This window comes from Pseudomonas sp. P108 (genome assembly GCF_032613195.1).
In the GTDB taxonomy this organism is placed as follows: Bacteria; Pseudomonadota; Gammaproteobacteria; order Pseudomonadales; family Pseudomonadaceae; genus Aquipseudomonas.
In genome coordinates, this window is sequence record NZ_CP126691.1 from 3,972,512 (window position 1) to 4,200,283 (window position 227,772).

The 227,772-nt window shown below is 59.7% G+C and carries 217 protein-coding genes (2 of these 217 only partly in view); 115 read left to right on the top strand and 102 right to left on the bottom strand.

All coding sequences use genetic code 11. The annotated features are described in order from the left end of the window. Window positions 1-96: the beginning of an ABC transporter substrate-binding protein gene (locus tag QOM10_RS17315; protein WP_127928543.1), read on the bottom strand. Its footprint begins 921 nt before the window's first position; only the first 96 of its 1,017 coding nucleotides appear in the window; the start codon lies at window positions 94-96; the stop codon falls past the left edge of the window. Window positions 97-503: 407 nt separating this feature from the next. On the opposite strand from QOM10_RS17315, the gene QOM10_RS17320 reads away from it, so the two are divergent. Beyond that, window positions 504-2,714: an LTA synthase family protein gene (locus QOM10_RS17320; RefSeq protein ID WP_316916615.1), complete on the top strand. Its 2,211-nt coding sequence runs from the start codon at window positions 504-506 to the stop codon at window positions 2,712-2,714. Between the two features lie 82 nt (window positions 2,715-2,796). Here the strand turns inward: QOM10_RS17320 and QOM10_RS17325 are convergent, their stop codons facing one another. Then, on the bottom strand, window positions 2,797-4,833 hold the full coding sequence (locus QOM10_RS17325; RefSeq protein ID WP_316916616.1) for a TonB-dependent receptor: 2,037 nt from the start codon (window positions 4,831-4,833) through the stop codon (window positions 2,797-2,799). A 335-nt stretch (window positions 4,834-5,168) separates the two neighbouring features. Between QOM10_RS17325 and katG the strand changes: the two genes are divergently transcribed. After that, window positions 5,169-7,439 carry a catalase/peroxidase HPI gene (katG, locus tag QOM10_RS17330; protein WP_316916617.1) on the top strand — a complete coding sequence of 757 codons (2,271 nt, stop codon included), beginning with the start codon at window positions 5,169-5,171 and terminating at the stop codon, window positions 7,437-7,439. A 401-nt stretch (window positions 7,440-7,840) separates the two neighbouring features. On the opposite strand, the gene pepN is transcribed toward katG, so the two are convergent. The 6 genes from pepN to QOM10_RS17360 are packed head-to-tail and all read right to left on the bottom strand — an operon-like array spanning window position 7,841 to window position 14,356. Then, window positions 7,841-10,498, bottom strand: coding sequence for an aminopeptidase N (gene pepN, locus QOM10_RS17335; RefSeq protein ID WP_316916618.1), 2,658 nt, complete (start codon window positions 10,496-10,498; stop codon window positions 7,841-7,843). A gap of 10 nt (window positions 10,499-10,508) precedes the next feature. Further along, window positions 10,509-11,339 carry a DUF2797 domain-containing protein gene (locus QOM10_RS17340; protein ID WP_316916619.1) on the bottom strand — a complete coding sequence of 277 codons (831 nt, stop codon included), beginning with the start codon at window positions 11,337-11,339 and terminating at the stop codon, window positions 10,509-10,511. Beyond that, window positions 11,336-11,596: a YeaC family protein gene (locus tag QOM10_RS17345; protein WP_007919229.1), complete on the bottom strand. Its 261-nt coding sequence runs from the start codon at window positions 11,594-11,596 to the stop codon at window positions 11,336-11,338. The genes QOM10_RS17340 and QOM10_RS17345 overlap by 4 nt, the downstream gene beginning before the upstream one ends. Before the next feature lie 32 nt (window positions 11,597-11,628). Beyond that, the gene (locus QOM10_RS17350) at window positions 11,629-12,498 is read right to left on the bottom strand and encodes a rhomboid family intramembrane serine protease (protein WP_316916620.1); all 870 of its coding nucleotides are present in this window, start codon (window positions 12,496-12,498) and stop codon (window positions 11,629-11,631) included. Beyond that, entirely contained in the window at window positions 12,495-13,466 is a 972-nt protein-coding gene (locus QOM10_RS17355) for a metallophosphoesterase (RefSeq protein WP_150776082.1), read from the bottom strand. Before QOM10_RS17355 ends, QOM10_RS17350 begins: the two co-directional genes overlap by 4 nt. Beyond that, the gene (locus tag QOM10_RS17360; protein WP_003224174.1) at window positions 13,466-14,356 is read right to left on the bottom strand and encodes an NAD(+) kinase; all 891 of its coding nucleotides are present in this window, start codon (window positions 14,354-14,356) and stop codon (window positions 13,466-13,468) included. Before QOM10_RS17360 ends, QOM10_RS17355 begins: the two co-directional genes overlap by 1 nt. 115 nt (window positions 14,357-14,471) lie before the next feature. Between QOM10_RS17360 and QOM10_RS17365 the strand changes: the two genes are divergently transcribed. Beyond that, complete coding sequence (locus tag QOM10_RS17365) at window positions 14,472-15,422, top strand: DUF1853 family protein (protein ID WP_316916621.1); 951 nt, start codon at window positions 14,472-14,474, stop codon at window positions 15,420-15,422. A gap of 130 nt (window positions 15,423-15,552) precedes the next feature. Here QOM10_RS17365 and QOM10_RS17370 read toward each other — a convergent pair whose 3' ends face one another. Beyond that, window positions 15,553-16,836 (bottom strand): arsenic transporter, encoded by a 1,284-nt coding sequence (locus QOM10_RS17370; RefSeq protein WP_160040733.1) that lies wholly within the window; start codon window positions 16,834-16,836, stop codon window positions 15,553-15,555. Window positions 16,837-17,006: 170 nt separating this feature from the next. Continuing rightward, window positions 17,007-17,564: an NADPH-dependent FMN reductase gene (locus QOM10_RS17375; RefSeq protein ID WP_077572393.1), complete on the bottom strand. Its 558-nt coding sequence runs from the start codon at window positions 17,562-17,564 to the stop codon at window positions 17,007-17,009. Between the two features lie 184 nt (window positions 17,565-17,748). On the opposite strand from QOM10_RS17375, the gene QOM10_RS17380 reads away from it, so the two are divergent. Both QOM10_RS17380 and QOM10_RS17385 read left to right on the top strand, forming a co-directional pair. Continuing rightward, window positions 17,749-17,979, top strand: a complete 231-nt coding sequence (locus tag QOM10_RS17380; RefSeq protein WP_095118425.1) for a hypothetical protein — start codon at window positions 17,749-17,751, stop codon at window positions 17,977-17,979. An 85-nt stretch (window positions 17,980-18,064) separates the two neighbouring features. Then, entirely contained in the window at window positions 18,065-18,958 is an 894-nt protein-coding gene (locus QOM10_RS17385; RefSeq protein ID WP_150750900.1) for a LysR family transcriptional regulator, read from the top strand. On the opposite strand, the gene QOM10_RS17390 is transcribed toward QOM10_RS17385, so the two are convergent. The 5 genes from QOM10_RS17390 to QOM10_RS17410 form a co-directional block, all read right to left on the bottom strand. Continuing rightward, on the bottom strand, window positions 18,924-19,538 hold the full coding sequence (locus QOM10_RS17390) for a GNAT family N-acetyltransferase (protein WP_034152338.1): 615 nt from the start codon (window positions 19,536-19,538) through the stop codon (window positions 18,924-18,926). The genes QOM10_RS17385 and QOM10_RS17390 overlap by 35 nt on opposite strands. 14 nt (window positions 19,539-19,552) lie before the next feature. Further along, window positions 19,553-21,808, bottom strand: coding sequence for an Orn/Lys/Arg decarboxylase N-terminal domain-containing protein (locus QOM10_RS17395; protein ID WP_127928569.1), 2,256 nt, complete (start codon window positions 21,806-21,808; stop codon window positions 19,553-19,555). A 189-nt stretch (window positions 21,809-21,997) separates the two neighbouring features. Next, the gene (gene dnaQ, locus QOM10_RS17400; RefSeq protein WP_038366028.1) at window positions 21,998-22,756 is read right to left on the bottom strand and encodes a DNA polymerase III subunit epsilon; all 759 of its coding nucleotides are present in this window, start codon (window positions 22,754-22,756) and stop codon (window positions 21,998-22,000) included. Window positions 22,757-22,973: 217 nt separating this feature from the next. Further along, on the bottom strand, window positions 22,974-23,444 hold the full coding sequence (gene rnhA, locus QOM10_RS17405) for a ribonuclease HI (protein WP_007910572.1): 471 nt from the start codon (window positions 23,442-23,444) through the stop codon (window positions 22,974-22,976). A 90-nt stretch (window positions 23,445-23,534) separates the two neighbouring features. Then, entirely contained in the window at window positions 23,535-24,293 is a 759-nt protein-coding gene (locus QOM10_RS17410) for a class I SAM-dependent methyltransferase (RefSeq protein WP_007910573.1), read from the bottom strand. A 66-nt stretch (window positions 24,294-24,359) separates the two neighbouring features. On the opposite strand from QOM10_RS17410, the gene gloB reads away from it, so the two are divergent. From gloB to QOM10_RS17455, 9 genes are all read left to right on the top strand, one after another. Continuing rightward, entirely contained in the window at window positions 24,360-25,127 is a 768-nt protein-coding gene (gene gloB / locus QOM10_RS17415; RefSeq protein WP_316916622.1) for a hydroxyacylglutathione hydrolase, read from the top strand. A 99-nt stretch (window positions 25,128-25,226) separates the two neighbouring features. Then, a complete protein-coding gene (locus QOM10_RS17420) occupies window positions 25,227-26,690 on the top strand; it encodes a transglycosylase SLT domain-containing protein (RefSeq protein ID WP_102899186.1) in 1,464 nt (487 codons plus the stop codon). Between the two features lie 438 nt (window positions 26,691-27,128). Beyond that, a complete protein-coding gene (locus tag QOM10_RS17425) occupies window positions 27,129-28,961 on the top strand; it encodes an extracellular solute-binding protein (protein ID WP_316916623.1) in 1,833 nt (610 codons plus the stop codon). After that, window positions 28,958-30,799, top strand: a complete 1,842-nt coding sequence (locus QOM10_RS17430) for an extracellular solute-binding protein (RefSeq protein ID WP_127928575.1) — start codon at window positions 28,958-28,960, stop codon at window positions 30,797-30,799. Before QOM10_RS17425 ends, QOM10_RS17430 begins: the two co-directional genes overlap by 4 nt. Window positions 30,800-30,803: 4 nt before the next feature. Next, entirely contained in the window at window positions 30,804-31,877 is a 1,074-nt protein-coding gene (locus QOM10_RS17435; RefSeq protein WP_160040739.1) for a microcin C ABC transporter permease YejB, read from the top strand. A gap of 1 nt (window position 31,878) precedes the next feature. Continuing rightward, on the top strand, window positions 31,879-32,898 hold the full coding sequence (locus tag QOM10_RS17440) for an ABC transporter permease (RefSeq protein WP_160040741.1): 1,020 nt from the start codon (window positions 31,879-31,881) through the stop codon (window positions 32,896-32,898). A gap of 1 nt (window position 32,899) precedes the next feature. Further along, window positions 32,900-34,510, top strand: a complete 1,611-nt coding sequence (locus QOM10_RS17445; protein ID WP_160040743.1) for an ABC transporter ATP-binding protein — start codon at window positions 32,900-32,902, stop codon at window positions 34,508-34,510. 19 nt (window positions 34,511-34,529) lie between these two features. Then, window positions 34,530-35,324, top strand: coding sequence for an enoyl-ACP reductase FabI (gene fabI / locus QOM10_RS17450; protein ID WP_007910591.1), 795 nt, complete (start codon window positions 34,530-34,532; stop codon window positions 35,322-35,324). A gap of 151 nt (window positions 35,325-35,475) precedes the next feature. After that, window positions 35,476-38,607, top strand: coding sequence for a hypothetical protein (locus tag QOM10_RS17455; RefSeq protein WP_316916624.1), 3,132 nt, complete (start codon window positions 35,476-35,478; stop codon window positions 38,605-38,607). Between the two features lie 81 nt (window positions 38,608-38,688). Here QOM10_RS17455 and QOM10_RS17460 read toward each other — a convergent pair whose 3' ends face one another. The 4 genes from QOM10_RS17460 to QOM10_RS17475 form a co-directional block, all read right to left on the bottom strand. After that, on the bottom strand, window positions 38,689-39,654 hold the full coding sequence (locus tag QOM10_RS17460; protein WP_150750892.1) for a sensor domain-containing diguanylate cyclase: 966 nt from the start codon (window positions 39,652-39,654) through the stop codon (window positions 38,689-38,691). Between the two features lie 63 nt (window positions 39,655-39,717). Then, complete coding sequence (locus QOM10_RS17465; RefSeq protein ID WP_127928585.1) at window positions 39,718-40,296, bottom strand: hypothetical protein; 579 nt, start codon at window positions 40,294-40,296, stop codon at window positions 39,718-39,720. Window position 40,297: 1 nt separating this feature from the next. Further along, a complete protein-coding gene (locus QOM10_RS17470; protein WP_316916625.1) occupies window positions 40,298-42,460 on the bottom strand; it encodes a xanthine dehydrogenase family protein molybdopterin-binding subunit in 2,163 nt (720 codons plus the stop codon). Window positions 42,461-42,482: 22 nt separating this feature from the next. Further along, window positions 42,483-42,938 (bottom strand): (2Fe-2S)-binding protein, encoded by a 456-nt coding sequence (locus QOM10_RS17475; RefSeq protein WP_003224136.1) that lies wholly within the window; start codon window positions 42,936-42,938, stop codon window positions 42,483-42,485. A gap of 266 nt (window positions 42,939-43,204) precedes the next feature. Between QOM10_RS17475 and QOM10_RS17480 the strand changes: the two genes are divergently transcribed. Beyond that, window positions 43,205-44,035: an alpha/beta hydrolase gene (locus tag QOM10_RS17480; protein WP_316916626.1), complete on the top strand. Its 831-nt coding sequence runs from the start codon at window positions 43,205-43,207 to the stop codon at window positions 44,033-44,035. A gap of 111 nt (window positions 44,036-44,146) precedes the next feature. Here QOM10_RS17480 and QOM10_RS17485 read toward each other — a convergent pair whose 3' ends face one another. After that, window positions 44,147-44,539 (bottom strand): GFA family protein, encoded by a 393-nt coding sequence (locus QOM10_RS17485; protein WP_160040749.1) that lies wholly within the window; start codon window positions 44,537-44,539, stop codon window positions 44,147-44,149. A gap of 621 nt (window positions 44,540-45,160) precedes the next feature. Between QOM10_RS17485 and QOM10_RS17490 the strand changes: the two genes are divergently transcribed. The 3 genes from QOM10_RS17490 to QOM10_RS17500 all read left to right on the top strand — a co-directional run bounded on the left by QOM10_RS17490 (window position 45,161) and on the right by QOM10_RS17500 (window position 47,393). Beyond that, complete coding sequence (locus QOM10_RS17490; protein ID WP_316916627.1) at window positions 45,161-45,526, top strand: DUF6124 family protein; 366 nt, start codon at window positions 45,161-45,163, stop codon at window positions 45,524-45,526. A 156-nt stretch (window positions 45,527-45,682) separates the two neighbouring features. Continuing rightward, the gene (locus tag QOM10_RS17495) at window positions 45,683-46,594 is read left to right on the top strand and encodes a carboxymuconolactone decarboxylase family protein (protein ID WP_316916628.1); all 912 of its coding nucleotides are present in this window, start codon (window positions 45,683-45,685) and stop codon (window positions 46,592-46,594) included. 130 nt (window positions 46,595-46,724) lie between these two features. Beyond that, a complete protein-coding gene (locus QOM10_RS17500; protein ID WP_316916629.1) occupies window positions 46,725-47,393 on the top strand; it encodes a class I SAM-dependent methyltransferase in 669 nt (222 codons plus the stop codon). Window positions 47,394-47,911: 518 nt separating this feature from the next. Here QOM10_RS17500 and QOM10_RS17515 read toward each other — a convergent pair. Beyond that, complete coding sequence (locus QOM10_RS17515; protein ID WP_150774706.1) at window positions 47,912-48,163, bottom strand: transmembrane sensor/regulator PpyR; 252 nt, start codon at window positions 48,161-48,163, stop codon at window positions 47,912-47,914. Between the two features lie 288 nt (window positions 48,164-48,451). Between QOM10_RS17515 and QOM10_RS17520 the strand changes: the two genes are divergently transcribed. The 8 genes from QOM10_RS17520 to QOM10_RS17555 all read left to right on the top strand — a co-directional run bounded on the left by QOM10_RS17520 (window position 48,452) and on the right by QOM10_RS17555 (window position 55,783). Continuing rightward, entirely contained in the window at window positions 48,452-48,976 is a 525-nt protein-coding gene (locus tag QOM10_RS17520) for a sigma-70 family RNA polymerase sigma factor (RefSeq protein ID WP_316916630.1), read from the top strand. A 4-nt stretch (window positions 48,977-48,980) separates the two neighbouring features. Next, window positions 48,981-49,946 carry a FecR domain-containing protein gene (locus QOM10_RS17525; RefSeq protein ID WP_316916631.1) on the top strand — a complete coding sequence of 322 codons (966 nt, stop codon included), beginning with the start codon at window positions 48,981-48,983 and terminating at the stop codon, window positions 49,944-49,946. 130 nt (window positions 49,947-50,076) lie between these two features. Then, a complete protein-coding gene (locus QOM10_RS17530; protein ID WP_410479228.1) occupies window positions 50,077-52,452 on the top strand; it encodes a TonB-dependent siderophore receptor in 2,376 nt (791 codons plus the stop codon). 94 nt (window positions 52,453-52,546) lie between these two features. Beyond that, the gene (locus QOM10_RS17535; RefSeq protein WP_150774702.1) at window positions 52,547-53,050 is read left to right on the top strand and encodes a VOC family protein; all 504 of its coding nucleotides are present in this window, start codon (window positions 52,547-52,549) and stop codon (window positions 53,048-53,050) included. 35 nt (window positions 53,051-53,085) lie between these two features. Continuing rightward, entirely contained in the window at window positions 53,086-53,919 is an 834-nt protein-coding gene (locus QOM10_RS17540) for an AraC family transcriptional regulator (RefSeq protein WP_316916633.1), read from the top strand. Between the two features lie 185 nt (window positions 53,920-54,104). Continuing rightward, window positions 54,105-54,407, top strand: a complete 303-nt coding sequence (locus QOM10_RS17545) for an ArsR/SmtB family transcription factor (protein ID WP_077572353.1) — start codon at window positions 54,105-54,107, stop codon at window positions 54,405-54,407. A 61-nt stretch (window positions 54,408-54,468) separates the two neighbouring features. Continuing rightward, complete coding sequence (locus tag QOM10_RS17550) at window positions 54,469-55,452, top strand: zinc-dependent alcohol dehydrogenase family protein (protein ID WP_316916634.1); 984 nt, start codon at window positions 54,469-54,471, stop codon at window positions 55,450-55,452. 22 nt (window positions 55,453-55,474) lie between these two features. Continuing rightward, entirely contained in the window at window positions 55,475-55,783 is a 309-nt protein-coding gene (locus QOM10_RS17555) for an antibiotic biosynthesis monooxygenase (RefSeq protein WP_316916635.1), read from the top strand. 121 nt (window positions 55,784-55,904) lie between these two features. On the opposite strand, the gene QOM10_RS17560 is transcribed toward QOM10_RS17555, so the two are convergent. The 3 genes from QOM10_RS17560 to QOM10_RS17570 form a co-directional block, all read right to left on the bottom strand. After that, complete coding sequence (locus QOM10_RS17560) at window positions 55,905-56,492, bottom strand: LysE family translocator (protein WP_316916636.1); 588 nt, start codon at window positions 56,490-56,492, stop codon at window positions 55,905-55,907. Window positions 56,493-56,738: 246 nt separating this feature from the next. Then, window positions 56,739-58,976, bottom strand: a complete 2,238-nt coding sequence (locus QOM10_RS17565) for an ATP-binding protein (RefSeq protein ID WP_316916637.1) — start codon at window positions 58,974-58,976, stop codon at window positions 56,739-56,741. Next, window positions 58,973-59,587, bottom strand: coding sequence for a biliverdin-producing heme oxygenase (locus tag QOM10_RS17570; RefSeq protein ID WP_150750882.1), 615 nt, complete (start codon window positions 59,585-59,587; stop codon window positions 58,973-58,975). The genes QOM10_RS17565 and QOM10_RS17570 overlap by 4 nt, the downstream gene beginning before the upstream one ends. 275 nt (window positions 59,588-59,862) lie before the next feature. On the opposite strand from QOM10_RS17570, the gene QOM10_RS17575 reads away from it, so the two are divergent. Continuing rightward, on the top strand, window positions 59,863-60,483 hold the full coding sequence (locus QOM10_RS17575) for a LysE family translocator (protein ID WP_316916638.1): 621 nt from the start codon (window positions 59,863-59,865) through the stop codon (window positions 60,481-60,483). On the opposite strand, the gene QOM10_RS17580 is transcribed toward QOM10_RS17575, so the two are convergent. Continuing rightward, window positions 60,480-60,893, bottom strand: coding sequence for a VOC family protein (locus tag QOM10_RS17580; protein ID WP_316916639.1), 414 nt, complete (start codon window positions 60,891-60,893; stop codon window positions 60,480-60,482). The two genes, QOM10_RS17575 and QOM10_RS17580, sit on opposite strands and share 4 nt — an antisense overlap. 211 nt (window positions 60,894-61,104) lie before the next feature. Between QOM10_RS17580 and QOM10_RS17585 the strand changes: the two genes are divergently transcribed. From QOM10_RS17585 to QOM10_RS17595, 3 genes are read left to right on the top strand one after another with little or no spacing between them, the layout of a single operon-like run. Next, window positions 61,105-62,187 (top strand): trifunctional transcriptional activator/DNA repair protein Ada/methylated-DNA--[protein]-cysteine S-methyltransferase, encoded by a 1,083-nt coding sequence (locus QOM10_RS17585; protein ID WP_316916640.1) that lies wholly within the window; start codon window positions 61,105-61,107, stop codon window positions 62,185-62,187. A 32-nt stretch (window positions 62,188-62,219) separates the two neighbouring features. Next, window positions 62,220-63,017 (top strand): isocitrate lyase/phosphoenolpyruvate mutase family protein, encoded by a 798-nt coding sequence (locus QOM10_RS17590; protein WP_316916641.1) that lies wholly within the window; start codon window positions 62,220-62,222, stop codon window positions 63,015-63,017. Between the two features lies 1 nt (window position 63,018). Then, on the top strand, window positions 63,019-63,648 hold the full coding sequence (locus QOM10_RS17595; protein ID WP_150774695.1) for a DNA-3-methyladenine glycosylase family protein: 630 nt from the start codon (window positions 63,019-63,021) through the stop codon (window positions 63,646-63,648). A 319-nt stretch (window positions 63,649-63,967) separates the two neighbouring features. Here the strand turns inward: QOM10_RS17595 and QOM10_RS17600 are convergent, their stop codons facing one another. The 3 genes from QOM10_RS17600 to QOM10_RS17610 all read right to left on the bottom strand — a co-directional run bounded on the left by QOM10_RS17600 (window position 63,968) and on the right by QOM10_RS17610 (window position 67,166). Then, on the bottom strand, window positions 63,968-65,065 hold the full coding sequence (locus tag QOM10_RS17600; RefSeq protein WP_127928624.1) for an extracellular solute-binding protein: 1,098 nt from the start codon (window positions 65,063-65,065) through the stop codon (window positions 63,968-63,970). Window positions 65,066-65,067: 2 nt separating this feature from the next. Further along, a complete protein-coding gene (gene aguA / locus QOM10_RS17605; protein ID WP_316916642.1) occupies window positions 65,068-66,177 on the bottom strand; it encodes an agmatine deiminase in 1,110 nt (369 codons plus the stop codon). A gap of 104 nt (window positions 66,178-66,281) precedes the next feature. Continuing rightward, window positions 66,282-67,166, bottom strand: a complete 885-nt coding sequence (locus tag QOM10_RS17610) for a LysR substrate-binding domain-containing protein (RefSeq protein ID WP_316916643.1) — start codon at window positions 67,164-67,166, stop codon at window positions 66,282-66,284. Between the two features lie 379 nt (window positions 67,167-67,545). On the opposite strand from QOM10_RS17610, the gene QOM10_RS17615 reads away from it, so the two are divergent. Continuing rightward, window positions 67,546-68,061, top strand: coding sequence for a DoxX family protein (locus tag QOM10_RS17615; protein ID WP_316916644.1), 516 nt, complete (start codon window positions 67,546-67,548; stop codon window positions 68,059-68,061). Window positions 68,062-68,064: 3 nt separating this feature from the next. On the opposite strand, the gene QOM10_RS17620 is transcribed toward QOM10_RS17615, so the two are convergent. Next, a complete protein-coding gene (locus QOM10_RS17620) occupies window positions 68,065-69,681 on the bottom strand; it encodes a murein L,D-transpeptidase (protein ID WP_316916645.1) in 1,617 nt (538 codons plus the stop codon). A 151-nt stretch (window positions 69,682-69,832) separates the two neighbouring features. On the opposite strand from QOM10_RS17620, the gene QOM10_RS17625 reads away from it, so the two are divergent. The 4 genes from QOM10_RS17625 to QOM10_RS17640 all read left to right on the top strand — a co-directional run bounded on the left by QOM10_RS17625 (window position 69,833) and on the right by QOM10_RS17640 (window position 73,123). Next, complete coding sequence (locus tag QOM10_RS17625) at window positions 69,833-70,543, top strand: murein L,D-transpeptidase catalytic domain family protein (protein ID WP_095047934.1); 711 nt, start codon at window positions 69,833-69,835, stop codon at window positions 70,541-70,543. Window positions 70,544-70,784: 241 nt separating this feature from the next. After that, a complete protein-coding gene (locus QOM10_RS17630) occupies window positions 70,785-71,042 on the top strand; it encodes a DUF2790 domain-containing protein (protein ID WP_122600320.1) in 258 nt (85 codons plus the stop codon). A gap of 9 nt (window positions 71,043-71,051) precedes the next feature. Continuing rightward, the gene (locus QOM10_RS17635; protein ID WP_127928635.1) at window positions 71,052-71,723 is read left to right on the top strand and encodes a heavy metal response regulator transcription factor; all 672 of its coding nucleotides are present in this window, start codon (window positions 71,052-71,054) and stop codon (window positions 71,721-71,723) included. Then, window positions 71,720-73,123, top strand: a complete 1,404-nt coding sequence (locus QOM10_RS17640) for a heavy metal sensor histidine kinase (protein WP_316916646.1) — start codon at window positions 71,720-71,722, stop codon at window positions 73,121-73,123. The genes QOM10_RS17635 and QOM10_RS17640 overlap by 4 nt, the downstream gene beginning before the upstream one ends. Before the next feature lie 191 nt (window positions 73,124-73,314). On the opposite strand, the gene QOM10_RS17645 is transcribed toward QOM10_RS17640, so the two are convergent. Next, window positions 73,315-74,727 (bottom strand): MFS transporter, encoded by a 1,413-nt coding sequence (locus tag QOM10_RS17645; RefSeq protein WP_316916647.1) that lies wholly within the window; start codon window positions 74,725-74,727, stop codon window positions 73,315-73,317. Between the two features lie 103 nt (window positions 74,728-74,830). Here QOM10_RS17645 and QOM10_RS17650 point away from each other — a divergent pair, with 103 nt between their 5' ends. After that, window positions 74,831-75,718 (top strand): LysR family transcriptional regulator, encoded by an 888-nt coding sequence (locus QOM10_RS17650; protein WP_150750870.1) that lies wholly within the window; start codon window positions 74,831-74,833, stop codon window positions 75,716-75,718. Here the strand turns inward: QOM10_RS17650 and QOM10_RS17655 are convergent. Next, on the bottom strand, window positions 75,715-76,335 hold the full coding sequence (locus tag QOM10_RS17655) for a cell wall hydrolase (RefSeq protein WP_160040791.1): 621 nt from the start codon (window positions 76,333-76,335) through the stop codon (window positions 75,715-75,717). The two genes, QOM10_RS17650 and QOM10_RS17655, sit on opposite strands and share 4 nt — an antisense overlap. A gap of 208 nt (window positions 76,336-76,543) precedes the next feature. On the opposite strand from QOM10_RS17655, the gene QOM10_RS17660 reads away from it, so the two are divergent. Continuing rightward, a complete protein-coding gene (locus tag QOM10_RS17660) occupies window positions 76,544-77,386 on the top strand; it encodes a CAP domain-containing protein (RefSeq protein ID WP_410479229.1) in 843 nt (280 codons plus the stop codon). Window positions 77,387-78,380: 994 nt separating this feature from the next. Here the strand turns inward: QOM10_RS17660 and QOM10_RS17665 are convergent. The 4 genes from QOM10_RS17665 to QOM10_RS17680 all read right to left on the bottom strand — a co-directional run bounded on the left by QOM10_RS17665 (window position 78,381) and on the right by QOM10_RS17680 (window position 83,375). Continuing rightward, the gene (locus tag QOM10_RS17665) at window positions 78,381-78,536 is read right to left on the bottom strand and encodes a DUF2474 domain-containing protein (RefSeq protein WP_081265204.1); all 156 of its coding nucleotides are present in this window, start codon (window positions 78,534-78,536) and stop codon (window positions 78,381-78,383) included. Then, window positions 78,523-79,539, bottom strand: a complete 1,017-nt coding sequence (gene cydB / locus QOM10_RS17670) for a cytochrome d ubiquinol oxidase subunit II (protein ID WP_316916648.1) — start codon at window positions 79,537-79,539, stop codon at window positions 78,523-78,525. The genes QOM10_RS17665 and cydB overlap by 14 nt, the downstream gene beginning before the upstream one ends. A gap of 3 nt (window positions 79,540-79,542) precedes the next feature. Further along, complete coding sequence (locus QOM10_RS17675; protein WP_316916649.1) at window positions 79,543-80,946, bottom strand: cytochrome ubiquinol oxidase subunit I; 1,404 nt, start codon at window positions 80,944-80,946, stop codon at window positions 79,543-79,545. Window positions 80,947-81,050: 104 nt separating this feature from the next. Continuing rightward, window positions 81,051-83,375, bottom strand: a complete 2,325-nt coding sequence (locus QOM10_RS17680) for an FdhF/YdeP family oxidoreductase (protein ID WP_316916650.1) — start codon at window positions 83,373-83,375, stop codon at window positions 81,051-81,053. Between the two features lie 354 nt (window positions 83,376-83,729). On the opposite strand from QOM10_RS17680, the gene moaA reads away from it, so the two are divergent. Both moaA and QOM10_RS17690 read left to right on the top strand, forming a co-directional pair. Then, window positions 83,730-84,728: a GTP 3',8-cyclase MoaA gene (moaA, locus tag QOM10_RS17685; protein WP_316916651.1), complete on the top strand. Its 999-nt coding sequence runs from the start codon at window positions 83,730-83,732 to the stop codon at window positions 84,726-84,728. Between the two features lie 35 nt (window positions 84,729-84,763). Next, complete coding sequence (locus QOM10_RS17690; protein WP_316916652.1) at window positions 84,764-85,660, top strand: bestrophin family protein; 897 nt, start codon at window positions 84,764-84,766, stop codon at window positions 85,658-85,660. A 538-nt stretch (window positions 85,661-86,198) separates the two neighbouring features. Here the strand turns inward: QOM10_RS17690 and glp are convergent. Further along, complete coding sequence (glp, locus tag QOM10_RS17695; protein ID WP_316918390.1) at window positions 86,199-87,404, bottom strand: gephyrin-like molybdotransferase Glp; 1,206 nt, start codon at window positions 87,402-87,404, stop codon at window positions 86,199-86,201. Further along, on the bottom strand, window positions 87,401-87,940 hold the full coding sequence (gene moaB, locus QOM10_RS17700; protein WP_316916653.1) for a molybdenum cofactor biosynthesis protein B: 540 nt from the start codon (window positions 87,938-87,940) through the stop codon (window positions 87,401-87,403). Before moaB ends, glp begins: the two co-directional genes overlap by 4 nt. A 289-nt stretch (window positions 87,941-88,229) precedes the next feature. On the opposite strand from moaB, the gene QOM10_RS17705 reads away from it, so the two are divergent. The 8 genes from QOM10_RS17705 (at window position 88,230) to QOM10_RS17740 (ending at window position 96,265) form a co-directional block, all read left to right on the top strand. Next, entirely contained in the window at window positions 88,230-89,129 is a 900-nt protein-coding gene (locus tag QOM10_RS17705) for a LysR family transcriptional regulator (protein ID WP_095124581.1), read from the top strand. 216 nt (window positions 89,130-89,345) lie between these two features. Further along, window positions 89,346-90,191, top strand: coding sequence for a formate dehydrogenase accessory sulfurtransferase FdhD (fdhD, locus tag QOM10_RS17710; protein WP_127928658.1), 846 nt, complete (start codon window positions 89,346-89,348; stop codon window positions 90,189-90,191). After that, the gene (gene moaC / locus QOM10_RS17715; RefSeq protein ID WP_127928660.1) at window positions 90,188-90,673 is read left to right on the top strand and encodes a cyclic pyranopterin monophosphate synthase MoaC; all 486 of its coding nucleotides are present in this window, start codon (window positions 90,188-90,190) and stop codon (window positions 90,671-90,673) included. The genes fdhD and moaC overlap by 4 nt, the downstream gene beginning before the upstream one ends. Next, a complete protein-coding gene (locus QOM10_RS17720) occupies window positions 90,670-90,921 on the top strand; it encodes a MoaD/ThiS family protein (RefSeq protein ID WP_093440717.1) in 252 nt (83 codons plus the stop codon). The genes moaC and QOM10_RS17720 overlap by 4 nt, the downstream gene beginning before the upstream one ends. A 3-nt stretch (window positions 90,922-90,924) precedes the next feature. Then, the gene (gene moaE / locus QOM10_RS17725) at window positions 90,925-91,386 is read left to right on the top strand and encodes a molybdopterin synthase catalytic subunit MoaE (protein ID WP_316916654.1); all 462 of its coding nucleotides are present in this window, start codon (window positions 90,925-90,927) and stop codon (window positions 91,384-91,386) included. A 330-nt stretch (window positions 91,387-91,716) separates the two neighbouring features. Next, window positions 91,717-93,060, top strand: a complete 1,344-nt coding sequence (chrA, locus tag QOM10_RS17730; RefSeq protein ID WP_316916655.1) for a chromate efflux transporter — start codon at window positions 91,717-91,719, stop codon at window positions 93,058-93,060. A gap of 407 nt (window positions 93,061-93,467) precedes the next feature. Then, entirely contained in the window at window positions 93,468-94,832 is a 1,365-nt protein-coding gene (locus tag QOM10_RS17735) for a glutamine synthetase family protein (RefSeq protein ID WP_160040808.1), read from the top strand. Between the two features lie 149 nt (window positions 94,833-94,981). Continuing rightward, complete coding sequence (locus QOM10_RS17740) at window positions 94,982-96,265, top strand: FAD-binding oxidoreductase (protein WP_316916656.1); 1,284 nt, start codon at window positions 94,982-94,984, stop codon at window positions 96,263-96,265. A 133-nt stretch (window positions 96,266-96,398) separates the two neighbouring features. On the opposite strand, the gene QOM10_RS17745 is transcribed toward QOM10_RS17740, so the two are convergent. Both QOM10_RS17745 and QOM10_RS17750 read right to left on the bottom strand, forming a co-directional pair. Further along, a complete protein-coding gene (locus QOM10_RS17745) occupies window positions 96,399-97,184 on the bottom strand; it encodes a DeoR/GlpR family DNA-binding transcription regulator (protein WP_316916657.1) in 786 nt (261 codons plus the stop codon). A 253-nt stretch (window positions 97,185-97,437) separates the two neighbouring features. Next, window positions 97,438-98,331 (bottom strand): LysR family transcriptional regulator, encoded by an 894-nt coding sequence (locus QOM10_RS17750; protein ID WP_316916658.1) that lies wholly within the window; start codon window positions 98,329-98,331, stop codon window positions 97,438-97,440. Window positions 98,332-98,416: 85 nt separating this feature from the next. On the opposite strand from QOM10_RS17750, the gene QOM10_RS17755 reads away from it, so the two are divergent. Continuing rightward, complete coding sequence (locus QOM10_RS17755; RefSeq protein WP_127928672.1) at window positions 98,417-99,193, top strand: NAD(P)H-dependent oxidoreductase; 777 nt, start codon at window positions 98,417-98,419, stop codon at window positions 99,191-99,193. Window positions 99,194-99,528: 335 nt separating this feature from the next. Here the strand turns inward: QOM10_RS17755 and QOM10_RS17760 are convergent, their stop codons facing one another. The 4 genes from QOM10_RS17760 to QOM10_RS17775 all read right to left on the bottom strand — a co-directional run bounded on the left by QOM10_RS17760 (window position 99,529) and on the right by QOM10_RS17775 (window position 102,146). After that, window positions 99,529-100,548 carry an AbrB family transcriptional regulator gene (locus QOM10_RS17760; RefSeq protein ID WP_127928674.1) on the bottom strand — a complete coding sequence of 340 codons (1,020 nt, stop codon included), beginning with the start codon at window positions 100,546-100,548 and terminating at the stop codon, window positions 99,529-99,531. A gap of 50 nt (window positions 100,549-100,598) precedes the next feature. After that, window positions 100,599-101,246, bottom strand: coding sequence for a hypothetical protein (locus QOM10_RS17765; protein ID WP_150650431.1), 648 nt, complete (start codon window positions 101,244-101,246; stop codon window positions 100,599-100,601). 72 nt (window positions 101,247-101,318) lie between these two features. Then, on the bottom strand, window positions 101,319-101,741 hold the full coding sequence (locus QOM10_RS17770; RefSeq protein ID WP_127928678.1) for an HD domain-containing protein: 423 nt from the start codon (window positions 101,739-101,741) through the stop codon (window positions 101,319-101,321). A gap of 15 nt (window positions 101,742-101,756) precedes the next feature. Further along, on the bottom strand, window positions 101,757-102,146 hold the full coding sequence (locus tag QOM10_RS17775; RefSeq protein WP_127928680.1) for a hypothetical protein: 390 nt from the start codon (window positions 102,144-102,146) through the stop codon (window positions 101,757-101,759). Between the two features lie 165 nt (window positions 102,147-102,311). On the opposite strand from QOM10_RS17775, the gene QOM10_RS17780 reads away from it, so the two are divergent. Next, complete coding sequence (locus tag QOM10_RS17780) at window positions 102,312-102,743, top strand: hypothetical protein (protein WP_316916659.1); 432 nt, start codon at window positions 102,312-102,314, stop codon at window positions 102,741-102,743. A gap of 77 nt (window positions 102,744-102,820) precedes the next feature. Here the strand turns inward: QOM10_RS17780 and QOM10_RS17785 are convergent, their stop codons facing one another. Then, the gene (locus QOM10_RS17785; protein WP_127928684.1) at window positions 102,821-103,105 is read right to left on the bottom strand and encodes a hypothetical protein; all 285 of its coding nucleotides are present in this window, start codon (window positions 103,103-103,105) and stop codon (window positions 102,821-102,823) included. A gap of 567 nt (window positions 103,106-103,672) precedes the next feature. Between QOM10_RS17785 and QOM10_RS17790 the strand changes: the two genes are divergently transcribed. Both QOM10_RS17790 and QOM10_RS17795 read left to right on the top strand, forming a co-directional pair. After that, window positions 103,673-103,963 (top strand): fructose-bisphosphate aldolase, encoded by a 291-nt coding sequence (locus tag QOM10_RS17790; RefSeq protein ID WP_127928686.1) that lies wholly within the window; start codon window positions 103,673-103,675, stop codon window positions 103,961-103,963. 158 nt (window positions 103,964-104,121) lie between these two features. Then, the gene (locus QOM10_RS17795) at window positions 104,122-104,409 is read left to right on the top strand and encodes a hypothetical protein (RefSeq protein WP_127928688.1); all 288 of its coding nucleotides are present in this window, start codon (window positions 104,122-104,124) and stop codon (window positions 104,407-104,409) included. 59 nt (window positions 104,410-104,468) lie between these two features. Here the strand turns inward: QOM10_RS17795 and QOM10_RS17800 are convergent, their stop codons facing one another. The 7 genes from QOM10_RS17800 to QOM10_RS17830 all read right to left on the bottom strand — a co-directional run bounded on the left by QOM10_RS17800 (window position 104,469) and on the right by QOM10_RS17830 (window position 112,825). Next, window positions 104,469-105,143, bottom strand: coding sequence for an MAE_28990/MAE_18760 family HEPN-like nuclease (locus QOM10_RS17800; RefSeq protein WP_127928690.1), 675 nt, complete (start codon window positions 105,141-105,143; stop codon window positions 104,469-104,471). Next, window positions 105,143-106,186: a DUF262 domain-containing protein gene (locus tag QOM10_RS17805; RefSeq protein WP_316916660.1), complete on the bottom strand. Its 1,044-nt coding sequence runs from the start codon at window positions 106,184-106,186 to the stop codon at window positions 105,143-105,145. Before QOM10_RS17805 ends, QOM10_RS17800 begins: the two co-directional genes overlap by 1 nt. A 1-nt stretch (window position 106,187) precedes the next feature. Continuing rightward, window positions 106,188-107,246: a DNA cytosine methyltransferase gene (locus QOM10_RS17810; protein ID WP_127928694.1), complete on the bottom strand. Its 1,059-nt coding sequence runs from the start codon at window positions 107,244-107,246 to the stop codon at window positions 106,188-106,190. Between the two features lie 192 nt (window positions 107,247-107,438). Next, complete coding sequence (locus tag QOM10_RS17815) at window positions 107,439-107,987, bottom strand: cupin domain-containing protein (protein ID WP_007950154.1); 549 nt, start codon at window positions 107,985-107,987, stop codon at window positions 107,439-107,441. Window positions 107,988-108,356: 369 nt separating this feature from the next. Beyond that, complete coding sequence (locus QOM10_RS17820; protein WP_316916661.1) at window positions 108,357-109,640, bottom strand: FAD-binding oxidoreductase; 1,284 nt, start codon at window positions 109,638-109,640, stop codon at window positions 108,357-108,359. A gap of 49 nt (window positions 109,641-109,689) precedes the next feature. Next, complete coding sequence (locus QOM10_RS17825) at window positions 109,690-111,180, bottom strand: aldehyde dehydrogenase (protein ID WP_316916662.1); 1,491 nt, start codon at window positions 111,178-111,180, stop codon at window positions 109,690-109,692. A 268-nt stretch (window positions 111,181-111,448) separates the two neighbouring features. Beyond that, a complete protein-coding gene (locus QOM10_RS17830; protein WP_064120847.1) occupies window positions 111,449-112,825 on the bottom strand; it encodes a glutamine synthetase family protein in 1,377 nt (458 codons plus the stop codon). A 282-nt stretch (window positions 112,826-113,107) separates the two neighbouring features. Between QOM10_RS17830 and QOM10_RS17835 the strand changes: the two genes are divergently transcribed. The 5 genes from QOM10_RS17835 (at window position 113,108) to QOM10_RS17855 (ending at window position 118,419) form a co-directional block, all read left to right on the top strand. Beyond that, a complete protein-coding gene (locus QOM10_RS17835) occupies window positions 113,108-113,869 on the top strand; it encodes a gamma-glutamyl-gamma-aminobutyrate hydrolase family protein (RefSeq protein WP_150750846.1) in 762 nt (253 codons plus the stop codon). Between the two features lie 370 nt (window positions 113,870-114,239). Beyond that, a complete protein-coding gene (locus tag QOM10_RS17840) occupies window positions 114,240-115,382 on the top strand; it encodes an ABC transporter ATP-binding protein (protein ID WP_007919249.1) in 1,143 nt (380 codons plus the stop codon). 29 nt (window positions 115,383-115,411) lie between these two features. Next, window positions 115,412-116,293, top strand: coding sequence for an ABC transporter permease subunit (locus tag QOM10_RS17845; protein ID WP_410479230.1), 882 nt, complete (start codon window positions 115,412-115,414; stop codon window positions 116,291-116,293). Beyond that, window positions 116,290-117,165 carry an ABC transporter permease subunit gene (locus tag QOM10_RS17850; protein WP_127928702.1) on the top strand — a complete coding sequence of 292 codons (876 nt, stop codon included), beginning with the start codon at window positions 116,290-116,292 and terminating at the stop codon, window positions 117,163-117,165. The genes QOM10_RS17845 and QOM10_RS17850 overlap by 4 nt, the downstream gene beginning before the upstream one ends. 156 nt (window positions 117,166-117,321) lie before the next feature. After that, on the top strand, window positions 117,322-118,419 hold the full coding sequence (locus QOM10_RS17855) for a polyamine ABC transporter substrate-binding protein (protein WP_034155530.1): 1,098 nt from the start codon (window positions 117,322-117,324) through the stop codon (window positions 118,417-118,419). 160 nt (window positions 118,420-118,579) lie between these two features. Here the strand turns inward: QOM10_RS17855 and thpR are convergent, their stop codons facing one another. Then, window positions 118,580-119,101: an RNA 2',3'-cyclic phosphodiesterase gene (gene thpR, locus QOM10_RS17860; RefSeq protein ID WP_316916663.1), complete on the bottom strand. Its 522-nt coding sequence runs from the start codon at window positions 119,099-119,101 to the stop codon at window positions 118,580-118,582. Window positions 119,102-119,208: 107 nt separating this feature from the next. Here thpR and QOM10_RS17865 point away from each other — a divergent pair, with 107 nt between their 5' ends. Continuing rightward, the gene (locus QOM10_RS17865; RefSeq protein ID WP_150750843.1) at window positions 119,209-119,403 is read left to right on the top strand and encodes a hypothetical protein; all 195 of its coding nucleotides are present in this window, start codon (window positions 119,209-119,211) and stop codon (window positions 119,401-119,403) included. Window positions 119,404-119,567: 164 nt separating this feature from the next. Here QOM10_RS17865 and QOM10_RS17870 read toward each other — a convergent pair whose 3' ends face one another. Together QOM10_RS17870 and QOM10_RS17875 are read right to left on the bottom strand one after the other, a co-directional pair. After that, the gene (locus tag QOM10_RS17870) at window positions 119,568-119,921 is read right to left on the bottom strand and encodes a DUF1428 domain-containing protein (protein WP_095118352.1); all 354 of its coding nucleotides are present in this window, start codon (window positions 119,919-119,921) and stop codon (window positions 119,568-119,570) included. Between the two features lie 2 nt (window positions 119,922-119,923). Beyond that, window positions 119,924-121,006 carry a hypothetical protein gene (locus QOM10_RS17875; protein ID WP_316916664.1) on the bottom strand — a complete coding sequence of 361 codons (1,083 nt, stop codon included), beginning with the start codon at window positions 121,004-121,006 and terminating at the stop codon, window positions 119,924-119,926. A 286-nt stretch (window positions 121,007-121,292) separates the two neighbouring features. Here QOM10_RS17875 and QOM10_RS17880 point away from each other — a divergent pair, with 286 nt between their 5' ends. Then, window positions 121,293-121,568, top strand: coding sequence for a hypothetical protein (locus tag QOM10_RS17880; protein ID WP_160040831.1), 276 nt, complete (start codon window positions 121,293-121,295; stop codon window positions 121,566-121,568). A 71-nt stretch (window positions 121,569-121,639) separates the two neighbouring features. Here the strand turns inward: QOM10_RS17880 and QOM10_RS17885 are convergent, their stop codons facing one another. Both QOM10_RS17885 and QOM10_RS17890 read right to left on the bottom strand, forming a co-directional pair. Beyond that, window positions 121,640-122,704 carry a hypothetical protein gene (locus QOM10_RS17885; RefSeq protein WP_316916665.1) on the bottom strand — a complete coding sequence of 355 codons (1,065 nt, stop codon included), beginning with the start codon at window positions 122,702-122,704 and terminating at the stop codon, window positions 121,640-121,642. Between the two features lie 116 nt (window positions 122,705-122,820). Next, window positions 122,821-123,024 (bottom strand): hypothetical protein, encoded by a 204-nt coding sequence (locus tag QOM10_RS17890; protein ID WP_007918829.1) that lies wholly within the window; start codon window positions 123,022-123,024, stop codon window positions 122,821-122,823. Between the two features lie 243 nt (window positions 123,025-123,267). On the opposite strand from QOM10_RS17890, the gene QOM10_RS17895 reads away from it, so the two are divergent. The 4 genes from QOM10_RS17895 to paoC all read left to right on the top strand — a co-directional run bounded on the left by QOM10_RS17895 (window position 123,268) and on the right by paoC (window position 129,216). Then, window positions 123,268-125,022: an L-lactate permease gene (locus tag QOM10_RS17895; RefSeq protein ID WP_160040833.1), complete on the top strand. Its 1,755-nt coding sequence runs from the start codon at window positions 123,268-123,270 to the stop codon at window positions 125,020-125,022. Between the two features lie 422 nt (window positions 125,023-125,444). Further along, window positions 125,445-126,068, top strand: a complete 624-nt coding sequence (gene paoA / locus QOM10_RS17900; RefSeq protein WP_160040835.1) for an aldehyde dehydrogenase iron-sulfur subunit PaoA — start codon at window positions 125,445-125,447, stop codon at window positions 126,066-126,068. Further along, complete coding sequence (locus QOM10_RS17905) at window positions 126,065-127,021, top strand: FAD binding domain-containing protein (protein WP_150750837.1); 957 nt, start codon at window positions 126,065-126,067, stop codon at window positions 127,019-127,021. Before paoA ends, QOM10_RS17905 begins: the two co-directional genes overlap by 4 nt. Next, window positions 127,018-129,216 carry an aldehyde oxidoreductase molybdenum-binding subunit PaoC gene (gene paoC / locus QOM10_RS17910; RefSeq protein ID WP_316916666.1) on the top strand — a complete coding sequence of 733 codons (2,199 nt, stop codon included), beginning with the start codon at window positions 127,018-127,020 and terminating at the stop codon, window positions 129,214-129,216. The genes QOM10_RS17905 and paoC overlap by 4 nt, the downstream gene beginning before the upstream one ends. Window positions 129,217-129,415: 199 nt before the next feature. Here paoC and QOM10_RS17915 read toward each other — a convergent pair whose 3' ends face one another. Beyond that, window positions 129,416-129,892, bottom strand: coding sequence for a cupin domain-containing protein (locus tag QOM10_RS17915; protein ID WP_150750835.1), 477 nt, complete (start codon window positions 129,890-129,892; stop codon window positions 129,416-129,418). Between the two features lie 97 nt (window positions 129,893-129,989). Here QOM10_RS17915 and QOM10_RS17920 point away from each other — a divergent pair, with 97 nt between their 5' ends. Further along, the gene (locus QOM10_RS17920) at window positions 129,990-130,883 is read left to right on the top strand and encodes a LysR family transcriptional regulator (protein ID WP_316916667.1); all 894 of its coding nucleotides are present in this window, start codon (window positions 129,990-129,992) and stop codon (window positions 130,881-130,883) included. A gap of 19 nt (window positions 130,884-130,902) precedes the next feature. Here the strand turns inward: QOM10_RS17920 and QOM10_RS17925 are convergent, their stop codons facing one another. After that, window positions 130,903-131,847 (bottom strand): aldo/keto reductase, encoded by a 945-nt coding sequence (locus QOM10_RS17925; protein ID WP_316916668.1) that lies wholly within the window; start codon window positions 131,845-131,847, stop codon window positions 130,903-130,905. 112 nt (window positions 131,848-131,959) lie between these two features. Between QOM10_RS17925 and QOM10_RS17930 the strand changes: the two genes are divergently transcribed. Further along, window positions 131,960-132,730, top strand: coding sequence for an alpha/beta hydrolase (locus QOM10_RS17930; protein ID WP_137216464.1), 771 nt, complete (start codon window positions 131,960-131,962; stop codon window positions 132,728-132,730). 88 nt (window positions 132,731-132,818) lie between these two features. After that, window positions 132,819-133,685 carry a CAP domain-containing protein gene (locus tag QOM10_RS17935; protein ID WP_127928727.1) on the top strand — a complete coding sequence of 289 codons (867 nt, stop codon included), beginning with the start codon at window positions 132,819-132,821 and terminating at the stop codon, window positions 133,683-133,685. A gap of 187 nt (window positions 133,686-133,872) precedes the next feature. On the opposite strand, the gene QOM10_RS17940 is transcribed toward QOM10_RS17935, so the two are convergent. Together QOM10_RS17940 and QOM10_RS17945 are read right to left on the bottom strand one after the other, a co-directional pair. Further along, entirely contained in the window at window positions 133,873-135,156 is a 1,284-nt protein-coding gene (locus QOM10_RS17940; RefSeq protein WP_316916669.1) for a Zn-dependent hydrolase, read from the bottom strand. A gap of 134 nt (window positions 135,157-135,290) precedes the next feature. Continuing rightward, the gene (locus QOM10_RS17945; RefSeq protein WP_316916670.1) at window positions 135,291-136,775 is read right to left on the bottom strand and encodes an NCS1 family nucleobase:cation symporter-1; all 1,485 of its coding nucleotides are present in this window, start codon (window positions 136,773-136,775) and stop codon (window positions 135,291-135,293) included. Window positions 136,776-137,401: 626 nt separating this feature from the next. Between QOM10_RS17945 and hydA the strand changes: the two genes are divergently transcribed. The 3 genes from hydA to preA all read left to right on the top strand — a co-directional run bounded on the left by hydA (window position 137,402) and on the right by preA (window position 141,651). After that, a complete protein-coding gene (gene hydA, locus QOM10_RS17950; protein ID WP_316916671.1) occupies window positions 137,402-138,841 on the top strand; it encodes a dihydropyrimidinase in 1,440 nt (479 codons plus the stop codon). A gap of 167 nt (window positions 138,842-139,008) precedes the next feature. Next, on the top strand, window positions 139,009-140,376 hold the full coding sequence (locus tag QOM10_RS17955) for an NAD(P)-dependent oxidoreductase (protein ID WP_316916672.1): 1,368 nt from the start codon (window positions 139,009-139,011) through the stop codon (window positions 140,374-140,376). Then, window positions 140,377-141,651 carry an NAD-dependent dihydropyrimidine dehydrogenase subunit PreA gene (preA, locus tag QOM10_RS17960; RefSeq protein WP_316916673.1) on the top strand — a complete coding sequence of 425 codons (1,275 nt, stop codon included), beginning with the start codon at window positions 140,377-140,379 and terminating at the stop codon, window positions 141,649-141,651. 289 nt (window positions 141,652-141,940) lie between these two features. Here preA and QOM10_RS17965 read toward each other — a convergent pair whose 3' ends face one another. Next, entirely contained in the window at window positions 141,941-142,561 is a 621-nt protein-coding gene (locus QOM10_RS17965; RefSeq protein ID WP_007919317.1) for a TetR/AcrR family transcriptional regulator, read from the bottom strand. A gap of 139 nt (window positions 142,562-142,700) precedes the next feature. Between QOM10_RS17965 and copC the strand changes: the two genes are divergently transcribed. Together copC and copD are read left to right on the top strand one after the other, a co-directional pair. After that, window positions 142,701-143,063 carry a copper homeostasis periplasmic binding protein CopC gene (gene copC, locus QOM10_RS17970; protein WP_150776132.1) on the top strand — a complete coding sequence of 121 codons (363 nt, stop codon included), beginning with the start codon at window positions 142,701-142,703 and terminating at the stop codon, window positions 143,061-143,063. Between the two features lie 3 nt (window positions 143,064-143,066). Continuing rightward, a complete protein-coding gene (copD, locus tag QOM10_RS17975; RefSeq protein ID WP_316916674.1) occupies window positions 143,067-143,924 on the top strand; it encodes a copper homeostasis membrane protein CopD in 858 nt (285 codons plus the stop codon). A gap of 115 nt (window positions 143,925-144,039) precedes the next feature. On the opposite strand, the gene QOM10_RS17980 is transcribed toward copD, so the two are convergent. Together QOM10_RS17980 and QOM10_RS17985 are read right to left on the bottom strand one after the other, a co-directional pair. Continuing rightward, entirely contained in the window at window positions 144,040-145,182 is a 1,143-nt protein-coding gene (locus tag QOM10_RS17980) for an HlyD family secretion protein (RefSeq protein WP_150750825.1), read from the bottom strand. Next, on the bottom strand, window positions 145,179-146,834 hold the full coding sequence (locus QOM10_RS17985) for an MFS transporter (RefSeq protein WP_316916675.1): 1,656 nt from the start codon (window positions 146,832-146,834) through the stop codon (window positions 145,179-145,181). Before QOM10_RS17985 ends, QOM10_RS17980 begins: the two co-directional genes overlap by 4 nt. A 294-nt stretch (window positions 146,835-147,128) precedes the next feature. Between QOM10_RS17985 and QOM10_RS17990 the strand changes: the two genes are divergently transcribed. The 6 genes from QOM10_RS17990 to QOM10_RS18015 all read left to right on the top strand — a co-directional run bounded on the left by QOM10_RS17990 (window position 147,129) and on the right by QOM10_RS18015 (window position 153,373). Then, window positions 147,129-148,424, top strand: coding sequence for an OprD family porin (locus QOM10_RS17990; protein ID WP_316916676.1), 1,296 nt, complete (start codon window positions 147,129-147,131; stop codon window positions 148,422-148,424). Between the two features lie 280 nt (window positions 148,425-148,704). Continuing rightward, on the top strand, window positions 148,705-149,529 hold the full coding sequence (locus QOM10_RS17995) for an NAD(P)-dependent oxidoreductase (protein ID WP_316916677.1): 825 nt from the start codon (window positions 148,705-148,707) through the stop codon (window positions 149,527-149,529). Window positions 149,530-149,559: 30 nt separating this feature from the next. Then, window positions 149,560-150,453, top strand: a complete 894-nt coding sequence (locus QOM10_RS18000) for an SMP-30/gluconolactonase/LRE family protein (protein WP_316916678.1) — start codon at window positions 149,560-149,562, stop codon at window positions 150,451-150,453. 64 nt (window positions 150,454-150,517) lie between these two features. Next, entirely contained in the window at window positions 150,518-151,489 is a 972-nt protein-coding gene (locus QOM10_RS18005) for a TRAP transporter substrate-binding protein (protein ID WP_095118327.1), read from the top strand. A gap of 76 nt (window positions 151,490-151,565) precedes the next feature. Then, window positions 151,566-152,093 (top strand): TRAP transporter small permease, encoded by a 528-nt coding sequence (locus QOM10_RS18010; RefSeq protein WP_150650396.1) that lies wholly within the window; start codon window positions 151,566-151,568, stop codon window positions 152,091-152,093. After that, entirely contained in the window at window positions 152,093-153,373 is a 1,281-nt protein-coding gene (locus QOM10_RS18015) for a TRAP transporter large permease (RefSeq protein ID WP_127928758.1), read from the top strand. The genes QOM10_RS18010 and QOM10_RS18015 overlap by 1 nt, the downstream gene beginning before the upstream one ends. Before the next feature lie 49 nt (window positions 153,374-153,422). Here QOM10_RS18015 and QOM10_RS18020 read toward each other — a convergent pair whose 3' ends face one another. The 3 genes from QOM10_RS18020 to QOM10_RS18030 all read right to left on the bottom strand — a co-directional run bounded on the left by QOM10_RS18020 (window position 153,423) and on the right by QOM10_RS18030 (window position 155,988). After that, the gene (locus QOM10_RS18020) at window positions 153,423-154,223 is read right to left on the bottom strand and encodes a sulfite exporter TauE/SafE family protein (protein WP_102899274.1); all 801 of its coding nucleotides are present in this window, start codon (window positions 154,221-154,223) and stop codon (window positions 153,423-153,425) included. A 9-nt stretch (window positions 154,224-154,232) separates the two neighbouring features. Then, complete coding sequence (locus QOM10_RS18025) at window positions 154,233-155,477, bottom strand: FAD/NAD(P)-binding oxidoreductase (protein ID WP_316916679.1); 1,245 nt, start codon at window positions 155,475-155,477, stop codon at window positions 154,233-154,235. 169 nt (window positions 155,478-155,646) lie between these two features. Continuing rightward, a complete protein-coding gene (locus tag QOM10_RS18030) occupies window positions 155,647-155,988 on the bottom strand; it encodes an ArsR/SmtB family transcription factor (protein ID WP_007915092.1) in 342 nt (113 codons plus the stop codon). A gap of 91 nt (window positions 155,989-156,079) precedes the next feature. Here QOM10_RS18030 and QOM10_RS18035 point away from each other — a divergent pair, with 91 nt between their 5' ends. After that, on the top strand, window positions 156,080-156,943 hold the full coding sequence (locus QOM10_RS18035; protein ID WP_150650392.1) for an MBL fold metallo-hydrolase: 864 nt from the start codon (window positions 156,080-156,082) through the stop codon (window positions 156,941-156,943). A gap of 125 nt (window positions 156,944-157,068) precedes the next feature. After that, complete coding sequence (locus QOM10_RS18040; RefSeq protein WP_316916680.1) at window positions 157,069-157,926, top strand: tyrosinase family protein; 858 nt, start codon at window positions 157,069-157,071, stop codon at window positions 157,924-157,926. Window positions 157,927-157,929: 3 nt separating this feature from the next. Here QOM10_RS18040 and bkdR read toward each other — a convergent pair whose 3' ends face one another. After that, window positions 157,930-158,418 (bottom strand): Bkd operon transcriptional regulator BkdR, encoded by a 489-nt coding sequence (gene bkdR / locus QOM10_RS18045; protein ID WP_016985245.1) that lies wholly within the window; start codon window positions 158,416-158,418, stop codon window positions 157,930-157,932. Window positions 158,419-158,603: 185 nt separating this feature from the next. On the opposite strand from bkdR, the gene QOM10_RS18050 reads away from it, so the two are divergent. From QOM10_RS18050 to QOM10_RS18070, 5 genes are all read left to right on the top strand, one after another. Next, the gene (locus tag QOM10_RS18050) at window positions 158,604-159,839 is read left to right on the top strand and encodes a 3-methyl-2-oxobutanoate dehydrogenase (2-methylpropanoyl-transferring) subunit alpha (RefSeq protein WP_316916681.1); all 1,236 of its coding nucleotides are present in this window, start codon (window positions 158,604-158,606) and stop codon (window positions 159,837-159,839) included. 1 nt (window position 159,840) lies between these two features. Then, a complete protein-coding gene (locus QOM10_RS18055; protein WP_003224000.1) occupies window positions 159,841-160,899 on the top strand; it encodes an alpha-ketoacid dehydrogenase subunit beta in 1,059 nt (352 codons plus the stop codon). Continuing rightward, window positions 160,900-162,171 carry a dihydrolipoamide acetyltransferase family protein gene (locus QOM10_RS18060; protein WP_316916682.1) on the top strand — a complete coding sequence of 424 codons (1,272 nt, stop codon included), beginning with the start codon at window positions 160,900-160,902 and terminating at the stop codon, window positions 162,169-162,171. A gap of 7 nt (window positions 162,172-162,178) precedes the next feature. Beyond that, the gene (gene lpdA / locus QOM10_RS18065; protein WP_316916683.1) at window positions 162,179-163,552 is read left to right on the top strand and encodes a dihydrolipoyl dehydrogenase; all 1,374 of its coding nucleotides are present in this window, start codon (window positions 162,179-162,181) and stop codon (window positions 163,550-163,552) included. Between the two features lie 245 nt (window positions 163,553-163,797). Next, window positions 163,798-164,817 carry a branched-chain amino acid aminotransferase gene (locus QOM10_RS18070; RefSeq protein ID WP_008086978.1) on the top strand — a complete coding sequence of 340 codons (1,020 nt, stop codon included), beginning with the start codon at window positions 163,798-163,800 and terminating at the stop codon, window positions 164,815-164,817. 251 nt (window positions 164,818-165,068) lie between these two features. Here QOM10_RS18070 and QOM10_RS18075 read toward each other — a convergent pair whose 3' ends face one another. The 3 genes from QOM10_RS18075 to QOM10_RS18085 form a co-directional block, all read right to left on the bottom strand. Beyond that, window positions 165,069-165,902 (bottom strand): TIGR03915 family putative DNA repair protein, encoded by an 834-nt coding sequence (locus QOM10_RS18075; RefSeq protein ID WP_127928774.1) that lies wholly within the window; start codon window positions 165,900-165,902, stop codon window positions 165,069-165,071. Then, window positions 165,899-167,119 (bottom strand): putative DNA modification/repair radical SAM protein, encoded by a 1,221-nt coding sequence (locus tag QOM10_RS18080; protein ID WP_160040869.1) that lies wholly within the window; start codon window positions 167,117-167,119, stop codon window positions 165,899-165,901. Before QOM10_RS18080 ends, QOM10_RS18075 begins: the two co-directional genes overlap by 4 nt. A 156-nt stretch (window positions 167,120-167,275) precedes the next feature. Then, window positions 167,276-168,028, bottom strand: coding sequence for a helix-turn-helix transcriptional regulator (locus tag QOM10_RS18085; RefSeq protein ID WP_316916684.1), 753 nt, complete (start codon window positions 168,026-168,028; stop codon window positions 167,276-167,278). A 79-nt stretch (window positions 168,029-168,107) separates the two neighbouring features. Between QOM10_RS18085 and QOM10_RS18090 the strand changes: the two genes are divergently transcribed. After that, complete coding sequence (locus QOM10_RS18090) at window positions 168,108-169,211, top strand: cytochrome P450 (RefSeq protein ID WP_316916685.1); 1,104 nt, start codon at window positions 168,108-168,110, stop codon at window positions 169,209-169,211. 129 nt (window positions 169,212-169,340) lie between these two features. On the opposite strand, the gene QOM10_RS18095 is transcribed toward QOM10_RS18090, so the two are convergent. After that, window positions 169,341-170,660 carry an Nramp family divalent metal transporter gene (locus QOM10_RS18095; RefSeq protein ID WP_102899284.1) on the bottom strand — a complete coding sequence of 440 codons (1,320 nt, stop codon included), beginning with the start codon at window positions 170,658-170,660 and terminating at the stop codon, window positions 169,341-169,343. Between the two features lie 72 nt (window positions 170,661-170,732). Then, on the bottom strand, window positions 170,733-171,269 hold the full coding sequence (locus tag QOM10_RS18100; protein WP_127928783.1) for a chalcone isomerase family protein: 537 nt from the start codon (window positions 171,267-171,269) through the stop codon (window positions 170,733-170,735). Between the two features lie 147 nt (window positions 171,270-171,416). Here QOM10_RS18100 and QOM10_RS18105 point away from each other — a divergent pair, with 147 nt between their 5' ends. After that, window positions 171,417-172,190, top strand: coding sequence for a hypothetical protein (locus tag QOM10_RS18105; protein WP_316916686.1), 774 nt, complete (start codon window positions 171,417-171,419; stop codon window positions 172,188-172,190). An 84-nt stretch (window positions 172,191-172,274) separates the two neighbouring features. Beyond that, window positions 172,275-172,832 carry a hypothetical protein gene (locus QOM10_RS18110; RefSeq protein WP_007915061.1) on the top strand — a complete coding sequence of 186 codons (558 nt, stop codon included), beginning with the start codon at window positions 172,275-172,277 and terminating at the stop codon, window positions 172,830-172,832. Here QOM10_RS18110 and QOM10_RS18115 read toward each other — a convergent pair. The 4 genes from QOM10_RS18115 to QOM10_RS18130 all read right to left on the bottom strand — a co-directional run bounded on the left by QOM10_RS18115 (window position 172,822) and on the right by QOM10_RS18130 (window position 176,507). Then, the gene (locus QOM10_RS18115) at window positions 172,822-173,538 is read right to left on the bottom strand and encodes an alpha/beta hydrolase (protein ID WP_316916687.1); all 717 of its coding nucleotides are present in this window, start codon (window positions 173,536-173,538) and stop codon (window positions 172,822-172,824) included. The genes QOM10_RS18110 and QOM10_RS18115 overlap by 11 nt on opposite strands. Before the next feature lie 179 nt (window positions 173,539-173,717). After that, on the bottom strand, window positions 173,718-174,830 hold the full coding sequence (locus QOM10_RS18120; RefSeq protein WP_316916688.1) for a M14 family metallopeptidase: 1,113 nt from the start codon (window positions 174,828-174,830) through the stop codon (window positions 173,718-173,720). A gap of 201 nt (window positions 174,831-175,031) precedes the next feature. Continuing rightward, a complete protein-coding gene (locus QOM10_RS18125) occupies window positions 175,032-175,811 on the bottom strand; it encodes an ABC transporter substrate-binding protein (protein WP_095113627.1) in 780 nt (259 codons plus the stop codon). Between the two features lie 267 nt (window positions 175,812-176,078). Next, the gene (locus tag QOM10_RS18130; RefSeq protein WP_316916689.1) at window positions 176,079-176,507 is read right to left on the bottom strand and encodes a rhodanese-like domain-containing protein; all 429 of its coding nucleotides are present in this window, start codon (window positions 176,505-176,507) and stop codon (window positions 176,079-176,081) included. Window positions 176,508-176,608: 101 nt separating this feature from the next. Here QOM10_RS18130 and ftrA point away from each other — a divergent pair, with 101 nt between their 5' ends. From ftrA to QOM10_RS18155, 5 genes are all read left to right on the top strand, one after another. Beyond that, complete coding sequence (gene ftrA, locus QOM10_RS18135) at window positions 176,609-177,583, top strand: transcriptional regulator FtrA (RefSeq protein ID WP_316916690.1); 975 nt, start codon at window positions 176,609-176,611, stop codon at window positions 177,581-177,583. A 436-nt stretch (window positions 177,584-178,019) separates the two neighbouring features. Beyond that, entirely contained in the window at window positions 178,020-178,400 is a 381-nt protein-coding gene (locus QOM10_RS18140) for a DUF6124 family protein (RefSeq protein ID WP_150708858.1), read from the top strand. Window positions 178,401-178,402: 2 nt separating this feature from the next. Then, window positions 178,403-178,672: a hypothetical protein gene (locus QOM10_RS18145; RefSeq protein ID WP_150708859.1), complete on the top strand. Its 270-nt coding sequence runs from the start codon at window positions 178,403-178,405 to the stop codon at window positions 178,670-178,672. A 306-nt stretch (window positions 178,673-178,978) separates the two neighbouring features. After that, window positions 178,979-180,217 (top strand): S-type pyocin domain-containing protein, encoded by a 1,239-nt coding sequence (locus QOM10_RS18150; RefSeq protein WP_150708860.1) that lies wholly within the window; start codon window positions 178,979-178,981, stop codon window positions 180,215-180,217. Beyond that, window positions 180,214-180,549 (top strand): hypothetical protein, encoded by a 336-nt coding sequence (locus tag QOM10_RS18155; protein ID WP_316916691.1) that lies wholly within the window; start codon window positions 180,214-180,216, stop codon window positions 180,547-180,549. The genes QOM10_RS18150 and QOM10_RS18155 overlap by 4 nt, the downstream gene beginning before the upstream one ends. Before the next feature lie 60 nt (window positions 180,550-180,609). Here QOM10_RS18155 and QOM10_RS18160 read toward each other — a convergent pair whose 3' ends face one another. Beyond that, window positions 180,610-180,948, bottom strand: a complete 339-nt coding sequence (locus QOM10_RS18160; protein WP_316916692.1) for an FKBP-type peptidyl-prolyl cis-trans isomerase — start codon at window positions 180,946-180,948, stop codon at window positions 180,610-180,612. 163 nt (window positions 180,949-181,111) lie between these two features. On the opposite strand from QOM10_RS18160, the gene QOM10_RS18165 reads away from it, so the two are divergent. Further along, on the top strand, window positions 181,112-182,188 hold the full coding sequence (locus QOM10_RS18165; protein ID WP_316916693.1) for a sensor domain-containing diguanylate cyclase: 1,077 nt from the start codon (window positions 181,112-181,114) through the stop codon (window positions 182,186-182,188). A gap of 5 nt (window positions 182,189-182,193) precedes the next feature. Here the strand turns inward: QOM10_RS18165 and QOM10_RS18170 are convergent, their stop codons facing one another. Continuing rightward, window positions 182,194-182,658, bottom strand: coding sequence for a hypothetical protein (locus QOM10_RS18170; protein WP_038365266.1), 465 nt, complete (start codon window positions 182,656-182,658; stop codon window positions 182,194-182,196). 195 nt (window positions 182,659-182,853) lie between these two features. On the opposite strand from QOM10_RS18170, the gene QOM10_RS18175 reads away from it, so the two are divergent. Continuing rightward, entirely contained in the window at window positions 182,854-184,611 is a 1,758-nt protein-coding gene (locus QOM10_RS18175) for a hypothetical protein (RefSeq protein ID WP_150730294.1), read from the top strand. A gap of 80 nt (window positions 184,612-184,691) precedes the next feature. Here the strand turns inward: QOM10_RS18175 and QOM10_RS18180 are convergent, their stop codons facing one another. Next, window positions 184,692-185,000, bottom strand: coding sequence for an RcnB family protein (locus QOM10_RS18180; RefSeq protein WP_007915043.1), 309 nt, complete (start codon window positions 184,998-185,000; stop codon window positions 184,692-184,694). 125 nt (window positions 185,001-185,125) lie between these two features. Here QOM10_RS18180 and QOM10_RS18185 point away from each other — a divergent pair, with 125 nt between their 5' ends. The 4 genes from QOM10_RS18185 (at window position 185,126) to QOM10_RS18200 (ending at window position 190,050) form a co-directional block, all read left to right on the top strand. After that, the gene (locus QOM10_RS18185; RefSeq protein ID WP_410479168.1) at window positions 185,126-185,722 is read left to right on the top strand and encodes a LemA family protein; all 597 of its coding nucleotides are present in this window, start codon (window positions 185,126-185,128) and stop codon (window positions 185,720-185,722) included. A gap of 22 nt (window positions 185,723-185,744) precedes the next feature. Beyond that, on the top strand, window positions 185,745-187,700 hold the full coding sequence (locus QOM10_RS18190) for a M48 family metallopeptidase (protein ID WP_316916694.1): 1,956 nt from the start codon (window positions 185,745-185,747) through the stop codon (window positions 187,698-187,700). Between the two features lie 274 nt (window positions 187,701-187,974). Next, window positions 187,975-189,267, top strand: coding sequence for an MFS transporter (locus QOM10_RS18195; protein WP_077573511.1), 1,293 nt, complete (start codon window positions 187,975-187,977; stop codon window positions 189,265-189,267). Between the two features lie 12 nt (window positions 189,268-189,279). Next, window positions 189,280-190,050 carry a substrate-binding domain-containing protein gene (locus tag QOM10_RS18200; protein ID WP_316916695.1) on the top strand — a complete coding sequence of 257 codons (771 nt, stop codon included), beginning with the start codon at window positions 189,280-189,282 and terminating at the stop codon, window positions 190,048-190,050. Here the strand turns inward: QOM10_RS18200 and QOM10_RS18205 are convergent. Next, window positions 190,040-190,954: a LysR family transcriptional regulator gene (locus tag QOM10_RS18205; RefSeq protein WP_127928815.1), complete on the bottom strand. Its 915-nt coding sequence runs from the start codon at window positions 190,952-190,954 to the stop codon at window positions 190,040-190,042. The genes QOM10_RS18200 and QOM10_RS18205 overlap by 11 nt on opposite strands. 251 nt (window positions 190,955-191,205) lie before the next feature. Between QOM10_RS18205 and QOM10_RS18210 the strand changes: the two genes are divergently transcribed. Then, window positions 191,206-193,014, top strand: coding sequence for a monovalent cation:proton antiporter-2 (CPA2) family protein (locus tag QOM10_RS18210; protein WP_316916696.1), 1,809 nt, complete (start codon window positions 191,206-191,208; stop codon window positions 193,012-193,014). 118 nt (window positions 193,015-193,132) lie between these two features. On the opposite strand, the gene hcnC is transcribed toward QOM10_RS18210, so the two are convergent. The 5 genes from hcnC to QOM10_RS18235 form a co-directional block, all read right to left on the bottom strand. Beyond that, window positions 193,133-194,392 (bottom strand): cyanide-forming glycine dehydrogenase subunit HcnC, encoded by a 1,260-nt coding sequence (hcnC, locus tag QOM10_RS18215; RefSeq protein WP_127928819.1) that lies wholly within the window; start codon window positions 194,390-194,392, stop codon window positions 193,133-193,135. Further along, window positions 194,385-195,794: a cyanide-forming glycine dehydrogenase subunit HcnB gene (hcnB, locus tag QOM10_RS18220; protein WP_316916697.1), complete on the bottom strand. Its 1,410-nt coding sequence runs from the start codon at window positions 195,792-195,794 to the stop codon at window positions 194,385-194,387. Before hcnB ends, hcnC begins: the two co-directional genes overlap by 8 nt. Then, the gene (hcnA, locus tag QOM10_RS18225; RefSeq protein WP_127928823.1) at window positions 195,791-196,108 is read right to left on the bottom strand and encodes a cyanide-forming glycine dehydrogenase subunit HcnA; all 318 of its coding nucleotides are present in this window, start codon (window positions 196,106-196,108) and stop codon (window positions 195,791-195,793) included. Before hcnA ends, hcnB begins: the two co-directional genes overlap by 4 nt. A gap of 240 nt (window positions 196,109-196,348) precedes the next feature. Continuing rightward, window positions 196,349-196,888, bottom strand: a complete 540-nt coding sequence (locus QOM10_RS18230; RefSeq protein ID WP_316916698.1) for a hypothetical protein — start codon at window positions 196,886-196,888, stop codon at window positions 196,349-196,351. 226 nt (window positions 196,889-197,114) lie between these two features. Beyond that, window positions 197,115-198,044: a hypothetical protein gene (locus QOM10_RS18235; RefSeq protein ID WP_316916699.1), complete on the bottom strand. Its 930-nt coding sequence runs from the start codon at window positions 198,042-198,044 to the stop codon at window positions 197,115-197,117. Between the two features lie 307 nt (window positions 198,045-198,351). Here QOM10_RS18235 and QOM10_RS18240 point away from each other — a divergent pair, with 307 nt between their 5' ends. Both QOM10_RS18240 and QOM10_RS18245 read left to right on the top strand, forming a co-directional pair. Continuing rightward, window positions 198,352-199,035 (top strand): response regulator transcription factor, encoded by a 684-nt coding sequence (locus QOM10_RS18240; protein WP_016986226.1) that lies wholly within the window; start codon window positions 198,352-198,354, stop codon window positions 199,033-199,035. After that, window positions 199,013-200,407, top strand: coding sequence for a sensor histidine kinase (locus QOM10_RS18245; protein WP_127928831.1), 1,395 nt, complete (start codon window positions 199,013-199,015; stop codon window positions 200,405-200,407). Before QOM10_RS18240 ends, QOM10_RS18245 begins: the two co-directional genes overlap by 23 nt. Before the next feature lie 129 nt (window positions 200,408-200,536). Here QOM10_RS18245 and QOM10_RS18250 read toward each other — a convergent pair whose 3' ends face one another. From QOM10_RS18250 to QOM10_RS18260, 3 genes are read right to left on the bottom strand one after another with little or no spacing between them, the layout of a single operon-like run. Continuing rightward, window positions 200,537-200,947: an SRPBCC family protein gene (locus tag QOM10_RS18250; protein WP_160040904.1), complete on the bottom strand. Its 411-nt coding sequence runs from the start codon at window positions 200,945-200,947 to the stop codon at window positions 200,537-200,539. Between the two features lie 23 nt (window positions 200,948-200,970). Beyond that, on the bottom strand, window positions 200,971-201,768 hold the full coding sequence (locus QOM10_RS18255; protein WP_316916700.1) for an SDR family NAD(P)-dependent oxidoreductase: 798 nt from the start codon (window positions 201,766-201,768) through the stop codon (window positions 200,971-200,973). Further along, complete coding sequence (locus QOM10_RS18260; protein WP_316916701.1) at window positions 201,765-202,787, bottom strand: aldo/keto reductase; 1,023 nt, start codon at window positions 202,785-202,787, stop codon at window positions 201,765-201,767. The genes QOM10_RS18255 and QOM10_RS18260 overlap by 4 nt, the downstream gene beginning before the upstream one ends. Before the next feature lie 112 nt (window positions 202,788-202,899). Between QOM10_RS18260 and QOM10_RS18265 the strand changes: the two genes are divergently transcribed. Next, complete coding sequence (locus QOM10_RS18265; protein WP_316916702.1) at window positions 202,900-203,796, top strand: LysR substrate-binding domain-containing protein; 897 nt, start codon at window positions 202,900-202,902, stop codon at window positions 203,794-203,796. A gap of 351 nt (window positions 203,797-204,147) precedes the next feature. Beyond that, window positions 204,148-204,807, top strand: coding sequence for a methyltransferase family protein (locus tag QOM10_RS18270; protein ID WP_127928840.1), 660 nt, complete (start codon window positions 204,148-204,150; stop codon window positions 204,805-204,807). Window positions 204,808-204,928: 121 nt separating this feature from the next. Here QOM10_RS18270 and QOM10_RS18275 read toward each other — a convergent pair whose 3' ends face one another. Both QOM10_RS18275 and QOM10_RS18280 read right to left on the bottom strand, forming a co-directional pair. Further along, a complete protein-coding gene (locus QOM10_RS18275; protein ID WP_316916703.1) occupies window positions 204,929-205,594 on the bottom strand; it encodes an HAD-IA family hydrolase in 666 nt (221 codons plus the stop codon). 67 nt (window positions 205,595-205,661) lie between these two features. Next, window positions 205,662-206,075, bottom strand: coding sequence for a response regulator (locus QOM10_RS18280; RefSeq protein ID WP_095118272.1), 414 nt, complete (start codon window positions 206,073-206,075; stop codon window positions 205,662-205,664). Window positions 206,076-206,274: 199 nt separating this feature from the next. On the opposite strand from QOM10_RS18280, the gene QOM10_RS18285 reads away from it, so the two are divergent. Next, complete coding sequence (locus QOM10_RS18285) at window positions 206,275-207,216, top strand: class I SAM-dependent methyltransferase (protein WP_127928844.1); 942 nt, start codon at window positions 206,275-206,277, stop codon at window positions 207,214-207,216. 121 nt (window positions 207,217-207,337) lie between these two features. Here the strand turns inward: QOM10_RS18285 and QOM10_RS18290 are convergent, their stop codons facing one another. Continuing rightward, the gene (locus tag QOM10_RS18290) at window positions 207,338-208,114 is read right to left on the bottom strand and encodes a helix-turn-helix transcriptional regulator (RefSeq protein ID WP_316916704.1); all 777 of its coding nucleotides are present in this window, start codon (window positions 208,112-208,114) and stop codon (window positions 207,338-207,340) included. Window positions 208,115-208,224: 110 nt separating this feature from the next. On the opposite strand from QOM10_RS18290, the gene QOM10_RS18295 reads away from it, so the two are divergent. Both QOM10_RS18295 and QOM10_RS18300 read left to right on the top strand, forming a co-directional pair. Next, on the top strand, window positions 208,225-209,340 hold the full coding sequence (locus tag QOM10_RS18295; protein ID WP_316916705.1) for an extracellular solute-binding protein: 1,116 nt from the start codon (window positions 208,225-208,227) through the stop codon (window positions 209,338-209,340). A gap of 158 nt (window positions 209,341-209,498) precedes the next feature. After that, window positions 209,499-210,617 carry a P1 family peptidase gene (locus QOM10_RS18300; protein ID WP_316916706.1) on the top strand — a complete coding sequence of 373 codons (1,119 nt, stop codon included), beginning with the start codon at window positions 209,499-209,501 and terminating at the stop codon, window positions 210,615-210,617. Window positions 210,618-210,967: 350 nt separating this feature from the next. Here QOM10_RS18300 and QOM10_RS18305 read toward each other — a convergent pair whose 3' ends face one another. Further along, window positions 210,968-211,600, bottom strand: coding sequence for a TetR/AcrR family transcriptional regulator (locus tag QOM10_RS18305; RefSeq protein WP_316916707.1), 633 nt, complete (start codon window positions 211,598-211,600; stop codon window positions 210,968-210,970). Window positions 211,601-211,763: 163 nt separating this feature from the next. Here QOM10_RS18305 and QOM10_RS18310 point away from each other — a divergent pair, with 163 nt between their 5' ends. Further along, window positions 211,764-212,204: a hotdog fold domain-containing protein gene (locus QOM10_RS18310; RefSeq protein ID WP_150750785.1), complete on the top strand. Its 441-nt coding sequence runs from the start codon at window positions 211,764-211,766 to the stop codon at window positions 212,202-212,204. 64 nt (window positions 212,205-212,268) lie between these two features. Here QOM10_RS18310 and QOM10_RS18315 read toward each other — a convergent pair whose 3' ends face one another. After that, a complete protein-coding gene (locus QOM10_RS18315; protein ID WP_316916708.1) occupies window positions 212,269-212,955 on the bottom strand; it encodes a GNAT family N-acetyltransferase in 687 nt (228 codons plus the stop codon). Between the two features lie 151 nt (window positions 212,956-213,106). On the opposite strand from QOM10_RS18315, the gene QOM10_RS18320 reads away from it, so the two are divergent. Beyond that, window positions 213,107-213,592: a DUF3592 domain-containing protein gene (locus QOM10_RS18320; RefSeq protein ID WP_150750784.1), complete on the top strand. Its 486-nt coding sequence runs from the start codon at window positions 213,107-213,109 to the stop codon at window positions 213,590-213,592. A gap of 9 nt (window positions 213,593-213,601) precedes the next feature. On the opposite strand, the gene QOM10_RS18325 is transcribed toward QOM10_RS18320, so the two are convergent. Together QOM10_RS18325 and QOM10_RS18330 are read right to left on the bottom strand one after the other, a co-directional pair. After that, on the bottom strand, window positions 213,602-214,159 hold the full coding sequence (locus QOM10_RS18325) for a YceI family protein (RefSeq protein WP_316916709.1): 558 nt from the start codon (window positions 214,157-214,159) through the stop codon (window positions 213,602-213,604). Between the two features lie 74 nt (window positions 214,160-214,233). After that, window positions 214,234-215,589: an MATE family efflux transporter gene (locus tag QOM10_RS18330; RefSeq protein WP_150775050.1), complete on the bottom strand. Its 1,356-nt coding sequence runs from the start codon at window positions 215,587-215,589 to the stop codon at window positions 214,234-214,236. Between the two features lie 199 nt (window positions 215,590-215,788). On the opposite strand from QOM10_RS18330, the gene QOM10_RS18335 reads away from it, so the two are divergent. From QOM10_RS18335 to QOM10_RS18345, 3 genes are all read left to right on the top strand, one after another. After that, complete coding sequence (locus QOM10_RS18335; protein WP_127928864.1) at window positions 215,789-216,349, top strand: chorismate mutase; 561 nt, start codon at window positions 215,789-215,791, stop codon at window positions 216,347-216,349. 123 nt (window positions 216,350-216,472) lie between these two features. After that, window positions 216,473-216,835: a hypothetical protein gene (locus QOM10_RS18340; RefSeq protein ID WP_316916710.1), complete on the top strand. Its 363-nt coding sequence runs from the start codon at window positions 216,473-216,475 to the stop codon at window positions 216,833-216,835. Window positions 216,836-216,983: 148 nt separating this feature from the next. Further along, window positions 216,984-218,627 (top strand): diguanylate cyclase, encoded by a 1,644-nt coding sequence (locus tag QOM10_RS18345; protein WP_316916711.1) that lies wholly within the window; start codon window positions 216,984-216,986, stop codon window positions 218,625-218,627. Here the strand turns inward: QOM10_RS18345 and QOM10_RS18350 are convergent, their stop codons facing one another. The 3 genes from QOM10_RS18350 to QOM10_RS18360 all read right to left on the bottom strand — a co-directional run bounded on the left by QOM10_RS18350 (window position 218,628) and on the right by QOM10_RS18360 (window position 220,773). Further along, on the bottom strand, window positions 218,628-218,921 hold the full coding sequence (locus QOM10_RS18350) for a hypothetical protein (RefSeq protein ID WP_127928871.1): 294 nt from the start codon (window positions 218,919-218,921) through the stop codon (window positions 218,628-218,630). A gap of 81 nt (window positions 218,922-219,002) precedes the next feature. Next, the gene (locus tag QOM10_RS18355; RefSeq protein ID WP_150750778.1) at window positions 219,003-219,389 is read right to left on the bottom strand and encodes a c-type cytochrome; all 387 of its coding nucleotides are present in this window, start codon (window positions 219,387-219,389) and stop codon (window positions 219,003-219,005) included. Between the two features lie 52 nt (window positions 219,390-219,441). Then, window positions 219,442-220,773: a PLP-dependent aminotransferase family protein gene (locus tag QOM10_RS18360; RefSeq protein WP_316918392.1), complete on the bottom strand. Its 1,332-nt coding sequence runs from the start codon at window positions 220,771-220,773 to the stop codon at window positions 219,442-219,444. A gap of 89 nt (window positions 220,774-220,862) precedes the next feature. On the opposite strand from QOM10_RS18360, the gene QOM10_RS18365 reads away from it, so the two are divergent. Then, a complete protein-coding gene (locus QOM10_RS18365) occupies window positions 220,863-221,756 on the top strand; it encodes a DMT family transporter (protein ID WP_150775045.1) in 894 nt (297 codons plus the stop codon). A 3-nt stretch (window positions 221,757-221,759) separates the two neighbouring features. Here the strand turns inward: QOM10_RS18365 and QOM10_RS18370 are convergent, their stop codons facing one another. Next, on the bottom strand, window positions 221,760-222,575 hold the full coding sequence (locus tag QOM10_RS18370) for an AraC family transcriptional regulator (protein WP_316916712.1): 816 nt from the start codon (window positions 222,573-222,575) through the stop codon (window positions 221,760-221,762). Between the two features lie 131 nt (window positions 222,576-222,706). On the opposite strand from QOM10_RS18370, the gene QOM10_RS18375 reads away from it, so the two are divergent. Then, window positions 222,707-223,219, top strand: coding sequence for a carboxymuconolactone decarboxylase family protein (locus tag QOM10_RS18375; RefSeq protein ID WP_150750776.1), 513 nt, complete (start codon window positions 222,707-222,709; stop codon window positions 223,217-223,219). Between the two features lie 496 nt (window positions 223,220-223,715). Here the strand turns inward: QOM10_RS18375 and QOM10_RS18380 are convergent, their stop codons facing one another. Then, complete coding sequence (locus QOM10_RS18380; RefSeq protein WP_150750775.1) at window positions 223,716-225,161, bottom strand: SulP family inorganic anion transporter; 1,446 nt, start codon at window positions 225,159-225,161, stop codon at window positions 223,716-223,718. Window positions 225,162-225,318: 157 nt separating this feature from the next. On the opposite strand from QOM10_RS18380, the gene QOM10_RS18385 reads away from it, so the two are divergent. Beyond that, the gene (locus QOM10_RS18385; protein WP_127928882.1) at window positions 225,319-225,636 is read left to right on the top strand and encodes a hypothetical protein; all 318 of its coding nucleotides are present in this window, start codon (window positions 225,319-225,321) and stop codon (window positions 225,634-225,636) included. Window positions 225,637-225,689: 53 nt separating this feature from the next. Further along, window positions 225,690-226,235, top strand: a complete 546-nt coding sequence (locus tag QOM10_RS18390; RefSeq protein WP_007908120.1) for a hypothetical protein — start codon at window positions 225,690-225,692, stop codon at window positions 226,233-226,235. Window positions 226,236-226,277: 42 nt separating this feature from the next. Here QOM10_RS18390 and QOM10_RS18395 read toward each other — a convergent pair whose 3' ends face one another. Both QOM10_RS18395 and QOM10_RS18400 read right to left on the bottom strand, forming a co-directional pair. After that, window positions 226,278-226,913 (bottom strand): hypothetical protein, encoded by a 636-nt coding sequence (locus tag QOM10_RS18395; RefSeq protein WP_316916713.1) that lies wholly within the window; start codon window positions 226,911-226,913, stop codon window positions 226,278-226,280. A gap of 127 nt (window positions 226,914-227,040) precedes the next feature. Next, the gene (locus tag QOM10_RS18400; protein WP_316916714.1) at window positions 227,041-227,499 is read right to left on the bottom strand and encodes a GNAT family N-acetyltransferase; all 459 of its coding nucleotides are present in this window, start codon (window positions 227,497-227,499) and stop codon (window positions 227,041-227,043) included. Window positions 227,500-227,642: 143 nt separating this feature from the next. Here QOM10_RS18400 and QOM10_RS18405 point away from each other — a divergent pair, with 143 nt between their 5' ends. Then, on the top strand, window positions 227,643-227,772 hold the beginning of the coding sequence (locus QOM10_RS18405) for a TetR/AcrR family transcriptional regulator (RefSeq protein ID WP_127928888.1). The gene runs 515 nt beyond the window's last position; the window shows 130 of its 645 coding nt (coding positions 1-130); its start codon is at window positions 227,643-227,645; the stop codon falls past the right edge of the window.

Below are 227,772 nucleotides of genomic sequence, written 5' to 3' on the forward strand. Positions count from 1 at the left end.
CTTGCCTTCAGCCTGAGCGCCGGTGCTGAACAAGGCACTCGCCGCGAGAGAAGCGGCCAACAGAGTCAGTGCGGAACGTTTGAACGGTGTGGCCATGACAACCTCGCAGCATGGGGTGGTTTGCTGAAAGGCCTGACTTTATAGATATAAAAAACATAAATTAAATATCTTTATCGCATATCGATAGCACGGGTTGTTGAGCGAACCGAGGCGGCGGGCTTTTGATTCTGAGGTTTGAAAAGATCGCAGCGTTGCGCAACTCCTCCATTGGATACCGGTGATGGTTTGGTGGCTTAAACAGCCTGAAACAATAAATCCGTCGGTGGCAATATCGCCGATTGCCGTTTGACCCGAGGGCCGGTCAGGGCTGCAGACGCGACATCACCTTTGAAAGCTCGCGCACCAGCGCCTCAGTTGAGCGTTTAAAAGGGCGATCAGACAGCCCACCCTTGGTATCATCGCGCACACTTTTATGACGATTTAATGGCTGGAAGGTCTTTTTTGTGAGCGCTCTTTTTAACCGGTTGCGGCAGCCGCATGCCCGCCTCTTTTCGTTGATCTTTCTCGTGCTGATTGTGCCGGTGTACCTGCGTGCGGCACTGGGCTGGTCAACGCCGCTGGGCTATGTGTCGGATCTGGCTATCGGCAGTCTGTTGGTGGTTTTGCTGCATCGCCGGGCGTGGTGGCTGGCCTTGCCGGTGCTGGTGTTCTGGGGCTTGCTGGCCGTGGCGACCGCTGAACTGGTCAGCGCCGTCGGGCGTCTGCCGACGCCTTCGGATATTCATTACCTGATCGATCCGCAGTTCGTGGAGAACTCCACGGGTGGCGGGCTGGCGCACCCGGCGCTGGGCATCACCTTGCTGCTGGCTCTGATGTTCTGGCTGCTGACCCAATTTGCCGGCCGTGGCATGCCGCGTCCGCCCCTGCCCCGAGCGGTCTGGGGTGCGCCGCTGGTACTGTTCGCCGCGCACTGGGGCGCGCAAAACCTGTGGCCGAGCGAAGCGGATCCGTGGCGCCAGTACAACCTGCCGCACCAGTTGCTGGCGACTGAAGTGGCCGATCTGCAGATTCAGGCCGAGGAATGGCTGGACGGCGATGTCGAAGAACCCGCGCCGGCCATGGCCGGGCTCACCGACGTCGACCTCAACGGGCAGCAACTGCTGGCCGCGCCGGGGCAGGCGCGCAACGTGCTGATCATCGCGCTGGAAGGCATTCCCGGTGCCTACATTCGCGCCAACCGCGAAGCCATCGGCAGTCATTATCAGGAAGACCTGATGCCCAACCTCAGCCGCTGGGCCGAGCGCGGCATGAACACCCCGGATTACGTGCTGCATACGCACCAGACCATTCGCGGTTTGTACTCCATGCTCTGCGGCGATTACGACAAGCTCAACAACGGCACGCCCAAAGGCGTGGAGATGCTCACCCTCAACGAGCGCAATCAGGCCTGCCTGCCGGCGCAACTGCGTGAGCACGGCTTCAGCACGCACTATCTGCAAGGTGCCGGCCTGCGTTTCATGGCCAAAGACAAGATCATGCCGCACATCGGTTTCGATGCGACTCATGGCCTGGAGTGGTTCAGCAACAGCAACTATCTGGAGTTCCCGTGGGGCAAGGATGACAAGGCGTTCTTCGAGGGCGCGCTCGATTACGTCGGCCAACTGAAAAAGCAGAAAAAGCCTTGGATGCTGACATTGCTGACCGTCGGCACCCATCAGCCCTACTCCGCGCCCGAGGAATATCTGGAGCGCTACGAAACGCCGAAACAGGCCGCTGTCGGTTATCTCGACGATGCGCTGCAACAGTTCCTCAGCGGCCTCGAGCGTCAGGGCGTTCTGAGAGACACGCTGGTGGTGATCACCTCGGACGAATCCCACGGCATCGACGGCGTGCGACTGGCCTCGTCGTGGGGCTTCAATCTGACCCTGGCGCCGGAGCATGAACAGCTGCCGCGACTGAACAAAGGCGTCTACGGTCACGTCGATCTGAGCACCTCGATCCTCGACTACTTCGACCTGCCGGTGCCTTCCGCGCTAAGCGGTCGTTCACTGTTTCGCGACTACGACAGCGGCCGCGAAATCATGTCGTTCACCAACGGCAAGCTGCGTTATCACAACGGTCAGGGGATCTTCTCCGAGTGCGACATGCCGCGCCGCTGCCGTTACTACGAAAGCGCCGGTTTCATTGCCGAAAGCGCGACGTACAAAGGCAACTACAGCGGTCACCCGGCCCGGCAGATCGCCGCTCGTGCCAATGCCCTCGACCTGTCACTGCTGCGCACGCCGCTCAATCATCGTTATCAATTCGGCAGCACCAACGTCATCCCGCTGCAAGCGCAGATCAAGGATGACTGGGCCGACAACCTGATCGGCGCGCAGTACCTGGAAATGCCCAAAGGCTCGCACACCCGCGTGCGTCTGACCGTACGCTCAGTCGATCCGCAACAGGCAGCGTACATTCAGCTCAAGGCCAAGGAGTTTGAACAGGACGTGCAGATCGGTCTGCCGCAGGAGATGGTCGCAACCGCCGAGCAACCACTGGAAATGAACTTCAGCTTCGACAACCCGCAAGAGCGCAAAGCGTTTTCTTTCCATTTGCTGGGGTATGGATTGGGCGCAGTTGAAGTGACGGACTTCAGTGTGATCACTCAATTGCCGGGGCAAGAGGACATTCTTGACGACGTGCCGGAGGATGACACCGCTCAATCCACCTGATCACGCCCGTGTAGGAGCTGCCGCAGGCTGCGATCTATTGCTTTTAAAATAGAGATCAAAAGATCGCAGCCTTCAGTGATTATCAGAACGTCGTGCGCAAGCCGACCTGAATGCTGCGCCCTTCTGCCGGCGCAATGTCGCGCAGGATCGAACTGGCATAACGCACGGTTTGATTGGTCAGGTTCTCGGCATTGACGAAGGCCAGCCATTGGCTCTGACCGACATCGAAGTGATACCCGACATTGGCGCCCAGTGTGGTGTAGCCGTCAGTGCTGCTTTCATTGTCCGGCACGCGATGTTGTGAACTGGCGTGTTCGACATCGATGCGCGCCTGCCACTTGTCCAGTTCCCACAGCAGCCCGGTGTTCAACCGCAGCGGCGCGATGCGTGGCAAGTCTTCGCCAGTGTCGAGGTTCTTCGCGCGGGTGTAATCGCCGGACAACTCCAACGCAAACTTGCCGTAGGCGCTTTCGCCGAGTTTCCAGTGGTCCTGGGCTTCAATGCCGCTGAAGCGCGCCCGCACGCCGGAGTAGGTGTATTCAGGGATGCCGTCGGCATCCTCTTCGCCCTCGTCATTCAGCGTTCGGCCCGTGCCGAGCAAGCCAATGTAATTGGAGAAGTGGCTGTAGAACACACCGACACTGCCCTTGTGCGTACCATTGTCGAAACGTAGCGCCAGGTCACTGGACACGGCTTTTTCCTTCGACAGCCCGGCATCGCCAACTTCATAAGTGCCGGTCGCGACGTGAGCTCCGTTGGCGTACAGCTCATAAAATGTCGGCGCACGTTCGGTGTAGCCCAGCGTCGCGGCCACCGACCAGATCGGCGTCAGCGTGTACACCGCACCGGACGACAGACTGCCAGCGGTGAAACTGCTGGATCGATCGGCGTTGGCGAAGCGCTCGTTACCCTTGGCGTCCGGGTCGACCGTGGTGTGCTCAAGGCGTCCGCCGAGGGTGAACAGCAGTCGGGCGGTGGCTTGCCACTCTTCCAGAATGAACAGCGCAGCGGCATCGGTATCGGTCTGCGGCACGAATGCTTCTTCGCCGAGTGCCGAGAACTCGTTGCGGCTGACCTGCGCACCGATTACACCGTTGAACGGCCCCAACGGCTGGTGCCGAGCCTCGCCCCGCGCCTCGTAACCTTTGTTCTTGAACGTCGTGCCGACCTCGCCACCTTCGATTTCGCGGTGTTCGTAATCGGTGTAGCCCGCATCCAGCTTGATCGAACTGAATGGCCCATCGAGATTGCGGATCTCCGAGGCGAAGGCGTAGTGCTCCTGTTGCATGCGGATGCGCACGTCTTGTTCAGCGGGCGAACCGTAGTTGGAGTCGTAGTTGCTGTAGGACAGGCCAGCGTATCCGTCATCCCAGGTATACGACCCGCCGACCGCGCCGCCGTCCTGGCGACCATCGCTGTTGGCCAGTCGATGCTTTTTCGAGTCACCGTCGTCGTTTGCGCGTTCGCCAGCGGTTTTCGCGTAACCAGGGATTTTCAGATCATTGAACTCGCGGGCGCTGGCGTCCAGGTGCAGGGCGAATTGTCCGTTACCGGCCTCGAGTTTGCCGGCGCTGCTACGCGTGGTGTCGGCACCGCCGTAGCGCAACTCACCGGCGCCATGGATGCCGTCGATAGCCTCGGTCGGAATGCGGTTATCGAAGGTGTTGACCACCCCGCCAATGGCACTGCCGCCGTACAGCAGCGCTGCCGGACCACGGACGATTTCCACGCGCTCGACGTTGACCGGGTCCAGCGGCACGGCATGGTCATAAGACAGCGACGAGGCGTCCAGCGCGCCGACGCCATTGCGCAAGATACGGATGCGATCACCGTCCTGACCGCGAATGATCGGCCGGCTCGCCCCAGGCCCGAAGTACGACGAGGACACGCCGGGTTGCTTGTTCAGGGTTTCACCGAGGCTGCCCTTCTGTTGGAAGGTGAGGTCGTCGCCGCTGAGAACGGTCGAGGGCGAAGCGAGTGCCTGGCTGCCGAGCGGATTGCCGGTGATGACTTGCGGTTGCAGTTCGAGGGTTTCAGCGGCGAACACCGGGGATGCAAAAAGCAGCGCGGCGGCCAACGGATTGAGGCGTCGTTGCAAGGGTTTAGAACGGGCAGGCATTGCAGAATTTCCATGCGCTGAAAAGTGAGAATCGCTGCCAGCGTTTTGCTTTAACGCTGGTAGAAACAGAATGAAACGAATTTTATGTTATACAATAACATTTCTTCCTGTCATCCCGATTTTCACTTTTTGTTTTTTTGCAGAGGCTCAAAAACGCCTGTTTCAAGCAGGCAGCCGCTATCGGCTGATCCGTGAAGTGCTCCGAAAAACGCTGAAAGACTTTGCCTATCAGCCTCCAATAGTCGGCCTATTAGCTGACTCTCCAAGTCGGGTCTAGCCTTACTAGTCCGAAGTCGGCACGAGCCGGCCGTAGCAGACCTGATAAGGACCCGAACATGGCAAACGAATCGAAATGCCCGTTCAACCACGCCGCCGGTGGTGGTACGACGAACCGTGACTGGTGGCCGAATCAACTCAACCTGAAAATCCTGAGTCAGCACTCCCCCAAGTCCGATCCGTTGGGCAAGGACTTCGACTACGCCAAAGCCTTCAAGAGCCTCGACTTTCAAGCCCTGAAACAAGACCTCAACGCGCTGATGACCGACTCCCAGGACTGGTGGCCGGCCGACTTTGGCCACTACGGCCCCCTCTTCATCCGCATGGCCTGGCACAGCGCCGGCACCTATCGCACCGCCGATGGCCGTGGTGGCGCCGGCTCCGGTCAGCAACGTTTTGCGCCGCTGAACAGCTGGCCGGACAACGTCAGTCTCGACAAGGCCCGCCGCCTGCTGTGGCCGATCAAACAGAAATACGGACGCAACATTTCCTGGGCCGACCTGATCGTTCTGACCGGTAACGTCGCGCTGGAATCCATGGGCTTCAAGACCTTCGGTTTCTCCGGTGGCCGCCCCGATGTGTGGGAGCCGGACGAAGACGTCTACTGGGGTTCGGAACACGAATGGCTGGGCGGCGACAGCCGTTACGGCAAAGACAAGTCCGCCATGCAGGAGCCCGGTGACGGCACGCTGGTCGCCGAGCCCGACTTGCACGGCAAAGAAGAAAGCCGCACCGATCAGGGCGAACGCAATCTGGAAAACCCGCTCGCAGCGGTGCAAATGGGCCTGATCTACGTCAACCCTGAAGGCCCGGAAGGTAATCCTGACCCGGTCGCTTCAGCCCACGATATCCGCGAAACCTTTGGCCGCATGGCCATGAACGATGAAGAAACCGTGGCGTTGATCGCCGGCGGTCACGCCTTCGGTAAAACCCACGGCGCCGGCCCTGCCGATAACGTCGGGCCGGAACCGGAAGCGGCCGGCCTCGAAGAACAGGGCCTCGGCTGGCGCAACGCGTTCGGCACCGGCAAGGGTGGCGACACCATCACCAGCGGTCTGGAGGTGACCTGGACGACCACACCGACGAAGTGGAGCAACAACTACCTGGAAAACCTGTTCGGTTTCGAGTGGGAGCTGAGCAAAAGTCCTGCGGGTGCGCATCAGTGGATTCCGAAGAACGGCGCTGGTGCCGGAACCGTTCCCCATGCCCATGATCCGAGCAAAAAGCTTTCGCCGACCATGCTCACCTCCGACCTGGCGCTGCGTTTCGACCCGGCTTACGAGCAGATCTCGCGGCGCTTCCTCGCCAACCCGGATCAACTGGCCGACGCCTTCGCCCGCGCCTGGTACAAACTGATCCACCGCGACATGGGCCCGTTGTCGCGCTACCTCGGCCCGGAACTGCCGAACGAAGAGCTGCTGTGGCAGGACCCGATTCCTGATGTGACACACGCGTTGATCGACGACAGCGACGCGGCTGCGCTGAAAAGCAAAGTGCTTGCCTCGGGTTTGTCGGTGTCGCAACTGGTCTCCACCGCCTGGGCGGCACTCTCGACGTTCCGCGGTTCAGACAAACGCGGCGGCGCCAACGGCGGTCGCCTGCGTCTGGCGCCGCAGAAGTTCTGGCAGGCCAACCAGCCCGAGCAACTGGCCAAAGTGCTGCAAACCCTCGAGGGCATTCAGGGCGAGTTCAATGGCGGCGGCGCTGGCAAAAAAGTCTCGTTGGCAGACCTGATCGTGTTGGCGGGCAATGCCGGGATTGAGCAAGCAGCGAAAAACGCCGGGCACTCCGTCTCCGTGCCGTTCAATCCGGGGCGTACGGACGCCTCGCAAGAGCAAACGGATGTTGACTCGTTTGGCTTCCTTGAACCGATTGCCGATGGTTTCCGCAACTACAGCAAAGGCAAATACACCGTTTCGGCCGAAGCACTGCTGATCGACAAGGCACAACTGCTGACTCTCACGGCGCCGGAAATGACTGTGCTGCTGGGTGGTTTGCGGGTGTTGAACACCAACGTCGGGCAGACCCGGCATGGCGTGTTCACTTCGCAGACCGAGGCGCTGACCAATGACTTCTTCACCAACCTGCTGGACATGGGGGTGGAGTGGAAACCAACTTCGAGGGATGCGGATGAGTTCGAAGGACGCGACCGTAAAACCGGCAGCGTGAAGTGGACAGCGACGCGGGTTGATCTGGTGTTTGGTTCCAATGCGCAGCTGCGGGCGTTGGCTGAGGTGTATGCCAGTTCGGATGCGAAGGAGCAGTTCGTTAAGGACTTTGTTGCGGCGTGGACGAAGGTCACCAACCTCGACCGTTTCGACCTGAAGTAACTTTTAGTCAATAAAAACGCCGCATTGGTTAATGCGGCGTTTTTTTGTGCGTACGGCTTGGGGAGTTGTGTTGATGCATAAATCTAACCCCCTCACCCCAGCCCTCCCGAAACGTCGGACCGCCCCCAAGGGGGCGAGGGGAAAGGGAGCCGATCTTCGTGCTTTTCAAGTCCTGAGTTCGACTCCGGACTTTCAGGTCGGCGTATAGCGCAAAGACACCTCAGTCAGTCCCCTCTCCCACCATGAGAGGGTTAGGGTGAGGGGCTTTTCAGATCCTGAGTTCGACTCGGACTTTCAGGTCTGCGTATAGCGCAAAGACACCTCGGTCAGTCCCCTCTCCCACTGGGAGAGGGTTAGGGTGAGGGCCAGTCCACAGCTGGAACACCGACTCCAATCCACCATCAAGCCAGACTCTTGCTCACCACCTCATACACATCACTCGACAACTGCCCCGACGCCCGAATCCGCTCCAGCTCGCCTTTCATCAACGCCTGACGCGCATCGTCATATTTGCGCCAGCGAGTCAGCGGCGCCAATTGGCGAGAAGCGATCTGCGGGTTGAAGCCGTTCAGCTCGATCACCAGGTCCGCGAGGAAGCGATAGCCGGAGCCATCCGCCGCGTGGAAGTTGATCAGGTTCTGCCCGGCAAACGCGCCGACCAGCGCACGCACCTTGTTCGGGTTCTTGATGTTGAACGCCGGGTGCTGCATCAACGCTTTCACGCGCTCCAGACCGCCTGGCAAAGTGCTGCCGGCCTGCACGCTGAACCACTGATCCATGACCAGAGGATTGTCCTTGAAGTGCTCGGCGAAACTGGCCAGCGCCAACGCTTTCTGCTCTTCAAATGGCGAGTTCACCAACACCGCCAGCGCCGTCAGGCGCTCGGTCATGTTGTCGGCGCTTTCGAATTGCTCCAGCGCCGCCGCCAGTACTTCCGGCTTGCCGCTGAGCATCAGGTACGACAGCGCAATGTTCTGCAGCGCGCGACGGGCGAAATGCTCGGCTTCGGCGACGTACGGCGTTTGCTTCGACAGATCACGGTTGGCCTGATAACGCAGCCACAGTGCCTCGAACAACCCTTCGGCCAATTGCTTGCGCGCGAACTCACGGGCGATATGGATCGCATCCACATCAGCCACTTCGCTGATTTCAGTGAGGTACGCCTCACCCGGCAGCGAGAGCATTTCCGCGACCATCGCCTGATCCAGCGATTCGTCCGACAGCACCGTACGCAGTGCCGAGACCAGACGCGGATCAAGCTTCAGGCTTTCGCCCTTCTGCTGCTGGCCAATCAGTTCTTGCAGCACCTGCACTGACAGTTGCTGACCGGCATCCCAGCGGTTGAAACCGTCGCTGTCGTGCTGCATCAGGAACATCAATTGATCGCGGTTGTACGGGAAGCTCAGTTTCACCGGCGCCGAGAAACCACGCAGCAGCGAAGGCAGCGGCTGTTCAGCGATGTCAACGAAAGTGAAGGTCTGCTCGGCTTCAGTCACCGAGATCACGCGAGTAGTGCCTTGCGCCGACGCTTCACCGCTCAGACGCAGGGCAATTTCGTTGCCCTTGCTGTCGAGCAGGCCGAGCTCGACCGGAATCACGAACGGCAGTTTTTCAACTTTGTCCGGGGTTTCCGGGCAGCTCTGGCGGAAGGTCAGGCTGTAGGTTTTCGCAGCGGCGTCGTACGACTCGCTCACCGCCAGACGCGGTGTGCCGGCCTGGCTGTACCAGCGCTTGAACTGGCTCAGGTCGACGCCGTTGGCATCTTCCATGGCCTTGATGAAGTCGTCGCACGTCACCGCTTGGCCGTCATGGCGCTCGAAGTACAGATCGCTGCCCTTACGGAAGCCGTCGGCACCCAGCAAGGTATGGATCATGCCGACCACTTCCGAACCCTTCTCATAAACGGTCAGGGTGTAGAAGTTGGAAATCTCGATGAAACTGTCCGGGCGCACAGCGTGAGCCATGGGACCGGCATCTTCGGCGAACTGGTGGGTACGCAGGTACGCCACGTCCTGAATGCGCTTGACCGTGGCCGAGTTCATGTCGGCGGAGAAGCCGGAATCACGGAACACCGTGAAGCCTTCTTTCAGCGACAGCTGGAACCAGTCGCGGCAGGTCACGCGGTTGCCCGACCAGTTGTGGAAATATTCGTGGGCGACGATTGCTTCAACGCGCTGGTGTGCAGCGTCGGTGGCGGTTTCGGCGCGAGCGAGCACGGCGCTGGAGTTGAAGATGTTGAGACCCTTGTTCTCCATCGCGCCCATGTTGAAGTCGTTGACGGCGACGATCATGAAGATGTCCAGATCGTACTCGCGACCGTAAACCTCTTCGTCCCAGCGCATCGATTTCTTCAGGCTGGTCATCGCATGCTGGCACTTGTCGATGTTTTCCGGTTCGACGTAGATGCGCAATGCGACGTTGCGGTCGGTCATGGTGGTGAAGCTGTCTTCAACGCACCACAAATCACCGGCCACCAGCGCGAACAGGTACGCCGGTTTCATGAACGGGTCTTCCCAGGTTGCCCAGTGCCGGCCGTCTTCGCCCGGGCCCGAGGCGACCGGGTTGCCGTTGGAGAGCAGCACCGGATAGCTGTGCTGTTCGGCGACCACGGTGGTGGTGAACTTGCTCATCACGTCCGGGCGGTCGAGGTAATAGGTGATCTTGCGGAAACCTTCGGCCTCGCACTGGGTGCAGAACATCGTGCCGGACTTGTACAGGCCTTCCAGTGCGGTGTTGGTTTCCGGGTGGATCTTGACGCTGGTGTCGACCGTGAACGTCTCCGTGGTCGGCTGCAGGGTCAGATGATTCTCGGACAATTGATAGTCAGCAGCGCCAAGTTCTTTATCGGCCAGGGTCACCGAGAGCAACTCCAGCTGCTGACCATCGAGCACCAGCGGCGGCAGGCCCGGGCCACGTGCCGGGTTGCGGCGCATGACCAACTGCGCGTGCACCAGGCTGTGATCCTCGAACAACTCGAAGGTCAGGTGAGTTTCATCGATCAGGTACTCGGGCGCCTGATAGTCCTTCAGGTAAATCATCTTCGGTTGTTCGGTGCGCATGCTGGAGTCCTTATTTATGCACGGCGAGCTGATAAGCCGTGTACTTGCGAATATTGATCACGCCGGTATCGAAGATCAGGTACTGGCCCTTGATCCCCAACAACGTGCCTTCGGCAATCGGGTTCTTGTCCAGGTTGAAGCTGACGATTTTGGCCGGGTATTGCTCGACCGGATAGCGGATTTCCAGCGGTTCGACATCGGCAATGGTCTGAATCGCCTGCAGGCCGAATCGCTCCTGCAAACCTTGCAGGCCTTCGGCGCAGCTTTCGAATAACTGGTCACGTACCTGCGCCAGATCGACCGCCGCCGCATCGCCCTTGAGCAACGCGCGCCAGTTGGTCTTGTCAGCCACCTGACTGCGGAACAGGTCTTCAACGAAGCCCGATTGCTGCCGTGTCGAGACGCGCATGATCGGCAATGCCTGACACGCACCCTGATCGATCCAGCGAGTCGGCAGTTGCGTAGCACGAGTGATGCCAACCTTGATGCCCGACGAATTGGACAGGTAAACCACGTGATCGGTCATGCAGAACTGCTCGCCCCACGCTGGATCGCGACAGGTGCCGGCGTCATAGTGGCAGCGCTCCGGGCTCATGATGCACAGGTCGCACTGCGCCAGTTTGGTCATGCACGGGTAGCAGTAACCCTGACTGAAACTGGTTTTGGTCTTGCGCCCGCAATGGGTGCAGTGGATCGCCCCCAGGTATTCCAGACGCACCGTGGTGCCGATCAACGGGTTGACCGGCACCTCGACGTCATCCAGACGAAACGCGTATTGCACGTTCGGCCCGTCCAGGCGCGCCGACATTTTGCTGATTGCACCGCGGCCAATCTCGATCAATGGATGGCATCCGACTTGAACAGGATGTTCGGCACTTCGATCGACTTCGACGCACATTCCTGCGGGCCCATGTAACCGGTGCGCTGGTCTTCCGGCAGGTTCTGGATTTCCCAGGCAATCATCGCCTGCAGCGACAGTTCGCGCTGTTCGGCGGTGAGCTTGCCACCGTCGGACCATTTGCCGATTTCCACGGCCAGTTTCAGACTCTCGTAGATGTCCGGGGTAATGTTGTTGATCATGTCGTTAAAAGAGGACATCAGGGTCTCCGTGCTCTTTATCTACTGAAATTTTAGGCGGCCAGTTTACGGCGGTTATACAAACCGCCCAACAAACCGGTGAAGCATCCGATGAGTAACCCGCTGACATGCGCGGCGTTGGCGATTTCGCCGAAGCCGATCACCGAGATCAGCCCGGACATGCACACCAACAACCAGATCAGCATCATTGCCAGTACACCACGCGGCAGACGATAGGCCGGGTTCGGCGCCAGCAGCTGGAAGATCCAGCAATGCCCGAGCAAGCCGTAAAGTACGCCGGACAGACCACCGAACAAGGTCGCGCCGCTCCAGACAAACTGCGCGTAGTTGGAAACGAGGCTGAACAGCAGCGTCAGGCCGATCAGGTTGATGCTGCCCTGGCGCGACTCGATGCGCCGCCCCAGCTCCCAGTACCACATGCCGTTCATGGCCAGGTGGAGGATGCCAAAGTGGATCAGCATCGGCGTGACCAGACGCCACCACTGCCCTGCCGCCAGACTGTCGGCCAATGGTGTGAAATGGATGTACTCGCCGACTACCTGAAAATCGAGGAAAGTCAGCCAGCGCAGGGTTTGCAGGTTCTCACCGAGGTACGTCAATCCGCCAACGATCAGGCACAACAACAGGATGAACCCGGTGGCCTTGGCGTATTTCAGTTGCTCGGCGAAGCTCGGCCGCTTGAAGGTCGGCGCGACGGGAATGTCCATTTGCTGATCGGGATCACCCGCCGGGAAGCGTTCGTACAAGGAGCGCACGTCTTCGCTGATTTCCGCCGGTGCCCACAGCACTTGTTCGCCGGCCTCTTCGCTGACCCGATGCGGGACCTGCATGCGTTGCAGCAGCTTGACGAAACCACTCAAGTCCACCGCCAACGGCAGACGCAATACCGCTACCGCACTCATTGCAGCACCTCCGGCCGCTCGACATCGACCCAGACAAATTTATGCGGATCCAGACGTGTTTCCTGATCCAGACGATAGGCGACCAGTTTGCCGTAGAGCACCGCGCTGTAATCCAGACACGCGAGATTCGGGCGGATCGGCGCCGGTTTGCCGCTACGCCAGTAGTGGCCGACGAACAGCAACGGCTCGTCGACGCCGTAGCGCAGCAGGTTGTTTTTTTCGCTGGAGGTCAGCGGCTTCTGCGCCACCGGGTCTGGCAGTGCATCCGGCTGGAAAACGATATCGCCGTAGGTTTTCGGATCGTCTTCCCAGAACTTGGTGCGGAAGAACGAGCGAACCAGACCGTCGCCGCTGGTCATGGTCAGACCATCCGGCAGGCGCATGTCGGTGCCGCGCAACAAGCGGTCGAATACGGTACAGGCGAAACTGTCCGGAACCGCGGAGGCCTGCAGGAAGTGTTCATCGATGCAGCCATTGGGGAACAGCGCGCGCAGCGGTTCGATCAGGCCAGCATCCCAACAGGCGTGGACGACGCGGAAACGCCCGGCGTCGACAAACAACGGCAGCTCATAGAACCAGCGCTGGAAATCGTGCCAGTCGCCGGGATGGTCTTCGAACTGGGTCAGGGTTTCATACAGCAGGCGCGCATGGCGCGGCGTGTGTTCGCGGACGAACTGCTTGCCGCTGCCCGGTAGCGCGGGCGTGCTCCAGCCCAGTGCGTTGAATTCGTGGTTGCCCATGATGCACAAGGCCTGACCGGCCTCGACCATGTCGTGGACGATGTGCAGCGCCTCGCGAATGCGCGGGCCTCGGTCGATGATGTCGCCGACGAACACGGCCATGCGCGATGGATGCCGCCAGACCCCGCCCTGCTTGTGATAACCGAGACGGTCCAGCAAGTGTTCGAGGGTCAGGGCGCATCCGTGCACGTCACCAATCAGGTCATAACTGCGCGCGGGATCGAGCATCAGTCGCCTCCACCGCCCAGCTTGCTGCCCCAGCCGAGCTTGGTGCGGCAGACTTCGTAGTAGTTGTGATCGAGTGGGTGAATCAGGCGCAGCTTCTGCGCTTTTTTGCTGACGGTGATGGTGTCGCCCGGCGCGCAGGTGAAATGGTTCTGCCCGTCGCAGGAGACTTGCGGGTAAATCTGCATGTTTTTCGACACGACGATTTTCAGCTCACTGTTGCCATCGACCACAATTGGTCTACTGGACAACATATGGGGGTACATCGGCACGATCACAATGGCATCGAGCTTGGGGTGCATGATCGGCCCGCCGGCAGACAGCGCGTACGCGGTGGAACCGGTCGGCGTGGCGACGATCAGGCCGTCGGCCTTCTGGCTGCAGACGAACTGGCCGTCGATGTACAGCTCGAACTCGATCATCCGCGTCGACTTGCCCGGGTGCAGCACCACGTCGTTGAGCGCATCGCCCTGGCCGATGGCCTCGGCATGCCGGCGCACTTCGGCTTGCAGCAGGAAGCGGTTTTCCACCAGATAGTGGCCGTCGAGCACCTTGGCGACTTCGACTTCCAGCTCGTCCGGGCGAATATCGGTGAGGAAACCGAGGCTGCCGCGGTTGATACCGAGCACCGGAATATTGTGTTTGGCCAGCGCTCGCGCGGCGCCGAGCAGGCTGCCGTCACCGCCGACGACAATGACCATGTCGCAGACTTCACCGAGCATCTTGCGCGACGAGGTTTGCAGGCCGTGGCCCGGCAGCACTTCAGCGATGGTGTCTTCGAGGATCACATGCAGGTGACGATCGAGCAGAAACCGTTTCAGTCGGCGGACGGTATCCAGCACCTGGGAACTGCCCAGGCGACCGATGATGCCGATATTACGAAATTGCTCCATGGGACCTCTGCGGACAATCGAAAACGCGAAAAACCCGATTATGGGCGAAAGCGCCGGTTAGACAAAATCCTTTCAGCCTCAAGGGTGCGCTCGTGTTTACGGCTATGCTCGCAAGATGATCCTATTTCCTGACTTGCTGCAGTTGCCCCACCAATTACGCCATCCGGAAGTGCGCGATCTGGCGTGGGTGATCCTCGCCCCGCCGATGCTCGCCACCACACCGTGGCCGCAGCGTCATCCGCTGGCGGGCAGCGACTGGGTGCACGATCCAGAGCGACTGGAACACTGGTTGCGCCAGCTCGACCGCGACAGTTATGGCTTGCTGCATTGGTTGTCGCAGGCACGCACGCGGCGCCTGGGCCTGTATTACGAGCGGCTGTGGCAGTTTGCCGTGGAGCATGCACCGGGCATCGAGCTGATCGCCGCCAACCTGCCGATCCGCCGCGAGGGCCACACCCTCGGCGAACTGGACATGCTGCTGCGTGACCGCGATGGCGTGCATCACCTGGAGCTGGCGATCAAGCTTTATCTCGGCCCGCAGAATGGCGACGGTCGTGATGCGGCGCAGTGGCTGGGGCCGGGCTGTCATGATCGGCTCGATCGTAAACTGGCGCATCTGGCCGAACATCAGTTGCCAATCTCGGCGCGTCCGGAAAGTCGCGAAGTGCTGGCGGCGCTGGATATCGAGGTGTTCAGTGCGCAACTGTGGCTGGGCGGTTATTTGTTGTATCCGTGGCCTGGACAGGCTGAATCACCGAACGGTGCGCATCCGCAGCATTTGCGCGGCAGTTGGTTGCATCAGAAGGATTGGCCGGCGTTTGTCGCGCAACGCCCGGCCGGACGCTGGCAACCCCTGCCCCGCCACGCCTGGCTGGCGCCGGCGCATTATCCGGCGGATCAGACCTGGACTTTGGAGCATTTACGTATCTGGCTGAATGATCTTGAACCGCTGGCCCCGGCGCAGTTGATGGTGCGCCTGACCGAGAATGCGCGGGGGGAATGGGAAGAAGCGGAGCGGTTGTTTCTGGTCTCGGATCTTTGGCCAAATGTCCCCGGCCAGGCCTGAAGTTTTTAGTGCCTGACCCGGCCTCTTCGCGAGCAGGCTCGCTCCCACATTTGGACTGCATTTCAAATGTAAAGAGAGGCGATACATCCCCCTGTGGGAGCGAGCCTGCTCGCGAATGGGCCACCTCGGTCTAGAGCGAAAGCCGCACAGCCAAAGCCGCCAACGTCACCAACAACACCGGCACCGTCAACACAATCCCGACCCGGAAGTAATAGCCCCAGCCAATGTGAATGCCCTTGCGCTCCAGCACATGCAGCCACAACAACGTGGCCAGACTGCCAATCGGGGTAATCTTCGGCCCCAGGTCACTGCCAATCACGTTGGCATAGATCATCGCCTCCTTGACCACTCCGCTGGCCTGACTGGCATCGATCGACAACAAGCCAATCAACACCGTCGGCAAGTTATTCATGATCGACGACAGCAACGCCGTCAGCACCCCGGTGCCCATTGCCGCACCCCAGACGCCATGACCGGCGAAGACATCCAGCCAACCGGCCAGATACCCGGTCAGTCCGGCATTGCGCAGGCCGTAGACCACCAGGTACATGCCCAGCGAGAAAATCACGATCTGCCACGGCGCTTCTTTCATCACCTTGCGCGTGGAAATCTTGTGGCCGCGAGCGGCGATGCCCAACAGCAACGCGGCACACACCGCGGATATCGCACTGATCGGGATGCCCAGCGGCTCCAGCGCAAAGCAACCGATCAGCAAGATCACCAACACCGCCCAACCGGCATAAAACGTGGCTTTGTCGTGGATCGCGGTCTCTGGATGCTCGAGTTGCTCAGGGTCATACGTCGATGGAATGTCGCGGCGGAAAAACCACAGCAACATGCCCAGCGTCGCCGCGACGCTGACGAAGTTGACCGGCACCATCACTGCTGCATAGCGGTTGAAACCGATGTGAAAGAAGTCCGCCGAAACGATGTTGACCAGGTTCGACACCACCAGCGGCAGGCTTGCGGTGTCCGCGATAAACCCCGCGCCCATCACGAAGGCCAAGGTTGCCGCCGGGGAAAAGCGCAGCGCCAGCAACATCGAAATCACGATCGGCGTGAGAATCAGTGCCGCGCCGTCGTTGGCAAACAGCGCCGACACCAGCGCGCCGAGCAGCACCATGAAGGCAAACAGCTTGCGCCCGCTGCCCCGCCCCCAGCGCGCCACGTGCAATGCGGCCCAGTTGAAGAACCCCGCCTCGTCGAGCAGCAGGCTGATGATGATCAGTGCGACGAAAGTGCCAGTGGCATTCCAGATGATCTGCCACACCAGCGGGATATCGCCGAGATGGACGACACCGAAAATCAGCGCCAGTACTGCGCCCAGCGTCGCACTCCAGCCGACGCCGAGGCCTTTGGGTTGCCAGATGACAAGGGTGATGGTCAGCAGGAAAATCAGTGACGCAGCGAGCATCCGCAACAGCCTTCAAAGAGTGAGGTAAAAAGGCCACGACGAGTGCCGAGCCAGAAAGATAACCTGTGGGAGCGAGCCTGCTCGCGAAAGCGCACTGTCAGTCGCCATTGATGCAACGACTGACGACGCCTTCGCGAGCAGGCTCGCTCCCACAGGGAATTTCGGTGAGCTTACTTCTTGTGTTGCTCTACGAATTGTCCGTACGCATTGATAAAACTCTGCAGAAAAGGTTTCACCGTTTCACTCAACTTGCCCGCCTCATCAAACGCCGAACCCGCGCCGCCCAGATACGCTTCCGGCTGCTGCATGCACGGCACATTGAGAAACACGAACGACTGGCGCAGATGCTGATTCGCGCCGAAACCACCGATTGCACCGGGCGATACACTGATCACCGCCCCCGGTTTGCCACTCCAGACAGCCTTGCCATAAGGCCGCGAACCAACGTCAATGGCATTTTTCAACGGCGCCGGCACCGAACGGTTGTACTCGGGGGTGACAAACAGCACCGCGTCGGATGACGCCACTTTTTGCCTGAAAGTGCTGTAGGCTGCCGGCGGTGAATCACCGTCGATGTCTTCGTTATAAAGTGGCAGATCGCCAATTTCGACAATCTCGAGCTTGAGGTTGGCCGGGGCCAGCTCTGCCAGTGCCAGGGCGACCTTGCGGTTGATCGATGCTTTACGCAGGCTACCGACCACTACAGCGACGTTGTAGACATTGCTCATGGAAGAACTCTCGATGGTCCGTGGGAGGAGCCCGTAGTTATAGATGATCCGGTGACGATTCCACCAGCACCCGAGGTAAATTCCCGCGTGTTGATTATTTTTTTCCTGTAGGAAAACTTACAGGCCTTGATGGCGGTCTACCAAGCCGCAAATCAAGCGTTTTATCTCCAGAGGTTCTAAGCAGATGGCAGCAGTACTGGTCGGTCAGTTCCATGCAAGAGATGCGGAAGGCCGCGTTTATTCCGTGCATGAGTTCCAGGAATCCAACCCGTCGGCAGACGGTTCCACTGGCTCGGAGCCGATTTACAAGTTGGCCATTGGCGATCGCGTCAACAAGGTCAACGAGAACGAGTTTCTCCTGGTTCAGTCAGGCATCACCCTGATCCGCGAGCCCGAGCCAACCGTCGCTTCATAACTGGCCGTTATGAGCAGAAGTCATATGCGCAGACTTGGGGTAGGATTCAGCCACTGACCCCACCTGCTGAACATGGACTTCACGCATGCGTTTACGTCATATCGAAGTGATTCAGGCGCTCTTGCAGACCGGTCACCTGGGCACCGCGGCCGAATGGCTGCAGTTGCCGGTGACCGAGGTCGAAGAGCGTTTGCGCGAAGCCGAGAGTCAGTTGGGGTTCATGCTGTTTTCCAGCGTGCGCGGACGCCTGCAATCGACGCCCGAAGCACGGGCGTTGCAGGTCGAAATCGCCCACGTTTATGAAGCGCTGGAGCCAGTGCAGCGCCTGGCCAGCAGCCTCAAGCAATACCTCGCCCCGCCCTTGCGCATCATCGGCACCCCGCCGCTGGCGCAACAATTACTCCCACACAGTCTCGCCGCCCTGCGCCGACGTCTGCCCGATGCACCGTGCAGCCTGCTCAGCGCACCGACCCGCGACATCGTCCGCAGCCTGTTATTGCGCGAAATTGATCTGGGCTTGAGCCTGCACGATCCCGAACATCCCGACATTGATTGCCGGCCACTGGCCCAGGGCAAGCTGCAACTGCTCGCGCCCCACGGCTGGCTGCAACCGAAACAGAAATACATTTCCCTGCAGGATCTGGCGGGTCAGGCCATGGTCGGTCTTGAAGGCCAGGACCCGCTGAGCCCGGCGCTGGAAAACAAGCTCCAGGCCCTGCGTCCGGCGCCGAGCATCCAGACCCGCGTACAAACCCATCAGATGATGCGCAGCATGGTCGAGGCCGGCGAAGGCCTGGCCATCGTCGACCCGTTCACCGCACTGGGCGCGCGCGCCGCCGGACTCGACGTGTGCCCGCTGTCGCCGGCCGTGCCGATCAGCCTCTATGCCCTGACCTTCAAGCACTCCGCGCCGTCATCAGCGATTCAGACGTTACTGACGATCATCACGGAACAAGCCGAGGCGATGCTGTCGAGCTGAGCGGGTTTTCCAGCGGATTATCGAACAATCGATACCAGAACAGCGCCACTTCGGCGGTGTTCGGGTCGATGCCGCGATAGCGCAATTGGTCGACTCCGCCAATCACATAACCGCAGCGTTCATACAATCGACAGGCCCCGAGGTTGTTGTTCTGGGTTTCGAGCATGATCCCCGGCAGCTTTTTCTTGCGGCTCCAGAACTGGGCGACATCGAGCAGTGCCTTGGCCACACCATGCCGACGCGCCGGCGCGTGCACCGCCAACTCGTCGATATGCGCAAACCCATTCCAGTTGGTGCTGATCACCAGATGGCCGACCGGTTCATCGTCCAGATACGCCATGAAAATCGCGCTGTCGGGCGCATTGTGAAAGGCGCTGAACTCCTCCGGATCGATGCCGTAGCACTTGCGATAAGGCACGATCGGCGTGACCCGCCACTGCTCAACGGGCTGACCAATCACGGCGGCTCCATAAGCCGCAACTTCGAAACTGAAGTCGCTGCCCCAGATATACGGCGCAAAGCCTTCATCGGCGACACGCACCGACAGCCCTGGGTATTTCGGATTCATGACCGGTTGCATACTGGGAAAAGTCCTCATTCCTTGACGCAATCGACGGTGTACTGCCGTCCATTGCCTTCATCTTCATGTTGAAGTCCATGCACATCAGCGACAAAACCGGGGAAGCTGCTATCGAACGTGCGGGCAAATTTCAGGTAATCGATGATCGAGCGGGTCGATTCGGTAAAGCGTTCGCCGGGCATGATCAGCGGAATCCCCGGCGGATACGGTACGAGCATGACCGCTGCAATCCGGCCTTCCAGCTCATCGATCGGCACCGCTTCGACTTCGCCACGCACCAGATGATCATAGGCGTGAGCCGGCTTCATGGCGATTTCCGGGAGCACGGTGTACATGCGTTTAAGGTGTTTGGCCGTGGCATTGCTGCGATAGCAGGCGTGCAACTGATCACACAAATCGCGCAGGCCCATGCCGCGATAACGCGCGGTGTCTTGCTGGGCCACGCACGGCAGGCAGGTATCGAGGCGTACGTTGGCATCGTAACTGCGTTTGAACTCCAGCAGCTCGGTGAGCAATGTGCTCCATTTGCCTTTGGTAATGCCCATGGAGAACAACACCAGAAATGAATACAGACCGGTTTTTTCAACAACCAGGCCACGTTCCCATAGAAACTTGCTGACCACCGCCGCCGGAATACCCTTCTCGCTCAGCGCACCGCCGGCATTCAGCCCCGGCATCACCAGCGTGACCTTGATCGGATCAAGCAAGACGTAATCGTCACTGACCTCGCCGAAACCATGCCAGTCGGCATCCGGTTGCAATAGCCAATCCTCGGTCTGTACGCGATCAATGCCTTCGACACCCGGCGGCTGCCAGATCGAAAACCACCAGTCATCGGCGGCAATGTGCTGGCGCAGATTGGCCAGCGCGCGACGGAAACTCAGCGCTTCATCAAAGGTTTCCTGCAACAGCGAACGCCCGGCCGGGCCCTCCATCATCGCCGAGGCAACATCGAGTGAGGCGATGATGCTGTACTGCGGCGAGGTCGAGATGTGCATCATGAACGCTTCGTTGAAACGGTCACGATCGAGTTGCCGCGCGCCGCCATCCTGCACATGAATCATTGAGGCCTGACTGAAGGCAGCGAGCAGTTTGTGCGTGGAATGGGTAGTGAACACCAGCGGACTGTCGTCACTGCGCGAGGTGGCCATGCCGTAACGCCCGGCGAAGAACTCGTGAAACGCCGCGTAGGCGTACCAAGCCTCATCGAAATGCAGCACTTCGACGCTATTGCCGAGGCTTTGTTTGATCAGCTCGGCGTTGTAGCAGAGGCCGTCGTAAGTCGAGTTGGTGACCACCGCGAGTTTGACTTTTGGTGCGCGGCCCTTGGTCAGCGGGCTGGCGTCGATCTTCGCTTGAATCGATTCGCGGCTGAATTCGCTCAGCGGGATCGGGCCGATAATTCCCAGTTCATTACGCTCCGGGCACAGGTACAACGGGATCGCGCCGGTCATGATGATCGCGTGCAACACCGACTTGTGGCAGTTGCGATCGACCAGCACCAGATCGTCACGGCCGACCATCGAGTGCCAGACAATCTTGTTAGCCGTTGAGGTGCCATTGATCACGAAAAAGGTGTGATCGGCGCCGAAATTGCGCGCCGCGCGCGCTTCGGCTTCGGCCAGTGGCCCGGTGTGATCGAGCAGCGAGCCAAGCTCCGGCACCGACACCGACAAATCCGAACGCAGGGTGTTTTCACCAAAGAACTGATGAAACGCCTGCCCCACCGGACTCTTGTGATAGGCCACCCCACCGCCATGACCGGGGGTGTGCCAGGAATAATTGGAATCGGCGGTGTGCTGCACCAGCGCCTTGAAAAACGGCGGCAGCAAACCATCCAGATACTTGCGCGCCGCCCGCGCGACTTGCCGGGCCAGGAACGGCACGGTGTCTTCGAACAGATAGAGAATGCCGCGCAGTTGATTGAGCTCGGCCATGGCATCGGCCGGAGCGTTTTCCAGAGTGACTTGCTCGCCGAGGGCGAAGATCGGCAGATCCGGTGCGCGCACCCGCGCCAGACCGATCAGTTCGGCCATGTTCTGCAACAGATGCGAGTTGGTGCTGGCGTCCTCGGCGGCAATCAGCATGCAGGCGAGGCCATGGTGGGTGGATGCCACCAACCGCCCTTCGGTGTAGTCGATAGCCGAAACGATATTGAACCCTTCCTGCTCCAACTCCCGGGCGATGCCACGGATACGGTCACCGGCGACCGTGTCGGCCTTGATGTCGCGATGGACGATCAACACCGGAAACTTCAAATCTTTGTACATGAGGCTCAGTGTCCCGAGGCGGCAGAATTGAATCGGCCAATGCACTCAGGGTAGAGGGTTGCAGCGAAAGTGGCGAGGGTGGCCACTTGGCTTCATGGCGCCAAAAACAAAAGATCGCAGCCTTCGGCAGCTCCTACAGGGGATTGCATTCCAATGTAGGAGCTGCCGCAGGCTGCGATCTTTTGATCTTCAGGCTTGGGCGTCGGCTTCGGCGATCTGCGTCCATAACGCCGGGCCACCGGCAGACTTGGCAATAATTTCCAGCCGCACCAGATGCGCCGCCAACTCATCTTCAGTCGCACGAATGATTCGCGCTGGCTGGCGATCCGCCGGCAAACGACGAATCTCGGTCGCCGAGTTGTCCGCGCCATCGCCCGTGCCATTACCGTCAGACGCATTGCCCGCCAGCGACAGACTGGTCTGGCCGCCGGTCATGGTCAGGTAGACGTCGGCGAGAATCTCCGAGTCAAGCAAGGCGCCGTGCAGTTCACGGCCCGAGTTGTCGACGCCATAACGTTTGCACAACGCATCGAGGCTGTTGCGCTGCCCCGGGTGACGTTCCCGGGCCATCATCAAGGTATCGAGGATCGAGCAGTGCTGGGTGATGTCAGCGCGATCGTGCTGGCCCATCAAAGCGAATTCGTTGTTGATGAAGCCAACGTCGAACGCCGCGTTGTGGATGATCAGCTGCGCGCCCTTGATGAATTCGAAGAACTCATCGGCCACTTCGGCAAACCGTGGTTTGCCAACCAGGAACTCGTTGGTAATACCGTGGACGCCGATGGCGCCTTCATCACTCTCGCGATCCGGTTGCAGGTAAACGTGAAAATGCCGGCCCGTCAGGCGTCGGCCGATCAGTTCGACACAGCCGATTTCAATGATCCGGTGACCATCGGTCACCGGCATGCCGGTGGTTTCGGTATCGAGTACAACGGATCTGGTGGCCATCAGTGTTCAGCTCTCAACGGGTCGATCTTGCAAAAAACGCGGATGTTAACACGCTCGGTGGGGTGTTTCAGGTGGACAGTGGCGCCTCATTCGCGAGCAGGCTCGCTCCCACATTGGAATGCATTCCAATTCAGGGAAGGGGCATCAGATCAGGAATGCATTTCCCTGTGGGAGCGAGCCTGCTCGCGAATGGCCGCACCACGGTTCAGAGGCGAAATCAGCTCTGCTTGTAACCGCGAACCTCATCCACCCCACGGTTCGCCAACTGGTCCGCCCGCTCGTTACCGTGATGGCCAATGTGCCCACGCACCCATTTCCAGGTGACCTTGTGGCGGTTGACCTGCTCGTCCAGCTCTTTCCACAGATCAGCGTTCTTCACCGGCTCTTTGGCCGCGGTTTTCCAGCCACGTTTTTTCCAGTTGGCCATCCACTCGTTGATGCCCTTCATCACGTATTGCGAGTCGGTCACCAGCAGCACTTCGCACGGGCGCTTCAAGGCTTCGAGGCCGCGGATCGCGCCGAGCAGTTCCATGCGGTTGTTGGTGGTGTTGGCTTCGCCGCCCCACAGTTCCTTTTCGACGCCCTTGCACACCAGCAAGGCGCCCCAGCCGCCCGGGCCGGGATTGCCTTTGCAGGCGCCGTCAGTGAACAGTTCTACAGTGTCGACGCTTTCAACGCTTTCGCTCATGCCACTCTATCCAGAAAAATGCCTGTCTTGCCGATCACGGATCGACAATGACCGAGGCCGGGACAAACCCGGCCACAAATAAAAGAAGGTTTACGGTTCGATGCGCCGGCGATTGACCTTGGCCATCGGCAGCGGAATCAGCTTGCCCATCGGCTCGCGGCGCTCCTGACGTAACGGTCGCAGCCCGACCACAATCTTGCGCGCGACCAACAAATAGAAGCCGCCGCCCGACAGTTGCCAGTCACCGGCCTTGCGTTCCCAGCCGGCCAGACGGGCCTGCCACTTGGGCGACGCGAGCGGCGGACGATAGCACCCGAAGCGGCGTTTCTCCAGCGCGAAGCCGAGCAGATTGAGCCAGTCAGCGACCCGTGACGGTGAGATGCAGCGCGCCTGACGCAATGCGTCGTGGGCGAAAACATGGCGCAAGCCCCAGGTGCTCCACGGGTTGATGCCGATGATCAGCAAATGCCCGCCGGGGCGCACGCTGCTCGCTGCTTCACGCAGCAAACCGTGGGGCGACAGGCAGAAATCCAGGCCGTGCTGCATCACCACCACGTCGGCGGCGTGCTCGCTCAGCGGCCAGGCCTGCTCTTCGCAGACAATCTCGACCCCCGGCAACGGCGCACCGAGGCGCACATTGCGCTGAACTTGCGGCGCCGCCGGCGGGGTTTCGGCCGATGGACCGTAATGCACCAGATAACCGCCAAAGAATCGGCCCAACTCGTCTTCGAGCATGCGCCGCTCTTCATCGAGCAGAAATTGCCCGAGCGGGCCGGACAGCCATTCACGGGCTGCACCGATCAGGGCCAGCCAGTCAGGATCAGCCTGTGCGAACGCTTTATCACTCATCGCATTCTCCAAAGCGCCAGGAACTACTAAGATGCGCCAATGTTTTCCGCTTGGCGAATTCCGACGATGATACAGATCAGTGCCCTGCCCGCGTTCACCGACAACTACATCTGGTTGTTACAGGATCACCGTACCCAGCGCTGCGCGGTGGTCGATCCCGGCGATGCCGCACCGGTACAGGCGTGGCTTGCAGCGCACCCAGGCTGGGTCTTGAGCGACATCCTGATCACCCACCATCACCATGATCACGTCGGCGGCGTCGAACGCCTGAAAGCCGCGAGCGGCGCGACCGTTTACGGCCCGGCCAGCGAAAACATCCCCGGGCGCGACGTGGCGCTCAAGGACAACGACAGCGTCAGCGTGCTCGGCTGGGATTTCGACGTCTATGCGGTGCCCGGTCACACTTTGGGACACATCGCCTATTACCACCACGGCTTGCTGTTCTGCGGCGACACCCTGTTCGCTGCCGGTTGCGGCCGCTTGTTCGAAGGCACACCGGAGCAAATGCACCACTCGCTCGGGCGACTCGCCGCGTTACCGGAAGATACGCTGGTCTACTGCACCCATGAATACACCCTGAGCAATCTGAAGTTTGCCGCCGCCGTCGAACCGAGCAACCCGGACATTGCCGCCCGTCTGGAAAAAGTCACCCAGCAACGGCAAAACGGCGTGATGACCCTGCCCTCGACCCTCGCTCTGGAAAAACTCACAAACCCGTTTTTGCGTACCACTGAAACATTAGTTACACAAAAAGTGGACGAACGGGCAGGCGCTCAAAACCGGGCGCCGAGTGAGGTATTTGCGGCTCTGCGGGCTTGGAAAGATAAGTTCTAAGTACCCCGCTGCCTGGTACAAAAATTCTGAATGGTTGACCGCAAGGGGTGCGCTTTCTAGAATCGCCCGACATTTTTGCCCGGAACTTACTTCCAGCCAATGTCGTCATCCATACGTAAGTCCGTCAATTCAGACGCATTGACCCGCCTGGCGCAAGCCATCGCGGTGGCTGTGTCCGCCACGCTGGCGGGCTGTTCCAGCCATGCTCCGCAGACTGAAGCGACCCATACGCCGAACATTGCTGCGCGAGCCAAGCAGAAGCCGATCTGGCTGACCGAAAAGCCCAGCCCACAGGTTCCCCAGGACATCTGGGAACGCATGCGCCAGGGCTTTCAGCTGCAGGAAGGTCTCGGCGTCAACCCGCGCATCGAGCAACAGCGCCTGTGGTTCGCCAGTAATCCCTCTTTCCTCGAGAATGCCGGCGAACGCGGCAGTCTCTATATTCACTACATCGTCGAACGCCTCGAAGAACGCAACATGCCGCTGGAACTGGCCCTGCTGCCAGTGATTGAAAGCGCCTACAACCCGATGGCCTATTCGCGCGCCGATGCGGTGGGTCTGTGGCAGTTCATTCCGTCCACCGGGCGTTACTTCAACCTGCGTCAGACCCGCTTCTATGATGGCCGTCGCGATATCACTGCCTCGACCACCGCAGCGATGGACTACCTGACCCGCCTGCACGACATGTTCAACGGCGACTGGCTGCTGGCCCTGGCGGCGTACAACGCCGGCGAAGGTACGGTCAGCCGCGCGATCGAACGCAACGAAAAGCTTGGCCTGCCAACCGACTACTGGAACCTGCCGCTGCCGGCGGAAACCCAGGCGTACGTGCCGAAGCTGCTGGCGCTGTCGCAAGTGGTACTGGCGCCGGAAGCCTACGGGGTCAACCTCAACCCGATCGCCAACGAACCGTACTTCCAGGTCGTCGAAATCAACCAGCGCATGGATCTGTCCAAGGTCGCCGCGGTTGCCAATATCGACGAAGACGAACTGTTCCAGCTCAACCCGGCCTTCAAGCAACGCACCACCATCGATGGCCCTCAGCATTTGCTGGTGCCAACGTCGAAGGCGCAACTGCTGACCGCCAGCCTGCAGACCATGCGGCCTGACGAGCTGATCAGCCCGCGTTCGCTGAAGCCGGTGTTCGAGGGTGCCGATCCTTCCGAGGTGGCAAAACTCAAGCGTGCTTACCGCGTGAAGCGTGGCGACAACCTCGGCTCCATCGCCAAGGCCAACAAGGTCGAAGTCAAGGATCTGCAACGCTGGAACAAGCTGACCGGCAAGAACCTCAAGGTCGGCCAGACCCTGGTGATGCAAGACACCAGCAAACGTGCGCCGGCTCGCAAGTCTGGGCGCGTCAATACAGTGATTGCGGCCAACAGCAAGAGCAAAGGCAAGGACGACAGCGCGCAGCAGACCCAGTACAAGGTCAAGCGCGGCGACACGCTGTACGTGGTGGCCAAGCGCTTCAACGTTGAGATGCAGCATCTCAAGCGCTGGAATCCGGGTGCGGGTAAAGCGTTGAAGCCGGGGCAGATGCTCACGGTTTACCAGCCGCACTGATGAAGAGCCCCTGAGTTTTCAGGGGCTTTTTTTTGCATCACGTTTTTGTGTTGTGTATTAGATCCATCCCCCTCACCCCAGCCCTCTCCCCCCAAGGGGGCGAGGGGGAAAGGGAGCCGATCGGGGGCTTTTCAGATTCTGAGTCCGGCTCGGTATCGCACGTCGGTGCAATTCGCCCAAACACCACGATCAGTCCCCTCTCCCTCCGGGAGAGGGTTAGGGTGAGGGGCTTTTCAAAACGTGAGTTCGACTCGACAGCTCAGGTCGGCGTAGCTCGAAGAAACAACTCGGTCAGTCCCCTCTCCCTCTGGGAGAGGGTTAGGGTGAGGGGCTCTTCGCGCAAACGATTAACCGCGCATTAACTCCCATCTTTTTCCAGTCCAGACAAGCTGTTACTGTACGGCCCACTAAGCCCAAGCCGCCTGGATCGGATCTGACTTGAAGCGTCCCCTCCTCCTGCTCCTGATCAGCCTGGCCTTGAGCTCAACCGCAAGCGCGACGATTACCGAAAGTCACGGTTATGCGCAGTTCGGCACGCTCAAGTACCCGGCCAGATTTACCCACTTCGACTGGGTCAACCCGCAAGCGCCCAAGGGCGGTACGTTGCGGGTGATGGCGTTCGGCACCTTCGATACGGTCAACCCGTACACCTTCAAGGGCACCAGCCCGGTCACTACAGCGAATTTCCTCCAATACGGCATCAATGAGCTGAACGAGCCGTTGATGGTCGGCACCGGTCAATATTCGCCATCCGGTGACGAGCCCGCCTCGAGTTACGGCTTGATCGCGCAATCGGTGGAGTACAGCGAAGATCGCAGCTGGGTGGTGTTCAATCTGCGCCCGGAAGCGCGTTTTCACGACGGCACGCCGATCACCGCCTACGACGTAGCGTTCTCCTATCGAACGCTGCTCAAGGACGGCCATCCGCTGTACCGCACTGCCCTACAAGAAGTACTGCGGGTCGACATTCTCAACAAACAGCGCATTCGCTTCGTGCTCAAGCGCTCGGGCAATCCGCTGCTGATCCTGCGCCTCGGTGAATTGCCGGTGCTGCCGCAGCACTACTGGAAAGACCGCGACTTCAAGGCCACCACCTTCGAACCGCCACTGGGCAGCGGCCCCTATCGCATCACATCGGTGACGCCGGGTCGGCAGTTGATCTTCGAGCGGGTCAAGGATTACTGGGGCAAGGACTTGCCGGTCAATCGCGGCAAGTACAACTTCGATCGCATGGAAGTCGAGTTCTACCGCGACAGCGATGTGGCCTTCGAAGCGTTCAAGGCCGGCGAGTTCGACATCTACATCGAGCATCAGGCGAAGAACTGGGCCAACGGCTACAACTTCCCCGCCGTACGCCGTGGCGACGTGATCAAGGCGCAGATCCCGCATCAGATCCCGACCCAAAGTCAGGGTCTGTTCATGAACGCCCGCCGCGCCACCTTCGCCGATGTGAAAACCCGCGAAGCGCTGGGCCTGATGTTCGACTTCGAGTGGACCAACCGCGCACTGTTCAGCGATGCCTACAAGCGCACTACCAGTTACTACCCCAACAGTGAATTCACAACCTCCGGCCTGCCGGTCGGGGGGGAATGGCTGATGCTCAAGCCGTACAAGGATCAACTGCCGGCCAAGCTGTTCACCGAGCCGTTCACGTTGCCGCAAACAGACGGTCGCGGCATTCCCCGGGAAACCATGCGCAAGGCATTGGCGTTGCTCGCCGAAGCTGGCTGGAAGCTCAACGGTCAGCGCCTGCAAAATGCTGACGGCCAACCGCTGCGCTTCGAGCTGTTGCTGGTCAATCCGAACCTGGAGCGCCTGTACCAGCCGTACATCGAGAACCTCAACAGCATCGGCATCGACGCGCGCCTGCGCACCGTGGATCGGGCGCAGTACAAACAGCGCCTCGATCAATTTGATTTCGACATGATCTCGATGACGCTCAACCAGACCTTAAGCCCAGGCCTTGAGCAGTGGCAGTACTTCCACTCCAGTCAGGTGAACGTCAAGGGCAGCAAGAATTACGCGGGGATCGCCAATCCGGTGGTCGATCACCTGCTTGAACAATTGCTCGCCGCGCGCACCCGCGACGAACAGGTCGCCGCCGGCAAGGCGCTCGACCGCGTGCTGCTCTGGCAGCACTACAGCATTCCCAACTGGTACCTCAATTATCACCGTCTGGCCTACCGCAACCGGTTGGCCTTCGTCACCACGCCGCCCTACACCTTGGGCCTGAGCGCATGGTGGCTGAAGTCTTCGGAGAAAGATCAATGAAACCGATCCGCGCCCTGCTCGTCCAGGCCAGCGGCTTGCTGTTCGCCGGGCTGGCCTTGGCCGCCCCGCAACACGCCGTGACCTTGTACAACGAGCCACCGAAATACCCGGCCGATTTCAAGCATTTCGACTACGTGAATCCCGACGCGCCCAAGGGCGGCGTGTTCCGTCAGGCCGGCTTCGGCGGCTTCGACAGCCTCAACCCGTTTATCAGCAAGGGTGTGCCGGCCGATGACCTCGGGCAGATCTACGACACCCTGACCAAGCACAGCCTTGACGAGCCGTTCACCGAATACGGCCTGATCGCCGGCAAAATCGAAAAAGCCCCGGACAACAGCTGGGTGCGCTTCTATCTGCGCCCCGAAGCACGTTTCCATGACGGCCACCCGGTGCGCGCGGACGACGTGGTGTTCAGCTTCAACACGCTGACCAAGGAAGGCTCGCCGATGTTTCGCGGTTACTACAACGATGTCGCCGAAGTCGTCGCTGAAGATCCGCTCAAGGTGCTGTTCAAGTTCAAGCACAGCAACAACCGCGAGTTGCCGCTGATCCTCGGCCAGTTGCCGGTGCTGCCGAAACACTGGTGGGCCGATCGCGATTTCAACAAGGGTAACCTGGAGATTCCGCTGGGCAGCGGCCCGTACAAGGTCGCCGAAGTGAAGGCCGGACGTTCGGTGCGTTACGAGCGGGTCAAGGATTACTGGGGCAAGGACCTGCCGGTCAATCGCGGTTTCTACAATTTCGACACGATGACCACCGATTACTACCGCGACAACACCGTCGCCCTTGAAGCCTTGAAGGCCGGCCAGTTCGATTACTGGCTGGAGATGGCCGCAAAAAACTGGGCCAACGCCTACAACATTCCGGCCGTCACTGAAGGCCGCCTGATCAAGGAACAGATCGCCAACAGCAACCCGACCGGCATGCAGGGTTTCGTCTTCAACCTGCGCCGCCCGGTGTTTCAGGATGTGCGCGTGCGTCAGGCGCTGGGCTTGTTGTTCGACTTCGAATGGACCAACAAACAACTGTTCAACGGTGCCTACTTCCGTACCCGCAGCTATTTCGAGAACTCGGAAATGGCCGCCACCGGCCTGCCCGACGCCGATCAACGAGCGATCCTTGAGCCGTTCCGCAGCAAGCTGCCGGCGCAGGTGTTCAGTGAAGCGTTCGACAATCCCAAGACCGACGCCAGCGGCATGATCCGCGCCCAGCAGCGCGAGGCCTACCAACTGTTGCAAGAGGCCGGCTGGAAGATTGTCGACGACAAAATGGTCGACGCCACGGGCAAACCTGTTGTGATCGAATTTCTCTTGGCGCAGACCGAGTTCGAGCGCGTATTGCTGCCGTTCAAGCGCAACCTCAGCGACCTCGGCATCGATCTGGTGATCCGCCGCGTCGACGTTTCGCAGTACATCAACCGCGTGCGCTCGCGGGACTTCGACATGATGGTCGGCAGTTTTCCGCAGTCCAACTCGCCAGGTAACGAGCAGCGCGAATACTGGATGAGCGCCGCTGCCGATAAATCGAGCAGCCGCAATACTTTGGGTTTGAAAGACCCGATCGTCGATCAACTGGTCGAGAACCTGATCAACGCTGACTCGCGCAAAAGCCTGGTGGCCCACGCCCGCGCACTCGATCGTGTGCTGCAATGGGGGTATTACGTAGTGCCCAACTGGCACATCAAGACCTGGCGCGTGGCTTACTGGAATCACATCGGCCACCCGAAGGTCTCACCGAAATACGACATCGGCATCAGTACCTGGTGGGTCAAGCCGAACGCGAAACCTGCGATAGAAGTCGAAACCAAACTGCAAACCGACCCTGCGGGCACGGAGTAATCAGATGCTGGCGTATATTTTTCGGCGACTGCTGCTGATCATCCCGACCCTGTTCGGCATTCTGCTGATCAACTTCGTGATCATCCAGGCCGCGCCCGGTGGCCCGGTGGAACAGATGATTGCCAAGCTCGAAGGCTTCGAAGGCGCTACCAGCCGGATTGCCGGCGGCGGTGCCGAGGTGTCGGTGGCCGGCTCGTCCTATCGCGGCGCGCAGGGGCTGGATCCGGCGCTGATCAAGGAAATCGAACACATGTACGGGTTCGACAAGTCGGCCCCGGAACGTTTGTGGATCATGGTCAAGAACTACGCGCAGCTGGATTTCGGCGACAGTTTCTTCCGCGACGCCAAGGTCATCGACCTGATCAAGGAAAAGATGCCAGTGTCGATCTCGCTGGGGCTGTGGAGCACGCTGATCATGTACCTGGTGTCGATCCCGCTGGGGATCGCCAAGGCCACGCGGCACGGCAGCCACTTCGATGTGTGGACCAGTTCGGCGATCATCGTCGGCTATGCGATCCCGGCGTTCCTCTTTGCGATCCTGCTGATCGTGGTGTTTGCCGGCGGCAGTTATCTCGACTGGTTCCCGCTAAGGGGCCTGACCTCGAACAACTTCGATGAACTGAGCATGGGCGGCAAGATCCTCGACTATTTCTGGCACCTGGCGCTGCCAGTGACGGCGCTGGTGATCGGCAACTTCGCGACCATGACCCTGCTGACCAAAAACAGCTTCCTCGACGAGATCAACAAGCAATACGTGGTCACCGCCAAAGCCAAAGGCCTGACCCGTCATCGCGTGCTCTACGGCCACGTGTTCCGCAACGCCATGCTGCTGGTGATTGCCGGGTTCCCGTCGGCGTTTATCGGCATTTTCTTCACAGGCTCTCTGCTGGTGGAAGTGATTTTCTCCCTCGACGGTTTGGGCCTGATGAGTTTCGAAGCGGCGATCAACCGCGACTACCCGGTGGTGTTCGGCACGCTGTTCATCTTCACCCTGCTGGGGCTGGTGGTGAAACTGATCGGCGACATCACCTACACCCTGGTCGATCCGCGCATCGACTTCGAAAGCCGGGAGCATTGAGATGAACCTGTCCCCTCTCAACCGCCGCCGCTTCGAACTGTTCAAGGCCAACAAGCGCGGCTGGTGGTCGCTGTGGCTGTTTCTGATCCTGTTCGGCCTGAGCCTCGGCGCCGAGCTGATCGCCAACGACAAGCCGTTGGTGGTGCATTACGACAACAGTTGGTACTTCCCGGCGATCAAGCGCTACCCGGAAACTGCGTTCGGCGGCGAATTCCCGCTGGAAGCCAACTACAAGAGCCCGTACATCCGCGAACTGCTCAAGGCCAAGGATGCCTGGGTGCTGTGGGCGCCGATTCCCTATAACTACCAAAGCATCAATTACGACCTGAAAGTCCCGGCGCCGGCGCCACCCTCGGCGGACAACCTGCTCGGCACCGACGATCAGGGTCGCGATGTGCTGGCGCGGGTGATTTACGGCTTCCGGATTTCGGTGCTGTTCGCGCTGACGCTGACCGTGTTGAGTTCGATCATTGGCGTGATTGCCGGCGCGTTGCAGGGTTTCTATGGCGGCTGGGTCGATCTGGCCGGGCAGCGTTTTCTGGAGATCTGGTCGGGGCTGCCAGTGCTGTACCTGCTGATCATTCTCGCCAGTTTCGTCCAGCCGAATTTCTGGTGGCTGCTGGGGATCATGCTGCTGTTCTCGTGGATGAGTCTGGTCGACGTGGTGCGCGCCGAGTTCCTCCGTGGTCGCAACCTCGAATACGTGCGTGCGGCGCGGGCACTGGGTATGCAGAACGGCGCGATCATGTTCCGCCACATCCTGCCCAACGCGATGGTTTCGACCATGACGTTTATGCCGTTCATCCTGACCGGCGCCATCGGCACCCTCACCGCGTTGGACTTCCTCGGTTTCGGTTTGCCGGCCGGCAGTCCGTCGCTGGGTGAACTGGTCGCCCAGGGCAAATCCAACCTGCAAGCGCCGTGGCTGGGCATGAGCGCGTTTGCCGTGCTGGCGCTGATGTTGAGTTTGCTGGTGTTTATCGGCGAGTCCGCTCGCGATGCCTTCGACCCGAGGAAGTGAAATGAATCAGGACAATCTGATCGAAGTGCGCGACCTCGCCGTCGAATTCGGTTTCGGCGAGCGCGTACACCGGGTCGTCGAAGGCGTGAGTTTCGACATCAAGCGCGGCGAAACCCTCGCGCTGGTGGGCGAATCCGGCTCGGGCAAATCGGTGACCGCGCACTCGATCCTGCGCCTGCTGCCCTACCCGATGGCCCGTCATCCGGCCGGCAGCATCAACTATGCCGGGCAAAACCTGCTGGGGCTGAGCGAAAAAACCATCCGGCACATTCGCGGCAACCGCATCGCGATGATCTTTCAGGAGCCGATGACCTCGCTGAATCCTCTGCACTCGATCGAGAAGCAGATCAACGAAGTCCTCGGCATCCACAAGGGCCTGACCGGCAAAGTCGCGACCAAGCGAACGCTGGAGCTGCTGGAGATGGTCGGCATCCCCGAGCCGCACAAGCGCCTCAAGGCCCTGCCCCACGAACTCTCTGGCGGTCAGCGCCAACGGGTGATGATCGCCATGGCCCTGGCCAACGAGCCTGAACTGCTGATTGCCGACGAACCGACCACCGCTCTGGACGTGACCGTTCAGCTGAAAATTCTCGATTTGCTCAAGGAATTGCAGGCCAGATTGGGCATGTCGCTGTTACTGATCAGTCACGATTTGAACCTCGTGCGAAGAATTGCGCATCGTGTATGTGTCATGCAGCGCGGTTGCATCGTCGAACAGGCATCGTGCGCAGAGCTGTTCCGTTCGCCGCAGCATCCGTACACTCGGGAATTGCTCGGCGCGGAGCCCAGCGGAGGCCCGGCGAGCAATAAAATCGGTGCGCCGTTGCTCGAAGTCGAGGACTTGAAAGTCTGGTTCCCGATCAAGAAAGGCCTGCTCAAACGCACGGTGGATCACGTCAAGGCAGTGGACGGCATCAATTTCAGCCTGCCTCAGGGTCAGACTCTGGGGATTGTGGGGGAAAGCGGTTCCGGCAAATCCACGCTGGGTCTGGCGATTTTGCGGCTGATCGGCAGCAAAGGCGCGATCCGCTTTGAAGGCAAGCAGCTAGACTGCCTGACGCAGAACGAGGTTCGCCCGTTGCGTCGGGAGATGCAGGTGGTGTTTCAGGACCCGTTTGGCAGCCTGAGCCCGCGCATGTGCGTCAGCGATATCGTTGGCGAAGGCCTGCGGATTCACAAGATGGGCATCGCCGAGGAGCAAGAGGCGGCGATTATTGCGGCATTGAAGGAGGTAGGTCTGGATCCGGAAACCCGGCACCGCTACCCCCACGAATTTTCCGGTGGGCAACGGCAACGAATCGCCATTGCCCGGGCTTTGGTGCTGAAACCGGCGCTGATCCTGCTGGACGAGCCGACGTCGGCGCTCGACCGGACGGTGCAGCGGCAAGTGGTGGAGCTGTTGCGTTCACTGCAAGCCAAGTACAACCTGACGTATTTGTTTATCAGCCATGACCTGGCTGTCGTCAAAGCGCTGAGCCACCAGTTGATGGTGGTCAAGCATGGCCAAGTGGTCGAACAGGGAGACGCGCAAAGTATTTTTGCCGCCCCCCAACATCCGTATACACAGCAGTTGCTGGAAGCCGCTTTTTTGGCACCAGCCACTGCGCAATAACCTGAAAGAGGAGCAACACATGGGTTTTCTCGCCGGTAAGCGCGTACTGATCGTCGGTGTCGCCAGCAAGCTGTCCATCGCATCCGGCATCGCTGCCGCCATGCATCGCGAGGGCGCTGAGCTTGCCTTCACTTATCAGAACGACAAACTGAAAGGTCGTGTTGAAGAATTCGCCCAAGGCTGGGGTTCGAGCCCTGAGCTGTGCTTCCCGTGCGACGTGGCCAGCGATGAAGAAATCGCCAAGGTCTTCGAAGCACTGAGCAAGAAGTGGGACGGCCTGGACTGCATCGTCCACTCCGTTGGTTTCGCCCCGGGCGACCAACTGGACGGCGACTTCACCGAAGCCACCACCCGTGACGGTTTCCGCATCGCTCACGACATCAGCGCCTACAGCTTCGTGGCCCTGGCCAAAGCCGGCCGCGAAATGATGAAAGGCCGCAACGGCAGCCTGCTGACCCTGTCGTACCTGGGCGCCGAGCGCACCATGCCGAACTACAACGTCATGGGCATGGCCAAGGCTTCGCTGGAAGCTGGCGTGCGTTACCTGGCCGGCTCCCTGGGCCCGGACGGCACCCGCGTCAACTGCGTATCGGCTGGCCCGATCCGCACCCTGGCAGCCTCGGGTATCAAGAACTTCCGCAAGATGCTGGCCGCCAACGAAGCGCAAACCCCGCTGCGTCGCAACGTCACCATCGACGAAGTCGGCAACGCCGGCGCCTTCCTGTGCTCCGACCTGGCGTCGGGCATCAGCGGCGAAATCATGTACGTCGACGGCGGCTTCAACACCACCGCCATGGGCAACATCGAAGAGTGATCTTCGCTTAGCCAATAAAAAACCCGCCGATCTGGCGGGTTTTTTTATGCCTGAGATAAACCGCCCCTGCACTACATATGTACCGCCCGGTCTGCTGTCCCTCGCTCGATAATCGGCGCTTGATGCCTGTCAGCCGCCAAGGAGAGCACAGATGAGCGACACACCACCCACCCTGCCCCCGCAACAGACCCTGATTCAAAACCTTATTGCCGAGCTGACCGCAGCCCCCGTGGTTACGCCCGGCGCCCCTTCGCGTACGCTTGAAATCCCTCGCGCATGCCTGTTGCGCGAATGGATGGAGCTTTACTGGGCAGCCCTTGAGCGTCCCGAGTTTCTGGACTGGGCCAGCCGCTTCCACATCGATCTCGATACCTTGCGTCTCAAGGGCGACACCCTGCAAGCGCAGATTCCGTCAAACGGCACCACGAGCCTGCGCACATTCACGCTGGAAGATGACTCCGGCTGGTGGCAGATGGCGCCGATGTTATTGTCCATCGCCCAGCACATCGACCCCGGCAGACTCGGCTTGCCTTACATTGGTGGTAAATCCGCCAATCCGCTGTATCGGTTTCCCCGTGAAGTGGTACTGGCGTTTTACGGGTATCCGGAGCCGCAAAACACGCTTCAGGCCAAAATGATCGTCGCCGAACTGAAGGCTGTCGGACTTGCTGGAATCGATCAACACGGCAACACCACCTCTGCGGTGGTCAAGGAACGTACCGCGCAGTTGCAGGACATTAAAGTCATCGCCGAAACCATCGATGAAGTGGTGCGCACCAGCGATCCGTTCGAGCAACGCAGCCTCGCCAACACTCCCATGTCACTCAAATCGGCGTCCGTCCTGGCCACGCGCGGCGGCCCGCGTCTCAAGCTCGGTCAGCTTCTGGCGAGCTATGGATGGCCTCAACCGGAAAATGTCGAGGAGGCTCGGGCGCTTGCGCAACGCTTGCGACAGCACAACTGGCCGCCGCTGCCCTACGTCAGCGAATATGTACAGACGGGAATCCGGATCAAGCACTATCAGGATGAATTCGCCGATATCGAAGACTGTCGGCATATCGTCCGGCGTCTGGAAGACCTGAGCTGGAACAAGACCCCCACGGCGAAAATTGATCTGGAAGAACTCAGTGAACCGATTACGGTTTCGGCGCTGGGTGAACGTATCGCAATAGGCCAGCGTGAATTGCTCAAGCTGCGGTCCGAACCGGCGTTCCAGGCTATTTTGCAGCAACACAAATTGCCTGCGGACAGTCAACTGCTGCTGACCAGTACCGGTCACGTCGGTACGTCCAGCGAGCACGGCTGGGTAACGCTGACACCGCAAGTGGAAAAACACGCCGGCCTGAAATCCTATCGTGATCGACTCAGGACCCAGGCACGTGAAGCCGGTGGTGCTTTGCGCGTCAGCGGCCAGGTCAGCCTTGCGCAAATGCTGGGTTTCTACCAGATATCACTGCCCAAAACGGTGCAGCAAGCACTGCTCATCGCCAAATGGGAGAGGACAAACCTGCACATGCGCCCCGGGCACATGAATCACTGGTATTTATTAGGTCAGCCCGGCAAGCAGACCGAGCGTTTCACTGCCGAGCAACGGCGAATCATCGTTGAGACCACCCGTGCGTTCTTGCCCAAGGACTCGGCGCCATTGATCGATTATCTGAGCGAAGGCGTCGATACCGATCTGCCTCTCGCCACCCTCAAGGCCAAAGCCGATTATCTGATCAGCCGGATTCTGATCACAGCGCGAGCCCAGGCATTGGGCAATGAATTACTCGACAAACTTGCCGCGCCTGCTCACACCAAGGCACTTCTGGCCACCAATCGCGAGCGCCTGCTCATCGCGGCGCTGATTCTCAGCCTCGACACGACGGCGGGTGAGCATCTGGACCGCATCATCGGCCAGCCCTTGAATGACAATTTCTTCTGGGGCGAGAGTTACGAGGAGGTGCGACGCTTTATCGATCACCAATTCGGTCTGACGTTGGTAAAAAACAAGACACTGGCCACCCATCTTTTGTTGTCCGGCCTCGCCCCGGAATTTTTGATCCGTGATATTCCCGCAAACATCAATTACATGAGTTGCGTGCGCTGGGTCAGGTTGAAACAGATCGTGCTTTATATCGAAAACCGTTTTCCGGGCGTGGCACGCCTGATGACGTACAAACAATTGTCCGCGCTGACCAAAGGGCCGGTTCCGGCTGACTTCTACACGTTCCTGCGCAGTGATGCCTGCGCCTCGGCTGTGCTGGACTGGGCAGTGGTCAGAGGCTTGATCCAGCGCGAATCCGAAAGCTCGACGACCCTCTATGACGCCGTCTCGCTGAAGCGCGCCGATATTGCCTTTCGCAACCACAATCGACAGATGAGCCAGTTTTACCGCCGGGCTTTTATCGCGACATTCCCGACGCCCGCCACGGTCGCCCTGAATGATCTGCGCAAGGTCTTCGTCGATAATGCGCATCTGGAGGACAAGGCCCTGTTCCTTCCAGCAGCGAAAAATGACTGTTACTCGCTGATCGAAATGCATCTGGCCGCCAGGCTATCCACTGATATGCAGGCCTGGCAATCGAACCATGCGCAAGTCTCGTTGACATCAATGAGCGCGTCATTTGCCAGGCTTCGTCACGTGCCGACGCTCTTTCATGCGGCACTTGCTGCTCGCCTCAAGCAAATGAAAAACGCCCATATCACCCTGATCAAGGAAGCCTTCTGCCGTTTGCCGCTGGCGCAACGGCTCGACATCGAAGACAACACCGTGGAATTGCTCGCCCTGCAGCCACTGCCCTCCTCAGCAAAAAACCTTGCGGGACAAATAAAACCCGCTGGCGACACCGCACCGTTCGCCATCATTGCTCTGTTACGCGGAACGACGCACAGGGTGTTCGAAATTTTCACCCGACGGTCAGAGGTTGTCCTTAGGCGCGATATCGATATCGCCCTGCTGACACCGTCTGCTATGAACGCGAAGGCGAAATCGCTGCCTTTCGATGCCCAGGCCTATAGCAACGGAACCTTGCCCAACGCCAACGCCACGTGCAACGCACTCATCACCCGCCTCGAGGTTCACGGTGCACCCTTGCCGCAGCAGACGCGCAGCGATGTTCCCGATACTTTCTCCTCGAAAAAGGTCGACGCCATCGCCAGCACCGCGGTCCGGCATCTGTTCGATGCCTACGAAAGCCAGGCACTGCAACACGCCCTGATCGCACCGGCGCTCAAGGATACCGATGACAGTCAGGACCAATGGCTGAAGTTTTATGCAACCCTGACTCCGCCCAAATAATGCCGTGTCGTGCATCGGCGTCATCGAACAGGTGATGCCTGGATTCACCGCCAATCCTACAGGGGATCTGCGGTGCATTCGCTAGCAGCGCTTCAGGGCCTGCTTGTGCGCATACATCGCGCCATCGGCATCCGCCAACAGCCGATCCACGGTCTCATGGCGTTTGGCGTCGTATTCAATCTGGCCGACGCTGAAGCGAATCGCATAACCCCGGTGCAACGTGGCGTTGCGCTCTTCGAGAATGTCCTTGAGCCGCGCCATGATCGTCGTGGTTTCGACATGGCTGGAACCTGTGAGCAGCGCGACAAACTCATCCCCGCCCAAGCGCCCGACCACATCACTCTCGCGAAAGGCAATGCGCAGCACATCGGCAAAGGTCTTCAGCGCACTGTCGCCCTCGGCATGGCCATACAGATCGTTGATCTGCTTGAAATCATTCAGATCAAAAAACAGCAAGGTTGCCGGGCGTTCCAGCCGCGCGCAGGCGTCCAATGCATGCTGCGCCAACTGCTTGAAACCACGGCGATTGGACAACAACGTCAATTCATCCATGCTCGCGATCTGCACAGCGGCCAACTCTTGCTCGGCCATTTCCGCCAGATCACGCAACAGCGCGCGTTCTTCCTCGTCGAGGTCGCGGGGCTTGGTGTCGATCAGGCACAGCGTGCCCATTTTATTGCCGTTGGGCACGGTCAACGGGTAGCCGGCATAGAAGCGGATATTCGGCGCACCGGTGACCAGCGGGTTGTCATGGAAACGCACGTCCTCCCTGGCGTCGGGCACCAGCAGCAGGTCGTTCTGAAGTATCGCGTGGCCGCAGAACGAAACATCCCTCGGCGTTTCAGTGGCATCCAGGCCCACACAGGACTTGAACCATTGCCGATCCTTGTCGACCAGTGTCACCAGTGCAATCGGCACGTTGAACAGGCGCTTGGCCAGTCGCGTCAGTCGGTCGAACCGCTCCTCCGGCGCCGAGTCAAGCAGGTCAAGGCCGTGCAGCACTTGAAGACGTGCAGCCTCATTGGCGGGTTTTCCTGGAACCAGCATTCGCACACTCCGTTGGCATCAATGCTCTTCAGCGTAGCGTTAAATCCGCGTGGGTTCCTCTCATCAGATCCCCGCCACCGGACACGGCCCGCCGGCATCGGCCCACAGCTTGAATTGCGCGACAAAAATATCGTGCGGCACCGGCACCGGCGCGCGCCCTGCTCCGGGGTTCCAGCCCCACAGCACCAGTTTGTCTTCGCTGACGTGTTTGATCAGCGCGGCAAAGTCGCGATCACCATTGCTCGAGCGATCCTTGATCATCGCGCAGAGCTTGTCCGGTGGCAGGCCGATCCAGGCCATTTTGTGTGCCGCCGGTGGCAGGCTCCAATGCGGCGCACCCGGTGGTGCATGCGGGCCGTAACTGGCCGGCGGATTGTTTTCCGCGTGACAGGTCGCACACGGCAAACCGGCGGCACCCTTGCCGTCCATGCCGCGCACCACGCTCATGGCGTGGGGAATGCCGGCGTCGAACTGCAACGGCGAATCACCGGGAATGTGGCAATTCTGGCAACGCGGACTTTGAAAGACTTTCTGCACCGTGCCGAACGCCTTCAGCGCTTCCTGATCATCGGCGAACAGGTCCGAGGCATAACCGCCCAGCCCCAGTAAAACCACCGTGCCCAACACTAGATGTCGTTTCATCTCACACCCCCGACAGTTGCAGCGGCAACTCGCGCAGGCGCTGCCCGGTCAGGGCAAACACCGCATTGGCCACGGCTGGTGCGGTCGGCGGCACACCGGCCTCGCCGATGCCGCCGGGTTTGTCGCTGCTGGGCACGATGTGCACTTCCACCACCGGCATCTCGTTGAGCCGCAACACCTGATAATCGTGATAGTTAGACTGCACGACCGCGCCGTCCTTGAGCGTCAGTTTGCTGTGCAGCGCCATGCCCAGACCGAAAGTGATGCACGACTCCATCTGCGCAGCGATGCTCTGCGGATTCACCGCGATCCCGCAATCCACCGCACAGACCACGCGATGCACGCGAATCGCCAGATTGTCCTGCGACACTTCGGCGACCTGCGCCACGTAACTGCCGAACGATTCGTGTACTGCCACGCCCAGCGCATGGCCATCCGGCAATGGGGCTTTCCAGTTGGCCTTTTCCACCGCCAGATTGAGCACACCTAAATGCCGAGGATGATCCTTGAGCAAGGTTCGTCGGTACTCGACCGGATCCTTGCCTGCCGCTGTGGCCATTTCATCTATCAGCGATTCCATGACGAAACCGGTATGGCTATGGCCCACCGAGCGCAGCCACAACACATTGATGCCGGTTTGCGGCGAATGCAGATCGACTTGGTGATTGGCCAAGCCTTTGACGTAAGGACTGTCGGAAACGCCTTCGACCGACGTTGCATCAACGCCGTTCTTGACCATGGTTTTTTCCAGCATCGTGCCGGCCATGATCGACTGCCCGACCAATACATGCTGCCAGCTCGAAGGCAAACCATCGGCACCTAGCCCGATCCGCGCCTGATGCAGGAACATCGAACGGTAGTAACCGCCGCGAATATCGTCCTCGCGCGACCACACGGTTTTCACTGGCATCGCGGCGGCTTTCGCCACCTGCACGGCTTCGGCGACGAAGTCTGACGTTGGGTTGGCGCGACGGCCAAAACCGCCGCCGAGGAATTCGGTGTGGATTTCCACCTGCTCCGGTTTCAGTCCGGTGATTTTGCCGGCGACCATTTGATCGAGCGTCTGAAACTGCGTACCGGTCCAGATCTCGCATTTCTCGGCGCTGATCTTTACCGTGCAATTGAGCGGCTCCATCGGCGCGTGAGCCAGATAGGGCACGCTGTATTCGACGTCGATCTTCTTCGCCGCTTTACCGAAACTGCCCTTGGCATCCCCGGCCTGACTCGCCGAGGTGCCTTGCGTGCCGGCCAGTTTGCGGAAACTCGTCAGCAATTTTTCGCTGCTCAGATCGGCATGCGGGCCCAGATCCCAATCGATCTTCAGCGCATCGCGACCCAGTTTCGCCGCCCAGTAATGATCAGCGATCACCGCAACGCCCGTCGGCACTTGCAGCACTTTGTGCACGCCCGGCACCGCCAGCGCTTCAGCGCCTTCGAAAGATTTCACGCTGGCGCCGAATACCGGAGCGCGCGCGACCATAGCCGTCATCAAGCCCTCAAACTGCACGTCCATGCCGAACTTGGCGCGGCCGGTGATTTTCTCCGGCGTGTCGAGGCGTTTGGTCGGTTTGCCAATGACTTTCCAGTCTTTGGCCTCCTTGAAGGTGATCGACTTCGGATCCGGCACCGGCAGTTGCCCGGCAGCATCCGCCAGCTCGCCGTACGTCGCGCGTTTGTCGCCGGCGATCACCACGCCCGATTCGGTGCGAATCGTCGATGGCGCCACTTCAAAGCGTTTCGCCGCCGCCTCGACCAGCATCTGCCGCGCGGTCGCGCCTGCCAGCCGATAACGGTCGAACTCCATCCACGTCGACGTCGAGCCGCCGGTAATCTGCATGCCGCCAAACCCCGGCATGCCGTAATCCGCCGCTGACGCCGGTGAGTGCTCGACGCGGATCTTCGACCAATCGGCATCCAGCTCCTCGGCAATCAACATGGTCAGGCCGGTCCAGATGCCCTGGCCCATCTCTGAATGCCCGAGCAACACGGTGACGCTGTTGTCTGCGGCAATGCGCAAAAACGCATTGGGCGCGAACACCTTGCCTTCATTTTCGGCTGCATAGGCAAACTTGTGGCCGCCGGGGACGACAAACGCCACCACCAGCCCGCCACCCAACACGGCACTGCCTTTGAGAAAACCCCGACGCGATACAGGACTGTTCATCACCCATCTCCCACAGATTGAATCAGCCGATTTCCGACGCACGCTTAACCGCTGCGCGAATGCGGGGATAGGTGCCGCAACGGCAGATGTTGCCGGAGAGCGCCTGATCGATATCGCTGTCGGTGGGTTTGGGGATTTTCGCCAATAAGGCGGCGGCAGACATGATCTGTCCCGACTGGCAATAACCACACTGCACCACGTCGAGTTCGGCCCAGGCCTGCTGCACCGGGTGTGAGCCGTCGGTGGACAGACCTTCGATGGTGAGGATTTTCTGGCCGTGGGCCACCGCTGTTGCGGGGGTGATGCAGGCGCGCAACGGCGCCCCGTCAACGTGCACAGTGCACGCCCCGCACTGGGCCATGCCACAGCCGAATTTGGTGCCGGTCAGGTGCGCAACATCGCGCAGGACCCAGAGCAACGGCATGTCCGCGGGGACATCGAGCTCCTGATCCTTGCCATTGATATTCAAGGTCAACATCGGGGAAATTCCTCAGACTCACGGTGTTCTGAAGGGGCGTCGCTGTGGCCATCAATGCCTACGCGCGCCTCGGCTTATCCCTTTCAGCAAAGCCTAATTTGCGCGTGAAGCCAGACGTTGCGACCACCGGTCATGCAGATGTCGACTTTAATCCTACAGTTGATAACGGCTCGCACTGAGCCATCGCAGTGGAAAACTCGTCATGAGCGAAACCGGTCCGCGCTGACCGCGCGGGTTACCCATCAGATTGGTCTGGAGTTGCGAACATGGGATTTGTCACCACCAAAGACGGCGTCGAGATTTTCTACAAGGATTGGGGCCCGAAAGACGCGCCGGTGATCCACTTCCACCACGGCTGGCCGCTGAGTTCCGATGATTGGGATGCGCAGATGCTGTTCTTCCTCGGCAAAGGCTTCCGGGTGGTTGCCCATGATCGCCGTGGGCACGGGCGTTCGAGCCAGGTCTGGGATGGCCACGATATGGATCATTACGCCGACGATACGCTGGCGGTGGTCAATCATCTGGGCCTGAAGAATGTTGTCCACGTTGGCCACTCGACCGGTGGCGGTGAGGTGATCCATTACATCGCCCGGCATGGTCAGGCCAACGTCGCCAAGGGCGTGTTGATCAGTGCGGTACCACCGTTGATGGTGCAGACCGAGAGCAATCCTGGCGGGCTGCCGAAATCGGTATTCGATGATTTTCAGGCGCAACTGGCGGCGAATCGCGCGCAGTTTTATCGCGACATTCCGACCGGGCCGTTTTATGGCTACAACCGGCCAGGAGCCACGCCATCGGAAGGGATTATTGCCAACTGGTGGCGTCAGGGCATGATCGGCGGAGCGAAGGCGCACTACGACGGGATCGTCGCGTTCTCGCAGACAGACTTCACCGAGGACTTGAAAAAGGTCACGGTGCCTGTGCTGGTGATGCATGGTGAGGATGATCAGATTGTGCCGTATGCGAACTCGGGACCGCTGTCGGCGAAGCTTCTGCCGAACGGCACGCTGAAATCGTATCCGGGGTTCCCGCACGGGATGCCGACGACGCAGGCGGAGACGATCAACGCGGATCTGCTGGCCTTTATTCGCGGTTGAACAATGTAGGAGCTGCGGAACGCTGCGATCTTTTGATTTTGCGCCTTGAAAATCAACATCAAAAGATCGCAGCGTTCCGCAGCTCCTACACAGGCAGATTATGGGCTGCAATTAATCTTCGGTTCGGCCAGTGTTTTCGCGATCACGCTCGTAGTGGTGAGCCAGTGGGAGCGCCGGTAGCCAAGACTCGCGGCGAATAGTCCAGAGTTCATAGGTGGGCTTGAACTGATTAGGCTCATCGAGCGATCCGACGTTGACCTCTACTTCATCTTCGGAACGCGCGAACACCGGAGAGCCGCAGCGCGGGCAGAAAAAGCGCCCGTTGTAGTCGCGGGTTTCGCCGGTGACCTTCAACGCATTCTCGGGGAATATGGCCGAGGTGCCGAACAGCGCGCCGTGGCGTTTGCGGCAGTCGAGGCAGTGGCAGATACCGACGCGGTAGGGCTGACCTGTCACTTCGAAACGGACATCGCCGCATAGGCAACCGCCAGTCAATCGATTCATGTCGCACCTCCTCTTCAGAATTTGAAATTAGCGACAGCCCTCACCCTAACCCTCTCCCAGAGGTAGAGGGAACTGACCGCGCTGAATGTGCAAGTTGCACCGACTTGAGATACCGAGTCGAACTCAGGTTTTGAAAGGCCTGGAGATCTGCTCCCTTTCCCCCTCGCCCCCTTTGGGGGAGAGGGCTGGGGTGAGGGGGGAATCGCACTGACACACCGCAAAACCCAAAGCCCCCGCCATCCAGTATTTTCATCAATAAACACGAAGGCCGTGATCACGTTTAAAACACACAAACCGTTACGCCATCCTCCCTACAACACCTTGCGTCGTTACCTACGCGTACGCCAGAATCCGCCGGCTTACACGGCTATGGGCCGGGCTATATCGTTGGCCTGTCACTGCAAAACAGTGATCGGGTTTGGTAGCCCGTCTGTAATAGCCGTGTGACAACACCCAGTGCTGTGTCTTTGTGGAGGCTCAGTTCAATGGTAGTCATGCGTGGGGCTCACTCGTGAGCGCCGGGTTCCTATTGCAGCCGGTCTACCAACCCGCGTATGGCCACCACCCACTCGTTTGGTAGCGAGAGTGATGGCTCCTTAAACTGCGATAGGAGTTTCATCCATGTTCAAAATCACGCCAAATCCACCGCCCACCGATCCAATCCCTCACGACCCCGCGCTTAACCCGCAAAAGGTCAAAGAAGCCACCGACCGCGCCCTCGACTACTACCTGCGACCCGAAGCACTGGGTGTTCCACCAAGCTCGCCTCCATTTCGCCCGGTCTATCTGGTCGACCCCACGCTGGATGAAGAAACCCTGTTGGTCGAAGCCTGTGAGTCGCTTTCCTACGCCCACTCCATGGCCGGTAACATCGCCAACTCAATAGGCGGCCCGGAGCGCAAACCGCTGCTGGCGCTGCAACAGGTGATCATGCTCAACGAGCTGTTGGTCAACCGACTGCTGGACAAACTGCGCATCCCGCAGTAGTCAACAGACGGACTGAGTGAGGGTCACACCCTCACTTTCGCTTTGCCGCCTCCCGCAGATTGATGAGCAGAACTCATCAAGCCATCCCGATTTAACCGTCTAGTCCCCACCAGTCACCTCGCTTAGTCTTTCCCCCACGCCCAATGGGAGATCGACATGCACAAGCACACACTCGGCATCCGTTCACTCGAATTATCCGCCCTCGGCTTTGGCTGCATGGGCCTGAGCCATGGTTATGGCCCGACCACGGATACCCGGAGAATCGCAGAACCGCAGTGGACAGAGCCTTCCACGATGACCACTGACACACGCAGCAGCGCTGCCCTCCCCGCACTCATGGCCCTCTGCCTGAGCGTTGGCGCGATGTTCAGCCTTACCACCCAAGCAGCCGAGGCACCGCAATCCATGACCACCCCGCAAACCACCGCACAAGCCCTTTCGAGCAAACAACAGACGGTTCCACTGATTGCTGCGTTCATGGCGACCAGCGACATGCCCAACCTCAACGCGGCCCTCAACCAAGGACTGGACGCTGGCCTGACGGTCAGCGAAACCCGGGAAATTCTCGTGCAGCTCTACGCCTACGTCGGCTTCCCGCGCAGCCTCAATGCCTTGAATGAGCTGATGACAGTGGTGCAGGCGCGCAAACAACGCGGCATCGAAGATGCGCCGGGGCGTGAGCCGGGCCGGGCGATTCCAGTCGGGGACGAGCTGCTGGCCGCCGGCACCGCGAATCAAACGAAAATCTCGGGCGCTCCGGTCAAAGGTCCGGTGTTCGAGTTCGCCCCAGTCATCAACCGGTTCCTGCAAACCCACCTGTTCGGCGACATCTTCGAGCGCGACAACCTCGACTGGCAAAGCCGTGAACTGGCCACTGTTGGAGCGCTGGCAGCGACCCCGGGTGTGGAACCGCAACTGCGCGCGCATATGGCGGCGAGCTTGCGCGTGGGGCTCAGCGCGGCACAGTTGGCCGAGGTCACTGAGCAGTTGAAAAAACACGGGGATGCGCAGACTGCCGAACGTGCGAATGCAGCGCTCAAGGAGGTTTTGGCGGCTTCGAAAAAATGACCGGAAAATGGACCTGATATCGATGTCTTAAAGAAAATCGGCGTTCGGGGTTTTGGTGGATGCGCTGATCTACAAGCCCTAGCTTGCGATCAGCATCCATACTGTCTTTTTCAATCGCCGGGACACCGCCATGCCCTCCCCCGAATCCAGTCTTTTGCAGAGCTGGCACGACAACGCTGAGGCCTGGATCGACGTGATCCGCAGCGGCGCCATCGAAAGCCGTCAACAGGTTACCGATCAGGCGATTGTGCTGGCGATCATGGGCTGTCAGCCGCAGCGTGTGCTGGATCTGGGTTGCGGCGAAGGCTGGTTGTTGCGGGCGCTGGCGGATCGCGGGATTGATGCTGTCGGTGTGGATGGCGATGCGCGGCTGGTTGAAGCGGCGCGTCTGGCGGGGGCGGCGCGGGTGCATGTTGCGAGCTATGAAGCGCTTGTCGATGGCAAGATCGACATCGGGCGCGACTATGACCTGATCTGCGCGAATTTCTCATTGTTGCATCAGGACGTCATCCCGTTGCTGGCCGCGATGAACACCTTGCTTAGTCCTGACGGTGCTTTGGTCATCCAGACATTGCATCCGTGGGCCGTTGCCGCTGGGGATTACCAGGATGGCTGGCGCGAAGAATCCTTCGCCGGGTTCAAGGGCCAGTGGCAGCCGATGCCGTGGTATTTCCGCACGTTGTCGAGTTGGCTGAATGCGCTCGATATGGCCGGGTTCCAATTGGCCAGCCTGCAAGAGCCACAACACCCGCAAAGCCGAGTACCACAGTCATTGCTGATGATGGCTGAGCGCCGCTGAGCTTCCAGAATTTCCACCATCCATTGTAGGAGTGAGCCTGCTCGCGATAGCGGTATTTCAGGCAATACAAATGCAGACTGTTCCGACGCCTTCGCGGGCAGGCTCGCTCCCACAGGGTTTTGCGTTGACCACATATCCAGGGAACGCTGCGGCCCACTGTGGGAGCGAGCCTGCTCGCGATAGCGGTGTGTCAGGCAATACAGATTCAGACTGTGCCAACGCCTTCGCGAGCAGGCTCGCTCCCACAGGGTTTTGCGTTGACCACATATCCAGGGAACGCTGCGGCCCACTGTGGGAGCGAGCCTGCTCGCGATAGCGGTGTGTCAGGCAATACAGATTCAGACTGTGCCAACGTCTTCGCGAGCAGGCTCGCTCCCACAGGGTTTTGCGTTGACCACATATCCAGGGAACGCTGCTGCCCACTGTGGGAGCGAGCCTGCTCGCGAAAGCGGTGTGTCAGGCAACGTAGACTCCGACTGTGCTGACGCCTTCGCAAGCAGGCTCGCTCCCACAGGGATCTATGCGGTTTGCGGGATCATCCGCGGGCCACGGATGCGGTATTGCGCCAGCAGGCGCATGACGTAGCCGATCTTGATCAGGGTCGGGCCGAGGATGGTCAGCGAATGCATCGCCACCAGCAACGCAATCGGTATCTGGCCGTTGTAGAGGTAGGCGCCGTAGATGCCGGCCAGCAGCATGATCAGGCCGGCGACGAGGACTTTGCTCGACAGGTGCAGAACGTTCAGCGGGCTTTCGAAGAAAGTGAGCATGGTGGCGTACTCCTGATCGGTTCGTTGTGTACTTTGAGTACTTCAAGTCCCGTGCCAGATTTTCAAGCCAGAAGAATCAGTCACTTGAAGAGAGTCGAGTCAATTTGACACAAACGAAATGAAGTCAGTTTGACTCTGCACCTTGTCATTAGGACTACACCCAATAAAAAATCAGAAACCCTCCGCCTAAAAGCAAACCAATATCATTTGCGCACCCTCCGTCCTTTTGCTTTAATCGCGACCCATTCTTATTTAGACCGATAACGGTCGCCCTGGACGCTTGCGCTGATGACCGTCGCCAATGCCTCGCTCGTGCACAATCTCTACCTCAGCCACCATCGCTGGCTGCACGAGCTATTGCGTCGACGCCTGAGCAACGCGATGGATGCCGCCGACCTCGCCCACGACACCTTCATCCGCGTGCTCAAGCGTCCGCAAACCTTCAATGGCGAAGTTCATGAGCGCTCCCATCTGGCGACCATCGCCCGGGGGTTGTGCGTCGATCACTGGCGCCGTCGGCAACTCGAGCAGACCTGGCTCGACACCCTCGCCAACCGCCCACCAGCCTTGCAGCCCTCGCCCGAGCAACAGGCAATCATCGTCGAAACCCTGCACGAAGTGGACGCCATGCTCCAGCGCCTGCCGCAACGGGTCAGCGCGGCATTCATCCTCGCCCAACTGCACGGCATGCCTTACAAATTGATCGCCGCACAGATCGGCGTCAGCGAGCGGATGATCAAGAAGTATCTGGCGCAGGCGATGATGCATTGCACGATCCTCGAAGCTGAACTCGACGGGTTGCTGATTGAATAGCCCCGTGAACAAACTCAGCCATGCCAGCCTTGAGCAGGCCGCGAACTGGTACGTGCAATTGCACGACGAGCAGGTCGCCGAGCCTGAGCGTCTGCGTTGGCAGGCGTGGCTGGCGCAAAGCCCCGAGCATCAGGCGGCGTGGCGCTACGTAGAACGAGTTGGGCTACGTTTCGCGCCATTGCAGAACGAAAGCGAAGCCGTCAGCCACGCCCTGCGCAACAGTGCGCGCAGCTCGATCAGCCGCCGCCAATCGCTCAAAGGCTTGCTGATTCTCGCGGCCACCGGGCTCGCGGGTTGGGCGGTCGGACGCAACACGCCGCTGCTGGACTCGGTAGAACGCTTGAGCGCCGACCTCTCCACCGGCACTGGGGAAACCCGCGAAGCCACGCTGAGCGATGGCAGTCGCATCTGGCTCAACGCCTTGAGCGCCTTGAATGTGCGTTTCGATGCCCGCCAGCGTTTGCTGCAACTGCGCGCCGGCGAAGTGCTGATCGACACCGCGAAAGACCTTGGTCGCGCCTTTTGGGTCGAGACCGAACAGGGCCGGATGCGTGCGCTGGGTACGCGTTTCAGCGTGCGCCAGACGGATCGCAACACGCTGCTGAATGTCTACGAGGGTGCCGTTGAGGCCACTAACCACCAAGGCGAAAGCCAAGTCGTGCAGGCCGGTCAGCAACTGGTATTCAGCGCCGGCCGGTTGTACACCGCGTCCGCAGCGGATCCAGCGCGCGAAGCCTGGCGCCGGGGCGTGCTGCTGGCCGATAACCTGCCGCTGGGCGTACTGATCGAAGAACTCAGCCGTTATCGCCCGGGGCATCTGCATTGTGATCCGGCGGTGGCGGACTTGCCGGTAATGGGCTCGTTCCCGCTCAAGGACACCGATCAAGCCTTGCGTCTGCTGGAAGCGGCGCTGCCGATCCGCGTCGATAAAACCTTTGATTGGTGGGTCAGCGTCGGACCCACAGCCTGAGATTTTTTTCCATCACGGTTCCCTTTTTTCGGGTTCATTCGGTTAACCCTCAGCAGCCCTCATTTCGTTGATTGCCCCCGGAAATTCCATGTTGCGCGCCACCTTCGCCCGCTGTCGTTTTACTCTGGCCATGGCATCTGCCGTGCCGGGGTTGTGCGTGTCGATGGCGCTGGCAGATGTGCAGAGGCAGCATTACACAGTGGCTCCCGGCTCATTGGTCACAGTGCTCAACCATTTCGCCGAGCAGAGCGGCGTGTTTATCGCCGGGCACAATGATCTGGCGGCAGACAAACGCAGCGCCGGTCTGAGCGGTGATTACACCCCGCAACAGGCTTTGCACATCCTCCTCAATGGCAGCGGTCTGCAAGCGCAGCGGCAAAGCGGCGGCTACGTCCTGCGCAGCACAGCCTCTGCAGCCCCACTGCAACTGGACGCCACCACCATCAGCGGCAAAACCCTCGGCGCCATCACCGAGGACACTCACGCCTACACCACTGGCGTCAGCGCCTCCGCCACCGGTCTGCCGCTGTCCCTGCGCGAAACCCCGCAATCGGTCACGGTGATCACCCGCCAGCAACTTGACGATCAGGGCGCCAACGGCATCGCCGACGTCCTGCGCCGCGCACCGGGTATCAGCGTGCAGAACTACGACAGTGAGCGCTGGGAATTTTCCAGCCGTGGCACGCCGATCACCAATTTCCAGTATGACGGGGTCAACACCGACTACGACGGCGTCTACGATTACGGCACCACCAGCACCGACATGGCGACCTTCGACCGCGTCGAAATCATCAAGGGTGCCACGGGCCTGATGACCGGCTCGGGCGACCCGTCGGCCACGGTCAACCTGATCCGCAAACGCCCGACGCCCGCGTTCAAAGCCGCACTCAGCGGCAGCGTCGGTTCGTGGGACAGCTATCGCAGCGAATTTGACATTGCAGGCCCGCTGAACGACAACCTGCGCGCACGCTTCGTCGGCGTCCATCAGGAACGCAGCGCTTACGCCGATCACTACCAGAACAGCAAGGACATCGCCTACGCCGTCGTCGAAGCCGATCTAAACCCGGACACTCTGTTGACCGTTGGTTTCGATCAACAGAACACCCGCTCACGCGGTGCCACCTGGACCGGTTTCCCGATGTTCTACAGCGACGGTTCGCGGACGAATTTCTCGCGCTCGTTCAACCCGGCCACAGACTGGAGCCGCCGCGACTTTATCAACCAGACCTTGTTTGCCGCCGTCACCCGGCTATTGCAAAACGACTGGGCGTTGAAAATCAGCTACGACCGCAAACACCGCGAACACGACACCCTGCTCGGCTCCGCCAGTGGCGGCAATCCGGACCCGGTGAGCGGCGACGGCATGTTCCTCTACATGGGCCAATTCAAGGGCGACGAGGTGCAGGACAATCTTGATATCAACCTCGGCGGGCCGTTCAGCCTGTTCGGTCGCGAGCATCAGTTGCTGGTCGGTTTCATGTCGATGAACACGCGCCAGGACAACCCGGTTTACGGCTCGGTGTACCCGCCGCTCAACGGCAGTATTTTCGACTGGCATGGCGAGTTCGCCAAACCGGATATCCCGCAGATCGGCACGGACGCCATCCGCCAACGCCAGACCGGCGCATACCTCTCGACGCGCTTCAGGGGCAGCGACGATCTGGCGCTGATCCTCGGCGCACGCGTCAGTGATTTCAGGGGCAGCGACCATCTCGATTACAGCGACCCGAATACGGCCAATGTTCGCGACGGCTACCGCCAGACCGGGGTGGTCACACCGTATGCCGGTGTGGTCTACGACCTCGATGACACGTACTCGCTCTACACCAGCTACACGCGAATCTATCAACCGCAACTGAGCAAGGACGCCACGCGCCAGATACTCGACCCGGTGCAGGGCGACAGCTACGAAGCGGGGATAAAGGCCGAATATTTCGACGGCCGGCTCAACGCCAGTTTTGCCGTGTTTCGTATCGAGCAGGACAACGTCGCCGAACAGGTCAGCGGCTTCGACAATCAGGCGGTGTACCGCGCCGTGCAAGGTGCGACTACAAAGGGCTTCGAGTTCGAACTGGCCGGTGAAATCGCCGAAGGCTGGAACCTCTCCGCCGGCTACGCCTACAACCACACCCGCGATGCCAGGGGTGATCCGGTCTACGCCTCGATCCTGCAAACCACGGCGCCGGAGCAACTGGTGCGGCTGTTCAGCAGCTATCGCCTGCCCGGCGCCTGGCAAAACCTCACCCTGGGCGGCGGTGTCAGTTGGCAGAGTGAATTCTTCGGCAACGTCTTTCAGCCAGCAGTGGGCCAGAACGTACGCATCACTCAGGACAGCTATTACCTGGTCGACGCGATGGCGCGCTATCGCTTCAACGAGCACCTGAGCACTTCGCTCAACATCAAGAACCTCTTCGACAAGAGCTACTACACGGGCCTTGGCAATTTCGGCACCGGTTTCTACGGCGAACCGCGCAACCTGCAACTGACGGCGCGCTGGGATTACTGACGCGCCGCAACTTGTCGATCTACGGCACCGGCAATCGACCAGGGACTGACTACGCTGTTAATCCAGCGTGTCTAACCTGCCGAGGATGACTGCCATGCAACGCGTTCAAAAACTCACCCCTTGCCTGTGGTTCGACGATCAGGCCGAAGCCGCTGCGAAGTTCTACTGCTCGATCTTCGATCACTCGAAAATCACCGGCCTGACCCACTACAGCAAGGTCGGCCAGGAATTTCACGGCAAGCCGGAAGGTGCGGTGATGACCGTCAGTTTCGAGCTCGACGGTCAGACCTTCACCGGGCTCAACGGCGGGCCGATGTTCAAATTCAGCGAGGCGATCTCGTTTCAGGTCAACTGCCAGAATCAGGAAGAAGTCGACCATTTCTGGGGCAACCTGTCCGAGGGTGGCCCTGTCGAAGCCCAACAATGTGGTTGGCTCAAAGACAAGTTCGGCGTGTCGTGGCAGATCGTCCCGGTGGCCTTCATGCATATGATGCTGGATGCCGACACGAGCAAATCGCAACGTGCGATGCAGGCCATGTTCACAATGAAAAAACTCGACATTGCCGAACTCGAACGGGCCTTTGCCGGCCAGAGCTAATACACTGGCGCCCTGGCCTGCCGGGAATAACAACGATGAAACACGCTGCCGCCAAAAACCCTGAAAAAGCCCCGCGCTTCTGGCGCGACGCGGCGCTGCCATTCATTGAAGCGCGGGCCATCGCCGATGGTCGCGAGGTCTGCTATGCGCGGCATTCCCATGCGCACTTTTCCATTGGCGCAATCACCGCCGGGCGCAGCACGTATGTGCATGAACAGGCGCAGTTCGATGTCGCGGCGGGCACCGTGGTGCTGATGAATCCCGGTGATGTGCATGCGTGCAATCCGATCGATGACCAGCCTTGGTCGTATGTGATGCTGTATGTCGAGACGCCGTGGCTGACGGATCTGCAGCATCAGTTGGGGTTCAGTGCCGAGCTCGAGTTTCGGCGGTTTTCCGACACGCACTTGCAGGAGGCAGAATTGTTTCGCGACTTGATCGCGCTTTACGACGTACTGGTCGACGAGCAACAGGATGTCTTGCGCAAGCAAAGCGCGGCGGTGGAATTCTTCAGCGACCTGCAACTGCGCCTCAACCCTGCCGGACCGTCGTTGCGCGAGCCGAATTTCAAACTGGAACGCGCGGCTGACTTCATCCGCGAGCACTGCACCGAGCTGCTGAACCTCGACGATATCTGCGCCGCGGCACAGCTGTCACCGTCGTACCTGATCCGCGCCTTCAAACAGCATTACGGCATGACGCCCCACGCGTTTCTGGTCAACCAGCGCATCCAGTTCGCCCGCGAGCGTTTGCGCGGCGGCCAGTTGATTGCCGATGTGGCGCTTGAGGCAGGGTTTGCCGACCAGGCGCATTTTCAGCGGGCGTTCAAGCAGCACCTGGCGGCCACGCCCGGCCAATATCGCGGCTGACGGCTTGCCCCGATTGATCGTTCCCACGCTCCGCGTGGGAACGCAGCCCGGGACGCTCCGCGTCCCTTCCAGAGCCGAACGCAGAGCGTCCGATGAGGCATTCCCACGCGGAGCATGGGAACGATCAATCGCTGGCCAACAGATTCAGATATTGACATATCGGTAAATTCCGATATCGTCGCGGCATGGAACTACTCGAAATCTTCAAAGCCCTCTCGAACCGCACACGCCTGGAAATCCTCAAAGGCTTGAAGGATCCCGAGAAACACTTTCCTCCGCAGGATGAGGGTGACGTGCACACGGTGGGCGTTTGCGTCAGCAGTATTCAGGAAGGCGTCGGGCTGTCGCAGTCGACGGTGTCTGATTATCTGGCGACGCTGCAACGCGCCGGCCTGGTGGAAGTCAGGCGCATCGGCCAATGGACCTATTACAAACGCAACGAAGCAGCGATCAGTGCGCTGGCCGAGATCATCGGCAGCGAGCTGTAATTTTTCACCCCAAGATATCGAGATTTCCCGATATCCCTTTTTACCGAAACGAGGCAATGCAATGAAAGCGATGATCCTTACTTCATTTGGCGGCGCGCAATCGTTCGAACTGCGCGACGTGCCCAAGCCAGTGCCACAAGCGGGCGAAGTCCTGGTACGGGTGCACGCCACCTCCATCAACCCGCTGGATTATCAGGTTCGCCGTGGCGACTATGCCGATCTGGTGCCCCTCCCCGCCATTACCGGGCACGACGTTTCTGGCGTTGTCGAAGCCGTTGGGCCGGGGGTGACGGCCTTCGTACCGGGCGACGAGGTCTGGTACACCCCGCAAATATTTGCCGGCCCGGGCAGTTATGCCGAGTACCACGTTGCGGCGCAAAGCATTGTCGCCAAGAAGCCGCCCGCGTTGAGTCACCTCGAAGCGGCCAGCCTGAGCCTGGTGGGCGGAACCGCGTGGGAAGCATTGGTCGTGCGGGCCGCGCTCAGGGTCGGCGAAAGCATTCTGATCCACGGCGGTGCAGGCGGCGTCGGCCATGTTGCGATCCAGCTGGCCAAAGCCATCGGTGCGAAGGTCTTCACCACCGTACGCGAAGCAAATTTCGCGTTCGCCCAGCGCATGGGCGCCGATGTGCTGATCGACTATGAAAAGGAGGATTACGTCGACGCGATCCTGCGCGAAACCGAAGGGCGCGGCGTCGATGTGGTGTTCGACACCATCGGCGGCAACGCCTTGTCACGCAGTCCTGACGCGCTTGCACAGCTTGGCCGCGTGGTGTCGATCGTCGACCTTGCCCAGCCACAAAACCTGATTCAGGCGTGGGGCAAGAACGCCAGTTATCACTTCGTGTTCACCCGGCAAAACCGCGGCAAGCTCGATGAACTGAGCGCCTTGATCGCAAACGGTCAGTTGCGTCCACACGTTGGCGCAGTCTATCCACTGGCCGACATCGGCCTCGCCCATGCCTTGCTGGAAACGCCTAACAACGGCGTCCAAGGCAAAATCGCGATTGCCGTCGCGCCGTCGCCCGAACTCGCCAATCGCTGAACTCAGTTCCGAGGAGAACATCATGATTTATGAGATCGCTTTACTGCCCGTTCACACAGGGAAAACCGAAGCCTTCCGGCAGGCGTTTGCCGAGGTCGAGCCGTTGCTCAAACGCGCCAAGGGTTACGGCGGGCACTTGCTTGCGCAGGGAATTGAAACGCCTGAGGTGTTCAATCTGATTGTGCGCTGGCGATCCCTTGAGGATCACACGCCTGGGTTTGAAGCGAGTGAGGACCACCGGCTGTTCATGCTGGGGCTGGAGGAATATTTTTCAGAGGAGCCGAAGGTCTGGCACATGGAAGGTGGCGCGTTTCAGCAGCCGTTCAACTAATCAATCTCTCGGCTACCCGTGATCCATTGTAGGAGTGAGCCTGCTCGCGATAGCGGTCTATCAGTCGACATTTATATTGACTGATAGATCGCTATCGCGAGCAGGCTCACTCCTACAGGGTTTACGGTAGCAGCAGGTATATCGCGCTGACGGTCAACAACCCCGCCATGCTCCGGTTGAACCAACGCATCCCCGCCGCGTTGCTCAGATACCCACGCAAAAACGTCCCGGCATACACCCAGCAGCCGACCGACAGATAACAGATCACCAGATACACCGCCGCAAACTGCCACACCAGCCGCGCCTCGCCATCGGCGACAAACGCGCCCATACCCGCGACGCAGGCCATCCAGGCTTTCGGGTTAAGCCACTGCATCACCGCGCCGTACAGCATCGACGGCGCCCGCCCCGATTCACGGGCATTCAATTGCCCGTCATCCATGGCCAGTTTCCACGCCATGAACAGCAGAAACGCCACACCGGCCAGTTGCACCACGCGGGTCATGAATGGCCAGAGCTTGAGCACCTCGTGCAGACCCAACCCCATCAGCACCAGCAGCAACACAAACCCCAACGTGGCCCCGGCAACATGCCGTTGACTGGCGCGAAAACCGAACTGCGCCCCGGAACTCAACGCCACAATGTTCACCGGCCCCGGCGTGATCGACGCCGCCAACGCAAACGCCGCCATGGAAACAATCAGACTCATCGCACACCTGCTTCAAATCGAGGAACAAGGTGCTCACCCTAACCAGCGCCCGGTTCTCCGTATTGAAGAAAATGCCCCTGTGATCCTGATCGTTCCCACGCTCTGCGTGGGAATGTAGCCCGGGACGCTCCGCGTCCCTTCCAGAGCCGAACGCAGAGCGTCCGTTGAGGCATTCCCACGCAGAGCGTGGGAACGATCAAACAATCCCATTCGCGAGCAGGCTCGCTCCCACATGAAAATCGACGTTCAGTCCAAACGCGGCACGGTGAAGCGGAACTCGCTGCCCTGCCCCGGCTCGCTCTCGGCGAAGATCCGCCCGCCATGGGCTTCGACGATGCCTTGGGTGATGTACAAACCGAGACCAGTGCCGGTCGGGTTGCCCTCTTTCACCGTCCAGTAACGATCGAACACGTGCGGCAGATGCTCCTTGGGAATGCCTTCGCCGCTGTCGCGCACGGTGAAGACAATGTCATCGCCGACCGACGTGGCATGCACGCCCACCCTGCCCAGGCGCGGGGTGAACTTGATCGCATTGCCGACCAGATTCGACAGCACCTGAAACAGCCGCTCCGGGTCGGCATGAATGCGCAGATCAGGATCGGCGTCGAAGGAAATGCTGATGTCCTTGTCCAGCGCCAGCGGCGCGAGCAGTGCCTGCGCCTCCTCGAACATCTGCCCGACGTCAAGTTTCTGCGGGGTGATGGAGTAGCGCCCGGCGTCGATTTTCGAGGTATCGAGCAAATCCTCCAGCAGCGTATTCATGCGGCCGGCAGCCTGTTGCATGGTGTCGATGGCCGTCGAGATGCGCCGCGAAGTGTGCGGGCCGTCCGAGCTGAAAGCCTTCTGCATCATGCCGCAAAGCATCGAAATCACGGTCATCGGGTTGCGCAGATCGTGGGATACCACGGCCACCAGCTCATCGCGGGCGCGCACCGCTTCCTGCTCACGACGCACTTGCCGCGCCAGATCATTTTCCAGTGCCGAACGCCGTAGATCGTTGGCGGCGAACAGATCACCGTGGCTCCACTTGGTGGAGATCCCGGCCATCTCGACTTTCCAGATTTCAAACGAGGTACGCGGGCGCAAACGCAGGCCGGCGTCGGAGTTTTCCAGGTCCAGTGGCTTGCGCGGATCGCCGCTCCAATTGATGTTTTCCTTGACCTCCGGACGGAACCAGAACACACCGTTGTCCACCGGTTTTGGCAGGCTCATGGCGAGCACGCCGCTGGCCACCTGCTGGAACTGTGCCGCTGGAGGATAGACGCTGGCCAGATGATGACTGGCAAATACGGGCTCGCCGCTGTCCTGCAACCACTTCTGCAAGGCGCGAATGTCATCCGGCTCCGGGCAGTTGCCGTAGCGGTGCAGTTGTTTGTCTTCGATGATCGCGATACCGCCGGCATTGGTCAGCGCCATCAGGGTCTGCGGCTGATTGGCCAGACCGTCGAAGACATTCTGAGGCGAGTCGATCATCGCCTGATTGAGCAGCGCCAACGCCTCGACTTTCTCTTCACGCTGACGGCTGATCTCCAGCGCTTCCATGGCGCTGATCTGCAGCGACAGCACCTGGCCGATGGTCTGACACGCGGCGCGCAATTCGTGCGGCACATGCAGTGGCTGACGATTGCCGCAGCTGATCAGGCCCCAGAGCTTGTCACCCTTGAGCAGGGAAATGCTCATCGACGACAGCACGCCCATGTTCTTCATGTACTGGCAGTGGATCGGCGATACGCTGCGCAGGGTGGCGAAACTCAGGTCCAGCGGCGTGTTCGTGTCCGGGCGCAGCTTTGGCAGCAGCGGCACCGGTTGGTAATCGGCATTGGGGATGATCCGCAGCCAATTGGTGCGATACAGCTCGCGCGCCTGTTCGGGAATGTCCGACGCCGGGAAAAACAGGCCGTTGAACACTTCCATCGACGGGTCGGAGGCTTCGGCGATGACCTGACCGTGGCCCTCCTCTTCGAAACGGTAGATCAACACCCGGTCGTAACCGGTCATGGCCTGGATTTCCTTGACGCTGATGTCGTACAGCGCCTGCAAGGTGGTGGCCGCTTGCAGACGCTGAAGCATGCGCCCCAGATGGGTCTGGTTGCCGGCGACGTTGCGCGGCTGGAAATTCTCGACGTGGATTTCCAGCTCCAGAATCAGCACGCCCTGATGGCGATGCAGCAGGCCCTCGAACGCGGTGCCATTGAGCCGGAAGCGCAGCGGCTGCAAGTCGGACAGCGACGGTTGCAGCAAGGCTTCGCGCACTTTTTCCGCTTCGGCATCGCCGATCAGGCTTGCCAGCGGCTGGCCGATCAAGCTTTGCGGCTCTCGGGCCAGCAACGTTTCGACATTGGCGCTGACCTGAATGATCGCCAGCTCAGGCTCGCTCAAGGTCAGCAGCAAACCGTGGGGCTGGATCGCACCGGGGAAACGGATCGGCTCGTCGGCACAGTTGGCCAGCAGTTCTTCAAAGTCTTGTTTGTCTTGCGGGTTCATGCCAGTACCTCCCGGCTTTCGAGCCAGTGCTCGAAACAGCTGAATGTGGTTTGTGCTGCCGTGACGACAGCGGCGCGCTCGGCGGCGCTCATTGGCCGACTGCCGAGGTATTCGATAAAGTCCCGCCAGCGCCGGCCCGTGGCGGCGCCGTAGATATCGAGAAAGGCCGCGCCGTTATCGGCTTCCAGGCCTAACCGGGTGGAGATTTCCCGGCGCAGAATCTGCCCGCCGAGCGTCGCGCCCTCGAGCACGTAGAGCACGCCAAGGCAGGCAGCGCTTGAGTCGATGACCGGCAACTGCTCGCACTGCGGCAGGCCTTGCAACGCTTCGGCAGATACGCCCAGTGCGTGCAGATCAGTGCGCAAGGTTGGCGCTTTGAGTCGAGGCGTCAGTTCAAAATCGGCAGGCATTGCATCGCTGCGTAGCAAAGCGTTTTCCAGCGGCAGATAGAAGCCGTAATAAGCCTGCATCAGCCGCACAAAAGCCTGTGTATCGAGAAAATCGGAGAAAAAAGGAAGGCGTTTTTCCAGTGCGATGTGCAGTTCGGCAGTGCCGGCTCGCAGATCTTGCAGCACCGGTGGCACATAAACTTCACGGGCCTTTGCTTGCATGTAGATCGCTCTTGGTGGGGCCGCCTGGGGCCAAACGGGGTGGGTACAACGTCGGCGAAATTTTACACGGCTATCGCCGTATCTGACCGGATGGATAGTTTTTTCTGACGAAACCATCACCCTATGACTGATACAGAGTGAAGGCATCTGCAAAAAGTTCGACCGCGTTGCCCAACAGCGCGGGGCGCTGTACCGCGACAGCGCTGCGTGACTGTATGGGTCTGAGCGCGTGGGGGCTGTGATAAAAACATGGTTCTCGTTACTGGAGTGCCGCCATGGATCTCGCCACCCTCACCCTGTTTCTTCCGGCCTGTTTCGCCCTGAACATGGCCCCCGGGCCGAACAATCTGCTGTCGGTCAGCAACGCCACGCGTTATGGCTTTCGCCGCGCGTGCACGGCGGGCATCGGGCGGATTCTGGCGTTCGCCGGGATGATTGCGCTGGCCGGTGCGGGCCTGTCGGTGGTGCTGCAGACCTCGGTATGGCTGTTCCATGCGATCAAGATCATTGGCGCGGGATATCTGCTGTATCTGGCCTGGCAGTTGTGGCGGGCCAATCCTGAGGCCGAGCAGCAGGTAACGGGCGCGACCGTTGGTTTCTTTGCGTTGGCACGGCAGGAGTTTCTGGTGGCGGCGGGCAATCCGAAGGCGATCCTGTTGTTTACCGCGTTTCTGCCGCAGTTCGTCGACCCGGCGCGCCCGGTGCCGGCGCAATTCGCGGTGCTGGGCGTGCTGTTTCTGTTGCTGGAGTGGATCGCCATCAGCGCCTACGCCTGGATGGGCCTGCACATGCGCCGCTGGTTCGCCGAGCCGCGCGGCAAACGGATCTTCAATCGTTGCTGCGCAGGCCTGTTGTCGGCGGCGGCTTCGGTGCTGTTGACGGCGAAACGCGCTTAAGCCTCGGACGGGCCTTTGAGTTCTACCTGATTGCCATCCGGGTCGAAGCAATACAGCGATAGACCTTTGCCCTCGGCGCCGAAGCGTGATTCGGCTTTTGCCACAGTCAGGCCGAAGGTTTGCAGGTGTGCAATCAGCGCTGCTTCATCGAACGGTTCGATGCGCAGGCAGAAATGATCAACGTTACGCCGCTCGGCCCCGGCCGCCCCGCCGCCCTTGCGGCCGAGTTCGCCTTGCAGGTCGACGAGGTCGATCATCGAAGTGCCGGCGCGCAGGTGGATCAGGCCCAGCGGCTCGTTGCGCTTGACCACTTCGGCGCCGAAGACCTGGTTGTAGAAGTCGATGCTGCGTTGCAGATCGGCGACGCGCAGAACGATGTGATCAATGTGTTGGATGAAAAACGGATGCATCGGGCACACCTCAACAAACGGTAGGAGCTGCCGATAGCGGCGATCTGTGGATTTTGGGACGCGGAGCGTCCCGGGCTGCATTCCCACGCAGAGCGTGGGAACGATCAAGATCGCAGCCTGCGGCAACTCCTACACGGTAGTTCAGGGGATTTGAAAATTCACTGTCGATTTTTCGGTGGAGCCATCGACAAACTGGTTTTACTCTCAGCCCATGAACATACAAACCGCTGTCCTGCCGCCCCACGCCGAGATGGTTCGCGCCATGCTCGAACGCGACACTGCCTATGAAGGCGTGTTCTTCACGGCGGTGAAAACCACCGGGATCTTCTGCCGCCCCAGTTGCACGGCGCGCAAGCCGAAACCGGAGAATGTCGAATTCTTCGCCCATGCCGACGAATGCCTGTCTGCCGGCTATCGCGCCTGCCTGCGTTGCAAGCCGCTGGACGCCGCCGCCATCGCGCCAGACTGGGTGCAGCGCCTGCTCAAAGCCGTAGAGGCCGATCCGGAGTTGCGCTGGAGCGATGCGCAGTTGCTCGCCGAAGGTATCGAGCCACTGAAGCTGCGGCGCTGGTTCAAGCAGCATTTCGGCATGACCTTCCATGCGTGGCTGCGTACGCGCCGCTTGGGCATGGCGCTGGGCGGGATCAAGCAAGGCACCTCGATTGATCACGCCGCGTTTGATTCGGGTTATGAATCGCTCAGCGGTTTTCGTGATGCCTTTCAGAAGTCCTTCCACATCACCCCCGGTCGCGTCGAACACAGCGAGCCGCTGCTGTTCACTCGGTTGACCACGCCGCTGGGGCCGATGATTGCCATGGCCGAACGCCGTGGCTTGGTGTTGCTGGAGTTTCTTGATCGCCCGGCACTGACCCGCGAAGTCGAAGAACTGCAGCAACGTTACGGCTACGCGGTCGCGCCGGGGCACAACGCGCATTTGCAGCAGATCGAGCAGCAACTGGCGGCGTACTTCGCCGGCAAGCTCAGCGAATTCAGCGTGCCACTGCACCTGCCCGGCAGCGAGTTTGCCCGGCAGGTCTGGTCGGCGCTGCGGCAAATCCCTTACGGCCACACCAGCACTTACGGCGCCATCGCCGCCGGTTTGGGCAAACCCGGCGCCAGTCGCGCGGTCGGTCTGGCCAACGGGCACAATCGGTTATCGATTGTGGTGCCCTGCCATCGGGTGATCGGCGCGGATGGCTCGCTGACCGGCTATGGTGGTGGGCAGCCGCGCAAAGCGTTTCTGCTGCGGCTGGAAAACGCCGCCGTGCAGCTCACCCGACAACTGGCATTCTGACCAACCGAATCGACTGACAAGAAGGATTTTTGATGAACGCGCTCGCTACGCAGTTTCACCAGTTGCACCAGCAAGGCCTGTTGATTCTGACCAATGTCGCCGACGCCACCGGGGCGCGACTGGTCGAGCATCTGGGCGGTAAAGCCGTGGCCACCAGCAGCGCGGCGGTGGCCTGGGCCCACGGGTATCCGGACGGCAACACCCTGCCCCTCGAACGTCTGGTGTCGACGGTGGAATCCATCGCCCGGGTGATCAGCATTCCGTTGACCGTGGATGTCGAGGCCGGGTATTCCGATGACCTCGGGCGCGTGGCCGAAGTGCTGGATGCGGTGATCGCGTCGGGTGCCGTCGGGATCAATATCGAGGACGGTTCTGCCGATCCTGAGCTGCTCGCGCGCAAGATCGAAGTGGTGCGACAGGTTGCCAACAAACGCAATGTGCAGCTGTTCATCAATGCGCGCACCGACGTGTATCTGAAAAACCTCGTCCCGGCCGAGGATCGCGTCGCCGAAACCCTGCATCGGGCGGCGCTGTATCAAGCGGCCGGCGCTGATGGTTTGTTCGCGGCGGGCGTCACGTCGGCCTATGAAATCGAGGCCATCTGCAAGGGCACTGCGCTGCCAGTCAATGTCCTTGGTTTCGCTTGCCTGCCTTCGCCTGAAGAACTGCAAGCGCTGGGCGTGCGCCGCTTGAGCGCGGGTTCCGGCATTGCCGAATTCCTCTATGGCGCGATGGGTGGGCTGGTGAAAAGCTTTCTGGCCAACGGCAAACTCGATACCCATGACCTCAAGGCGTTCAGCTACGGCGAAGTCAACGGTTTGCTGAAATAACATGGCCGACGCCTATCCAGCAGCCAGCGCGTTTCTGGCCGCGCTCGATGCAGATTGGCAGCGTCACATTGCTGCGGTCGGCCCGTGCCTGCATCAACCGCATCCGGCGCGTGATCCGTACGAGTCGCTGGTGCGGGCGATTGCTTATCAGCAACTGCATGCCAAGGCCGGGGATGCGATTGTCGGGCGGTTGGTGGGGTTGTTTCCCGGGCAGTCGTTTCCGCGGCCCGAGCAGATTCTTGCGACGGATTTCGAGCGAATGCGCAGTTGCGGGTTTTCCGCTGGCAAGATTGCGACGATTCAGGGCATTGCCCAAGCAGCGCTGGAGGGTGTGGTGCCGGATTACGCCACGGCGCTGGCGATGGACGATGAGGCGTTGATCGAACGTTTGGTCAGTTTGCGCGGGGTGGGTCGCTGGACGGTGGAGATGTTGCTGATCTACAGCCTGGAGCGCATGGATATTCTGCCGGCGGATGATTTTGGTGTTCGCGAGGGGTATCGGCGGTTGAAGGGGCTGGAGGTGCAGCCAACGCGCAGGCAGATGGTTGAGATCGGGTTGGCGTGGAGGCCGTATCGGACGGTGGCGGCGTGGTATTTGTGGCGGGTGCCTAAACCGCTGCCCTCACCCTAACCCTCTCCCGGAGGGAGAGGGGACTGATTGGGGGAGATTGGAGATCTACACCGACTTGAAATAACGTCTTTGAATCCATGAACGCCAAGACTTCTCAATTCCATAATCGACTGCCCTCACCCTAGCCCTCTCCCGGAGGGAGAGGGGACTGATTGGGGGAGATTGGAGATCTACACCGACTTGAAATAGCGTCTTTGAATCCATGATCGCCAAGACTTAGATCCATAATCGACTCGGTTTTTCAGGTCGATGTATAACGCAAGACACCTCGGTCGGCTCCCTCTCCCTCCGGGAGAGGGCTGGGGTGAGGGTCGGCTTTTCAAAGCCCGGATTTCAACCGGCTGAACGCCCGGATCAACGCCCGATTGAACGCTTTGCCATTGTCATTCTTGCTGTACAGCGAAGCCCTGACCTGCGCGGACGGATACGTCCCCGGATCATTACGAATCGACGCGTCCACCAAACCATCCGCCGCCGTGATCGCATTGGCGTAATGAATGGTGTCGGTGATCGGCGCAATCACCTCCGGCGTCATCAAATAATCCATCAGCGCCAACCCGGCCTGGGGATGCGGTGCGTCCTTGGGCACGACCATGGCATCGAACCAGATCAACGTACCCTCTTTCGGAATCCGGTAACTCAACTTGAACGGCTTCTTCGCCGCTTCCGCCTGCCCCGCCGCGATGGCGACGTTGCCGTTCCACGACATCGCCACACAGGTGTTGCCGTTGGCCAGATCGCTGATATTCAGGTCGTTATCGAAGTAACGAATATACGGCCGGATCTTCGCCAACTGCTGCTCGGCAAGTTTCAAGTCATCGAGATTCTGCCGGTTGATGTCCAGCCCCATGTACTTCATGACAGCGGCGAATACCTCGTTGGGATCGTTGAGCAGACTCACCCCGCAATCGGCGAATTTCGCCACCACCGCCGGATCGAACAACATCGCCCAACTGTCCGTCGGTGCATCGGGCAGGCGCTGCTTGATCGCCTGTTCCTGATAGCCCACACCGGTGGTGCCCCAAGCGTAAATCCCCGCATAGCGATTGCCCGGATCGAACACCGCCATGTGCTGGCGAAATTCCTCGCCAACCCCGGCAAAGTGCGGCACTCGGGCCTTGTCCAGCGGCTGGATCGCGCCGCTTTCGATGGCCCGCGACAGATGCTGGCCGGCGGTCAACACCAGGTCGTAACCGCTGCGCCCGGTAAGCAGTTTGGTCTCGACGGTTTCCAGCGAATCAAAGTGATCGGCGACCACATGAATACCAGTCTTTGCCTCAAAATTCTTCAGCGTATCCGGCGCCAGGTACTCACCCCAGATGTACAGATTAACCACCGGTTTGGCGGAGTCAGCAGCCTGCACACACAGGGGTGCAAGCACCAGCAATAACGCTTGAGTCAGTTTGTGCAGGCCCATGATTACACTCCTTTGCCGGCGTATTGCGGCATGGTGATGCACGCGACGTTGCCGCCACCGAGGAGGATTTCCCGGGAGTTTTCGATGCCGACGATTTTGTGCTGCGGGAACAGTTCGGCCAGCGTCGCCAGCGCCACTTGATCGTTGCGATCACCAAACAGCGGCACCACGATCGAACTGTTGCCAGCGTAATAGTTGATGTACGACGCGCAGATTTTCGTGCCGGCCTGACGGGTGTGGGTGCTGTCCTGCTGATCGAGGCCGTCGGCTTCTTCGGCGGTCCATTCCAGCACATCCGGTTGCGGCAGTTTGTGCACGATCAGCTCGCGCCCTCGGCTGTCGCGGGTGCTGCGCAGGATGTCGTAGGCCTCCTGGTAGATTTCCCATTGCGGATCGTCGCGGTTGTCGGTCCATTGCAGCACCACTTCACCGGGACGCACGAAACAGGCGAGGTCGTCGACATGGCCGTCGGTTTCGTCGAACTTGCAGCCGCGTGGCAGCCAGATGACCTGCTCTGCGCCGAGGTAATCGGTCAGGCGTCGGGTCACTTCGTCCTTGCCCAGATGCTGGTTGCGATTGCGGTTGAGCAGGCATTGTTCGGTGGTGAGGATGCTGCCCTGGCCGTCGCTCTGGATGCCGCCCAGCTCGGCAATCAGCGGCGCGCGGTAGCGGTCGAAGCGCTCGATTTCGAGGATCTTGCTGGCGATCTGGTCGTCCTTGTCCCACGGGAAATACAGGCCGCCGTCAAGACCGCCATAGGCGTTGAATTCGAAGTCGACGCCACGCACTTCACCGCTCTGATCGTTGACCACAAAGCATGGGCCGCTGTCGCGGAACCAGGTGTCGTTGCAGGTCATCTCGACCACGCGCACTTGTGGCGGCAACTGCCGACGCGCCGTGGCGAACTGCGCGGCTGAGGCGCACACGGTGACTGGTTCGCTATGGGAGATGGCGGTGACGATCTGCACCCAGACTTTCTGCGCCGGTTTCGCGCCGTTGCGCCAGACATCGGTGCGCTCCGGCCAGCCGAGCCAGCAGCCGGACTTGGCTTCAAATTCGCCGGGCAGACGGAAGCCGTCGTGTTTGGGGGTGGAGTCGAGCAAGCGTGCCATGATCAAACCTCGTCTTCGCGATGGGATTGGAATGACCACAGGCTAAGGGCGCGCGCACTGCGCCCGCCAACGATGATTATTACGGAACAGTTGAATTCAACTCATCAATCGACCAGTTGATCGTTGAACCATTCGAGCATCTGCGCCACCGCCGGGCGCTCCAGCCGCAGCCGTTCGCAGACCAGTGCGTATTGGCCGAGGGCGGTCATGCTCGAGGAGAAGGGCCGCACCAGCCGGCCACTTTGCAGATCTTCCTGCGCGGTCAGGTTGTCGCCCATGGCCACGCCCTGCCCTTGCGCCGCCGCTTCCAGCGCCAGACCGGCGTGGGCGAAATACAGCTGACGCTGCGGGCGCAGATCACCGGCGTGGCTGGTCAGCCAGGCGGTCCAGGTCTTGCCGTCCTGATCGTCGTGCAGCAGGCAGTGGCGAACCAGATCCTTGGGTGTTTTCAAGGTGGCCTGGTTGAACAGACCGGGGCTGCACACCGGGAAGAACTGCAGGGCTGGCAGAGGCCGCACGAAGTAGGCACTGCTGTCGACCGGGCCGGTGCCGTAGGTGATCGCCAAGTCGATGTCTTCGCCCGGAGCACTGGCGTCGATCGGTTGTTCGTAGAGGTGCAAGGTGATGTGCGGATAGCGCGCATAGAAATCGCTGAGGCGACTCATCAGCCACTTCTGCGCCAGCTCCGCAGTGACGGCCAGTCTGAGCACCGCCAGCGAGGATGGGTCGCGCAATTCATCGCAAGCATCGCCGATCAGTTCGAAGGCCTGTTGCAGACTCTGCATCAGCCGCCCGGCAGCGATGGTCGGGCGGATTTGCCGACCTTCGCGGATGAACAGCGGCACGCCAAGTTGCTCTTCGAGCTGGCGGATCTGATGGCTGACGGCGCTGTCGGTGACGCACAGTTCGGCGGCTGCACGGCCGAAATGCGCGTGGCGGGCGGCGCATTCGAAGGTGCGCAGGGCGGCCAGGGAGGGAAGTCGTCGCATGGGGGGCTGGTCCGTTTTTTTGGCCATGCTGACTGGGCTGTGGGTCTGCGTCCAGCCCTGTTGCCCTCACCCCAGCCCTCTCCCGGAGGGAGAGGGAGCCGACCGAGGTGTCTGGTGTCATACATCGACCTGAAAGACTGAGTCGATTATGGATTCAGAAGAAAACTCTCACGTCGGCGTACCTCTTCAATATCCCACGGTCAGTCCCCTCTCCCTCCGGGAGAGGGTTAGGGTGAGGGGCCTTTGACTGTATCGCACTGTATACCCCGAAGCCGCAGACACACCAAAAGCACAATCCCCCACCCCGCCGACACATCCCCGATACACCCCGACGCTGAAATGCCCCGGTCGATTTCACTCAACTCACCGGAGCTGCAGCATGACCACCACCCTTTCAAGCGCCGTAAAAGGCCTGCACCTGAACCTCGACCGCGCCGGCACCTGGCTCGCGCCTCTGACCCTGCGCCTGTTCATCGCCTGGGAATTTTTCGAATCCGGGCTGGAGAAATTCAACGGGCAGAACTGGTTCGAAGACATTCAGGACAAATTCCCCTTCCCCTTCGATCACCTGCCGGCAACGTTGAACTGGGAACTGTCGATGTGGGCCGAACTGATCTGCGCGCTGGCAATTCTGGTCGGCTTCGGGACACGGATCTCAGCGATTTCGCTGATGGTGGTAACAGTCGTCGCCACCGCTGCCGTGCACTGGCCTGCCGATTGGTCGTCGCTGAGCGAGTTGGCGCAGGGTTATGCGATCACCAACAAAGGCTTCGGCAACTTCAAGCTGCCGGCGATTTACCTGGCCGCGCTGCTGCCGCTGGTGTTCGCCGGGGCGGGCAAATTGAGTGTCGATGCGTGGCTGGCGCGGGTGTTCTGGAACAGAAACACCCGCTGAGGCTCAGTGCGCCCGATCAAGCCCGACGAGCAAGGCGCTGTCACGGCTGTAGATGTCCGGCGCGTAACGCACGCGGCCGCTGCTGTCGACCTGGGCCGTCCAGTAGGTCATCAGGATCGGCACCGGCGCCGACAGGCGAAATTCGTGGGTGGTGCCGGTGGCCAGCAGGGTTTCAGTGCGGGCCTTTTCCGCCGGGGTGAGCAGCAGATCACGCAGTTGCATCGGATGCTCGACCCGCACGCAGCCGGAGCTGAAGGCACGCGGGCCTTTTTCAAACAGCGCCTTGCTTGGCGTGTCGTGCAAGTACACCGAGAACGGATTGGGGAAGCGGATGACCATTTGCCCCAACGGATTACGCGGCCCGGCGTCCTGACGCAGCATGATGTTGCCGGGGTTGTCCCAGTCGATATCCGCTGCCGCCAGCGGCTGCCCGTTGGCGTCGAGCACTTGCAGGTTCTGGCGGCTGAGGAAGGTCTGGTCCTTGCGGATTTCCGGCAGCTTGTCTTCCTTCCAGATGGTCGGCGGTACGGTCCAGGTCGGGTTCAGGGTCAGGCGCGTCACCCGCGATTTCAGTAGCGGCGTCTGGCGCTCCGCGCGACCGACCTGGGTGCGGGTCTGCCACACCGGCACGCCGCCCTGATACAGCGTCAACTCAGCGGCGGCGACATTGACCAGCAAGCCATCGGGCTCGATGTCCTGGGCCATCCAGCGGAAACGCTCAAGGTTCACGCGCAATTGTTCACGGCGGGTCAGCGGACTGATGTTGAGTTCGGCAATCGTGCCCGGCCCGACCACACCGTCGGCCTGTAACGAATGATTGGTCTGAAAACTCTTCACGGCGTCGACCAGCACGCCGTCATACGCATTGCCGGACGTACCAATGATCTGAGTCAGATAGCCTTCGCTGTACAGACGCTGAGCCAGTTCCGGCACGCGTTTGTCTTCCATGTCCGGGCGCAGCAGCGGCCCGCTGCCGACCGACTGCCATTGCGGCAAGGCTGTGAGCCGTTGCGCGGCGTAGAGCTGACGCAGGTTCTGGTATTGCGCCAGGCGCGGACGGGCCAGATCAAACGCGGCGGGAATGTCGTGCATGCCCGGTACGGCGATCGCCAACAATTCCGCCTGACGGTCACGCGGGCTGGCGTCGGCATGCCACAGCGGTTCGAAGTGTGATTGCAGCAGGCTTCCGAAGTGCAGATCCTGCAGGGCCTGGAGGTAGTTGCGGCTGATGTCGATGTCGGCACACAACTCGCCATCCTGAGGCGCCGTGGTTGCGACCGGATAGCGTTTTGGATTGAGACCATCATCGGCCAAAAGCTGCAATTGCGCGCGCAACACCGGCAATCGTGCCGATTCACTGGCCCACACCGGCATCCAGTCCTGCTGCTGATAGAACGCCTGCAATTGCGTCAGCGCCGGGCCGTTGAGATGCGCGGCAATCGCCGGGCACGACTGCGGCAGACTGATCATTACAGCCTGCAAGGGACTTTGCGGCTCGACCGGCATCTCGACCGGTGGCGTTGGCAATGTCTCCAGCGGCGGCAACGGCTCATCGGCACAAGCGACAAACGGCGCAGCGAGCAAACAAATGCTCAAGTAGCATGCGTACTTTTTGAACAACTGCTTTACTCCAATCCATGGCCGTCCAGATGATGGCCAACCTTACATCAGGTGCGCTTGAGAGTCAGGCTCGATCAACGGGCTTGCGGGTATTGACTGGGAGTCAGGAGCCAAAGTGCCAAATAAGTAGCAAGTGAGGACACTTTATAAAATGTTGACGTTTTTGCGCCGACTTCTGTTGACTGCCACCGCTCTCGTCGTGACCAGTCCAGTTTTTGCCGCCGGCAAACCATCGCCGGTTCTCTACACCAGCCTCGCGCACGCCGCGCCAGAACTCAATCCCCAAGCGCTGAAAGGTGCTTTGAACGCCATGCAATGCGCGGTCAACAACGGTGCGAAACCGTCCCGCCATCTGGCGATCATCGACTATTCGCAGCCATCCACCGAACGCCGTCTGTGGATCTTCGACCTCAACAAAAAGAAACTGGTGCTGCGCGATCTGGTCGCCCACGGTTCCAACTCCGGGGAAAACTTCGCCACGCAGTTTTCCAATGTCGAAGGCAGCTACCAGTCCAGCCTCGGCCTGTTCCGCACCCAGGAAAGCTACAGCGGCACCCACGGTTATTCGCTGCGCATGGACGGTCTGGAGCCGGGTTTCAATGACATGGCCCGCGATCGCGCCATCGTCATTCACGCCGCCAGTTATGTGAATCCGTTGTGGAGCAAGAAACAAGGACGTATCGGCCGCAGTCAGGGCTGCCCGGCGGTTCGGCCGCAGATCGCCAAGCAGGTGATCGACCGCCTGAAGAATGGCCAGTTCATGTTTTCGTGGTACCCGGATCAGCGCTGGCTGAAATCGTCGCCGTACCTCAACTGCCAGCCGCAGCAGGTGGCGAGCATCCTCAATACCCACGCGAGCTGACCGACCACCCCAAATCCCCTGTAGGAGTGAGCCTGCTCGCGATAGCGGTGTGTCAACCAACACAGATGGTGCCTGACACACCGCTATCGCGAGCAGGCTCACTCCTACATTTGATCCTTGTCAGCCCCATGTTTCATTACAACTTTGTCATTCAGCTGTCGGTTTGCCGTGCGGATCGCTCGGTAGCCTGAAGTTGTCCCGGCGCCAATGCCGATCAACTTCGACCACTGAGTGACTGACCATGAAAACCCTCCTGCTCGCCTTCACCGCCCTCCTCGCCACTGGCAGCGTGTTCGCCGCGAACATGCCTGACAGCGCCGTGATTCATGACAAATCCGGCTTCTACGTCAATCTGGATGTCGACAAAGTCCTGTCCAGCACCGATATTTCACAAGCGTGCGGCGTGGTCCCGGCGCAATTGAATTACCTCGACCATCAGGGCCGCGAACATGTGCTGGACTATCAGGTACAAGGCAGCGGCTGCATCAATGACCATTGAGACTGATCGATGAATATTCTGGTTGTCGAAGACGAACCCAAGGCCGGCAATTACCTGCTCAACGGTTTGCAGGAACTGGGTTACAGCGTCAGCCTCGCCCGCGACGGTGCCGACGGCTTGCACCTGGCGCTGGAACACAACTTCGACGTGATCGTGCTCGATGTGATGATGCCGAAAATGGATGGCTGGGAAGTCCTGCGCCGGCTGCGCAAGGAAGCCGACACACCGGTGCTGTTCCTCACCGCCCGCGACGACATCGCCGACCGCGTCAAAGGCCTCGAACTGGGTGCCGATGATTACCTGATCAAGCCGTTTTCCTTCGCCGAACTGGTGGCGCGCCTGCGTACCCTGACCCGGCGCGGGCCGATCCATGAAGACGAACAGCTGCAGGTTGCTGATCTGCAGATCGACGTGCTCAAACGCCGCGTGAGCCGCGCCGGGGTGCGTATCACCCTGACCAACAAGGAGTTCGCGCTGCTGCAATTGTTCGCCAGCCATACCGGGCAAGTGCTGGCGCGCTCGCTGATTGCTTCGCGGGTGTGGGACATGAATTTCGACAGCGACACCAATGTGGTCGATGTCGCCGTGCGCCGCTTGCGGGCGAAGATCGATGACCCGTTCCAGCTCAAGCTGATCCACAGCGTGCGTGGCATCGGCTATCGCTTCGATACGCAGCCATGAGCCCCCATCGCCCGTATTCACTGACCCTGCGCCTGGCGCTGGCCTTCGCCCTGCTCGCGTTCGCCTCACTGGCCGGCCTCGGCGCGGCGCTGTATGGCGAACTGGAAGAACAGCTGACCCGCCGCGACGACATCTCACTGGTTAGCCGCGTCGATCAACTGCGCACGTTCCTCAACGACAGCAACACCCTGGAGCTGATCAAGAACAAACCGGCACTGTTCCAGAACATGCTTGGCAACCGCGAAGCGCTGCTGACCATCGGTGCGCCGGGGCAACCGCCGCTGCTGGTGGTTAACCCGGGCAATCTGAGCACGCCGACGTTGCCGGCGGTGCCCATCGATCAGGCGATGACGCTGAAAGACGTGCAGCACCTGCCGAGTGTCGACGGTGTGCCGTTTTCGGCGGTGGCGGCGAGTATCGATTCCGGTGAGCTGGGCAATCTGCAAGTCACCACCGGGCGCCTGATGAGCGAGCGCACGGCGATGCTTGCCAACTACCGCTTGAGCGTTTATGGCCTCGCCTCGCTGGCGGCGTTGTTGCTGGCGGTGGTGGGCTGTTTGTTGGTGTATCGCGGGTTGTTGCCGTTGCGGCGACTGGCGCAACACGCTCATGGTATCGGTGTCGGCAACCTCGGCGAACGCCTAGACAGTCACGGTGCGCCGCGAGAGTTGCAGCCGATGATTGAAGCGTTCAACGCCATGCTCGATCGGCTCGCCAAGGGCTTTGCGCAATTGAGTCAGGTGTCCACAGACATGGCCCATGAACTGCGCACGCCGATCAACAACCTGCTCGGCGAAACCCAGGTCGCGCTGCAGCAGAACCGTAGCATCGAGGCCTATCAGCAGTTGCTCGCCTCCAACGTCGAAGAGCTGGAGCGCCTGACGCGGATGCTCGACAACATGCTGTTTCTGGCCCGCACCGATCCGGCCAGCGCCTTGAGCCAGCGCCAGGAGCTGGACGCGGCGGATGAAATGCAGCGCATTGCCGATTATTTTGAAGGCCTCGCGGCGGATGTCGGCGTGTGCATCGAGGCCCGTGGCAGCGGTGTGATCTGGGCCGAACCGATGCTGTTGCGCCGCGCGTTGGCCAACCTGTGTGCCAATGCGATCAAGTACGGTGCGGCGAATTCGACGGTGCAGGTGGAGGCGATTGCCGAGCCGGATGGCAGCTATGTGCGGGTGCGTAACCACAGCACAACCATTGCCCCTGAACACTTGGCGCGGCTGTTCGAACGTTTTTACCGCGTCGATGAGTCACGCGAGCGCTCGGCGCAATCCAATGGCCTGGGCCTGTCGATCGTGGCAACCATCATGCAGTTGCATCAGGGCCGCTACAGCGCCAGCAGTGCCGATGGCATCAGCTGCTTCGAACTGTTCTTCCCCGCCCGGCAATCAACATAAATCGCCCACACACCACAAATTCCTGTGGGAGCGAGCCTGCTCGCGAAAGCGGTGCGTCAGTCACTGGAGATGTTGGTTGTGCCGGCCTCTTCGCGAGCAAGCTCGCTCCCACACTTGATCTCGGTTCGGCCGAAGACCGACTGATCAACCCGCCCCCCTGTGGGAGCGAGCCTGCTCGCGAAAGCGGTGCGTCAGTCACTGGAGGTGTTGGTTGTGCGGACCTCTTCGCGAGCAGGCTCGCTCCCACCGTTGAACTGCGCTCGGCTGATGATCAACGCCATGAGCATCAACGCCACCGCGACGCCAAAAGTGATGTGCAATCCGCTGGCAATCGCCGTTGCAGGCGCCTGTGTCGGATCCCCCGCCGCCAGCGCAAACACCGCGCCCATAACCGCCGCGCCGGTAATCAACCCAACGTTGCGCGCCAGCCCGAGCATCGCCGAAACCACGCCACGCTGATCCTGACTGACCCCGGCCATCAATCCGGTGTTGTTGGCCGCCTGGAACAACGCGTAACCGACAGCTATCACCATGATCGGCAGTACGTACGCGGGCAGTCCCATACTCATGGGCAGGAGTGCCAGCAAGCTGCAACCGCCGGCCATCCCGAGCAACGCGCCCGGCACGATCCGTCGTGCGCCGAAGCGATCCACCAAACGTCCCGCCGGTACCCCACTCATTGCGGACAGCAACGGTCCGATCGATAACGCTACTCCGACCATTGTGCTGCTGAGACCCAAACCCCGGTGCAGGTAAAACGGCCCGACCACCAGCGTGGTCATCATCACCGTTGTCACCAGCAACGTCAGCGTCAGGCTGCTGCTCAGTCGCGCGTCGCTGAACAGCGACAAACGAATCAGCGGCGACTTGGCCTTCATCTCGACCACGATGAACAATCCTGCGCCGCACAGGCTGGCCAACAGCAACGGCACTGTGAAACCTTCAAGGGTCATTGCCAGCGCATAGGCCGCCAGCGTCAACACCAGCACCACGCTGCCAGAATAATCGAACGCGACTCGCGGTCCGGCGGCCCGATCCGCTGGCAAAAATCGGTACACCAGCCAAATATTGAGCAAGCCCAACGGCACGTTGAGCAGAAAAATCGCCTGCCAGCCGACATGCGTCATCAACAGCCCGCCCAGCGACGGCCCAAGACTGGTGCCCGTCGCCGACATCGTTGCCAGCAAGCCCATCGCGCTGCCCGCCCGCGATTTGGGCACTGCTTCTGACACCAGCGCCACCGTCAAGGCGAACATGATCGCCGCGCCAACACCTTGCACCGCCCGTGCGCCAATCAGCCAACCGAGTCCCGGAGCCAATGCGCAAGCCAACGAAGCGCTGGTGAAAATGCCGATCCCGATCAACAGCAATCGACGCCGACCGAAGCCATCGCCCAGACGCCCGACACTGACAATCAAAGTGGTGATTGCCAGCAGGTAAGCGAGCACGATCCATTGCACTTGCTGAAACGTCGCCTCGAATGCGGTCGCGAGGATCGGCAACCCGGCGTTGGCAATGCTGGTGTCCAGTGACGGCATCAACATCGACAAGGCCAGGCTGGTCAGCGCCCAGCGGGCGGGAGTGCTCAGGGGGTCTCGGGACATGGGAGGCTCGCAGCGCAAAAGTGATCTGCCATAGCCTGAGCCTCGACAAGACACGGCGCAAGACGCATGCTTTGCACTCGATACCTGCACGGAACGCCATGTCATGAGCACTCCGGATCTGAACCTGCTGATCACCCTCGACGTGTTACTGCGTGAAGGCAGCGTCGCCCGCGCCGCCAAATGCCTGCGGTTGAGCCCGTCAGCCATGAGCCGCGCCCTCGCCCGTCTGCGCGAAACCACGGGCGATCCGTTATTGGTGCGAGCGGGTCGTGGCCTGGTGCCAACGCCGCGCGCATTGGAATTGCGCGAACGGGTCAGTCATCTGGTGCAGGACGCCGAGGCGGTTTTACGGCCTGCCGAAGTACTCGATCCCGGCCGCTTGCAACGCACCTTTACCTTGCGCAACACCGACGGCTTTGTCGAAACCTTCGCCGCCGCCCTGCTCGCCCGTATCGCCGAAGAGGCGCCCGGCGTGCGCCTGCGTTTTGTGCAGAAAGCCGACAAGGACAGCACGCCACTGCGCGAAGGTCGTGTCGATCTGGAAACCGGCGTGGTCGATGACAGCACCGACCCGACGCTGCACAGCCGCATCCTGTTTCAGGATCAATGGATCGGTGTGGTGCGTGAGGGGCATCCCTTGAGCACGGGAAAAATCACTGGCAAGCGCTTTGCTGGCGGCGAGCACATTCTCATTTCACGACGCGGGCGCAGCAGTGGCCCGGTCGACGAAGCGTTACTCGCGCTAGGGCTGACACGAGACATCGTTACCTCATTCGGCGGTTTCTCGGCGGCACTGACGCTGGTGCGTGAATCAGACCTGATTGCCACCGTTCCACAACGTCATACCAGCAAACTGCGCACGGGCTTGCACAGTTTCGCCCTGCCCTTCGCGATGCCGGCCATCAGCGTGTCGATGCTCTGGCATCCGCGCATGGATGCCGACCCGGCGCATCGCTGGTTGCGCGAGTGTGTGCGGCAGGTCTGCGCTTAACGCGCGTCGCCACCGGCAGGTTTGTAGAAGAGGAATTTTTTCGTTTCGGCGGTCTTGCGGTACTCCTTGGCCCAGCTCGGATGCACGTTGCGGTCGTGGAAATACAGCGCGCCGTTGGTGCGATCCTTGAGCTGGCGGTTCAGCGCTTTACGGGCGATATCCTTGGCCAGCGTGTATTCGGCATCTTCCTTGACCTGATCCGGACGCCCGTCGCACCACCAGGAAAACTGGCAGCTCTTGGTTTCCGAACCTTGTTTGACGACAGCGCACACCGTGTCGGGAAAGCCTTCGTGGCCGAGGCGATTCATCACCACACTGGCCACGGCTTCCATTTCCGGCGTGTCCTTTCCCTTGGCTTCCCAATAGATACTGCGCGCCAGACAGGTGATCGGATCATCCAGCGGCGCCGCGCCGGCCGGGTCGACCGCCTGCACTTCGGTCGGGGTGATGGCCTCGGCTTTCGGTGCTGGTGCGGCGCTGATTTTGTCCGCTGCTTTCTCTTCCAGCACTTGGGCTTTCTCTTCAGCCTTCGCTTTGATCGGGGCCTGATCGGTGGCCCACACGGAGCCTGCCAACAGGGTCAATACAAGACAACCAGCCCAGCCTTTCAATCCCATGTCTGTTCTTCCGGCAGCGCCCGAGTCGGGCAAGGTGTTACGTCGGGGAGACACCCGGTTTCCGGGGCCTTCGGTGAGTGTAGACGGCAAATACAGAGGCAAAGTTGCGCAGAAAATCCACTGAATGAAGAAAAAAGACATTGCACTCACCGGGGGCCTTTCGCGCATCATGGGCGCATTCAGCTCAAGGGAGATTTCCATGCGCTTCATGCCATTCGTTTTGCGTTGTGCCGCGTTGTCCGTGGGCGTTGTGTTTGCCATTCCGGCGCTGGCCGGCGATGAGTCGCAGTTGATCGAGTCGATCAACAGCTACCGCAGCCAACCGCAGCGTTGCGGGTCGCAGGCGTCCAATGAACTGCCGCCGCTGTCGGCTGATCCACGGCTGAGATTACGCGCCACCGGTGCTGTCGATCTTCAGCAAGCCATGGCCAGCGCCAGTTATCCGATGGTCAATGTGCAGGCGATCACGCTCAACGGCCCACGTGATGCGGCGTCGGCGATGCAGGCGATCAAAGAAAGTTTCTGTCAGGTGGTGCTCGATCCGCAGTTTGTCGATGTTGGTGTCAGCCGCGACGACCGTGACTGGCGCATCGTGCTGGCGCGGCCGCTGCTGTCGGCCAAGCTCGGGGATGCGCAAAGTGAGGGGCAGAAATTGCTCAGTGAACTCAACGTCGCCCGCAGTCAGGCACGACAGTGTGGGGGTCAGGCTTTTGCCGCTGCCGCACCGCTGGCCTGGAACACGACACTGGGCACGATCGCCCAGGATCACAGCCGCGACATGGCCAACAACAATTACTTCGACCACAAGGACCGCGACGGTCGCACCCCCGGCGATCGCGCGGAACTCGCCGGTTACAGCGGCCAACAGGTCGGCGAAAACATCGCCGCCGGGCAAGACACCGTGCACAAAGTCGTCGAAGGCTGGCTCGCCAGCCCCGGCCACTGCGCCAACCTGATGAACCCGCAATACCAGGAACTCGGCGCCGCCTACGCGACCGACCCGAAAAGCAGTGCCGGCATCTACTGGACCGCGATGTTTGGCGCCCAGTAAGCCCAATCGCAAAAACACCACAATACCTGTGGGAGCGAGCCTGCTCGCGAAGAGGCCTTTACAGTCAACATTAACGTTGTCTGAGCTAACGCCTTCGCGAGCAAGCTCGCTCCCACCGGGGATCGGGTTGATCAGTCGATCTTCGGCCGAACCGAGATCAAATGTGGGAGCGAGCTTGCTCGCGAAGAGGCCATTACACTCAACACCGATGTTGTCTGACCTGACGCCTTCGCGAGCAGGCTCGCTCCCACAGGGGATAGGGTTGATCATTAGATCTTCGGCTGAACCGGGATCAAATGTGGGAGCGAGCCTGCTCGCGAAGAGGCCATTACACTCAACACCGATGTTGTCTGACCTGACGCCTTCGCGAGCAGGCTCGCTCCCACGGGGGATCGGGTTGATCATTCGATCTTCGGCCGAACCGAGATCAAATGTGGGAGCGAGCTTGCTCGCGAAGAGGCCATTACATTCGACATCAACGTTGTCTGAGCTAACGCCTTCGCGAGCAAGCTCGCTCCCACCGGGGATCGGGTTGATCAGTCGATCTTCGGCTGAACCGGGATCAAATGTGGGAGCGAGCCTGCTCGCGAAGAGGCCATTACACTCAACACCGATGTTGTCTGACCTGACGCCTTCGCGAGCAGGCTCGCTCCCACGGGGGATCGGGTTGATCATTCGATCTTCGGCCGAACCGAGATCAAATGTGGGAGCGAGCTTGCTCGCGAAGAGGCCATTACACTCAACACCGATGTTGTCTGACCTGACGCCTTCGCGAGCAGGCTCGCTCCCACAGGGTTCGGCGGTGTTTACATATTCTCCAGCTACCACAAATCCTTGTAGGAGTGAGCCTGCTCGCGATGAGGCCGGCACAGTCAATATCTACATTGACTGATCCACCGCTACCGCGAGCAGGCGAAGGCCTACAGGGGGTAGTCAGTGACCTCGAGATCGGCGGCAATAAAAAACCGGAGCCTGGCTCCGGTTTTTCTTGGGGTCAGTGGGTTCTCATGCCCGCTGCGTACATCGCCAGTTTCAGCAGGCTTGCCACCACCGCCAGCGACACCACGCTGCCCAGCCAGATCAACAACAGCCAGCCCAGACGCTTGTACCACCGGCTGCTTTTCACTTCACGGGAATCAATGGTAGCCATCGCCAATCCTCACTTTGCCGCGGAATACGTAGTAGCTCCAGAAGGTGTACATCAGGATCACCGGCAGGATGAACAGTGCGCCGATCAGCGCGAACAACTGGCTCGACGGTGGTGACGCGGCGGCCCAGATGCTCACCGACGGCGGGATGATGTTCGGCCAGATGCTCAGCGCCAGGCCGATGTAACCGAGCAACATCAGCACCAGGGTGAACACAAACGGCCAGTGCGTATGCCGCTGACGCAACGTGCGCAGCAGCCCGAACAGCGCCAGCAACGCCAACATCACCAACCCGGCAAACACCTGCAGATGCCCGTGCGTCGACCAACGCGTCGCCAGTTCTGGATGCAGTTGCAGGGTCCACACGCCAATCACCAGCACCATCGCCATCAACAGCAAGGCCAGCGGCCGGGTGAACAGGCGCATCCGCGATTCCAGCATGCCCTCGGTCTTGACCAGCAACCAGGTGCTGCCGAGCAAGGCATACGCGATCACCAGGCCCACGCCACACACCAGCGGAAACGGTGCCAACCAGTCCAGACCGCCACCGGCAAACTGCCGATCGACCACCGGAATCCCGGACACATACGCGCCGATCACCACGCCTTGGGCGAACGTCGCCAGCAGCGAACCACCGATAAACGCCTTATCCCACCAATGACGCTTTTGCGGCGACGACTTGAAGCGAAACTCGAACGCCACACCGCGGAAAATCAACCCGCAAAGCATCAGGATCAGCGGCAGATACAGCGCCTCGAGAATCACCCCGTACGCCAGCGGAAACGCGCCATACAACGCCGCGCCACCGAGCACCAACCACGTCTCGTTACCGTCCCAGACCGGCGCGACGGTGTTCATCATCACATCGCGTTCCTGCTCATCCGGGATCAGCGGAAACAGGATCCCCAGCCCCAGATCGAAGCCGTCCATGATCACGTACATCATCACCCCGAAGGCGATGATCACTCCCCAGATCAACGAGAGATCGATACCCTGAATAGCCATAACTCAATGCTCCTTCATAGGGGTGGTAGCCGCCGAAAGCGGTCGGCGCGGAGTCTGCAATTCATCGCCAGCAGGCGGATGCTCGTGGTGCGGTTGCGGGCCTTTTTTCACCAGATTCATCATGTAGCCGATGCCCACGCTGAACACGGTGAAATAGATCACCACGAACAGCGCCAGCGACGTACTCATCTGCGCCACCGAGTGATGCGACGCGGCATCGTGGGTGCGCAGCAAGCCATACACCACCCACGGCTGACGCCCGACTTCAGTGGTGATCCAACCCGCCAGCAGCGCAATCAGCCCGCTCGGCCCCATCAGCAACACCAGACGCTGAAAGCCGCGATGAGCGTAGAGCTTGCCGCCCCGGCGCAGCGCCAACCCCATCAAACCAACAAGGATCATCAACATCCCCAGCCCGGCCATGACGCGGAAGCTCCAGAAAATCACGGTCGAATTCGGCCGGTCTTCTTTCGGGAAGCTCTTCAGCGCCGGGATCTGCTTGTCGAGGCTGTGGGTGAGGATCAGGCTGCCGAGGTACGGAATCTCCAACGCATACCTGGTCTTCTCCGCGTCCATATCAGGAATACCAAACAGCACCAGCGGCGTCGGGCCGTTATCGGCGTTTTCCCAGTGGCCTTCGATGGCGGCGATCTTCGCCGGTTGATGCTCCAGCGTGTTCAAGCCATGGGCGTCACCGACCACCGCTTGAATCGGCGCAACGATCAGGGCCATCCACAACGCCATGGAAAACATCTTGCGCACCGGCGCCGTGTTATTGCCGCGCAGCAAATGCCAGGCAGCCGACGCACCGACGAAGAACGACGTCGCCACAAACGCGGCAATCGCCATGTGCGCCAAACGGAACGGGAATGACGGGTTGAACACGATCGCCAGCCAGTCCAGCGGCACCACCCGCCCGTCAACGATTTCGAAGCCCTGCGGCGTCTGCATCCAGCTGTTCGACGCAAGAATCCAGAACGTCGAAATCAACGTGCCGATCGCCACCATCACCGTGGCGAAGAAGTGCAAGCCCCGGCCGACACGGTTCCAGCCAAACAACATCACCCCGAGGAACCCGGCCTCAAGGAAGAACGCGGTCAGCACTTCATAGGTCAGCAGCGGCCCGGTGATGCTCCCGGCAAAATCCGAGAAGCCGCTCCAGTTGGTGCCGAACTGGTACGCCATGACCAGCCCCGACACCACGCCCATGCCAAAGTTGACCGCAAAGATCTTCGACCAGAAATGGTAGAGATCGCGGTACGTATCGTTGCGGGTTTTCAGCCACAGGCCTTCGAGTACCGCGAGAAAACTCGCCAGGCCAATGGTGATCGCCGGGAAAATAATGTGGAACGAAACCGTGAACGCGAATTGAATTCGCGCCAGGTCCAGTGCCTCCAGATTGAACATGATGATGTCCTCATCCAGGCTGAAAAGCGGCAGCACGAGCCCGGGCCACCGCCAGACGCGAACGCCTGCAGCCAGTCAAATTGCTATGGTTTATGGGTTGCGGGTTACGCCACCGACGACGGGATCAGGTTGCTGGCCTTCGCGGCTTCGAGGCGGATCGCCACGAATTTGGAGGTCGGCGTGTACGTCCGCTCGCCGTAACTTTCCAGCGGCACTAGCGGATTGGTCTCCGGGTAATACGCCGCTGCCTGCCCTGCGGGAATGTCGTAGGCGATCAAAGTAAAACCGCTGACCCGACGTTCACGTTCGTCATCCCACAGCGCGACCAGATCAACCTTCTGCCCCGGCTCGAAACCCAGGCGCTGGATGTCCTGCTCGTTGGCGAAGATCACATCGCGCATGCCATAGACCCCGCGATACCGGTCATCGAGGCCGTACAGCGTGGTGTTGTACTGATCGTGGGAACGCATGGTTTGCAGAATCAGATGCGGCTTGACCGGCAGGTTGCGCACGCCCTCGCTGATCAAGTGCTCGGGCAGCACGCACGGGGTGAACTGCGCCTTGCCGCTGGCGGTGTTCCAGACCCGATCCGAAGCGTCGTTACCGAGGTGAAAACCACCTGGAATCAGCAGTTTTTCGTTGAAGTTTTCGAAGCCCGGAATCACGTCGGCAATCAGGTTGCGGATGCGCCCGTAGTCGCCCACCACCCATTCCCAATCGATCGGGTGTTTGCCCAAAGTCGCGGCGGCGATCCCGGCAATGATCGCCGGCTCGGATTTCAAATGCGCCGACTTCGGTTTCAACTGACCGAACGACAAATGCACCATGCTGAACGTGTCTTCGACGGTTACGCCTTGCGGGCCTTCAGCCTGGATATCGATGTCGGTACGCCCGAGGCACGGCAGAATCAGCGCGTCGCGACCGGTGACCAAATGGCTGCGGTTGAGCTTGGTCGCGATATGCACGGTCAGATCGAGTTTGCGCATCGCGGCGTGGGTGCGCGGGGTGTCCGGCGTGGCTTGGGCAAAGTTGCCGCCCAGACCGATGAACACCTTGGCTTCGCCACGTTCCATGGCGCCGATCGCCATCACCGTGTTGTGCCCGTGCATGCGCGGCACGTCGAAGTTGAAGCGTTTTTCCAGCGCGTCCATCAAGTCTTTCGGCGCCAGCTCGTTGATGCCCATGGTGCGGTCGCCCTGCACGTTACTGTGTCCGCGAACCGGGGAAAGCCCGGCGCCCGGACGGCCGACGTTACCGCGCAGCAGTTGCAGGTTGATGACCTCCTGCAAGGTCGCCACCGAATGCACGTGTTGGGTCAGGCCCATGGCCCAGCACATGATCACGCTTTTGGCGCGGCCATACATGCGCGCGGCCAGTTCGATGTCATGCAACGGCACGCCAGACTGCTCGAGAATGTGCTCCCAGCTTGTCGCCTCGACTTCAGCCAGATAGCTGTCGAGCCCTGTGGTGTGCTCGGCAATGAACGCATGATCGAACACCGGCTCGCCGCCCGTTGCCTGAGCTTCGCGTTCCCACTGCAGGAGGAATTTGACCATGCCGCGAATCATCGCCATGTCGCCGCCAAGGGCCGGACGGAAGTACGCGGTGTTGGTCGCTTCCCAGCCGTTGCTGAGCATTTCGAGCGGGTTCTGCGGGTTCTGGAAACGCTCCAGGCCACGCTCTTTCAGCGGATTGATACAGACCACTTGCGCGCCACGTTTCACCGCTTCACGCAGCGGTTCGAGCATGCGCGGGTGATTGGTGCCGGGGTTCTGGCCGATGACGAAAATCGCATCGGCGTGATGCAGATCCTCGTAGACCACGGTGCCTTTACCGACGCCAAGGGTTTCGATCATGCTCACCGCGCTGGCTTCGTGGCACATGTTCGAGCAGTCGGGGAAGTTGTTGGTGCCGAACGCCCGCACGAACAATTGATAGAGAAACGCCGCTTCATTGCTCGCACGACCGGAGGTGTAGAACTCGGCCTCGTGCGGCGATTTGAGGTTTTTCAGGTGATCGGCAATCAGCGTGAACGCGTCGTCCCAGCTGATTTCCACATAGCGGTCGACCCGCGCGTCGTAGCGCATCGGGTGGGTCAGACGCCCCTGATATTCCAGCCAGTAGTCGCTCTGCTCGGCCAGGCTCGACACCGTGTACTTGTTGAAGAACGCCGGGTCGACCAAACGCCCGGTCGCTTCCCAGTTCACCGCTTTCGCGCCGTTTTCGCAGAACTTCAACATGCTCGCGCCCGGCGCTTCACCCCAGGCGCAACCCGGGCAGTCGAAGCCGCCGTTCTGGTTGGTCTTGAGCATGGCGCGGATGTTCTTCAGGGCGTTTTCACTGCCCAGCCAGGATTTGGTCAGGCTGATGACAGCGCCCCAACCGGCAGCGGCGCCTTTGTAGGGTTTGTAACGGTCGACTTGTGACATGGGACTCTCCATGACGATGCACACAGGCATGAACCTGATTCGGTTAAACAGCGACGGCCGACTTTCAAGGTTGCAAAGCGGTCGTTGGGTTTGCCGGGGCAAGGATATAAACCGTTACAAAACGTTGTCTAATCGCTATTAATGACCGCCTTATCGAAAGCATCTATCACGGCTAAAAACCTTTTATTTACGGGGCCTTGCGAAACTAACGGAGCAACTTTCCACGAAAAATAATTCATCATCGACGGCATCAATCAGCTGTTCATTAACAGTGATTGGACGCCACTGAAAGTTAGCCATAACCTGCGCTGACCAAACTCCTTCAACCGGGGTTTTCATTCCTGCGAGGCTGTCATGTCAGAGCGTGTCTTGATCGATGGTTACAACCGCCGCGTCGACTATCTGCGCATGTCGGTGACCGACCGCTGCGACTTCCGCTGCGTCTATTGCATGGCCGAAGACATGCAGTTTCTGCCACGGCAGCAGGTGCTGACGCTGGAGGAAATCTACCAACTGGCACAGAGCTTTGTGGCGCTCGGCACGCGCAAGATTCGCCTCACCGGTGGCGAGCCGCTGATCCGTCCGGGCGTGGTCAAGCTGTGCGAGCAGATCGCCGCCCTGCCCGGCCTGCGCGAGTTGTGCATGACCACCAACGGCTCGCAGCTCGGCAAACTCGCCGCGCCGTTGTTCGACGCCGGGGTCAAACGCCTGAACATCAGCCTCGACAGCCTCGATGCGCAGCGCTTCAAGCAGATGACCCGCACGGGCGATCTGGCGCAGGTGATCAACGGCATCGATGCCGCGCGCAAGGCCGGTTTTACCCGCACTAAACTCAACGTGGTGGTGATGCAGGGCCGTAATGATCAAGAGATCAACGATCTGGTCAGCTTCGCCATTGATCGTCAGCTCGACGTCTCTTTCATCGAAGAGATGCCGCTGGGGATCATCAGTGAACACAGTCGTGCCGAGTCATTTTTCTCCAGCGCCCAGGTGCGCGAAAAGATTGCCGAACGCTATACCCTGATCGACTCGGCGGAGTCGACGCAAGGCCCGTCGCGCTACTGGCGGCTGGCCGAGGCGCCGGAGATTCGCCTGGGCTTTATCTCACCGCACAGCCACAACTTTTGCGGCACCTGCAACCGCGTACGCCTCACCGTTGAAGGGCGCCTGCTACTGTGTCTGGGTAACGAGCATTCGGTGGATCTGAAAGCGCTGCTGCGCGCCCACCCGGGGCAACCGCAGCGGCTGGAGAAAGCCATTGTCGAGGCGATGAAACTCAAGCCGTATCGGCATAATTTCGAAGTGAACGATGATGTTCAGGTCGTGCGCTTCATGAACATGACGGGCGGCTAGACCGCCCCTTCCAAGGGTTATCGGAACCGCATAGCATGATCATCAGACCCAAGGTCAACCAGTTCGCCATTCTCTTCACCCTCAAGGGTTCGATCGCCAAGCGCATCGCCCTGCGCACGTTGATGGTCACCCTGCTCGCTTCGGCTATCGTGCTGGTGGAAATCCTCCATCCGAGCAATTTCACCAAGGTCAACGCCACGCCGTTTACCTTGCTCGGTTTGTCGCTGTCGATCTTCATGAATTTTCGCAACAATGCCTGCTATGACCGCTGGTACGAGGCGCGCAAGGCCTGGGGCGAAGTGATCGTGCACATTCGCTCGGTGATCCGTGAAACCCATGTGCTTCGTGAATCGGCTGAGCGCAAGCCGTTGTTGCTCAACCTGTGCGGCTTTGCCCATGCGTTGAACGCGCGATTACGCAAGGAAAGCGAGGCCGATGCGAGCAGCCAATGGATCATGCCCAAACCCGATCCACAGACGCCGGATTACAGTGGGCGCATTCTGCAAACGGTCGGCCAGCAGTGTTCCGATCTGCATCAAAACGGTGAGCTGACTGAGTGGCGCTACATGTTGCTGGCCAATCACCTGACCAGCCTGACCCAGGCGCAAGCGGTATGTGAACGGATCAAAACCACGCCACTACCATTTCCCTACACGCTGTTGCTGCACCGGACGATTTATCTGTTCTGCATCCTGCTGCCGTTCGCCATGGCGGAACCGCTGGGCTGGCTGACGCCGCTGTTCACGGCGATTGTCAGCTACACGTTCTTTGGCCTGGATGCGATTGCCGATGAGCTGGAAGACCCGTTCGGCCGCGATGAAAACGACCTGCCGACCGATGCACTGGTGCGCACCATCGAACGCGATATCCTCAGCGAACTGGGCGCAGACGTACCGCCGGCGCTGAAGCCGGTTGACTATGTGCTGAGCTGATCCTTCTCTCCATACACCCCGAAACCCTGTGGGAGCGAGCCTGCTCGCGATAGCGCCGGCCCAGTCAACATCTTCGTCGACTGACCCTCCGCCATCGCGAGCAGGCTCACTCCTACAGGTTTTGCATTCACACCCGGATATTGATGAGCGCCATAAAGCCATTGTGGGAGCGAGCCTGCTCGCGAAGGGGCCCTATCAGCCAAAATCAATGTTGACTGACACTTCGCATTCGCGAGCAGGCTCGCTCCCACAGGTTTTGCGTACACCGCGGATATTGTTGAGCACCACAAAACCATTGTAGGCCTTCGCCTGCTCGCGATAGCGCCGGTGCAGTCAACATCTTCGTCGACTGACCCTCCGTCATCGCGAGCAGGCTCACTCCTACAGGTTTTGCATTCACACCCGAGTATTGATGAGCGCCAAATCCATTGTGGGAGCGAGCCTGCTCGCGAAGGGGCCCTATCAGCCAAAATCAATGTTGACTGACACTTCGCATTCGCGAGCAGGCTCGCTCCCACAGTTTTGATTGGTGGTGAGGTCAGAAGAGTTCGTTGAACGGGATGAAGCGCAGCGGATCGCCGGCGTTGTGCGGGCTGTTCTCAGGGATTTCCACCAGGCCATCGGCCCAGGTGGCGCCGAGCAGGACGCCGGAGCTTTGATTGGGATAAAGCACTGCGTGCCCTGCTTCCAGCTTCACCCGCAGGTATTCACGACGGCTGCCAGCCTTGTGCCAATCGAAGCCCGCGTTGACCGTAAAACTCAGCGGCGTGACGTCTTCGACACCTTGTACGCGCAGCAGATACGGCCGCGCCAACAACCCGAACGTCACCAGCGCCGACGTCGGATTGCCCGGCAAACCAATCACCGGCACCGTGCCGAAATGCCCGACCGTCAGTGGCTTGCCTGGCTTGATCGCGAGTTTCCACAACAGCGGTTTGCCGTTGTCGCGCAGCACCTGCCCGAGGCAATCGGCATCGCCGGCAGACACGCCGCCCGTGGTCAGAATCAGATCCGCGCTCACTTGCAGTTGCTCAAGTTTGAGCCGCGTCTGCGCCGGGCGATCCGGGAGGATGCCGGCGTCGATCACCTCGCAGCCCAACTCCCGCAACCAGTGGCCGAGCAATACGCGGTTGCTGTTGTAGATGCTGCCGGGGCGCAGCGGCTGACCCGGTTCGACCAGTTCATCACCGGTCGACAGCAGCGCCACACGCGGGCGACGCACCACGTGCAGTTGCGCCAGCCCTTGCCCGGCGGCGACCGCCAGTTCGAACGGCCCAAGACGCTTGCCGGCGCGCAGCAGGATGTCGCCGACGCGATTTTCCTGACCTTGCCCGCGGATATTCTGCCCCGCCTTCAGCGGCTGCAAGAAGCGCACGCGGCCGTCCCCCAGCACTTCGACGTTCTCCTGCATCTCGACGCAGGTGGCGCCGGGCGGCAGCGGTGCGCCGGTAAAAATCCGTGCGCAGGTGCCGGGCAGCAACATGTCCGGCGCCAGCCCGGCGTAAACCTTCTGTGAGACCTGCAGCGGCTGTCGGTGCAGATCGGCGAGATTGAGCGCGTAACCGTCCATGGCGCTGTTCGGCCACGGCGGCAAGTCGAGGGTCGCCACCAGATCACTGGCCAGCACCCGCCCACGCGCATCGTCGAGCGCCAGCAGTTCGCTGTCGGCCAGACGTTGCTCATTGGCCATGCCGAGCAACTGGTCGAGTGCGTCCTCGACCGGCATCAACGGTGCCCGGCTCATCCGCGAGTGCCGCAGGCCTGCACGGCTTTCAGGTGCGGAACGAAGTTGCACGGGCGATGACGGTTATCCAGCTGCTCGGCAAGAATGCCTTCCCACGCCGTACGGCAAGCACCGGTCGAACCCGGCAGGCAGCACACCAGCGTGTCGTTCGACAGCCCGGCCAGCGCGCGGCTTTGCACGGTGGACGTGCCGATATCCAGAATCGAAATCGCCCGGAACAGCTCACCGAAACCGTCGATCTGTTTATCGAACAAACAAGCCACCGCTTCCGGCGTACTGTCGCGACCGGTAAACCCGGTACCACCGGTGATCAGCACCACCTGAATGCCTTCGTCGGCGATCCAGTTCGCTACCTGAGCGCGGATCTTGTACAGATCGTCCTTGAGCAAGTTGCGCTCACTCAAGGTGTGCCCGGCTTCCAGCAAACGACTGACCAGCAACTGGCCGGACGTATCGCTGGCGTAATCGCGCGTATCGCTGACCGTCAGTACGGCAATATTCAGGGGGACAAACAGGGCATCGGCTTTGGCGCTCATGGCAGTTCTCCGGCAGCAGTCAATCAACATTGCCGAGCAGCCTAAGTGCCACTTATGAGTACTGTCTAATCACTCTGGCCAACCACATTATCGACCGCCTCTATCGGTGCCTTTCACGTTGTTCAGGGCCAGTGAAACCGGGCCTGATAGAGCCGATCGATAGTCCCTTAAACACTTCCGATTGGACGAACAACCGTTCAGATGAGATCGTCGCACCCTGCGCTTTTCGTGCGCCTCGCGCATCTGCGTCAATACTCAATCAAAAAATCCTCATCGAGCAGGTGCCATCGTGGACATCAAACAACTCAAGTTCCTGATCGCACTGGACGAAACCCGCCACTTCGGCCAGGCCGCCGCACGCTGCCACATCACCCAACCGACGTTGTCGATGCGCCTGCGCAATCTGGAAGACGAACTGGATCTGGTGCTGGTCAACCGTGGCCAGCGCTTTGAAGGTTTCACCCAGGCTGGCGAGCGCGTGCTGGCCTGGGCGCGCACCTTGCTGGCGGCACACGATGGCTTGTTTGCCGAAGCGGCGGCGTGTCGCGGGCAATTGGTCGGTAGTCTGCGTCTGGGTCTGGTGCCGCTGAGCAGCTTCAACCCGGTCAATTACATTCAGGGGTTGTCGGGGACGTATCCGGAGTTGAAGTTCAGCCTGTCGTCGCTCAGCTCCGACGAGATCATTGCCGGGCTGGGCAACAATCAGCTTGATCTCGGCGTGTGCTACCTCGATCACGTCAACCCGAACTATTTCGAGTTTTTCGAGATCGGCGAAACCCGCGTCGGCTTGCTTTACGACAACCGCCATTTCCATTTCGAAGGCTCGGAAATGAGCTGGGAAGACGCCGCCGAATTGCCGCTGGGGATGATCACCGCCGGCATGCATTATCGTAAATCCATCGATTTGAGTTTCCGCAGCCGTGGCCTCAGTCCACAGCCGATCATGGAAAGCGATTCGACCTATCAGCTGTTGCAGGCGATTCACCAAGGCTTCTGCTGCGCGATCATGCCGCTGGACAGCGGGCTTGAGGAGCCGATCGAGCACCTGTCGTTCATGCAGTTGCCGGATGCCAGTGTGCTGGCGCCGCTGGGGCTGGTGATGCGCAAGACCGAACCGCGCTCGGCGATTGCCGAGAAGTGTTTTGCCGAGGCGCGGAAGTTGTTTGGGGTAGAAGTGCCCGCTGAATAATTGATGTTGGATGTCAGACCGCCTTCGCGAGCAGGCTCGCTCCTACAGGGGAACGCATTCCAAATGTAGGAGTGAGCCTGCTCGCGATGGGGCCTGACCCGACAACACATATTTTGGTTGATCGACCAAAGCAATCACCACATCGGAACAAGCGATTGGACGCATTTTTAACGCCCCCGTAGCCTGAACACTCTTCAGCGCCTCGGGACTTTCAAGATGCTCTGCCAAGTCGAAACCGTCACAGAATCCACCAGCGAACCCAACGCTCCAGCACCGCAACCGGCGCAGGTGGCGTTTCGCGAATACCTGCCGGATGCCGCCCTCTCCCACGCAGCGCTGGCCTCGGAAATCGCCCTCGCCATCAGCTACAACGGCCTGAGCCAGGCAGTGATGATGGTCTCGCCCGGCAACCTCGAAGACTTCATCCGTGGCTTCAGTTTGAGCAACGCGATCATCGACAGCGTCGACGAGATCTACGACATCCGCCTCACGCATTTCGATCAGGCCTGTCAGGCCGAGGTGCAGATTTCCAGCCGGGCGTTCTGGGCCTTGAAGGATCACCGGCGGCAAATGACCGGCACCAGTGGCTGCGGCATCTGCGGCGTCGAAGCGCTGGAACAGGCGTTGCCGCAACTGCAAATTCTGCAACCTTCACCGCTGCCGCCGGCTGAGCATTTCGACGGCATTCGCCAACGCATCGAACAGGCCCAGCAACTGGCGCGCAGCAGCGGCGCCCTGCACGCCGCGCTGTACTTCGGCGCCGACGGTGAAGCGCTGCTGTGCCGCGAAGACATCGGCCGCCACAACGCCCTCGACAAGCTGATCGGCGCGATGCAGATCGACGCCATCGATGCGGCTGAAGGCTTCGTCGTGGTCACCAGCCGTTGCAGCCTCGAACTGATTCACAAAGCCGTGCGTGCGCGCCTCGGCACCCTCGTCAGTCTTTCGGCACCTACCGCGTTGACCGTGCGTTGGGCGCTCAAGCACCGACTTAATCTGATCCATGTGCCGCACCGCAACGCCCCGCGAATTTACAGCCCGATCCAGGAGTATTCCGCATGAGCCACACCCTCACCCACCTCGACGATCAGGGCCGCGCCAACATGGTCGACGTCAGCGATAAAGCCGCGACCCGCCGCGAAGCCAGCGCGCAAGCCTGGGTGCAGATGCGCCCGCAAACCCTGCAGATGATTCAGGCCAACGGTCATCCGAAAGGCGATGTCTTCGCGGTGGCGCGGATTGCCGGAATACAAGCGGCCAAGCGCACTCATGAACTGATCCCGCTGTGCCATGCGCTGTTGCTCAGTTCGATTCACGTCGAACTCAAGGCCTGCGAACCTGACCGGGTGCAGATCACCAGCACCTGTCGCCTCACCGGCCAGACCGGCGTCGAACTCGAAGCGTTGACTGCCGCCAGCGTCGCCGCGCTGACCATTTACGACATGTGCAAAGCGGTGGACCGGGCGATGGTGATTGGCGACATCCGCCTGCTCAGCAAACAGGGCGGACGCTCCGGCCACTTTCAATGGGAGGACGCGCAATGATCCTGATCAACTACTTCGCCAGCTACCGTGACCGGCTCAATCTCGGTGGTGAAAAAATCCCGCTGACTGAGGCTTTGGGCAGTGTTGAAGATGTCCGGCAGATGCTGATGCAGCGCGGTGAGTTGTGGCGCGAAGTACTCGGTGCCAGCAACCTGATGTGCGCGGTGAATCAGGAGCTGTGTCAGCCGAGTCAGGTGATTGAAGATTTCGATGAGATCGCTTTTTTCCCGCCAGTGACCGGGGGGTGATCGATGGCTATTCGAGTCCAGCACAAGAGCTTCGACGTCGGCCAGTTGACGGCTGATCTGCACGCGCGCAATCCACGGGTGGGCGCGGTGGTGAATTTCATTGGTTATGTGCGTGATCTGAATATTGGCCAGAGTGTGCATGAACTGTTTCTTGAGCACTATCCGGGCATGACCGAAAAAGCCCTCGAGCAGATCGCCGAAGAGGCCCGCGAGCGCTGGCCGCTGTTGGGGGTGGAGATTGTGCATCGGGTCGGTGCGTTGTCGGTGAGTGAGCCGATCGTGTTTGTCGGGGTCAGCAGCAAGCATCGGCATATGGCGTTCGAGGCCTGCGCGTTCATGATGGACGTGCTCAAGACCCGCGCGCCGTTCTGGAAGCGCGAGACTACGCCTGAGGGTTCGCACTGGGTCGAGGGCCGTGAGAGCGATCGGGATGCGGCGTTGCGCTGGAGTCTGGCGCATGCCTGAAGAGCAAAAGCCCCTCACCCTAGCCCTCCCGAAACGTCGGACCGCCCCGAGGGAGAGGGGACTGATTGGGGGATATTGCAGAAGTACGCCGACGTGAAGGAGTTGTGGTGAATCCATAATCGATGGGATCTTTCCGGTCATGGAGAACGCCAGACACCTCGATCGGCCCCTTCGGGTGACCATCAAATCCATAATCGACTCGATCTTTCAGGTCGATGTAAAACGCCAGACACCTCGGTCGGCTCCCTCTCCCTCTGGGAGAGGGCTGGGGTGAGGGTTGAAAGTCTGGTTAGATAGCCACTCCGCCAGGATTCAACTCCGGAGTCTCGCTTGAGCACAGCGCCGAACAACCTGCCCCGCCCCGATCCCGTCACCCTGCGCCAGGCCTGGCGTTTCTGGCTGAAACTCGGCTGCATCGGTTTCGGCGGGCCGGCCGGGCAGATCGCGATCATGCATCAGGAGCTGGTCGAGCGCCGGCGCTGGATCTCTGAAAAGCGTTTCCTGCACGCGCTCAACTACTGCATGTTGCTGCCCGGCCCCGAGGCTCAGCAATTGGCGACGTACATCGGCTGGCTGCTGCATCGCACCTGGGGCGGAGTCATCGCTGGTGTGCTGTTTGTGTTGCCGTCGTTGTTCATTCTGATCGCCTTGTCCTGGCTGTACGTCGCTTTCGGGGATGTGCCAGCGGTGGCCGGGGTGTTTTACGGGATCAAACCGGCAATCACCGCGATAGTGCTGCACGCCGCGCATCGCATCGGCTCGCGTGCATTGAAGAATGCCTGGCTGTGGGCGATTGCCGGGGCGTCGTTCGTGGCGATTTTCGCCTTCAATGTGCCCTTCCCCTTGATCGTCCTCGGGGCTGCGTTGATCGGCTATCTGGGCGGACGATTCGCGCCGCAGCGGTTCAGCAACGCAGGTGCGCGTAACAGCGAGAAATCCTTCGGCGCGGCGTTGATCGACGACGATACGCCGGCGCCCGAACACGCCCGTTTCAGTCTGCCGAAGTTGCTGCGTCTGGGGTTGATCGGCGCAGTGCTCTGGTGTTTACCGATGGCGTTACTGACGGTGCTGTTCGGCTGGGACGGCACGTTCACGCAAATGGCCTGGTTCTTCACCAAAGCCGCGCTGCTTACCTTTGGCGGCGCTTACGCGGTGCTGCCTTACGTCTATCAGGGCGCCGTCGGGCATTACGGCTGGTTGACGGCAACGCAGATGATCGACGGCCTCGCCCTCGGCGAAACCACGCCGGGCCCGCTGATCATGGTGGTGGCGTTTGTCGGTTTCGTCGGTGCCTACGTGCAACCGGCGCTCGGCCCCGAACATGCCGTTGCCGCCGGGGCGCTGGCGGCAACGCTGGTGACCTGGTTCACCTTCCTGCCCTCGTTTCTGTTCATCCTCGCCGGCGGGCCGTTGGTGGAATCGACGCACAACGAACTGAAGTTCACCGCACCGCTGACGGCGATCACTGCCGCCGTGGTCGGGGTGATTGTCAATCTGGCGTGTTTCTTCGCTTATCACGTGTTCTGGCCGAACGGTTTTACCGGGGCGCTGGATGTGTTTTCGCTGATGCTGGCTGTTGCGGCAGCATTGGCTTTGTTCGTTTTCAAGCGCGGCGTGATCAGCGTGTTGATCGTTTGCGCCCTCGCCGGGCTGGGCTTTCACCTGATGCGCTGAAGCGTGGCCTGCGAATCTCCCGTTTACACGCCCGGGAATTCCCCCTTACTATCCGGGCACACCGGTTGGCGGCTCAGCCCGCCACCGACGTTTTCCGCCAACGGAAACACGCGTTATGAGTACGTCACTACAACAAGCAGAATCGTTGAACGTCTCTACCCTGCGCGCCCTCTCTCACAGGGGCGGCGTATGAATCGTATCGTCAATCTCCCCATGGCCCTGCGCCGTTCCAAGCTGCGTCACTCCGCACGCCCGCCGGATATCGCCCGGTCTGTCTGATCGCGTCCGTTAAAGAACCGCGACAGCCCCCTACTTCTTGATATCCCTGCCAGGACAGCCACGCCTATTGCCGCGTCGTGTCCGGCCCGAATCTGCGCGCCCGTGCGGCGCCATCGTGAGTGATCGTTATGAAATTCGCAGCCCTTGAAGACGCAAGCCTGTTCCTTGAACAGAACCCCGATATCGACATGATCGAGTTGTTCATCCTCGACGCCAACGGCGTGCCACGCGGCAAGCTGTTGCACCGCGAAGAACTGCTTGCCGTGTACCAAAGCGGTCGGCCGCTACCCAGCACCATCCTCGGTCTGACCGTGCAGGGTGAAGACGTCGAGAACTCCGGTCTGGTCTGGGACGTCGGCGATATCGACTGCCGCGCCTATCCCCTTGAGGGCAGTCTGGTGCGCCTGCCATGGCGGCAGATTCCGACCGCCGCCGTGCAGGTCAGCATGCACCCGACCGAGGGCATGCCAGCGAGCATCGCCGACCCTCGGCACTTGCTGATCAAGGTCATCGACGGCCTCAAAGCCGAGGGTTATTACCCGGTGATGGCGTGTGAACTGGAGTTCTATCTGCTCGACGCCAAACGCGATCACAACGGCCGCCCGCAACCGGCACTGGACGCCGACGGTGGTCGACCGCGACACACTCAGGTTTACGGTTTGCGTGAGCTGGAACAGATCGAACCGTTTCTCGCCGACCTCTACAGCTCCTGCAAACTGCACGGTATTCCGGCGCGCACGGCGATCTCCGAGTACGCGCCGGGTCAGGTGGAAATCACCCTTGAACACGGTGACGCGCTGGAGGCGATGGACCAGGCCGTGCGCTACAAACGGCTGGTCAAAGCCATCGCCCACAAGCACGGCATGCAGGCGACCTTCATGGCCAAGCCGTTCGATGATCTGGCCGGCACCGGCATGCACATGCACGTGAGTCTGGCCGATGGCGCGGGGCACAATCTGTTCGCCTCCGAAGACCCGGCCGGCACGCCGCTGCTGCGCACGGCGATTGGCGGCATGCTCGCGTCCTTGCTCGATTCGCTGCTGCTGTTCTGCCCGAACGCCAACTCGTACCGGCGCTTCCAGGCCAACAGCTACGCACCGTTGGCGCCGACCTGGGGTGTCGACAACCGCACCGTCAGCCTGCGCGTACCGGGCGGCCCGGCCAACACCCGGCACATCGAACACCGCATCTGCGGCGCCGATGCCAACCCGTATCTGGCCGCGGCGGCGATCCTTGCCGGGATTCATCGTGGCATTCGTGAAGACCTTGATCCGGGTGCGCCGGTTGAAGGCAATGGTTATGCGCAGGCGAAGGAGTTACTGCCGACCGATTGGCTGACCTCGCTGCAGGCGCTGGAGAATTCGGTGTGGGCGCGGGACGCCTTGGGGCAGGAGTTTCTCGGGGTGTATCTGGCGGTGAAGCGTGCCGAGTACCGGCAGTTCATGGCCGAAGTGGGTGAGCAGGATTGGCGTTGGTATCTCACCGAAGCTTAACGATCCGACACCGAACCTGTGGGAGCGAGCCTGCTCGCGAAGGCGTCGTCACATTCAACATGTTGGGTGACTGACACGCCGCTTTCGCGAGCAGGCTCGCTCCCACAGGGGATTGCACTCCGACTCCCGAATTTTGTGTGGACACTGACATGACCGAACGCTGCAATTCCTACTACACCGCCACCCTCAACCAGGAAACCGACTACCCGACCCTGCAAGGCCGGCACAAGGTCGACGTGGTGATCATCGGCGGCGGCTTTACCGGCGTCGCCACCGCTGTCGAACTCGCCGAAAAAGGCCTGAAAGTCGCTATCGTCGAAAGCCACAAGATCGGCTGGGGCGCCACCGGGCGCAATGGCGGCCAAGTCACCGGCAGCCTTTCCGGTGACGGTGCGATGCGCAAACAGATGCGTTCGAAACTCGGCGACGAGGTCGATGATTTCATCTGGCACCTGCGCTGGCGCGGGCATGAAATCATCCAGCAACGCGTCGAGAAATACGGCATTCAATGCGATCTCAAACACGGCCATTTACACGCGGCGTACAAGCCCAGTCACATGACTGACTTGCGCAAGGATTATGAAGAAGCCGTACGGCGCGGATTAGGTGATGAAGTCAGCCTGCTCGACCGCAGCCAAGTGCGTGACCTGCTGCAAAGCGACCTCTACCACGGCGCAATCAAGAATACGCGCAACATGCATCTACACCCGCTCAACCTGTGCATCGGCGAAGCGCGGGCGGCGGAAGGTCTGGGGGCGCTGATCTTCGAAAACAGCGAAGTGCTGGAGATCATTCACGGCGCTACGCCGGGCGTTCGCACGGCTCACGGCCAGATCGACGCCAAGCAAGTGATGCTCGCCGGCGACGTCTATCACAAGCTCGAACCCGGTCAGCTCAAAGGCAAGATTTTCCCGGCCATGGGCGGCATTGTCACCACCGCGCCGCTCGGCGATCTGGCCAAGCAGATCAACCCGGAAGATCTGGCGGTGTACGACTGCCGCTTCGTCCTCGACTACTACCGACTCACTGCCGATGGCCGCCTGTTGTTTGGTGGCGGCGCCAATTACAGCGGCAAGGATTCACGGGACATCGCCGCCGAACTGCGCCCGTGTATCGAGCAAACCTTCCCGGCGCTCAAAGGCGTGCAGATCGACTACCAGTGGAGCTGCGCGATGGGCATCGTGATCAACCGCATCCCGCAACTGGGCAAGCTCTCGGACAACGTCTGGTATTGCCAGGGCTACTCGGGGCACGGCATCGCGACGACGCACATCATGGGCGAAATCATGAGCCGCGCGATCACCGGGCAGATGGAGCAGTTCGATACGTTTGCCCAGTGCCAGCACATACGCGTGCCGATGGGGGATTTGCTCGGTAACCCGTTGTTGGCTGCCGGGATGTGGTATTACCAGATGCTTGAGCGCCTACGCTGAAACATGTGTTGAATATACCGGCCCCTTCGCGAGCAAGCTCGCTCCCACAGTTGACCGAGTTCTATCTCAGAAACGCGTTCGAATGTGGGAGCGAGCCTGCTCGCGATGAGGCCATCAGGCCCACCACAAAACCTCAATCCGGCAACTGCTCGACCACAATCCCCAACCGCCGGTAATCCTCGACACTCCCCGACGCCAGATGCCGCTCGGTAATCAGCGTATGCAGGCGCGAACACGGCGCCACCACAAACGGCTCCACCGCCCCCAACTTATCCGCCGTGGTCACCGCAATCACCCGCGCGGCGCCATCGAGCATCGCCTGCTTCACCGGCACTTCATCGAAATGCAGCGAGGTGATCCCCACTTCCGGATGAATCGCACAGACCCCGGTAATCGCCAGATCCGCCCTGATCCCGGCCAGCAGTCGTAGCGCCTCATGCCCACCCGCTGCCATCGTTCGCGGGTTCAACTGGCCGCCGGCGAGAATCACTTTCACAGCCTTGAATTCAGACAAGGCAATCGCCGTCATCGGCGAAGCCGTCACCGCCGTGATGCTGATATCTGCCCGCAACGAGCGCGCCACCTGCAGCGTGGTCGAGCCGGAATCGAACAGCACAATCTGCCCGTCTTCAATCTCCTGCGCCGCCCTTTGCGCCAAACGGATCTTGACCTCATCCGTCTCGTCCAGCCGCGTGAAGTAATCCTTTCCGGAATCCTTCGGACGCGGCAGCGCCCCGCCGTGCACGCGTTGCACCAGCCCGGCGTTGTCCAGTTCGGCGAGGTCGCGGCGGATGGTGTCCTCGGACACCGCGAAGTGCTGGCTCAACTCGGACGCCATGACCTTGCCGTCGCGTTCGAGGAGCAAAAGAATTTTTTGTCGACGCAGGGACGGCAGTTCAGCCGCAGAATGATCGCGCATGGTTATGCCTGTTTATGCTTGTAATTGCAGGTTTCGCGAGACTAACCAAAGCCTCGCGCAAACACAAATCGGCAGGTATCGATTGTTTCGATCTTTGCAATCAACAAGGCGAATTTTTTCTTTGCTTTCAACCTGTTCAGAATGACCACACTCTAAAAGGCTCAGGATGAACACCTCATGAATCTCAATTTTGCGTTTGCGTGCATGATCGTCGTGTCGTTTGCGATTGCCCTCGGCCACGCCTGACAGTGCCTCATACCGACGCCAACAAATGCTCACGCAGCCATTTGTGCGCCGGATCGCGATGCGAACGTTCACCCCAGAACATCGCCATCTCGTAGCCCGGCACTTCCAGCGGCGCGTCGACCACTTGCAACGCCGGGTTGCCGCGCACCAGGCGTGACGGCAGCATCGCCACCAGATCGGTGCTCGCCAACACCGACATCGCCATCAGAAAGTGCGGCACCGACAACACCACTTTTCTCATCAGCCCAACATCGGCCAACGCCCGGTCGGTCACTCCGAAAAAGCCCCCGCCCTCGCGCGACACCATCACGTGCTCCAGCGCGCAGAACTGTTCGCGGCTCGGCGCCTGCATCAAACCTGGATGCCCGACTCTACCGGCCAGCACATAACGCTCGGTGAACAGCGGACGTCGATGCAACTCCGGCGGCGCGTCTTCGCTGATGTGCAGCGCCAGATCGAACACGCCCTGCTCGGCCTGTTTGACCAAATGCGCCGGTGTCAGATCGATCACCGCCAGCCGCGTGCCCGGCGCCTGTTCGCGCAAGCCGCCCAGCGCCGGCAACACCACCGTTGACTCGCCGTAATCGGTCGCGGCGATTTTCCAGATGTGGGTCGCCAGCGCCGGGTCGAACGCGCTGGCCGGCGCCACCGCCCTCTCCAACGCTTCCAATGCCTCGCGCAACGGTTCACGCAATTCATCGGCGCGCGCCGTCGGGCGCATGCCGCGCGGCCCGGGCAACAACAGCGGATCACCAAAGATGTCGCGCAACTTGGCCAGATGCACACTCACCGAAGGCTGCGACAGGTTCAGGCGCTGCGCCGCGCGGGTGACGTTGTGCTCCGACAGCAACACATCGAGGGTCAGCAACAGATTGATATCCAGCCGTCTCAAATTATTCATGGCTATACCAGACATATCAGACATTCATTTCCAATATACCGATTGAACGCTGATCCTGCAGTCACTCAGCTAACGGAGCTTCAACATGAACGTGCTACTGGTTTACGCCCATCCAGAACCGACTTCCCTCAACGGCTCGCTGCGCGACTTCAGCGTCCAGCGCCTGCAAGCCGCCGGCCACACCGTGCAGGTCTCCGACCTCTATGCAATGAACTGGAAAGCCAGCCTCGACGCTGACGATGCCCCGCAGCGCGATGCGACTAAACCGTTCCACGCCTCCCTCGACTCGAAAATCGCTTACGCCGAAGGCACCCAGGCTGCCGACATCGCTCGCGAGCAGGAAAAACTGTTGTGGGCGGATGCGCTGATTCTGCAGTTTCCGCTGTGGTGGTTCACCATGCCCGCCATTCTCAAAGGTTGGGTCGATCGGGTATACGCCTACGGTTTTGCCTATGGCGTCGGCGAACATTCCGACAGTCGTTGGGGCGAGCGTTATGGCGAAGGGAAAATGAAAGGCAAACGGGCGATGTTGATGGTCACCACTGGCGGCTGGGAATCGCACTATGCGCCGCGTGGGATTAATGGGCCGATGGATGATCTGCTGTTTCCGATTCAACACGGGATTTTGTACTACCCCGGTTTTGAAGTGGTGCCACCGTTTGTGGTGTATCGGACTAGTCGGATGGACGCTGCGCGCTATACCGAGACTTGCGAGGAATTGGGGCGGCGGCTGGATGAATTGTGGAGTGCGCGGCCGATCGGGTTTCGGCAGCAGAATGCGGGGGAGTATGAAATCCCTGCTTTGACGTTGAAGAGCGATATCGCGCCGGATAGCGAAGGCTTCGACGCACACATCCGCTAGCGCCGCATCGACCACGTAGAGCAAAAGCCCCTCACCCTAACCCTCTCCCATAGGGAGAGGGGACTGACCGAGTTGTTTTTTCGAGCTACGCCGACCTGGTATATCGAGCCGAACTAAAGTTTTGAACAGCCCACAATCGGCTCCCTTCCCCCTCGCCCCCCTTGGGACTGACCGAGTTGTTTTTTCGAGCTACGCCGACCTGGGATATCGAGCCGAACTCAAGTTTTGAACAGCCCACAATCGGCTCCCTTTCCCCTCGCCCCCTTGGGGGAGAGGGCTGGGGTGAGGGGGATGGATCTAACTGACACACCGCAACACATTGGCATCAGCTCGAGTCATGTTTCCTCGCGCGCCCGTCGCACCTGCACCAACAACGCCGGGGCAAAATGCAGCAACACCATCCGGCTCAAATGATGAGTCAGGATAAACACCACATTCAGCCCACCACCAAACGCGACAATCGCAATCGTCTCAATCGCACCTGGCATGTACGCCAGCCACAGCGACAGCGGATCACTGCCCAACCAGCGTGCTGCGACTTCAGCAAATACTGCAGCAACCACGATCATCAAACCGACCGAGACCAACGCCGTGCGGCCGTGACGCCCCAGCTCCGCGACACCCAGCCCCTGAAAACGTGAACCGATCCGCACGCCGAGAATCAGCGCCGCCAGATTCAGGCTCCAGTCCGGCATATGAAAACCGTGCAGCCATCCCGCTTTCACAAACACCGCCGTGATGATGATCGCGGTGAGCATGAACGGCGCCGGCACGCCGATCACCAGCAGCAAGCGTCCGAGCAGTACACTCAGCGCAATCACCGAACACGCGGTCAGCGCCATGCCCGTCGTCAATGGGTCACCATCGGCAACCGCGATGGCCGCTTGGCCGGGAATCAGGAAACTCACCAGCACGGTAATCAGCAGCAAGCGCATCAGGTGCACGATGATGACCTTGCTCGACGCCTTTTCCGACTCGAGTAAATCGAATACTGCTGCCAGCGCACCGGGATAAACCGCCAACAGCGCATCGGTGCGATTCCAGCCCGCGCCGCGTGTCAGCCACCATCCGGCCAATGCGATCTGCACTGCCAGGCAGATAAGCAACACGCCGAGGCTCGGCAACATCGTCGAGGCCGTCGCGCTGTCCCACGCTTCAAACATGAGCCCGGTGGCGATGCCCAGCGTGACCTGGATGTAACCCAGTCCATAGGGGGTTGCCGGGGCGATACCGGTTTTACTGGCGAACAATGCGGTAACGACGATCGAACCCAGCAGCAGGCCATGGGGTACGCCTTCGAACTGCAACAGTGCGCCGAAACCAGCCGCAATCAACAAACACAGAATAGATTTCATCAATCCTCCATCGACTTGAAAGTGTGACTTACGTCGTCTGAACCAATGAGTCAGGATGTACTTTCATGGCGCGTGATCGATGGTTTCTTCGGTGTTTGCGCAACCAGTATTCTGCGGGTGTGCTGTTCCTGTGACTGAACCAGCTTCTCGCCCTTGATAATCTTCAGGCATTCAAGCAACGAGCTGACACCAAAGAAACCCGCGACCGGCACGGTGATCCCCATCCAAAAGGCGAATTTCGGTTCAAGCCCCATTGGCTGGATCAACAGGAGTGGAGACATCGCAATAGCGGACCACACGATATACAGGGTGAAACTCCAGGCTTTTCTCCAGATCCTGGAAAAACGCTTTCTATACTTCGGGCGGAAATCAATCCTGTGGCGCTCGACATCAAGCTCAACGTACTTTCTGGAAAGCACATAGTCCCTGAGGTTTCTGGCCGGATTAACGAGGGAAATCAGATACGCGACATCGGCGGGATTGATCGTCGAAGTACCCGCGATAGCCAGGTAGCCGCGCTCCCTGACCAAAAGAGGTAAATCAGGATTCTGCTCAATATCCTTCAACACCTCTTTAGCGACCCGGTACTCCTCCGCAAGCCGGCTTTTGCCCATAAACGATAATTCGCGAATCACCTTTGTCGCAGCAGCGACGACTCCGATTACCGTCAGTAGCTGAACGATCGTTGCAAACTCCATCCTTGGTTCCTCCCTCTGTGCCTTGCATGGCAGTAAATCGATCGGGAAATGACCTGAGCGGGCAATCCCCTGTTAACCGCGCAACCGTCCCATTGCCCGGCGGTATTTTTCGACCCGTTCCAGATCCTCCCAGCTCGGCGAGGCAATCCGCGACAGGTCGCTGTTCTCTTCCAGATCCGCCAGCTTCACCACCCGACCGATCGGGTTCTGTGCGGCGCGGTCGACGAAATCCTCGTAGGACTCGCCCGGCACTTTGCTCACCGACTCAATCGCCGTCAGCACCTCTTCGCTGAAACCTTCCTTGCGCAAGTCATCGAGGCTGACACCGCAATCCTCAACCACATCGTGCAGCACGGCGACGATGCGTTCTTCCAGCGTGCTCATGCGTAACATGACTTTCAGCGGATGCAGAATGTACGGCGCACCGCCCTTGTCGACCTGCCCGGCGTGGGCCGTGGCGGCGATGGCGATAGCACGTTCGAGGGTCTGGGTCATGGGATTCTCCGAGGGTTAAACGCCGTAGCGGCCGCCGACGTGGATGTTGCGTTTGAGCCAGTTGCCGATTGCCTTCAGCCGTCCGACTGGTTTGGCTGGTCCGGAATGACGCTGAAGAATCAACGACACGATGGTGATTTGGTCAGCTTGCGGATCGGTATCGATTATCTCAGCGACCCAGGCGCAATCCGCCTTTCTCAGATGCTCACGCCACTCACCGGGCCAAGCGTCCAGCTCATCCAGCGCCAACCACCGCGCACCGCCCTGCTCGGCATGCCCGCCACCTATTGACTGCTCGAAACACAAAGGCGTAGCCGGCCGGGACAGGTCGAGGCTGAAAATGTAAACGTCGTGGGTTTTATGTTGCGGTGTGGGAGCGTTGTTGCGGCTGCCGATAACCATCATGGCGATGTTCCAATCCTTGGGCGCTGAATGTTTCCGATTGTTTCGCAGTGTACGCCACGGGAGCAAATCAAAAACCCGATGGAACCTCCCTCCTCCACAGAATCTCGAATCTGTATCAGCGCCAAATCACCGATCAGACACGGCGCCATTGGAGAGGAAACCCCGATGAACATTCGCTTCCTGTTTCTGATCGCCACCTTCGCCGTCATTCCCACTTGCGTCATGGCCGAAGGCTGCGACGTCCAGACCCAATCCTCCAGCGCCTCGGTGCCAGCGGTGGAAACCCACAGCTGCTATGAATACGAAGGCATGCCGGTCAACTCAATCGACTGGTCGTGCAGCAACGAAAGCAAAGACATGCTCAGCAGCACTAAAACCAAGGTCGAACACTGTGCCGATCACTACCAGGCCACGTGCATCGCCACCATAACCCAGGAATCCCTGGCCAATCCGCACTCCACCAGCAAAGACAAGAACGCCAAGGCGCTGAACATCCCCGACAACGCCCAAGTGACCACGTATTACTACGACGTGGAGCATTTGGCCCAGGCGCGGATTGATTGTGAGAATGGTGGCGGGCATTGGAAAACCAAGTAAACGACTGATATCCATGCTTGCGACAGACAAAGAAAAGCCCGGCTTAAAAAACCGGGCTTCTTAGTGCGCAATATCCCTTAACCACCGCCGTTACCACCACTGCTGCTACCGGACGGTTGACCCGCAGGGCTGGGTTTGGAGGCAGAAGGCACCGGCCCATTGTCGGTCTTGCCACCATCACCACCCTTGGGCAGCGAATTGGCATCCGGGTCGGCATTGGTGGCTGGAGACGCCGGTTCACGCGTCTGGCTGTTGCCGTCGTTCGCTGTCGGAGTCGGCGTTTCGCCAGCCGCGATCGCGTACAGCGAACTGCCGGACAGCAACGCCGCGAGGGTAAACGCCGCGATTTTATGGTTCAGCATGGTGGCTCTTCCTTTGCGTGGGGAGTTACAGCATTGGAAGAAGGTGTGCGGCGAAGGTGCGGTGCACCAGACGAATGGTTATCGCCCAAAAGGTTCGCACCATTTCGATGTCTGAAAACTTCGTAGGAAAACACCCCATGTGGCGAGAGAGCTTGCTCCCGCTGGGCTGCGAAGCTGCGCCAAAACCGGATAGTCCGTTTCTCCCACACATACCGCACGCCCCGAATTACGACGGATGTGTCGCCGAGCGGGAGCAAGCGCCCTCGCCACGGGTACGGGTTTCACGTCCTACAGGTCGGTTGTGGCTGGTGAAATTGATGCCTAGAGTGAGTCCGTCGCTGACCACAGTCAGCGATGGGTTTCGCAGCCCTAACGAGAAATTGGCTAACACCGTCTAGCGACAATTCTGGCAAAATTCGCCAGCATTACGTTTTATGGCGGTTGTGTGCGGGAGACTTTCGAGTCTGCCGAGTCTGGTTTCTCCTCGGTCTGCGAACCCGCTCACAACCGCCACCCATCTTGTTTCGCAGCAAAACGGTGGCTCATTTTTACTGAGAGGCCTTTGCTATGACGATCAAAAAACCGCTCCACCAGTACGCCCACATGTCGCACCCAGCCACCGACCACCCAGTCCTCCTCATCGATGCAAACGCACCACTACGCGACCTCCACGCCTGCGCCGCCGAACGCCTCAACGCAGTCCTCAAATACCTCGACCTCGTCACGTGCATCCGCCTCTCCGACCACGCAGAACATGACATCAACACCGTGACTAACATCGCTAGGATCATGGTGCAGGATGTAAGTGATGTGTTTAGGGTGATTGAGCAGCGGGGATATAATGCTCCAAATATTTAAATATGAAAATATACGCGCAGTACCTAGAACTTAGCCCTAACGTCCATTCGAGAACCATCGAAACTTATTGGAAGGAGTTGCATTTGTTTGCAGATATTTAAAACTCACGAACCAATTAAATAAAATCGCTGATATTTATTTGAAAAAGAGGAAACAAGATGCGCTGGATTAGCATAGAGCAAGCCGAGCGAAAGAAAATTCCAGAATGGGCAAGAAGCATTGGTATAACCGATGATGGACGAGTCTTTGTACCAGCAGCGATCGGTGGTACTGAACAGGAGGTTTACCTCTGTTTAGCCTATGATGGCACGGAATGCGTGCAATACCTGAAGCACTATTTCGTCCCCGTCGACTGGATGGCATCAGAGTTCCCTCACACAAAGGAACTTTGCCACCAGATGCTAATGACAGCCCAGCGAATTTTAAGAGAAAGCAAAAGAACTTGATAAATAAAGGGTTGGAGATGAATAGATATCAGCAAAACCATCCCCAGCCCAACCCAAAACTAAACAGCTACGCAATATTTAGCACTGACCAGATATTCTGTCACATTAGAAACATAGGCATCGAGGAATTCAAAAACCTTCTCCATCGCACCTCTTAGCTCTGATGGAGTGGAGTCTTTACCAACCTCCGAGAATGATTTGTTACCGTGGGCAAGCCAATTCCTATTATCTTTTACTCTTTTCAGATCTCGACCGTCGGCAATTGTATCGATCCCGTATTTTCGACAAACAGAGCGAACCCCTTCAGCATCCAAGTTTCCTGAAACACCAGCAATAAAATCTTGAAAAGCCGGACTGCTCTCGCTCTTACAAAGACAATAAACCTCATAGACCTTACTTATCAATGAATCACGCGGGGTCGCTGTAATAGATTCATGATGAGAGTACCACCATATCTCTTGAAGCTTTTCATTTAAATCTAGAAAAGAAAGCCCCTCATCGCTAATCTTGTGATATATGCTACGCACCCCCTCCCTAACCGTAGCCTCAACCAAGTTATAAAGAACCAAATAGAATGTAGCCTTCAGCGTAGTGGCTTCTAAAGCGCTAACCTCGTGCAAGCCACCATCATCATTTGTGAGCTTAATATTATCCCCACTAACAAAAGATGCCAATTTCAGATATGAACGAATCTCTAACTTTCTTTTTTCATATTCCTCAATAAAATGATTCACTACATCACCCCATTGAGTATGAAATTTTTCACAAAATCAATTCTCGCACGAAGTCGCGGCCCAGAATTACTCCCATGAGAAGTTGTTAGAACTAAAAACTCCTTACTCGAAGTAAGCGCGCCGCCGTCAATAAGGGCAAGATCAGGATTCTGCCTTAAAGCCAAATTAGTCCCGATAGCCAGCGCTTCAAACCGAACTCTAGGAGTAGATGTTGCAGTAGAGGACTTAGCAAAGCCGCCTTCAAAAGAACCCTCAACAAAAGCTAGCATATTTTTAAAACTGGACCATAGCGCTTCCTCACTATAATCTGTTGAATTCATCTCAACCAAATACTCATTCAAGAACCCTTTAACACTGTGTTTGAACTCTGTATAACGATCACTGTATGCAAAATATCGCAACACCAACTCTTCACGCTCACGACGAGACTTGGAACTTTCCGATATTGGACAAAGCTTATTAAACTGTTCATCGTGAGCACAACGCTCCAGAAATGTAGAGAACTTACCTGAATAAGCTCCTCGCCTAATCTCAGAAGCTTTCAGTTCTTGGCTCCCGGTATTGATTCGCTCAAACATATCCAGTCGAACACTTAAGCTCACAGAAGCAGGAAGCACTACCATTCTCATGGTGCGATCTAAAAACTTATTCTGTTGCGATGATGGAAGATCCTTGAAATAAAATCCATCTAGAAGATCCAACCTATCGAGATCCTTAAGTTGGTGCTCATTATCTATAAACTGCTTTAGAGTTTGTATTCTCTGCGCACCATCAAGAATCTCTACGGTACCATCTTCGCATTGAACCCCAAACATGAACGGAATTGGCAACCCCATCAGAACAGACTCAATAAACTTAGATTTCCTGTGATTATGCCAAACAAAGTTCCTTTGATACTGGGGAACAAATAGCTTCCCCTCATTGAACCTCTTAACAATCACTTCCACGACATACTCTTTGGTATCGTAAGCAATAGTAGATTGAAAGCTAGATATTTGCTCATCAACCAACACCAAATTATCTATAGGTATTTCAATCTGCATCTTATCGTCCTTGCGTGCTTAAAATAAATCGTCTAGATAAAGCAGGTGGAACCGCGTTGCCAATCATTTTTTGCAACTCGGATCTTTTAGTCACACCTGAGAAGTCCAACCAATCAGGCAGCCCTTGAATTCTAGCAGCTTCATGTGGAGTGATAACTCTTTTCTGTAACGGGTGGAGAAACCGTCCCTGCCCCATAGAGCCAAATCCACCAGTTATTGTTTGCGCCACGTCATCCCACCTCAACCGCCCATACATTGACTTATACGAGTGCTGACCTTGGTGACAAGGAGGACGAAGCTCATTTGGAAGATCATAACTATCAGTGGAATATAAATAATCAGCACGAACTGTATTTGTCGCACTCATTTTTGAGGGAGAATTAAAAATATCACTTCTATCAATATCGATAAGATCATGCAATACATCTGAAAGAATCGCAGCCTCATCGGTGTAGACACCATCAATAACATTGCAGAGATCACCTGCTAAACTACCAACAATAACGTGTCGCTTTCGACTTTGAGGCACACCCAATCTTATAAAATCGATTACAAGCTCGTCTACCTCGTAACCGTAACTACGAAGCAAATCCTTAGATCGCTCAACCACACTTTCTTTCGAATGAATTACAGAAGGAACATTCTCGATCAAAAAATACTTCGGCATACTTAGCTTTATAAACTTTATAGTTTTAAGATAAAGCGCATTTCTTGGATCACTCCTCCTACTATGATTATTTAAATTCGAGTGCCCTTGACACGGAGGCCCAGCAAAAAGAAAATCAACCCCCCAGTACTTACTAGAAATTAACTTTTCAAATCTCGAAGACATACCATGAAAATCATCATCAACCATCTGAGATATATCACCCTGATAGTAATCTCCGATTCTGCTTGAAAAATTCTCATTATAAAACTTTGATACCGCGGCATCCATATCACAAGCAAAGGCGAGCTCACAAGTTAGTCCCAACTCGTCTGCTGCCTGAATCGCCCCGACAGTTAGGCCGCCCAGGCCACAGAACAAGTCTATAACCTTCATTGATACTTCTGTATTCAAGAGAATGTATCCATGCTTTCTACCTTTGCCACTGAGTTCAACTTTAACCAACCTTTTTCAAATACTTGCAACCAAGAAATTTTCAAATACGACAATTTCACTAGAGCTTGCCACTGCCACAAAATTGGCGGCGCCTTCTCAAACCACAACCACGGTCAACATATCTACTATATTTCGAAAAACATTGCCCTCTCAAAAATTCGCCGGCGTATTCGCACTAATAATCTCCGCCTCATCCGCCCCGATATTCCGAAACTTATGCGGCAGCGTCGTCGGAAAGTAATACCCATCCCCCGCATTCAACACACTCACCGACCCATCAACGGTCAACTCCACCGTGCCACGGGTGACAAGCCCACACTCCTCGCCCTCAGCATGCACAATCGGCTCTTCCCCCGAACTCGCGCCCGGTGCGTATTGCTCGCGCAGCAAGCGCATCTGGCGGCTGGGTACGGAGGCGCCGATCAGTAGCAGGCGCAGGCCGTGGCGGCCGAGGTCGGGTTGTTCGTTGGCGCGGAAGACGTATTGGTGTTCGCGCGGGGGTTGGTCGAAGGTGAAGAAGTCGGCCAGGGACATCGGTATGCCTTCGAGCAGCTTTTTCAGTGAGCTGACGGAGGGGCTGACGCGATTCTGTTCGATCAGGGAAATGGTGGCATTGGTCACGCCGCTACGCCGGGCCAGCTCGCGCTGGGAGAGTTTGTAGCTTTCGCGTACTAGTTTGAGTCGAGAACCCGTATCCATGACAGCCTTATGTGAGTAGTACTTAAGGGTAATGGGGGTGGGTGGCGGGTGCCGCGCGAGGGGCGCGGATCACGTTGCTCCCGTGTCCCGGAACCGTGAAAGGCGGCTATTAAATCACGTTTGCCGGTGTTGCTCAGCAGGTTCGATGGACGGTGGGGCAAAAGTCCTTCTTGCCTTGGTAATGCAGTCCTGTAGGAGTGAGCCTGCTCGCGATTCGGTGGCACATTCAACATTATTTTTGACTGGATGGCCGCCTTCGCGAGCAGGCTCGCTCCCACAGTTGGACATCTGGGTGTCAGTGAGATCGGTGGTGTTGCTGCAGCATTAAAAAACCGGCGGGGTCTTGGGGACCGCCGCCGGGGAGGTAACTTAGAGGCCGAAGCGGTCGCGCAGTGAGTAGTAAACGGCGCCGAGGGCGGTCAGTGGGGCCGAGAACGTGCGGCCGCCGAGCATTGGCATGTGCGGCAGCGATGCGAAGGCGTCGAAGCGTTCGGCGTCGCCGCGGATCATTTCCGAGATCAGTTTGCCGGCGAGGTGCGAGCAGGTGACGCCGTGGCCGCTGTAGCCTTGCATGTAGTAGGCGTTCTTTTCGATGCGGCCGAATTGCGGCATGCGTGACATGGTCAGCAGGAAGTTGCCGGTCCAGCGATAGTCGATTTTGACGTCTTTGAGCTGCGGGAAGGTCTTGAGGATCTTCGGGCGGATCAGTTGTTCGATGTCGTCCGGTTCACGCGCGCCGTAGACCACGCCGCCGCCGTACAGCAGACGGTTGTCGGCAGTCAGACGGTAGTAATCCAGCAGGTAGTTGCAGTCTTCGACGCAGTAATTGTTGGTGATCAGGCTGCGTGCCTGTTTCTCGGTCAACGGTTCGGTGACGACGATCTGCGATCCGCACGGCATGCTTTTCGCGGTCACGCGGTTGTCGAGACCTTGCGGCAGGTAGGCGTTACCGGCGATCAACAGGTACTTGGCGCGGACCTGGCCTTTGGCAGTGCGCACGACGTTGGGCTCGCCGTATTTGATTTCCACGGCCGCCGATTGCTCGTAGATCTTGCCGCCCAAACGCGTGATCGCCGCTGCTTCACCGAGTGCCAGATTCAGCGGGTGAACGTGGCCGCCCTGCATGTCGAGCAGACCACCAACGTAAGCATCGGAGCCGACTTCGCGACGAATCTCAGCCGCGTCGAGCATCTTCAGATTGTTGTTGCCGTAACGTTCCCAGCTGCGCTTCTGCTCAGCCAGACCGTTGAGTTGTTTCTTGTTCATCGCTGCAAAGATACCGCCCGGGCGGTAGTCGCATTGGATGTCGTATTCCTTGATGCGCGAACGGATGATGTCGGCGCCTTCGAAGATCATGCTGCCGAGAATTTCTGCAGTCTTGTCGCCATAGCGCTCTTCGATCACGTCGACATCGCGGCTGTAGGAATTGACCAGTTGACCGCCGTTGCGACCGCTGGCGCCGTAGCCGACTTTCGCCGCTTCCAGCACCGTCACTTTGTAGCCGGCTTCGGTGAGGAACAGCGCCGAGGACAGGCCGGTGTAGCCCGCGCCGATGATGCAGACGTCGCACTCGACCGACTCTTCCAGAACCGGAAAGTCGATGACTTCGTTGCGGGTGGCGGCGTAGTAGCTGTTTACGTGTTGCTGTTTCATACGTTTCTCCGAGGGCCGCCCATAAACGGCGACCACCGCTGTAATAGAGTCAGAGCTTGATCCAGGTCGCTTTCAGCTCGGTGTACTTGTCGAACGCGTGCAGCGATTTATCGCGACCGTTGCCCGACTGCTTGAAGCCACCGAACGGTGCGGTCATGTCGCCGCCGTCGTACTGGTTGACCCAGACGCTGCCGGCGCGCAGGCCTCGGGCGAAGGTGTGCGCCTTGCTGAGGTTGCTGGTCCAGACGCCGGCGGCGAGGCCGAAGATGCTGTCGTTGGCGATCTGCAGCGCTTCTTCCGCGGTGTCGAAGGTGATCAGCGACAGCACCGGGCCAAAGATTTCTTCCTGGGCGATGGTCATTGCGTTGGTCACGCCGTCGAACAGCGCCGGTTGCACATAGAGGCCACCGGTTTCTTCAAGCGTGCGTTGACCGCCAGCAATCAGCTCGGCGCCCTGCTCGCGACCGATGCTGATGTAGCGCAGCACGTTGTCGAGTTGACGCTGATCGACCACGGCACCGACGGTGGTTGCCGGATCGAGTGCGTGACCCGGTTTCCACGCTTGCAGCGCTTCCACCAACAGCGGAATGAACTGCTCGCGGATCGAACGCTCGACCAGCAAGCGCGAACCCGCCGTGCACACTTCGCCCTGGTTGAACGCAATGGCGCCGGCCGCTGCTTGTGCTGCCGCGCGCAAATCCGGTGCGTCGGCAAACACCACGTTCGGGCTCTTGCCCCCTGCTTCGAGCCAGACGCGTTTCATGTTGCTTTGGCCTGCATAAATCATCAGTTGCTTGGCAATCGCCGTGGAGCCGGTGAAGGCCAGCACGTCGACGTCCATGTGCAACGCCAACGCCTTGCCGACGGTGTGGCCGAAGCCTGGCAGGACGTTGAACACGCCTTTCGGAATGCCGGCATCCAGCGCAAGTTGAGCGATGCGGATTGCGGTCAGCGGCGATTTTTCCGAAGGTTTCAGAATGAACGAATTGCCCGCCGCCAGTGCTGGAGCGAATTTCCAGCTGGCCATGATCAACGGGAAGTTCCACGGCACGATGGCCGCGACCACGCCGGAAGGTTCGCGGGTGATGAGGCCGAGTTGATCGTGCGGTGTGGCGGCGACTTCGTCGTAGATCTTGTCGATGGCTTCGGCGCTCCAGCGGATCGCGTTGGCGGTCGCCGGGATGTCGATGCTCATCGAATCGCTGATCGGTTTACCCATGTCGAGGGTTTCGAGCAGCGCCAGTTCTTCCTGGTTCTGCAGGATCAGATCGGCGAAGCGGATCAGGATGCGTTTGCGCTCGGCCGGGGCTTTTTTCGCCCAGATGCCGGATTCAAAAGACTGGCGTGCGACTTCGACGGCGAGGTTGGCGTCGGCTTCATCGGTGCTGGCCACGGAGGCGAGGAAACGGCCATCAACGGGGCTCAGGCATTCGAAGGTATCGCCACTGATGGCCGGGCGGTATTCACCGTTGATGAATGCGCGGGCTTCGATGGTCAGGGACTGGAAGCGTTGTTCCCAGTCGTTGCGGGTCGTTGTCATTGTTGTGGCTCGACAAGGGGGAATTGGGGGTGTCGGGGTGTTGAGTCTGGCTTGAGATGGCTGCCCTCACCCTAGCCCTCTCCCAGGGGTAGAGGGGACCGACCGAGTTGTATCGGGAGTTGCACCGACCTGAACGACCGAGTCGATTATGGATTCGGCAAAAATCGTTCAGGTCGGCGGATTGCCCGAGCATTCCCGAATCAGTCCCCTCTCCCTTTGGGAGAGGGTTAGGGTGAGGGGCTCTTCGGCTTTTGAGGGCCTCAACCCATCACACCGTATGCAGATACCAGTTGTACTCAAGGTCAGAAATCGAGTTCTCGAACTCGGCCAGCTCGCTCTCTTTACACGCGACAAACACGTCGATGTACATCGGGTCGATATAGCGGGCCATGACCTCACTGTCGTCCAGCTCGCGCAATGCGTCGCGCAGGTTGTTCGGCAGGCTCTGTTCGTTCTGCTCGTAGCTGTTGCCTTCCACCGGGGCGCCTGGCTCGATCTGATTGGTCAGACCGTGGTGAATACCGGCCAGCACCGAAGCCATCAGCAAGTACGGGTTGGCGTCAGCGCCAGCAACGCGATGCTCGATACGCACGGCGTCCGGCGAACCGGTCGGTACGCGCACGGCCACGGTGCGGTTGTCGATGCCCCAGCTCGGCGAGTTCGGTACGTAGAACTGCGCGCCAAAGCGGCGGTACGAGTTGACGTTCGGGCAGAGGAACGCCATTTGCGCAGGCAGGGTCTCCAGCACACCGCCGATCGCGTGACGCAGTGCGGCGTTCTGCTCGGGATCCTCGCTGGCGAAGATGTTGTTGCCTTCTTTGTCCAGGATCGAAATGTGTACGTGCAGACCGTTGCCCGCCTGACCCGGATACGGCTTGGCCATGAAGGTGGTGTCCATCTCGTGGTCGTAGGCGATGTTCTTCACCAGACGCTTGAGCAGGACGGCGTAGTCGCACGCCTTGATCGGGTCGGAGACGTGATGCAGGTTGACTTCGAATTGCGCCGGGGCGCTTTCCTTGACGATCGCGTCAGCCGGAATGCCCTGCTCTTTCGCGCCTTCGAGGATGTCTTGCAGGCAATCGACGTATTCGTCGAGGTCGTCGATCAGGTAAACCTGAGTCGATACCGGACGCTTGCCGGACACCGGCGAACGTGGCGACTGCGGACGACCGTTCACGTTGTCCTGGTCGATCAGATAGAACTCGAGTTCGAATGCCGCGCAAATAGTCAGACCGAGGTCGTCGAATTTGCGCACGACGTTAGCCAGCACTTCACGCGGGTCAGCGAAGAACGGCTGGCCTTCGATCTCGTGCATGGTCATTAGAAGTTGTGCGGTTGGGCGCTTCTGCCACGGCTCGATGCTCAGGGTGCCGGGAATCGGATAGCAGATGCGGTCAGCGTCGCCGATGTCCAGACCCAGGCCGGTGCTTTCCACCGTGGAGCCATTGATGTCGAGGGCGAAAAGCGAGGCCGGCAGGTTGATGCCTTTCTCGTAAACCTTATGAAGACTGGTGCGTTCGATGCGCTTGCCGCGCACCACACCGTTCATATCCGCAATCAGAAGGTCGACGTACAAAACCTCAGGATATTTCTTAAGGAATGCGTTTGCTTCGTTGAGTTGAACGGTACGCAGAGGGACCGACATGATGCACCTATTTAGCTGTTAATTATTATGTTCACTGCTGTTTCGCCGAGCCAGTCAACCCGAACGGCAAAGTGAAGTCAATAGCGAACAGATAGCCGCTCAGGGTTTATTTTTCGGGCTTTTTTTAACACTTGCGTGCCAATATAGGCACCACAGCCCCGGAAATCATGAAGATAGGATGAACGGCGTTTAGAATTTTTTACATGGCAGTTGTTAATTAAAATCAACGAGGCTAAGCTCCGGAAAAGCTCGTTCAAGTGTCAAACTTCGAGGTGAATAAAAATGGCATTCAAGCCATTGATCGGCGTTACTGCGTGCGTCAAACAGATTGGCCTGCACCCCTATCACATCAGCGGCGACAAGTACGTACGTGCTGTCAGCGTTGGCGCTAACGGGCTGCCAGTGGTCATTCCTTCCCTTGGCAACCTGACTGAAATCGAAGACCTGCTCGGTCAACTCGACGGTCTGTTGCTGACCGGCTCGCCCTCGAATGTGGAACCTTTCCACTATCAAGGCCCGGCCAGCGAACCCGGCACGGATCACGATCCGGCGCGGGATGCCACCACCCTTCCTTTATTGCGTGCAGCCATCGCGGCGGGCGTTCCGGTGCTCGGCATTTGCCGGGGCTTCCAGGAAATGAACGTGGCGTTCGGCGGCAGCCTGCATCAGAAGGTGCATGAGCTGCCGGGCATGCTCGATCACCGTGAAGCCGATAGCCCTGATGTGGCCGTGCAATACGCACCGGCCCATGCCGTGACGGTATTGAGCGGCGGCGTGTTCGAAGCACTGGAGTTGCCGGGCGAGTTCCAGGTCAACTCGATTCACAGCCAGGGCATCGACCGCCTCGCCCCCGGCCTGCGTGCCGAAGCGGTGGCGCCGGACGGTTTGATCGAGGCGGTCTCGGTCGAGCACAGCCCGACCTTCGCCCTCGGCGTGCAATGGCACCCGGAATGGCAAGTGCTCGATAACCCGAACTACCTGAAGATTTTCCAGGCATTCGGCGAGGCTTGCCGGCAACGGGCGGCGCGGCGCAACAAACGCTGACTCAACCCAAGAATCCATAACGATTTACTGCCCCCACGGACGTCGGGTGTGCCTGCGCACATCCGTCATTCGTGAACAGCAACACCCGTAATAACAACAAGTACGACCCAGGCAGCCAGGACGGCGGCGCCGAACAAGCCGGATCGGTATGGGTAATGCCAGTCAGGTAAACGCATTTCCCCTGTGGGAGCGAGCCTGCTCGCGAAAGCGGTGTATCAGCTAACAATGATGTCGACTGACACTCCGTATTCGCGAGCAGGCTCGCTCCCACAGGTTCTGCGCCATAGCTGACAGGCATCCCGTACAGGCTTGCAATCCACTTAAGCCCGGCCACATTGGCCCGGCGAACGAAACCTGTTGGGAGTTTCACATGGCAAACGCCTCCAGCACTTACAGGAAGGCACTTGAAGGTCATCAGCAACCGAAAAAGGTGCTGGTGAAAGTCGATCGTGTCACCAAGAAGTTCGACGAAACCGTGGCCGTGGACGATGTGTCCCTGGAGATCCATCAGGGCGAAATCTTCGCCCTGCTCGGTGGCTCCGGTTCGGGCAAATCGACCCTGCTGCGCATGCTCGCCGGTTTCGAGCGCCCGACTGAAGGGCGGATTCTGCTCGACGGCGTGGACATCACCGACATGCCGCCGTACGAGCGGCCGATCAACATGATGTTCCAGTCCTACGCGCTGTTCCCACACATGACCGTCGCGCAGAACATCGCCTTCGGCCTCAAGCAGGACCGTTTGCCCGCCAGCGAAATCGACGCCCGTGTCGATGAAATGCTGCGTCTGGTGCACATGACTCAATACGCCAAACGCCGTCCGCACCAGTTGTCCGGTGGTCAGCGTCAGCGCGTCGCCCTCGCCCGCTCGCTGGCCAAGCGTCCGAAGCTGTTGCTACTCGATGAGCCGATGGGTGCGCTGGACAAAAAGCTGCGTTCGCAGATGCAACTGGAGCTGGTGCAGATCATCGAACGCGTCGGCGTGACCTGCGTGATGGTCACCCACGACCAGGAAGAGGCCATGACCATGGCCGAGCGCATCGCGATCATGCACCTCGGCTGGATCGCTCAGATTGGCAGCCCGGTCGACATTTATGAAGCACCGGTCAGCCGCATGGTCTGCGAATTCATCGGCAACGTGAACGCCTTCGACGGCACCGTGGTGGAAGACCTTGAAGGTCACGCGATCATCCACAGCCCGGACTTGCAGCAGAAGATCTACGTCGGTCACGGCGTCAGCACCTCGGTGCAGGACAAGTCGGTCACCTACGCGATCCGTCCGGAAAAAATGCTCGTCAGCACCACCCAACCCGAGTTCCGCTACAACTGGTCCGAAGGCAAGGTGCATGACATCGCCTACCTCGGCGGTCACTCGGTGTTCTACGTCGAATTGCCCGGCGGCAAAATCGTCCAGTCGTTCATGGCCAACGCCGAACGCCGTGGCGCGCGTCCGACCTGGGACGACAAAGTCTACGTCTGGTGGGAAGACGACAGCGGCGTGGTACTGCGCTCATGAGAACCTTCAATCAGCAATTCCTGCGCCTGGTGCCCAGCGGGCGAAAACTGGTGATCGGCATTCCGTTCATCTGGCTGTTTCTGTTCTTCATGCTGCCGTTCTTTCTGGTGATGAAGATCAGCTTCTCGGAAGCCGCGCTGTCGATCCCGCCGTACTCGGAGATCTACACCTACGCCGAACAGAAATTCCAGCTGCTGCTGAACATCGGCAACTACACCATGCTCGGCGAAGACGAGTTGTACCTGTCGGCCTATCTCGGTTCGCTGAAGGTCGCGGCGCTGAGCACGATGATGTGTCTGCTGATCGGTTTCCCGATGGCCTACGCGATCACCAAGACCGGCAAGGAAACGCAAAACGTCCTGCTGCTGTTGATCATGATGCCAACCTGGACCGCGATCCTGATCCGCGTTTATGCGTGGATGGGCATCCTCAGCAACAACGGTTTGCTCAACGGGTTTCTGATGTGGACGGGGCTCACCGATCACCCGATCGAGATCCTCAACACCAACACCGCCGTCTATATCGGCGTGGTTTACGCCTATTTGCCTTTCATGGTGTTGCCGCTGTACGCCAACCTCGTCAAGCACGACGGTAGCCTGCTGGAAGCCGCGCAGGATCTGGGTTCGAGCAACTTCAACAACTTCTGGAAAATCACCGTACCGCTGGCCAAGAACGGGATTATTGCCGGCTGCATGCTGGTGTTCATTCCGGTGGTCGGTGAGTTCGTGATTCCGGAACTGCTGGGTGGCCCGGAGACCCTGATGATCGGTCGCGTGCTGTGGCAAGAGTTCTTCAATAACCGCGACTGGCCGGTGGCGTCTGCGCTGGCGGTGGTGATGCTGTTGATCCTGATTGTGCCGATTCTGCTGTTCAACCGCAGCCAGGCCAAAGAGATGGAGGCACGGGGATGAAACGCTTCGGTTTTTCCAAGTTCATGCTGATCTTCGGTCTGATGTTCATTTATCTGCCGATGCTGATTCTGGTGATCTACTCGTTCAACGCCTCGAAACTGGTGACAGTCTGGGGCGGCTGGTCGGTGAAGTGGTACGTCGGTTTGCTCGACAACACGCAACTGATGGGCTCGGTGGTGCGCTCGCTGGAAATCGCCTGCTACACCGCGATTGCTGCGGTCGCGTTGGGCACCCTCGCCGCTTTCGTGCTGACGCGAGTGACACGCTTCAAGGGTCGCACGCTGTTTGGTGGTCTGGTCACTGCGCCGTTGGTGATGCCTGAGGTGATCACCGGTCTGTCGCTGTTGCTGCTGTTTGTGGCCATGGCGCAGTTGATCGGCTGGCCGCAGGAGCGTGGCATCGTCACGATCTGGATCGCCCACACCACGTTTTGTGCCGCTTATGTCGCGGTGGTAGTCTCCGCCCGCCTCCGCGAGCTGGACCTGTCGATCGAAGAAGCAGCGATGGATCTCGGTGCGAAGCCGTTCAAGGTGTTTTTCCTGATCACCATTCCAATGATTGCGCCGTCGCTGGCCGCGGGCGGGATGATGTCGTTCGCCTTGTCGCTGGATGACCTGGTGTTGGCCAGCTTCGTCTCCGGCCCGGGTTCGACCACGTTGCCGATGGAAGTGTTCTCGGCCGTGCGTCTGGGTGTGAAGCCTGAGATCAATGCCGTAGCCAGCCTGATTCTGCTGGCGGTTTCCTTGGTGACCTTCCTGGTCTGGTACTTCGGCCGCAAGGCAGAAGCCAACCGCAAAAAAGCGATTCAGGAAGCGATGGATCAGACCGCGAACGAGTCGTGGCAACCACAGCAACAAGCTGCCACCGCTTGACCCTGTAGGAGCTGCGGCACGCTGCGATCTTTTGACGTTGTTTTTGAAGATCAAAAGATCGCAGCCTCGTTTCACTCGACAGCTCCTACATAAGCAGGCGCTGTTAACCGAGTTTTGGCTTTGTGTTTTTTGAATAAAAAGAATGGAGTTGTACCGATGAAAATGTTTGGCAGGACTCTGCTGACACTGTCCTTAATGGGCGCAATGGTCATGGGCGCCCAGGCCAACGACAAGGTGCTGCGTGTTTACAACTGGTCCGATTACATCGCGCCGGACACCGTCAAGAAGTTCGAAGACGAGACCGGCATCCGCGTGACCTACGACGTCTTCGACAGCAACGAAACCCTTGAGGCACGTTTGCTGGCGGGCAAATCCGGTTACGACCTGGTCGTGCCGTCGAACAGTTTCCTGGCCAAGCAGATCAAGGCCGGCGTCTATCAGACGCTGGACAAATCCAAACTGCCGAACTGGAAGAATCTCAACCCGGTGCTGCTGAAAAATGCCGCCGCCAGTGATCCGGACAACGCCCACGCGTTCCCGTACATGTGGGGCTCGATCGGCATCGGTTTCAACCCGGCCAAGGTCAAGGAAGTGCTCGGCGCCAACGCCCCGACCAATTCCTGGGACTTGTTGTTCAAACCGGAAAACGCAGAAAAACTCAAAGCCTGCGGCATCAGTTTCCTCGACTCGCCGACCGAAATGATCCCGGCCGCCCTGCACTACCTGGGCTACCCGGTGAACGACAAGGACACCGCACACATCAAGGAAGCCGAGGCGCTGTTCATGAAGATCCGCCCGAACGTGGCGTATTTCCATTCCTCGAAATACATCTCCGATCTGGCCAACGGCAACATCTGCGTGGCGGTCGGATACTCCGGTGACGTGCTGCAGGCCAAGGCCCGCGCCGTGGAATCGGGCAACAATGTGGTGATCGATTACAGCATTCCCAAGGAAGGCGCCGGCAGCTTTTACGACATGGTCGCGATCCCGCGCGATGCGGCGAACGTCGAGAACGCTTACCTGTTCATGGACTTCCTGATGCGTCCGGACATCATCGCCGAGATCACCAACAGCAACGGCTACAGCAACGCCAACGCGGCGGCCACGCCATTGGTGGATGAAGCGATCCGCAACGACCCGGGTTCGTATCCGTCGCAAGCGGTGATGGCGACGTTGTATGCGGTGCCGGATCAGCCGATTGCCACCCAGCGAATCATGACCCGTGGCTGGACCCGGGTGAAGCTCGGTAAGTGAGCCGATGATCGTTCCCACGCTCCGCGTGGGAACGATCAGTGTAAAAATTTCCCGTTCACGCAGCGCCTTACCACCGCTGCACCCTGCTATGAACGGCCTCACCTGGCTCCCTCGGCTCAGGTGAATTCTCAGGCGCCTTCGGGCGCCTTTTTTTGTGCCTTCAGATCAGCGGCCAATCCTGCAGGATCCGATAGCGGCCCTTGTGCGATTCGAACAAAGCAAAGCGTTCGGCACGCAGGAAAAACTCCGGTGGCGTAGCAGATTCCGGCTCCGGCGCGCGGTAGTCTCTAGCCAACGTCAGGTGCGGGCGAAACTCGCGGGGGGTCTCTTCAAAGCCAAACGGCAACATCGCCTGCTCCAGCGCGTAGACCAAGCGCAGCAACGCCTGCGGAGCCTGCTCCGGCGCCAGCGACAACACCCCGGCGCGATGCCAGACCTGCAAACGATCCAGCGAAATCTTCAACGCCTCTCCTGGCGTACGCACTTGCCCGGCCGCCTCGCAGACTTCGTTGATCTGCGCCAATGGCACCGCGCCGAGAAACAGCAACGTCAGATGAAAGTTGTCCGCCGGCACCGGTTTACCGGTTCGCAACCCCAGATCCCCGCGCCATTGAGCGATCGCCTTGCGTTGCGCCGGCGGGCAATCGAGGGCGAAAAACAGCCGCTTCGCTTCATCGGTCATGGCCCTGCTCCCCTGTTCAAAGTGATCCGCCGGATTCTACACAGCCTGATCTGACGACTCGTGACAGGAAGCTATAGTTCAAGGATTGCCATCAACCGGAGGCCGCCATGCGCGAGGTCCTCAGCAAAGAACCGTGGTGGGCCCGACCGCCGCAACCCGGACAGGACGAAACCGAACTGGAATGGGGCTGGCTGGTGCATTACAGCGAGGGTGAGCCGCGTTTCGAGTTTGTCCGCGAACGCCCGACGGACGAGCAGATTCGCAACCGCAAAAGCTGCCGCATCACCCCCTCTGCCGAGTGAACACAGGCATTTTTCACTCACCCTGTGGGAGCGAGCCTGCTCGCGAAGGCAGTGTGTCAGGCGACAAAAAGTTTATTGATACACCGCTTTCGCGAGCAGGCTCGCTCCCACAGGGTGAGTGGCGAACCATGATTTTTTTGCCCATACCCGGATTTGCGGTGGCCTCAGGGCTCGATGAGGTATTGGAAGCCGCCGTAGATCATCCGCTGGCCATCGAACGGCATCGGGTTCACATCGGGCTGCATGCGCGGGTCCTCCATCATTTTTGCCATGCCGGCATCCCGGGTGGCTTTGTCCGGCCAGATCAGCCAGCCCGAGGCGACGGTTTCGCCTTCCTTGAGCTTCACCGCCATCGGGAACGAGGTGAGCTTGCCGTCCGGCACGTCATCTCCCCAGCATTCAGCAACGCTCAGGGCGCCGTACTCCTTGAACAGTACGGCGGCAATTTCGGCGTGCTTTTTGTACTGCTCACGATTGGCGGTTGGCACCGGCGCTACGAAAATATCGATGTAAGCCATGATCACTCTCCTTGCACGTTGGGTTCGATCTGCTGATTGGTCGATTGCGGTGGCCGCCATTCGACACGATTCACACCCAACCCGACCGACGGTTCATCGTCCCCACCCAGATTGCGCTCGACCTGCCCGGCGATGTGCAGCGTGCCGGCCATGACGCCGGTGGTCGGGTTCTGCACCAGCTTCAACCACGCCTTGTCGAAGGTGCTGCCCAGGCTGCTGCGGATCAGTGCCTCACTGTCGGGCCGGTCATTGGCCTGGATGATCGCGCGGATACCCGCCACACCGACCGAAATCAGTCCGCCAGCCAGTTTTCCGGCGGCGGCAGCGACCGCACTGGCAGCCCCGCGCGGGGCCATTTCCGCTTCCATCCGTTGGCTGGCGCGTTTGGCCACCGGCGCCATGCCCGCGTCCGTCGAGGCAATGCCCTTGGCGCCACCCTCGGTGTGAATCTTGTCGATCAGCGCGGCATAGGCCGGCAGCGTGTTCAGCGGCTCGGTACTGATGACCTGATACAGCGAAGCATTGCGCGCCGGCGGCGGGCCCAGCGCGATGGCGGGGACTTTCTGCAAGCGTCCGTTGAGCTGACCAACGGGCACACCATGACGTTTTGCGATGAGCGGCATCTGCTGCGCCATCAACTGCGCATAGAACGCCGTCGCCTGGCCGAGAATCGCATCCGGATCGATCTCCACCGCCACCGGCGCCAGCACCCTTTCCTGATATTGCTCAAGCAGATACGCCGCCAGGCGCTTGGCCGACGCGTCCTGCTCGCCACCGGCATTGATCGTGTACCAACTGACCTTCATCGACAGCCATTCCTGGGTCCAGTAGCTGCTGAACCACGGGATGAAATTTTCTTCAGTTTGCTGATAGACCCGAGTGCGCCAATGTTCCATCGAGCCACGGGCAAAGACTTTGACTTGCTCGGTGGACTGCTGCGAAGCGCTGACGATTTCCCGGTCGATCTGCTGCCAGGTGGCCGGCGAGACAAACACGGCCTGCGGCGCCGACACCGGCGCCCGCGCCGAGGTGGCGCAGCCGGCCAGCAACAACACTGCGGCGACGAGCAGCGCACGCGGGTTCACGGTTGAGGTTTCCTTTAAAAGGACGGAAGCAGATTTGAGTATAGGTGTGTGCGCAGGGCCGCTTGTCCGGTTTTGGCTGGTCTGGCGCCTTCGCGAGCAGGCTCGCTCCCACAGGGGAATGCGTTTCAACGTGGGAGCGAGCCTGCTCGCGAAGGCGCCATCAGCAACACCCCAAAAAACCCAACCATCACTGCCATCGATATTCACCATCGCCACGATTGCCTTCCGCCCACCGCCCATCAAAGGCACGATTGACTCATCCGAAACACAACGAGGAGTTCACAACATGATTCACACCCACGTCACACTCTCCGTGAGTTTCCCGGTGTTCGGCAGCAACTATTACGACCAGCACGCCGTGTCACACAAGGCTCAGGCACTGGTGTTCAACGAAGACTTCGAAGATCTGCTGATGCCCGCCGCGAGCAATCATTTCAGCAATGAAGTGGTCGGCCTCAACGATCAGTTCCGTTTTCTGAGCGACATTCTCGCCACCCATTTGCTGGACATCGAGGCCTCCGTGCCTGCGCGATCCAGCGTCCGGGCGAGCGCTCACTTTTAATTGCAACACGCACAAAAAAGCCCACTGGCCGTATCGGCGCAGTGGGCTTTTTCACATCAGGATTGCGCCGTTCAGCGCTTCCAGCACTGAGCGTAACGCGAGCAGACATTGTACTGCGCATCCATTTTGGCCATACGGTCGAGATGGCGTATGACGGTTTCGCCCATGACCTCCTTGGACGACTGGAAGTAGTACGTGATCATGCTGGTTTCCATGTCGGCCTGCACCGCATTGCCACGCTTGCCGGAAGTACCATCGACGGCGGACCATTCTTTCAAGCGCTTGTCGTCGATGCTGCGCAGACGTTTGCGATACTCGTTGCTAGACCGGGTGATCGCCTCGCTGGAAATCGCGGAACCCTCAATGTTGAACGCGTCTAGATTCTGACGGTACAGCGTCCAGTAATCGTCTGGCAGTTCAAAGCCCATTTTCGCCTTGCGCTCGCTGACCAGCGAATCGAGTTTTTCCGGCGTAAACGTCGTCGCGGCGCGCGTCTTCGCGTCGGACTTCAACACCACGAAGAGGCTGCCATTGACGATGCGGTCGATCATGACCGTCCGCTCCGGCGTATCCGGCAGCAGCACTGGCGGCTTGGGAAAGATCGGGTTGCGCCCGGCACAGGCCGCCAGCCCCTCGCGTTTCATCGGGAGCGGCGTGCGTACGTCCTTGCCATCGATGCGCTGCACGCGCTGCATCAGCGTCGAACACTGGCGGCCCTTGAGGTCGAAGGTCAGCTCATATTCTGTATCGCGCTGAGGTTTGAAGCTGAAACCCGACCCGCACACGGCATAACCGGTCTGGGTGTTGACCTTCAGGTACATTTCCTTGTCGGGCGGCAGCTTGATTTCCAGGTAGCTCTTGGCCTTTTCCGGGGGCGCCACGCTCATGCCGACCCGGCGCGCGCTGTCGACGATGAACAGGTTGTTGAGCAAGCCGGTGGTCTGGCCATCGCAATGCTCTGCATCGTAATAATCCACCGACGCGTTATCGGTGCTGGCGACAAAGCGCAGCTTGGCGGCATCAGGTGCGACCGAATCCTGATAGGTTCCCAACTGGGTGCACCCCGACAGCAGCAGGCCCGACAGAACTGCACTGATAACAACGGGTATACGGCGCGACAGCAAAGCCACAGACATGATCATCCTTGGGGGAGAAGGGGCAAAAAAAACGGCGATGCTACTTAATTGCCATCATTGCGTCCACTCCCCCGCGTCTGCGCGACTGTTCTGCTAATGGGGCGCGCAGAACTCAGTCAATCATCATCCCGATCACGGTAGTAACGACGCCCGTCGCGACGATCATCGCGGTCGTCCCAGCGCCGGTCATGGTCGTAATTGCGGCCATGATCGCGGTCGTAATGCCGGCCATGGCGGTGGTCATCATCAAAATCCGCGACACAGCCGCCGAGCAATACGGCGGCGGTCACGGTCAGCAGCATCGTTGTTGCGCGCTTCATTCAACACTTCCCTAAAACCAAGGTCTTGACGACGGAATCGGCCACGCTGCCCGCGCCTTCAGAACGCGGTGCGCGCAGCCGCAAATACGACCGGGTAAAACGCCGTTGATTCAGTGGCCACTAGCGACCGTTTGTCGCCCCGACCGCCGCAGCCAAACGGCGGCGTATTGCCACCTATACTGCTTGCAACCAAGCACCACGCAATGGATCTGCGCCCTCAATAACAACAAGCAGAGGTGGACCATGGTCTGGCAGCAAATCTACGATCCGTTCGGTAACCCGGTGATCTCCACGCTCATGGCCGCCGTACCGGTGGTGGTGATGCTCGCGGCGCTGGCGTTCTTTCATGTCAAAGCGCATCTGGCGGCGCTGCTGGCGCTGGCGTCCGCCCTGCTGATTTCGATTTTTGCCTTCGGCATGCCAGCGAGCATGGCGGGCTCTGCGGCGTTGTTTGGCGCGGCCAATGGCTTATTGCCGATCGGTTGGATCGTCCTCAACATCATCTTTCTGCATCGCCTGACCACCGAGAACGGTTCGTTCAAAGTGCTGCAGGATTCCCTTGCGCGCATCACTGATGATCGCCGTTTGCAGTTGCTGCTGATTGCGTTCTGCTTCGGTGCGTTTTTCGAAGGCGCGGCGGGGTTCGGTACGCCGGTGGCGGTGACCGGGGCGATTCTGATCGGTCTCGGTTTTTCGCCGCTGGCCGCGTCCGGTCTGGCGCTGATCGCCAATACCGCGCCAGTCGCATTCGGCGCACTCGGTACGCCGATCATCACGCTGGCCAAAGTTACCGGGCTGGATGAAATGGAACTGTCGATGATGGTTGGTCGGCAGTTGCCGTTTTTCTCGGTGCTAGTGCCGTTCTGGCTGATCTGGGCCTTCGCCGGGTGGCGCAAGATGCTGGAGATCTGGCCGGCGATTCTGGTGGCCGGCGTCAGCTTCGCGATCCCGCAATTTCTGGTGTCGAACTACCACGGCCCAATGTTGGTGGACGTGATCGCCGCGTTGATTTCCATGGCCTGTCTGACGCTGTTTTTGAAGGTGTGGAAACCGGCGACCATTCACACCTCGGCAGCGCTGTCTGGGCGCGTCGACAACTCCAAAGTCGAGGAGGAAAAAGTCACCGCCAGCGCCGCGTTCAGCGATCAGGCGCGCCCGGCGGTGATGCGTGCGTGGATGCCGTGGATCATCCTCACCGTGTTTGTGTTTGCCTGGGGCACGCAGGGCTTCAAGAATATGTTCGACACCCGTCCGGCGATTGATCCGGTCACTCAATCGGCCAAGCTTGATCCCGCCGGCAAACCGCTGCGCGAGGCCAACCCGATTTTCGCCCCGGCCGTGACGTTCACCAGCCTGCACCTGCAAATCGAAAAAGTGCCGCCCGTGGTTGCCGCGCCGAAAGCGGAAGAAGCGGTGTACAAATTCACCTGGCTCACCGCCACCGGGAGCGGGATTCTGCTGGCGGCGATTGTCGGCGGTTTGCTGATGGGCTATTCGATTCCGCAACTGATCAAGCAATACCTGCGCACGTTGTGGGTAGTGCGGTTTTCGCTGATCACCATTGCGGCGATGCTGGCGCTGGGGTTTCTCACGCGCTACTCGGGACTCGACGCGACCATGGGCCTGGCGTTCGCGGCGACGGGGATTTTCTATCCGATGTTTGGCACCTTGCTCGGTTGGCTCGGCGTGGCGCTGACCGGTTCGGATACGGCGTCAAACGTGTTGTTTGGCGGCTTGCAGCGGGTGACCTCGGAGCAGCTCGGGATCAGTCCGGTGCTGATGGCGGCAGCGAACAGTTCGGGTGGGGTGATGGGCAAAATGGTCGATGCGCAATCGATCGTGGTCGCCTCCACCGCCACCCGCTGGTATGGGCATGAGGGCGAGATTCTGCGCTATGTGTTCTTCCACTCGATTGTGCTGGCGATTCTGGTCGGCGGACTGGTGACGTTGCAGGCGTATGTGGCGCCGTTTACGCATATGGTGGTTGGCGGGCATTAGGGCGGCCGAACACATTCTCATGTGGGAGCGAGCCTGCTCGCGAAGGCGTCCGGTCTGCCAGTGAAGATGTTGGCTGTGCCGGCCTCTTCGCGAGCAGGCTCGCTCCCACAGGTTTCAAGTTGTGAATGAAATGGTGGTTACCACACAGATCCCTGTAGGCCTTCGCCTGCTCGCGATAGCGGTGTGTCAATCGCCACATTGCTCACTGGTCTATCGCTATCGCGAGCAGGCGAAGGCCTACAGTGGTTCTGTGTTGGCCAAGCGATTAATGAGCTGCTTGCATAACTCTATAGCGCAAATCCGCAAAAACCTTTTCCTCTCTCCAGTAGTCACTCCTTAACGAGACCGGCGATGACGCTGGCTGCCCGCTTGGGCCTTCTACGACCCTGCTGCCCTGATGAAGAGAGAAAAGGAATCGAACCATGACGATTTCCCGACGCAGATTTCTGATCCTCGGCGCCGTGACCGCCACCGCCTTCGCGATGCCGCCGTTTATCAGCCTCAAGGCCTACGCGGCCAATCTGGAGCAACCGGCCATGAGCAAAGTGACGATCAACGTCAACGGCAAGCCGCGTGCGCTTGACGTCGACACCCGCACCACCCTCCTTGATGCCTTGCGCGAACACCTGCACCTGACCGGCAGTAAAAAAGGTTGCGACCACGGCCAGTGCGGCGCCTGCACGGTGATCGCCGATGGTCGACGGATCAATTCCTGCCTGACCCTGGCGGTGATGCACGAAGGCAGTGAGATCACCACCATCGAAGGTCTCGGCATGCCCGACAAGCTGCACCCGATGCAGGCCGCGTTCATCAAGCACGACGGCTATCAGTGCGGCTATTGCACGCCGGGGCAGATCTGCTCGGCAGTGGCGGTGATCAAGGAAATCCGCGATGGCATTCCCAGCCATGTCAGTGAAAGCCTCACCGAGGCGCCACGGTTGATTGCCAGTGAGTTTCAGGAGCGCATGAGCGGCAATATCTGCCGCTGCGGCGCTTACTCGAACATCATCGAAGCCATCACTGAAGTCGCGCAGGTGCAATCATGAGACCGTTCAATTACAGCCGCGCCGACTCCCCCGCCGCGGCCGCCGCACAAGCTGCGCAGGTCGAAGGTGCGCGGTTTATCGCTGGCGGTACCAACCTGCTCGATCTGATGAAACTCGACATCGAAACGCCGTTGCACCTGATCGATGTCAATCACCTCGGCCTGGATCAGATCGAAGCCACGCCAGAAGGCGGACTGCGCATCGGCGCGCTGGTGCGCAATACCGATCTGGCGGCTGATCAGAGGATCAGAAAAGACTACGCCCTGCTCTCCCGCGCTTTGCTCGCTGGGGCTTCCGGGCAGTTGCGCAACATGGCCACAACCGCCGGCAACCTGCTGCAACGCACGCGCTGCCCGTACTTTTACGACACAAATCAAGCCTGCAACAAACGCCAACCCGGCAGCGGTTGTGCAGCGATTGGCGGGGTCAGTCGGCAGTTGGGGATTATCGGCGTCAGCGACGCGTGCATCGCCACGCACCCGAGTGACATGGCGATCGCCATGCGCGCCCTCGATGCGCAGATTGAAACGGTAAAACCCGATGGCACGACCCGCAGCATCGCCATGGCCGATTTCCATCAGTTGCCCGGCACCACGCCGAACATCGAAACCAGCCTGACACCCGGCGAATTCATCACCTCGGTGACGCTGCCCGCACCGCTTGGCGGCAGCCACGTTTATCACAAAGTGCGCGATCGCTCGTCCTACGCGTTCGCCTTGGTGTCGGTCGGTCTGATCCTGCAAAAGGACGGCAGCGGCCGCATCGCTGTCGGCGGTATCGCGCCGAAGCCGTGGCGGGTTGAAGCCGCCGAAGCGTTGCTGCCCCAAGGCGCCAAAGCCGTCAGCGCACGCCTGCTCGACGGCGCCACGCCAACCCACGACAACCAATTCAAACTGACCCTGGTCGAGCGCACGCTCGGTTCGGTGTTGGCGCAAGCGAGGGATGAAGCATGAAATTCGACACGCCCGCCACCACCAACCCGATCGACCAGTTGAAGGTCATCGGCCAACCCACCGACCGCATTGAGGGACAGCTGAAAACCAGCGGTCAGGCGCCATTCGCCTATGAACAACATGAAGCGGTGGCCAATCAGGCTTACGGCTTTATGGTCGGCTCAGCCATCGCCAAAGGCCGGATCAACAACATTGATCTTGAACAGGCGAAAGCCGCGCCCGGCGTGCTGGCCATCGTCACCGCCGCCAACGCCGGCAAACTGGGCAAAGGTAAATACAACGCCGCACATTTATTGGCCGGGCCGGAGATTCAGCACTACCACCAGGCTGTCGCACTGGTAGTCGCCGAGACGTTCGAGCAAGCCCGTGCGGCTGCGCAGATGGTCAAGGTCGATTACGTCGCCGCCAAGGGCGAATTCGATCTGGCCAGCGTGCGCGACCAAGGCGTCGAGCCGAAAGACGAATTGCCCGACGTCAGCCACGGTGATTTCGCCAAAGCGTTCGCCGCCGCGCCGGTGCAGTTCGATCAGACCTACACCACGCCGGATCAGTCCCACGCGATGATGGAGCCGCACGCCACACTGGCGGCGTGGAAAGGCGATCAACTGACCTTGTGGACATCCAATCAAATGATCGCCTGGAGCGTCGGTGACATCGCCACGACGCTCGGCTTACCCAAGGAAAAGGTGCGGCTGATTTCGCCCTACATTGGCGGTGGTTTCGGCGGCAAACTGTTCGTGCGCGCCGATGCGATCCTTGCCGCCCTCGGTGCGCGGATGGCTGGCAGGCCGGTGAAGGTCGCCCTCGCCCGCCCGCAGATCGCCAACAACACCACCCACCGCCCGGCGACGATTCAGCGCATTCGCATGGGCGCGACAGCGGACGGCAAACTCACGGCGATTGCCCACGAGGGCTGGTCGGGCAACTTGGCTGAAGGCAAGGTCGAGGTCGCGGCGCAACCGAGTCAGTTGCTGTACGCCGCCGAGAACCGGCAGGTCAGCATGCGTCTGGCGCCGCTGGATCTACCCGAAGGCAACGCCATGCGTGCACCCGGCGAAACCCCGGGGCTGATGGTGCTGGAAATTGCCATGGACGAGATGGCCGAACAGCTCAAACTCGATCCGATCCAGTTCCGCATTCTCAACGACACACAAGTCGACCCGGTGAAAACCGAGCGGCCGTTTTCGCAGCGGCGCCTGATCGAATGCCTGCAGACCGGTGCCGAGAAATTCGGCTGGGACAAGCGCAATGCGCAACCGGGAACACGTCGAGAAGGTCGCTGGCTGATCGGTATGGGTGTCGCGGCGGCAATCCGCAACAACCTGCTGGTCAAGTCCGGTGCGCGGGTGCGGCTGGAGCGCGATGGCAAAATCACTGTTGAAACCGACATGACCGATATCGGCACTGGCAGTTACACGATCATCGCGCAAACCGCCGCCGAGATGATGGGGGTTGGCTTGAAGGATGTGAGCGTGCATCTGGGCGATTCGAGCTTTCCGGTGTCGGCAGGTTCCGGCGGGCAATTCGGTGCCAACTGCTCGACCGCCGGGGTGTACGCCGCGTGCATGAAACTGCGTGAAGCGGTGGCTGGCAAGTTGGGCATGGCGGCGGAACAGGCGGAGTTTGTCGACGGTCAGGTACAGGTCGGCAGCAAGAGCGTGCCGTTGCGCAATGCGGCTGAAGGCGGCGCACTGGTCGGCGAGGACAGCATCGAGTTCGGTGATCTGGCCGAGAAATATCAGCAGTCGACCTTTGGTGCGCATTTCGTTGAGGTGGCGGTGGATGCCGCGACCGGTGAAGTGCGTGTGCGTCGCATGTTGGCGGTGTGCGCGGCCGGGCGGATTCTCAACCCGAAAGCGGCGCGCAGTCAGGTGATCGGTGCGATGACCATGGGCGTCGGTGCGGCGTTGATGGAAGAGTTGGCGGTGGACAAGAAACTCGGCTTTTTCGTCAATCATGATCTGGCCGGGTATGAAGTGCCGGTGCATGCCGACATCCCGCATCAGGAGGTGATTTTCCTTGATGAGACCGATCCGGTGTCTTCGCCAATGAAGGCCAAGGGTGTTGGTGAATTGGGGATTTGCGGGGTCAGTGCGGCGGTGGCGAATGCGATTTACAACGCTACGGGGGCTAGGGTGCGGGAGTATCCGATCACCCTCGATAAAATCCTCTCTTCACTGCCGGAGATGATCTAAACGCCTGAAAAGAGCCCCTCACCCTAGCCCTCTCCCAAAGGGAGAGGGGACCGATTGGGGGATATTCAGGAGCTGCGCCGACTTGAACGTCCTGCTGTGAATCCATAATCGACACAGCCATTTCAGGTCGATGGATAGCGCAAGACACCTCGGTCGGCCCCCTCTCCCTCCGGGAGAGGGCTGGGGTGAGGGAAGCGCTTCACTCGGAACGCGAATACTGCTCATCACTCACCTGCTCCATCCAATCCACTACTTTGCCATCCAGTACTTCAGCGATAGCGATATGGCTCATCGCCGTGGTGGGCGCTGCCCCGTGCCAATGCTTGGCTCCCGGCGCGATCCACACCGTATCGCCAGGGCGAATCTCACGCACCGGTTGCCCCCACTCCTGCACAAACCCGGAACCGGCCGTGACGATCAATGTCTGCCCTAACGGATGGGTATGCCACGCTGTACGCGCCCCTGGCTCAAACGTCACCGTCGCGCCACTGACTCGCGCGTCTTCAGTGCCTTTGAACGGCCCATCGACACGGACAGTGCCAACGAACCAGTCCGCCGGGCCTTTGGCCGAAGGTTGCGAACCATTGGGCGTGACCGTCACACGCGGGGATTCATTGGCCTGCACCTCACCTGCCAGCAGGGAAAGGGTCAACGCAGAAGCGGCAATCGGGTTCATGGCAATTCCTCCAGATAATCAATGCCACTACTTTACCCAGCCAAACTCTTCCGATAATCGACTAGAATTCAAAAAAACTTATGCAGGACACTCATCAATGCTTCGGGAAAACGCCACCGATCTGCTCGCCTTCCTCGCCGTGGCCCGCGAACGCAGTTTCACCAAAGCTGCCGCCAAACTCGGCGTTTCTCAATCGGCACTGAGCCATACCATCCGCGCACTCGAAGCGCGTTTGGGCCTGCGCCTGCTGACCCGTACCACCCGCAGCGTCTCGCCCACCGAAGCCGGCGAACACCTGCTGCAAACCATCGGCCCACGCTTCGAAGAAATCGAAGTGGAACTCGCCGCCCTGAGCAACCTGCGCGACACCCCGGCCGGCAAGATCCGCCTCAACGCCACCGACCATTCGCTGGACTGGCTGCTGCGCCCGGTGCTCAAAACCTTTCTGCCCCAGTACCCGGACATCAGCGTTGAGGTGAGCTGCGACTATGGTTTCGTCGACATAGCCGGCCAGGGTTTCGACGCTGGCGTGCGTCTGGGCGAAGACGTCGCGCAAGGCATGATCGCCACCCGCATCGGCCCGGACATGCGCATGGCTGTAGTCGGCTCACCTGCCTATTTCGCCAAACGAATCCCGCCGCAAACGCCACGCGACCTGACCGAGCACGCCTGCAACAACCTGCGCCTGCCCACCAATGGCGGGTTGTACAGCTGGGAGTTCGAGAAGGATGGCGAAAGCCTGAAAGTGCGGGTCGCCGGACAGATCACCTTGAACGGCGTCTACCCGTTGCTGGATGCCGCATTGGACGGTTTCGGGCTCAGCTACATCCCGGAAAACATCGTCGCGCCGTATCTGGCGGATGGCCGTCTGCTGCAAGTGCTGGAAGACTGGTGCCCGACGTTTGCCGGTTATCACCTGTATTACCCGAGCCGGCGCCAGGCGGCACCGGCGTTTGCGTTGTTGCTGGAAGCGTTGCGCTATCGCGGTTGAGCACCGTCTACGAGATCGATCAACCCAGCAACGCAATCAACTGATGCCGTTGCGCATCGGTGAGCATCGGCCCGAACCCGGCCTTGGCGTTGTCGGCCATGTAACGCGGATTGCCCGTGCCGGGTATCACGCAAGTCACCGCCGAATGTGAGAGCAGAAACTTCAGCGCCAGTTGCGGCCAGCTGTTGACCTGCACATCCGACACCCAGCCGGGCAACGGTTTGCCTTTGAGCCGCGCCAGCAGTCCCCCGCCGCCGAACGGCCGATTACAGATCACTGCCACGCCACGCTCGCGGCACAGCGGCAGAATGCGTTTTTCCACGCCGCGGTCATCGAGGGCGTAATTGATTTGCAGAAAATCCAGTGGTTCGGCCTTCAGCACTGCTTCGACTTCCTCGTAGGCCGAGGGCGTGTAATGGGTGATGCCGATGTAGCGGATGCGCCCCTGCGCTTTCCATTCACGCAGGGTCGGCAGGTGGGTCTGCCAGTCGAGCAGGTTGTGGATCTGCATCAGGTCGATATGTTCGGTGCGCAGCAGGCTGAACGACTGCTCCATCTGCGCGATGCCCTCCTCGCGCCCGCGCGTCCACACTTTGGTCGCCAGAAATGCTGGCGAACGCGGCTCATGGATTGATAGCAGTTCACCGGCAGTCTGTTCGGCGCGGCCATACATCGGTGAACTGTCGATCAGCGTGCCGCCCTTGGTGAACAGCTCATCGAGCACTGCCGGTAGTTGCCGATAGGCCGGATCACCGGGGGCGACATCGAAACCGCGATAGGTGCCCAAGCCCACAATGGGTAGCAATTCGGAGCTGGACGGGATGGCGCGGGTCTGCATGGCGTGGCCTCCGGTGGTCGCGGGCGTCGTCGCGGTGGCCAACGCCCGATCAAAGGTGAAGACCGCCGAAACCCCGGCAGCCAGCGTGAGCAATCGGCGACGGGAGTAACCCTCAGTGTGGCTCATGCTGGTTCCCCTGCTGCGTGGATCTGTTGCCTGTTGTGTGTGCGAGCGGCCCGGTTGCAGGGCTGGACTACACTGCGACAGCGATCCTTCACACACCGTTAAAAGTAGCCGAATGTCCCGAACCCTGATGTCACTCGTCGCATTGATCGTTGCCGTGTACCTGGTGCTGTGCGCGGCGCTGTTCTTTTTTCAGCGCTCACTGATCTATTTTCCGCAGCCCAATGCCGTCAACACCGCTGATTCCCGGATAACCCTGTCGATGCCGGATGCGCAGGTTTCGGTGGTCACCCGCGAGCGTGTCGGGCCGCGGGCGCTGATCTATTTCGGTGGTAATGCCGAGGACGTGTCGCACAATCTGCCGGAGTTTGCCGAGGCGTTTCCCGAATACGCGGTGTATCTGCTCAACTATCGCGGCTTTGGTGGCAGCAGTGGTTCCCCGTCCGAAGCGGCGATTGCCGAGGATGCCTTGGCGCTGTTCGATCAGGTGTACGCCAGCCACCCGCAGATTTCGCTAATTGGCCGCAGCCTGGGATCGGGCGTCGCCGTGCGTCTGGCCAGTCAGCGACCGGTGCAACAGCTGATTCTGGTGACGCCTTACAACAGCCTCGAAGAAATCGCGGCGCAGCAATATCCGTGGGTGCCGGTGAAATGGTTGCTCAAGGATCGCTTCGAATCCGGCAAATACGCCGCGCATATCCGCGTGCCGACGTTGCTGCTGGCGGCCAGTGACGACGAGGTGATTCCGCGCGCCAGCACTCAGCGTTTGCTGGAGAACTTCCCGCAAGGCGTGGCGGTGCTCAGGGTGGTGCCGGATTCGGGGCATAACTCGATCTCGGATCGTGCGCAGTATTTGCAGTGGATGGGGGATGTGTTGAATCGGTGAACCAAGTCCCGATTCCCCAGTCCTACTCGCGCCGCTTTCTGCGGTTCACTCAACTTTTGCGCTGTCCTCCTTCAGAGCTGCCCGTCTCATGCGCCACGCCGTTCGTTCGTCTCGCTTGGTTTCGCTGTGCCTGCTGATCCTTTCGCCGCTGTTCGCTGAAACCGCCCTTGCCGGTGCGGAGCGGCAACTGGTGGCTGCCATCAACGACTATCGTGCCCATCCGCAACGCTGTGATCGACGCCCGGCGCAACGGCTGGCACCGTTGGCGCTGAAGTCGAACCTGGCCTTGCCGATCGGTTATCGCTACGCCGGGGGCATGCGTGAAGCGTTGAAGTCGTCCGGTTATTCCGCCGTGGCGGTGCGCAGTATTCGCGTGATCGGCGCCGAGGACGCCGAAGAGGCTTTCGACCTGCTGCAGGACGAGCACTGCGCCGCGCTGCTGGATGCGAGCTACGCCGACATCGGCGTCAGTCGTTCGCGCAATGAATGGCAAGTGGTGTTGGCGCAACCGGTGCTCGACAGCCGCGTTGGCGATAACCGCAGCGTCGGCAAGGCCTTGCTCGCTGAGGTCAATGCCGCGCGCGCCCGGCCACGGATGTGCGGACGCCAGCGCTTCGCCGCCGCCCGGCCGTTGAGCTGGAACGCCGCGCTGGGCGCCGCCGCACAGGGGCACAGCAAAGCCATGGCTTACGGCAACTACTTCGCCCACCGCGATCCGGACGGCGACATGCCCGCCGATCGCGCCCGCGCGGCCGGCTATCGCGGTCGGCAAATTGGCGAAAACATCGCCGCCGGACAGAGTTCACCGGGCAAGGCCATGGCCGGATGGCTGGCCAGCCCCGGGCATTGCGCCAATCTGATGAATCCGATGTTTACCCAGGTTGGTGCCGGGTTTGCCAGTGAGGCACGCAGTGATGAAGGGGTTTACTGGACGATGGTGTTTGGTGCGCAGTGATTGATCGCACAAGCCCCGGTTTCAGGTCTTCCTTGCGCAATATTGACGGCGATACAACGGCTATCGCGGCCCATCACATTTTCATGACGCTGTGGTGACGGCAAAAAAGATCGCAGCCTCCGGCAGCTCCTGCACAGGACTTAGGGTTTCCCCGTAGGAGTTGCCGAAGACTGCGATCTTTTGATCTTCAAGCCGCCCGCTGCCCTCCCGCGACCATCGCCGAAGCCGCCAGCATCGCCCGCAACAACACCGCGCACCCCGCCGCCAGATCATCCGGCGCGGCGTTCTCGATTTCGTTGTGGCTGATGCCGCCTTCGCACGGCACGAAAATCATCCCGGCCGGGCCGAGTTCGGCGAGGAAAATCGCGTCATGGCCGGCGCCGCTGACGATGTCCATATTCGACAAGCCAAGCCCTTTCGCCGCGCCGCGCACGGCTTCCACGCAGCCTTTTTCGAAGTACAGCGGCGGGAAGTCAGCGGTCGGGGTCAGTTCATAAGTCAGGCCGTGTTCTTCGCAGGTGGCGTCGATGACTTGCTTTACTTCAGCGATCATCGAGTCCAGGCGCGCCGGTTCCAGATGACGGAAATCGAGGGTCATGCGCACTTCACCGGGGATGACGTTGCGCGACCCGGGATAGGCTTGCAGGCAGCCGACGGTGCCGCAAGCATGCGGTTGGTGGCCAAGGGCGGCGCGGTTGACCGCACCGACGATCACCGAGGCGCCGACCAGTGCATCTTTGCGCAGGTGCATCGGTGTCGGGCCGGCATGCGCCTCGACGCCGCGCAGCTTGAGGTCGAACCACTTCTGCCCCAATGCACCGAGAACCACGCCGATGGTTTTCTGCTCATCTTCGAGGATCGGACCTTGTTCGATGTGCGCCTCGAAATACGCGCCGACCTTATGCCCGCTGACCTTGCGTGAACCGGCGTAGCCGATCGCATTGAGCGCTTCACCCACAGTCACGCCGTCAGCATCGACTTTGGCGAGGGTTTCTTCGAGGGTGAATTTCTCCGCAAACACGCCGGAGCCCATCATGCACGGGGCGAAGCGCGAGCCTTCCTCGTTGGTCCAGACCACCACTTCCAGCGACGCTTCGGTTTCCACGCCGAGGTCGTTGAGGGTGCGCAGGACTTCGACACCGGCGAGCACGCCGAAGCAGCCGTCGAACTTGCCACCGGTGGGTTGGGTGTCGATGTGGCTGCCGGTCATCACTGGTGGCAGGTTCGGATTGCGCCCGGGGCGACGGGCGAAGATGTTGCCGACGGCATCGACCGTGACGCTGCATCCGGCGTCCTTGCACCATTGCACGAACAGGTCGCGGGCCTGGCGGTCGAGATCGGTCAGGGCCAGGCGACAGACACCGCCCTTGACCGTGGCGCCGAGTTTGGCCAGTTCCATGAGCGATGCCCACAGGCGGTCGCGGTTGATGTGCTGATGGCTCGATTGCAGAACGTCTACGGCTGCGTTCATGGGGATCTCCTCAGGCTGCTTTTCTTATGAATATTTCTCTGGTGTCGGGTAGATCGCCTTCGCGAGCAGGCTCGCTCCCACAGGGGAAACGCATTCAAATGTGGGAGCGAGCCTGCTCGCGAAGAGGCCATCCGCTACACCGCCGACTTAACTGCAGAAGGTTGCGCACGCATCACGCACAACCCGTAATAAATAATCCCGCCCAGCGCCGAGCCGGTGAACCAGCCATAGCTGTAGAACCAGCTGAACGCATCGCTGCCCAGCGACAGCAAGGTCAGCACCACCGGCACCCCGAACGCGAGAAACCCGGCCCAGTTCCACGCCGGATAGACGTCATCGCGGTACAACCCGGCCAGGTCCAGTTGCTGTTTCTTGATCAGGAAATAGTCCACCACCATGATCCCGGCAATCGGCCCGAGCAGGCTCGAATAACCCAGCAGCCAGTTGGAATACACAGTTTCCAGGCTGACATCGGAGACGATCAGACCGAGTTTTTTTAGCAGTTCATGGCCCATCAACAACAGCCCGACAAACCCGGTCAGCAACACCGCTTTGGTGCGGTTGATGACTTTGGGCGCGATGTTCTGGAAGTCATTGGTCGGCGAAACAATGTTGGCGGCGGTGTTGGTCGACAGCGTGGCGATGATGATCAACGCCATCGCCACCGCGACCCACACCGGGCTCTGGATATGCCCGATCAGAGTGACCGGATCGGAGACGGTCACACCGACCAGTTTCACCGACGCGGCAGTCATGATCACGCCGAGGGACGCGAACAGAAACATGGTCAGCGGCAGGCCGAAAATCTGCCCGAGAATCTGATCTTTCTGGCTCTTGGCGTAACGGCTGAAGTCGGGAATGTTCAGCGACAACGTCGCCCAGAAACCGACCATCGCGGTCAACCCGGCGGCAAAGTAACTCACCACACTGGCGCCCTCCGGACGCTTCGGCGGGATCGCCAGCAGTTCAGTCATCGACACATTGGGCATCGCCCACACCAGCAGACCGATACCGACCGCCACCAGCAACGGCGCCGACAAGGTTTCCAGCCACTTGATCGACTCGGCGCCACGAATCACCACCCACAGGTTCAGCGCCCAGAAGATCATGAAGCCAATCACCTCCCCCGTGCCGCCGAGGGATTTCCAGCCCTCGAAAATCGAGCCGAGAAACAGGTGAATGGCCAACCCGCCAAACATCGTTTGAATACCGAACCAGCCACACGCCACCAGTGCGCGGATCAGGCACGGCACGTTGGAGCCAAGAATGCCGAACGACGAGCGCAGCAGCACCGGAAATGGAATGCCGTACTTGGTGCCGGGAAACGCATTGAGCGTCAGCGGGACCAACACGATGATGTTGGCGAACAGAATTGCCAGCAGCGCTTCACCAACAGTCAGACCGAAGTACGCGGTGAGCACGCCACCGAGGGTGTAGGTCGGCACGCAGATCGACATGCCGACCCACAGCGCGGTGATGTGCCATTTGTTCCAGGTTCGTTCGCGCACCTTGGTCGGTGCCATGTCGTGGTTGTAACGGGGACTGTCGAGGACGTCACTGCCGGCTTCGAGTTCGAACAAGCCGTCGCGCTCGGTCACTTGCGATCTGTTCTGTTGCATGGCCGCTCCACTGTTCTTCTGATTATTTTTTTGCTCATCAGGCGGCTGACACACGAGGGTGCGAGCCGGACGATGGCCGGAGGAACTGACAACTTTCGTGCACCGGCCATGGTGTCAGCGGCGGCATCAATAAACGTGCCGGGTAACCCGCTAGCGCATCGGGCGGTGTTTCAAACGTTGTGCAACTTTCTGATATTCATCAGTTTTAATTATTCACCGGATGAGTTCGCGGAAACTTGTCTGGGTGCTCAGGCTAAACACCTGGCAAGTTGTCCGAACAGACAGGACTCAATCTGGTGCACTGCATTTATTTTCATCGTGAGCGAGCAACCGCAGCTCAACTTCAAGCGGCTGATTTCACATAGGAAATCTTGCTCATATTTCCATCCTGTCAAGTGCGTCAAAATGGTGAACAGCCTCACCATTTTGGTGATTTACAGTTTTTATCGTTATTTTTCATATACTTAAAACAGTCATAAGCTTATAAAAAATAATCTTGATCTATTGCAAATCTGCGACTAGCTTCTATTCCTGACAGCACTGACAGGAATACGACCTGTAACGCTGTCCATCAATAAAACATCTAGAACCGGCACAAGTCGGTCAATGCCTGCGAGGAACTCGGAATGTCTCTGTTGATCCGTGGCGCCACCGTTGTTACCCATGATGAAAGTTATCGCGCCGACGTCTATTGCGCCGACGGCGTGATCAAAGCCATCGGTGAAAACCTTGATGTTCCCGCCGGCGCCGAAGTCCTCGACGGCAGCGGCCAATACCTGATGCCCGGCGGCATCGATCCGCACACCCACATGCAACTGCCGTTCATGGGCACCGTGGCCAGTGAGGATTTCTACAGTGGCACGGCGGCCGGTCTGGCCGGTGGCACCACATCGATCATCGACTTTGTGATTCCCAATCCGCAGCAGTCGCTGATGGAAGCGTTTCATCAGTGGCGCGGCTGGGCGGAAAAGTCCGCCTCCGACTATGGCTTCCACGTCGCCATCACCTGGTGGAGCGAGCAGGTGCGTGAGGAAATGGCCGAGCTGGTCAGCCACCACGGCATCAACAGCTTCAAGCATTTCATGGCCTACAAGAACGCGATCATGGCCGCCGACGACACGTTGGTGGCGAGTTTCGAGCGTTGTCTGGAACTCGGCGCGGTGCCGACCGTGCACGCGGAAAACGGTGAATTGGTTTATCACCTGCAACGCAAGTTGATGGCCCAAGGCATCACTGGCCCGGAGGCGCATCCGCTGTCGCGGCCGTCGCAGGTTGAAGGTGAAGCGGCGAGCCGGGCGATTCGTATCGCTGAAACCATCGGCACACCGTTGTATCTGGTGCACGTTTCGACCAAGGAAGCACTCGACGAAATCACCTATGCGCGCAGCAAAGGCCAACCGGTGTATGGCGAAGTCCTCGCCGGGCATTTGCTGCTCGACGACAGCGTTTATCAGCACCCCGACTGGCAGACCGCTGCCGGTTACGTGATGAGCCCGCCGTTCCGCCCGCGCGGTCATCAGGAGGCGCTGTGGCACGGACTGCAAAACGGCAATCTGCACACCACCGCCACCGACCACTGCTGTTTCTGCGCCGAGCAAAAAGCCGCCGGGCGCGATGACTTCAGCAAGATTCCCAACGGTACGGCGGGTATCGAAGATCGCATGGCGGTGCTGTGGCACGAAGGCGTTAACAGTGGACGTTTGTCGATGCAGGATTTCGTCGCCCTCACCTCCACCAACACCGCGAAGATTTTCAATCTCTATCCGCGCAAAGGCGCGATTCGCGTCGGCGCCGATGCCGATCTGGTGCTGTGGGATCCGCAAGGCACCCGCACCATTTCCGCCAAGACCCACCATCAGCAGGTGGACTTCAACATCTTCGAAGGCAAGACCGTGCGCGGCGTGCCGAGCCATACCGTCAGCCAGGGCCGGGTGGTCTGGGCCGATGGCGACCTGCGCGCCGAGCGCGGTGCCGGGCGGTATATCGAACGGCCGGCGTACCCGGCGGTGTTTGATTTGCTGAGCAAGCGGGCTGAGATGCACCGGCCCACTGCTGTGAAACGCTGATCCCCAGAAGATGATCGTTCCCACGCTCTGCGTGGGAATGCAGCCCGTGACGCTCCGCGTCACTGGACGCGGAGCGTCCCTAGAGGCATTCCCACGCAGAGCGTGGGAACGATCAAACCACTGCCCGACAGAGGCAGAGAACCTCAAAAACCGTGAGGCACAAAACCGTGATCGAGACCCTGAACCATCTCCCCCACCCGCACGAAAGCGCGGCCGCCCTCGCCGGGCATTTCACCGATCTGGCGCCGCCGCTCAATGATCGGCAGGCGCATCTGGAAGCCTCGCGCTGCCTGTATTGCTACGACGCGCCGTGCGTGAATGCGTGCCCGAGCGAGATCGACATCCCGTCGTTCATCCGTAATATTCATCAGGACAACGTTCCGGGTGCGGCGCAAAAAATCCTCTCGGCGAACATCCTCGGTGGCAGTTGCGCCCGAGTCTGTCCGACCGAAATCCTTTGCCAGCAAGCCTGCGTGCGCAACAACGCCCACGAATGCGCGCCGGTGCTGATCGGCCTGCTGCAACGCTATGCCGTCGACAATGCACATTTCAGCGAACACCCATTCCAGCGCGCCGCCGCCAGCGGCAAACGCATTGCCGTGGTCGGCGCCGGGCCGGCCGGTTTGTCCTGTGCACATCGCAGCGCCATGCACGGTCACGACGTGGTGATTTTCGAAGCACGGGAAAAGGCCGGCGGCCTCAATGAATACGGGATCGCCAAGTACAAACTGGTCGACGACTACGCGCAGAAGGAGCTGGATTTTCTCCTGCAGATTGGCGGCATCGAGATTCGTCACGGGCACAAGCTCGGCGAGAATCTGACGCTGAGCGAACTGCATCAACAGTTCGACGCAGTGTTCCTCGGCCTCGGCCTCAACGCCAGCAAGCAGCTCGGTTTGGCCCATGAAGATGCGCCGGGCCTGCTCGCTGCCACCGACTACATCCGCGAACTGCGACAGGCCGATGACCTCACGCAACTGCCTTTGGCCGAGCGCTGCATCGTGCTCGGCGCCGGCAACACGGCGATCGACATGGCCGTGCAAATGTCTCGCCTCGGTGCTCGCGACGTCAATCTGGTGTATCGCCGTGGCGCGGCGGACATGGGCGCCACCGGTCATGAACAAGACATCGCCAAAGCCAATCAGGTACGCCTGCTGACCTGGGCGCAACCGGAAGAGGTGCTGCTCGACGATCATGGCCACGTGCGCGGCATGCGTTTCGCCCGCACCGACCTGGTCGACGGTCGCCTGCAAACCACCGGCGAAACCTTCGAACTGGCCGCCGATGCGATCTTCAAAGCCATCGGCCAGTCCTTCGACGGCAGCGCCCTCGCCGACCCGCTAGCCCGTGAACTCAAGCGTCAGGGCGAACGCATTCAGGTCGACGAAAACCTGCGCACCAGCATTCCCGGCGTGTATGCCGGCGGTGACTGCACCAGCCTCGATCAGGACCTCACCGTGCAAGCCGTGCAGCACGGCAAACGCGCCGCCGAGGCGATCAACGTTCAACTGATGCTTAACGTGGAGGCTGCTTAAATGGCCGATCTGTCGATTGTCTTCGCTGGCATCAAAGCGCCGAATCCATTCTGGCTGGCCTCCGCGCCACCGACCGACAAAGCCTACAACGTGGTTCGCGCTTTCGAGGCGGGCTGGGGTGGCGTGGTCTGGAAAACCCTCGGTGAGGATCCGGCGGCGGTCAACGTGTCGTCGCGTTATTCGGCGCATTACGGCAATAACCGTGAAGTGCTGGGCATTAACAATATCGAGTTGATCACCGACCGTTCGCTGGAAATCAACCTGCGCGAAATCACTCAGGTGAAAAAGGATTGGCCGGACCGCGCGCTGATCGTTTCGCTGATGGTGCCGTGCGTCGAGGAGTCGTGGAAACACATTCTGCCGCTGGTCGAAGCCACGGGTGCTGACGGCATCGAGCTGAACTTCGGCTGCCCGCACGGCATGCCTGAACGCGGCATGGGTGCGGCGGTCGGTCAGGTACCGGAGTACGTCGAGCAGGTGACGCGCTGGTGCAAGACCTATTGCTCGCTGCCGGTGATCGTCAAACTGACGCCGAACATCACCGACATCCGCGTCGCCGCCCGCGCGGCCCATCGCGGTGGTGCGGACGCAGTGTCGCTGATCAATACGATCAACTCGATCACCAGCGTCGATCTGGAGCACATGGTCGCCCTGCCCACCGTCGGCAGCAAAAGCACCCATGGCGGTTACTGTGGCTCGGCAGTGAAGCCGATTGCGCTGAACATGGTCGCCGAAATCGCCCGTGATCCGCAGACCCAGGGCTTGCCGATCTGTGGCATTGGCGGCATTGGCAGTTGGCGCGATGCGGCGGAATTCATGGCGCTGGGCAGCGGCGCGGTGCAGGTGTGCACGGCGGCGATGCTGCATGGTTTCCGCATTGTCGAGGAGATGAAGGACGGGCTGTCGCGGTGGATGGACAGTCAGGGTTACGCCAGCATCGCTGAATTTTCCGGGCGTGCAGTGGGCAATACCACGGACTGGAAGTACCTCGATATCAATTATCAGGTGATCGCGAAGATTGATCAGGAGGCGTGCATTGGTTGCGGGCGTTGTCACATTGCTTGCGAAGACACTTCACACCAGGCGATCGGCAGTCTGCAGCAGGCGGACGGCACGCATAAATATGAAGTGATTGATGACGAGTGTGTGGGTTGTAACTTGTGCCAGATCACTTGTCCGGTGGCGGATTGCATCGAGATGGTACCGATGGAGACTGGCAAGCCGTTTCTGGACTGGAATCATGATCCGCGCAATCCGTATCACGTTGCGGTCTAGATCGCCGACTGATCCAACAGCCCCCTCACCCTAACCCTCTCCCAAAGGGAGAGGGGACTGATTGGGGGATGCTGCAAAACTCCGCCGACCTGAAAGTGCTGTTGTGAATCCGGCATCGACTGGGGTTCACAGGTAAGGAGGCTTTATATCCATAATTGATACATGTACAGGCACGAACTGCTTTGAATCCCTAATCGACTGGTTTTTTCAGGTCGATGTACCTCGAGAGACACCTCGGTCGGCCCCCTCTCCCTCCGGGAGAGGGCTGGGGTGAGGGTCAGCTTTTGCTTCAGGGCTCCAGCCCGATCCCACGCAAAATCACACTCGTCACCGTCTGCACCGCCCGCTCAAACTGCATGTCCGACAACGGCTGATGTTCATTCAGAATATTCACCTGATGATCAAAGTCGGCATAGTGCTGGGTCGACGCCCAGATCATGTACAGCAGACTCGACGGCTCCACCGGCAGAATCCGTTTATCCTCGACCCACTGGCGAATCTTCGCTTCCTTCATCTTCGCCCAGTCATACAGGCTGACATCCAGCGCCTCGCCCAACGTTGGCGCACCGTGGATGATTTCGTTGGCCCAGACTTTCGAACCATACGGACGACTGCGCGAGTGATTCATCTTGGCGCGGATGTAACTGCTCAGCACCACGCGCGGATCGTCGAACATTTCGAAGCACAGCGCGTCCTGTTTCCACACTTCCAGCAGGTCGAACAGCACCGCACTGTACAGCTCGCTCTTGGTTGAGAAGTAGTAATGCAGGTTGGAGCGCGGCAATTGCACTTCAGCGGCGATGTCCGCCATGGCGGTGCCGCCGAAGCCTTTTTCGGCGAAGACTTTTTCCGCCGCCAGGAGGATTTTCTCGACGTTATTGCGACGAATCTCGATCTTGTGATTGCCCATGAGGGCTCCCTGACAACAGCGTTGCCCAAGACTAGCATCCGCTCTGCTCCGCGGGCGACCGCTGCAAACAAAACTTCGTACTGGCGTGAGCGGATGGCTAAACTGACGGCTCTTTGATCCTGCCTCAGAGGTATTTGCGATGCTGTTCAAGAACGCCATGACTGCCACTGCCCTGCTCGCTTCGCTGTTCGCCGCATCTTCGGTATTTGCCCACGCCCACCTGAAAAGCCAGACCCCGGCGGCCGACAGCACCGTCGCCGCTCCCGCCGATTTGCGCCTGACCTTTTCCGAAGGCGTCGAAGCCAGTTTCACCAAAGTCACCGTGACCAAGGATGGTGCGCCGGTCGCGGTCAAGGCGCTGACCACCGAAGGCGACAAGAAAACCCTGATCGTCACCCCTGCTGCTCCGCTGACCGCCGGCGCGTACAAAGTCGAATGGCACGCGGTGTCGGTCGACACGCACAAAAGCGAAGGCGCTTATCAGTTCAAGGTGGGTCAGTAATTCATGAGTGAAGCGCTGGTGCTGTGCCGCTTTGTGCATTTCATCGTGGTGTTGATGCTGTTCGGGGCCTGGCTGTTCAGGCCGTTGCTGCTCAAGGATGAAGCGCTGCAAGTGGACCGGCACCTGGCGCGACTGGCGCGCTGGCTGGCTGTCGTGGCGCTGGTCAGCGGGATTGTCTGGGCACTTTTGATAACTGCGAGCATGGCCGGCTCGGCTACGGCGGCGTTTGATCCGGACACGGTTGCGCTGGTGCTGGGCAATACGTTTTTTGGTCAGGTGTGGCGTTGGCATCTGCTGATCAATGCTGCGCTGCTGGCCTTGTTGTTCACACCTTGGCGCTCGAGCATGCCGTTGCGGTTGGGCTTGAGCGGCTTGCTGCTGGCGACCCTCGCACCGGTCGGGCATGGCGCCATGCTCGATGGCGTGAGCGGCCAATTACTGATTCTCAACCAGATCGTGCATCTGACCTGCGTGGCCGCGTGGCTGGGCGGGTTGTTGTTGCTGGTGATGATTCTGCGTCAGCCGACGGAGCCGATGCATGAGGTTTTGCGGCGCTTCAGCGGGATCGGTTATGCGCTGGTCGCCGGGCTGCTGCTGACGGGGTTGATCAACGTGCGCGTGCTGACCGGCCAGTGGTGGCCGACGCCGTTGTTCAGCGGGTTTGCGTTGATTCTGTTGATCAAGGCGCTGATCGTGCTGGGAATGCTTGGGCTGGCGCTGTTCAACCGTTTGCGGATTGATGATTGCGAACAGCGCATGGGCGCGCTCAGGCGCAGTGTGATGCTTGAATGGCTGCTGGGCATTGGCGCGGTGGCGGCCGTCTCCCTGCTCGGCACCCTGCCCCCGATGACCGCTGGATAAACACAGTTCAAATGTGGGAGCGAGCCTGCTCGCGAAAGCGGTGTGTCAGATAAAGAAATGTGACTGATACGACGCTTTCGCGAGCAGGCTCGCTCCCACAAGGTTATGCATTGGGTCAGTGGGGTTGGGTGTCGCCTGCTGCGGTGTCAATGCTGACCACCACCGACATCCCCGGCCGCAACCGTTCCTCTTCCTGCTGATCCGCATCAATGGTGATTCGCACCGGCACCCGCTGAGCAATTTTCACAAAGTTGCCGGTCGCATTATCCGCCTGCAACAGCGCAAATTCAGACCCCGTCCCCGGCGAAATATGCTGCACATGCCCGGTGAATTTGCGGTGGTTCAAGGCATCGACGGTGAAGCGCACCGGTTGCCCGACGCGCACATTGTCCATCTGGGTTTCCTTCATGTTGGCGATCACCCATTTCTGGTTCGGCACCAACGCCATCAACTGCGCCCCGGAGTTGACGTAGGCGCCGAGGCGCACGCCGATCTGCCCGAGCTGACCATCACGCGGTGCAACGATGCGCGTGTTCGACAGGTCGATCCGCGCCAATTGCACCGCCGCTTCCGCGCTGGCCACCGCAGCCTCCAGCGAGCCACGATTGACGATCACCGTTTGCAGATCCTGACGGGCGATTTCCAGATTGGCCTTGGCCTGCGCCACCCCCGCAACACTTTGCGCATTCGCCGCCAGTGCTACATCCATCTCACGCTTGGACACCGAACCGTCGCGCACCAATTCCTGATTACGGCGCAAATCGGCCTCGCTTTTGCGCAACTGCGCTTCGCTGTCGGCCTGCACCGCCTGACGCAATTTGATCGTCGCCTCGGCGCTGTTGCGTTGCTGCACCACATTGGCCAATGCAGCTTTCTGCACCGCCAGTTGCGCCAACGATTGATCGAGGCGTTGCTGATAGATGCGGTCGTCGAGGCGCACGAGCAAATCACCGGCCTTCACGTACTGGAAATCCTGCACCGGCACTTCATAGACATAACCGGCGAGTTGCGGGCCGATGATCGTCACCTGGCCACGAATCAGCGCGTTCTCCGTGGTTTCCACCGCACTGCTGAACGGCGGCAATTGCCAGGCATACAGCACGATCAACACACCGATGATGGCGATCGCGGCAAAGCCCAGCGAGGAAATAAGCCGCACCCGCAGCGAGCGTGGCTCGGTGTTTGGCGATGACGGCGGCGCCACACCCTCAGGCGTGGCGGCAATGGCGTTGGTGGTTGTGGTGGTCGGTTCGGTCATGAAGTAGAGGCACCGCTAGGAGGTACGGAAGGCGCTGGGGCGACGGCTTTGGTGGTGCTCATCAGCCACAGCGCACGAATGGACAGCCAGATCATGGTCAGCACCGCAATCACGGCGATCAGCATGAACACATCGTTGTAGGCCAGCACGTTGGCCTCACGGGTGGCGGCGTTGGCCAGGCTGCGAATCCCCGCAAGGTTGCGCAGACTCGGGTCGGCCAACAGCGAACCGTACGCCGAGCCGCCGCTCTGCACGCGTGCCGCCACCAAGGGGTCAGACAGCGTCAGGTGCTCAACGATTTGACTGGAATGAAATTTTTCCCGGACGATCTGAAAAGTGCCCAGAAGTGCCGCACCGAGCAGGCCGCCGAGGTTATTGCAGATCCCGAACAGCACGGAAAAACTCACCAGATTGCGCGGATTGGTCAGCACGTTACGGGTGCCGAAAACCATGGTCGGGCCGAGGAAAAACGTGCTGCCGAAGGCCAGCAGAAACTGACTGAAGTAGAGATTTTGCGGGCGAGTCAGGTTGTTGGAAAAGCTGTCCATCACCGACCCGGTGGCCATCAGACCCAGCGAGATGATCAACGGCATCAGCAGGTGCTTGGGGTCGATCGTCAGTGCGCTGGTCAACAGTCCCGCGACACTGCCGATCAGCATCACCACGTACAGGCTGTGCAACTGCTCATAGCCCATGTTCAGGTTCTGCATGAAACCGACCGCACCGGTGGACTGCTCCGAGGTGACCATGCGAATCAGGGTCACCGCCAGCGCTAGGCGGATCATCGTCCCGCTGCCCAGCCAACGGGTCATCAGCAGCGGGTTACTGCGGTTATGTTCGATGGCCAGGCCGGCGATGATCAAGGCAATCGAAGCAGCCAACGCATAGCCGATCCAGTCGGCCTCCAGCCACCAATCGATCCGCCCCAGCGACAACACCGCGCACAGCAACGCCACACCAGTGGCGAGAATGGCAAAGGTGAGGAAGTCGAGTTTTTCGAAGGTTTTGAAGCGATCGCCGGGCGGTAACTTGAGCAGCAATACGCAGCCGAGCGACAGCAACGCCATGCCCAGTTCGAACAGGTACAAGCCGCGCCACTCGGCAATCTGCAGCAAGTCTTCGGAAAATAATCGCGCCAATGGCAGCGCCAATTGTGAAGTGCCGAGGCCGAGCACCAGCGCCTTCAGCCGCCACTTCGCCGGGAACGCCTGGACCATGTAATACAGGCCCAGCGAGCTGAGCGCCGCGCCGACCATGCCGTGCGCCGCCCGCACCGCCACCGCCGAATTGAGGTCATTGACGAACAGATGGCCGAAGGTCACCAGCGCATACAACACCAGGAACACCTCGGTGAACGCGCGCAAACCAAACTGCTGGCGAAACTTCACCAGCAGCAGGTTCATCGACACGTTGGTCATCACGTACGCTGCCGGCAGCCAAGCCATTTCCGCCGTGGTCGCACCGAGTGCGCCTTGCAGATAAGGCAGGTTGGCGACCACCAGCGAGTTGCCCAAGCCACCGGTCACCGCCACCAGTACGCCGACCAGCGCATAGGCCAGACGCTTGGGGTTGGAGTGCAACGGCGTCGAGGGGGAACCTGGCAGACTGGGCTTTTCGTGGGGCTGCCAGTTGCGCGGGGCGTATTGATCCATTGCAAGGCCTTGTACGGAGAGTGGGTGAAGTTTGCCGCAAATTCATTGCTAAAACACTTTTCCCCTGTGGGAGCGAGCCTGCTCGCGAAAGCGGTGTGTCAGTCGACAACGTTGTCGGATGAAAGTCCGCATTCGCGAGCAGGCTCGCTCCCACAAGGGATCTGGGTGATGGCAGGAAGTCATCGCATAACTTGCTGTTGACATTCCCGTAAAACCTAGGAAATATCCGCACCCATGTTGTACGACGACGTATAACAAATAATAAAAACAACAAACGAAACAGGGAGCGTCACAGTGAGCACACTCGTCTGCAATTCCGTCCGCCCTTCCCGTCTTTCCGTCACCCGCCCGGGTACCGCTTTAAGTCTGATCGGCTGCAGCAGCCTCGCCCTTGCCATGCCGATGAGCGCCGATGCCGAAGGCTTTCTCGAAGACAGCAAAGCCACGCTGAACCTGCGCAACGCCTACTTCAACCGCAACTTCGTCAACCCCGCCTACCCGCAGGGCAAGGCTGAAGAGTGGACGCAGAACTTCATCCTCGACGCCAAATCCGGTTTCACTCAGGGCACCGTCGGTTTCGGCCTTGATCTGCTGGGGATGTATTCGCAGAAGCTCGATGGCGGCAAAGGCACGGGCGGCACGCAATTGTTGCCGATCCACGATGACGGTCGCCCGGCGGACAATTTCGGACGGCTCGGCGTAGCGCTGAAAGCCAAGGTCTCGAAGACCGAATTGAAGGTCGGCGAATGGATGCCGGTGCTGCCGATCCTGCGTTCCGACGATGGCCGCTCGCTGCCGCAGACCTTTCGCGGCGGCCAGATCACCTCTACCGAGATCAATGGCCTGAGCGTCTACGGCGGCCAGTTCCGTGGCAACAGCCCGCGTAACGACGCAAGCATGGAAGACATGTCGATGAACGGCCGTGGCGCGTTCACTTCCGACCGCTTCAACTTCGGCGGCGGCGAATACACTTTCAACGACAAACGCACGCTGGTCGGCGTGTGGTACGCCGAACTCAGCGACATCTACCAGCAACAGTATTTCAACCTCAGCCACAGCCAGCCGTTGGGCGATTGGACGCTGGGTGCCAACCTCGGTTTCTTCACCGGCAAGGAAGACGGCAGCGCCCAGGCTGGCGACCTCGACAACAAGACTGCGTTCGCTTTGCTTTCGGCCAGATACGGCGGCAACACGTTCTATGTCGGCCTGCAAAAACTCAGCGGCGACGACGCGTGGATGCGGGTCAACGGCACCAGCGGCGGCACCCTCGCCAACGACAGTTACAACGCCAGTTATGACAACGCCAAGGAACGTTCCTGGCAGTTGCGCCACGACTACAACTTCGTCGCCCTCGGCATTCCCGGCCTGACCCTGATGAACCGCTACATCAGCGGCGATAACGTGCACACCGCCACCACCAATGACGGCAAGGAATGGGGCCGCGAGTCGGAACTGGCCTACACCGTGCAGAGCGGCCCGTTGAAAAACCTCAACGTGAAATGGCGCAACGCGACGATACGCCGGGACTTCAGCACCAACGAGTTTGACGAGAACCGGATCTTTATCAGTTATCCGATTTCGTTGTTGTAAGTCTTTGCAGCACCACAGACCCCTTGTAGGAGTGAGCCTGCTCGCGATAGCGGTCCGTCAACCGCCATTGTGCTGACTGATACACCGCTATCGCGAGCAGGCTCACTCCTACAGGGGATTGCATTGCAAGGCAGCCATTGGGGGGAATCGAAATGCCCTTTAAGCCTTCCGTCATTTACACCAAAAGTCGCGTTGACAAGTTCCGGAAACCCTACCGATACTTCAGCGCAGTCATACGACAACCTACAACAAACCTAATAACAACGTGTAAGGGATTGCCATGACGTCCACCTCTACTCCCCGCGCCCCGTTCAACCGTCTGCTGCTGACCGGCGCCGCCGGTGGCCTGGGCAAAGTCCTGCGCGAACGGATGCGCCCTTATGCCAATGTCCTGCGCCTGTCGGACATCGCCGCCCTCACCCCGGCTGTCGATGATCGTGAAGAAATCGTGGTCTGCGACCTCGCCGACAAACACGCCGTGCATCAACTGGTCGAAGGCGTCGACGCAATCCTGCATTTCGGTGGCGTCTCCGTGGAGCGGCCATTCGAAGAAATCCTCGGCGCCAACATCTGCGGTGTGTTTCACATCTACGAAGCCGCGCGCCGGCATGGCGTGAAACGGGTGATCTTCGCCAGTTCCAACCACGTCATCGGCTTCTACAAACAGGACGAGCCGCTCGACGCCAGTTCCGCGCGCCGCCCCGATGGCTATTACGGATTGTCCAAGTCCTACGGCGAAGACATGGCCAGTTTCTACTTCGATCGCTATGGCATCGAGACCGTCAGCATCCGCATCGGCTCCTCGTTCCCCGAGCCGCAAAACCGCCGAATGATGCACACCTGGCTGAGCTTCGACGACCTCACGCAATTGCTCGAACGCGCGCTGTACACGCCGAACGTCGGCCACACCGTGGTCTACGGCATGTCCGACAACAAAGACGTCTGGTGGGACAACCGCTTCGCCAGTCATCTCGGCTTCGAGGCCAAGGACAGCTCCGAAGTGTTCCGCGAAAAAGTCGAAGCGCAGCCGATGCCGGCAGCCGATGATCCGGCGCGAATCTATCAGGGCGGCGCGTTTGTCGCCGCCGGACCGTTCGGCGACTGATCACTCTGATAACGACACAAGGGATTGAGTATGCAAGCCGAACTGATCGTCGATGCCCGCAACGCCGTGGGCGAGAGCCCGGTCTGGGTACCACAGGAAAACGCGCTGTACTGGGTCGACATTCCCAACGGCGGCCTGCAACGCTGGAGCGCCGACACCGGCCATGTGCATGCCTGGAAAACCCCGGAAATGCTCGCCTGCATCGCCCGCCACAGCCGTGGCGGCTGGGTCGCCGGCATGGAGAGCGGTTTCTTTCATCTGCATCCGCACAGCGACGGCAGCCTCGACAGCGAGCGACTTGTCAGCGTCGAGCACGGCCGCAAAGACATGCGTCTGAACGATGGCCGTTGCGACCGTCAAGGCCGGTTCTGGGCCGGCAGCATGGTGCTGAACATGGGCCTGAGTGCGACCGAAGGCCGGCTCTACCGCTACGGCGCCGGGCAGTCTGGCGTGATCGAAGCGCAGCTCGACGGCTTCATCGTGCCCAACGGTCTCGGTTTCAGCCCCGACGGCAAGACGATGTACCTGTCCGACTCGCACCCCGACGTGCAATTGATCTGGGCGTTCGATTACGACACCGATACCGGCACACCGTCGAACCGCCGCGTCTTCGTCGACATGAACCACTTCCCCGGCCGCCCGGATGGCGCCGCCGTGGATGCCGAAGGTTTCTATTGGATCTGCGCCAACGACGCCGGCCTCATTCACCGCTTCGCGCCGGACGGCCGACTCGACTTCTCGCTGGCCGTGCCGGTGAAAAAACCGACCATGTGCGCCTTCGGCGGCAGCCGGATGGACACCTTGTTCGTGACCTCGATTCGCCCCGGCGACGACCAAGACCCGCAATCCCTGGCCGGCGGCGTGTTCGCCCTCAACCCCGGCGTCAAAGGCCTGGAAGAACCGCTGTTCGACGATTCCCTGTAACACCCGCCTCTGCTGCACCGCTGCGCCTTGAACACAAAAATAACAAGACTGGAGACTCACCCCCATGAACTTCAAACGCACCTTGCTGGCCGCTGCACTCCCGCTGATGTTTACCTTCACTGGCGCCGCTCAGGCACTGCAACTCAAATTCGCTGACATTCACCCCGCCGGTTACCCAACCGTGGTGGCCGAAGAAAACATGGGCAAGACCCTGACCAAGGAGACCAACGGCGAACTGACCTTCCAATACTTCCCCGGCGGTGTGCTGGGCTCCGAAAAGGAAGTCATCGAGCAGATGCAAGTCGGCGCCGTACAGTTGTCTCGCGTCAGCCTGGGTATCGTCGGCCCCGTGGTCCCGGACGTGAACGTGTTCAACATGCCGTTCATCTTCCGCGACCATCAACACATGCGTAACGTCATCGACGGCGCAGTGGGCGACGAGATCCTCGACAAAATCACCAACTCTGAGTTCGGCCTGGTGGCCCTGGCCTGGATGGACGGCGGCACGCGCAACGTCTACACCAAGAAACCGGTGCGCAAGCTCGAAGACCTCAAGGGTATGAAAATCCGCGTGCAAGGCAACCCGATGTTCATCGACATGATGAACGCCATGGGCGGCAACGGCATCGCGATGGACACCGGTGAAATTTTCAGCGCCCTGCAGACCGGCGTGATCGACGGCGCGGAAAACAACCCGCCAACCCTGCTCGAACACAACCACTTCCAGAATGCGAAGTACTACAGCCTCACGGGTCACCTGATCCTGCCAGAGCCGATCGTGATGTCGAAAATCACCTGGGAAAAACTGACCCCGGATCAACAGGCGCTGGTCAAGACAGCCGCCAAGGCTGCCCAGGCCGAAGAGCGCGTGCTGTGGGACAAGAAGTCCGCTGCCAGTGAAGAAAAACTCAAGGCCGCCGGCGTCGAGTTCATCGAGGTCGACAAAAAACCCTTCTACGACGCCACCGCACCGGTGCGGGAAAAGTACGGCGCGAAGTATGCCGACCTGATCAAGAAAATCGAAGCCGTTCAGTAACGCCTCCCGCTCCGTCCTCATGAACAAGGCCCGGTGCGCCCGATGACTGCGGCGCGCCCGGTTACGGTGGAACCCGATGAAGAATCTACTGCTGCGTATCAACGACAAGATCTACATGACGTGCATCTGGGTCGCCGGCCTTTCCGTCCTGGCGATTTCCCTGATGATTCCCTGGGGCGTGTTCGCCCGCTACGTCCTGGGCACCGGTTCGAGCTGGCCCGAGCCCACGGCGATCCTGCTGATGATGGTGTTTACCTTCATCGGCGCCGCCGCCAGTTACCGCGCCGGCGCGCACATGGCCGTGGCCATGCTCACCGATCGCATGCCAGCGCACGTGAGATCTGCGGCGGCGATTTTTTCCCAGCTGCTGATGGCGGCGATCTGCATCTTCATGACGATCTGGGGCGCCAAGTTGTGCATGTCCACCTGGAACCAGTTCATGGCAGCCCTGCCCGATCTGCGCGTTGGCGTGACCTACTTGCCCATTCCCGTGGGCGGCTTGCTGACGCTGATTTTCGTGCTGGAAAAACTCTTGCTCGGTGACCAGAGCAAACGGCGCGTCGTGCAGTTCGACCTGGTTGAAGAAAGTGAAGGTGCCGCTTAATGGACGCTCTGATACTGCTGGGCAGTTTTATCGCTTTGATCCTGATCGGCATGCCGGTCGCCTACGCGCTGGGCGCGGCCGCGCTGATCGGTGCATGGTGGATCGACATTCCGTTCCAGGCGGTGATGATTCAGGTCGCTTCGGGGGTGAACAAATTCTCGCTGCTGGCCATTCCGTTCTTCGTGCTGGCCGGTGCGATCATGGCCGAGGGCGGCATGTCGCGTCGATTGGTGGCGTGTGCCGGGGTGCTGGTGGGGTTTGTGCGCGGTGGCCTGTCACTGGTCAACATTGTCGCCTCGACCTTTTTCGGCGCGATCTCCGGTTCGTCGGTGGCCGACACCGCGTCGGTGGGTTCGGTGCTGATTCCGGAAATGGAACGCAAGGGCTATCCACGGGACTTCTCCACCGCCGTGACCGTCAGCGGTTCGGTGCAAGCCCTGCTGACCCCGCCCAGCCATAACTCGGTGCTCTACTCCCTGGCTGCCGGTGGCACGGTTTCGATTGCCTCGCTGTTCATGGCGGGCATCGTGCCGGGCTTGCTGATGAGCGCCTGCCTGATGGTGCTGTGTCTGATTTTCGCGAGAAAGCGCGATTATCCCAAGGGTGAAGTGATCCCGATGCGCCAGGCGTTGAAAATCGTCGGCGAAGCCCTCTGGGGCCTGATGGCGATGGTGATCATCCTCGGCGGCATCCTGTCCGGCATCTTCACCGCTACCGAGTCGGCGGCCATCGCCGTGCTCTGGTCATTCTTCGTGACCATGTTCATCTACCGCGACTACAAGTGGAGCGAACTGCCGAAACTGATGCACCGCACGGTGCGGACGATTTCGATCGTGATGATCCTGATCGGTTTCGCGGCGAGCTTCGGCTACATCATGACCCTGATGCAAATTCCGGCGAAGATCACCACGGCATTTCTGACCCTGTCGGACAACCGCTACGTGATCCTGATGTGCATCAACGTCATGCTGCTGTTGCTCGGCACGGTGATGGACATGGCGCCGCTGATCCTGATCCTGACGCCGATCCTGATGCCGGTGATTCTCGGCATCGGCGTGGATCCAGTGCAGTTTGGCATGATCATGCTGGTGAACCTTGGGATCGGATTGATAACGCCGCCGGTGGGTGCGGTGCTGTTTGTCGGTTCGGCGGTAGGCAAGGTCAGTATCGAGAGCACTGTGAAAGCGCTGCTGCCGTTCTATGCCGTGCTGTTCCTGGTGTTGATGTTGGTGACTTACGTGCCGGCACTTTCGCTGTGGTTGCCGCACTTGGTGTTGTAAGCCGATAGAAAGATCGCAGCCCTTGATGGGCTGCGATTTCTTCAGAACCTCACGCCCGCAACAACATATACCCCGCCACCACCAGACAGACACTGGCAAACCCCACCTGCAACGCCCGCGCCGGCACCCGCGCGCAGAGCTTGCGACCGATGATCATGCCGACAATGCTGGCGACAATAAACGCCGCGCCCTGCCCGTCAATCCGCACACCGGCGTGAAACGAACCGATCACGCCAATCGCCGAAATCAGGCTGATCACCATCAACGACGTGGCGACAATCCCGCGCATCTGCACATCGGTCAGTTGCTTGAACGCCGGTACGATCAAAAACCCGCCGCCGACCCCGAGCAATCCGGACACCACGCCGGTAATTGCGCCCAGCGCCGCCAACGTAGCGGTGCATTTGGCGGTCCAGTCAAAGCGCCCGGTTTCTTCATTGAGCATGCAATTCTTCTGGCCCCAGCTAGCGTGACCGTGATCGCTCGGCCCCTCCTGCTGGCGCTCGCGGCGCAGCATGCGCCAGGCCACCATGACCATCAGCAGGCTGAACAGAACCATCAGGATTTTCTCCGACAACTGGTGCGCGAAGTAAATGCCCAACGGCGAAAACACCGCCCCCAAAGCGGCAATCAACAACGCCGCGCGATAGCGCACCAGGCCATGACGCAAACCGTCGATAGCCCCGACCGCCGCCGCACTGCCGACCGCAAACAACGCCACTGGCGCTGCCTGGGTCATCGTCCAGCCCAACCCGAGCACCAGCGCCGGCACCGCAAGAATCCCGCCGCCGGCCCCGGTCAAGCCAAGGACCAACCCCATCACCACGCCAAACAGACTTGCCAGCAACATAGGGTTTTCTCAGTCAACCTTGGACAGACCAGTCAGCCACTCGCGGCCCTTGAGCATGCCGTTCCAGTAGAACCACGGCAGCAGCGTCGCCTTGAGAAACCACGCCGAACGCCGCGCCACCGTCGGGTCCAGAGGAAAGGTCGGCAGCAACTTCCCGGCATAACCGAACTCGGCGAGGATCACCTTGCCCTTCTCCACCGTCAGCGGGCAGGAACCGTAGCCGTCGTACTTCAGAGGCAGCGGTTGTTGCTTGCGCAGGGCCAGCAAGTTTTCCGCGACCACCACGACTTGCTTGCGCACCGCTGCGGCGGTTTTCGCGTTACTGGTGCCGCAGATATCACCGAGTGCGAACACCTCGGGAAAGCGCGGATGCTGCAGGCTGTGCGGATTGACTTCGCACCAGCCGGCAGCGTCGGCCAACGGGCTCTGGGCAATGAAATCCGGCGCAACCTGCGGCGGCACGACGTGGAGCAGATCGAAGGTTTTCGCCACACGGGTGACGTTGCCTTCAGCGTCCTTGATCTCGAACCACGCGGTTTTCGCCGGGCCGTCAACCTTGACCAGATTCGAATTGAACGCCAACTGTGCGTTGTACTTTTCGATGTACTTCATCAACGGCGGCACAAACGTCGCCACACCGAACAGCGCGGCGCCGGCCAGATTGAATTCGACCTTGATGTTGCTCAGCACGGCGGTTTTACGCCAGTGATCGCAGGACAGATACAACGCCTTTTGCGGTGCGCCGGCGCATTTGATCGGCATCGCCGGTTGGGTGAACAGCGCTTTGCCGCCGCGCAGTTTCTGCACCTGATCCCAGGTGTATTGCGCATGCTGGTAGCTGTAGTTGGAAGTGACACCGTGCTGGCCGAGGCTTTCCTGCAGGCCTTCGATCTTCTCCCAGGCCAGACGCAGGCCGGGGCAGACAATCAGGTTTTGATAGCTGACCGTGCGTTGATCGTTGAGGGTGAGTTGGCGCTTGTCCGGGTCGATTGCGGTGACTGCCGCTTGCAGCCAGTTCGCTTGCTTGGGCATGACCTTGTTCATCGGCCGTGCGGTGTCTTTGACGTCGTAGGCACCACCGCCGACCAGCGTCCACGCCGGTTGGTAGTAATGCTGGGCGCTGGGTTCGATCACGGTAACTTTCAGCGCAGGATCACGCTTGAGCAGGCTGGCGACGAAACCGATACCGGCCGTACCGCCGCCGATGACCACGATGTCTGCACTGATGGATGGGCCCCAGTGTTGATCGTTCATTGCTTGTTCCTTTTGCTGCACGCAAGGATTGTTCGAGCCAGCACACAAATCCCAATGTGGGAGCGAGCCTGCTCGCGAAGGCGGCGTGTCAGTCGATGCAACAATTGCCTGACCTAACGCTTTCGCGAGCAGGCTCGCTCCCACATTGAACCAGTGTCATGGCTGGCATTTATTGATGACCCAGACTTTTCAGCACGGCTCCGCAATACAATCCGGAGAGCGTTTTCATGACCTGAATGACTTCCGGACTGGCAAGGCCGTAAAAAATGTACTTGCCTTCACGACGGGTCGCGACCAGCCCTTCATCACGCAGGATGCCCAGTTGCTGGGACAGCGTCGGTTGGCGCACACCGGTCATTTTTTCCAGTTCGCCGACGTTGCGCTCACCCTGAGTCAGTTGACACAAGATCAACAGGCGATCCTCATTGGCCATGGCCTTGAGCAACGCGCAGGCCTTGGAGGCCGAGGCACGAAGTTGGGCAACTTCACATTCGGTCAGACTGGATTGCATTTGCACGATGCCTTCAAGGTCACTTAAGCTGCGAACATTATGTTTTTAGATAAAGTGTTGCAACCCATTTCCCTTGTTCAGGTTGGTGTCCATGCCCGCGCAGATTGAAGCTTTCCTCGACCCCGCCTCTTCGACCTACAGCTATGTGGTCTATGAAGCCGATGGCGGGCAGTGCGCGATCGTCGATCCGGTGCTCGATTACGACGGCGCCGCCGGACGTACCTGCACCGCCCAAGCCGACAAGATCATCGCCTTCGTTCGCGCGCACAACCTGCAGGTGCAGTGGCTGCTGGAAACCCACGCCCACGCCGATCACCTGTCCGCCGCGCCTTACCTGCGCCGGGAACTGGGTGGCAAAATCGCCATCGGTGAATCGATCAGCAAAGTGCAGAACGTGTTCAAGACGCTGTTCAATCTGGAGCCGGAGTTTTGCGTCGACGGCTCGCAGTTCGATCACCTGTTCGCGCCGAACGAGTCGTTCCGCATCGGCAACCTCAAGGCCACCGCTCTGCACGTCCCCGGCCACACTCCGGCGGACATGGCTTATTTGATCGATGGCGAGCAGATTCTGGTCGGTGACACGCTGTTCATGCCCGATGTCGGCACGGCGCGCTGCGACTTTCCCGGCGGCAATGCCCATCAGCTGTTTGCCTCGATCCACAAACTGCTGGCCTTCCCCGCCAGCGTGAAACTCTACGTTTGCCACGACTATCCACCGGAGAGTCGCGCCTCGCAGTGCCAGACCACGGTCGGCGAACAACGCAAAAGCAATATTCATGTGCATGACGGGATCGATGAGGCAGCGTTTGTCGAAATGCGCACCAAGCGAGATGCCGGGCTGGGTATGCCGACGCTGTTGCTGCCGGCGATTCAGGTGAATGTCCGGGCCGGACATCTGCCACCAGCGGAGGACAACGGTGTGGTTTACCTGAAGATTCCGCTCAATTCCCTATAGGAAAAAACCGCTCGACCGGCCACCGGATTATTTTTCCTACGAACGCTGTCGAGGGTGATGAACTGGTGAAAATCCTGTAAGCGAGCAGACTCCATTGGGCAAACATTCAATGGAGTTTTCGCAATATGGATATTCGTCGTAATCACCGTGACATGACACCGCAACAGAAATCCGCATTCATCGATGCCATCCTGAGGCTGAAGAACAACGTCGACAGCGTCCTGCGACCCGGGCAGCAATGCCGCTATGATGATTTCGTCCAGATCCACAAGAATTCGATGGGCGGGGCCAGTCCGCTGGTACCCAATCCACATCGAAGCCCCTTGTTCTATCCGTGGCATCGCATTCTGATCCGCCAGTTCGAACTGGCCCTGCAGTCCGCCGCCAGTGATCCGACCATCACCCTGCCTTACTGGAACTGGCAACTGACCGGGGCCGACAACCCCTTCACCTCGCACTTCATGGGTTCGAACGGTGACGACCTGCAAGACCAGCGTGTCACCAGCGGCCCGTTTTCCAGGGAACAATCGCAATTCGATGTAAGGGTCTGGGACGAAGGCCTAGGCAACACGGGCATTCGTCGAAATCTCGGGGCAATCGGCGCACTGCCCAGCGCAGAGACAGTCATATCGACGCTCAACAGGGCGCCTTACTGGATGAATGGGAGTGGCTGGGAAAACGTCTCGGAAATCGAATTGCACAATCCGGTGCATGCGTGGATAGGCGGCAGCATGGGGGAAGCTTCCTCACCCAATGATCCAATATTCTTCCTGCACCACTGCTACCTCGACTTGTTGTGGGAGCGCTGGAAACACCAGCATCCTGGCACTCCCGGCTTTACCAATGAGGCCGGCTCGACAGACATGAATGAAACCGTCCTGATCTTTCACCCCGCCAACGAACTGGCACCCTGGGAGCAAACCTTTACCGTCCAGCAAACCCTCTTCACCACAGAGCTCGATTACCGCTATGAGTACATCTGACGTTCAACTGCCCAGCGTCAAACCGTTAGCGGGTAATGGCAGCGCGGTCTTGTAGCGCACCTGCTTCAGCGCAAAACTTGACCGGATATTCGCCACACCCGGCACTTTGGTCAGGAAGTCCATCATGAAGCGTTCGAGCGACTGAATGGTCGGCACCAAGACCCGGATGAGGTAATCCGGGTCTCCGGCCATGAGGTAGCACTCCATCACCTCCGGGCGATCGGAAATGGCTTCCTCGAAATGCTGCAGCGCTTCCTCGACCTGCTTTTCCAGGCTGACGTGAATAAACACGTTCACGTGCAGCCCCAGCAGATCGGCATCCAGCAGCGTGACCTGCTCGCGAATCAGCCCCAATTCTTCCATGGCCTTGACCCGGTTGAAGCACGGCGTCGGCGACAGGTTCACCGAGCGCGCGAGGTCGGCGTTGGTGATGCGCGCGTTCTCCTGAAGGCTGTTGAGAATGCCGATGTCGGTACGGTCCAGTTTGCGCATGAGACAAAACCACCTGTTTTTTATGTTTATGCAGAATTTCTATCTGCAAATCGTCTCCAGCGCAACGAAACAGAGATAAATATTCTTCTTGCCCGGGCCTATGATTGTTGTAGGACAAGATTTCTTCTACCGAAGAATGACTGCCAGCTCACTACAAGAAATTCACAAGATCGAGCGTAGAAGCCATGACCCAAGCGTATGAACCGCTGCGTCTGCACGTCCCTGAACCCTCGGGCCGTCCAGGCTGCAAAACCGATTTTTCCTACCTGCATCTGACCGATGCCGGTACGGTGCGCAAACCTTCCATCGACGTCGAACCTGCCGACACCGCCGACCTGGCTCGTGGGCTGATTCGCGTGCTCGACGATCAGGGCAACGCCCTCGGCCCATGGGCTGAGAAAGTGCCGGTCGAGATCCTGCGAAAAGGCATGCGCGCCATGCTCAAGACGCGGATCTACGACAACCGCATGGTGGTCGCCCAGCGTCAGAAAAAAATGTCGTTTTACATGCAGAGCCTTGGCGAAGAAGCCATCGGCAGTGCTCAGGCCCTGGCCTTGAACATCGACGACATGTGCTTCCCGACCTACCGCCAGCAAAGCATCCTGATGGCCCGCGATGTGCCGCTGGTCGACCTGATCTGCCAACTGCTGTCCAACGAGCGCGATCCGCTCAAGGGCCGGCAATTGCCAATCATGTACTCGGTCAAGGATGCCGGTTTCTTCACCATTTCCGGCAACCTCGCCACCCAGTTCATTCAGGGCGTGGGCTGGGGCATGGCCTCGGCGATCAAGGGCGACACCAAAATCGCCTCGGCGTGGATCGGTGACGGTGCTACCGCCGAATCGGACTTCCACACCGCCCTCACCTTCGCCCACGTATATCGTGCGCCGGTGATCCTCAACGTGGTCAACAACCAATGGGCGATTTCGACCTTCCAGGCCATCGCCGGTGGTGAAGCCACTACTTTCGCCGGACGCGGCGTCGGTTGCGGCATCGCCTCGCTGCGCGTGGATGGCAACGACTTCTACGCGGTGTATGCGGCATCTGCCTGGGCTGCCGAACGCGCCCGCCGCAACCTCGGCCCGACCATGATCGAATGGGTCACCTACCGTGCCGGCCCGCACTCGACCTCCGATGATCCGTCGAAATATCGTCCGGCCGATGACTGGAGCCACTTCCCGCTCGGCGACCCGATTGCCCGTCTCAAACAGCACCTGATCAAGGTTGGCCACTGGTCGGAAGAAGAGCACACCGCTGTCAGCGCCGAGCTCGAAGCCGAAGTGATTGCCGCGCAGAAACAGGCCGAACAGTACGGCACCCTCGCCGGCGGCCAGATTCCAAGCGCCGCGACCATGTTCGAAGACGTCTACAAAGAGATGCCGGAGCACTTGAAGCGCCAGCGTCAGCAGTTGGGGATCTGACATGAACGATCACAACAACAATATTCAGTTGGAAACCGCCATGACCACGACCACCATGACCATGATCCAGGCCCTGCGCTCGGCCATGGATGTGATGCTTGAGCGTGACGACAATGTGGTGGTGTTCGGTCAGGACGTCGGTTACTTCGGCGGCGTGTTCCGTTGCACCGAGGGCCTGCAGACCAAGTACGGCACCTCCCGCGTATTCGACGCACCGATCTCGGAAAGTGGCATCGTCGGCGTGGCCGTTGGCATGGGCGCGTACGGTCTGCGTCCGGTCGCCGAGATCCAGTTCGCCGACTACGTCTACCCGGCGTCCGACCAGATCATTTCCGAAGCGGCGCGCCTGCGTTATCGCTCGGCCGGCGAGTTCACCGCACCGATGACCCTGCGCATGCCATGCGGCGGCGGTATCTATGGCGGTCAGACCCACAGCCAGAGCATCGAGGCGATGTTCACTCAGGTGTGCGGCTTGCGCACCGTGATGCCGTCCAACCCATATGACGCCAAAGGCCTGCTGATCGCCTCCATCGAGAACGATGACCCGGTGATCTTCCTTGAGCCGAAACGCCTGTACAACGGCCCGTTCGACGGTCACCACGACCGCCCGGTGACCCCGTGGTCGAAACACCCGCAAGCCCAGGTGCCGGACGGTTACTACACCGTGCCGCTGGACGTTGCTGCGATCACTCGTCCGGGCAAGGACGTGACCGTGCTGACTTACGGCACCACCGTGTACGTGTCGCAAGTCGCTGCCGAAGAAAGCGGCGTTGACGCTGAAGTCATCGACCTGCGCAGCCTGTGGCCGCTGGACCTGGAAACCATCGTCAAATCGGTGAAGAAAACCGGCCGTTGCGTGGTGGTTCACGAAGCCACCCGCACCTGCGGTTTCGGCGCCGAGCTGGTGTCGCTGGTGCAAGAGCATTGCTTCCATCACCTGGAAGCGCCGATCGAACGCGTCACCGGTTGGGACACCCCCTACCCGCACGCGCAGGAGTGGGCGTATTTCCCAGGGCCGTCCCGAGTGGGCGCGGCGTTGAAACGGGTCATGGAGGTCTGAATGGGCACGCACGTTATCAAGATGCCGGACATCGGCGAAGGCATCGCAGAAGTAGAACTGTCGCAATGGCACGTCAAGGTTGGCGATCTGGTGGTTGAAGATCAGGTGCTGGCGGACGTGATGACCGACAAGGCGATGGTCGATATTCCCTCGCCGGTACACGGCAAGGTGATTGCCCTCGGCGGTCAGCCGGGTGAAGTGATGGCGGTTGGCAGTGTGCTGATCAGCATTGAGGTTGAAGGTGCTGGCAACCTCAAGGAATCGGCGGCTCCTGCTCCGGTAAAAGAAGCACCTGCGGCTCCGAAGGTTGAAGCAGTCGTTGAGAGTAAACCTGCTCCAGCCGCCCCGCGCCCTGCTGCGGTTTGCCAAGGCCCGATGGTTGCCCGCGAAGCAGACGAACGTCCGCTCGCCTCGCCGGCTGTGCGCAAACATGCGCTGGATCTGGGTATTCAGTTGCGTCTGGTGCGCGGTTCCGGCCCGGCCGGTCGTGTGCTGCACGAAGACCTTGAATCCTACTTGGCGCAAGGTCAGTCGAACGCTTCGGCACCAGTCGACGCCGCTTACGCCCAGCGTAACGACGAAGAACAGATTCAAGTGATCGGCATGCGCCGCAAGATCGCCCAGCGTATGCAGGACGCTACCCAGCGTGCCGCACACTTCAGCTATGTCGAAGAAATCGACGTTACCGCGATTGAAGAACTTCGTGCGCACCTGAATGAAAAACACGGCGCCAGTCGTGGCAAGTTGACCTTGCTGCCTTTCCTCGTCCGCGCATTGGTCGTCGCCCTGCGCGACTTCCCGCAAATGAACGCCCGTTACGATGACGAAGCCCAGGTCATCACTCGCCTCGGTGCGGTGCATGTCGGCGTCGCCACGCAAAGCGATGTTGGCCTGATGGTGCCGGTGGTGCGTCACGCCGAGGCGCGCAGCCTGTGGGACAGCGCCGCCGAGATCTCGCGTCTGGCCAACGCCGCACGCAATGGCAAGGCCAGCCGCGATGAGCTGTCCGGCTCGACCATCACCCTGACCAGCCTCGGTGCACTGGGCGGCATCGTCAGCACGCCAGTGCTGAATCTGCCGGAAGTGGCCATCGTCGGCGTGAACAAAATCGTCGAACGGCCAATGGTCGTCAAAGGCCAGGTCGTGATCCGCAAGATGATGAACCTTTCCAGCTCCTTCGATCACCGCGTGGTCGACGGCATGGACGCGGCACTCTTCATCCAGGCCATTCGCGGCTTGATCGAACAACCTGCCACTTTGTTTGTGGAGTAAGGCGCGCATGCAATCTCTGAACACTACGCTGCTGATCATCGGCGGCGGCCCCGGCGGTTATGTGACGGCGATCCGCGCCGGCCAACTGGGCATCTCGACGATTCTGGTCGAAGGCCAAGCGCTGGGCGGCACCTGCCTGAACATCGGCTGCATCCCGTCGAAAGCGCTGATCCATGTGGCCGAGCAGTTTCACCAAACGCAGCATCACAGCCAGCATTCGGCGCTGGGCATCAGCGTTGCCGCGCCGACGCTCGATATCACCAAAAGCGTCGAGTGGAAGGACGGCATCGTTGATCGCCTGACCACCGGCGTTGCCGCATTGCTGAAGAAGAACAAGGTTCAGGTCATCAACGGCTGGGCCAAAGTCATCGACGGTAAAACTGTTGACGTCGGCGACACGCGCATCCAGTGCGAGCACTTGGTGCTGGCCACCGGTTCGACCAGCGTCAATCTACCGATTCTGCCGATTGGCGGGCCGATCATCTCTTCCACCGAAGCGCTGGCACCGACATCCGTGCCGAAACGTCTGGTGGTGGTTGGCGGTGGTTACATCGGTCTGGAACTGGGCATTGCTTATCGCAAGCTTGGCGCCGACGTCAGCGTGGTCGAGGCGCAGGATCGCATCCTGCCGGCCTACGACGCGGAACTGACGCAACCGGTACATGACGCACTGAAGCAACTGGGCGTGAAGCTGTACCTCAAGCACAGCGTGCTGGGTTTCGATGGCACCTTGCAGGTGCGCGATCCGGAAGGCGAAACCCTGAATCTGGAAACCGATCAGGTGCTGGTCGCCGTCGGTCGCAAACCGAATACCCAGGGCTGGAACCTTGAAGCGCTGAATCTGGATATGAACAGCTCGGCGATCAAGATCGACAGCCGCTGCCAGACCAGCATGCGCAATGTCTACGCGATTGGCGATTTGAGCGGCGAGCCGATGCTGGCCCACCGCGCCATGGCTCAAGGCGAAATGGTTGCCGAGTTGATCAGCGGCAAAACCCGCGAATTCAACCCGACCGCCATTGCTGCCGTGTGCTTTACCGACCCGGAACTGGTGGTGGTCGGCAAGACTCCGGACGAAGCCAAGGCTGCGGGGCTGGACTGCATTGTTTCCAGCTTCCCGTTCGCCGCCAACGGCCGGGCGATGACGCTGGAATCGAAAAGCGGCTTCGTGCGCGTGGTCGCGCGTCGGGATAACCATGTGATTGTTGGCTGGCAAGCGGTGGGCGTGGGGGTTTCCGAGTTGTCGACGGCGTTTGCGCAAAGCCTGGAAATGGGCGCGCGGCTGGAGGATATCGGCGGCACCATTCATGCGCATCCGACTTTGGGCGAAGCGGTGCAGGAAGCGGCGTTGCGTGCTTTGGGGCATGCGTTGCACCTGTAGCTGCGTTGATCGTTCCCACGCTCTGCGTGGGAATGCAGCCGGGGACGCTCTGCGTCCCAAAAGCCGAACGCGGAGCGTCCGATGAGGCATTCCCACGCAGAGCGTAGGAACGATCAAGCGTGGGAACGATCAGTGGAGCGAATTCCGGCTGCGAAACCGCTCAAGAATGAAGTATTGTTGTGCCCATCCAAAAAACGTCAGAAGCCTTGAACCGTTTCGGCGGTTGTTCAGTGATAGAGGGTGTCATGGGTAACGAAAGCATCAATTGGGACAAGCTGGGTTTTGACTACATCAAGACCGACAAGCGCTATCTGTCGTACTTTCGCGATGGCGAGTGGGACAAAGGCACCCTGACCGAAGATAACGTGCTGCACATCAGCGAAGGCTCGACTGCCCTTCACTATGGCCAGCAGTGCTTCGAAGGCATGAAGGCCTATCGTTGCAAGGACGGCTCGATCAACCTGTTCCGCCCGGACCAGAACGCTCTGCGTATGCAACGCAGCTGCGCGCGTCTGCTGATGCCGACGGTCGACACCGAGCAGTTCATCGAAGCGTGCAAAGCCGTGGTTCGCGCCAACGAGCGCTTCATACCGCCATACGGCACCGGCGGCGCGCTGTACCTGCGCCCGTTCGTGATCGGCGTCGGTGACAACATCGGCGTGCGCACGGCACCCGAGTTCATCTTCTCGATCTTCTGCATCCCGGTCGGCGCCTACTTCAAGGGCGGCCTGACCCCGCACAACTTCCAGATCTCCAGCTACGACCGCGCTGCCCCACAAGGCACCGGCGCAGCCAAGGTCGGTGGCAACTACGCGGCCAGCCTGATGCCGGGCTCGAAAGCCAAGAAAGCCAACTTCGCTGACGCGATCTACCTGGACCCGATGACCCACACCAAGATCGAAGAAGTCGGTTCGGCCAACTTCTTCGGGATCACCCACGACAACAAGTTCATCACCCCGAACTCGCCGTCCGTGCTGCCAGGCATCACCCGCCTGTCGCTGATCGAACTGGCGAAATCGCGTCTGGGCCTGGAAGTGGTTGAAGGCGACGTGCTGATCGACAAACTGTCGGACTTCAAGGAAGCCGGTGCTTGCGGTACGGCTGCGGTGATCACCCCGATCGGCGGTATCAGCTACAACGATCATCTGCATGTGTTCCACAGCGAGACCGAAGTGGGTCCTGTGACCCAGAAGCTCTACAAAGAGCTGACTGGCGTGCAGACCGGCGACATCGAAGCGCCAGCGGGCTGGATCGTCAAGGTTTGATCTGACGCCTGCTGATGTAGAAAAGCCCTCCACCGAGTGATTGGTGGGGGGCTTTTTTGTTTGTGGTTGTTGGTTTTTTTTGTGTAAGGCTGGAGATCTTTTCCCCCTCACCCCAGCCCTCTCCCCCAAGGGGGCGAGGGGGAAAGGGAGCCAATCTTTGTGGTATTCGAAATCTGAGTTCGACGCGGACTTTCAGGTCGATGGATCAAGTCCAAACACCTCGGTCAGTCCCCTCTCCCTCTGGGAGAGGGTTAGGGTGAGGGGCTTTTCAGCGTTATCCGTTTACCAAGTCGCTCAGCAATCCCGCTCGCCTGCCCATTCTGCTGCTTACCCATCCGCGCCTGCGTAATCAATCCGGGAATCAACTCCCCCTCCGGCAAGTTCTTCCAGAACCGCGCCGGCAAATGCCCCTGCATGACCTTCTCGTTCAACCGCGCTGGATTAAAGATGTGGCTGTAATAAGTCAGCCACAGATCCCCATGAGGATCGTCGACATTCTGCGCCAACTGCTGCCATTCCAGCGGGCATTGACGCTGATGGATCAGTTGCTCGCCATCGTAATAAACCCCGTCGCGCGGCGTGGCGATCAACCAGCGATGACGGCCCATTCGCCCGATGAAATGCTCACTGGCGCTGTGCAAAATGTCATGGGCCGGTTCATGCCAAGCCACATATTGCGGACCCGCGCTGGATGAAGGGCGTTCGATGAAGCGCACAAACGCATGCAGATGATGGGCTTCGCGATTGACTTGTTTGATCCGTCGCTGCAGTTCACTGCCGAGTTTGTCCCCGGCCATCATCGCCGTGCGATCGCCATGGCTAACGCGCCACAACACTTCATACAACAGGCTCCAGCGTTGATCGCCGCGATAGCGCGAGGCTTGCTCAAGTGTGTCGAGCAACGCTCGCGGAATGCGCGCCTGAAACGGCCCCTGCCCCTCAGGAACCGGCTCATCATTGGCAAACAGATCACCGACACCTTCCAAGGCCCAGCTCACCAGACTCGGATCAACTTCATGGCTCAGCAGCCAGCGCGCCTGCTGGCGCCAAGTGTCGAACAGATCATCGCAATCGAGATTGATCATCCCCACAGCCCCATCTGCTGCGGCATCGGCCGGTCGCGCAGTTGCTGATAGAGCAAATGGCTGGTGACCTCGGCCTGCTGCGGGTGGTAGTCGCTGGTGATGATGAACGGCTTGGCCTTGGCCAGCACGCAGCGCATACGCGCGACGTCTTCGTAGCGGATTCGCCGCTGTCGGCGCAGCTCGACCAGACGTTCGGTGGTGCGCAGGCCGATACCGGGAATACGCGCGATCAGAGACGCTTCGGCACGGTTCAGATCCAGCGGGAACACTTCACGATTCTGCAACGCCCAAGCCAGTTTCGGGTCGATGTCCAACGCCAGATTGCCCGGGCCCTTGAGCAACTCATCGGCGCTGTAGCCGTAGCTGCGCAGGAGAAAATCGGCCTGATACAAACGGTGTTCACGCATCAGCGGCGGCGCAGCGAGAGGCACGCTTTTCGGGCTGTCGGGGATCGGGCTGAAGGCCGAATAGTAGACCCGGCGCAGACGGAAGTTGCCGTACAAGGCCTGGGCGCTGTGGAGGATGGTGCTGTCATCGGTGTCGTCGGCGCCGACAATCAACTGCGTGCTCTGCCCGGCCGGGGCGAACTTCGCCGAGCGCGGTTCGTTCAAAACCGTCTGCACGCCGGTGTAGATGGTGTTCATCGCCTGTTTGATCGAGGTGATGTCCTTTTCCGGCGCCAGCACTTGCAGGCTGGCATCGGTCGGCAATTCGATGTTGACGCTCAGGCGATCCGCATAACGCCCCGCCTCTTCGATCAATGCCGGATCGGCTTCGGGAATGGTCTTGAGATGGATGTACCCGCGAAACTCATGCTCTTCGCGCAGCAGCTTCGCCACCCGCACCAGTTGCTCCATGGTGTAGTCCGCCGAACGAATGATCCCCGAACTGAGGAACAATCCGCTGACGCAGTTACGCCGGTAGAAATCCATGGTCAGCGCCACGACTTCTTCGGGGGTGAAACGGGCACGCGGGACATCACTGGAGCGGCGATTGACGCAGTACTGGCAATCGTAAAGACAGAAATTGGTCAGCAGAATCTTCAACAACGACACGCAGCGGCCGTCCGGCGTGTAGCTGTGGCAGATGCCCATGCCATCGGTCGAGCCCAACCCGCTCTTGCCCTCGGAGCTACGCTTGGGCGCACCGCTGCTCGCGCAGGAGGCGTCGTACTTGGCGGCGTCGGCGAGGATGCTCAGCTTGTCGATGATTTGCATGGCGCGGGCTCTTTACTGTTTGCATATACAGTATAGGGTCGTCTGCGGTGATACAAGGTGGCAGATGCGCCCCTCGTCGGTCAGAAGCTGAAAATCAAAAGATCGCAGCCTTCGGCAGCGCCTACAGGAGTCGCGTACACCCGATAAATCTCAACCCTACCCAATCCATGTAGGAGCTGCCGAAGGCTGCGATCCTTTGATCTTGTGGTTTTCAATCGGCAACTCAACACCAAACCGCGCACCAATCTCCTTGCGCCCCACCGCCGTCAACGCCAACGCCCGACTGTCCAGATCCTGGGTCACCCACTTGCGCTTCAACGCGGTCTGCAACAGCGCCGCCCCCAGTGATCCACCAAGATGCGGCCGGCGCATGCTCCAGTCCAGGCACGGGCAGGCAAATTTGCGGCGCAGGGTCGTCAAATCCTCCACTTCGATGCCCAGACCGAGAAACAACGCCTCGCCCGTCTCACTCAAGCGATATGCCTGCTCGTCGGTTGCCACCAGCCAACCGCCTGCGATCAAACGGTCATGCAGCAACACCGCCAGCGTCCCGGCCATGTGGTCGTAGCAAGTGCGGGCGAATTGCAGGCGATCCGGAGTGTGCGCCTTGAACGTCGGCGCGGCGTTCTGGCCGATCACCATCAACGCTTCCAGCGCCTGCGCCACCCGCTGATCGGCGAGGCTGTAATAGCGATGGCGGCCCTGCACATGCAGGCGCACCAGGGCCAGGTCCTTGAGTTTCGCCAGGTGCACGCTGGCGGTCGAGGCGCTGACTTCGGCGATCGTCGCCAGCTCCGTGCTGGTGCGGGCGTGGCCGTCCATCAGCGAACAGAGGATTTTGGTTCGCGCCGGTTCGGCGATGGCGGCGGCCACCTGCGATACACCGATGTCTTGATGTTCTGCGTGCATAGTTCGCTCCCGGACGAATCGTCGTCGTTGCGCAGTGGAGATAGTAGCAACACTTTCCCTGCCGACAAGGATGCAAACCATGAACCCGATCAGCGCCACAACGCATGCCGATCCTTATCCCTACTACGCCGAACTGCGCGCAGCAGGTGGACTGACGTTTCATCCGGATCTGAAACTGTGGGTCGCCAGCAGCGCCCGTGCGGTGTGTGCGGTGTTGGCCCACGCTGATTGCCGGGTGCGTCCGGCGCAGGAGCCCGTGCCCAAAGCGATTGCCGGCAGGATGGCCGGCAAAGTCTTTGGCCAACTGATGCGGATGAATGAAGGTGAACGCCAGCGCTGTCCGCGTTCGGCGATCGAGCCTGAGCTGGCAGCGCTGGACCTTGAGACGATCAATGCTTTGGTCGCCGCACGGCTGATCACAGCGGACGCCGACGGTGTGTACAAGGCAATGTTTCGTGGCCCGGTGTGCGTGGTCGCGGCGCTTTTGGGATTCACGCCGGCGCAGGCGGGGGCAGTCAGCGAGCTGACGGCGGACTTCGTCGCTTGCCTGTCACCGTTGAGCGATGACCTGCAATTGGCCGCAGCGGATGCAGCGGCCGAACAACTGCGCGGCTACTTCATCGAATTACTCGCCGAACCCGCCAACGACTTCCTAAGCGCGATCCAGCAGCGCTTTGCCGGCGATGCAGACACCTTGATCGCCAACCTGATCGGCCTCTGTTCGCAGACGTTCGAAGCCTGCGCTGGGCTGATCGGCAACACGCTGTTGGCGTTACGTCGTCAGCCGGCGTTGCGCGGCGAATCCATCGAAGCACTGCTTGGCGAAGTCCAGCGCTTCGACCCGTCCGTGCAGAACACCCGACGCTTTGTCGCCGCGCCCTGCGAGATTGCTGGTGTGCGGGTCGAAGCAGGTGATGTGATTCTGGTTTTACTGGCCTCCGCCAATCGTGATCCGGCGCTTAACGCACAGCCTGAGCAGTTTCTGGTGCAGCGCGAGAACCGCCGCAGTTTCAGTTTCGGCAGTGGTCGGCACGAGTGTCCGGGGCAAGCGTTGGCGATGAGTATTGCCGGGGCGACGGTGCGGGAAGTACTCAAAAACGGCACCGATCTGAATCGCCTGAACTGGCACTACAAGCCTTCGCTCAATGGGCGCATTCCAATATTTAGCGATGTCGGCGCCTGAAACTCCGCATTCGCGAGCAGGCTCGCTCCCACATTAGCTATCGGTGATCACAATAGTGTGCACACCCGATAACCCTGTGGGAGCGAGCCTGCTCGCGAAGAGGCCAGCCCAGTCACTACAAATGCTGGCTCAAGCCGCCCACTGCAAAATCAACCAGCTGTTAGCGCCACTGATCACCACAAACAACCCCCACGCCAATACCCGGGTTGGCCAGCGATTCACAAACGGCCCCATCAGCTGTTTGTCGTTGGTCATGCGAATCAATGGATACAGGGCAAACGGCAGTTGCAGACTGAGCACCACCTGACTCAGCACCAGCAACTTGCCAATCGCGTTATCGCCCATCAGCCACACGCCGATAAACGCCGGAATCAACGCCAGTCCGCGAGTAATCAAGCGGCGCTGCCAGCACGGAATCCGCAGGTTCAGGTAACCCTCCATGATCACCTGGCCGGCGATGGTGCCAGTGAAGGTCGAACTCTGCCCCGACGCCAGTAACGCCACGCCGAACAACACGCTGGCCAGCGCACCGCCGACCAGCGGATCGAGCAAGTGGTAGGCGTCCTGAATGTCCACCACGTCGGTGTGCCCGGACTGGTGAAACGCCGCCGCCGCGAGAATCAGGATCGCCGCGTTGACCAGCAACGCCAGGGCCAGCGAACCGATGGTGTCGATGCGTGCCAGTTTCACCGCGTCCTGCTTGCTCGCCAGATCCTTGCCGATCATCCGCGTCTGCACGATCGAGGTATGCAGATAGAGGTTATGGGGCATCACCGTCGCGCCGAGAATACCGATGGCCAGGTACAACGGCGCCGCTTCACCAATTGCCGCCAGCGACGGTTTGAAACCTTGGGCGACGTCGGGCCAGTAGGGTTTGATCAGCAACAGTTCAACGAAGAAACACACGCCAATGGTCGCGACCAACACCAGCATGATCGCCTCAAGCCTGCGGAAACCGCGATTTTGCAGGGCCAGCACCAGCAAGGTGTCGAACGCCGTCAGGGCAATGCCGAAGGTCAGCGAACAGCCGAGCAATAAATGAAACGCCAGCGCACAGCCGAGCACTTCGGCCAGATCGGTGGCGATGATCGAGATTTCCGCCAACACCCACTGCAGGCGCGCGGTCGGTGTGCTGTAGCGCTCACGGGACAGCTGCGCCAGATCGCGCCCGGTGGCAATGCCCAACCGCGAACACAGGCATTGCACGACCATGCCCGCCAGACTCGCCAGCAACACCACAAACAACAGGCTGTAACCAAAGCGTGAACCGGCCTCGATGGCGGTGGCCCAGTTGCCCGGGTCCATGTAACCGATCGACACCAGCAACCCGGGACCGGCGAAACGCAGCACGCGTTTGAAGAACGACGCATTGGGATCAACCGCAACACTGCCAGCCACTTCCGGCGGACAAAACGGCGCGGTGGCGATTTTGGGCAAACTGAATTTCACACACACATCCAGAAACAAGTCGGAAAGACGCAGCTTAGAGGTTTCAGCCTGAGCCTTGAAGCGCAAAAGAATCTATCGACTCACCCCCAACAACTGTTCGCGCAACTCCGGACTGCGCGTGCGCGGATCGAGCCAGATATCGAAAAACGCGCGGGCAAACAGCGGGTCATCGATCTCATGCTGCAACTGCTGACCGACAAAAAACCGCGCGCCCTGCCCCGGCAGATAGACGCCGGTAATGCGCGTGCCGGCTTGCACATCGACGAACGATTGCTGCATCTGGATCTGCCAACCGGCCAATTGCGCCGGGCTGACGCGGCCATCGGCCAGGCGTTTGATTTCGTCGACGCTGGCCTTGACCAGATCGTCGCGGGAAATGCTGCGGCGGTAGATCAACTCCAGCGCAAACGGCTGGCCCTCGGCCAAGGGCCGCGCGGCACTCCACAGGCGCGCGTTGTAGACATCGAAACCGAACACACTGTAATCGCCGGTACCGATGATCTGCGCGCCGGGCACGGCGTCCTGCCAATTGGCCCAGGTTGGCGTCAGCAATAGCGCCCACAAGCCGATGCCGCAACATCCCCGTAACACCTTGGGTGTTCTGTTCATCGCGGTATCGACTCCGGCAAGCCCTGATAGTCAAAGCATAGCCGGGTATCGCCGTCAGCACTTTGTATACAAAATCTGCGCACATAGGCAGCAATCGCCGATCGACAATGCTAACGTGGCGAACCTTCAACGGATGGAGACTCCTGCGTGCTGATCCTCAAACTGCTGCTCATTCCCGGTTTTCTGCTGCTGATTTCCCTGGCGGGCAAACGCTGGGGGCCAAGCGTGGCCGGGTGGCTGTCGGGATTGCCGGTGGTGGTCGGGCCGATTCTGTTTTTCCTCGCCATCGAGCAGGGTCCCTGGTTTGCCGCGCAATCAGCGGTGGCGGCGTTATCGGCGATGTTCGCGATGATTGCGTTCTGCATCACCTACGCGCAGGTCGCGCAACGAGCGGCTTGGCCGCTGGCGCTGACGGCGTCGCTGTCGGTGTGGGCCGTGATCGCTTGGGTGTTGTCACTGATTCCGGCGTCGCTGCCGTTTTCGATGGTGGCGGCGGCGATTGCGTTGCTGGCATCGCCTTATCTGTTTCCCACGGTGCAACCGGTGTTGAACGGCCCGGCGCCGAAGTCGGACAGACTGATCTGGCGGATGATCGCCGGCGCCGCGTTGACGCTGGTGGTGACGATGCTCGCCAGCACCGTCGGCGAGCGCTGGAGCGGTTTGCTCGCGGTGTTCCCGGTGCTCGGCAGCGTGATGGCGGTGTTCTCGCAACAGACGCGCGGCCCGGCATTTACCGCCGCATTGTTACGGGCGACGGCGACCGGCATGTATTCGTTTTCGACGTTTTGTCTGGTCTCGGCGCTGACCTTGCCAAGCATGGGCCTGAGCGGATTTGCCGTCGGTGTCGCGGTGTCGGTGGCCATGCTCGGCGTGACCAAACGCCTGTTGGCCCGTCCGTTGGCGAAAGCGCAGGCGCAGTAACCGCTCGGATGATTCGCGCTGGAACGCCCGCCCCCCTCCGTGGGATGATCGCCCGCCTCGCGCGACCATCCCACGGAGATTTACATGTCATTGTTGAGCAAAAAAGCCGTCGTCCTGCTGGTGGCGGCCCTCGCCGGTTTCGGCGCCCTCCACGCGCAAGCGGCCAAGAAAAATGCCGGCACCGAGAAAGTCTCGATGCTCGATGGCAAGTTCACGTTTGTGCTGCCAAAAGGTTTCGTCGCCGACCCGCTGCCGACCAGCCCGAGCGGGACCACGGGCACGATGTACACCAACGAGGCCACAAAAACCGTGGTCATTACCGCTGAAAACAAGATTCCCGAAGGCCAGCACGTCAAGGACAACGACGGGCAGTTCCTCGACGGCAGCGTGTCGAGCTTCATCGAAGACCAACGCAAGGCCCTGCCGGACTTCAACAAACTCAGCGAGAAGAGCCTGACCCAGAAAGGCACCGGCCTTGGCCTGCGTCAGGTCGACAGCACCGCCACCCAGGGCGGTGGCCAGACCCTCAACACCACGCTGATGGCCGGCTCCGGCACGAAGATGGCGCTGGTGCAGGTGATCTCCCGCGCCAGCGACAAGAAAGGTCACGACGCCCTGGTGAAAACCATCCTCAAGGATTGAGCTGCTGCAGCCATCCATTCAAGTCGCGCAGCTCGGCCGCACTGATACTGTGGCCGACGCCGGGATAGGCATGGAACTGCGGTTTATAACCGAGTTTCTGTAACTGAGCGTTGGCCTCGGTGCCGTTCTTATACGGCACCGGATCATCGGCGGTGCCGTGGCCGATAAAGATGTTCAGCGGCAACGGCTGCTGTTCGCTTTTGAGTTCAGCCTTCAACACTGGCAATAAACGCCCGCTCAATGCCGCAATCCCACCGACCGCCACTGGCGGCCGCAACCCCACTTCGTAGGTCATCATCGCGCCCTGGCTGAAGCCGATCAGGTACACCTTGTCCGGGGTGGTGTGATATTTCTGCGCTGCTTGCGCGATAAAGTCGCGCAGCTTCTGGCCACTGACCTTCAGATCATCGGTCTCGCCGTTGTAGGCGCCTTCACCCTTCTTGCGAAACCACTGGAAACGTCCTTCACCGAGTGACAACGGTGCCTGAACCGACAGGTAGTTGTATTGCGCCGGCAGCTGAAATTTCATGCCGATCAGATCGGCCTCGTTACTGCCGTAGCCGTGCAGGAAAATCACCAGCGGCCGCGCCTCGGCGTCGGCGTGCACCTGTTCGATGTACTTGAGCGGCAGATCGGATTGCAGCGTGGTTTGCGCCTGCACGGCGGTGGACGCCAGCAGGGTCAACAGAGCAAAGACCTTCAACATAGAGCCTTCCTTCACGGAGAGTCGGGTTCGGGGGGAGCCTAACATCCTGCGGCGTGGATCAACATGTTGGGTGCTGCTGATGGCCCCTTCGCGAGCAGGCTCGCTCCCACAGGGGAACGCATTTCAAAGGTGGGAGCGAGCCTGCTCGCGAAAGGGCCGGTGAATCCAGTGAAGATCTATTAATCGTTAGTCAATTTGCCCGTCCGAAACGCCACCCGCCCCGCCACTTTCGCCTGCCAGATCCCCGGCTCGGTATAACGCCCACGATCAAGCGCAAACAACACCCCACTGGTGCCCGCGCGCACGGTGGTCACGCGATCCTGCAACGGATCCACCACCTCAAACAACGCATCACCCTGCTCCACCCACTCGCCGGCATTGCGCAGGAAACTGACCACACCATGGTGCGGCGCGAACAGGTATTCGGTGCCCTCGAACGGCAGGCCTTCGCAGCACTCGCTCGGCGCCGCCGGCCATTCGCCACTGATGAAACTCTGCTCCGCGAGGAAACCGAGGATCGCCTCACAATTGGCCTGCGCCTGATCGACCCGGGTGTCGCCCATGCTGCCCAGTTCCAGCGTGGTCGCGAGGTTCGCCGCCGGAATTGCAGCATTGGGAAATGCCCGCGCCAGACGCAACCACGGCGTCGAGCAGGATTCATCGAACGAGCTGCCGCCGGAATCTTCACACAACAATGCCACGCCGGCCTTCAAACGTGCCGCCAATGATTGCCACTGTGGCCAGTGCTGCGGCAGCGCGTACAAATGAATTGCCGCGTCGAAATCACAATGCAGATCGAGGGTGATGTCGGCATCGCAGGCATGCCGCAACAGCAAACGATGCAACGCCTCCAGTTGCGAGGCCGGCGCCGGCAGCTCATCGAACACCTGGCCCATGGTTTGGCGGATCAGCGCAACGTTGGCCTCGGCATCCGCGCCCAGACGCTCACCGATCAACGCCCCAACCGGTGCGCTAAGTTCCACGAAGGCACGGTTGAAATTCTTGCCGCTGCCCAGTTCGAAGCGGCCCATGTGCGCACCTTGCACGTGTTGATCGAGGCCGATCGGGTTGGCCACTGGCACCAGCTCGATCACGCCCTGCAACCGGCCTTGCTGTTCCAGCTCATTGAGGCGTTGCTTGAGTTCCCACGCGGTGCGCATGCCCGGCAGTTCATCGGCGTGCAGGCTGGCCTGGATGTACACCTTGCGGGCGCCCGCGCCATAGCGAAACACGCTGAGCGAGCGCTCGCTGCCCAAGTGGCTCCAGGGCAGAACATGGTCGATGCGTTGCATGGGAAAATCTCCTCAATTTCCGGATCACACTGATCCCCTGTGGGAGCGAGCCTGCTCGCGAAGGCGGTGTGCCAGACAACAAAGATGTTGAATGTTAAACCGCTTTCGCGAGCAGGCTCGCTCCCACAAGGTTCTGTGGTTTTATCAGAGCGCAAAAAAAGTGGCCACCGCGCAAACGGGGCCACTTTTTTCTACGGCGTATTAATGGCCGTACACATCAAAGTCGAAGTACTTGTCCTGGACTTTCTTGTACTCGCCATTGGCGCGGATTTCGCTGATGGCTTTGTTGAATTGCTCGGCCAGCGCGGTATCGCCCTTGCGCACCGCGATGCCGGCGCCGCCGCCGAAGTACTTGGCGTCTTCGTAGGTCGGGCCAACGAATTCAAAACCTTTGCCGGCGTCGGTTTTCAGGAAACCATCGCTGAGGTTGACCGAGTCGGCCAGCATCGCGTCGATACGCCCGGAAACCATGTCAAGGTTGGCTTCCTGTTGCGAGCCGTAACGCACCAGGTCGATCCCGGCCGGAACCAGCACTTCGGTGGCGTAACGGTCGTGGGTGCTGGCACGCAGCACGCCGACTTTCTTGCCCTTGAGCTCGGTCAGCGGGTCTTTGACACCGGAGCCTTCCTTCATCACGAAGCGCGCCGGCGTGTGGTAGTACTTGATGGTGAAATCGACGTTTTTCTTGCGGTCATCAGTGATGGTCATCGACGACAGGATCGCGTCGATCTTCTTCACTTTCAGCGCCGGGATCAGGCCATCGAATTCCTGCTCGACCCAGGTGCATTTGACTTTCATCTGCGCGCACAGCGCATCGCCGATGTCGACGTCGAAACCGGTGAGTTTGCCGTCAGGGGTTTTCATCGAGAATGGCGGGTAACCGGCTTCGATACCGATGCGGATCGGCTTGGCGTCTTCGGCCACAGCGGTCAGGGACAACATCGACAGTGCCAGAGCACCGAACATCACTAGCTTCTTCATTTATAACTCCTGTGGGCGGAGGCTTTTATTGGCAGCTTTCGATTCAGCGTTCGGTCATGGCCAATTGGCCACAAACACCGAAGTGGCCGGCAGTCTATGGCGGCGCGCACAGGGTAAATTGTGTTTAAGCGACAAATACTTATGAAAGATCGGCGCACCGATTGACCGGGGTCAACGGGTGCGCCGTCGTGGTGCAAAGGCTGTAGGACAAGCGCATTTCCAGCGCAGAAAATCGCTGATTTCCCTGCGGCAGCTCCTACAAGGGGATCAGCATTCGCAGCCGATGGCGGTTTTGGCGGCTTGTTCAACGCTCAGTTGAAAACCTTCATCCAGCCATCCGGTCACGCCGCCGATCATCTCCTTGACCGGATAACCCAGTGCCGCCAGTTTCACCGCCGCCTTGTTCGCGCCGTTGCAGTGCGGGCCGGCGCAATAGACCACGAACAGCGTGGTTTTCGGGTAGCTGGCCAGTTCAACCGCCGTCAGCAACCGGTTCGGAATATTGACCGCGCCCGGCACATGCCCGCGCTCAAAGGCCAGCGGGCCGCGAACGTCGACCAGGACAAAATCGATCTCGCCAGCCTCCTGGCTACTGAAGACGTCGGAACAATCGGTCTCGAAAGTCAGACGATTACTGAAGTGCATCAGGGCGATCGCCGACGGTGCCGCAGGGATGTCGCGAACCAGACTGACCATGGGTGTTGCTCCTTTATCTGAACGGGTGTGAGCAGACTTTATCGAGCGGCCGCTTGCGGCTACAGTGGCGCACAAGACACTCACCGGGAATTTTCCGCCAAATGCCGACATCACCAGGTCTGGTCGCGATTCTGGCCTACGACGGCCTTTGCACATTCGAGTTCGGCATCGCCGTGGAGGTCTTTGGCCTGACCCGGCCGGAGTTCGATTTCCCGTGGTACTCCCACGCCATTGCGGCGGCCGATCAAGGTCCGATGCGCGCTTTGGGCGGCATTCAAGTGCTGGCCGATGGCGGTCTGGAATTGTTGGCCGAGGCGCGCACCATCATCATTCCCGGCTGGCGCGATCGCAACGCGGCGGTGCCGGATGAACTGCTCGATGCATTGCGTCAGGCCCATGCCCGGGGTGCGCGATTGCTGTCGATCTGCTCCGGTGTATTTGTGCTGGCGGCCACCGGCCTGCTCGACGGCCACTGCGCCACAACCCATTGGCGTTACACGGCGGAACTGGCGCAGCGCTTCCCGGCGATTGCCGTCGATGCCGATGTGCTTTATGTCGATTCCGGTCAGTTGATCACCTCGGCCGGCAGCGCTGCCGGGATCGATGCCTGCCTGCATCTGGTGGCGCGGGACTTCGGCACGCAAGTCGCCAACTCGGTGGCGCGGCGCCTGGTGATGTCGCCGCAGCGTACTGGCGGTCAGGCGCAGTTCATTCCGACCCCGGTCAGCCCGACGCCGCGCAACGATCTGTCGCGGGTGATGCAATGGGCGCGCGAGCGTTTGCATGAACCGCTGGAAGTGCGCGATCTGGCCAGTGAAGCGGCGATGAGTGAGCGCACGTTTCTGCGGCGTTTTATCGAGGCCAGTGGGCAGTCGCCGAAGGCGTGGTTGCAGCATGAACGGTTGGCGCGGGCGCGGGAGTTGCTGGAGAGTACGCCGCATAATACCGAGCAGATTGCCGAGCGTTGTGGCTATCGGTCGGTGGAGAGTTTTCGTGTGGCGTTTCGCGGGGTGGTGGGGGTGCCGCCGTCGGTATATCGGGAGCGGTTTGGGCGGGGCGTGAGGGTTGAATCCTGAGGTGATTTTGAAGGTGCCTTCGCGAGCAGGCTCGCTCCCACAGTTTGGAATGCATTCCCCCTGTGGGAGCGAGCCTGCTCGCGAAGGCGCCCAGTCAAACGCAGCATCATTTAGACATCAGCCACAAGGCTACAGCGCCTTGCGCCTTTGCCTACAACTACGCCAGAATCCGCCGGCTTGTGCGGCTTGGGGGCTGCCGGTAACTTGGTTCGCGTCACTGAATGTTCAGTGATCGGGTTTAGTCGCTCGGTGTTTTCTCAAGTTCGCAAACTGTTATTCAGTCTGGCATTCCATGCCTGCACTCAATGGCGGCTGTGCGCAGGGCGCTTTCGAGCGCGCCGGTAATGCTTGGGATGCCGGTCGACTAACCTGCGTATAGCTGCCACCTAATGTTTAGTCGCAGAACGGTGTCAGCCTCATTGAGGTTCCCCAGCATATGTTCAAAATTACGCCAAATCCGCCCGAAACAGACGCGGAAGTTGATCAAAATCCAACGTCCCCCTATTCCGAACCGGGCTCCAGAAAACTCCACGAAGCCGCCGAACGCGCCCTCGATCACTATCTGAAACCCACGCCGCCGTCACCACCGCGCAGACCCAGCACCATGTTCCTCGTCGACCCCAACACCGGCGCCGAAGACCTCATGGCCCACGCCTGCGAATCCATGGCCTCGGCCAGCGTCATGCTCAGCGACTTCGCCGCCCTGCTCGACTCGCCCTACCGCAACACCGTGCTAGGCATCCAGCAAGTGGTCATGCTCGGCGAACTCGCGGTCAACCGCGCCCTCGACAAAATCGAACCTGCACTGAGGCAATAACCATGACCCACAAAACAGATGCACAAGTCGTCGCGGCACTGGTGGCCATGGGTTTCAACGAGCGGGACGGACGCTGGGCACAGAACACCTGCCTGGTGCTGTTCGAAAGCGAACGCGAATCCATCGTCGCCTCCGCCGTCACCGTCCTTCCCCAACTCGATGAACTGGAAATCGACGCCGTGCTACCCGCACTGCGCCGCGTGACCCGCCGGTTCCCCTCACTGCAAAGAACCGTGGCCGACACCCTGGCCGAAATGGCACACGCAGCCTGATTGACCGCGTGATCGCTCTTCGCGAGCAGGCTCGCTCCCACACTAGATCTGCGGTGTACTCAAATCCCATGAGCATCCGCGATCAACTGTAGGAGTGAGCCTGCTCGCGATGGCTTTCTTTCTGCTAACAGATATCTGAAAACCAGACCATAGGAAGGCCCGAGCGAGTTGGCGTACCTGCCGATGTATCAATCCTGACTTTTTACACTTGTAACAACTGTCGCAATTTCAGACCCGTCCTACATCTATAAAACGCCCTTTCATTTAGCGTCCGCGTCGTTTTCTGACGATAGAACAAGGACGCTCATGGTGCGTAAGACAGACAGACCTCGAGTTCAAAATCCACCGGCCGGTGACGGACACTACATCACTAGCCGCTACATGACCGACAGCGAGTTGGCAGAGCGGGAAGCTAGACAAACAGCCTATGACGACATGCTTGCCAGACAGCAAGCCTACGAAAATAGCCTAATCAAACAGCCACAACAGCCAATGCCGGATGCAAAAGGTTGCGTGTTCGCTAAAAGCTGCCAACTTCCGGATGGTGTAATCAACCATGTCAGTAGTACCGGATTTATTCCGGTCGAGAAGTTGGCTGATTTTGGAGAGTTGTCTTTGCTGGGCGGCCGCGAACGAGACACTGCTGGGAACATCCCTCTGAAAAAAGTAGGAGGCCGTAATTTTCCCGCTGAGGCAGGAACGCTTCTGTTAGCTACGACTGCCACTGCAAGCCCAGGCGCAAGTGCGGTGAGTGGTGCAAGTGCAGTGACGGGAGGTGTTGTCGCTGGTGCATTGCTCGGCATGGTTGCTCTGCTTTGGCCTTCGAGTTTGGGCGACAGCTCGCTATACACAGAAGAACAACTTAAGTCGCTTGAGAAAGGTCGCACTCGTGTCCGATTGCGTTTAGAACAACAGGCCGACGGCACCTTGAAAGGATATGGGTACAACACCCAGACGCGCAGCGATTGGGAGATGATTCCTGTCGTACGGTTCGTGAAGCAAGGCACCCATCAAGTCGCAGATTTCGGTAATGGCGCAAAATTGATCTGGACACCCGCCGTAGACCCCACCAAGACAACGGTAATTCCACCGTTGGAAAGCACACCACGAATACCCCAAATTTGGATTTACCCGCCGACTGAGCAAGCAGACAAGATCATCGTTAATCCGGTTTACCCGCCTGAGTACCGCGATTTCATCTTGGTTTTTCCTGCAAACTCAGGAATTAGACCCCTTTATATAGTTTTGGCGCTTGAGTTCGATGCAGCCAGTTATCACGGCAAAACGGATACATCCATCAAAAGTAAAGGACCGACCAATGGTCAAGAAGCGTTAGAAAACTCAGTTCAGGTCAAACCTACATCACCACGCAGAATCGGAATTGATCCAGAAACCAACGAGCTAGTCGTTTTTGATCGAACAGGTGGAGAGGTCTATCACGGCCACGTAAGGCCATGGGATAAACTTCACCAAGATATGAAAAATGCGCTGATCAAGGCTAAAAAAGTAGACAACAAAGGCAGAATCCTGGGAGATACAAAGTGAGCCTCATCTATCAAGATCCATCCATAAGCCATGACGAGGCCATAAGACTCCTTGGCAGCGACACGGATGCAAACGTAATCGCCGCACTCGTATCCATTGGCCTGAATGAAACCGATAGAAACTGGGCTCAGGACATCTGCCTGAAACACCTCACCAGCAAAACCGAAGCAATTGTGGCCGCTGCGGCTACTGCACTCGGGCACATCGCTCGCCGACATGGCGAAGTGGATACAGAAACTGTTTTTTCGGCACTTGAGTCAGCTAGGCAAACGCACCCTTCCCTGCAAGGAATCATCGAAGACACGCTTGACGATATAGACGTATTCACCTGATCCAACCTGACGGCATTTGGATGAAGTAACGGACTTCATCCAAATCGTCGCCCCCCCACCTCAATCCTCCCGCGTCAGCACTTCCATCAACTCAATCTCAAACACCAGATTCGAATTCGGCGGAATCTTGCCCATCGTCCGTTCGCCGTATCCCAAATGCGCCGGCACCAGCAATTTGCGCTTGCCCCCCACCTGCATCCCCATCAAGCCCTGATCCCAACCCTTGATCACCCGCCCGGTGCCAATCACGCACTGGAAAGGTTTGCCTCGGCTGTAGGAAGAATCGAACTCGCTGCCGTCTTCCAGCCAGCCGGTGTATTGGGTGGTGATCAGTGCGCCTTTGACGGCGGCTTTGCCTTCGCCGACCTGAAGATCGATTACCTGCAGTTCATCATTCATAACATTCACTCTATTGTTCAGCCGGCCGCCGTTTTCCCAGAAATGCCGGTGATTGGCAACCTGCCAGCGCAGATCAACGTGGTATCGGAACTGAGTATTGAAGCATTAACATAGCCAACCGCCACTACCCCACGGATCGACCCGCCATGCTGGCAGCGCCCGAATGACTCTGTTCTGGATCAGCCTTGCCGTCGGCGCGATCATGCTCGCCATCATCGCTCTGCTGCTGTGGCGCGAACGCGGTTTGCGCAGGCAGCTCGCGCAGTACCGTGATCTGCTGACACGGGCCGCCGAGGGCCGAAACCTTCAGCCGGACGGCGATGTCGAGCGCTTCAAGCGCAGCCAGTACTTTGCGCGCATCGGTACGTGGGACTGGGAAGTCGACACGGACCGGCTGTACTGGTCGGATGCGATTTACGGCATGTTCGGCTTCAAGATCGGCGAGATTACGCCGTCCTATGCGCTGTTCTGCTCCTGCGTCCATCCGGACGACCGCACCAAGGTGCGCGAAGGCGAACTGCGCTGCCTGGAGACTGGCGAAAACCACGACGAGGAATACCGCGTGGTCTGGCCCGACGGCACCATTCGTTGGTTACGGGAAACCGGCAACGTGGTGCGCAACGACCACGACGCGGTGGTGAAAATGATGGGTGTGGTGCGCGACATCACCGAAGAAAAAGCCTCGGCCAGCTACCTGCAACACCTCGCCCACTTCGATCCGCTGACCGGCCTGCCCAATCGCCTGGTACTGGAGCAACGCTTGTCCGAAGCGCTGGATCACGCGCGGCAGACCGAGACCCGCGTCGCACTGGTATTCATCGATCTCAACGGTTTCAAAACCATCAACGACCGCTACGGCCATGCCGCCGGCGACCGCGTGCTGATCACCATGGCAACACGGTTGAAACGCATCCTGCGCGCTACCGATACCGTCGCGCGCATTGGCGGCGATGAGTTTGTGGTGATCCTGCAAGGCCTGGCACCGAGCCTGAGTTTGCAGGACGAAGCCCGCAGCATCTGCCAGAAAATCTTCATCGAACTGTCGCCTCCGATCAGCATCGGCAACGACCAGCGCCACATCGGCACCAGCCTTGGGGTCGCGGTGTTTCCGGATCATGCGACAGCCATGGACCGCCTGCTGCACATTGCCGATCTGGCGATGTATGAGGCCAAGCGCAGTGGCAATAATCAGTATCGACTGGGGGGTGGGCAGGTGATGAATCAGGTTCGGGTCGAGTAGCTCGATCAGTCCGCAGGCAGGCCAAACGGAACCCCATTGAAGGTATGCGTGCAGCAACGGCAATGAGGTTTCATATCCTCGGCAGTCAACTGCGGGTTGACGATTTGCAGCTGCTTTTGCCCATCGACGAACAGGCCGTTGAAGTAGGCCGACTCGCCCAGTCGCACAATGTCCTCGCGATCCTCTTCATGGATGGCAACCATCCAGAACACAGGCTCTGGCCGATCAAGGCGAGATACCGCTTCGCTGAAAATCTCATCCCAATGACCGCCGACGCGAGATAACAGGAAACGAAACAACGGCGTGTAGTCGTAGCCGTGGTGTTTGATGCCATGCATAGAGCCGCGCGTGGCCTCGCTGCGGCTTTGTGCTTTGGTGTTTCGTTGGTCGCGGTAGTGCCCGCCTGGGTTGTTGCGCCAGACATTGTGGGCGGTGGTGTTTTCTTTGCGATACAGCGGTTTCTTTTCCAACGTGTTGCTCCTGAGTTCATGGGGTCTCCACGCACTCTACTATTTACCAGATCAATGCTCGATTACGATGTTTCTTCCATGACCTACTGCTACTCTCTGGCAATCTTTTTTAAAGCCAGTCGCTCAGGATTACAAAAACTGCCGTGAGCACCTATAAAATCTTCTGAAATGATACCCGTGACAAGGACTCACACAATGCTCTTTGATCAAGTTGACACCGCCCTCCTGCATTTCCTTCAAAACCCTATCAGAAACATTGATTACCTGGATAAAAAATGCGCCGACCCAAGTTGGTATGTTCGTACAGCGCATCGCATCCCTTTGATTCGCAAGCTACTGACAAACGAACAACTTAAATCACTGATCGGGCATCAACTCTTAAAAAACCTGCGCCAAATAAAAAGGTCAGCAAAAGAAACCTTGAAGCCTCACCCGGAACTGACAGGCAAAAACAACATCGACCTTTTCATGTCGACACTCAACCAATACTTCAATATAGAAATATGCTCCACCCTTCTCAAGACTGCCCCTCCAGAATTCTACACCTCTATAGATCTTTATCGGAAACAGGCTCTGTTCGGAAAGCTTGAATACAATTGTAACCGCGCATCCGAAAACCTTGAACTTGATGAATCCTACATTTATTCAATTCTAAAAAACCCAGAACTCTGGAAAACCTACTATTTAAGTGAAACCTATTTCCTGCTGACTCTCGACTTGATGCAAGCCTCCTATAGCGGTGACGAAATCCTGATTAAACCCACACCAAAACTGCAATCCAGCTTGCGCCAACGGTGGCTTGCGGAAACTTCAGAATTCCACTCAATCATCAGCGATCTGGTACTCCTGAATCATTATCGAGAAATTATTGATCAAGGCAAATTCCTGTCCTTTAGTGACAGGGACGCCTTGACAGACTACTTCCTGGATAAATGCCTTTCCATCCATGTAGGTTTTCTCTCGCCTGCGCTAAAGAACAATAGCCGTTATCATTACCTGCGAGACATAGTTTTTGTTGCAGCCTTCCTTGAGATTCGAGCGCTACAAGGTCACTCAAGGACTCATTACGCAGCCTTCTCAGGCTACATCAACCCCGCTTCACTCAGTTACATGAACAGCGCTTTGTCCAGCGAAGATTTACCGAAAGCGGACTCGGCACAAAGCTTTATCGCCGTACAAGGCAGTGAATACATTCACGGCCCGTTAAAACTAAAATACGGACTAAAAAAACTGGTAGGTTTACTACTGGGAAATATAAAAGACCCGAAAAACCCTCATGACGTAAAGAGTCTATTTGGCAACAACTTCGAACAGGAACACATGATTGATTACATACAAAGCATCAATGGCAACAGATACATTGTGCACCCAGGCTTCAAAGCCGGCACAAACGCAAAAATAAAGAAATATGACATCGACCTTGTCATCGAGGACTCCCACCACAATACATTTTATTTTATCCAGGCAAAATATCGCCTAAGTGATCAACCGACCTTCTTGAGCGAACAATATGAAGTCATGCAAAAAGACGACTTCCACAAAGGTTATGCACTGCAACTACTCTCACTCAAAAATAATCTCGCAGACAAAAGCATACGAGACAAATTAAATGGCCTGAGACTGTCGGCCGCCACCGAAAAAAACAGTCACTTCATTCTTCTGCACAACATGCCATTCCTAAATTTCCATCAAATCCACGGCATATATTTTTACGAGTGGAATCTCTTCAGGAATTTACTGAAAAACGGAAAGATCCACGTCAATCAAAATCTACAGATAAAAGAAGAATACACGTTAACCGACGAACAGCTCTGCGAACCTGATCGAATCGTAGATGCGTATTTTGGTGAAAGTGCCAGCGGACGGCAAAATACAATCAATTACTTACTTTATCTGAAAACCCAAGTCACCTATCGCCTTGGTCATCTAAAAATCCGCAGCGATATCATATGAGCAATTGAGTGAATGGCCGAAGACCAACCCCTGAACTGGCTGGTCATCAGCTCGAGTGAAGTGCTGGACGATGGTTCGACCTAGCGCTCGACCGGTTTCATCTCGACAATCGTCCCGTTTGTGATCATCACCATGACGTACTGGTCATTGATCTGCACCCACTGCGCTTGCGGCTCGGGTTGTTTCAGACCTTTCTGTTTCCAATTGGTGATGGCTTTTTCGCTGCGCTGATAAATATCCGGGGCGCGGTCGTTGACCTTCAGTTCGCGGTCGCTGACCGGGGATTGCACGGCCTGTTCATTTGAGGTTTGCGCCGCTTGAACAAGTGGGCTGATCCCGGCAATGCCGGCGACGAGGGCCAGGCTGGCGATTAGGGTTTTGCTGTTCATCGGTGAACCTCCTGTGGTGTGTGCTACCTGAACTCGGACTACCGGGTTCGGGAATCATTCCTTGTTTTTTTGCATTTGCGCTAACATGCCGCGCCCCATTCCACCGTGTGAACAAGGACATCACCGTGAACAGCACCCTCGTCATCCTTTTGGTCGTTGGCGGCCTCCTCGCCCTCTATGCCATCTTCCTTTTCAACAGCCTCGTCGCTCGACGCAATCAAATCAAAAACGCCTTCGCGCAACTCGAAGTGCAACTCAAGCGCCGCTATGACCTGATACCCAATCTGGTGGCCACCGCCAAGGGTTATATGGCCCACGAGCGCGAAACGCTGGAGGCGGTGATTGCCGCGCGCAACAACGCCGTCGCCGGTCTTCAGGCCGCTCAGGCGCAGCCGGACAATGCCCAGAGCATCGCGCAACTGGGCCAGGCCGACAGTGCGCTGAGCAATGCCATGGGCCGGCTGAATGTAACGGTCGAAGCGTACCCGGAACTCAAAGCGTCGCAAAACATGCAGCAACTGAGTGAAGAGCTGAGCAGCACCGAAAACAAAGTCAGTTTTGCCCGCCAGGCTTACAACGATGCAGTGATGACCTACAACACGCTTAAGCAAAGTTTCCCGGCAGCCCTGCTCGCCCCGCTATTCGGCCATGGTGCCGATGCCTCGGAGTTGACGTTCGCTGATAGCGCGGCCATTCAGGAAGCGCCAAAGGTTTCGTTCTGACCCTCAGCCAACGGATGGCAACATGAATTTCTTTGAACAACAGCGCCGGGCCAAGCGCCGCACCGTGTACCTTATTTTCTTGATGTTCATGGCGGTGCTCAGTCTGATCGCCGTGTCGTGTGTGCTGATGACCATTCCTGTCGAGGATGGCAGCGGTAAAGTCCTGATGGATCTGGAACTCGACCGGCAACTGGTCATGACCGTGTCAGCCGTGGTCGTCGGCATCGTGCTGCTGGGCAGTCTGTCCAAACTCTTGGAGTTGTCAGAAGGCGGCAAAGTGGTTGCGCGGCGCCTCGAAGGACGCGTGATCAACCACAGCGCGCAAACGCTGGAAGAGCAGCGATTGATGAACGTGGTGGAAGAAATGGCCATCGCCTCCGGCACCGCCGTGCCCTCGGTGTACTTGCTGCCCGATCTGGGCATCAACGCCTTCGCGGCGGGACTCACGCCACAGGACGCCGTCATCGGCGTCACTCAGGGCGCAATTAATGTGCTGACCCGTGAAGAGCTGCAAGGGGTGATCGCCCATGAGTTCAGTCATATCTATAACGGTGACATGCGCCTCAACACGCGCCTGATTGCCATCGTCCACGGGATCATGGTTCTCGGGTTGACCGGCAGCTATATCCTGGAAGGCACCGAGCAGGTCGGCAAAACCCCGCTGCAGCGCAGCAAGTTCGTCGCGATACCGATGTTGATTGGTTTTGTACTGTTGTTTGTGGGTATCGCGGGGACGATTTTTGGCAATATGATCAAATCTGCAATCAGTCGACAGCGTGAATTCCTCGCCGATGCAACGGCGGTGCAATACACACGCAACCCGCAAAGCATCGCCGGTGCGTTGAAGAAAATTGGCGGTTATGAACTGGGCGCAAGCATCCGTTCCGCACGCGCGGAAGAATACAGCCATTTGTATTTCGGACCGGGTTACTCGAGCACCGACTCGACGGCTTCCCATCCGGATTTGAATGAGCGGATTCGTCGGGTCGATGCGCAATGGGATGGCAGCTTCATCAAAGTGGCGGCGCCGCCCACAGATGCACAACCTTCGGTCGCTCTGCCTGTGCCCGATGCATTCGGCGGCATCCCCGCTGCGGCCAAGTCGGTGCTCTACGACATGAATGCAGTCCAGGCCTCCGTGGCGGCCATTGGCGCCCCGCAGCCAGAACATCTGCTGGAAGCTCGCCGCGTGCTGGAAGACATTCCGCACACGCTCAAAAGCGCAGCACGCAATATTGAAGGCGCCCAGGCCATTGTGTATGGGCTGCTGCTGTCGCGTTCAACCTCCCTGCTGGGCATGCAAGTCGAGTTACTGAAGTCGGAAATCGACGCCACGGTATTCGACTATTTGAGTCAGCTTCGTGAACCGCTGTCGTCGCTGAGTCCCGGCCTGCGCCTGCCGTTGCTGGATCTGGCCATCCCGAGTCTGCGAGAGCTTGGCAAAAAGCCTTTTGCCAAGGTCAAGCACAACCTGAATTTGCTGATCGAAGCGGACAACGAAACAGAGTTGCTGGAGTGGACGCTGTTGCGCATCGTCGAGCGCAATGTTGAAGGCGCGGCACCGGTGCAGTTCAAATTCGGGCTGTTCCAGTGCGCCGAAGAACTCATGGCACTGTTATCCGCAATGGCCCGAGCCGGACAGGACAATCTATCGGCAGCGTCGCAGGCCATTCAGTTTGCCTGGCAAGGTCTTGCGTTCGAACAGCCCGAGGAAATGCGCGCCGAACTTGAAGATCTGGTGGGGCTGGAAGCGGCGATCAAGCGCCTGCGCCATCTCATGCCAGAGGAACGTCCCGCACTGCTCGATGCCATGACCCGCTGCGTGATGCACGATGGCGTGATCACCGTGGCTGAAGCCGAACTGTTTCGCGCCGTCGCGGACTTGCTCGACTGCCCGCTGCCACCATTGCTTGCCGCACACGCCGAAATGGCTGACAGCACCCGTGACACTGCTCACCATGCAGTTGCAACGTCCTGAGTTTGCAGGTGCGACAAAACCTGTGGGAGCGAGCCTGCTCGCGAAGGGGCCGGCACATTCAACATCTTCATTGTTTGGGCCACCGCTTTCGCGAGCAGGCTCGCTCCCACAATGGTCCGCGGTATCGACATAGACGAATTGATCCACTTTGCACATCAATCCATGCCAACAATGCAATTAACATCCTGTTACACCTGAGCCACCATCCGCCTCAATAAAAACCGTGCGCCGCCCTCCCGTCGCGCACGTCATAAAAGCGGTGGAGTACTTTTCTATGACAGCCTCAATCCCACACAACGGCTCGCGGGCCGGCGCCATTTTCCGGGTGACCTCGGGCAACTTCCTCGAACAGTTCGACTTCTTTCTGTTCGGCTTCTACGCCACGCAGATCGCGGCGGTGTTCTTTCCGGCGAGCAGTGAGTTCGCTTCCCTGATGATGACCTTTGCGGTGTTCGGCGCAGGCTTTTTGATGCGTCCGCTGGGCGCCATTGTGCTCGGTGCGTATATCGATGATGTCGGTCGGCGCAAAGGTTTGATCGTTACCCTGTCGATCATGGCCAGCGGCACGATCTTGATTGTGCTGGTGCCCGGATACGAAAGCATCGGCCTGTTTGCGCCAGCGCTGGTGTTGATCGGGCGCTTGCTACAAGGCTTCTCGGCCGGGGCGGAATTGGGCGGTGTGTCGGTGTATCTCGCCGAGATCGCCACCCCGGGTCGCAAAGGTTTCTTCACCGCTTGGCAGTCGGCCAGTCAGCAAGTGGCGATCATTGTCGCCGCCGCGTTGGGCTACGCCTTGAACGCGTGGATGGCGCCGGAGGTGGTGGCCGATTGGGGCTGGCGGATTCCGTTTTTCGTTGGCTGCATGATCGTGCCGTTCATCTTTTTCCTGCGCCGTAACCTGGCGGAAACCGAAGAGTTCGCCGCGCGCAAACACCGCCCGAGCATGGGCGAAGTATTCCGCACCCTCGGCCAGAACTGGGGCGTGGTACTCGGCGGCATGCTGATGGTCGCGCTGACCACCACCGCGTTTTACCTGATCACCGTGTACGCGCCGACCTTCGGTAAAACCGTGCTGCATCTGAGTACTTCGGACGCGCTGTTGGTGACGTTGCTGGTCGGTGTGTCGAACTTCTTCTGGCTGCCGATTGGCGGCCTGTTGTCCGACCGTATCGGCCGGCGCCCGGTGCTGATCGCGATGTCGCTGCTGGCCCTGGCCACCACCTATCCGGCGCTGTCGTATCTGGTGCAGGCGCCGAGCTTCAGCCACATGCTGCTGTCGCTGTTGTGGCTGTCGTTTATCTACGGCTTGTACAACGGCGCAATGATTCCGGCGCTCACCGAGATCATGCCGGTTGAGGTTCGCGTTGCCGGTTTCTCCCTCGCCTACAGCCTGGCCACCGCCATTTTCGGTGGTTTCACCCCGGCGATGTCGACCTTCCTGATTCAGTACACCGGCGACAAAGCCGCGCCGGGTTACTGGATGAGCATCGGTGCGCTGTGTGCCTTGTGCGCCACTCTTTATCTGTACCGCCGTGCCGGTGGTCGTCTGCAACCTGTCGCGGCCTGAGGAAAACTCGCCATGAAAAAACTGTTTACTGTCACCGCCCTGCTCGCCGGTCTCGCGTTCAACCTCGCGGCGCAGGCCGAGGAATTGAACGTGATGACCTCCGGCGGTTTCACCGCTGCCTACAAGATTCTCGGGCCGAAATTCGCCGCCGCCAGCGGCAACACATTGACCACCAGCCTCGGCCCGTCGATGGGCAAAGCCCCCGAAGCGATCCCCAATCGCCTCGCGCGCGGCGAGCACGCCGACGTGGTGATCATGGTCGGCTACGCCCTCGATGACTTGATCAAACAAGGCAAGGTCGATCCGGCCTCGCGCGTTGAGCTGGCAGATTCGCGAATTGGCCTGGTGGTGCGTGAAGGCGCGTCGAAACCGGACATCAGCAGCGTCGACGCCTTGAAGAAAACCTTGCTCGACGCACAGTCGGTGGCCTACTCCGACAGCGCCAGCGGCGTCTACATCGAGCAGCAGTTGTTCAAGAAACTGGGCATCGAAGATCAGCTGAAACCGAAGGCAAAAATGATCCCGAAAATCCCGGTCGGCTCGGTGGTTGCCACTGGCGACTATCAATTGGGTTTCCAGCAGGTCAGCGAATTGCTACCGGTGCCGGGCGTGAGCTTCGTCGCGAAGATTCCGGAATCAGTGCAGTCGGTGACGCGTTTTGCCGCCGGGATTCCAGTCGGCGCACAGCATCCTGAAGAAGCCAAAGCCCTGCTCGCCTACCTCGCCGCGCCGGCCGCACAAGCTGACGTGCAAGCCACCGGACTGGATTCGGTCAAGCGCTGATTGTTGGCGGCTGGACTTTCATTTCTATCACCAGCCGCTCCAGTTCCAGTGCCGCCGGGGTCAGCGTACGACCCCGGCGCTTGATGATGCCGACACTGCGCATCACTTGCGGATCGGTCAGCGGCACCCGCGTCAAGATCGGATGATCCGGCCCGGGCATCGCCATCAGCGGCACCGCCGCCACGCCCAACCCCGCCTCCACCAGACCGATCATCGTCGTCACATGCCGGGTTTCGCAGATGCTCGAACGCTGCGGCACCACCGTGCTCAACGCCTGATCGAGCAGAAAACGGTTGCCGGAGGTCTTGTCCAGCGAGATGTAATCCTGCTGATAGAACTCGTCCCAGCTCACACTGCTGCGTTCGGCCAACGGATGATCGCGGCGACAGGCGACGACGTAGCACTCCTGCACAAGCGGTTCGAACTCGACTTTGGCATCCTGCGTGCCGAGAAAACTCAAACCGAAATCCGCCTCGCCATTGACCACCGCACTCAACACATCGTGCGCGCTGGAGTCGAGCACTTTGACTTTGATGCGCGGGAATTGCTGGTGATAGCGCGCGATCACACGGGGCATGAAGTAGTACGCCGCCGAAGGCACGCAAGCGACGGTGACATGGCCCAAACGGGTCGAAGCGACTTCGCTGATGCCCAGCAACGCGACATCCAGATCATCGAGCAAACGCTCAACGCTGGGCATGAAACCGCGCCCGGCCTGGGTCAGGCTGACCTTGCGCGTGGTGCGTTCGAAGAGTTTGACACCGAGGGCGTCTTCGAGCTTTTCGATGCGCCGGCTCAAGGCCGGTTGCGACAGGCGCACGGTGTCGGCGGCCTTGCGGAAACTGCCCTGCTCGACCACGGCACGGAAGGCTTGCAGGTCGTTGAGGTCGAAGTTGATGGCCATGGCGGGACTCGGGGATTGATACGCAGAGGTTATAAATGTAACTAATTGATGCAAATTATTACAGGTTAAAACCAAGATCCCTGTGGGAGCGAGCCTGCTCGCGAATGCGTTCTGTCAGTGACAACTATGCTGGCTGACACTCCGCATTCGCGAGCAGGCTCGCTCCCACAGGGGATCTTCGGTGGATGAAAAGTCGCTGTAGCCCTTATCCTTGTCACCCCCCGCCGTACCGTTGTCAGGAGTAACCCCCCATGCCCCATGAAGGCAATCTGTTGCAAGCCGCCGTCGTCTTTCTGTTCGCGGCCGTGCTCACCGTGCCTTTGGCCAAACGTCTGCAACTGGGCGCCGTGCTCGGTTATCTGTTTGCCGGGGTAATCATCGGCCCTTCAGTGTTGGGCCTGATCGGCAACCCGCAAAGCGTCGCGCACATTTCCGAACTGGGTGTGGTGTTGCTGCTGTTCATCATTGGTCTTGAGCTGTCGCCACGACGTTTGTGGGTGATGCGCAAATCGGTGTTCGGCGTCGGTCTGGCGCAGGTGCTGCTGACGGCTTCGGTGATTGGCGTGTTGGCCTTGTCGGTGTTTGGCCAACCGCTGAACAGCGCGATTGTGCTTGGCCTTGGCCTGGCGCTGTCCTCGACGGCATTCGGGTTGCAAAGTCTGGCCGAGCGCAAGGAACTGACCAGCCCCCACGGGCGGTTGGCGTTTGCGATTCTGCTGTTTCAGGACATCGCCGCGATCCCGTTGATTGCGCTGGTGCCGATGCTGGCCGGTGGTGCACACGACACCAGCAATGCCGAAAGTCTGAATCACGCGCTGCAAGTGCTCGGCGGTATCGCCGTGGTCGTGGTCGGTGGGCGTTATCTGTTGCGGCCAGTGTTCCGCGTGGTGGCGAAAACCGGTTTGCCGGAAGTGTCGACGGCCACGGCGTTGCTGGTGGTGATCGGCACGGCGTGGTTGATGGATCTGGTCGGTGTGTCGATGGCGCTGGGGGCGTTTCTTGCCGGTTTGCTGTTGGCGGATTCGGAGTATCGCCATGAGCTGGAAGCGCAGATCGAGCCGTTCAAAGGTTTGCTGCTCGGGCTGTTTTTCATCAGCGTCGGCATGGGCGCCAACCTTAGTTTGCTGCTCAGCGCGCCGATCACCGTGTTGGGGCTGACGCTGCTGTTGATCGGTCTGAAATTGCCGCTGCTGTTTGTCGTCGGGCGTCTGGCCGGTGGCTTGAACAAGGTCAGTGCAATACGCCTCGGTATCGTCTTGGCGGCGGGTGGTGAATTTGCCTTTGTGGTGTTCAAGATCGGTCGTGATCAGGGTCTGTTCGAACCGCGCCTGTATGACTTGCTGGTGCTGACCATCACCCTGTCGATGGCGGTGACGCCGTTGTTGCTGCTGATCTGCGCGCGGCTGGTCAGCCCGAAAGTGCAGCCGGTGGAAGTGCCGGAAAAATACCGTGAGATCGACACTGACACCCCGCGTGTGGTGATCGCCGGCATGGGCCGGATGGGCCAGATCGTCGCGCGGATTCTGCGGGCGCAGAACATCAAATTCGTCGCACTGGACACTTCGGTGGAAACCATCGAACTGTCGCGCAGTTTCGGCGGTGTGCCGGTGTTCTACGGCGACCCGATGCGCCCGGAAATTCTCAATGCGGCCAAGGTTGGCGAGGCAGAATATTTCGTGATTGCCACGGATGATCCAGACACCAACATCAAGACCGCCGAGGTGGTGCGCAAGCTGTATCCGCACATGAAGATCATCGCCCGGGCACGTAACCGGCAGCATGTGCACCGTTTGGTGGATGTTGGCGCGGAGGCGATTCGTGAAACCTATTACTCGAGTCTGGAAATGAGTCGACGCACCTTGGTCGGCCTCGGTTTGACCCAGGCCCAGGCCGATGCGCGGATCAAGCGCTTCAAGCACCACGACGAACAGGTGCTGGAGGCACAGCACGCGATCTACGACGACGCGGCCAAAGTCCTGCAAACCGCCCAGGAAGCCCGGGCGGAACTGGCGCGGTTGTTCGAATCCGACCAACTCGAAGAAGAATCCCGCAAATCCTGAGCCACACCCAGAACCCCATGTGGGAGCGAGCCTGCTCGCGAAAGCGGTGTGTCAGTCAACTTATTCGTTACTGACAGATTGCCTTCGCGAGCAGGCTCGCTCCCACAGGGGATTTGAGTCAAGCAGGCTCTAGCGTGCGCTCCTGCTTGACCGGGGCTGCTGCAAAGCGATCCGCCAGAAACGGCGTGATGTCCAGCGGCAGCGGTTCATCGTTGACCAGCTTATCCAGCAACACGCCAGTAATCGCCGAGGTCAGAATCCCGGTGCGGAAATGCCCGCAGGCATTCAAATACCCCTCCACCCCACGCATCGGCCCGAGAATCGGCAACTCATCCGGCGAGCCCGGACGCAAGCCCGCCCACGTGCGTTTCAGATTGACGTCCTTGAGTTCCGGCAGGCAGCGCACCGCGCCCTGCACCAGCCCGGCGATTTCCGGGTAGGTGGTGGTGACGTCGAAGCCTTTGTCTTCGGTGGTGCTGCCGATCAGGATCTCGCCATTGTCCTTTTGCGCCACGTAGCAGTCGCTGGTGGTCAGGCAGCCGTTGAGGATTTTCGGCATGCGCTCGGTCAGCAGGATCTGGCCTTTCACCGGCTTAACCGGAATGCGAATACCCGTTGCCCACTCGCTCAAATCTGCCGCCCAGGCACCGCCGGCGTTGATCAGCGTCTTGCAGTGGAACACGCCCTCCTCGGCCGTTTGCACACCGGTGACGCGGCTGCCGTGGTGCAACACGCCGGTGACGTTGGTGTTGACGAAAATGTCGACGCCGTTCTGCCGTGCGCCTTCCATGTAGGCGTCGGCGAGGCGGAACGGGCTGACCTGATGGTCGCAGAGAAACTCCAGCGCCCCGCGTGCTTCATGGCTGACGCTCGGCTCGGACTCGCGCAGCGCCGCCTGATCGAGCCAGCGCACCTGATCGGCCAGATGCGGAATGCAACCGACGATGTGCTCGGCGTAGAGCCGGTCTTCATCGTCATAGATGACGAACTTCAGCCCGGTCTTTTCGAACTTGAAATCCATGCCGTGATTGTCTTTCAGCTCTCGGTGCAACGCCGGGTACAACGCGTTGGACTGCAGGGCAAAATCGAAAAACGACTCCGGCAGAATGTGCGGCGTGCTCGCATCCACGGCCACCGCCGCGCCCTGGGTTTCGCGCTTGCGGTTGGCCGACATCATGCGGAAGAAAATCACCCCGCAGCCGAGGCCGACCGACTCACCGATCGCCCACAAGCCGCCGGCCGAAGCACGGGTCGCGTTGCCCGGTCGTTTGGCATCGATCAGCGCGACCTTGAGGTTTTTGCGTTTGGACAGTTGATAGGCGCAGGACGCCCCGATCACGCCACCACCGGCAATGACCACGTCATAGAACTTACTCATGGGCAGCGGCCTCCGTGCCGACAGACTGGAACGCGGAAAAAGGAATCGGATCAATCGGGAAACGCGGGCGCAGCCAACCGACGTCCTTGCGGCCGGTGGCCTGGCGCAAGCGGTCGCTGCAGTAGCCGACACACATGCGCCCCTGGCAATCGCCCATGCTCACGCGGGTGCGCATTTTCAGGCTGGCGATGTCTTGCACGCCCTGCTCCAGCGCCAGGTCGATGTCGGCGCGGGTGGCGTGTTCACAGCGACAGATCACCGTGTCGGCGGCGGGCAATGCAGTCTGGCCGACGCCACGTTCGGTGTAGCGATCCACGGCGGCGCGGAAACGCACGATGGCTTTGAGTTTGCTCAGATAACGGTCACGACGAACCCGCGCCAGCTCTTCTTCGAGCACACCGCGTTGCAAGAGAATCGAGGTCGCCGCGATCTTGCCGGCGAGCATCGCTGCTTCACCGCCGCGAATCCCGCCCATGTCGCCGGCCAGATGCACGTGCGGTTCATTGCTTTGCTGCCAGACGTTCGCGTTGGCGCGCAGGTAACCGTCGTCGCTGAAGCCGTGATCCAGGCACATTTGCTGGCTCAGTTGGGTGCGTGGAATAAAGCCGTAACCGACCGCGAGGGTCTTGGCTTCGAAGCGCTCGACGCGGCTCATGTCCGGTTCCCAAGTGGCCGAATATGGCGCGACGCTGACGCTTTTCAGCTCGCCCTCGCCGTGGGCCTCGACCACGCCCCAGCCGTAGTTCATCGAGATACCGTGCAGTTTCAGGTAGGCGAGCATGCTCAAACCGTCGAGAAACAGCTGCGGTTTATTCAGCAGCGCCAGACTTTCACGGGCGATCTTGCCGAACGCACAGGCCTCATACACGCCCGCAACGCTGACGCCCGCGGCATGCAGTTGTGTCGCCACCAGCGGCAGCAGCGGCCCGGTGCCGGCGATGATCACCGGCCCTTGCGGCTTGACCACACCGCTTTTGATTTGCAGTTGCAGGCCGCCGAGCATGATCACCCCCGGCAAGGTCCAGCCGGGGAACGGCACGCTGCGTTCGTGGCAACCGGCGGCCAAGAGCAATTGCGGATACTCGATCTCGTGCAGTTGCTCGTCGCCATCGAGCACCACCAGCGCGCGGGTGCCTTCGGCGCCGACCACGCGATGGTTGAGGCGCACGTCGATCAGCCCGGCCTGCTCCTGAAAATCACCGTGCAGTTTGCCCAGCGCTTCGGAGTAACGCGGGCCGAGATAATCCAGTTGCACGCCGTCACGCAACGGCCCGCGATAGACCACGCCGCCAAGGCGCGAAGCTTCTTCGAGCAAGGTGCAGCGCACACCGTGGCGCGCCAGTTCGATGGCCGCCGCCATCCCCGCCGGGCCGCCGCCGACAATCACCGGTTGCAGGCTCATACAACCACCTCCTGCGCGGTGATGCGGTTGACCTGAGTTTCGATCTGCATGCCGTCACGCACCACGGTCTGGCAGGCACGACGTTTGTGCCGGCCATTGATTTTCACCAGACAGCACTGGCACACGCCCATGCCGCAATAGGCGCCGGTGATCTGGTTGTGATCGTTACGTGCGATCTGGCGTACGCCGAGAGACTGGATAACGCTGAGTACGGTTTCGCCGATGGCGGCGGTGACCGCTTGGCCGTTGATGTGAACGGTCATATCCGCCTGCGCCAAAGGCTGGATATCAAAAGATCTTGGTTGGCAGTGCATTGCAATGTTCATCCGTGAAGGTTCGGTTGAGGTGGTGTCAGCTCCTTGCTGCACTACAGCGTGTCGACGCGTTTATTGTTGCTGTGATTGGGGCGTCGACGCGTACTCCGTCAGCGCAACAAGGTGCGCGTGAAGCACTGTAGTTCATACCTCAGCAAAGGCCGGGATCATTTACGTTAGGCGATCTCGCCGCTCGAAATATTGATCCAGGCCAGTGAAAGCAGTTGGATTGTCCAACGATCAATTGGAGAAGACGAACTGCCCTTTGATCTTCTTCGCGCCGATGAAGCCCAGGTCCGGGAACAGCAGGGATTTGATCCAGGCGGCGTAGAACACCATGGCCAGAGTGATGCCGACGGCAATCACGGTCGACAGCGGATCTTCCTCATAGCCCTTGAACATGCGTGACACCTGACTGATGGTGAGGAGCACGTAAACGGTGTAAGCCGCCGCCACGTTCTTGTAGAAGCCCCATGCAAACAACAACGGAATGCCACCAGCGATCAGCAACATGGTCAGTGCCAGACCGGCGCTTGCGTCGTAGAACAGGAAGAAACCGACGACTGAGCCGATCAATGCCTGAATGCAGGTCAACACGATCAGCAGGGTGACTTTGAGTGAATGCTTTGCTCTGAGGGCCGGATCCGAACGCCCCCCGATCCAGGCCGCCAACACGCGATCTTTGACCGCACCGCCCGACAACGCATTGAACGTTTCGGTTTTCGAGCGCCCGGCTTCGAGCATCTCAACCAACTGGCGTTTGATTTCCTTCTTGTCCAACGTGTTCATCCTTAAAGAGAGGTAAAAGCGGCCAATCCACTTCCGGCGGGGATTCTCGCCGTTGCACCCGCAGAAAGCAAAAAGCCGCTTCCACCCGAAGGTGGAAGCGGCCGAGGCATGGGCCTCAATGGAGCAATCAGTGCACGAACAGGGCGATCAGGATGATGATCGGGATCGGTACGCCAAGGAAGAACAGCAGTAGTGAGCGCATGGTGATGCTCCTTGTTTAACGGACTGGAGTGGTCGTGGTGTAGGTGTCGACTTCAACGTACTCGACCGCATCGCGGCGGCGACCGCCGAAGGTGGCTGCGAGGCTGGCGAAGAACGCACCGGCCAACAGCGAGACGAACATCCACAGCGAGGTCCAGGCAGCGACTTTCGCGGCGGTGTCGGCGGCTTGTTGAGCTTTCAGCTTGGCGTCGGCCAGGGCTTTCTGAGTGCGGGCGTAGATCTCATCGACGCGGCGCTCGGCATCGGCTTGAGTCAGGTTGGTCCGTTGGGCGACCAGTTGCGCAAGGTAGGTACGGTCTTCGGCACTCATCTGACCGTTGGCCAGGCTTTGCGCAAAGATACGGGCCACGGCACCATGGGCCGCGTCATCGCTGACGGACGCCGGACGGTCATCGCGGAACAGACTGTCGATGTAGTAACCGTACTGGTTACTGTCGGTGTTCGCTGCAGCAGAGCCGGCCGCTTGGGTCATGGCACTGGCTGCGCCGCCAGCAACACTGGCACCGGCCTGCACACCACCACTGATGACGCTGCTGACCGAACCGACCACCAGCACTGCGGTAACCAATGTAGCCACACACCAGGCAAGGAAGCCGTGCGCGGTGTCGCGGAAATACACTTCGTCACCGTGCATGTTCGCCCACTTCACCCGCAGGCGACCGGCGATGTAGCCGCCCATGCCGGAAGCGATGATTTGCGTCGCCGCCAGCCAGACTATCGTTGAAATGCCCAGGCCCTTGGCGCTGACGCCCTCTCCGGCCCACGGTGAAACGGCAGAGAAACCCAAACCGAATCCGAGCAGGACCAGAATCATCGACAGTGCAGCGGCAGCCGCGGCACCGGCGAAGATCGCGCCCCAGGACACGCCTGAAACGCTGCTCGACTCTTCAACGGCGGGATAAAACCCATCAGGGGATCTATTCATTGTTGTTCTGCTCCAGGCATGAAAAATGGTGTTACAACTCGTCATCAGAGGAATTGCAGTGACCGTGCCAGTCGCGAGAATTAAATAAGTCGTTTAATTTCAGCCAGTTATAAAGAATGAACTTCCGAAAACCTTGCAATTTGCAACAACTGCCGGATAACAGCGGGTTTTATGCATTGGCCTCAAATACCCATCACGCTCGAAATTTGCGTTTGTGACAGGTGAACATGAAAGTTAATTTAAAGCGTCAGCGGATTTTCTTGGCAAAATGCTGCCATTCCGTTTGAACCGATCAGCAGGCCTGCCTATGACTCGTATCTTGACCATCGAAGACGACGCCGTGACTGCGCGGGAAATCGTCGCCGAACTGAGCAGCCACGGGCTGGAAGTCGACTGGGTCGACAATGGCCGCGAAGGCCTCGACCGCGCCGTGAGCGGCAACTACGACCTGATCACCCTTGACCGCATGCTGCCCGAACTCGATGGCCTGGCCATCGTTACCACCCTGCGCACCATGGGCGTGGCCACACCGATTCTGATGATCAGCGCCCTCTCCGATGTCGACGAGCGCGTACGCGGATTGCGGGCCGGCGGCGATGACTACCTGACCAAGCCGTTCGCCACCGATGAAATGGCCGCACGGGTTGAAGTGTTGCTGCGTCGGCAGAACAGCGGCGCGACTCAAGCGACGACCCTGCAGGTAGCCGACCTCGAACTGGACTTGATCAGCCACGAAGCGCGCCGTGCCGAACAAGTGCTGACGCTGTTGCCGACCGAGTACAAGTTGCTCGAATTCCTCATGCGCAACAGCGGCCAGATCCTTTCGCGGATGATGATTTTCGAAGAGGTCTGGGGTTATCACTTCGACCCCGGCACCAACCTGATCGACGTGCACATCGGCCGTCTGCGCAAGAAGATCGACGCCGTCGGCCATGTGCCGCTGATCCGCACGGTACGGGGCTCCGGCTATGTCATTGCCGAACCCGTCTGACGGCTGGCGTTCCTCCAGCAGCCGCTTGCTGGCACTGTACAGTTCGCTGTTTGTGGCCTGGAGCGCGATCCTCATGGGGGTCATGTATTACGAAGTCTCCGGCTACCTCGACAACCTCGCCAAACATTCGCTGATGCAACGTCAGCACCTGTTCTCGCACTTTCGCGGCGAACAGCTGGAAGACGCGCTCGCCGCCAGCATGACTTTCGATATTCGCGGCATCGACGCCTATGGCTTGTTCGATGCCGACGGCGTTTACCTCGGCGGCGCGTTGCAGCAGATCCCCGAGGGTCTGCCGCTGGACGGCAAGATCCACATGCTCGCCGACTGCGCCAATTCCGATGATCCGACCTTGCCCAATGACAGCTGCGACGCAGTGGCCACGCAAACCCGCGACGGCCGCTGGCTGGTGTTGCTGCGCGACAACGGCTCGTTATTCGCCGTCACGCGGATCATTTTGCATGCGTTGTTCTGGGGCGTGTCGCTGACAATTCTGCCGGGCATTGCCGGCTGGCATTTGCTGCGGCGCCGACCGTTGCGGCGGATTCGAGCGATTCAGGACAGCGCCCAGGCGATTGTCGCCGGCGATCTGACTCATCGATTACCGCTGTCCAATCGCCGCGATGAACTGGACATGCTCGCCGCGATCGTCAACGCCATGCTCGAACGCATCGAGCGTTTGATGAATGAAGTCAAAGGCGTTTGCGACAACATCGCCCATGATTTGCGCACGCCGCTGACGCGCCTGCGCGCGCAGTTGTATCGCATGCAGCAGCAGGCTGGCGAAGGCTCGCAGGAAGCGGCGCAGCTGGATCTGGTGCTCGCAGAAGCCGATACGCTGATGGCGCGCTTTCGCGGGTTGTTGCGGATTTCCGAACTGGAGGATCGTCAGCGTCGCTCGGGTTTTGTCGAACTCGACCCGGTGCAACTGCTGGAAGAACTGCATGAGTTTTACCTCCCGCTGGCCGAAGAAGGCGAACTGCGTTTCGAGCTGAACATGCCGGAAACATTGCCGGCGCTGAATGGCGACCGGGCGCTGTTGTTCGAGGCGTTGGCGAATCTGCTCAGCAACTCGATCAAGTTCACGCCACCGGGCGGCACGGTGATGCTGCGTGGAGTCAACGCGGGTGGGCAGACGCGGATTGAAGTGCACGACTCAGGGCCGGGGATTCCCGAGGCCGAACGTGAAGCGGTGTTCCAGCGCTTTTATCGCGCCGAAGGTGGGCAGCCGCAGGGTGGCTTTGGTTTGGGGCTGTCGATTGTCGCGGCGATTGTCAGCTTGCATGGCTTCAGTCTTGAAGTCGGCAGCAGTGATCTGGGCGGGGCGAAACTGGTGCTCGATTGTCGGCAGAGCCTGATCGAAAATTCCTGATTCTCGACATGATCGTTCCCACGCTCTGCGTGGGAATGCCTCAAGGGACGCTCCGCGTTCCAGCTTGCGAATGGGACGCAGAGCGTCCCGGGCTGCATTCCCACGCAGAGCGTGGGAACGATCATCAGCTCAGGCGGGGTAATTGGCTCGGAGTGCTTCGAGGCCACCCTGGTAGATGCCGCTGAACAGCGCCACCACTTCCTCATCGCTCACGCCTTTGGCATTGAAGCGCCCCGACCACGTTACACGTGCGCCCTGCCCTTGGGCTTCAACCTTGATCGTCGCCAGATAATCCGTGGCCGGAAACGGCGCCTGTTCAATCGAATAGCTGTAGGTCTTCGCTGTGTTATCGAACGCTTGCAGACGCTCGACCACCACGCCGCCGTCAGCGGTTTGCAAGGTGCGCACGCGCCCACCGTCGCTCAGTTCACTGTTGGGAATAAACGGCAGCCAATCGGGCAGCGTGTTGAAGCCGCCGATCAATTGCCAGACCTGATCGGCCGAGGCCGGGATGTCGATGGTTGCTGATGCTGTAGGCATAGATAAACGTCTCTCTCGGGAATTCAGATCGTCAGGCTGTCGACCACGCCGCCATCGACGCGCAAGGCTGCGCCGGTGGTGGCCGAGGACAGCGGCGAAGCAATGTAGGTGACCAGGTGCGCGACCTCTTCAACATCGGCGACACGCTGGATGATCGAAGTCGGACGGGCCTTGAGCACAAAAGCGTCGGCTTCATCGCGCAGGTTGCGCCCGGATTCGGCGGCGGCATCCTTGAGCATGTCTTGCAGGCCATCAGTGAAGGTCGGTCCCGGCAGGATCGCATTGACCGTCACCCCGGTGCCAGCCAGACGTTTGGCCAGACCGTGGGACACCGCCAGATTGGCGCTTTTGGTCACGCCGTAGTTGATCATGTCCGCTGGCGTGGCGACGCCGGATTCCGAGGACAGGAAGATCACCCGACCCCAGCCCTGTTCGACCATCGCCGGCACATAATGCCGCGCCAGGCGCACGCCGGAAATCACGTTGACCTCATAGAAACGCGTCCACTCACTGTCGGGCGCGTCAAAGAAATCGACAGCGTCGAAGATGCCGAGGTTATTCACCAGAATGTCCGCACGCGGTTCAGCGGCAAACAGTTTTTGCGCACCTTCGGCGGTGCCCAGATCGGCCGTCAAACCACGCAATTGCGCGCCCGGCACCTTCTCGCGAATGCTCGCCAGCGCCTGCTCGACCTTGCCTGTATCGCGGCCGATCACCACCACCGTGGCGCCGGATTCAGCCAGCGACTGGCTGATGCCCAGACCAATGCCGGCGGTGCTGCCGCTGACGATGGCCAGTTTTCCACTCAGATCAATCTTCATGCTTTCACCTCATCGATTGGCAATGGTGCACGTTCGGAAACCAGTTGGGCGTCGCGCATCGCCTGCCAGAAACCGGCAGGAATAACGGCTGACAAGGCGGCGACATCTTCAGCAATTCGGCCGGGTTTGCTTGCGCCGGGAATGACCGCCGCAACAGCAGGATTGGCCAGCGAAAACTGTAGCGCAGCGGCTTTGATATCAACGTTGTACGCGGCGGCGATGCGTTTGATCTGCTCGACCTTGGCGATGACCTCAGGGCTGGCCTGCTGGTATTCGAAGTGCGAGCCACCGGCCAGAATTCCTGAGCTATAAGGGCCGCCGACGACGATTTCAACGTTTTGCGCTAGGGCCGAATCCATCAGACGTTGCAACGGACGTTCGTGGTCGAGCAGCGTGTAGCGACCAGCCAATAGAAAGCCATCCGGTTGCGCTTCGGTAAGGTCGAGGGTCAGCTCGCACGGCTCGACTTTGTTCACGCCCAGGCCCCAGCCGTTGATCACGCCTTCTTCGCGCAAGCGGGTCAGCACTTTGAATGCGCCAGTGCGGGCCTGATTGAAGTATTCCAGCCATTGATCGCCGTAGAAATCCTGCGCGATGTCGTGCACCCAGACGATGTCGAGGCGATCGGTTTGCAAGCGCTTGAGGCTGTCTTCGATCGAACGCATAGTCGCGTCGGCGCTGTAGTCATTGACGATCTTGTTCGGGCGACCGTGTTCGAATACGCCGCTTTTCTCGCCAAGATCACGGGCAGCGGCGTCTTCGACTTCATCGAGAATTACCCGACCGACCTTGCTGCTGAGCACATAGTCGTCGCGTTTGTATTGCTTGAGTGCTTCGCCGAGGCGGATTTCCGACAGGCCCGAACCGTAGAACGGCGCGGTATCGAAGTAACGCACGCCGGCATCCCACGCGGCATGCACGGTGGCTTGCGCTTCGGCTTCCGGGATGGCGCGGAACATGTTGCCCAGGGGCGCGGTGCCGAAGCCCAGTTGGCCGGGCAGTTTGTCTTTCAAACTCATTGGATTTTCCTCGTAGGTTCTGAGTCGGTGTGACCGTTGAGCAGATCCTAGATTGCGACACCTAGACCGTCCAAGACATAATACGCAGCACTTGAGTCCCTATAGGTCTGACATGATCGACATCCGCCAATTGCGCTACTTCGTGGTCGTCGCCGAGGAAGAACACGTCGGCCGCGCCGCCGAGCGGCTGCACATCTCCCAGTCGCCGCTGAGCCGACAGATCGCCCAGCTCGAAGAGCGCCTGGGCCTAACCCTGTTCGAGCGCAGCCAGCAACGCATTCGCCTGACCCGCGACGGTCAGACCTTCCTCGCCGAAACCCGCGCCCTGCTGACCCACGCCAATCGCCTGGAATCCCTCGGCAAGCGCCTCGGTCGCGGCGAAGAAGGCGGTTTGTGCATCGGCTATATCGAGAACGCCATGCACGCCGGCGTCCTGCCCAATGCCTTGCGCGTGTTGCGCGCCGATCGGCCGAATGTGCATGTCGCGCTATACAACCTCAGTTCCGCCGAGCAGTTGGAAGGCCTGCGACAGCGTAGTCTCGATATTGCCTTGGTGAGTGAACCGCCGACCGATGACGATCCTGATCTGCTGGGTTTTCAGGTGCTGGATGATCCGATGCTGCTGGCGTTGCCGGAGCATCATCCATTGGCGCAGCAAGCGGCGTTGAACCCCGAGGATCTGGCCGAGCAGGAATGGATCGGCGTGCAGCCGCGTCAGGATGCCAACGATCAGTTTGTCAGCGCGTGCATCCGCGCGGGGTTCACCCCGGATGTGCGCATGCAGGCGACCGAGCCTTTTACCGCGCTGGGTTTGGTAGCGTCGGGGCTGGGGATTGCGATGATCCAGAAAGGCTTGAGCCATAACGCACCGCCGGGTGTGGTGTTGCGGGAACTGCCGTGGCTGACGCTGACTACGCCATTGTGGGCGGCATGGCACCGGATAAATTTGCGGCCATTGGTGGAGACGTTCCGCAAAGTCCTGACTGACGACAAGGTATCTGCTGACTGACATAGCCCCTTCGCGAGCAAGCTCGCTCCCACAGTTTCAGAAGGTGATCTCGCATTCTGTGTACGACGCAGATCCCTGTGGGAGCGAGCCTGCTCGCGAAAGGGCCGGCACATCCAACATCGAATTTGACTGACCCAACGCCTTCGCGAGCAAGCTCGCTCCCACACTTTCAGATGTGATCTCGCATTCTGTGTACGACGCAGATCCCTGTGGGAGCGAGCTTGCTCGCGAAGGGGCCGGCACATCCAGGATCAAAATTGACTGATCCAACGCTTTCGCGAGCAGGCTCGCTCCCACAGGTTTTGCGGTGGATCTACACTCAACGGATACGTACCCAGCCGTGAGTTGACCATGAAAATGTCTGCACAAATGACCGTCGTCGCGGTACTCGCCACCCTCGCCTGGCTGGGTCTGGCGGTGTGGGGCATTGGCGGTGTGGCGATGTTCTTTTCCCACGGTTCGCTGGTGATCGTGGCATTGGCGACGGTGGCGATGGTGATTGCTTCACTGTTCAGTGAGGTCAACCTCAGTTCTGGCGAACGTGAAGATCGCGCCAATCGCTGGGTGATTCCGGCCTTTGGTGTGATTGGTCTGGTCAGTGGTTTCTTGCCAGCCTATTGCGACCGGATGAACTTCTGGACGTTTGGTGGTGAAGGCGTGCGCTGGCTCGGCGCTTTGCTGTTTATCGTCGGCGGCGCGCTGCGACTGTGGCCGGTGTTTGTGCTGGGGCGGCGCTTCAGTGGATTGGTGGCGATACAGCCAGGGCACCGCCTGGTGACGGATGGCATCTATCAGCACCTGCGCAACCCGAGTTATCTGGGGCTGGTGATCAATGCCGTGGGCTGGGCGCTGGCGTTTCGTTCGGTGGTGGGATTGTTGCTCGCGGCGCTGACGTTGATCCCGTTGATTGCCCGGATTCATTCGGAAGAAGCCCTGCTGCGTGCGCAGTTTGGGGCGGAGTACGAAGCTTATTGCGCGCGGAGTTGGCGGTTGGTGCCGGGGGTTTATTGATTTGCGAACACCGTCCCCCTGTAGGAGTGAGCCTGCTCGCGATAGCGGTGGGTCAGTCAAATCCATGTGTCTGACAGACCGCTATCGCGAGCAGGCTCACTCCTACAAGGGATTGTGTTTGTCAGTTGCGTTGCAGGTGCAGGCCGTCGCTGTCGACTTTGACGCTGACCGCAGCGTAACTGGCCAGCGTCGCGTGCACCGTTTCCAGCGGATGCTGATGCGTCGTGGTGATGATCATCAACGCCGCGCCAGCCGCTTCGGCCGCTTGAATACCGACAGTGGCGTCTTCGAAGATCAGGCAATCATGCGGCTCCTGGCCAAGACGTTTCGCAGCCAGTAAATAGCCGGCCGGATCAGGTTTACCGGCCTTCACATCTTCAGCCGTGATCATCACCGTCGGCGCTGGAATCCCCGCCGCCGCCATCCGCCGTAACGCCAGATGCCGTGGTGCCGAGGTCACCATTGCCCAGCGATCTTTGGGCAGGCTGTTGAGAAATTTCGCCGCGCCGGGAATCTCGACAATGCCTTCAACGTCTGCGATTTCCGCCTCGGTGATGAACGCCGCTTGCGCCTCGGCATCCACGCCCGGCAGGTTCAGGCGATTGATCGTGTCGATGGCTCGCGCGCCATGAATGGTCGGCAAAAAGGTTTCCACATCGACACCATGGCGCACGGCCCAGGCTGACCAGATCCGCTCGGCGGCAGCAATGGAATTGAGGACGGTGCCGTCCATGTCGAACAGAAACGCGCCGAACGCGCGATCAAATACAGCATCGTGAGCAGACAAAGGGTCGCATCCTCTGGCAAGAGACCGGGCGGGCAATGTAGCACTTGCCCGCCCGTTCCACCCAGCGTCAGTGCAGACGCGGGGCCTTGGATTTGAACGCGCTGTCGACGCAGTCGAGCAATTGACCGATGGCCCAGGGCTTCTTGATGAACGCCACCGAATGCTTGACCCCGGAGGTCTCTGGCGTTTCGTAGCCGGACATGACCATCACCGGCTTGTCCGGCCAGCGGTCGCCGACCAGGTTGGCCAGATCAGCACCATTGAGGGTGCCGGGCATGGTGATGTCGGTCAGCAGCAGCGCCACTTCCGGCGCGTGTTGCTCGAGATATTGCGATGCGGCGTCGGCGCTGGTGTGCGGCTCGACCTTGAAACCTTCCTCCTGAAGAATTTCGCAAAGAAACTCCAGAATCAACGGATCGTCCTCGACTACCAGAATCAACCCGCCAGGAAGGTGCGCATCCGCCGTCGGTGTTGGGCACATGGAACTGCACTCCCTGAATTGCATTAACGATTTAGCGGCTTGAATCCGCTGCTTATCTGGTATGAGCGGCGGGCTCTGCAGAAATTCATTTTTGATACAGGTCTTTTGCGAAACGGCGTTTTTGCCCGTCAGCGGCAATCGTTCGCGACGGTGTATTTGTGGTTAAAATGCCGGCCCTTTTGCTTGCCGATCCTGACCGATGAACCCTGAAGCCCTCGCTACCCTCCACGCCCATCTGCTGCCGGCCCTCGCAGCAGCGCCGAGCGAAACCCGCCGCCTGTTCCACGGGCGCGGCCGCTGCTGGCCGGGGCTGGAGCAGTTGACCGTGGACTGGCTGCAAGGCGTGGTGCTGGTGTCGCTGTTCAAGGAACCAGCGCCTGAGCAGCTGGACAATCTCAAGGCGCTGCTGCTGGAACTCACCGGTTCCGCCGAATGGAAACAGTCCGGCGCGCACACGTTGCTGATCCAGCATCGCTACTTGCCGCAGAGCACTGCCGAATGGTTGCAGGGCGATGAAATCGACGAAATGAGCATCGTCGAGGGCGGCTTGCAGTACCGCGTCGATCTGGGTCGCAAGCAGAACGCCGGGCTGTTTCTCGACATGCGTTACGGGCGCAACTGGGTGCGCGAACAGGCCGACGGCAAACGCATCCTCAACCTGTTCGCCTACACCTGCGGGTTTTCCGTGGCGGCCATCGAAGGGGGCGCCAGCCATGTGGTCAATCTGGACATGTCGCGCGCAGCTCTGAGCCGGGGTCGCGACAATCATCGCTTGAACGGCCATGACTTGAGCAAAGTCAGTTTCCTTGGCCACGACCTGTTCAAGTCCTGGGGCAAGGTGATCAACAGCGGCCCCTACGATCTGGTGATCATCGATCCGCCGTCGTTTCAGAAAGGCAGTTTCCTGCTGACCAAGGACTACCAGCGCGTGCTGCGTCGTCTGCCGGAATTGCTCACGGCGCAAGGCACGGTGCTGGCGTGCATGAACGATCCGGCGTTCAGTTCGGACTTTCTGATCGATGGCGTGACGCAGGAAGCGCCGGGTTTGCGCTTTGTAGAGCGGCTGGAGAATCCGCCGGAGTTTCCGGACATTGATCCTGAAAGCGGTCTCAAGGCCCTGATCTTCCAGCGCACTATCTGACACCCCGAAGATCCCTTGTAGGAGTGAGCCTGCTCGCGATAGCGGTCTATCAGTCAAATAGGTGATATCTGACACACCGCTATCGCGAGCAGGCTCACTCCTACAGGGGGATTGTGTTGGGTCAGGGAGTTGGTGGGCGCAGCACCAAAGCAAACAACTCACCATGCCCGGTGACATTGAGCTTGTAATACAGATTGCGCCGATGCACCTTCACCGTTTCCGGCGAAATACCCATCTGCTGGGCCATCGCCTTGCTGGAGAAACCCTGCAGGATCAGCCGTGCCGTGTCGACCTCACGCACCGTCAGCCGCGCATCGAAGCGGTCAAGCAACGTCGCCAGATCACCCACCGTTTGCGCCACCGCGCCCTGCGGCGGCAACAACTGCACATGCCGACGCATCGCCGCCAGCACCCAGTCGCGCACGCACAGCAGCCGACCCTGCTCGGCCATGTCGAACGGCGTCGAGCGACCCAATGACAAACCGAGCACGCCGCCCTCGACGTTGATCATGAACTGCAACTCGTCTTCACCGACCATCAAACGAAAGTAGCTCTGGTAATACTCGCTGTGCAGAAACTGGTCCGGCGCCACCGAGGCGAGGCTGTGCAAACCATCGGCAATGCCGGTCGAGGCGGCTTGATAAAACGGATCGAGCAAGTACATCCCGGCGCAGTATCCGGCCAGTTCCTCTTGCTCGTCGGCGCGGCCCTGGCTGTCGAAGTCGATCAGCAACTGCGGCGCCTGCCCGGCTTGCATCAGCGCCACCAGCGCGTTGTCCAGCGGCACCAGCAATCGCAAGGTGTCCACCAGCGCGCGCCAGAAACCAGCCTCACCGACAGCGGCAAATACCCGCGCCAGGCTTTGATGCACTGGCAGTTCCTGCAGCAACGCGTCCACGCACTACCCCTTTTGAGTAACCCATGATGGGAATGGGTCAGGCCTGGCCGGCCCGATAGGCTGACCACTCTTGTTCATCACCGGCCTGTACAGGCCAGGAGTGCCGCATCATGCGTGGTCGCCGTGGCTGTATCAACCTCAGCATTAAACTGGGCCTGCTGGCCGGAATTGGCGCCAGCTCGATCGCCTTGGCTGCCGACGCACCGAGCGTGCACGTCTACAACTGGTACGACTACATCGGTCCGAACACTCTCCACGATTTCCAGCGCGACAGCGGTATCCAACCGGTCTACGACACCTTCGACAGTGCCGAAGTCCTCGAAGGCAAACTGATGACCAGCCGCAGCGGCTACGACGTGGTGGTGGCGAGCAATTTCAGCCTGCCGACGCTGATCAAGGCCGGCGCCCTCGCCCCGCTGCCGCGCGAGCAACTGCCGGGCTGGAAGAATCTCGACAGCGACCTGCTGGCGAAGCTGGCCAACAACGATCCCGGCAATCAATACGCAGTGCCTTATCTGTGGGGCACCAACGGCATCGGTTACAACATCGATAAAGTGCGCGCGGCGCTGGGCGACAAGGCGCCGGTGGACTCGTGGGATCTGGTGTTCAACGAAGCCAACCTCGCCAAACTCGGCCAGTGCGGTGTGGCGATGCTCGATTCGCCGTCGGAGATGCTGCCGGTCGCCCTGCATTATCTGGGGCTGCCACCGAACAGCACCGATCCTGATGACTATAAAAAAGCCGAAGCGCTGCTACTGAAACTGCGCCCGCACATCGCTTACTTCAACTCGTCGAAATTCATTAGCGACCTGTCCAACGGCAACATCTGCGTGGCGGTCGGTTGGTCGGGCGCGATGCTGGAGGCCAAGACCAATGCCGAGCAAGCCAACAACGGCGTGAAGATCGCCTACAGCCTGCCCAAGGAAGGCGCGCCGGTGTGGTTCGACACGCTGGTGCTGCTCAAGGACGCACCGAATCGTCCCCAAGGCCTGGCCTTTATCGACTATCTGCTGCGCCCCGAAGTGATCGCGCCGGTCAGTGATCACCTGTCTTATCCGAATGGCAATCGTGCGGCGACACCGCTGGTGGCCGAAGCCACGCGGGACAACCCGGCGGTTTATCCGTCTGCTACGGCAATGGCCACGCTGTACACCCTTGAACCGTTGCCGAAAGCCACCGAGCGAGTGCGCACGCGGGTGTGGAGCAAGGTCAAGAACGGCCAATAAAGCCTTTTGAACATTGCACAAAACCCTGTGGGAGTGAGCCTGCTCGCGAAAGCGGTGGGTCAGGCACTGATGTGTTGAAAGTGCGGACGCCTTCGCGAGCAGGCTCGCTCCCACAGGGTCAGTGCACAACCCAGCATTTTTTTGAGAGACAGAAATCAATGAAACCTCGTGCCCGTGACCTCAACATCCGCATCGGCCAACTGCCGCCCGGCCCGCTCAACGCCATCACCGATGTACCCGGCGTACGCGTCGGCCACAGCAATGTGCGCGGACGCAGCAGCGCCGGGCGCGACATCTGCACCGGCGTCACACTGATCGAACCGCGCCCGGGCTCGACCAATCAGCAGCCGTGTTTTGCCGGCGTGCATGTGCTCAACGGCAATGGCGACGCCACCGGGCTTGAATGGATTCGCGAGGCGGGTCTGCTGACCAGCCCGATTGCGTTCACCAACACCCACAGCCTTGGTGTAGTGCGCGATGCATTGATTGCCCTGGATCGCCAGCAGCAACCCGACGACGGTCGCCTCTACTGGAACATGCCGGTGGTGCTGGAAACCTTTGACGGTTTGCTCAACGACATCAACGGTTTCCACGTCCAGCCTGAACACGTCGCCGAAGCGCTGAGCGCAGCCGTCGACGGCCCCGTCGTCGAGGGCGCGGTCGGCGGTGGCAGCGGCATGATCTGCCATGAATTCAAGGGCGGCATCGGCACCTCGTCGCGGCGGTTGAGCCGTGCTCAGGGTGGCTGGACCGTCGGCGCGATCGTGCAGGCCAATCACGGCATTCGCAGTGAGTTACGGGTCGATGGCTACCCGGTCGGGCGCTACATGGAACAGAAAGATTCGCCGTTCTTGCGCGCAGCGTTGCCGCATCCGGGCATGGGTTCGATTGTTGTGTGTCTGGCCACCGATGCGCCGCTGTTGCCGCATCAATGCACACGCCTGGCGCAACGCGCGAGCCTGGGTCTGGCGCGCACCGGCGGTGGCAACGAGGATCACAGCGGCGACATTTTCATCGCCTTCGCCACCGGCAACGATCACGTGCCGCCCGCCGCCTACGAAGGCAAAGGCGCGCTGACCTGTGACGGCTTGCGCATGGTCAACAATGACCACATCAGCGAGCTGTTTCTCGCCGCGACCGAGGCGGTTGAAGAGGCGATCATCAATGCTTTGCTGGCCAGCGAAAGCACCGAGGGCAACGGGCATTCAGTGCCGGGACTCGACGCCGACACCCTGCTCGCTGCCCTCGAAAAATCAGGTTGGCCCGGCGCCCGTTGACCCCGCGTTTCCCCTGTAGGAGTGAGCCTGCTCGCGATCGCGGTTTGTCAGTCGAAGTTGATTTGACTGACCCACCGCGATCGCGAGCAGGCTCACTCCTACACAGGATCACGTCAGTATTTGTGTACCAGGTTCTCGCCGCCGCCCGGGCGACTGGCGGTACTTGAGCCGCCACTTGCACACTCCTAGGATGGAATCACGCAGTGGCTCCGCTCTATCGAGCGCTGCGTAGGCACGGGTGCTCTGAACCCCAATCAAGCCCGTGTCTGGCTTCATGCGCATCTTGAGCCTCGAGGGCTCTACTTCCTCCCCATCAAAGAGCTTTGAGGCTCTTTTTTTGTCTGCGTAAATCAGCAGTCCGGCAGCGCATCGACGCGAATCGAGCGCCAGGCCGCCTGCGCCAGCAACTCGCGATAATCCGCCGGACTGCCCTTCACCCGCCCCGCCAGCCAGGCACGGCAGTAACTGTCGGCCTGACCAATGATCAACGACGGCAAAAGTTCGGCGGGCAGCGCCTTGAGTTCGGCAACTCGCCCTGATTCGGCCAGCCAGTCGCGCAGACGCAGATTGCGGGTTTTGTTGCGCTCGGCCAGTTCGTCTTTGAACGGCCCTTTGGTCACGGCAAACCGCGCGTGGTACTGGAAACGCGCCCATTCGGGTTGACACTCGACCCAATCGACGTAGCTGAACACCAGCGCCTGCACACCTTCCTCGGTGGTTTGCGCTGCATCCAGATAGGCATCGCGCAGGCGCGCCTGATCCTCCAGCGCGGTGAAAAACAACGCCGCGACCAAGCCCTCCTTGTTGCCAAAATGGTGATAGATCGCCCCGACGCTGGTATCGCACTCGGCGCGAATCATCTCGATAGTGGTGGCCTCGATCCCCTGCTCGTTGAACAGGCTTAGCGCCTTGCGAAAGATATCGCGCTTGAGTTCGGCGCGGCGGCCGGGGTAGCTGCGTTCAAGTAGATCTGCGGTGTCCATGCGGCTCACTGCCTGAAAATCGGGATTGAAAGGCACACGTCGTGCCCATGAAAAAACACGCACAGGTTGACAGATTTCCCGCAGACCGAATACCGTTCCGTTACAGAACATTATTCTGTAACGGAACATCATTCTGCAAAATCACTTTCCGCGAGGCGTTTCCATGAGTCAGTTTCTCAGCATGTTCAACAGCGCAGGCCCGCAAGCGTTCAGCCAGATGGCCTGCCAGGTCGCGCCGTACTTCAGCACCATCAACCCACTGGTGACCGAGTTGCGTGCGAACTCGGCGACGGTACAAGTACCGTTTCGTCGTGAGATCACCAACCACCTCGGCACCGTGCATGCGATTGCCATGTGCAACGCGGCGGAACTCGCCGCCGGGATGATGACCGATGTGTCGATCCCGGCCGGCGCACGCTGGATCCCCAAAGGCATGACCGTGGAATATCTGGCCAAGGCAAAAACCGATGTGACGGCGGTGGCCAGTGGTGAAGGCGTGGATTGGCAGAGCGAAGGCGACAAGATCGTCACCGTGGACATTCACGATACCGAGAGCAAAAAAGTGTTCACGGCGCGGATCACCATGAACGTCAAACTCGGCTGAATCGGGGACACAAAAAAGCCCTTGCTGCGCCATTCACAGCAAGGGCTTTTTCAGCGATGTGTGGTCAGTGCACGGTCAGGCGCTGGCGGACAAACTCCTCGACATGGCGGGTGGTCTGGTCGAGGTGTCGGTCGCGCTGTTTCTCGGCGTCGAGCATCGCGCGCTTGCCGTTTTTCTGCAGCAGATAGGTGTGAATCTGCTGCACTTCCAGCGACCGGTAAATCGGTGTGGTGTCGATAAACCCGCGCAGGCCGTTGCTGCGGTAATGCCGGGTGCTCATCAATACCTGCGTTTCCCGTGAACCGATCACTTCAAAACCCAAGGCTTCAAAGTACGGGACTTTACCCACGGTGCAGGCCAGTTCCGCGTGGGGATAACGCCCGACCATTTCGCCGATCAGCGCCCGCGCCACGCCCTGACGCCGATGCCCTTCGCGCACCGCCATATAAGCCACGCTGCAGGCTTCCCAATCGCCCTGCACCGGCAGGTACAACAGAAAACCGATCACTTGCTCCGGATCATCCTCGTCGGCGGCGACCAGCAACTCGACGTCGGTGCCCTTCTCGCCATTCAACGCTTCCAGATACAGATGCACCTCATAGCCGACCGCGTACTGATAGACGTTGTACAGCAGGTTGCTCGGGCCGAGACCGACCGCGCTGATGTCGGTCAGGTAGTCGACGACCATCTGCAGAATCTGGCTGTTGACGCCTTCGGGGCATGGGGATTTGTAGTGGGTGATGCGTGGCATGACGAACTCCGACGGTAAAAAGCGTTGCCGACAGCCGCAGCGGTCGACGAGCCGCGACATCATACCGTGACCGACCCGGCGGACGTCTAAAGTTCCTGTTCCGAGCGCCGATGTATCGGTCTCCTACCAATGTCACCACCAGGGATCGGCCATGTACTACCCGCGCGAAGCTGCCAAGGATCACCTCTACAACCGTATCGTCATGCTGACCGTTGCTTGCTGCGTGGTGCTGCTGCTCGCTGCAATGGCTCACAAGTCCGGCATGCTTTATGGGGCGCTGAGTTTCAACGGTGTGGAAACCCGTGGCAGCGTCACGGCATTGGAGCAGATTCCAATGAACGCCAATGGCAAGGTCATTCACTATCAATACACCGATGCCCAAGGCCAGACCCATGAAGGGCAACACGCCGACGAACGCTACGTTGAGCATACCCAGTACGAAGTCGACGGCCCGATCACCCTGCTGGTGTCCCCGTGGATGCCAGATAAAAGCTGCATCGCCAGCCAGTTGCAGAGTTACCGTACGAGCTTCTGCATCATGACCGGCGGTGTGTTGCTCGCGCTGCTGTTTCTGCTGATCTCGGGCAGAACGTTCTGGCAGATTCAGGCGATGAAAGAACAGGACCGGTTTTATTGACTGGCGAGGTCACTGCTGCGGCGCCACCACTTTGAATTTGATGGCGATGTCCTTGGACACCACGGTGTCCGCCCACTCCCCCGCGCCGAGGCCGTACTCGTCGCGCTTAAGCACCAGGTCACCGTCGAAAATGCCGATGGCACTGCCCGGTTTCAATTCCACCGGCACCTGCACTTCGCGCGTAATGCCCTTGAGGGTGAGTTGTCCGTCGATCAGATAGCGACGCTCGGCCACTTGGGTGAAACGTCGGGATTCGAACACCGCCACGGGAAATTTTTCGGTGTTGAACCACGCTGGTTTCACCAGCTCGGTGTTGGCGTCTTCACTGCCGGCATCGATGCTGTTGAGGTCAATGTGCAGCGTGGTACGGGCGTTGGCGAGGTTGTCGGTATCAAAGTCCAGCGTCGCCTCGAACTTGCCAAAGGTGCCGTACATCGGCGAGCCCATCTGGTTGTAGGTAAAACTGATCTGGCTGGCGGTGGTGTTGACCCGCGTGTATTCGACAGCCTGCGCGGCAGAGATGACGCACAGCGAACACGCGGCAGCCAGCAGCAATCGGATCGACATGGGATTCTCCGGGCGGGGCTGGCCGTCGAGGGCCTCGATTGACTTAAGCAAACATCCACGCGTTACGCCAGCGCCTAAACCAGCCGCTCGATCTTCTGATGCTGCCAGACCAATTTGTAATACAAGGTCTGCAACACCAGCATGCCCAGATACGCCACCGGAAACGCCATCCACACCCCCTGCAAACCGTACTGCCCGTCCAGCCAGTACGCCGCCGGCAGTTGCACGCCGACCACGCAAATGATCGCAATCACCACCGGCACCAACACCGTGCCGCTGGCGCGCATGATCCCGCCAATGATTGCCTGGAAGCCGAACACCAACAGGCTCCACAACATGATGTGCAGCAGATGCTCAGCCATCGCCCGGGTCGAATCCTCGGTCAGGAACAGGCCCAGCAACCAGTGCGACAACAGGTAACCGAGCACAATCAAACCGCCGGTCAGGCACACGTTGATCAGCAGCCCGGTGCGAAGAATCGGCCCCATGCGTTCCAGTCGCCCGGCGCCGATGGCCTGCGCACCGAGGATCGACGCGGTGATCGCAATCGACAAGGCCGGGAACTGCACATAGTTGACGATCTGTGTCACTGCGCCATAGGCCGCCGTCGCTTGCGAACCGTGCTGGTTGACCAGCGCCAGAATCACCAGCTCCGACAGCGACAGCACAATCATCTGCACGCCGGTCGGCAGACCGATGCGCAACACTTTGCCGAGAATCGCCCCGTCAAGGCGCAGCGCAGCAAAGAACTCGCGGTCCGGCGCCAGCGGATGGCCCTTGCGGATCAGCCGCCACGCCAGCCACGCCATTGCCGCCAGGTTGCCGGCCAACCCCGCGTACGCCGCACTCTGAATGCCCAGTTGCGGCAAGCCGAACCAACCGCGAATCAGCGCTGGGGTCAGGGCCAGCCCGACACAGGTCGACACCACCAGCGCCAGCAACGGCGACAGCGTATCGCTGACCCCGCGCAACAATTGCGTGAACAACACGAACACCAGCAACGACGGCAAGATCCACATCATCACGTGGGCATACGCCACCGCATCGTCGAGCACATCCGCTGGCGTCCCCAAACCCGCCAACGCCTGTCGCGCGAAAACGCTGCCAAGCACCGCCGCCACCAGACCAATCAACACGCCGAGCAACAACGTCGCCCCGGCAATCGCCTTGACCATGTGCGGTTCGCGCGCGCCCCACGCCTGACCGATCAACACCCCGGCGCCCGCACCGAGGCCGATCACCAGTGCGATAAAGAAGAACACGATGGGAAACATCCCCGACACCGCCGCCAGTGCCTGGGTGCCGAGCATCTGGCCGATGTAGATGCTGTTGACCGTGCCCGACATCGATTGCAGAAAATTCGACAGCACCATCGGCGCGAGGAACAGCAGGTAGGTGTGCCAGAGTGGGCGTTGGGCGACGGCTTGCATTGAATAGAGGTCCATCTCGACGGCGGGAGGGCTGATTGAGGATAGCTTCGGTGAGTTGCTCGCGGGGTGCAATTAACATTTCAAATCGGTGTTTATTACCGGTGGTCACGTCTGTGTAATTGGCGCGGATCTGTAGGTGTCAGGTAACGCCTGTGGTAAACAACAGCCCTCGCCCATTTTTCTTATTGAGGCTCTGTTCATGCCGCACGTTGCCAATCTGTTGACCGCCAGCCTACTCGCCCTGCTCGCCACCAGCGCTCACGCCGCCGCGCCCGCCGAAACGTTGAAGCCGTTGCTGGAAACACTCAACGAACGCCTGAACATCGGCGACCTCGTCGCGCTGACCAAATGGGACAGTGGCAAGCCGATTCAGGACAGCCCGCGTGAGGCGCAGGTCATTGCCAATGCCCGAGCGCTGGCCGCCGAGCACAAGCTCGACCCTGAAGACGTGGCGCAACTGATCGCGGCGCAAATGGAGGCGAACAAATTAGTGCAGTACGGGTTGCTCGCACAATGGCAGGCGGCCGCTGCCGCACCAGACACCCCGCGCCCCGACCTCGGTAAACAGATCCGCCCGCGTCTGGATGAACTGCAAACCCGTCTGCTGCAGCAATACGCCGAGTTCGCGCCCTATCGCCATGACGCGAATTGCCCGGCGTGGCTGGCCAAGGCGCGCAGTGGCCTGACCCACGATGCGTTGCATGAGTTGGCTTTGACGCGGGCGACCGGTGAGCTGTGCGTGCGATCAACCACCCCATGAAACGGGGGCTCGGGCATACATTGCTGGCGTCGATAGTCACCATCACGTCAATGAAGTTCTCATAAAAAATCCACGGCGTAACATCGGCTCCAGACAAACAACTACCCCTTGGAGCACACGATCATGAAACGCCAAACCCTTCTCAGCATCGCTTTTTCGGTTTTCGCCATTAACGCTTTTGCCGCCACCCCGGCACATACCCAGGTCGCTGAAGGCGGCTCGGACAAGTTGATTGAAAGTCGTGTTGCTGAGGGCGGTTCTGATCGTCTGCTCGAACGCCGCGTTGCCGAAGGCGGTTCCGATCGCCTGATCGAACGCCGCGTTGCCGAAGGCGGTTCCGATCGTCTGCTCGAACGCCGCGTTGCCGAAGGTGGTTCCGATCGTCTGATCGAACGCCGCGTTGCTGAAGGTGGTTCCGATCGTCTGATCGAACGCCGCGTTGCCGAAGGTGGCGCTGATCGCCTGATCGAACGCCGCGTCGCCTAAACCACTGGCTTCATCGCAACCCCAAGAAAAAGCCCGGCCTGATCAGCCGGGCTTTTTCCTGCCCGCAACCATCCATTCCCCGACTGGTCACCCACCGCCCATTGCGCATACCATGCGGCCACAACTCCAAAACAGACCTCGCCTGCCCATGCTCAAAGCCAGTCTGCGTAGCCACCTCACCCTTTGGTTTGCCGGTTTGTCCCTGCTGACGCTGCTCAGCGTGGGCTTCTATGTCGGCCACATCGCCACGGAACAGATGAAGCAGGCCAGCGGCAATGCCTTGCTCAACACCGCGCGCTCGGCCGCATCGTTATTGGGCGAGCAACTGCGCGAACGCCAGTTGGAGGTGTATCTGCTCAGCCGTGCGCCGCATCTGGAGCGTGGCGATCTGGACAACCCAGCGATTCTGAAATCGATGCAACTGCGTACTCAGGCCCGCGCCGAGTATGCGTGGATGGGCGTCACCGATGCCGAGGGCAAGGTGCATCAAGCGGTGAACGGCTTGCTGGTGGGTCAATCGGTGCAACAACGGCCGTGGTTCCAGGCCGGGTTGCGCGGGGAGTACACCGGCGATCCCCATGAGGCGGTGCTGCTGGCGAAAATGCTCCCGGGCCTGCCGAACGGTGAACCACTGCGTTTCATCGATTTCGCCGCGCCGATCCGTAACGCCGACGGTCAGGTGATTGGCGTCCTGGGTGCACACGCGCACTGGAGTTGGGTAACACGCATTGTTGAGTCAGCGGCGTTTTCACATAAAAACTCAACGCCGGATATCGAGGCGTTGATCATCGATCACGATGGCAAGATTCTCTATCCGGAAGCGCTGGCGGGCCAGCAACTGGCGGCGATGGATTCGAAGTTACAGGGGTGGACGGCGGGCAACGGTTTTCTCACCAGCATGGTCACCGTACCAACGCCGTCGAGCACGGCGCTGTCGTGGTCGATCGCCGTGCGCCAGCCATTGGAAACCGCACTGCAACCGGCACGTCTGCTGCTCTACAAACTGCTGATACTGGGCGTGGTCGCGGCCGTGCTGTTTGGCCTGGTGGCCTACTATCTGGCGCTGTATCTGAGCCGACCGATCGAACAGCTCGCGCATTCGGCCAGACAAGTTCAGAACAAACAGCCCGGTGCACAATTCCCGCTGCAACACCCGGTGCGGGAAATTGCTCAGCTCGGTCAGTCCATCGATGCAATGACGCAATCACTGCTCAACAAAGAGCGCGAATTGCAAGAGGCCAATGCCTCGCTAGAAGCAACCGTCGCGCAACGCACCGCTGCGCTGACACAGGCCAACGCCGAGCTGCTGAGTCTGGCGACCCACGACAGTTTGACCGGCGTTCACAACCGTCGCCGTTTCGACGAAAAACTCACCGAATACACACTGCTGTTCCGCCGTACCGGACGCCCGTTTTCCCTGCTGCTGATCGATGCTGATCACTTCAAGCGAATCAATGACACCCACGGTCACGCGGTGGGGGATGAAGTGCTGCAGCAGTTGGCGCAGTTGATTCAGAGCAGCCTGCGCACCACCGATTTCGTCGCCCGTTATGGCGGCGAAGAATTCGCCGTACTGTTGCCGGAAATCGCCCAACCCGACACCCCGGAAGTTGTCGCCGAGAAGATTCGCGCGGCGGTTGCCGAGGCCGATTTCCCTGCGGTCGGGAATGTGACGGTGAGCATCGGTGTCGGCCTGGCAGACCCGGCCGATAACAACCACAGTGCACTGATCAAACGCGCCGATCAGCAGCTGTATCAGGCTAAGGCAGCGGGTCGCAATCAGGTCGCTTGATCAGTCGCTTTTCACTTCACAAATCCCGTTGGCCCTGTTCTTCCCGGTGTACGACACCGCAGGCGATCCGTCGGGATTGATGCTCAGAGAGATGGTCACGCCCGCGCCTTTGGCCTCGAAGTAGTTCTCATTGAATTTCTTCAACTTGCCTTCCTTGCCATTGATGTAGATCGGCCCGCCTTGATCGGCGTGCACTTCGATCTTGCCCGGGCACGTGGCGTTGAACATGGGGATGCCCGCGTGGGCCAGTCCTGTGGCAAGCAGCAGCGGTGTTGCCAATAGCAAAAATTTCATGGTGGGTTCCTTGAAGGCAGCAACAACGCCGAATAGGTTTTTCATGTCATTTTCAATCAGGGACTTCGGCAGCTCCTGCCGTCATTGCGAGAAGGTCTGAAGATAAGCCAACAGGTTGTCGAGTTTTTCTTCGTCACTCAGGCCCCAGAAAATCATCCGCGTGCCGGGCACCACGCCTTTCGGATCCTTCAGATAGGCAATCAGCGTTTCACGATCCCAAGTCACCCCCGAGTTCTTCATCGCCTCGGAATACACGTAATTAGCCGAGGTACCGGCGGGCCGCCCGATGATGCCATTGAGTTGCGGGCCGAATCCGGGACGGGCCGATTCGCCGACCTGATGACAGCCCCCGCACAGGCGCGGGAAGATTTTCGCGCCAGCTTCGGGGTCGCCTGCGGCGAGGGTGAACGTACTGAACAGGCTGGAGCCGAGCATCAGAGCGAGTGACAGTGCAGCGGTGTTTTTCATCGAGGGTTCCGGGTCGGTCTGCATCGGGCGGCGCAAGGGTAGCATTTTGTTTTTACCGGTAAGCGCCAATGATCCTGCTGATTTTGATCAATGCCTGGCGCAACACATCCATCTCTACCGAACCCAGCGCAAGCCGAATCGCATGCGGCGCATGGCCCGACACCGAAAACGGCTCGGCGGTGGTGACGGAAATCTGCTCGTGCATCAGCTCGACGACAATCTGGTCAGCGCGCACATCCTCCGGCAACGGTAGCCACAGGAAATACGACGCCGGATGGCCAACACTGGGCAATCCTTTCAACACTTCGGCCGCCAGCGCCTGCCGCGCCTTGGCATCTTTGCGTTTCTGCTCCTCGAGCAACGTCACTGTGCCGTCGTCGAGCCAGCCACAGGCGATGGCGGTCATGACGCCCGGCGTGTTCCAGGTGGTGGCGCGGATGATGCGTTCCAGTGCTGGCACCACGTCGGTCGGGGCGGCAATGAAACCGACGCGCAGGCCGGTTGCGATGTTTTTCGACAGACCCGAGACATACACCGTGCGCTCCGGTGCCAGATCGATCAGCGTACGCGGTGGGTTTTCCACCAGAAATGCGTAGGCCGCGTCTTCGATGAGGGTCAGATCATGCCGTCGGGCAATCGCCACCAACTGCTCGCGCTGTGCCAATGGCGTCACCCAGCCCAGCGGATTGTGCAACGTCGGCATGCTGTACACGGCACGCACCGAGCGGCTGCGGCAGAGTGTGTCCAGCGCCGCGAGATCCGGCCCTTGCGCGCTGACCGGAATCGCCACGACTTCCAGATGCAGCGCTTCGGCCAGTACCTTGAAGCCGGAATAGGTCAGGGCGTCGGCAGCAATCACATCGCCGGGTTTGAGCAATGCCATCAACGTGACGGCGAGGCCTTGCTGGGCGCCATTGACGATCAGTACTTGCTCAGCGTCGACAGTCACCCCGCGCGTCAACAGATGCCGAGCGACCGACGCACGTTCGTGGGCACGGCCGGCGTGCGGTTGATAACGCAACAACGCTTCCAGGTCGCCCGACAACGCCAATTGGCGCAACGCGCTGCGCAACAAATCGGCCTGACCGGGCAACGACGGGTAATTGAAATTGAGGTCGATCATGCCGACCGCCACGTCTTTCTGATCGATGCCCTGCCCCGGCGACAGCGAGGTTTCGCGGACAAACGTGCCGCGCCCGGTTTCGCCGCTGACCAGGCCCATGGCCTCCAGCTCCGCATACACCCGCGAGGCCGTGACCAGCGCCAGCCCTTCCTGAGCGGCCAGTTGCCGATGGGTCGGCAACCGCGTGCCCGGCGGCAATTGGCCCGAGCGAATATCTGCGGCATAGGCGTCAACGAGTGTCTTGTAGCGCGAGCGTGGCATGCCGGATGTATCCATGACAATTCTTTGATTGTGCTGATTCTCGGCTCTAGCATCACGACAATGCAACCCACTTCTGAGCGTGATCTGCTATGGAACGGACTTCGAATCTGACGACCCCGGCACTGGAAAAAACCAGTGGCTGGATCAATGGTTTTATCGGCGTAGTGATCTTCAGCGGTTCGCTGCCGGCCACGCGTCTGGCGGTGCTGGAGTTCGATCCGGTGTTTCTCACCGTGGTCCGCGCTGCCATCGCCGGGGTGTTGGCTGTCGCGCTGTTGTGGCTATTTCGCGAACGGCGCCCGGCGCGCGATCAGTGGCTGTCGCTGTTGATTGTCGCGCTGGGCGTAGTGCTCGGTTTTCCTCTGCTGACCGCCCTGGCGCTGCAACACGTGACGTCGGCGCACTCGATTGTGTTTGTAGGATTGCTGCCACTGGCCACAGCGATTTTTGCTGTGCTGCGCGGCGGTGAGCGGCCGCGACCGGTGTTCTGGATTTTCTCCACTCTCGGCAGCGCTTTGGTCGTCGGTTTCGCCTTGGCACAAGGCCTGACTGCCTCACCCACCGGTGACCTGCTGATGCTCGCCGCCATTCTCGCCTGCGGCCTCGGCTATGCCGAAGGCGCGAAGCTGTCGCGCGCCCTCGGCGGCTGGCAGGTGATTTGCTGGGCGCTGGTGCTGTCGCTACCGCTCATGGCGGTTTTGAGTCTGTGGCTGGCGCCCGCCTCGTTCAACACAATCAGTCTGTCGGCGTGGCTGTGTCTGGGCTATGTGTCGCTGTTCAGCATGCTGATCGGTTTTGTGTTCTGGTATCGCGGTCTGGCCCAGGGCGGGATTGCGGCAGTCGGTCAGTTGCAATTACTGCAGCCGTTTTTCGGTCTGGCGCTGGCGGCGACGCTGCTGCATGAACAGGTCAGCCTCGGCATGCTCGCCGTGACGCTGGGCGTGATCCTGTGCGTGGCCGGGGCGAAGAAATTCGCCAAATGATCCTCAGGCGCCGGCCTTCCACTCGCGAGGGCTGAGCCCGGTCTTGCGCCGAAACGCCCGGGCCAGCGCCGAAGGACTTTCGTAACCGACCTCCTCGGCAATCAGCGCAATCGGCTTGCCTTCACGCAAGCGTTTCTGCGCCAGACTGACCCGCCAGCTCAGCAGATAATCGGCCGGAGTCTGCCCGACGACCCGGCGAAACTGCTCGGCAAATCCGGCGCGCGACAGGTTGGCGACAGACGCCAGATCCGCCACGCTCCAGGGCTTTTGCGGTTGCTCGTGCATCAGGTTCAAGGCGCGGGAAAGACGCGGATCGGCCAGCCCGGCGATCATCCCCGGTTGCTGCTCGCGACTGCTGATCAAATGCCGCAACAGCAGAATCACCAGCAGTTCGAACAGTCGATCCATCACCGCCACGCGCCCGCAATGCCCTTCGAACGCTTCCTTGAACAGCCATTCGACGGTGTTGGCCAGTTCCGGGATGTCCGTCAGTTTCAGCACCAGGTAATCCGGCAGTGCCGCCGCCAGTGCATTGCCGGAACCGCCGTCAAACGTCAACGTTGCGCAGACTACTTGGGTGTCCATGGCTTCGTCGGCGAACATGCGATGGGCGAAAGGTCGGGGGAAGAAAATCAGCGACGGCTCACTGAGGCGGATCTCGCGTTCGCTGCCCGGCTTGAGCAGCAACTCGCCGGCCTGCAACAAATGCACATGGCCGACCGGTTCATTTTCATGAACCGCGACGCCGCAGAACGCGCCGCTGTGAAAAGTGCCGGCCGTCACACCGAAATGGCTGAGCAATGTTGAAAGGCGATCCATGGACGACTCCAAGAGCATATCTGGACGATCTGCCGCATATCCTCGACGATTTGCCGCCAATCCACCAGCCTCGCTCAATAACATGGCCTCCATCCCCGGCGCACTACGCACCGGACTTTCGGAGAATCACCATGAGCCGCATCCACGCAATCAGCCTCGAAACCGCCACCGACGCCACCCGCCCTGTGCTGGAAGGCGTGAAAAAGAAAATCGGTTTCCTGCCCAACGTCTTCACCACCCTGGCCAAAGCGCCGGTGGCCCTCGAAACCTACGTGCAAGCCTCGGCGATCCTCGGCAAAACCTCGCTGAGCGCCCAGGAAAAAGAAGCGGTCTACCTCGCCACCTCCCAGGTCAACGGTTGCGACTACTGCCTGGCGGCCCACACCTTGTTTGCCGGCAAGGCCGGGCTCTCGGCACAGGACATCGTCGCCGCCCGCCAAGGCGAACTCAACGCCTACGCCACCCTCGCCCGTCAGCTGACCGAAAGTCGCGGCCATTTGAGCGATGCACAGATCGCCGCCGCCCGCACTGCCGGCATCGACGACGTGAAGATCATTGAAGTGATTGCACTGGTGGCCGTGCAGAGCCTGACCAACTACCTGAACAACGCGGCGCTGACCGATATTGACTTCCCCGCCATCTGAGTCCGGCCACACAAAACCTGTTGGAGCTGACCTGCTCGCGATAGCGGTGTGTCATTCAAAGCATCTTTGAGTGACACACCGCTATCGCGAGCAAGCTCACTCCCACAGAAAAGCAAAAAATAACGCCCACTTCACACCGAGGAGCTTCTAACCACTCAACAGGATGAGCGTTAGCTCGGCTGCAGCTCTTGATCTTGATCCACGGGCGACGTCGGAAGGCTGAGTGGAGGGATTCATCCGGGGGTGGGAGCGCAGCGACCGTTTGGCGCAGCCAAATGCATCGAGAGGAGGTGCAGCGAAGCAAACCGTAGGCGATGCGCCCGGAGGGATCCCGGAGCGAAGGAACCCCGAGCCCCAACGAGCGGGCCGCACGTAGGAGCAAGCGTTTTTTTGCTTACTTTTTTTAGGCGTTTGTAAAAAAAGTGAGTCGCCGTAAGGGCGAAACCCTAAGCCGCCGTGACCGCAGCAACGGATATGTACCCGGTCAGCCAGATAATCAGTGATGCTCCTCACCCGCCCGCTTCAGCAACTTCTTGCACCGCTCAGACAAATGAAACACCTGCAAATGCTTACCCGCCTTCGCATAGCGCTCGCGCAAAGTCTTCAACGCCGCAATCGCCGAATAATCAACAAAACTCAAATGCCGACAATCCAAAGTCACCCGAGCCGGATCATTGGCCGGATCGAACTGATTGAGAAACGGCGCAGTCGAGGCAAAAAACAACGTGCCATGCAGACGATAAAGCTTGCTGCCGTCAGCCTCCAGATGCTCATCGGCATACAGCTCACGGGCCTGCTGCCAGGCAAAGTTAAGCGCGGCGATAATGATGCCGCACAGCACCGCAGTGGCCAGATCAGTGAACACCGTAATAGTGGTCACAGCGATGATCACCAGCACATCGTTGAGCGGCACTTTGTTCACCACCCGCAACGACGCCCAGGCAAAAGTCTGCTGCGACACCACAAACATCACACCGACCAGCGCCGCCAGCGGAATACGCTCGATCAGCGGCGACAGGAACAGAATGAACAACAGAATCAGCACCCCGGCGACCACACCGGACAAACGCCCGCGCCCGCCGGAACTGAGGTTGATCACGGTCTGACCGATCATCGCGCAACCGCCCATGCCGCCGAACGCACCCGAGACCATATTCGCCGCACCGAGCGCCACGCACTCGCGATCCGGGTAGCCACGGGTTTCAGTGATTTCATCGGTGAGGTTCAACGTCAGCAGGGTTTCCAGCAGACCGACCAGCGCCATCAGAATCGCGTAAGGCGCAATGATGCGCAGGGTTTCGAAATTCCACGGGATGTCCGGCAAAGCGAAGGTCGGCAAGCCACCGGCGATGTGCGCCATGTCGCCAAGGGTGCGGGTCGGCAGGCCGAACAGATAGACCAGCAGGCCGACGCCGAGGATCGCCACCAGTGCCGGCGGCACCGTTTTTGTCAGACGCGGCAGAATGTAGACGATGGCCATGGTCAGCAGCACCAGCCCGGTCATCAGGTACAGCGGCGTACCGCTGAGCCAGTCTTCGCCGCTCTTGAAATGCTCCAGTTGCGCCAGAGCAATGATGATCGCCAGGCCGTTGACGAAACCGAGCATCACCGGGTGCGGCACCATGCGCACCAGTTTGCCCAGGCGCAGCAGTCCGAACGCCATCATGATCAAACCGCCGAGCAACACCGTCGCCAGCAAATACTGCACACCGTGCTGCACCACCAACGCGACGATGACCACCGCCATCGAACCCGCCGCGCCGGAGACCATGCCCGGCCGGCCGCCGAACAACGCCGTCAGCGTGCAGATGATGAAAGCGCCGTACAAGCCCATGAGCGGATTGAGGTGCGCCACCAGCGCGAACGCAATGCATTCGGGCAACAGGGCAAACGAGGTGGTGAGTCCGGCCAGGACATCGGCGCGCAGACGAATCGGTTTCATGGCTTACCTGACTGAGCGGCCGACGAGCGCGGCCGCGGGTGTTCGGGGAAAAGAGGGTTGCGGATGTTACGGAATTGTTCCGGATCGAGCCAGTGAACGCTGACACCTGTCGGCTCGGGCTTTATGCTGGCGCGCTCCTGTATTCATCGAGTTCGACATGTCTGCATTTCTGACGTCCCGCGAAGTGTGCCAGCGTTTGCGTGAAGCGGCGCTCGGTGTGCTCGCGTTCACAGTCTGCGAAGCACCTGCCGAGACTGGGCTGGTCACAGTCGATATCGACGGCTGGCGCCTGCTGCTGGATTTTGCCGGGGGGCGATTACATCACTGTGAACACGCCCGCAGCGACGATGGACAAGAAGGCTCGCTAGAGCGCTGGCAGCGTTTTGGCACCGACCCGGTGAGCCTGCTCAGTACTTGGGAATTGGCGCAGATCGAGCAATTGCTCAAAGCGCCGACGAACGAGGTTGCTCAATGATGGCACTCTGCCCATAATTCGCGCCCTCCTCTATTCCCACGCAAGGAACTGCCGTGAAGAAGTCGCTGTTGTTGATCCCGATGCTGGCTCTGCTGCTGCAAGGGTGTGGCATGACCATGACCCGCTACGAGCCGAGTTTCGAGAACGTTCAGAAGCTCAAGCAAACCCCGCCGCTGCATGCGATCAGCAATCCTCAGGTTACCGCCGAATCCGGTGAAGGTTCGCTGGTGGTGCGTGCCAATCCGGTTCGCTCACCGTCTGGCAGCATCCCGGCGCACATTCAGGACGCGATCACCGAAGAACTGCGCAAGGCCGGTCTGCTCGATCCGCAGGCTCAGCGTCAGTTGAAAGTGCTGGTGGTGAAGAACGAACTGTCCGCCGGCATGGGCACGGGCGACGGCAAACTGGCTGCTCGCTTCACCCTGCTCAATGGCAACGATGTGGTGTACGACGCGACCAAGAATGTCAGCAGCCAGTGGAGCAGCAGCTTCTTCGGTTTCATTGCGATCCCGAACGCGGTCAACGCTTACAACCCGATGGTGCGTGACCTGCTGAAGGAACTGTACAGCGATCCACAGTTCATTCAGGCCCTGAAGTAAGGGCAAAAAAAAGAGCCGCGATTGCGGCTCTTTTTTTTCGCTTCAAACCCGTGGAATACCGGTTTCGAGCGCCGAGTACTTCAGGTTTTTGTTATCAACCATTTGCTTGAGCAACGCATTGACCTGACGGGTAAAGGTGTCATTCACCGCGTCTTTAGGCGTGTTGGCCATCAGCGGAATGAACCAGATGCCGATCCAGGTGCCGATCGCATCGTGGTTGCTCGCGGTGGTCAGGGCCTGACCTTGGCCATCCAAGCCTTCCAGGCTCAAGGTGTACTGATCGGTGCCGTACGCCGGGATTACCATCATGCTGAAGCCGCTGATGAAGGCCAGCACCATGGAGCCTGCATTCGGCGGATGGTTGTACATTTTCAGACGCAGGCTGTAGTCGCCCGGCTGCTTCTGGAACTCGTCCAGAGTGACACGGCCGAACAGGCCCGAGTCAGTGAGGATTTTTTGCAGCTGTGGTTTCAGTTGATCACGTGCCTGCGGCACTTCCACGGCGGAACCACTTTTCGGCTCGCCCTGATAGAAATCGAAATCGACGTAGACGTTTGGCTTGTTGGCGTAGCTGGCCATCGACGGCATGGTCACCAGCGCCACTTCGTCTTTGGTGAAACTGGCACAACCGCCCAACGCAAGTACCAGCCCCAGCGCCAGAATTTTCCCGAATTGCATGATGTCCGTCCCTATGTGTACACGACCAAATGATGGCGTTGAGCCTTCATTGCGAAGGCCGGGCGGATTCTAGAGAGAGAGGCCTTCCAGCGAAAGCCTGAATTGGCGAAATCGGCAAAAAAATTGCTCAGCCCTGCCGCAAGTCGAGGATGTAGGTGTAATACCCGCTGTCGCGTACGTAACCGAGGGATTCGTACAAGCCTTGCGCCTTGAAGTTGTCCGTGGCGGTTTCCAGCACCAGGCCCTTGGCACCGGTCGCCAAGGCAAAGTCACGCGCAGTGTTCATCAACAGTCGGCCAACCCCGCGCCCACGGGCGGCGGGTGCAGTGAACAGGTCGCTGAGCAGCCAGGTGCGGTGGGCATCGATTGACGAGAATGTCGGATACAGCTGCACGAAACCCAGCGCTTCACCGTGTTCATCCTGAGCAAGAAAAATCGCCGATTCGCTGGCAGCCATGCGCTCAGCGATGAAGGTTCGCGATTGCACAAGGTTCGACGGCTGCTGGTAAAAACCTCGATAAGCGTCGAACAACGCCGCCACCGCATCCAGATGTGTCGCGTCGGCTCGCACGGCCTGAAGAGTCATACGCCCGCTCCATTTCCAATCAATGATCGAAACAGCATAGCGCTGCCCTTCGAGTATGCTGGCCTCCTCGCTATATAGTTTTGTATATTGCGAAACCAAAATCGCCAGAACCTTTCCATGCCGTCCAGCCAACCTGTGTGTCCATGAGTGCCATCCGCGTACGCAACGAGCAGTTGATCCTCGCCGCCGCCACCGAAGAATTCGCCGCCAACGGTTTCGACGCCACCCAGACTCGCGACATCGCGGCACGTGCCGGGGTGCCCAAGGCCAATC

Excerpts from the sequence above, each read along its gene's own strand:
- QOM10_RS17325 (WP_316916616.1), bottom strand. The coding sequence starts at position 4,833 with ATGCCTGCCCGTTCTAAACCCTTGCAACGACGCCTCAATCCGTTGGCC.
- katG (WP_316916617.1), top strand. The coding sequence starts at position 5,169 with ATGGCAAACGAATCGAAATGCCCGTTCAACCACGCCGCCGGTGGTGGT.
- pepN (WP_316916618.1), bottom strand. The coding sequence starts at position 10,498 with ATGCGCACCGAACAACCGAAGATGATTTACCTGAAGGACTATCAGGCG.
- QOM10_RS17345 (WP_007919229.1), bottom strand. The coding sequence starts at position 11,596 with ATGTCCTCTTTTAACGACATGATCAACAACATTACCCCGGACATCTAC.
- QOM10_RS17350 (WP_316916620.1), bottom strand. The coding sequence starts at position 12,498 with ATGAGTGCGGTAGCGGTATTGCGTCTGCCGTTGGCGGTGGACTTGAGT.
- QOM10_RS17355 (WP_150776082.1), bottom strand. The coding sequence starts at position 13,466 with ATGCTCGATCCCGCGCGCAGTTATGACCTGATTGGTGACGTGCACGGA.
- QOM10_RS17360 (WP_003224174.1), bottom strand. The coding sequence starts at position 14,356 with ATGGAGCAATTTCGTAATATCGGCATCATCGGTCGCCTGGGCAGTTCC.
- QOM10_RS17365 (WP_316916621.1), top strand. The coding sequence starts at position 14,472 with ATGATCCTATTTCCTGACTTGCTGCAGTTGCCCCACCAATTACGCCAT.
- QOM10_RS17370 (WP_160040733.1), bottom strand. The coding sequence starts at position 16,836 with ATGCTCGCTGCGTCACTGATTTTCCTGCTGACCATCACCCTTGTCATC.
- QOM10_RS17375 (WP_077572393.1), bottom strand. The coding sequence starts at position 17,564 with ATGAGCAATGTCTACAACGTCGCTGTAGTGGTCGGTAGCCTGCGTAAA.
- QOM10_RS17380 (WP_095118425.1), top strand. The coding sequence starts at position 17,749 with ATGGCAGCAGTACTGGTCGGTCAGTTCCATGCAAGAGATGCGGAAGGC.
- QOM10_RS17385 (WP_150750900.1), top strand. The coding sequence starts at position 18,065 with ATGCGTTTACGTCATATCGAAGTGATTCAGGCGCTCTTGCAGACCGGT.
- QOM10_RS17390 (WP_034152338.1), bottom strand. The coding sequence starts at position 19,538 with ATGCAACCGGTCATGAATCCGAAATACCCAGGGCTGTCGGTGCGTGTC.
- QOM10_RS17395 (WP_127928569.1), bottom strand. The coding sequence starts at position 21,808 with ATGTACAAAGATTTGAAGTTTCCGGTGTTGATCGTCCATCGCGACATC.
- dnaQ (WP_038366028.1), bottom strand. The coding sequence starts at position 22,756 with ATGGCCACCAGATCCGTTGTACTCGATACCGAAACCACCGGCATGCCG.
- rnhA (WP_007910572.1), bottom strand. The coding sequence starts at position 23,444 with ATGAGCGAAAGCGTTGAAAGCGTCGACACTGTAGAACTGTTCACTGAC.
- QOM10_RS17410 (WP_007910573.1), bottom strand. The coding sequence starts at position 24,293 with ATGAGTGATAAAGCGTTCGCACAGGCTGATCCTGACTGGCTGGCCCTG.
- gloB (WP_316916622.1), top strand. The coding sequence starts at position 24,360 with ATGATACAGATCAGTGCCCTGCCCGCGTTCACCGACAACTACATCTGG.
- QOM10_RS17420 (WP_102899186.1), top strand. The coding sequence starts at position 25,227 with ATGTCGTCATCCATACGTAAGTCCGTCAATTCAGACGCATTGACCCGC.
- QOM10_RS17430 (WP_127928575.1), top strand. The coding sequence starts at position 28,958 with ATGAAACCGATCCGCGCCCTGCTCGTCCAGGCCAGCGGCTTGCTGTTC.
- QOM10_RS17435 (WP_160040739.1), top strand. The coding sequence starts at position 30,804 with ATGCTGGCGTATATTTTTCGGCGACTGCTGCTGATCATCCCGACCCTG.
- QOM10_RS17440 (WP_160040741.1), top strand. The coding sequence starts at position 31,879 with ATGAACCTGTCCCCTCTCAACCGCCGCCGCTTCGAACTGTTCAAGGCC.
- QOM10_RS17445 (WP_160040743.1), top strand. The coding sequence starts at position 32,900 with ATGAATCAGGACAATCTGATCGAAGTGCGCGACCTCGCCGTCGAATTC.
- fabI (WP_007910591.1), top strand. The coding sequence starts at position 34,530 with ATGGGTTTTCTCGCCGGTAAGCGCGTACTGATCGTCGGTGTCGCCAGC.
- QOM10_RS17455 (WP_316916624.1), top strand. The coding sequence starts at position 35,476 with ATGAGCGACACACCACCCACCCTGCCCCCGCAACAGACCCTGATTCAA.
- QOM10_RS17460 (WP_150750892.1), bottom strand. The coding sequence starts at position 39,654 with ATGCTGGTTCCAGGAAAACCCGCCAATGAGGCTGCACGTCTTCAAGTG.
- QOM10_RS17465 (WP_127928585.1), bottom strand. The coding sequence starts at position 40,296 with ATGAAACGACATCTAGTGTTGGGCACGGTGGTTTTACTGGGGCTGGGC.
- QOM10_RS17470 (WP_316916625.1), bottom strand. The coding sequence starts at position 42,460 with ATGAACAGTCCTGTATCGCGTCGGGGTTTTCTCAAAGGCAGTGCCGTG.
- QOM10_RS17475 (WP_003224136.1), bottom strand. The coding sequence starts at position 42,938 with ATGTTGACCTTGAATATCAATGGCAAGGATCAGGAGCTCGATGTCCCC.
- QOM10_RS17480 (WP_316916626.1), top strand. The coding sequence starts at position 43,205 with ATGGGATTTGTCACCACCAAAGACGGCGTCGAGATTTTCTACAAGGAT.
- QOM10_RS17485 (WP_160040749.1), bottom strand. The coding sequence starts at position 44,539 with ATGAATCGATTGACTGGCGGTTGCCTATGCGGCGATGTCCGTTTCGAA.
- QOM10_RS17490 (WP_316916627.1), top strand. The coding sequence starts at position 45,161 with ATGTTCAAAATCACGCCAAATCCACCGCCCACCGATCCAATCCCTCAC.
- QOM10_RS17495 (WP_316916628.1), top strand. The coding sequence starts at position 45,683 with ATGCACAAGCACACACTCGGCATCCGTTCACTCGAATTATCCGCCCTC.
- QOM10_RS17500 (WP_316916629.1), top strand. The coding sequence starts at position 46,725 with ATGCCCTCCCCCGAATCCAGTCTTTTGCAGAGCTGGCACGACAACGCT.
- QOM10_RS17515 (WP_150774706.1), bottom strand. The coding sequence starts at position 48,163 with ATGCTCACTTTCTTCGAAAGCCCGCTGAACGTTCTGCACCTGTCGAGC.
- QOM10_RS17520 (WP_316916630.1), top strand. The coding sequence starts at position 48,452 with ATGACCGTCGCCAATGCCTCGCTCGTGCACAATCTCTACCTCAGCCAC.
- QOM10_RS17530 (WP_410479228.1), top strand. The coding sequence starts at position 50,077 with ATGGCATCTGCCGTGCCGGGGTTGTGCGTGTCGATGGCGCTGGCAGAT.
- QOM10_RS17535 (WP_150774702.1), top strand. The coding sequence starts at position 52,547 with ATGCAACGCGTTCAAAAACTCACCCCTTGCCTGTGGTTCGACGATCAG.
- QOM10_RS17540 (WP_316916633.1), top strand. The coding sequence starts at position 53,086 with ATGAAACACGCTGCCGCCAAAAACCCTGAAAAAGCCCCGCGCTTCTGG.
- QOM10_RS17545 (WP_077572353.1), top strand. The coding sequence starts at position 54,105 with ATGGAACTACTCGAAATCTTCAAAGCCCTCTCGAACCGCACACGCCTG.
- QOM10_RS17550 (WP_316916634.1), top strand. The coding sequence starts at position 54,469 with ATGAAAGCGATGATCCTTACTTCATTTGGCGGCGCGCAATCGTTCGAA.
- QOM10_RS17555 (WP_316916635.1), top strand. The coding sequence starts at position 55,475 with ATGATTTATGAGATCGCTTTACTGCCCGTTCACACAGGGAAAACCGAA.
- QOM10_RS17560 (WP_316916636.1), bottom strand. The coding sequence starts at position 56,492 with ATGAGTCTGATTGTTTCCATGGCGGCGTTTGCGTTGGCGGCGTCGATC.
- QOM10_RS17565 (WP_316916637.1), bottom strand. The coding sequence starts at position 58,976 with ATGAACCCGCAAGACAAACAAGACTTTGAAGAACTGCTGGCCAACTGT.
- QOM10_RS17570 (WP_150750882.1), bottom strand. The coding sequence starts at position 59,587 with ATGCAAGCAAAGGCCCGTGAAGTTTATGTGCCACCGGTGCTGCAAGAT.
- QOM10_RS17575 (WP_316916638.1), top strand. The coding sequence starts at position 59,863 with ATGGATCTCGCCACCCTCACCCTGTTTCTTCCGGCCTGTTTCGCCCTG.
- QOM10_RS17580 (WP_316916639.1), bottom strand. The coding sequence starts at position 60,893 with ATGCATCCGTTTTTCATCCAACACATTGATCACATCGTTCTGCGCGTC.
- QOM10_RS17585 (WP_316916640.1), top strand. The coding sequence starts at position 61,105 with ATGAACATACAAACCGCTGTCCTGCCGCCCCACGCCGAGATGGTTCGC.
- QOM10_RS17590 (WP_316916641.1), top strand. The coding sequence starts at position 62,220 with ATGAACGCGCTCGCTACGCAGTTTCACCAGTTGCACCAGCAAGGCCTG.
- QOM10_RS17595 (WP_150774695.1), top strand. The coding sequence starts at position 63,019 with ATGGCCGACGCCTATCCAGCAGCCAGCGCGTTTCTGGCCGCGCTCGAT.
- QOM10_RS17600 (WP_127928624.1), bottom strand. The coding sequence starts at position 65,065 with ATGGGCCTGCACAAACTGACTCAAGCGTTATTGCTGGTGCTTGCACCC.
- aguA (WP_316916642.1), bottom strand. The coding sequence starts at position 66,177 with ATGGCACGCTTGCTCGACTCCACCCCCAAACACGACGGCTTCCGTCTG.
- QOM10_RS17610 (WP_316916643.1), bottom strand. The coding sequence starts at position 67,166 with ATGCGACGACTTCCCTCCCTGGCCGCCCTGCGCACCTTCGAATGCGCC.
- QOM10_RS17615 (WP_316916644.1), top strand. The coding sequence starts at position 67,546 with ATGACCACCACCCTTTCAAGCGCCGTAAAAGGCCTGCACCTGAACCTC.
- QOM10_RS17625 (WP_095047934.1), top strand. The coding sequence starts at position 69,833 with ATGTTGACGTTTTTGCGCCGACTTCTGTTGACTGCCACCGCTCTCGTC.
- QOM10_RS17630 (WP_122600320.1), top strand. The coding sequence starts at position 70,785 with ATGAAAACCCTCCTGCTCGCCTTCACCGCCCTCCTCGCCACTGGCAGC.
- QOM10_RS17635 (WP_127928635.1), top strand. The coding sequence starts at position 71,052 with ATGAATATTCTGGTTGTCGAAGACGAACCCAAGGCCGGCAATTACCTG.
- QOM10_RS17640 (WP_316916646.1), top strand. The coding sequence starts at position 71,720 with ATGAGCCCCCATCGCCCGTATTCACTGACCCTGCGCCTGGCGCTGGCC.
- QOM10_RS17645 (WP_316916647.1), bottom strand. The coding sequence starts at position 74,727 with ATGTCCCGAGACCCCCTGAGCACTCCCGCCCGCTGGGCGCTGACCAGC.
- QOM10_RS17650 (WP_150750870.1), top strand. The coding sequence starts at position 74,831 with ATGAGCACTCCGGATCTGAACCTGCTGATCACCCTCGACGTGTTACTG.
- QOM10_RS17655 (WP_160040791.1), bottom strand. The coding sequence starts at position 76,335 with ATGGGATTGAAAGGCTGGGCTGGTTGTCTTGTATTGACCCTGTTGGCA.
- QOM10_RS17660 (WP_410479229.1), top strand. The coding sequence starts at position 76,544 with ATGCCATTCGTTTTGCGTTGTGCCGCGTTGTCCGTGGGCGTTGTGTTT.
- QOM10_RS17665 (WP_081265204.1), bottom strand. The coding sequence starts at position 78,536 with ATGGCTACCATTGATTCCCGTGAAGTGAAAAGCAGCCGGTGGTACAAG.
- cydB (WP_316916648.1), bottom strand. The coding sequence starts at position 79,539 with ATGGCTATTCAGGGTATCGATCTCTCGTTGATCTGGGGAGTGATCATC.
- QOM10_RS17675 (WP_316916649.1), bottom strand. The coding sequence starts at position 80,946 with ATGTTCAATCTGGAGGCACTGGACCTGGCGCGAATTCAATTCGCGTTC.
- QOM10_RS17680 (WP_316916650.1), bottom strand. The coding sequence starts at position 83,375 with ATGTCACAAGTCGACCGTTACAAACCCTACAAAGGCGCCGCTGCCGGT.
- moaA (WP_316916651.1), top strand. The coding sequence starts at position 83,730 with ATGTCAGAGCGTGTCTTGATCGATGGTTACAACCGCCGCGTCGACTAT.
- QOM10_RS17690 (WP_316916652.1), top strand. The coding sequence starts at position 84,764 with ATGATCATCAGACCCAAGGTCAACCAGTTCGCCATTCTCTTCACCCTC.
- glp (WP_316918390.1), bottom strand. The coding sequence starts at position 87,404 with ATGAGCCGGGCACCGTTGATGCCGGTCGAGGACGCACTCGACCAGTTG.
- moaB (WP_316916653.1), bottom strand. The coding sequence starts at position 87,940 with ATGAGCGCCAAAGCCGATGCCCTGTTTGTCCCCCTGAATATTGCCGTA.
- fdhD (WP_127928658.1), top strand. The coding sequence starts at position 89,346 with ATGCTCTGCCAAGTCGAAACCGTCACAGAATCCACCAGCGAACCCAAC.
- moaC (WP_127928660.1), top strand. The coding sequence starts at position 90,188 with ATGAGCCACACCCTCACCCACCTCGACGATCAGGGCCGCGCCAACATG.
- QOM10_RS17720 (WP_093440717.1), top strand. The coding sequence starts at position 90,670 with ATGATCCTGATCAACTACTTCGCCAGCTACCGTGACCGGCTCAATCTC.
- moaE (WP_316916654.1), top strand. The coding sequence starts at position 90,925 with ATGGCTATTCGAGTCCAGCACAAGAGCTTCGACGTCGGCCAGTTGACG.
- QOM10_RS17735 (WP_160040808.1), top strand. The coding sequence starts at position 93,468 with ATGAAATTCGCAGCCCTTGAAGACGCAAGCCTGTTCCTTGAACAGAAC.
- QOM10_RS17740 (WP_316916656.1), top strand. The coding sequence starts at position 94,982 with ATGACCGAACGCTGCAATTCCTACTACACCGCCACCCTCAACCAGGAA.
- QOM10_RS17745 (WP_316916657.1), bottom strand. The coding sequence starts at position 97,184 with ATGCGCGATCATTCTGCGGCTGAACTGCCGTCCCTGCGTCGACAAAAA.
- QOM10_RS17750 (WP_316916658.1), bottom strand. The coding sequence starts at position 98,331 with ATGAATAATTTGAGACGGCTGGATATCAATCTGTTGCTGACCCTCGAT.
- QOM10_RS17755 (WP_127928672.1), top strand. The coding sequence starts at position 98,417 with ATGAACGTGCTACTGGTTTACGCCCATCCAGAACCGACTTCCCTCAAC.
- QOM10_RS17760 (WP_127928674.1), bottom strand. The coding sequence starts at position 100,548 with ATGAAATCTATTCTGTGTTTGTTGATTGCGGCTGGTTTCGGCGCACTG.
- QOM10_RS17765 (WP_150650431.1), bottom strand. The coding sequence starts at position 101,246 with ATGGAGTTTGCAACGATCGTTCAGCTACTGACGGTAATCGGAGTCGTC.
- QOM10_RS17770 (WP_127928678.1), bottom strand. The coding sequence starts at position 101,741 with ATGACCCAGACCCTCGAACGTGCTATCGCCATCGCCGCCACGGCCCAC.
- QOM10_RS17775 (WP_127928680.1), bottom strand. The coding sequence starts at position 102,146 with ATGATGGTTATCGGCAGCCGCAACAACGCTCCCACACCGCAACATAAA.
- QOM10_RS17780 (WP_316916659.1), top strand. The coding sequence starts at position 102,312 with ATGAACATTCGCTTCCTGTTTCTGATCGCCACCTTCGCCGTCATTCCC.
- QOM10_RS17785 (WP_127928684.1), bottom strand. The coding sequence starts at position 103,105 with ATGCTGAACCATAAAATCGCGGCGTTTACCCTCGCGGCGTTGCTGTCC.
- QOM10_RS17790 (WP_127928686.1), top strand. The coding sequence starts at position 103,673 with ATGACGATCAAAAAACCGCTCCACCAGTACGCCCACATGTCGCACCCA.
- QOM10_RS17795 (WP_127928688.1), top strand. The coding sequence starts at position 104,122 with ATGCGCTGGATTAGCATAGAGCAAGCCGAGCGAAAGAAAATTCCAGAA.
- QOM10_RS17805 (WP_316916660.1), bottom strand. The coding sequence starts at position 106,186 with ATGCAGATTGAAATACCTATAGATAATTTGGTGTTGGTTGATGAGCAA.
- QOM10_RS17815 (WP_007950154.1), bottom strand. The coding sequence starts at position 107,987 with ATGGATACGGGTTCTCGACTCAAACTAGTACGCGAAAGCTACAAACTC.
- QOM10_RS17820 (WP_316916661.1), bottom strand. The coding sequence starts at position 109,640 with ATGAAACAGCAACACGTAAACAGCTACTACGCCGCCACCCGCAACGAA.
- QOM10_RS17825 (WP_316916662.1), bottom strand. The coding sequence starts at position 111,180 with ATGACAACGACCCGCAACGACTGGGAACAACGCTTCCAGTCCCTGACC.
- QOM10_RS17830 (WP_064120847.1), bottom strand. The coding sequence starts at position 112,825 with ATGTCGGTCCCTCTGCGTACCGTTCAACTCAACGAAGCAAACGCATTC.
- QOM10_RS17835 (WP_150750846.1), top strand. The coding sequence starts at position 113,108 with ATGGCATTCAAGCCATTGATCGGCGTTACTGCGTGCGTCAAACAGATT.
- QOM10_RS17840 (WP_007919249.1), top strand. The coding sequence starts at position 114,240 with ATGGCAAACGCCTCCAGCACTTACAGGAAGGCACTTGAAGGTCATCAG.
- QOM10_RS17850 (WP_127928702.1), top strand. The coding sequence starts at position 116,290 with ATGAAACGCTTCGGTTTTTCCAAGTTCATGCTGATCTTCGGTCTGATG.
- QOM10_RS17855 (WP_034155530.1), top strand. The coding sequence starts at position 117,322 with ATGAAAATGTTTGGCAGGACTCTGCTGACACTGTCCTTAATGGGCGCA.
- thpR (WP_316916663.1), bottom strand. The coding sequence starts at position 119,101 with ATGACCGATGAAGCGAAGCGGCTGTTTTTCGCCCTCGATTGCCCGCCG.
- QOM10_RS17865 (WP_150750843.1), top strand. The coding sequence starts at position 119,209 with ATGCGCGAGGTCCTCAGCAAAGAACCGTGGTGGGCCCGACCGCCGCAA.
- QOM10_RS17870 (WP_095118352.1), bottom strand. The coding sequence starts at position 119,921 with ATGGCTTACATCGATATTTTCGTAGCGCCGGTGCCAACCGCCAATCGT.
- QOM10_RS17880 (WP_160040831.1), top strand. The coding sequence starts at position 121,293 with ATGATTCACACCCACGTCACACTCTCCGTGAGTTTCCCGGTGTTCGGC.
- QOM10_RS17885 (WP_316916665.1), bottom strand. The coding sequence starts at position 122,704 with ATGTCTGTGGCTTTGCTGTCGCGCCGTATACCCGTTGTTATCAGTGCA.
- QOM10_RS17890 (WP_007918829.1), bottom strand. The coding sequence starts at position 123,024 with ATGAAGCGCGCAACAACGATGCTGCTGACCGTGACCGCCGCCGTATTG.
- QOM10_RS17895 (WP_160040833.1), top strand. The coding sequence starts at position 123,268 with ATGGTCTGGCAGCAAATCTACGATCCGTTCGGTAACCCGGTGATCTCC.
- paoA (WP_160040835.1), top strand. The coding sequence starts at position 125,445 with ATGACGATTTCCCGACGCAGATTTCTGATCCTCGGCGCCGTGACCGCC.
- QOM10_RS17905 (WP_150750837.1), top strand. The coding sequence starts at position 126,065 with ATGAGACCGTTCAATTACAGCCGCGCCGACTCCCCCGCCGCGGCCGCC.
- paoC (WP_316916666.1), top strand. The coding sequence starts at position 127,018 with ATGAAATTCGACACGCCCGCCACCACCAACCCGATCGACCAGTTGAAG.
- QOM10_RS17915 (WP_150750835.1), bottom strand. The coding sequence starts at position 129,892 with ATGAACCCGATTGCCGCTTCTGCGTTGACCCTTTCCCTGCTGGCAGGT.
- QOM10_RS17920 (WP_316916667.1), top strand. The coding sequence starts at position 129,990 with ATGCTTCGGGAAAACGCCACCGATCTGCTCGCCTTCCTCGCCGTGGCC.
- QOM10_RS17925 (WP_316916668.1), bottom strand. The coding sequence starts at position 131,847 with ATGAGCCACACTGAGGGTTACTCCCGTCGCCGATTGCTCACGCTGGCT.
- QOM10_RS17930 (WP_137216464.1), top strand. The coding sequence starts at position 131,960 with ATGTCCCGAACCCTGATGTCACTCGTCGCATTGATCGTTGCCGTGTAC.
- QOM10_RS17935 (WP_127928727.1), top strand. The coding sequence starts at position 132,819 with ATGCGCCACGCCGTTCGTTCGTCTCGCTTGGTTTCGCTGTGCCTGCTG.
- QOM10_RS17940 (WP_316916669.1), bottom strand. The coding sequence starts at position 135,156 with ATGAACGCAGCCGTAGACGTTCTGCAATCGAGCCATCAGCACATCAAC.
- QOM10_RS17945 (WP_316916670.1), bottom strand. The coding sequence starts at position 136,775 with ATGCAACAGAACAGATCGCAAGTGACCGAGCGCGACGGCTTGTTCGAA.
- hydA (WP_316916671.1), top strand. The coding sequence starts at position 137,402 with ATGTCTCTGTTGATCCGTGGCGCCACCGTTGTTACCCATGATGAAAGT.
- preA (WP_316916673.1), top strand. The coding sequence starts at position 140,377 with ATGGCCGATCTGTCGATTGTCTTCGCTGGCATCAAAGCGCCGAATCCA.
- QOM10_RS17965 (WP_007919317.1), bottom strand. The coding sequence starts at position 142,561 with ATGGGCAATCACAAGATCGAGATTCGTCGCAATAACGTCGAGAAAATC.
- copC (WP_150776132.1), top strand. The coding sequence starts at position 142,701 with ATGCTGTTCAAGAACGCCATGACTGCCACTGCCCTGCTCGCTTCGCTG.
- copD (WP_316916674.1), top strand. The coding sequence starts at position 143,067 with ATGAGTGAAGCGCTGGTGCTGTGCCGCTTTGTGCATTTCATCGTGGTG.
- QOM10_RS17980 (WP_150750825.1), bottom strand. The coding sequence starts at position 145,182 with ATGACCGAACCGACCACCACAACCACCAACGCCATTGCCGCCACGCCT.
- QOM10_RS17985 (WP_316916675.1), bottom strand. The coding sequence starts at position 146,834 with ATGGATCAATACGCCCCGCGCAACTGGCAGCCCCACGAAAAGCCCAGT.
- QOM10_RS17995 (WP_316916677.1), top strand. The coding sequence starts at position 148,705 with ATGACGTCCACCTCTACTCCCCGCGCCCCGTTCAACCGTCTGCTGCTG.
- QOM10_RS18000 (WP_316916678.1), top strand. The coding sequence starts at position 149,560 with ATGCAAGCCGAACTGATCGTCGATGCCCGCAACGCCGTGGGCGAGAGC.
- QOM10_RS18005 (WP_095118327.1), top strand. The coding sequence starts at position 150,518 with ATGAACTTCAAACGCACCTTGCTGGCCGCTGCACTCCCGCTGATGTTT.
- QOM10_RS18010 (WP_150650396.1), top strand. The coding sequence starts at position 151,566 with ATGAAGAATCTACTGCTGCGTATCAACGACAAGATCTACATGACGTGC.
- QOM10_RS18015 (WP_127928758.1), top strand. The coding sequence starts at position 152,093 with ATGGACGCTCTGATACTGCTGGGCAGTTTTATCGCTTTGATCCTGATC.
- QOM10_RS18020 (WP_102899274.1), bottom strand. The coding sequence starts at position 154,223 with ATGTTGCTGGCAAGTCTGTTTGGCGTGGTGATGGGGTTGGTCCTTGGC.
- QOM10_RS18025 (WP_316916679.1), bottom strand. The coding sequence starts at position 155,477 with ATGAACGATCAACACTGGGGCCCATCCATCAGTGCAGACATCGTGGTC.
- QOM10_RS18030 (WP_007915092.1), bottom strand. The coding sequence starts at position 155,988 with ATGCAATCCAGTCTGACCGAATGTGAAGTTGCCCAACTTCGTGCCTCG.
- QOM10_RS18035 (WP_150650392.1), top strand. The coding sequence starts at position 156,080 with ATGCCCGCGCAGATTGAAGCTTTCCTCGACCCCGCCTCTTCGACCTAC.
- QOM10_RS18040 (WP_316916680.1), top strand. The coding sequence starts at position 157,069 with ATGGATATTCGTCGTAATCACCGTGACATGACACCGCAACAGAAATCC.
- bkdR (WP_016985245.1), bottom strand. The coding sequence starts at position 158,418 with ATGCGCAAACTGGACCGTACCGACATCGGCATTCTCAACAGCCTTCAG.
- QOM10_RS18050 (WP_316916681.1), top strand. The coding sequence starts at position 158,604 with ATGACCCAAGCGTATGAACCGCTGCGTCTGCACGTCCCTGAACCCTCG.
- QOM10_RS18055 (WP_003224000.1), top strand. The coding sequence starts at position 159,841 with ATGAACGATCACAACAACAATATTCAGTTGGAAACCGCCATGACCACG.
- QOM10_RS18060 (WP_316916682.1), top strand. The coding sequence starts at position 160,900 with ATGGGCACGCACGTTATCAAGATGCCGGACATCGGCGAAGGCATCGCA.
- lpdA (WP_316916683.1), top strand. The coding sequence starts at position 162,179 with ATGCAATCTCTGAACACTACGCTGCTGATCATCGGCGGCGGCCCCGGC.
- QOM10_RS18070 (WP_008086978.1), top strand. The coding sequence starts at position 163,798 with ATGGGTAACGAAAGCATCAATTGGGACAAGCTGGGTTTTGACTACATC.
- QOM10_RS18075 (WP_127928774.1), bottom strand. The coding sequence starts at position 165,902 with ATGATCAATCTCGATTGCGATGATCTGTTCGACACTTGGCGCCAGCAG.
- QOM10_RS18080 (WP_160040869.1), bottom strand. The coding sequence starts at position 167,119 with ATGCAAATCATCGACAAGCTGAGCATCCTCGCCGACGCCGCCAAGTAC.
- QOM10_RS18085 (WP_316916684.1), bottom strand. The coding sequence starts at position 168,028 with ATGCACGCAGAACATCAAGACATCGGTGTATCGCAGGTGGCCGCCGCC.
- QOM10_RS18090 (WP_316916685.1), top strand. The coding sequence starts at position 168,108 with ATGAACCCGATCAGCGCCACAACGCATGCCGATCCTTATCCCTACTAC.
- QOM10_RS18100 (WP_127928783.1), bottom strand. The coding sequence starts at position 171,269 with ATGAACAGAACACCCAAGGTGTTACGGGGATGTTGCGGCATCGGCTTG.
- QOM10_RS18110 (WP_007915061.1), top strand. The coding sequence starts at position 172,275 with ATGTCATTGTTGAGCAAAAAAGCCGTCGTCCTGCTGGTGGCGGCCCTC.
- QOM10_RS18115 (WP_316916687.1), bottom strand. The coding sequence starts at position 173,538 with ATGTTGAAGGTCTTTGCTCTGTTGACCCTGCTGGCGTCCACCGCCGTG.
- QOM10_RS18120 (WP_316916688.1), bottom strand. The coding sequence starts at position 174,830 with ATGCAACGCATCGACCATGTTCTGCCCTGGAGCCACTTGGGCAGCGAG.
- QOM10_RS18125 (WP_095113627.1), bottom strand. The coding sequence starts at position 175,811 with ATGAAGAAGCTAGTGATGTTCGGTGCTCTGGCACTGTCGATGTTGTCC.
- QOM10_RS18130 (WP_316916689.1), bottom strand. The coding sequence starts at position 176,507 with ATGGTCAGTCTGGTTCGCGACATCCCTGCGGCACCGTCGGCGATCGCC.
- ftrA (WP_316916690.1), top strand. The coding sequence starts at position 176,609 with ATGCCGACATCACCAGGTCTGGTCGCGATTCTGGCCTACGACGGCCTT.
- QOM10_RS18140 (WP_150708858.1), top strand. The coding sequence starts at position 178,020 with ATGTTCAAAATTACGCCAAATCCGCCCGAAACAGACGCGGAAGTTGAT.
- QOM10_RS18145 (WP_150708859.1), top strand. The coding sequence starts at position 178,403 with ATGACCCACAAAACAGATGCACAAGTCGTCGCGGCACTGGTGGCCATG.
- QOM10_RS18150 (WP_150708860.1), top strand. The coding sequence starts at position 178,979 with ATGGTGCGTAAGACAGACAGACCTCGAGTTCAAAATCCACCGGCCGGT.
- QOM10_RS18160 (WP_316916692.1), bottom strand. The coding sequence starts at position 180,948 with ATGAATGATGAACTGCAGGTAATCGATCTTCAGGTCGGCGAAGGCAAA.
- QOM10_RS18165 (WP_316916693.1), top strand. The coding sequence starts at position 181,112 with ATGACTCTGTTCTGGATCAGCCTTGCCGTCGGCGCGATCATGCTCGCC.
- QOM10_RS18175 (WP_150730294.1), top strand. The coding sequence starts at position 182,854 with ATGCTCTTTGATCAAGTTGACACCGCCCTCCTGCATTTCCTTCAAAAC.
- QOM10_RS18180 (WP_007915043.1), bottom strand. The coding sequence starts at position 185,000 with ATGAACAGCAAAACCCTAATCGCCAGCCTGGCCCTCGTCGCCGGCATT.
- QOM10_RS18190 (WP_316916694.1), top strand. The coding sequence starts at position 185,745 with ATGAATTTCTTTGAACAACAGCGCCGGGCCAAGCGCCGCACCGTGTAC.
- QOM10_RS18195 (WP_077573511.1), top strand. The coding sequence starts at position 187,975 with ATGACAGCCTCAATCCCACACAACGGCTCGCGGGCCGGCGCCATTTTC.
- QOM10_RS18200 (WP_316916695.1), top strand. The coding sequence starts at position 189,280 with ATGAAAAAACTGTTTACTGTCACCGCCCTGCTCGCCGGTCTCGCGTTC.
- QOM10_RS18205 (WP_127928815.1), bottom strand. The coding sequence starts at position 190,954 with ATGGCCATCAACTTCGACCTCAACGACCTGCAAGCCTTCCGTGCCGTG.
- QOM10_RS18210 (WP_316916696.1), top strand. The coding sequence starts at position 191,206 with ATGCCCCATGAAGGCAATCTGTTGCAAGCCGCCGTCGTCTTTCTGTTC.
- hcnC (WP_127928819.1), bottom strand. The coding sequence starts at position 194,392 with ATGAGTAAGTTCTATGACGTGGTCATTGCCGGTGGTGGCGTGATCGGG.
- hcnB (WP_316916697.1), bottom strand. The coding sequence starts at position 195,794 with ATGAGCCTGCAACCGGTGATTGTCGGCGGCGGCCCGGCGGGGATGGCG.
- hcnA (WP_127928823.1), bottom strand. The coding sequence starts at position 196,108 with ATGCACTGCCAACCAAGATCTTTTGATATCCAGCCTTTGGCGCAGGCG.
- QOM10_RS18235 (WP_316916699.1), bottom strand. The coding sequence starts at position 198,044 with ATGAATAGATCCCCTGATGGGTTTTATCCCGCCGTTGAAGAGTCGAGC.
- QOM10_RS18240 (WP_016986226.1), top strand. The coding sequence starts at position 198,352 with ATGACTCGTATCTTGACCATCGAAGACGACGCCGTGACTGCGCGGGAA.
- QOM10_RS18245 (WP_127928831.1), top strand. The coding sequence starts at position 199,013 with ATGTCATTGCCGAACCCGTCTGACGGCTGGCGTTCCTCCAGCAGCCGC.
- QOM10_RS18250 (WP_160040904.1), bottom strand. The coding sequence starts at position 200,947 with ATGCCTACAGCATCAGCAACCATCGACATCCCGGCCTCGGCCGATCAG.
- QOM10_RS18255 (WP_316916700.1), bottom strand. The coding sequence starts at position 201,768 with ATGAAGATTGATCTGAGTGGAAAACTGGCCATCGTCAGCGGCAGCACC.
- QOM10_RS18260 (WP_316916701.1), bottom strand. The coding sequence starts at position 202,787 with ATGAGTTTGAAAGACAAACTGCCCGGCCAACTGGGCTTCGGCACCGCG.
- QOM10_RS18265 (WP_316916702.1), top strand. The coding sequence starts at position 202,900 with ATGATCGACATCCGCCAATTGCGCTACTTCGTGGTCGTCGCCGAGGAA.
- QOM10_RS18270 (WP_127928840.1), top strand. The coding sequence starts at position 204,148 with ATGAAAATGTCTGCACAAATGACCGTCGTCGCGGTACTCGCCACCCTC.
- QOM10_RS18280 (WP_095118272.1), bottom strand. The coding sequence starts at position 206,075 with ATGTGCCCAACACCGACGGCGGATGCGCACCTTCCTGGCGGGTTGATT.
- QOM10_RS18285 (WP_127928844.1), top strand. The coding sequence starts at position 206,275 with ATGAACCCTGAAGCCCTCGCTACCCTCCACGCCCATCTGCTGCCGGCC.
- QOM10_RS18295 (WP_316916705.1), top strand. The coding sequence starts at position 208,225 with ATGCGTGGTCGCCGTGGCTGTATCAACCTCAGCATTAAACTGGGCCTG.
- QOM10_RS18300 (WP_316916706.1), top strand. The coding sequence starts at position 209,499 with ATGAAACCTCGTGCCCGTGACCTCAACATCCGCATCGGCCAACTGCCG.
- QOM10_RS18305 (WP_316916707.1), bottom strand. The coding sequence starts at position 211,600 with ATGGACACCGCAGATCTACTTGAACGCAGCTACCCCGGCCGCCGCGCC.
- QOM10_RS18310 (WP_150750785.1), top strand. The coding sequence starts at position 211,764 with ATGAGTCAGTTTCTCAGCATGTTCAACAGCGCAGGCCCGCAAGCGTTC.
- QOM10_RS18315 (WP_316916708.1), bottom strand. The coding sequence starts at position 212,955 with ATGCCACGCATCACCCACTACAAATCCCCATGCCCCGAAGGCGTCAAC.
- QOM10_RS18320 (WP_150750784.1), top strand. The coding sequence starts at position 213,107 with ATGTACTACCCGCGCGAAGCTGCCAAGGATCACCTCTACAACCGTATC.
- QOM10_RS18325 (WP_316916709.1), bottom strand. The coding sequence starts at position 214,159 with ATGTCGATCCGATTGCTGCTGGCTGCCGCGTGTTCGCTGTGCGTCATC.
- QOM10_RS18330 (WP_150775050.1), bottom strand. The coding sequence starts at position 215,589 with ATGCAAGCCGTCGCCCAACGCCCACTCTGGCACACCTACCTGCTGTTC.
- QOM10_RS18335 (WP_127928864.1), top strand. The coding sequence starts at position 215,789 with ATGCCGCACGTTGCCAATCTGTTGACCGCCAGCCTACTCGCCCTGCTC.
- QOM10_RS18340 (WP_316916710.1), top strand. The coding sequence starts at position 216,473 with ATGAAACGCCAAACCCTTCTCAGCATCGCTTTTTCGGTTTTCGCCATT.
- QOM10_RS18345 (WP_316916711.1), top strand. The coding sequence starts at position 216,984 with ATGCTCAAAGCCAGTCTGCGTAGCCACCTCACCCTTTGGTTTGCCGGT.
- QOM10_RS18350 (WP_127928871.1), bottom strand. The coding sequence starts at position 218,921 with ATGAAATTTTTGCTATTGGCAACACCGCTGCTGCTTGCCACAGGACTG.
- QOM10_RS18355 (WP_150750778.1), bottom strand. The coding sequence starts at position 219,389 with ATGAAAAACACCGCTGCACTGTCACTCGCTCTGATGCTCGGCTCCAGC.
- QOM10_RS18360 (WP_316918392.1), bottom strand. The coding sequence starts at position 220,773 with ATGCCACGCTCGCGCTACAAGACACTCGTTGACGCCTATGCCGCAGAT.
- QOM10_RS18365 (WP_150775045.1), top strand. The coding sequence starts at position 220,863 with ATGGAACGGACTTCGAATCTGACGACCCCGGCACTGGAAAAAACCAGT.
- QOM10_RS18370 (WP_316916712.1), bottom strand. The coding sequence starts at position 222,575 with ATGGATCGCCTTTCAACATTGCTCAGCCATTTCGGTGTGACGGCCGGC.
- QOM10_RS18375 (WP_150750776.1), top strand. The coding sequence starts at position 222,707 with ATGAGCCGCATCCACGCAATCAGCCTCGAAACCGCCACCGACGCCACC.
- QOM10_RS18380 (WP_150750775.1), bottom strand. The coding sequence starts at position 225,161 with ATGAAACCGATTCGTCTGCGCGCCGATGTCCTGGCCGGACTCACCACC.
- QOM10_RS18385 (WP_127928882.1), top strand. The coding sequence starts at position 225,319 with ATGTCTGCATTTCTGACGTCCCGCGAAGTGTGCCAGCGTTTGCGTGAA.
- QOM10_RS18395 (WP_316916713.1), bottom strand. The coding sequence starts at position 226,913 with ATGCAATTCGGGAAAATTCTGGCGCTGGGGCTGGTACTTGCGTTGGGC.
- QOM10_RS18400 (WP_316916714.1), bottom strand. The coding sequence starts at position 227,499 with ATGACTCTTCAGGCCGTGCGAGCCGACGCGACACATCTGGATGCGGTG.